Origin of the sequence: Cylindrospermopsis curvispora GIHE-G1, from assembly GCF_014489415.1 — a bacterium.
In the GTDB taxonomy this organism is placed as follows: domain Bacteria; phylum Cyanobacteriota; class Cyanobacteriia; order Cyanobacteriales; family Nostocaceae; genus Raphidiopsis; species Raphidiopsis curvispora_A.
Map to the genome: position 1 here is coordinate 1,441,790 of NZ_CP060822.1, position 230,686 is coordinate 1,672,475.

Below are 230,686 nucleotides of genomic sequence, written 5' to 3' on the forward strand. Positions count from 1 at the left end.
GACACAGCGGTTTTAACAGCCACTTCCTGGGGGGGAAATAATATCTTTGATATTAATGTGAATAAAACCATAGAACTAATGAATCTATTAAATCCTGACAGGTGTGAGCAGGTAATTTATTTTTCCACTGCCAGTGTTTTGAACCATGAAAATCAACCTTTAAAAGAAGCTGGGGAAATTGGCACTGATTATATTAGCTCCAAATACAAGTGTTTGCATAAAATTGAGGATTTAGAGATTTTCCCCAAAATCACCACAGTATTCCCCACCCTAGTACTGGGAGGAGATGAAAACAAACCCTACTCTCACCTGACCTCTGGTATTCATGAGGTGACAAAATATATGAATATGATTCGGTTTTTAAAAACCGATGGCAGTTTTCACTTCATCCACGGTAAAGACATTGCCAAGGTTGTAGAGCATTTGATTGATCACCCACCACAAACAGGAGACCCCAGAAGACTAGTTTTAGGTCAAGCACCATTAACAGTAAATCAAGCCATAGAAGAGGTGTGTGAATACCTAAACAAAAAGATTTACTTTCGCATTCCCCTTTCCCTAGCTTTAGCAGATGTAATCATTAAACTCTTTAGAATTCAAATGGCCGCCTGGGACAGATTCTGCATGAAGTATAGGCATTTTACCTATAATAATCCCATTAACCCGGCAATTTTCGACCTACCCAACTATTGTCCCACCATGACCGATGTTCTCAAAACCAGCGGAGTCAGCAAAGGTTGAGGAATGTTGAGTTTTATAAAGATATAAGAGGGAACCGTAAGCTGGGGATGATAAGCTAAACATGAAATATAAAAGTGACTTAGGATGAAGTGTTAAATGGGTGTTTCCTCAACGGTTCCTCTCCTGCTCCGAGCTGCACGCGGTGAAAAGGTAGATCGTCCCCCCGTCTGGATGATGCGTCAAGCGGGACGTTACATGAAAGCTTATAGAGATCTGCGGGAGAAATATCCTTCCTTTCGGGAACGCTCAGAAATTCCTGAAGTGGCCATTGAAGTCTCCCTCCAACCCTGGAGAGCTTTCCAACCCGATGGAGTAATTTTATTTTCCGACATTGTCACTCCCCTACCTGGAATGGGTATTGACATGGATATTGCGGAAGGAAAAGGGCCAATTATTTTTTCGCCCATTCGCACTCAACAACAAGTTGATGAATTACACCCACTAGATCCGGAAACCGCTTTACCTTTTATTCGTCAGATTCTAGGAGCGTTACGTCAGGAAGTAGGTAGTGCATCAACTGTACTAGGCTTTGTTGGCGCACCCTGGACTTTAGCAGCTTATGCAGTGGAAGGAAAAGGCTCTAAAACCTATTCTGTAATTAAGAATATGGCTTTCTCAGATTCTAATATTCTCCATCAGTTATTAGACAAGTTGGCAGAGTCTATAGCCGTATATGTCCGCTACCAAATAGATTGTGGCGCTCAAGTAGTACAGATGTTCGATTCTTGGGCGGGACAATTAAGTCCCCAAGATTATGATACCTTTGCCTTACCTTACCAAAAAAAGGTGTTTGAGCTAGTGAAAAGGACTCATCCAGACACACCCCTAATTCTGTTAGTTACGGGTAGTGCAGGACTGTTGGAAAGGATGGCCACCTCCGGTGCGGATATTCTCACCATTGACTGGACTGTGGATATGGCAGATGCACGTAGAAGATTGGGTAATAACGTTAAGGTGCAGGGAAATTTAGATCCGGGTGTGTTATTTGGGTCAAAGCAGTTTATCCGAGAGAGAATTTTAGACACAGTTCGCAAAGCTGGCAATTGGGGACACATACTTAATTTGGGACACGGAGTGTTACCAGAAACACCAGAAGAGAATGTGGCTTTTTTCTTTGAGACTGCCAAAAACCTTCATGTTCCGGTGTAGTTTCCATTTTGGTTGGCAATTTAGGGGGAGGACATGTCTCCCCAAATTACCTCCAAACGTTCCTGAGCTTGTTTTAAAGCAACTTCAGCTGAGGATTTGCCCAATAATGTTTGCTCAATTGCTCTACCTAAATTTTCCGAGATACGACTAAAACCAGCTATAGTGGGAAGGGAACCAGCTAGGGGAATTTGGTCTAAGAATACCTTTAACCAGGGTCTGGTTTGGAGATAGTTTTGATATTCAGGACTATTTAAAGATTTGATATTGACGGGTAAAAAACCGGTTCCTATGGACCATGGGGTTTGAAATTCTTGACTGACAATAAACTCCAGGAATTTAAGAGCAGCTTGTTGTTTTTCTGAAGTGGTCTTCATCATAAATATATTACCCGTACCAGTTACCGTTGCTGGGGTAGTGTGGATGGGGATGGGGAACGCATTAAAGGGTACGGGAGATTTTGTAATATAAGACCATGGTCCAGTAATTTGCATGGCCACCCGACCAGCGAAAAAAGCATCTTCCTCATAACCTCTTTCTGGTGGAGATAGGGTTGCTACACCTGTTTGTAATAGTTGTTGCCAAAATTTGATTGCGGTAATAGCAGCAGGGTTGTTGAGATTTGGATAGTTGTCCGTCATGATTCCCCCCCCTGCACTTAATACAAAGGGAAACCAAGTGAAAACAGTCCATCCCCCTTTACCTAGAGGTAATAATATGCCATACTGTTCTGGGCGTCCGTCCCCATTTTTATCTAGGGTTAATTTTTGGGCAACTGCTATTAATTCTTCCCAGGTTTTAGGAGTTTGGGTGATACCAGCAGCTTCAAATAAATCCGGACGATAAAAAATGCCAACGTTGCTATTCCAAAATGGTAATGACCACAATTTGCCATTTAGTTTTAACTCCTCTAACAAGTTAGGAAATACCTCAGATTTATGTGGAAACTCATTCCACCATTGGTCTAGAGGAGTTACCGCATCTAGTTCTACAATTTGTCCAGTAATTCCAGGGTTATAAACCAAAAGATCGGGAGTGGCGTTACCAACTACAGAGGTTAATATTTTAGGTAATGCCATATCTGATCCCAAAATAAACAACGAATCAACTTGAATATTTGGGTGAGTTTGATTGAATTTGGTCACTAGTTTTTGAAAAACATCCCGATTCGCTGGTGGGTTAATTCCTTGCCATAAAGTTAGATGGGTAATATGGTTTTTTTGAGGTATGTTGTTTTGACAACCACTCAATATTGCCAAGGAACATAAACTCAATAAGCATAACAGTATGGAAATCTGGCGACTTAATTGCCACCTATTCAGCTGTAGTAGTGGTTTGATCATCACTTTAACATACATGTTGTTTATGAAGTTTTTTTCACGCTTGCGGGGTCGCGGTTTAAGATAAAGAATGCAGGATTTTATCAGTATACTCTAAACGTGTGGTTAGGTAATTTGGTAGGTACGTATCATCACTATCAATAAATGTGATATACTTTCCGAAGCAAGCCTGGATCCCAACGTTTTTGGCATAAGGTAATTTCCGATTTTGATGTTTTAGATAACGTATATTGCCATATTTTAATAGATATTCATTGATTATGGTAAAAGTTTCATCCTCACTACCATCATCAACAACTAAAAGTTCCCAATTGTGATGTGTTTGATTTATTACACTTTCAACACAGTTTACCAAGTATTTGGCGCGATTAAATGTACATAGAATAATACTGATTTCTGGTTTGAGATCAAATTTGATGGGACTCATAGTTCTGGTGAGTGGTTAAGGTTGGCGATCGCTCAAAACTTCCTGTATACTCAAAGTTGGTATATTAGGTGGTAATTGACAAACGGTAAAGTCTTGGTCAAGAATACCACTTAATTACCATGGAGTCAATATGATGACACTTTTCAACGAACCTCTTGAACTGCAAACACTTCCTAACTGCTCGAAAAATTATGAAATCTAATCAGCATATTTGTCATTTAGTTTTAAGTAATATTGGGGGAGCGCCCAAATTTCTACTCAGTCTCAAGCTGGTTATAAAGTCTCCACAATAGTATTGACTGATTTGGATTTACAATGGATAGTTGATTTTAAAGCTGCTGAAAAACTCATAATTATGAAAGTTGCCGGCAATTTATTTTATATTGGTGGAGTAATGCATCAAATATGGATAGCTATAAAATTAAGTAAAGTAATTGCCGAATTAAAGCCGGATATTATTGTTTGCCATACTGCATTTATTACGAAACTTTTTTATCTTTCTCAATTGATTCCAAGAAGTGTAAAAATCCCCTATATCAGTTATCTTCATACTGATTTCATTTCTGAATTACAGGGTGAAAGCAAAAACAACTCATTGATAGGAATATTTCAAAATTTATCTATAGGTGTTGATAATCGGATTAGTTTGAGTAGTCTTCAGCAAGCCAGCGGATTAGTATTTGTTTGTAAAAGTCTCTATGAAAGATTATTAAATCTGGGATTAAATCCCCGTCAAGTGGAAGTATGCTATAACCCTGCTATACCTGATACAAATAATCAGCCATTAAATTCCACAGCTGAGCTATGGTTAAAGAGTCCCTAGATCATGGGGGAAAAATTATTTTGAATTGGTATTTCTTTAAAGGTTTCAATCAAGAATTTCCTTTTCATCATGATGATCCCCAATTGCTAAATAGGTTTTTCCGGACTTTGCAAACTAAATTTATAGAAGTTTTTCACCCCTATCCTATGAATGCTCGTTGTTATCAAAAATGGTCCTAACTCAGAGAATTTCTAATGTTCCTTGCACCGCATCTAATCTTGCTCGTACTCCCACAGGTAAAGCAGCATTGGGACTGTCATGACCAAAAGGTAGGTCAGAAACAATAGGTATACCTAAATCAGATAGGCGATCGCACAAAACTTCGTGTATAGTCAAACTTGGTATATTAGGGGGTGGTTCACAATTGGTAAACCCTCCCAAAGCAACACCTCTGACTTGACCAAGAATACCACTTAATCGCCATTGAGTCAACATTCTGTCAATTCGATAAGGTGCTTCAGTAACATCCTCCAAAGCTAATATTACACCATCCATTGGTGGTAAAAGGGGTGTTCCTAAAAGATGGGTAGCTACAGTCAAATTTCCGGGAAGTAATATTCCTGTTACCTGACCACCTCCCCAACCTTTCCCCTGTAATTCCCGAATAGCTCTACCCTCTACCCAGTCAAATAACCTTTCAATTGACCATGGTGGTTCATCACATAAAGTAGTCAGCACAGGTGCATGTACACCAGAAATTCCCCCTTTATATAGACTCCACAACAGAACGGTAATATCAGAGAATCCAACTAGCCATTTTGGGTCTGGTGGATTTTGTTCCCAGTGCCAACTTTCCAAAATACGAGCAGTACCAAAACCCCCCCTAGCACAAATAATTCCGCGACATTGGGGATCTTGCCATGCTGCACACAACTGGTGACGACGGTGGTCATCAGTGCCCGCGAGATAGCCATGTCGGTTTTCTATGTTGTCACTAATTTGAACATTATAACCACGGTCTCGCCAAATTTTCACACCCTTTTCAAAAGCTGTAATTTCTCTGAGTCCACCACTGGGAGCAATCACACGTAATAGATCCCCCGGTTTCAGGGGAGATGGTAATAAAGTTGGAACAATCTTAGAGGAGTTTACATTGTGCATAGTGTCTCAATAGATGATCACATAAAACCAAAGCTACCATTCCATCTACCATAGGTACTGCACGGGGTAAAACACAAGGATCATGTCTTCCCTTTCCCGCTAAGACGGTTTCTTCCCCTTCCTTGGTGACTGTTTTTTGTTCCTTTCTAATAGTCGCAGTTGGTTTAAAAGCAACCCTTAAAATAATATTTTCACCATTAGAAATTCCCCCTTGAATTCCACCCGAACGGTTAGTAACAGTTCTAATATCACCATGGGGATCTATATAAAATTCATCATTATGTTCAAAACCCGTTAATAAAGTTCCTGCAAAGCCAGAACCAATCTCAAAACCTTTACTAGCAGGTAGAGACATAACAGCTTTGGCTAAATCAGCTTCCAACTTGTCAAAAACCGGTTCTCCTAAACCTTTGGGAACGTTGCGCACCACACACTCCACCACCCCACCAATGGAATTACCATCCCTACCGGTTTTCTCAATTAGTTCTATCATTTGGGGGGCAATTTCTGCGTCAGGACAACGGACAATATTGCTCTCCACGTCTGTTAGAGTGACAGTATTAGAGTCAACAGTTCCCTCCAAATCTTTAATACGTTTAACGTAAGCAATAATTTCCACACCTGCTACCTGACGCAAAATCTTCTTGGCGATCGCCCCTGCTGCTACCCTACCGATGGTTTCACGTGCGGAAGACCTACCACCACCCTGCCAATTTCTGAATCCATATTTAGCGTCGTAGGTAGCATCCGCGTGGGAGGGACGGTATTTTTCAGACATTTCGTCATAATCCTGGGAGCGGGTATCTTTATTCCTCACCAGAATGGCAATTGGTGTTCCTAGGGTCTTACCCTCAAATACCCCGGATAAAATTTCACAGCTGTCTGCTTCTTTGCGGGGTGTGGTGATTTTACTTTGTCCTGGTCTTCTTCTATCCAGTTCAAATTGAATTTCTGCGGGAGAAATCTCCAGTCTAGGAGGACAACCATCAATTATAACTCCCACACCTCCACCGTGAGATTCACCAAATGTCGTAATTCGGAAAAGATGACCAAATGTGCTACCCATGTTATTGAGAAAATACTTTCTCAACCAATTGTACCACTTCTCTCAATATACAAGGTTGGGTTGAGGAGCGAAAGTGGTACTGATTCCTTTTGGAGAGTGGAACTAGTTGGCGATCGCCTGTATGGTTAAATAGCGTACAATGGCATGATTACCCATATCTTCTCTTTAATCCAAACAACGGAAATAATCCCAGGTCTTACCATAGTCTTCTATCCTATCACCTTCTGAATTAGTAGATCTGGTAAGAGATGAAGTTCAAAAAATGGTTCAAAATTATCGAGAAAAATAACTCATGACATCTAAATACTGTAATATTATAAGAACAGGTTCTAAGATGTCGCCAGGCGTTGATCACGAACGTATTGTGTTCTCTCTTTACATTTGTGATATCTATAGGTGCGATCGCCTGTCTGATAAAACTGAAAAACACAATTTTTCCCGTTTTGCATCTACCCCAGGGTAGATTGTTAGCAAGAGTAATAAAAGCCAGCTCCCTATGGGAGTGCTTCGCGATCGCCCATCTGAGAAAAACTACTGTTATCAAATCAGTTTGCTAATATTCCAGGTTGAGTTTCCTTTCGGAAACTCAACGTGAGATATAAATGCGATTGCCAAGCACCCACTACACAAGATGACTCTGATATATCTCTAACTCATGGGAAGACCCACGAGTTAAGTAGAAAACTAATTAATCACAATATGTCTTACCAGAATACTCATCACTTCCCCAGAATTACCAGTTGGCGTCAGATCACTCCAATCAGTTGCATTGGCATAACCAAGCACGTGTAGATAGTGAATCGTACTAATTACCGTCTTTTTCGACCCGATCAACAGATGTTTTAGTGGTTCCCGGTGACTAGCTTGTGAAACCACCCTAGAGTCAACCACTCCAGTATCATCAATGCTGCTGATGAAATTTCTAATTTGTGCCATAATTTATTTGCCTCTATTTTGGGGTGTAAGGTGATCGAGACTTCCTGTTAAGAAATAGAGATCACCTTACTTTTTTCTAATTATAAAACTACTTGAACAGACATGCAATAGGTTTACACAAAATAATTAATAATTTTTGTAAAGTCTTGCGACTTGTCAAGCATAAATGCAAAACGCAAGAATCTCGCACTCACTCAGTTGCAGTAAAAGTAATGCGATCGCACGTCTTGTCTGTTATCGCAAAAGATTACCCAACCCAGCCAACAGTAAGTTGGCTTGATAAAACCCAATTTACATTACACTGTATTGGAATCCGCTCAAAAATATCTATGTACCCGCGCGCCGATTTTTTTTAATGTGGGGGGTTGATTATTTACCTTTGGATGTGATACCTTGATAATAGAAATCTGTGCAATTTTTTTAAAAATGCCAATACTCCATTATTACACTACTATACTACCATATTTCCAGCCCTTTAATCATAAAAAAACTTATCTTGCTTGCCGCGAAACATAATTTTTTCTTATTGTTTATCAGGCGATTGCAAAGCACGCCCTATGGGAGATCGCGAGAGGACTCGTAGGTTGGGTTGAGGAACGAAACCCAACACACCCACGGGATATAAACACTCGCCATGGTAGCAATTACCCGTTATTGTTTGAATTAATCCACACCTGGAGACTGTCCGTGGGGGAGACCGGGAATCAATTCCCGGTCTCAAAGCTCAAGTCGGTTAAAACCGACTAGTTTCGTCACGTTGTAAGTTGGCTTGATAAAACCCAATTTACATTACACTGTATTGGAATCCGCTCAAAAATATCTATGTACCCGCGCGCCGATTTTTTTCAATATGGGGGGTTGATTATTTACCTTTGGATGTGATACCTTGATAAACCTTAGCCTGTATTGTGAGAGCTTATTCTTTTCTGTATATGTATGTTATTCTAGCAGATTAAGTACCTATTTTACATTTAAGTATTTCAATATCTATAACTTGGTCATATTCTTTTTTATGAATTTTTTTGCTTGTGATGTCAATTTTTACTGTTGAGATGAACTCTTTAAAATCTGCGTTCATAGTTAGTTTGTTGATTGTCTCCCAGTCAAGTACTTCACGATACTTTGCAGGAAAAATAATTTCAGATGAGTGAGGGTCTTCAATATTTAATTGGATTACTCCAATTCCAAATGATGTTGAAAGTCGAGAAAGTTCGCTTCTAAATTCTTCTTCTTCGGAAACTTCAGCTGCGACTAAATAACTTTCGTTTGCCCAAGATGAGTTTGAAACTGTCTGGAAGAAACTCTCTCTTAAATTTCCAAAACTTAGTTCACGTTTAAGTTCAAATGATAAAAACCGGATTGAAATATTGCCTATTGATGAACTTAATTCATAAACCTCTTGTTTCCAGTCCTCAAGTGAAAAATAACAGCCAACAATGTCAGGGTGAACCCACTCGCCAAATTCTTTTTTTGAAGATTGGTAATGGTTAATTGTTTTGGTGTAACAATTTAAATGGTAGTAAGCGTAATAAGTCAAATATGGATGAAGGTCTTTTTCTAAAAAGTCAAACGGTGATTAATCTAAAAACTAGTGATAGGTCCAATACCTACCGTAATAGAATCCTTACTTTAATTTAGCATACTATACGCAAACCCTATCCGAACTACTGTGTTGGTATAAAGCTATAAGTAAAATCTATTAAGTGCGATCTCCCGCAGGGAGTGCTTCGCAATCGCTCATAGCATACCATTGTGGTATATACTTGATTTGCATTTATAGATTTTTTGAGGTAAATCAATATGTTATTTATTTTTCCAAAAACAGTTCATAATTAAGTATAACTACTATAGTAGTTATAATCTTATATAAGTTAGTATTATTCTACATAAGATTTTGGATACAAAGGTATTTTTCTATGTCAAATTTCAAGTTTTCCAAAAGTCATAATCCTGAACTAGATGCTGCACGAATACAGCATGATAGCTTACCCAAAACTGAATATGGTAAAGGTGAGAAATTGTCAAAAGAAAAGCTGGAGCAAGATAAAAAGAAAAGTTATGAGAAAAGTTACCGATTGGGACAGCTTTTATATTCCGCTGTACAGGAACATTACTCTTACTTAGAACAAGCCAAATTTCTTGATAGTCTTATAAAAGTGATAACACATCTTGGTGATAACGCCAGGATATTTCCTGATATGGACTATGATGATATTTGGTATACAGATTACTATGACCTCATAGAATTGGCTAAAGATATGGGTCTAGGAGATTATACCTTACCTCACTGGCCTGAAGAATCAAACCCATTTCATCGCTATTTAGAACTAACGACTTCTGATTTAGTTCAAATAACTCTGATTTTTGTAAAAGAGGCTGTAATTGACGAATATAAGTTTGGAGCAGATTTGAATAGTTAGATCCAGTATTTATTCAGAGAAATTTTGGTTCTTGCGCCTGTTTTATGGAGAATTAATAGAAAAGTGCCAGTGTAATAAACTGCGTAAACGAAAATTAATGTCGAAATTCTTACATCAATACCTGTATGGTTTAATCTTGTAAATAAGTCCCGCATACTTGTTAAACTATTATCCAAGGCATAAGCCAACCAACACTCAACATAAAGACGGCTGTTCAAAACTGGATAATCATTTTTTGGTAACGGTCTGAGGATGTCCTTGACAATCTTGGGGAATGAATTTATGATCATTATCAAATCAATATTTTGATATAGGTTGCCCAAATTTTAATATATTTTGGGCAATTTTTATCACAAATTTCTTAACATTTAACACTTGTGGTAATTTACCAAAACTACTATATGCAAAATCTATCCGAACTACTGTCCTCAAGGCAATCTCTATGAAATGCGATCGCACGATGAATTCACAAGAAAATCGCCGAAAGGCACGGAAGCCACTTGGCTTTAGACAGGAAGTGCCAACGGCGAATTTATTCGCCTTGATATTTAACCGTGATGCGGATCTTCAATATACCTTTTAATAACATCTGCTGAAACCTGTCCAGCAGTGGAATAAAAATAACTATTAGTCCATAGGCTAGGAAGTTTAAGTAATTCAGGAAATTTTCGTCTTAACAAGCAAGATGACCGTCCTTTAAAAGCTTTAACCACTTGATTTATAGCAACATCTGGTTGATGTTCTACAAATAAATGAATATGGTGCAACCTCAAGAGCGAGGATATCCCAGTCTTTTTCTTTGGCTAGTTCGTAAATTATCTGTCGAAGACATTTAGCTATCTCTCCAGATAATACCTTTTTTCGGCGTTTAGGTATCCATACAAGATGCACTACTGCATTACCTTTTGAGTGATTTCCTATTCTGTATTCCAGTGTTGTCTTCATATTGTTTCGTGGCTGCTATTGACAAGTAAATCATATCTCAACTATACTTTTGAAATCAACAAACATTGAAGGTCGAACAATGTACGGATGCCAACAAGTTCTTATCAAGTCCGATAAATCAATAACAGCCATATTGGAGTACCTCTGCACAGAAGCTAAAAAGCTGACAAATTGTGGCGTTTACTATTCTAGGCAGATGTACTTTAAAACTGGTTATATTCCTAGTAGAGCAGATTTGCATAAACAACTAGAAACTTATCAGAAAAACGTTCATTTGTTTCTAATCTGGGAACATCATTTATTGTTGATGGACTTCATTTAAAAAGTTTAAATCAGTGGTACAACAAATCAGTAGCTAAACTTAAAAGTGATAAACCGCAGGGTTTTTGGTCTAACAGATTAGCTGCTATTACCGAAAAAAGAAACCGACAAATGCGTGATGCAGTTAACAAAGCTGCAAGAATAGTCGTTAACCACTGTATTGAAAATAAGATTGGTGCTATTGTTTTTGGATGGAATAAAGGACAAAAAGATAGTATTGATTTGGGGTCTAAAAACAATCAGAAGTTTGTCCAAATTCCCACAGCAAGATTAAAAGACCGTATTGCTCAATTATGTAAACAATACGGAATAGATTTTATTGAAACAGAAGAATCATACACTTCTCAATCATCGTTTTTTGATTGCGACAATATACCTAAATTCGGTGAAAAACCCGAAGGGTGGGAAGCAAGCGGGAAACGAGTTAGTCGTGGAGTATATGAAACTTCTGATGGGTTCAAAATTAATGCGGACTGTAATGGTGCTGCTAATATTTTGAAAAAAGTAGCGGTGATGCTAGGAATTGATCTTAGCGGAATCAGTAGAGACTGTTTAAGCCAGCCTCAGAAAGTTCGTTTATGGACTCTTCAGAAATCTCCGTGTCTTTAGACCGGAGAAGCTTAATGCTCAGGGAGAATTTGACCTTGATGTAGTTTAGCCACCATTTCAGCACGAGCAGAAACACCCAACTTTTTAAACATTCTTTTAAGTGACTGCTTAACCGTATTTTGACTAATCCAAAGTTGGCTGGCAATTTCCCCATTTGTTAACCCCTGGGCAACTAATTCAGCAATTTCTAACTCCCTAGCAGTTAAAGGACATTCAGTAATGGGCTTGACCATATTCCACTTGGCTTGGAGAGTGGCAATTTTTGCTGATAAATGGATACATAAAGCACTTAAATCAGCTAAATCATTATTGTTAAAGGGAGGACTGCCAGGATCTCGGGCAAAATTAAGAGTTCCCACCAGTCTACCATCACAAACTATGGGACCTGTCATCACGTGTTCATGGCGAGTACAAAAGTTTTTCCAGTCTTCCGGAGCCAAGACTAACAGTTCATGGGTAGGTGCATGACGTTCTACAACATAACTCCCCACAGGATTGGCCTCCAAACAAACCGCAGGAATTTCTGGAATTTCTATTCCCGTCAAGAACTGCTGTTCAATAAAGGAAATACCCCAATGGTGCACACCAAAATGTAAGCTAATAGTTTCCATAAGAGCTTGTTGTAATTCCTGCTCGGTTTCAACATGGGCTATTGCTTCAAAAATAGAGTGGAGTGTTTTAGCCATAAAAGTACCCAGTTGGGGACTATGCGAACCTAAAGATTAACTATATTCTAATATTATAAATCACAAAAAGCTATTATTCAGCCAGAGGACAAGCATCATGACAGTCACTCAAATCTCTGCCCAAGAACTTTTCCGGGCTGCATATCAAAATCGTTATACCTGGGATGAAAATTTCCCCGGTTACACAGCAGATATCACTTATAAATATGAGGGCCAGGAATTCACTGGCAAAATTCGTATTGATGCCAATTTCAAATGGGAAGTTACTCAAGTAGAAGATGAAGCTGCCAAAAAGGCAATTGACAGCCAAACTTGGGAAATTGCTGTCCATCGGGTACGGCGCACTTTTGCCCAAACTCATGGAGAAAACACCTTTACCTATGGTGAGAAGGACTCCACTGGTGCAGTGGAAATTATTGTTGGCGGAAAATCAGCTGGTGATAAATATAAAGTTCGCAATGATGTAGTTAGTCTTGTTCACCGTCATATTCACGGAGTTGTTGTGACTATTAACACTTTCAGTATTCACGAAACGGAAGCGGGATATCTATCTCATACTTATGATTCTGTGTATCACGATCCCAAAACTGGAGAGCAAAAAGGTGGTCGTAGTGAGTTTACGGATGAATATGAAAAAGTAGGCAATTATTACATTCTCAACCGTCGAGAAATCCGTACGGAAACCTCAGCAGGTATGTCAATTCAAGAATTTGTTTTTGCTAATCTGGAGTTACTGGGTTAGACGGGAATTTGTGGCCGTGGTGACTTGCGGCCATAATACCTAACCTTTGAAAATCTAAATATCTAGATATTTAGATAATAAACCAATAAAAACTCCGGGGGTTTCTAAATGGGGTAAAATGCCTGTATCAAGCACCTGCTGAAAATCTTTAATTGCCATTTTATTTAAACTGCCTAATCTCCTCCCTAAACTAATATCAGTAAACTGCGCTTGTTCACCCCAAAAAAATACGGTAGGCACTTGTAACTGGGGAATATATAAACTCAGATCAAAATAAAGATTCCCCTTCAAGAAGGATAGGGCTGAATATTTACCATTTCTCTTTTGTGCAGAAGTTAAATAAGCCTGCACTATCTCTTGTGACAATCTTTGGGACTTGACAAATAGGAAGTTCTCCAAAAAGTTGCTCACAGCTAGTTCATTTTCTGCGCCTAACCCATAAATCAAATTGTCAACAAAGGGTAAGTTAATCAGTGGAAGTGGTAATCTCCTGGTCGCACCTTGACCAAAATCGTTAAAACCCGCAGGACAAACTAAAAATAATTGGTCAAAGGTTTGTGGTTCAGAAATGGCAATGCGGATCATCAAAGCTGCTGTTAAAGACGAAGCAACTACCGTTATAGTATCCACGCAAGTCTGGTGAATAAACTCCTTAATGGTAGTCAAATAATCCACAATTTGATAGTCTCTGACAGGATGATCGGAATCTCCCCAACCAATTAAATCTGGTGCCAAAATGCGATATTTATGGGCAAAAGCTGGATAAACCTTAGACCACTCAAAAGCGGAAGCACCACCGCCAAAGTTATGCAAGAATAGTAAAGGTGGTAATTTGTCGATTTCCCCCACATCCCAGGGTTCACTGGTCTGGGTGTAGTAGACCATACTACCCAAAGAAGTGTCAACTTGTTTTTTACCAAAGCCACACGGATGGAATTCTAACATAAACCATAATCTCCCAAAATCAGTCGGTTTTCAACCGAAATCCTAATTAGAAATATTGTCTCGACTAATAGGTACAAGTTGATGGAGGTTATCACCATGAATATGGTAAGCTGCACCAAAACCAATTACAAACCTTCCTCCCGTTGGAGTCAACTGAAAAACTCGAAAATCAGCTAAACCTTTTAGAACCTCTATAATTGTGCCAAATCTTGCCTGAAATTGATCGACTACTTCTTGCCATTTGCTGGATTCTCTTTCCAGTAAACTGGCTCTACAATCAAAATTTAAACGCCGACGGGCGAAAATATTGGCACTTTTACCCTCATCCTCAATAAATAAAACACTCACATCTGGACGAGACTCAATATTAATAGTATGGATAGATAAACCACTTACATATATATAAATGGTTTTTAATTCATCCATAACAAAGGGAGCATAGCTAGCATTAGGAATCCCCTGGTCACTGACCGTACCAATGATAATGCTGGCGAATTGCTCATGAAAGTCCTCATAGTCAGATTGAATTTTTGCCCAATCGCTCATAGATGTAGTCCTATCTATCGGTTGCATTGCATTATAGAATATTAAGTAGGGAGGCACAATTATTTGTAGGATGGGTTTCGTTTTATATGGGAGAGAAAATTGCCCGGTTCCTGTAAAAGTAATCTAAAGTTGCCAGAGGAAAGATCATGTAGTATGATATGTTATAAATATAGTATATAATACAGATAATTGAGTTGTTAATCATTATGAATGACAAAAAACGTAATCAATGGGATTTGTGTAGATTCATTAAAACTCTTACTTATTTTGAGGTATTTCCCCTCCTGAACTGGATACAAAAGATTCTACAAAATCGTCCTATAAACCAACAAGATCAACCAACAGGGAGAATACAAATGGGTGTAATTTTAGTAGCGGGTGCAACGGGTGGTGTGGGTAAAAGGGTGGTAAAAAAATTACTAACCCAAGGTTATAGGGTGCGGTGTTTGGTCAGGGATATAGAGAAAGCAAGGGAAATTTTGGGCAATGAAGCAGATCTGGTGGTGGGAGATATTACAAAACCAGAAAGTCTCAATGATTTAGTCATGAGTAATATTGAAGGTGTAGTTTGTTGTACAGCAGTGCGAGTACAACCAGTGGAGGGAGACACGCCAGATAGGGCAAAATATAATCAGGGGGTGAAATTCTATCAACCGGAAATAGTGGGAGACACACCAGAAAACGTAGAATATAAAGGAGTAAAAAATTTAATAGTAGCTGCAAAAAGATATTTACCAACCACTGGAGAAAAAATCATCTTTGATTTTACCCAACCATCATCAGATCTCAAAAATATTTGGGGAGCATTAGATGACGTGGTTATGGGTGGGGTGAGTTCCAGCAATTTTTATCTATTAGAGAAAACTGCGGTTTTTAATGGCAATGTTTCCACAGCAAATTCGGGAGGTTTTGCTTCCGTAAGAACTAAAAACTTTTCCCCCGCAATTAACTTATCAGGTTTTACGGGGATCAGATTAAGAGTTAAAGGTGATGGACAACGTTATAAAATCTTTCTAAGAACAGAAACAGCCTGGGATGGCATAGGTTATAGCTACTCCTTCGATACCATAGCAAATACATGGATAGATGTTAACATTCCTTTTGTCAATTTAGTGCCGGTTTTTAGAGCTAAAACAGTGAAAGATTGCCCCAAAATTGATGAAAGTAAAATCCGTTCTGTGCAGTTAATGTTAAGTAAATTTGAATATGATGGTGAGCTAAATCCTAAATTTACTCCCGGTGGATTTACCCTAGAATTAGAATCTATTAAGGCCTATGGTGGTGAGGGTGTGTCCCAATTCGTGTTGGTTAGTTCTGCAGGTGTAACTCGTCCAGGGAGACCAGGAATTAATTTAGAAGAAGAGCCACCAGCAGTGAGATTAAATGACCAACTGGGAGGTATTTTAACCTGGAAGTTAAAAGGAGAAGATAGTTTAAGAGACAGCCAAATACCCTATACAATTATTAGACCCTGTGCTTTAACCGAAGATAGGGGAGGAAAAGAATTAATAGTAGACCAAGGTGATAATATTCGCGGTAAAATTAGTCGAGATGATGTGGCAGAAATTTGCGTTCAATCATTACAACAACCACAAGCTAAAAATATTACCTTTGAGGTAAAACAAGGGGAAAATAATGTTGTCTATCTCAACTGGGGACAATTGTTCTCCCAATTACAACCGGAGAGAATTAATCGCTAATAAAACAAATTCAATCTTTGACTGCTTACAGAAACAATTATTTTGATAGCTACTTACATAATACGAGCAGAACAATAGTTAATCTACTGAAAGCTCACAGACTCCCCATGCAAGATTAATTGACCAGATAACTTACAAATGTCAATTAGCAGGAATCAAATTTAAGTAGGGAGGCACAATTATTTGTAGGATGGGTTTCGTTCTTCAACCCATCCTACGTTCATCTTATATTTAATTCCACCCACCCACTTAAGGGATAAATAATAAGAAAAAATTATATTTATGGGGGGTTGAGATAAGTTTTTTTATGGTCAAGGGGGTAGAAATGTGGTACTATAAGAGTTAAATAATGGAGTGGTGGAATTTTTTTTAAAATTGCACAGATTTCCATTATCAGAATATCACGCCCAAGAGTCAATAGTCAACCCCCATTGGGAAAAAAATCGGTGCGCCGTAGATCCTCAACAAAAGCGCTTTTTGACTGTGATATACAAATTATAATAAATGCAGTTTGAATTGAGGAAAGAAACCCAACATCATCATCTCAACAAATTTCTACAAGAGTCTTCTATTCCTAGAGGAACAGGAGTATGAAAGCTGCCAATTGTCTATTGTCTTGATTTTTTGTTAAAAATAGTTTATATATAAACCGGATTCGAGATCAGGACGACTTATAGAATGACCTCCGAACAGACAATTAGACGTTCCGATATATTAAACACCCAAGTCATCACCCGTGATAATGGCAAAAGGTTAGGTATCGTGAGTCAGGTGTGGGTAGACATTGATCAGAGAGAGGTTGTGGCCTTTGGGTTACGAGACAGCCTGATTTCTATCTCTAGTCTACCTCGCCAAATGTATCTCAGTAGTATCAACCAGATCGGTGATGTGATTTTGGTTGAAAATGAAGATGTCATTGAGGACATCGATGTAGAAGCTCTCAGTAACTTGATTAACTGGGAAGTGATTACAGAAACTGGAGAAGTATTAGGTAGAGTAAGAAGCTTTAAGTTCAGTGGTGAAAGTGGTAAAATATCTTCTATAGTTATCGCTTCCCTGGGATTACCCCAAATTCCAGAACAACTGTTAAGTACCTACGAAATTTCTATAGATGAAGTAGTCAGCACCGGGCCCAATAGACTGATTGTATTTGAGGGTGCGGAAGAAAGAGTTAACCAGCTGAGCGTGGGAGTTTTAGAACGTCTGGGTATTGGTAAAGCACCTTGGGAAAAAGACTCGGAGGAAGAATATGGCTATTCTGCACCACGAGCTGTTTCTCCCGCTAATCAATTACCCAGTGGAGTACCTTTGGAACCACCTAAACCTAAGATTCGTGCTCCCCAACCGGTAGCGCGGGAGGAAGAGTGGACCCAAGACTATGTAGAAGAGGAAATCACACCTCAGCGCGAGGTTATGCAAGCTCGTGCCTACGAGTCTATACAATATGAGGAGGAAGAAGAAGATAATTGGAGTGAAACAACTGGTAAAGACAGGTATCAGTCATCAGTCACCCCAAAACCTACACCTCAATCCTACAACAAAACCTATGCCCAACAGTATGAGGATGATGAAGATGTGGAAGGTGACGCTTGGGATGATGTGCCCAAACCGGTGAACATTCCCAAAAAGGTTAAGGAAAGACAGGTGGAATACGAGGAGGAAAGCTAACCGGAAGAAGATATTTTACCGTTTTGTTTCTTAAACCGCGATTCGTCCCCCGATTTATTGGGGGAGCGTCAATTCTAGGATGTTTTAGGGAGAAACCACAGAGTTTGCCATCTTTACTAAACCGCTTAGACTACCCGCTTTTAATCCAATGGTGTACTGTACTCCTTTCTCTATCCATATCAGGTTAGCATCAGAGCAGTTGGCACCACATTTAAAGTCTTCAAAATAAGCCTTTTTGTTGTTGTTTAGGTTTACTTCTTTTCCTACAGGTTTGGGGGTATTACTACTAAGTAGCTCTGCACTAATAGCACCAAAACGACAAGCTGTTCCCCCACTACAATCGGGAGTGAATCCTAGTAGGATTTGGTATTTGTTTCTGGTTACTGTTTCCACAATTGAGTAAAGTGGGGGCTCATTTTTCCCAATAGGAATATGGGTTGGTAATAGAATCTTGATTTGGGTGGTTTTCTTTAATTTAGATAGAATTGGTTGAAAAACCGGATTGACCTGGGAGTTTTTGCCCTGAGTTGGCTGTTTTGCTATTATCTGGTACTGGTCGATTCCCAGAGCTGGGGTGACCCTGACAAAGTTAGTACCGGTGAGCAGTAAAAACAAGGTACTGATATGCTTGATTGGAAATTTGGAATTCATGCCCAGATTAAAAATAAGGATACTTGAGCTATGCTATAGCTATACTATCATGCTAGTGGGTGGGTGGAATTAAATATAAGATGAACGTAGGATGGGTTTCGTATTAAACTCATCCTACAAATAATTGTACATCCCTACTTATATGAAATTGGTTAGATTTTTAAAAAATATCCCAGTCTCCCATGAGAAAAATGTGTTAAAAACCCGTCAGAAATCTATAATATCCAAGGATTGTTCGATTTCCATATCTAAAATTATGGCTTGGGTTTCTTTATATTTTCCTAAACTACCATCTTGCCAATATATATCCGCCGCTTTTTTAAAATCTTCACTCGCTGTCTGTTTATTTCCCATAATTAACCAGCAGTTCCCTCTATAATAATAAGCATCACCGTAATTGGGTTCAGTTTTGATAACCATGGTAAAATCATCCACTGCTGCTTCATATATTCCCCTATTAAAATAGGTTTTACCCCGTTGATAATAGGCATCTACATAATTAATATTCAGAGCGATCGCCTGATTATAGTTTTCTACTGCTTCTTCATATTCTCCCAGCTGATAGAGATGATCAGCTCGGTTTTTATAAATAACCTCGTCATGGTGTTTGATGTTAAATAATTCTCCCAAATCTCCTGGTTTTTCTGATATTGGCTGATCTAATAGATCAGGATGAATACTAACTGCTTGACTATAGTCTTCTATTGCTCCTTGATAGTCTCCTATTAAATAACGAGCTTCGGCTCGATTTTTGTAGTTAATTGCCAATTCGGGGTTAATAGAGATCGCCTGGCTAAAATCTTCTATGGCGCTGTGATAATTACGTGACTTATAATGGGCTAAACCTCTTTTATTATAAGCATTGCTATGATTTAAGTTGGCACTGATTACCTGGTTATAGTTGGAAATTGCCATATCATAATCACCTAATTGATAATAGGCTAAACCAAGTTTATAATAGGCATGAATATCAATATTATCAGTATATTTATGGCTGAGATTAAATCCAGGTTGGACTTCCCCCTGGTAATAACTATTTTTTTTATTGTTTTGTAATGCTTGACTATAATTACTGATTGCCACAATATAGTCACCATTATCAAAATGTTTATCCCCCAATTTCACATAAAACTCCACCACATCTCCCCCCATATCTGGTGCGTGCTTTTGTAAGTTGTGTAAATTATGTGAGTTGTCTAAACCATTTGTATTAGATGAAATTACTTCCTGAGGAATGCCATTACTAGTCATGGCTGGTAAATCTTCTAAATATGCTAATAAACCTCCACCATATAACAACTGATCAATACCAAACGAAATTCTGCCAGTTTTTAACTTAATCATTTTGGTGGGGAGAAACCCAGCTAAAAAAAGATGATATGCTAATTGAGCTTCTGTCACCTCCTCCCGAATTAAAATACAAACAATAACTGCATTTTTTTCTACCTCTTGGGAACTCACAGACCATCTTACCTTATCAAAATCCCCATGACGAGATTTAACTTCTATCCCAATCCAGGGATGTGCAGTGACAGTAAAATCACTTTTACCATCGCCACCTAAACGCTTTTCATAATCAACCTCAGTGATAAAATCTGCCAATCTTTCTTTAACGACTTCTTCACCTAATTTACCTTTGAGATTACTAATAAACACATCGCGTACCGTAGAGGTACGCTTATACTTTTCCGCCATGGACCAGCAAAATTCTCTCAGAGATTTCAGTCTTTGTCCAGAAATAATGGTTAATTCACTATGACTTCCTGGTATTTCACAATTTAATAAACAACCAGAATTTAATCTTTTAATAAAATCTGACTGTAGGGATCTCAATAAATTAATCCAATCCATATCCTCCTAAACGGAAATCCTTTCTCCAGGTTTAGGTTCAATTACCTGTGTAGATAAACTATTTAATTCTAATAACTCCTTAAACTCTGCCACGGTCCCCTTTGCTTGTAATACTTTACTTAATAGCCCATCAAAGAACACATCTCCACCAGCAGCGGTAGGGAGCATAATTTGGGGTTTTAACAATTTGGCAACTTCCAAAGCACTATTCATACCTTTAATTACTGGACCTAGGAGAGGTAAGGATAAGTTAATTATAGGTGTGATCACTACATCCACTGGACTCAATTCTTCAAGTGCGGATGAATGATAGCCATGTGGTTCATAGTATAGACCCACGTTGTTGGATATATTTCGGATCACATAACCATTTTCTCTGACATTGGGTCCCACAGGAGAGCCAGGAAGGGCTTTAATTTCTAATTGGTCTTTTAAAGTGTCCTCTAAGGTGAAACTTTCACCATGATGGAGAGTCTTCACTTGATGATATCCCAATTTCTCTACCACCTTAGCTGCTTGGGGGGAACCCAGAACAGGTATATGTCTATCTAACTGTCTAAGAGTCGGTGGATGAGCATGATCTTCCAATCCTTGAGACAACAAAATTAAGTCTATATTGTTTGGTATGGGACGATCCTGGAGGCGATAACTTTTGAATAACCAATCTACATTATTAAAGGTTAAATCCCCTACCAACCAGGGATCTAAAAGAATATGCCACCCTCCAATTTCTAATAGCCAACTGTTACTGTCAAGCCAGGTAAAATACATACTTTCCACTGTAGTTTTAAATAGGTTAAGATGTTTATATCACCCATACATTATAATACTTATTTGCCAAGGATTGGTTCCCCACTCCTAAAAACTATCTTTTTTACCCAGGGTTTGTAACACCTTTTCCACATTATCTAAATTACCAACTATCCGACGAACAGGATGGGGCCAAATCTTAACTAATGTGGGTGTGGCTGAAACTTGATCTATTTCCGCTTGCTCCGGATGTGTTAAAACATCAATTACCTTGAGAGTGTAAGGAACCCCTAAGTACTCTTCTAATAATTCATGTAGTTTCTCTAAAATTCTTTCAGTGGTCATATTATGACCAGCAACAAATAAACGTAAAACATAAACTTCATGATTGTGTGTTATCTGTTTTTGATTGACATGCTTCTGTGAATACGGCATGGACATACTATCTAAACGCACGATCAAATCGTGGTCCTCCCATAATTGGGGAAAGGTTGAACGATAACTCTCTATTACCATGGGATCACATACATCCTCTCGCCAAGGTGACCTTTGCCACACTTCATTTCCTGTCCCAAAAATTGCCCCCAATAATGGCTGATAGCTTATTACCGCAGGATAAGCCTCCGCAAATGTCTGTATTTTTTGTGTCCGTGGATTTAACCAATGATCAATTGTAGCTGTATAACAAGGAACTAAAAAATGGGGAGGTTCTGATAGATTCAGTATTTCCTGCAGGACCCCACACAAATGCAAATGCCATCGCCTCTGTTTACTCGGATCAATACAGTAAATTAAATCTCCCCCAGGTGTAAACAAGGCAATCCCTTTAAACACTTGGGGTAAAGATGGTTTGTCTATATTTGTACCTACGTTATAAATACTCATTAAATTTAGTCAATACTTGTTGCTTGTTATTAACACTGGTCACTATAAAGTCAATGCAGAGCATTTATTTTTATGGAACCGGGTTACCTGGATTATAGGTCACTACTAGCCTTTTATTTCCCATTTCAATTATGAGAGATAAGGAGACTTTTGTTAAGAAATATTAAGCAAGTTGGGAGACAGATTTTGGGTAAGATCCATGGACATTGCTATTCACAAAGTTATATATCCAGGGATATATGGGGAATTGGAAGTATTGGACCAAATCCGATTTGGGCATCAAATTCATGATTACGAAAAATTAAGTGTAAAGATTAATAAAGAAATGCTCATCTTTTTCTTCAGGTTCTATATACTGAAATTCAACTTTAAAACCTTGCTGTGTAATTTAGGAGGAAAGATCATGGTTGTGGCTCAAAGCTCTAATCAAGGGAAGATGTACTCCTTGTTAATGATGAAAAGCTTTTTGATTTGGACTTTCACATTAGCAGTGTGCTTGTTAGTAGTAGGTTTTCCACTAGTTGTAGTCATGGCTACAGTAGGTTGCTTACTCTCTATTGTTTTGCAATCTGTTATGCCTGCGAGCGCTGTTTTACTCGTAGCAGGTGCTTTAGTAATTTTCAATGTTGTGACAGTTTTAATCGTGGCAGGTGTCTTGACTGCTAAGAGTGTTCATCCCAAAGAAGTTAAGTGGTTAAGTTGGCTATATGGTGATGCGGAAAGGGTACAAACCACCGTTTATGCTTCTTGTCCTTTAACTTGTGAGATCAAATGATTAATATAAATTTGACATGTCAATTGATAGCGGTAGCTACCTGTGGGGAGGATAGGCGATCGCCTACCCGAATCTCATCCTAGCCATGAACTCTGTTTATATAGTTCTGGTTAGAGCTAGGACTTGATAGGTCAAATTTAACAAACAGTCCATCTGCCCGGTTAAGCCGGGTTTTTTCGTGTTTAAGAGAAGGGAAAAAATTTTGTTTTGATGAATGGGAATGATTTGGGATAGAATTATAACTGCTGTATTATTTCATGACCAATAATTCGATAAGTAATGACTAAAAAAATTGGCATTGTTTTAGGTACTCGTCCTGAAGCAATTAAACTAGCACCAGTAATTCAGATATTTAAAACTGCTGTGGACTTAGAAGTGGAAGTAATTCTTACGGGACAGCATAAGGAAATGGTCGCACAAGTGATGGAGCTGTTTAATCTGAAAGCGGATTGGGATCTAGAGATTATGCAGCCTAAACAGTCTCTTAATGATATTACATGTAGGAGTTTGCAAGGTTTAGAGAATTTATACAAAAAGTTAAATATAGACTTAGTGATTGTTCAGGGAGATACAACAACTGCCTTTGCAGCAGCTTTAGGAGCTTTTTACCAGCAAATTCCCGTAGGTCATTTGGAAGCAGGGTTGAGAACTGAGGATCTGTTTAATCCCTATCCAGAAGAAGCTAACAGAAGATTAATTTCTCAAATTAGTCAATTACATTTTGCACCCACCTCCTTAGCGGTGACCAATTTACAGAATTCCGGTGTTTTAGGAGAAATCCACCTGACTGGTAACACCGTAATTGATGCGTTGTTGAACGTAGCAAAAACCAACCCAGCTTGTGATATAATCGGTTTAAAGTGGGGAGAATATCGAACTATTTTAGCCACAGTTCACCGACGAGAAAATTGGGGGGAACCACTAGAAGCAATTGCTCAAGGTTTTCTAGAAATTTTAGATCGGTTTTCCGACACAGCTTTATTATTACCACTACATAAAAATCCTACTGTTAGAGAGCCATTACAACAAATACTAAGTAAACACCCCCGGATTTTTTTAACAGAACCATTAGATTATGGGGAGTTAGTAGGAGCAATAGGGCGCTCTTACTTATTGTTGACAGACTCTGGTGGACTGCAAGAAGAAGCTCCCAGTCTTGGTAAACCCGTGTTAGTGCTTAGGGATACTACAGAAAGACCAGAAGCGGTAACAGCGGGTACAGCTAAATTAGTTGGAACACAAACAGATAGAATTGTAACTGCTGCTAGTGAGTTGTTAGGCGATAGGCAAGCATATTTATCAATGGCAAATGCTATTAACCCTTTTGGGGACGGTCACGCAGCGGAGCGAATCTTGAAAATTGTTCGCAACTATTTAGGGCTGACCGTGGACGGAGTGTGATATTAGTTGTGATTATCAGTAGTCACTGTCAGCTACACAAATGCCTTTACACTTAATTCCATTAGTAGCAGTACGTTTACAATGGGGACAAAGAATTTTTTCCTCTTGATGACTGGGTAGGTTGTTTTTATCAGGTTTGCTTTCATCCTTTCCCACGATTTTGTTCATAATTATGAAACCATTTGTGGATGTTGATATTTTTACTGAACAGATTCTGGAGTGGTTTCGGGCGTAATTTCAGGAGTGGGGGTTTCTATGGGTTCTGGTGCGGGAGGATTTTCTATGGTAAGAGAAAATTCGTAGTCTTCAGGTTTTGATGCTGTGGAAACTAGAACAAATTCATAAAATCCACTTTCTGGTAATATTTGGGAGAGTTGACGTAATTTTGAATCTTCCAAGAATTTTGTCTTACCAGATGGAGAATAAATTGACAGTAAAACCTCCGTGTTTGCATCCAGTTGCACCTGCATATTTTGGTCTTTAACCAGTTTGGCAATGAAAACTTTGCCTACTCGGGGATCTAGAGTTCCCCTAACCATTTTAGTTGTATTGCCAGGATCCAATACTATTTTTTCCCAGGCCGTGTTTTCCATGATGTCATTGAGTCTATCGTTGGCAAATCCCTGCCAAACTTGACCCAGAGGTTTGGTGAGAAAATTCTTACCCTTCTGCTCAGGGAAAATATGGAAGAAGGCAGCATCAGCTAGGTCATATAAAGCCTTACTACTAATGTTTCTGCTGTTAATTACCATTTGCCATTTTTGTCGAGTGGATGATGTATAAGTTCCTAGCTGTCTACGTGAGTTTTCGGTGAGCATGGCAAGTTTTTCCACAACTTCCATGGCAGTTTTATCCCATTCTTCCCGTAAACTTTCATCCTCCGGTTCGCTGCTAAGAGTCCTTCCTGTTAGACTGGGGTTTTTTTCCCAAAATACCTGATTCACCAAATTGGTAAAGAACCTGGAATTGATGTTTAGTTCTTCTAGGCGATCGCGCAGTTTTTGCTTACGTTGTTTTTCTTCTGGGGAGTAGTTAGCGGTGGGATTTACAGATGGTGTAGTTGTGGGTGTGGGAGATGTGACATTAGAGGTACTAATTGGCTGATAACGATTATTAAACCCCCACCATAATAGTCCTGCACTGGTGAACATAGCCATAGTAACCATCATTATGTTAGTTGTAGTCCAAACACCTGTGGTTTCAGGTGTGGAGGTAATGGGTGTAGATGGTTGGGGAGGAGAAATTGCCATTGTTTGACTGGTGAGGGACTGGGAGGTAGGAGAACTCACCCTTTGGTAGTTAAGAGCATCTAAAACCTGACTAGCTGTTTGATAGCGATCGCCTGGTTTATAGGAGAGCATGCGGTCTAAAACTTGACCTAGGAGTGGACTGAGTCTAACTTCTCGTCGCCATTGCCACTGTAAGGTTTGAGTATCAATTATTTCCTGGGGCATTTTACCTGTAAGTAATACTAAAACAGTTACAGCTAAAGCATATAGGTCGCTATGAGGGTAAACTAAACCTGTTTGCATTTGTTCAGGTGGTGCGAATCCCACTTTTCCTAATAAGGTGCCACTAGGAGTATTTTGACCGGATTGGTAATACTGAGAAGCCAGATTGGCAGCAACTTGTTTGACTCCTCCGAAATCAATTAGTACTGGTAACTGATCGGAACTTCTCAAGATTAAGTTATCAGGGGAAATATCTCGATGAATCACCCCCATGCTGTGAATATATTGCAAAACTGGCAGAATTTGTTCTAAGAGTTGACGAACTGCAGTTTCGGAAAATTTTAGCCCCTGTTGTTGTTGAGTATTGAGTAAAGAGCTATAGGTTGTTCCTTGAACGTAGTCCTGGACTAAAAATAGATATTCCTTTCCCTCTAGATGAATGGGCAATAATTCCCGAAACCGGGGTATTTGAGGGTGTTCCAACTTATAAAGTACGGTAGCTTCCCTTTCAAAGAGTTCTTGAGCTTTTTGAATAGCATCCGGGGTTTGGACCACAGGAGAAAATTCTTTTAAAACGCAATACTCGCGAAATCGGTTCATATCCTCAGCTAGGTAGGTACGTCCAAATCCCCCCTGTCCTAGTTGGCGTATAATAACATAGCGATCGCTCAGAGTTTTTCCTAGAAGATTTGTGTTCATGGATGAATAATTTGGGACTGGTATTTTGTTATCCATCCCCACCCGGGGGATGGGGTTTTTTATACTACTGCATTGACATTAATGAAATTTTCGATTAGAGCATAGACATCATGACGACTGAGTTTTTCCTTACCATTAGCTAGTGCATCCAGAGTACCATGGGCCAAAGCTAGGGGAATTTGACAGAATTGTAAAGCAGGTCCAGGAGGAAGACCATTAGTGTAACTATCCGCTAAAGCTAGATGACGACGAGCGTACTGTTGAAGATCCTGATGATTCCAACCATCTGGGAAAAAATTCACCCCACGGGTTAAATCTTCACTATTATTACGTAGGATATTTACCGCTTGTAAACCTCGACCAAAGGCGATCGCTTCCATGCGGTTAGTCGTGGTTCCGTCATACCATGACCATAAATCTGAGAGTAACAAACCCACTGCACCTGCAACTCCAAAGGTGTAACGATCCAGGTCGTATTCATTCCTAATTTGCCAATTTATTTGTGACCAGTAAGCCATTCTATCGGCCATAGCTGCTGTTGCATCCCAAATACGAGGTGCAATGCTTTCTGGTGCTAAAATTGCCCATTCCCTGATCCTGAGACTGACCTCAGGTAGGGAGTCTTCATAACCCTTAAATCCTGGAGAAAAAGCATCCACTGCAAAACCATCCACTCCTGCTTGTAGAGTTTGGCTAATGTTTTGTAGTATGATAACCTTACTATGATTTTCCAGGGTTGGATGGTCCTCAATTTCGTCAATAGCACGCATACACAAGTATGCTGATGCCACAGCTTCTTGCAGTCCTGATGGCATAATGCTAATTGGAATATAAAAGGTTCTACTAGTTTCTTTGAGAATTTGTAAAGCATCCCGACGTAAATCCATCACTCCACTCCTGTGTTAAGTTTCACACCACAATCTAGTATTTTATGTTTTGGGTGGGAAATTTTGTATTCCCACCCTGTTCCCTGTTCCCTAATAGTCTACACTGAGAGGAAAATTCCTGTAATAATGAGAATGTTAGTTATCTTTACTTAGTGTTTTATATGCCTTTAAAAGCAGTTCTGTTCGATTTTAATGGAGTAATTATTAAAGACGAATCAATACATTTAAAACTGATAGATGAAATTCTGGTGGAAGAAAATTTACAACCCCAAAAGCCAGATGAACGTTTGAGATGCTTGGGAAGGAGCGATCGCGCTTGTTTTGAGGAGTTATTAAAGCGTCGTGGAAGGGTAGTCACTCAAGATTATTTAACCCAACTGCTGCGAAATAAAGCAAACAAATATATTAAAGAACTAGAGGGTCTGGAACAGTTACCCCTCTATTCTGGAATAGAGGATTTAATTATGCAGGCCCGGTCTCAAAATTTGCCCGTGGGTCTGGTTAGTGGTGCCCTGGGTCGAGAAATAGAGTTGGTTTTGGAACGTGCCAACATAAGAGAATATTTTCAGGTGATCATTGCAGGTGATGACATCGCTACTAGTAAACCTCAACCGGAAGGGTATTTATTAGCCGTGGATAGACTTAATCAAATATATTCTGATATAAATGTTGATTTAAGTTTACAACCTGAAAACTGTTTAGCTTTGGAAGATACTCTAGCTGGAATAGAAGCGGCTAAACGCGCTAGAATGAAGGTTGTGGGAATTGCTAATACTTACCCCTTTCACATCTTGCAGCGTCAAGCTAACTGGACAGTAGACCATGTAATGGATTTGGAGTGGGAACGGGTGTGGGAAACTTTTGAGCAGAAAGATTTGAAAAATGGAGAAACAGCGTGTTAGAATGGGATGGGTTAGGGGAATTAGCTCAGTTGGTAGAGTGCTGCGATCGCACCGCAGAGGTCAGGGGTTCGAGTCTCCTATTCTCCATCTGTACATTCGCACATTAAATGTCGCATTTCGCAAATTAAAGTAACTTTTGTGCTGTTAAGGTAGCAAGTATCACTGATAATGATACTGAATGATATGTATTACTCTATTTAATATTTCCATTTCATGTTTGAATGTAAAAATAAAAAATATGTTATTATTGCCAATTTGAAATAATATTGCTATTATATATATACACCCTACTCCTTGTGAAGTCTCAAGTTCCACTTGGGATACGCCCAAAAGCAATCCTGATAAGGATCTGTTACGGGCATAGCAAGAGCGGGGTTTAATTTTTCAGACTAGATTTTGTTTTGCTAGGATCTATACTAAAGTCTTCAGGTTTGAACAACCAGTGACGATAGGGATGATGCCATCTATTTGTTGTGTCTCCACGTATAGATGTACTAACTCCAACGTTTAGGCGTGGATATATTTTGCTGATACGCTGGTAAATATGTAGATATAGTTTCTCTTTGGCAATTGTGCGTTTAGCTCGACATCTTGCTCCGTCTGGTTTTTCCTTGTGTTTGTTGTTGAGACGAAACTGCATTGCTCCTAAAACTACATCCAAACATTGTAATACTGCATGGTCGTGTGATACACGCACTACAACAATCCTATTTGCCCAGGATTTTGGGGATATGAGCAAAACAGACAGAATTAGATCTTGTTATCAACATTGCTGTCTGTTATATGTCAATGTTTAATTTGCGAAATCAGGTTTTGCGACATACAATATGCGAATTAGGTAATTTTGTCTTTTCTTCTATGAATTCGAGTGCGATCGCTCCACTTACCTGACCCGTTCTCCCCGAAAAGTAAGGTTTTGGATACGAGTATCAAATGCTGGACTAACATCAGTAACTCCATAGGCCTTAGTGCTAAAGCGATCGCCAAGATACTCAGCTAAAACATCCTGTTCCGTACCAGGAAGGGCAAAGGTAAATTTGCCGGGAGCCAAAGTTAAAGCAGTATCAACCTTGCCATTGCCATTGACATCAACCGTTTCACCACGCAAATCCACTCGGTTGGCTAGGCTTGCGTTTTGCTTAACAAAGGTGGGAAAAGGATAACTGTCACCACCACGGATAAGAGTGGCACTATTACCCACTAAAAATTTTAGTGTTACCATTCTAAAGCTGCGGTTGGCATCTCCAACTAACACACCATCTTTCACAATGATGTCTACCAATGAGCCATCTTCTTTCACAACCGCCAAATTACGAACCCGCTCACCTTGTCTACTCACTTCACCAGTCTTACTATTAAACTGAATCGATGTTTTGGTAGGATCAAAGCTAAAGTTTAACCCAGATATCTGGGGAAATTGTCCTGGGGTTGTACCTGGGGCAGTACCCGCTACTGCATGCTCAATTATGTGCTGTAATTGTTTGGCAGTAACCGTAATTAGTGATAGATCATAGTTAAAAGGCAGGGAGTTCTCAATGTCTAACTGAGACACATCACCCTCCTTTTTATTTGGTGCTAAAGGGTTGGGCTGGGTTGGTAGCTTAACAAAATCATCTTTACTGATTGCTCCTGCACCTGTGCCAATGGCACCGATATTGTCTCGGATAGCACCGCCATTTTTCAGGGAGATAACTACGCTGGGATCTATCTGCTTGGCATACCAAAGATTGGCATCAGCGGTCAAGTTGCCCAAGTTGGTTTCTTGGGTGCGCACATCCTCACGAGTACCGTTAAGAAACACACTGGCTTTGCCCACAATTAAGTTGTCTTTACTAGCAAGAAGGTTTTTGATCCCATCAGCGATCGCTACCACATTTGGGTTAGCTACAGCACGAGGATCAACATCACTGCCATAGACGCGATCAACTCCTGCATCATCTGTAGCATAAGCTCCATTAATTGCGCTATCCAGTTTGTTAACCTGAATCACCCCATCCTGGTCAAATTCAGCCACTAAACGCCCGACGTACTTGTAATTAGCATCTGTACTGACCACCAAAATAGGCTTACCATCTGCGCCTGTCTTGACAATGGGATAATCGCCCTTGCTGCTGTCACCTGTTCTCAGCCCATCATTGGCATCAGACAGAATAGTATGGTTCCCCCCCGCGATGATGATATCCACATCTCTCAATCGCTTCGCCAATTCATCCCGCTCAATAGTCAACTGCTGCATGTGAGCTAAGAAGATAGTCTTGTTAATACCCTGTGCTTTTAGTATATCTACAGAAGTCTGAATTTCCGCAGCTAATGCGTCATAGTCAATGGGGTTAGCTGGCTTAACTATAGTGCTACCACTTGAAGAAATATTTGCCAAAGTTGGTGTAGTTGCACCTACAATGCCAATTCTTTGGTCGTCAGCAGTGCCAGTAATACCATCAATACCCGCAACATTAATGATGGTACTTTTAGCAATCTTACCCTTAATAGAGCTGGCATCAGCGGTATTTTGGTTAGCGGCCAGGTCAGTTGCACTGAGGTTGCCCGCTGTAATTTCAGGGCTAAAATCCAGGTTAGTACTCAAATAGGGGAAGTTGGTCCCTGGGTTACCGCTTCCTGTCCTGAGAATATCACGCACTTGTCTCACACCCAGGTCAAACTCATGGTTGCCCAATGCGGAAGCTTGAATGCCAATCTCATTCAGAATGCTAATATCACCACGTCCAATCATTGGAGCAGTGCTAGAGGCTAATCCGCCTACATTATTCAACCTGGTATCGCTGGAAGCATTGAAAAATGGGCCTGAGATGTAGTTATCACCAGAGGAGAGAATCAATGTGTTGGTTTTGTATTTAGGATCATCCTTGAGTTTATTGACAACAGCTGAGAAGCCAATTGCATCGGTAAGAGCGGGAATCCCACCCTCAAAGTCGGAACCATGGAGAACTTGTAGGGTGAAGTTTCCTGTACTAGGAGTAGCTGATACAGTTTTGAAAGCAGTACTACTGTTATCAAATTTATTATATTCAGTTTTCACATATTCTGAGAGGGTTGTATTGTTACGAATAACCCCCAGATCTTGGGATCTTAGGGTAGCCAATTGACTGTCAATAATGGAGGGAAGTAAACCTTCTGGTCTCATTAGTAATTGCAGTAGTAACATTACTACTAGTTGGGTTAAAGAGGATAACTGTAAACTCTTCATCTGATTCAACATTAGTATCTCCTGACACATTTAACATAATAATTTTGGTCATTATCTATTAACAGAAAGAGTTTACCTCAGATCTCTTGGTCTCTCAATACACATCTCCGAAAAAGAATCAAAGTGTGATGAAATAACATGAAATGGTATTTTTTAGCAACTTATTATGAGCAACATATCTGAATATATTCAGAATAATCCTCATGAATCACAGCGTTTATTGGGGCTCCGACCTAAAAGTTCACAAACGACCCCATGCTTTGATTAGTATGTCGTATCAGATGACAATTAATTTGTCAGGTGATTAAATAATATGGTATATTTTAACAAGCCCTAGGAATAGGTAATTAAACTGTAAGTTGAATCCTATATGTCCATATTTTGGCGTAAAGTGCTACAATTCCCTCAAACCTACCTACTGCTGACGGCCATCGCCCTTGGCTTAAGTATCTTTTTCCATGGGGTAGGTGTGCGCCCCCTGAGTCTAGGTTTGGCCAGTGCTATTACTGCGGGCATGATACTTGCTTGGTTGCATCCTTTACAGTCACAAATCAGTGCCAATGAGGTAAACCTTCTTGATACCGACAATTTTCAGCAATGGGTGCAAAAAATCGGTAGTGATCTAGGTAATAGATCCGCTGCGGATTGGCAAAAGGCACAAACCTATGCTATTAAAAGTCATCAACTGTGTCAAGCAATTGTTGCGCAAGAAAGCATTTTAACGACGGAAGTATTAGAAACCCTATACACAGTGTTGAATCTATCTGAGCAGGTGATTCATGCCATTTTAGCCTTAGAGCAAGTGAAAACTGATCGCTATCGCACTCTTGCGAGAAATCACCTTCAAACTAGTTTAGAACGCCTAAAAAATACTCACAATAATTTGCAACAAATTCAAGATCAAATACTGTTATCTTCCTTAGACAGGAATACAGTAAATACTGAACTTCCCTTGTTTTTAAAAACGCTGATCCAAGAAAATCGTTCTGCTGTGAAAACCATTATTCAAGATTCCACTCTAGCGCAGGAAAATGAATCATGAAAAAGAAAATATTTACACTTTTCTTCCTCTTAGGACTAGGTTTGGTATTACTAGGTTCTTGCTCCAATATTACCAAGATTAGCTCCTTTGAACAAGCGGTTGAAGTTCTGCAAAAAAATGTCTTGCCACAAATTTCCGTAAAAGACCAATTAGTTACCGATGCAATTGCCCAGAGCTACTCCGTTAAATCCGTACAAGAACCCCTACCATCTTTGGATAAATACCCCATTTATGGTCCGCCCAAAACCACAGGTGCTGAAAATGTTTACCTGGAAATTTTTAGTTCCGCAGATAAAGCTAATGCTCAAAAAGAAGATGAAAGGTGGCTAATTGATGTCGTGGATCAATTCAATGCTAAAAATTTGAAAACTTCTTCTGGGAAATTAATTCAGGTAGGTGTTCGCAATATTCCTTCCGGTATTGCTCAACGCATGATCGAAGCTAAGATAGTTGAACCCACTGGTTATACTCCTTCCAATGAATTGTGGATTGCTATGTTGAAAAATGCAGGAGTTGAGGTTGATATGGTCACCCCTAAACTCTTGGCAAACCAGCCTGGTTTTATTTTAAATCAACAAGTCAAACAAGAAATTTTCGGATCACAAACAGTTACTTTCGATCAATTACTAGATGCGATCGTGGCGGGCAAGCTATCAGTGGGTTATACCAATCCCTATACCAGTTCTAGCGGATTAAATCTCCTGTACACAATTTTTTGGCGTGGAGCAGGTCGTCAACAGGATGATCAACCTTTAACCACCTTAGATTTACAATCCCCAAAAGTCAATTCTTTATTTCAAGCTTTTCAAAAACAAGTTTTAGTAACAGGATTGACTACATTGGAACTAAAGGATATTGCCATAAGAGATCCTAAAAAATTATCTGTTTTTGTAAGTGAAGGGTTGACCTTTAACGCATTGAAAAAAGTTCCTGAATTTGCTAACTCAACTTTTATTCCCTTTGGGGTTCCCCATAATAATCCCTTAGTTAAATTTAAGTGGACGACACAAGAGCAACAGGATGGATTAGAACAATTTGCTAAATTTGCCCAATCTGAAACGATGCAAAATTTAGCACCTCGTATGCCCGCAGAAGTTGCACAATATCTGGCGCAAAAACAGGTTCCTCCTATTCCTTCCGGCAAGGTTTTAAGTTTAGGACAAACATTTTGGAAAACACAAAAAGATGTGGGAAAAACAGTTTATTTAATGGCAGTTATTGACACCAGTGGATCCATGTCTGGAAAGCCTTTAGAGTCGGTTAAAAATGGCTTACGTATTGCTACCCAACAGATTAATCCAGGCAATTATGTGGGCTTAGTTACCTATGGAGATCAGCCCGTTAATTTAGTCAAACTAGCCCCCTTTGATGACCTTCAGCACAAACGTTTTTTGGCAGCAATAGATAATTTGCAAGCAGACGGTGCCACGGCAATGTATGATGGCATGATGGTGGCTTTATCGGAACTGGTGCAACAAAAGAAAACCAATCCTAATGGTAAGTTTTATTTGTTATTACTGACCGATGGTCAAACCAATCAGGGGTTGAACTTTGAAGAAGTAAAAGAGATTATTGAATACAGTGGTGTGCGGGTTTATCCCATTGCATACGGTGAAGTCAATGAAGCAGAATTAAATGCGATCGCAGCTTTGCGGGAATCTACGGTAAAAAAGGGAACCCCTGAAAATGTGCAAGAGCTGCTGAAGGGATTATTCCAAGTCAATTTATAGGGTTTATGATATGATTTAGTGTTTACCAATAGGAGTGTTTGAATGAAAAGCGTCCTCAACCGCAGATTAATTAGCATTGTTCTCACTGGTTGGACCGGTCTTTTAATTTCTGGGTTGGTGCTGACCTATGTATTAGCAACGCCTAGTATTACAGTGATTATAGATCGTAGCTATTGTCCTTCGGATCAATGGCAAACCCAAGTGGTTATTCCCTACCGGGACCTGTACCAAAAATATGAGAATAAACAGTTAAAAATTGAGTCCGTTACTCTATTTAGTGATCTTGGTCAAGAATCCTCCAAAACAATTCCCACACCAGAAGAAATTGCTCTCCTAAACACCTATGGAAAGTTAAGTGGCGATCGCCAAAAGTCCTTAGAAAAACTGTCCCAGACGGGAGAGATACTACGGTGCTCATGATCTAACCTCGACCCCGGGATGTGACACTACTCAAATAAATAGAATTTAATACTCACCCCTACCTCCAGTATGGTCTTGCTGGTAACTCAGATCCCCCCTAGCTTAACTAAAGGGTGACAAGAGTTTGATTAAGAAGCATTAGGATACCAGAGAATTATTTGCTCTTCCGGTTTGGATGTGGGGCCCAAAACTTTTACCTTCTTTTCTCGACACAATAGGTCAATTAAATTTTGGATACTAGCTGCTTGAGTCTCAGGAAACTCCCTAAGTATAATGTCAATTAAAGTTTTTACTGCAATACATTGGTTAATTTTAACTAAATTAAACAAGAAACCTTTGACAACTTCTAAATTTGCCTCACGGTTTTCACTGGTGTGTGGATTTGAGGTTTTACTAACAATCCCCAAAGCTTGTAATAAGTCACACCCGTGTAAAACTTTTGACCTTTGCACCAAATCTTCTAACTCTGGTAAACCAATTGTTTTACCACCAATTAGTAAATCTTGAGATTTAGCAGAATTCACCAAACTTTGATAAGTTGCTAAAAAATGAATTCCAGTCAAACTAGACCTAATATGAAGGTTGTGTGTATTTACAAATATCTGTCGATAAATTTGGTTACCAGATGATTCAGGGTTACCCACATTTCCACTACGAATTAAGTAAAGTGTTTCACAGGCCTTTTTCTGAATAGCTGTTTGACAAGCACTCATAATATGATAAAAGCTATTCATATTATATTCCTCTGTCCAGACAACGCCAGTTTTTTGGTTATTTTGAGGATGGAGATAACTGAATGAATGGGTGGTATATTTGCCACTAATTAGTTTAGGTTGAATTTCAGGAACATCCATGGCACAGATGGCATATATGAGCATTTGAGTCAAATCAGATGATGACAATAAAGATATTTTGCTATATTTCTGCTGGTTTTTTTTATACTCTTGTTGCCATAATAATTCGAATTCCGATTGGTTTATATCCGGGTTATCTGAAGCTGAAAATGTACCATTTTGACCCTTAACATCTACTTTTTGGTTTTGGGAACTGCTATCCACAACCTTTACCGTCTTCTGGGGTGATAATTCCTCCTGCGCTGCACTATAATTCCCATTGAGGGAGAGCTTATATTCCTGATATTCCTTGCGACCCAAAACTAATGTACTTCTAGGTGTGGTTTTACCACCAGGGTAGTTTCTATCTAATATTTCTCGACTGAGGGGAAAAAGAGGAGATTCTGGTATGGGATAGGCCAATCTATGTAGTGGTTTGAGTTGACAAATCCACAGTGCTTCCGCCTGTTCCATGGTTATATTTTGTAACCTAATTTGTCTTTCAATTCCCGCTTTATCAGCAGGAAGAATACTGTTACGATTACGTTCCCATGTGTTATAAATAACACTAATAATGACTAGGAAATTCTTCAAATTATCACCATGAATGGTTGTATTAACATTCATAAAAGGCTGAATTTCCAAAGTACCCCCCGGTTGCTGAGGCATGGTATCAAGGTTATCAAAACATAAAACTATCGGTTGGGTTTGGGTAGAAATCTTACCAAAATTGGCTAAAATATTTTTGGCAGCTTCCTCTGTATCAATGCAGCTTTTAACTTGAATCAGCTTCATGGACTCTTCACTCAGGTCATCTCCCCTTAGCCATTCACACGCCAAATCATATAAATCTGGATTGGTCAGATCATGGAGTACACCAAAAAAAATATCAGGATGATAGATTCCTTTCTTATAAGTACTTTTGAGGTGTTTAACAAATTTTGGGCGATCGCCTCTTAGGAGTTGCCAAAAATTGGTATTGAATATTTTCTGTTTGACACCACTTTTAGTAAATGCACTGAGACTTTTTAGCCACAACATTAGCTGTGATTCTTGTTCTCCTTCGGGAACTTGAAGTAAACTATCAACGGTACGACGGAGGATATGTCGCCATATTTCACCACTACTGGTCCAATTACAAAAAACATAGGCAAAAAAGGCTTTGGAGTTCAACTTACGTTTCAGTCTACCCAGGAGATAACTTTTACCCGATCCAGAACTACCCCCCAACAAAACTGTCCGACTACGATGATCTTTGGCTACTAGGTCAAGTAGACTTTCAATTTCTATTATTGCTTCTTGGTGAATTGAGTCTACCATTACTGTGGAATCTTGTTCTTCCACCCAAAAATCAGTGGGCTTTAATTCGATTAAATCAAAGGGGTTAGTTTGGCGTTTGATAATGTCATTAATGTGTGTCATGAACGTCAAGATAAGGGTAAACAACTGAAAATGAGTAAATATACAGGTCTTAATTGACTATAATAAAAAACAATGGACCACCAATATTCTGGGGGATTCCCGCATCAATTTGATTTGAAGTATAGTTAGTTACTTCTTGTAGAGGATCAAAATCAATTTTGCTCGTCTTTTGCAATCTATATAATGCCCGATCTAGCTCATCTCTTGATAGGGGTGGTTGTAATTTCTCCCGCACATGAAAGATGGGCAAGTAATTTTCTGTACCCAGTTCTCGATCTAAATTTTCAATAGTTTGTAAAATTTCTTCGTCAGTTATTTCCCTAGGAATTACTGATTTTTTTTCCGTGGCATTCTTGCGCAAAAATTGTATGTACTCACCCAGCATGTCTAAACTGATTACAGCATGGGAACCTTTTTGTGGTATGTACTCATCACGTAAAAACTCAAGTCCTCTATCTGTGAGCCAAACTTGTGCTTTCGTCCTTTTTATCTTCTGTTCTACCTTTATCAAACCCCGCTGACTGAGGATTTTTAAAATTCTGTCTTTTTCATCGGACTTTAAAGATTTAATCTTAATTTTACTAACCTCTATTTTCTGACTGCTCTTAGCTATATTTTGTAGCACCTTTATTTCTTCAGGCGCTATAGGTAGTTGGGAAGATTCAATCTGTAATGCAGCTTTACCAGCAGGTAAGATCTGCGCTGAAACAATTTCTCTGGAGTAATCTACATATTCTCTCTTTTCTAATTCTTGACAAATTTTACTTTTTTCTTTTTTAAAAGATTTAAGCGCAGAAGAATTCCAATCAATTTGGTAATCCGAAGACGCCAGTAGCCTTAGCATAAACTTTAACTGGTTTGTGTTCATAGTTAATCTTATTTGTATGTCAGGTCTGAACAATATCAGGTATAGTTTTTAAAAATCATTTTACATTATATACACTTTTGGTAAATAAGGCCTATGAGTACAATTTATTAGTGGATAAAGAGAGAAGGGCGTAAACGGCATTAGGTTAGATACCATATAGCTCTTGACAAAGTACACCACTACTAAAGTGGGGATTTACCTGTTAGTCCGATTCACTATTTTAACAAAAATAGTTACGATCAACATCCAAAAATTTCGGGCCAAAAATTCTTCAACCTTCAACTTTTCCTTATCTTTAGATAACTAAATCTTAACATCTTGGAGTTAGCCTTGTGTGATTAGAGGTATTGCTATGTAGCAATTAATTTAATTGACAACTTCAACTGCTTCTAGCTCAACATAAACCCTAAACCTCAAGGTGAACAATGGCAAGTATTACAACAGTCCGTTTTTCCCAGTTCAATGCTTCCCTTAACCGTAATACTAGCAATCAGTTAGTTACAGATTTATCTAGCACTACTAATGCCCAGGCCAAATCAGTAGCGGAAATAATTCAGCGCGCTAACCCAGATGTACTGTTAATTAATGAATTTGATTACGTTCAAACCAATCCCACCCAAGCTATTCAACTTTTGCAACAGAATTATCTTGGTGTGAGTCAAAATGGAGCAACACCCATCACCTACCCGTACTTCTATATTGCTCCTTCTAATACTGGTATTGCTTCTGGATTTGACCTAAATAACAATGGTGCGGTGGTCACAACACCTGGTGCTGCTGGATATGGTGATGATTCCTTTGGATTTGGTAATTTCCCTGGGCAGTTTGGCATGTTATTACTGTCTAAGTATGAAATTGACACGGCAAATGTTCGCACCTTCCAAAACTTCTTATGGAAGGATATGCCAGGCAATTTATTAACTAATGACCCCACGGTAGATAATCCTGCTACTACCACAGTTAATGAAAATCTTGGTAGCTTTTATTCACCCGAAGAAATTGCCGTGCTACGTCTTTCTTCCAAAAGTCATTGGGATGTACCCATCAAGATTGGTAATCAAACCATTCACGTTCTAGTTAGTCACCCCACTCCACCCGTATTTGACGGTACAGAAGACCGTAATGGCAAACGTAATTACGATGAAATTAGATTTTGGAGTGACTATATAACTCCTGGTAAGGGGGACTATATCTATGATGACACGGGTAAAAAAGGTAGTTTAGCATCTGGGTCTAGTTTTGTCATTATGGGCGATGAAAATGCCGATCCCCAGGATGGAGACAGCTACAATCAGGCCATTTTGCAATTGCTCCAAAATCCTAATATTAATACCAATTTTATCCCTACCAGTTTAGGCGCTGTGCAACAGTCAACCTTACAGGGAGGAGCAAATGTTAATCACCGGAGCAACCCAGCTTTTGATACATCTGATTTTGCTGATACAACCCCCGGTAACTTACGTTCAGATTATGTTTTACCTTCTACGGATCTCAAAATTGCCAATTCAGCAGTTTTTTGGTCGGTTAATACTGACCCTAACTTTGCACTGGTAGGAACCTTTAATTCTAGCTTACCTGGTGGTTTTCCCAGCTCCGATCATCGCCTAGTACTGGCTGATATTCAAGTTGACCCAACCCCGGGAGGAAAGACAGTTCCCAATCTAAAGTTTGTGGGTCAAAAAACCTTTGTCACTGGTTTTATCCCCCCCGGTACTCCAGGAAAAGTTAATGGCACAGACACCCCCATGGGTGGTTTATCCGGTGTTGTCTATGATGTGGCTAAAGGTCTCTTTTATGCTATCTCTGATGACCGTTCCCAATTTGGTCCAGCTCGATTTTATACTTTTACCCTGAATCCTGCTACTAGTGACATCACCTTTACTAATGTTACTCCGATTACGGATACCAGTGGTAATTTATTCCCAGCCTTGAGTCTTGACCCAGAGGGTATTGCTCTCACTAGCAATGGAACTGTGTTTATTTCCTCTGAAGGTGAGGCTAATCCCTCAGCAGGTCGTGTCACCAACCCCTTTATTAAAGAGTTTGATTTGACTACAGGAAAGGAAATTAGAACCTTGCTTGTTCCCAGCAAGTTCTTACCTGTGGTTCAAGATACTAATGGTGACGGGGTCGTTAATACTGGTGATACTCAAACATCCGGGGTGCGCAATAACTTGGCTTTTGAAAGTTTGACTATTTCCCCTGACCAAACAACTCTATATACCGCCACGGAAAATGCCTTACTACAAGATGGCGATCGCACGTCCTTAACCGCTCCTAGTCGTTCTCGTGTTATTCAGTATAATTTAGTTACTGGACAACCGGAAAAAGAATATTTATACTTGGCAGATGCGATCGCCAAAGCACCTACAGGTGGTACAGCAGCAGATAGTGGGTTAGTGGACTTACTAGCGATTGACAATCGTGGTACTCTATTAGCCTTGGAAAGGTCTTTTGCGGTGGGACAAGGTAACACCATCAAGATCTACGAAGTGACTCTTCAAGGAGCAACGGATATCACTACAATTAATTCCTTGAGTGGAATAACTAGTGATCAACTAGCAGCGATTCAACCTGTACAAAAACGCCTGGTCCTCAACCTTGATACCCTAAATTTACCCAATAGTGATGGGAACCATCCTACGGGAACGGACAATATAGAAGGATTGAGCTTTGGCCCCCGATTAGCTGATGGTCGTCAGTCCATAGTATTGGTCAGTGACAATAATTTTGGTGCGACCCAATTTACCCAGATCCTCACTCTGGGTGGGGAGCTATTACCTACTGTAATTCCCACGGTAGAAACCCGCCCGGATTTATTTGATGATCCTACTTTACCAACATCTCAAAGAGCGGATGCGGATGACCCAGCCATTTACGTCAATAGTCAAGACCCCAGTAAGAGTATCATTTTAACAGCGGTGAAAAATGCTGGACTGCGAGTCTATGACCTAACGGGCAAATTATTACAGGAAATTAATCCTGGGTCAATTCGCTACAATAATATTGATCTCCAATATGGCTTCACTCTGGGTGGAGAAAAGATAGATATTGCGGTAGCAAGCGATCGCCAAAACGACAAGTTGGTGATTTTCAAAATTAATCCCCAGGGAACAGGTGGGAACTATTTAGAGAACATCACTGATAGTAGTGTCACTACTCTGTTTCAAGGCTTACCCTTTGTTGCTCCTTACTCATCATCATCCCGCAGCGCCTACGGAATAACTATTTACCGTAGCCTGGCAACTAAAGATTACTACGTGTTTGCTTCCCGTCGTCAAACGGGAGATGTGGCTCAATTTAAACTGATTGACAAAGGTAATGGCAAAGTAGGCTATGAACGAGTTAGAGAGTTTACCATTCCTGCTCCTAGTGATTCTACCCGTTCTGCTCAAACCGAGGGTATGGTAGCAGACCAGGAAATGGGCTTTGTTTACATTGGTCAGGAGGATGTGGGAATTTGGAAATTCGATGCAGAACCCAATGGTAGCAACGTTGGTAAACTGGTAGATAAGGTTAAATTTGAAGGTGGTCAAAACCTTACAGATGATGCGGAGGGTCTCACCATTTACTATGGCAAAAATGGCACCGGTTACCTATTAGCATCTAGCCAAGGTGATAACAGCTTTGCCGTTTACACCCGTGAAGGTAGCAATGATTTTCTGGGGAGATTTGCTGTTGGCAGTAATGGCGCAATTGATAGCGTGCAGGAGTCTGATGGTGCAGATGTGATTAATCTACCCCTAGGCGCTAATTTCCCCATGGGTTTATTTGTCACTCAAGATGGCAATAACGAACCCGCTAAAATTATTGATGGTGAGAACATCAACAGCAATTTTAAATTGGTCCCCTGGGAAAATATTGCCAATGGTTTCCCCACATCTTTAAAAATTGATACTACCACTTTCAATCCCCGCACTCCCATAGCCCAGTCCCTAGTTAATGGAGTTGCTAGCGGTGACACCACCCAAACTTCTACCATTCTCTGGACCCGCAGTCTTTTCACCGGACAGGTGACCTTTGAATATGGTACAACTCCAGACTTTAGTACCATAGTTGGCAAAAAGACAGTCAACGTAACCAATACTACTCAACCAGTTAAAGTATTAGTAGATGGACTTACACCGGGAACCAATTACTACTATCGGGTCAGCGATGTAAGTGGTGGAACTGCTACTGGTAAGTTTAGCACAGCAGCTACCTCCACAACTAGAGCTGGGTTGAAATTTGGAGTCTCGGGTGACTGGCGTGGTGAATTAGCGCCCTATCCAGCCATTAATAATGCGGATACAGCTAATTTGAAATTCTTTGTCCAACTGGGAGATACCATTTATGCTGACGTTCCCTCACCAGGACTCAAGGATAGCAAGGGAGTGGAAATACCTCAAGCTACTACCCTAGAAGACTATCGAGCTAAACACTCTGAAGTATACGGACTACGCTATGGACAAAATACCTGGGGAGACCTAAGAGCATCTACCTCCATTTTAACTACTATAGATGACCACGAGGTTTACAATGACTTTGCTGGTATGTCTCCTTCTGACACGGGTTTAACCAATGACAATCCCTTCTATGAAAATGGGTTGCAGGCTTTCCAAGAGTATAACCCCATTAGCGATCAGTTTTATAGTCAAACCGGTGATAGTAGAATTGATGGAGAAAGGAAACTCTATCGCTATAACACCTATGGTAGTGACGCAGCTACTTTTGTATTAGATGCTCGCTCTTTCCGAGATACGGAACTACCCCCCGTTACCAACCCAGGTGATTTAACTCAGGTTGGCAATTTCCTGGCCCAGTCTTTTAATCCCAATCGCACCCTGTTGGGAAGACCACAGGTGGAAGATCTCAAAAAAGACCTCCTGCGCGCAAGCAACAGCGGTATAACCTGGAAGTTTATCATGTTGTCAGGACCAATCCAAAACCTGGGTGTAGCAGCAGCAAGTGACCGCTACGAAGGATATGCAGCTGAAAGAACGGAACTTCTCAAGTTTATCGATGACAACAAAATTAAAAACGTTGTTTTTGTTACTGCTGATTTCCACGGTACAATAGTAAATAATCTCACCTATCAAACCGCACCCGGTCAAGCTCAAATTCCTACCAATACCTGGGAAATTATTACTGGTTCCGTAGCTTACGATGCTCCCTTTGGACCAACGGTGGCTGGTTTATTCCTCACACCACAGCAAAAGGCATTTTATGATTCCTTACCTACAACTAGTGATGGGGATAGTGTTGTCAATGACAAGGATGATTTCATTAAACAAGCTATCAACAATGGATTACAACCTTTTGGCTACGATCCAATAGGTTTAAACAACAACCTTTCTCAAGTTGATGGGTTAATTAACTCTAAGTTACTACAAGGAGACTATATTGCGACTCACACCTACGGTTGGACGGAATTTAACATCAACCCAACTACTCAAAAGCTAACGGTCACTACTTATGGAATCAAACCCTATACTGAAGCTGAGTTAGTTGCTGATCCTAATGCTATTATCAATCTGCAACCCCAAATTGTCAGTCAGTTTGAGGTGGAACCAAATGCCAATAATGTTCCCCAAGCATCCCAGTTGGTCTTTGGCACCACGGATCGTGATGTTGTGGTAATTCCTTCCCAAACTGATGGTATTAAAGACCTAATCTTTACCGGTTCTGGAAATGATGAGGTAGACACTACTCTCAATACCCCCTTGGAAGGTTTTCCCAGGGGCGAAAATACTATTCACACAGGTAGTGGCAAAGACGTTATATACGCAGGTAATGGCGATCGCATTTTTGGTGGTAGTGGGGATGATGAAATCTACGCTACAGATGCCAAGGACTATCGCCTTTCCGGTGGATCTGGTAATGACGTTTTTCACCTAGGTGTGAATGGTCGCGCTTTAGGTGGTGATGGAGATGATAAATTCTTTGTTAGCGAAGGTGGGGGCAATTTAATTTCCGGTGGTGCTGGTGCAGACCAGTTTTGGATCGCTACCGGTGATATCCCCAAAGTTGACAACAAAAACCTTGCCAATACCATTGTGGATTTTCAGATTGGTACTGATGTTTTGGGTATTAGCGGTCAAGTCCAGAGCTTTGGCTTTAAGGATCTAACCTTAACCAATAACGACATTATCATCAATGGCAACACTATAGCTAACTTAATTGGAGTAAATACTAGCACACTTACTGTCAGTAACTTCAGTTTTGTTTAGTCTTACTTAAACTACAGCGTCTAAAGCTATAGTTTAAGTTTAAAAACATCGATATTTCAGTTTATACTTGATATATACTGGAATATCGATCTGATTTGAAACCACAGATAAAAAATATAAAGAAAGTGATATAAAAAGGTAAGGACAAAAAACTCATAAACATTTATAAAACCAATGCCACTCATAAATACAGTTGATGTGACCATTTTCACCAAGTTTACTATTCCCCTGTTAGCCAGCTCTACCAATGAGTCGGTGGACAATACCATCGTGGTAGCAGCAGTTCTCCTCAGTTTAGTAGTTATTTACCTAGCTAGTAAGTTAGGGGGCGAACTGTCCAACAAATTAGGATTTCCACCGGTTCTGGGTGAATTAGTTGGAGGTGTGGTTGTTGGTACATCGGTTCTACACTTGCTAGTATTTCCAGAAGGTGGTACTGATAGCTCCAGTTCCTTGATTATGTCCTTCTTGCAAATTACCGCTGGGTTAACACCAGAAGCTACACCCGCAGTATTTGCTGCTCAATCAGAGGTGATTTCCGTTTTAGCAGAATTGGGTGTAATTATTCTTCTGTTTGAAATAGGGTTGGAGTCCAACTTAAAAGATTTGATGGAAGTTGGCATTCAAGCGTTTGTTGTCGCAGTGGTGGGAGTAGCTGTTCCCTTTGCAGCGGGTACTGCAGGGTTGATGATCATCTTTGGCATTGCTCCAGTACCTGCTATTTTTGCTGGTGCAGCTTTAACTGCTACTAGTATTGGTATTACCTCCAGAGTGCTTTCGGAAATTGGTAGGTTGAATTCCAAAGAAGGACAAATTATCCTTGGTGCAGCTGTCATAGATGATATCTTGGGCATTATCGTTTTGGCGGTGGTTGCTAGTTTAGCTAAAGATGGCGCAGTAGATCTGGGTAAAGTAATTTATTTAATAGCTAGCGCCACTGGATTTATTATTGGTGCCGTAATTTTAGGTAATATTTTTAACAAATCCTTCGTGGCGATCGCGGATATATTGAAGACCAGGGGGGGAGTGGTAATTCCCGCTTTTATTTTTGCGTTCATCATGTCCTACCTGGCGGACATCATTAACCTAGAAGCCATATTAGGAGCATTTGCAGCTGGATTAGTTTTAGAGGAAACAGAAAAGAGAAAGGAACTGCAAAAGCAAGTTATACCAATTGCGGACATGCTAGTGCCAATTTTCTTTGTAGCAGTGGGAGCGAAAACAGATTTAGTAGTGTTAAATCCAGCCATACCAACCAATAGAGAGGGATTGGTGATGGCTACTTTCCTGATTACAATAGCGATTATTGGTAAAGTAATTACAGGTTTAGCCGTTTTTGGTCAGCCAGGTATTAACCGTTTAGCCATTGGTGTAGGTATGATTCCCAGAGGTGAGGTAGGGTTAGTATTTGCGGGAGTTGGTGCAGCTAGTGGAGTGCTTTCCAAACCTTTAGGAGCAGCAATTATTATGATGGTAATTATCACTACCTTTTTAGCTCCTCCCCTGTTACGAGTTGTCTTTCCCCAAGGGGAATCTTCGGTTGGTTTAGATTCCACCTCAGAGGTATAGGGGAGAGGGGGAGATGGGGATCTCAATGCAGCAAAAAATCTAGAACGATGGTTTGAAGGAATTCAGATTCCGATTCGTTCGGATCAAACGGTAAGCTCTACCGAGATAGCTTGTGGAGTAGACAAACCTCTCAAGAATTATCTTGAGACTAGGATGAAACGGGAAGTAGGTAGTCCAGGTCTGTAAAGGTCTGAGTAGCTTTGGGGAGATCCTATAGAGCGGAAACTTATATTTGTATATTACCGTCCCGACATATAGCCTTAGCCAGGAGATGGTTATCTACAGACTTGGCAACTGCGACTTGGCAAAATTCTCAGATTGAGATATTGATTAAGTCTATAATGTTAAATATAGGAGAAGGGATTTGAGACTACACTACTTACTAACGGGAACAATTGGAACAGTTCTTTTACTGTCTTCACCTAGTTTGGCAGCTAAATTTGACTCTTGGCGGTTTGATGCTAACGAAAACAAGCTAGAAATTAGAACAACTAGCCCTGTCCAACCACAAGCCCAATTAGTTTTTAACCCTACGCGACTGGTGATTGATTTACCGAACACCAAATTTGGTCAACCCCAAGTTGCTCGACCCATAGGTGGTGGGATTCGTGCAGTTCGCATAGGACAGTTTGATCCCCAAACTACCCGTGTAGTAGTGGAATTCAATCCAGGTTATAGGGTTGACCCTCAAGCTATCAAGTTTACAACCGCCGCTGGTAGTCGCTGGATAGTACAACTACCAAAACTAGAGCGGGTATTCTCCAACACCCCACAGGATAACAACAATAGAGATGACAATTCCAATTATAATTTAGCAACTATAGATTCTCCCCAATCTCCACCAGAGTTTTCTTCAGCGGGAAAAACCCAAGTTGAAAAATTACAAACTACTGGGGATGGTTTCTTTATTCGCACTAGTGGTATTTCCCCCCAAGCTAGAATCAACCGCAGTGTTGACCGGACTACCATATTCATGAATATTGTGGGTGCGAGTTTGTCTCCACAATTAACAGCAAGAAGCATCTTGGTTAATCGCCATGGCGTTACTCGGGTTCAGCTGATCCAATTGCGAACTACACCCAGCACAGTGCAAGTTAGCTTGAAGGTTGATCCAAAAAGTCCCGATTGGGAAGTAAGCACTGTTGGTGATGGAGTGGTGATTTTACCAGTGAAGGGATTTGTTAACTCACGGGAGGGAGGTGAAACCCTAACCCCTAATTTTCCCGATGTTAATGACGTAGAAAATAATAATGAAACTGGGACTGACACCATTGAGTCGGTGCAGTTAAGCGACAATGGCACAGAGTTATTAATTAAAGGCGGTCAGAAATCATCTGTAACCACAGGTTGGGACAGAGGTTCCGCTATGTTTCGCATTAGTATTAATAATGCCAAATTAGCACCTCAAGCTCCCAGAGTCAATCTACCACCTAACAGTCCGGTATTGGGAGTACGTGTCCAGTCTGGGACATTAAACAATGTAATTATTCTAATACAACCAGCATCAGGAGTTCGCATTGGTCAACCTAATCGAACTAACAACGGCATGTTGTCCTTGCCAATCGAAAGGGTAAGATCGCCAATTGGCTTACCCCCCCTAGATCAGGGTGGAAGTAATCACTTACCAGATCCCAACGCCAAACCCGAAACCAATCCCCAACCTCGTCCTCGTCGCACTACCCCCAAGGGTAAATTGCTAGTCATGATTGATCCAGGACATGGTGGCAAAGATCCAGGAGCTATAGGGATTGCTGGAGTGCAGGAAAAAGATATTATTTTGCCCATTAGCCTAAGAATTGCTAAAATTCTGCAAGAAAATGGTGTAGAGACCGTATTGACCAGAGATGCTGACTACTTTGTCACCCTTCCTGGAAGGGTGGAAATGGCACAACGCACTGGAGCTGATATATTTGTTAGCATTCATGCTAACTCAGCAGGTCTTAATCGTCCTGAAGTCAGTGGATTAGAAACGTACTATTATAATAATGGTTTGGACTTAGCACAAACTGTTCACAACAAAATTTTACAAAGTGTCAATGTCAGGGATAGAAGAGTAAGGAAGGCAAGATTTTATGTCCTGAGAAAAAATTCTATCCCCTCGATTTTGGTAGAACTCGGTTATCTAACAGGAGAAGAGGATGTGGCTAATTTACAGAGGTCTACCTACCAAAATCAAATGGCCCAGGCCATTGCTCAGGGAATTCTCCAGTATTTAAAACAAAGATGAACTGGTATTCTATAGTAGTCCCTGAACCCATTTCCCTATGCACTCATATCCTGTTTTTGAAGGTAATTCCCAAGCATTTTCCATTCAGCAAATTCCCACCTCTCCCATTGGTGTGTTTGACAGTGGTGTAGGTGGGTTAACTATCCTGCGACAGGTTTATCAGCAACTACCCAATGAGTCGGTTATTTATTTTGGGGATACGGCCCATCTTCCCTATGGTGTCCGCTCCCAAAAGGAAATCTTAGCATATGTCAGGGAAATACTCAGTTGGATGGAACAACAAGGGGTGAAAATGGTGATTATGGCCTGTAACACCAGTTCCGCTCTCACTCTGGAAACGGTTCGTTTGGAATATAAATTCCCCATTTTGGGGATGATTTCGCCTGCTGCTAAGTTTGCTGTAAATGTAGGTAAACGCATTGGTGTGATTGCTACACCTGCTACAGCTAAAAGCAATGCCTATCGTCAGACAATAATGGAAGTTAAAGCTGATGTTCAGGTATGGCAAGTAAGTTGTCCCGAATTTGTTCCCTTAATCGAACAAAATCGCCTTGATGACCCCTACACTCTTGCAGTTGCTAAATCCTATCTGGAACCTTTATTGGCACAGGAAATAGACACTTTAATCTATGGATGTACTCATTATCCTTTACTTGAACCTATAATAAAGACTCTCATACCAAATCACATTCATCTGGTAGATCCTGCAGTTCATGTGGTTAGGGTCTGTCAGCGAGAGTTAGAAATACTAAACATCAAAAATCATCTCTTACCTATGCCCACTCGTTTTGTCGTTAGTGGGTCTCCTCAACAGTTTTCCCAATCGGGAACGCCATGGTTAGGTTATACTCCCTTGGTGGAGCAGGTGCAGTTTTCTGTTCCCTACTCTCTCCGTTAGAACATATTCTGATAGAACCTCTAACTAGGACGGATTTGGTTGATTTTTGTTGGTTGCCAACTACTATTGAGAAAGCAGTAACTGTTAGGTGTGTACCGTTATGACAACTAAAAAAAAATTTAATAGCTTTGAAGAAATGTTATCCGGTTCCGATGTACCCGTGCTGGTGGATTTTTACGCCGAATGGTGTGGTCCGTGTCAAATGATGGCTCCCATCTTGGAAAAGGTTAATACTCATTTCCAAGGTCAGCTAAGGGTTGTGAAAATCGATACTGAGAAATATTCTCAACTAGCTACCCAATATCGCATAGAAGCACTACCAACTCTCATCTTGTTTAAAAATGGTCAGCCAGTCCGTAAAATTGAGGGTGTAGTACAAGCACCTCAATTAATTGAACGTTTAAAAACTTTGATTTGATAGTTAAGGGATAATTGGGGGACTTAGGTCCTCTAATTATCTTCTAGCGTTTAAACAACACCATTCTTGACGCTGCCAAACTTGATCTACCACCCAACTGTTTTTTTCCAATGTGGTAATTACGGATGGAGACTGCTCTACTAAAATACCACTAAATATCCCCCAGGAACCGGATTTGACCAGGTCTGTCATTTGTGGAATTAACTCAATAATTACGTCAGCTAAGATGTTGCAAACTATGCCATCGAGGGGTTCAGTGAGGATTTCTGTTAGGGTATGTACACTACCTAGGGCACAGGTTAATTTTTCTGGATTGAGATGATTCAAAATACAATTACTATTGGTCGATTCTACTGCTAAAGGGTCATTATCTACCCCATAGACTTTTTTGGCGCCTAGTAGGAGTGCGCCTATGCCCAAAATACCTGAACCACAGCCAATATCTGCAATTACTTGGGGAGCAGTAATACTAGTATTACTGCTGTTTTGAGTTAAATATTTTTCTAAAGATTCCAGACACAATTGGGTGGTGGCGTGATTTCCCGTACCGAAAGCTACTCCCGGGTCAAGACGGATAACCAATTTAGATGTGGATGGGGGTATGGGTAGCCATGCAGGATTAATCAAAAACAGATTACCTATTTCCTGAGGGTGCCAATATTGCTTCCAACTGGTAGACCAGTCCTCTTCATTAATTTGATGCCAATTTAATTCGGGAGTAGGTAACCCAATGGCTGTTGAGTCTTCATGTAATAATGTTGATAAGTTAGTGAGATCTGATAATTGTGCCTGTAAGGTGGAGAGATAAGCTCTAATTAATAGAAACCTATCCTTTTTTTCCACAGCAACGCCCCGACAACCGAAGGTTTCCAACCGCCAAAAGATAGAATCTTCCAGGTCAGGTGTACATAAAATTTGGATTTCCCACCAGGTATTTGTCATTATGTTTTGGTTATTAGTAGTGTTCATATTCAATCCCCCACTTCCCCAACCCAAACCTATAGGGTTACTGTATAAGCATCCCGAATTCCAGAAACTTGTTTAATTTCTTCCAGAATACCATCTGGTAATGGGTCATCAATACTCAAAGCCATAACCGCATCACCTCGCACAATTTTTCTCCCCACTTGCATGCTGGCAATGTTGACATTGAAACTCCCCAATAAGGAACCCAATTTGCCAATAATTCCTGGCATGTCTCGGTGCAGGGTAAATAGCATATATTTGCTCGGTGGTACGTTAATGGGGAACCCATCTACATCTGTGAGGTGTATTTCCTTCTCTCCTAATAAAGCACCAGTGACAGAATGAGTTCCTAAGGTACCTGTAGCTTCTAAATGCAATGAACCGGCATAATCTCTGGCTGAAGCATCCCTAGTCTCAATGACTCGAATACCTCTTTCTTTGGCTTCTATGGTTGCATTAACATAGTTAACCCGTTCCCTTAATGCTTGATATAGTAGTCCTTTTAAGGCTGCTACTACTAAGGGTTGACTTTTGTTAGTAGCCAGATCTCCTTGGAGTTTAACATTCAGTGTTTCTATTCTTCCACCTGCTAATTGTCCTACCAGGTTACCTAGGGTTTCTGCTAACTGCATATAGGGTTTGAGCTCTTCTATAATGTCAGGCCCTAATCCGGGAATGTTTACCGCTGAGCGAGCTGGTAGTCCTAATAATACATCCCTAATTTGCTCCGCCACATCTATGGAGACATTCACCTGGGCTTCCGTAGTAGATGCACCTAAATGAGGCGTAAGAATTATTTCTTTGCCCAGGGATCTTAGGGGGGAATCTCCCAGGGGTTCAGACTGGAATACGTCTAGTGCAGCACCGGCGATTTTACCGTTTTTAATGGCATCCGCTAGGGCCAGCTCATCAATTATACCACCCCTAGCACAATTAATGATGCGGGTGGTGGGTTTCATTTTCCCTAGGGTTTTAGCATTAATTAAGTTGGTTGTTTCCGGTGTTTTGGGAATATGTAGGGTGATATAGTCCGCTTGTTGAAAAAGTAGGTCTAGATCTACTAGCTGACAACCGATTTGTTCGGCCCTTTCGGTGGAAATAAAAGGATCGTAGGCTAATAATTTCATGCCCATGGCTTTGGCCACATGGGCTACATGGGAACCTATTTTTCCTAATCCAACAACACCTAGGGTCTTTTTGTATATTTCTGCACCAACAAAGGTTTTTCTATCCCATTCTCCCTTTTTCAGGGAGGCATTAGCATCAGGAATATGACGAGATAAGGATAACATCATTGCCAGGGTATGTTCTGCTGCTGCAATGGTATTTCCTTCAGGGGAATTAACTACTACAATGCCTTTTCGAGTGGCAGTTGGCACATCTACATTATCCACACCTACACCAGCACGACCAATAATTTTTAATTGGGTACCAGCTTCGATAATTTCTTCTGTAACGCGGGTTCCCGAACGAATCATGAGTGCGTCATATTCACCAATTATTGCTACTAATTCGGCTGGTTTTAAGCCTGTTTTGACATCAACTGTAGCTACTTGAGAGAGAATATCAATACCAGCTTGATCAATTGGATCGGAAACAAGAACCTTAGACATAACTACGTAAACTAATGATGGCTAACAATTATAGGTTTCACCTGACCATTTGGTAAAGTGAGGGTTGAAAACATTTTATTTCAATTATAGAAAACGCTAGAAATTCTTGTGAAGTGGGAATAATTGTGTTACATTGGGGATGCAGTCTGTGATGGCTAATGACTATGCTGAAAGGTCTACTAAATCTCTTTTTGCAGAATAACTGTCCTCTTTGCCAACGTAATACACCAAACTTATTTTGTCCATACTGTAATCAACAATTGCAAAAAAGTTGTTTACACGACCCTAATTGCTCATCCCCCATACCTCTTTTTGCTTGGGGTAGCTACGGGGGAATATTAAAAAGGGCTATTATGATGATGAAATATGAAAACCGCCCAGAAATCGCGCTCTTTTTGGGCCAGCTCCTAGGAGGATCATGGTTGTTAAATTCTAGCTGTAAATATCAAGCTCCTGTAATTGTACCCATACCATTACACCCGGATAAAATGAAGATACGAGGTTTTAATCAATCTGAGCTTATTGCCAGAGGTTTTTGTGATGTGACAGGGCTCAGGTTAAAATCCCATGGACTAATTAGAATTAAACATACACAACCACAATTTGAAATATCAGCTGATAACAGGCAAAAGAACTTAATGGGTGCTTTTGATTTGGGCAAGGATCTTGTTAATCACTATCCTAATAAACCCATATTGCTGGTTGATGATATTTACACTACAGGAGCAACCGCTAATTCTGCTATACATACCCTCGATGGTTACGGAATAAATGTCATTGGTTGCGCTACTGTAGCTAAAGCTATTAAGCATAATCCATAGAATATATAATTTATTCATAACCTATTAACAAACTATGAACAGCTACTGTATGCCCTTTCTCAAAAAGGTACTTATTCTGCCCATAACTGTTTTATCAATAATTATTTACTCTCATCAGGCGATCGCCCAGAGTGGAAATAGGGATAATATATATAATCCCATTCTATTAAAGCTAGAAGGGGAGATTACAGATAAATTGACTCTAAAGGACATTCCCACGGGTCAAGGGGGATTTGCGCGTGATTATCAAGTCAACCTGAATAAGGGAGATAACCTAGTGATTGATGCGTCTTCGGAAAATTTCGATACAATTATCACACTTTTAGGTCCCAATGGTTTGACGGTAGGGGAAAATGATGATGGTCCAGATGGCACCAGTAATTCTCTGTTATTTGTCCGCATCACTGAAGCTGGGAAGTATATTATTAGAGTGAGGTCTTTTGGAGAAACTGGAGTTGGTAGCTTTAAACTCAAGGTGACAAAATTGTTGCCAGTTAAGTAAGTATTTATAAGGTAAATGTTTTTAAAAACAAGCGATCGCTGGAAGCAAAATCAAACCGCCCACTCCATAATATAATGAATTCACGTACACCATAATTAACAGTGTGGTTCTACATTAAATTGACGGTAAATGTTTTTAAAAACGAGCGATCGCTGTTTTGTAAGTAAAATCAAACCGCCCATCCTATAATACAATGAATTCACATACACCATAATTAACGGTGGGGTTTTGCATTAAGGTAAATGTTTTTAAAAACAGGCGATCGCAATTTTGAAGGCACAATACAATGAATTCACGTACACCATAATTAACGGTGGGGTTTTACATTAAGGTAAATGTTTTTAAAAATAGGCGATCGCCCAAACTGGAAATAGGGATAATATATCACAAAAGTTAACTACCCTGTAAGCAGAAGCATGACTCGCCGAACCGATTTTTACTAATCCAGTTTCTACTTCAAATTCTAGTTTACAATTATTCTTAATTCGTACCACAAAGTATTTGTCTTTTTGTACTAACTCCCGTATAAAATTTAGTCCTGCAAAACCTCTATCCATTACCCCAACTGCATCTTGAGGTAAATTAGACATCATTGATGAGCCAAATTTGTAATCATGATTATGTCCAAAATTTATCAAATTATCTTCTGGACTTCCCGTAGAAAGATTCAAGGAGCTAAACAATTTTACTTGATGATAACCTAAAACCCATAACAACTTACTTGTTAAAGTAATTATTGTTGAATCGATTGGACAAATTGCGTATTTATCATGTAGCTTTTTATAAGCTTTTTTTTGTACCAATTTATTCAATTGATGATAAATATTTTGGAATATCTCTTGATTCCTGTGTTTGTTAGCTTTGGAAAATGTCGAAATTCTTACATCAATACCTGTATGGTTTAATCTTGTAAATAAGTCCCGCATACTTGTTAAACTATTATCCAAGGCATAAGCCAACCAACACTCAACATAAAGACGGCTGTTCAAAACTGGATAATCATTTTTTGGTAAAGGTCTGAGGATATCCTTGACAATCTTGGGGAATGAATTTATGATCATTATCAAATCAATATTTTGATATGGGTTGCCCAAATTTTAATATATTTTGGGCAATTTTTATCACAACTTTCTTAACATTCAACACTTCTGATATAATCCCATTCTATTAAAGCTAGAAGGGGAGATTACAGATAAATTGACTCTAAAGGACATTCCCACGGGTCAAGGGGGATTTGCGCGTGATTATCAAGTCAACCTGAACAAGGGAGATAACCTAGTGATTGATGCGTCTTCGGAAAATTTCGATACAATTATCACACTTTTAGGTCCCAATGGTTTGACTGTAGGGGAAAATGATGATGGTCCAGATCGCACCAGTAATTCCCTGTTATTTGTCCGCATCACTGAAGCTGGGAAGTATATTATTAGAGTGAGGTCTTTTGGAGAAACTGGAGTTGGTGGCTTTAAACTCAAGGTGACAAAATTGTTGCCAGTTAAATAAATACTTATATCAAACCCCCCACCCTAGAATACATTGGAAAATTTGTATTGTTAAGTTATGTTACACTTGACGATTACCAGGAACTATACTATATTAATGTCGTAATCGTCCACGTGCGCTAGATAAGGTGTGATCCTAATGTTCAAAATCAAAGATTCTACCCCCCCCATAATTGCTAAAACCCTTGTTGTAGCTGGATTTGCAGCTTCGGTGTTGTTAAGTGCTGCCCCGGCAAAAGCCATTACGCTCCTTAATTTCCCTTTCCAGTTTCAGGATGTGACTGGTGGTACTAACGGGCTCGTCAAAGGAACATTAATCGGTTTACAGGAGGGTAATAACCCTGGTTCTGGTATTACAGCACAGGTTACAAGTAGTCCTAATAATCAAGGACTCGGTATTTACAACTTTCATTATGCTGCTAGCAATGCTTTTACCGTTACAGGTGGTATTATCACTTATGCTAATGCCAGTTTTAGCCAAGATGGTAACTATTTAAATTTAGGAACATATGGTAATGATGGATACTCGAACAGGCTTCAATTTTTCCGAGACGATTCCAACTCTACCACATCATTTACTGCAGATGGACTACCACTACATGTTACTCCTGTTCCTTTTGAATCAGATTCTGGAGCAGTATTAGCAGCATTAGGTATTTGTTTTGGTGCTAGTAAACTGTGGAAAAAACATTTAGCGAAAAAACGCATGGTAGGGAATGCCGTCATTGAGTCTTTAACTCACAACAATGTATAAAACCAAACCGCTTGCGAAGCATTTCCTAATTGACGGTAAATGTTTTTAAAAATAGGTGATCGCAGTTTTGAAAGTAAAACCGAACCGCCCATCCTATAATACAATGAATTCACGTATCCCATAATTAACAGTGGGGTTCCACATTAAGGTAAATGTTTTTAAAAACGGGCGATCGCAGTTTTGTAAGTAAAATCAAACCGCCCATCCTATAATACAATGAATTCACATACACCATAATTAACGGTGGGGTTTTGCATTAAGGTAAATGTTTTTAAAAATAGGCGATCGCTGTTTTGTAAGTAAAATCAAACCGCTCACCCCATAATACATGGAATGAGCGGTTATATAATAATAAACCTGGCATCGAGCTATTTTGACATAGGGCAACCCCCATACTATCGTCGCCGCAACAGCGTTTCACCTCTGAGTTCGGGAAGGGATCAGTGTGGTTCCACCGCACCATAGACACCAGGAAAACTTGTCGATTTCAAAGTTTCCACTTCAAAACCCTGAAGACTGCATATATTTTGATAAGAATGAATTACCTTTCGAGGTCAAGCCCTCGGTCTGTTAGGACTTCTCTGCTACATACATTACTGTACTTCCACATAAAGCCTATCAACGGGTCTTCTCCCCGTGACCTTACCTACTCTCGTAGTGAGAACACTCATCTTAAGGTGGGCTTCCCACTTAGATGCTTTCAGCGGTTATCCTCTCCGAACTTGGCTACCCAGCGTCTACTCCTGGCGGAATAACTGGTACACCAGCGGTTCGTTCCTCCCGGTCCTCTCGTACTAAGGAGGACTCCTCTCAATGTTCTTTCGCCTGCACCGGATATGGACCGAACTGTCTCACGACGTTCTGAACCCAGCTCACGTACCGCTTTAATGGGCGAACAGCCCAACCCTTGGGACGTACTTCCGCCCCAGGTTGCGATGAGCCGACATCGAGGTGCCAAACCTCCCCGTCGATGTGGACTCTTGGGGGAGATCAGCCTGTTATCCCTAGAGTAACTTTTATCCGTTGAGCGACGGCCATTCCATGCTGCGCCGTCGGATCACTAAGGCCGACTTTCGTCCCTGCTCGACTTGTTGGTCTTGCAGTCAAGCTCTCTTTTTGCCTTTACACTCGTCGCACGGTTTCCAAGCGTGCTGAGAGAACCTTTGCGCGCCTCCGTTACCTTTTAGGAGGCGACCGCCCCAGTCAAACTGCCCACCTGAAACTTTCCTCTCACCGGCTTACGGTGATGAGTTAGAATTCTAGCTTCGCCAGAGTGGTATCTCACCGTTAGCTCCCTTCCCCCCTCAAGGAGAAGTTCTTCGCTTCCCACCTATCCTGCGCAAGCCAAGCCCGAACACAATTCCAGGCTACAGTAAAGCTTCATAGGGTCTTTCTGTCCAGGTGCAGGTAGTCCGTATCTTCACAGACATTCCTATTTCGCCGAGTCTCTCTCTGAGACACCATCCAGATCGTTACGCCTTTCGTGCGGGTCGGAACTTACCCGACAAGGAATTTCGCTACCTTAGGACCGTTATAGTTACGGCCGCCGTTCACCGGGGCTTCGGTCGTCAGCTTCATGTTTCCACTGACCAACTTCCTTAACCTTCCGGCACTGGGCAGGCGTCAGCCCCCATACGTCCTCTTTCGAGTTGGCGGAGACCTGTGTTTTTGGTAAACAGTCGCCTGGATCTCTTCACTGCGACCTGCTTTTCAGCAGGCACCCCTTCTTCCTAAGTTACGGGGCCATTTTGCCGAGTTCCTTAGAGAGAGTTATCTCGCGCCCCTTGGTATTCTCAACCTCCCTACCTGTGTCGGTTTCGGGTACGGGTACTATATGTTCATCACAACCCTAGCTTTTCTTGGCACTTTCCTTCACCACTCGACCGTCGTAACGGTCTTCCCAATCCATTCAGGGCGTGGCTATCTTTCATGCGTCCCTAGTTCTGCTCCCATATTGTAGTCCGGGATTGTTGACCCGGTCTCCATCGACTACGCCTTTCGACCTCGCCTTAGGTCCCGACTAACCCAGAGTGGACGAACCTGCCTCTGGAACCCTTAGGGTTTCGGGGCATTGGATTCTCACCAATGTTTGCGCTACTCAAGCCGACATTCTCACTTCCGTCTCGTCCACAGCTGCTTGCCGCTACTGCTTCTCACTACTACGGAACGCTCCCCTACCGATTATTTCTAATCCCACAGCTTCGGTACATCACTTAGCCCCTTTCATTTTCGGCGCAGGATCGCTTGACTAGTGAGCTATTACGCACTCTTTCAAGGGTGGCTGCTTCTAGGCAAACCTCCTAGTTGTCTTTGCAACCCCACCTCCTTTTTCACTTAGTGATGATTTGGGGACCTTAGCTGGTGGTCTGGGCTGTTTCCCTCTTGACGATGAAGCTTATCCCCCACCGTCTCACTGGCAATGTGTTCCTTGGGTATTCTTAGTTTGCCTCGATTTGGTACCGGTCTCCCAGCCCGCACCGAAACAGTGCTTTACCCCCCAATTTTTTCATTACCGCTGCGCCTCAACACATTTCGGGGAGAACCAGCTAGCTCCTGGTTCGATTGGCATTTCACCCCTAACCACCGCTCATCCGCCGATTTTTCAACATCGGTCGGTTCGGACCTCCACTTGGTTTTACCCAAGCTTCATCCTGGCCATGGTTAGATCACCAGGGTTCGGGTCTATAAATACTGATTATCGCCCTTTTCAGACTCGGTTTCCCTTTGGCTCCAGCATTCCCGCTTTAACCTACCAGTACCTATAAGTCGCCGGCTCATTCTTCAACAGGCACGCGGTCATCCGTTTAATCGGACTCCCACTGCTTGTAAGCTCACGGTTTCATGTTCTTTTTCACTCCCCTCCCGGGGTTCTTTTCACCTTTCCCTCGCGGTACTTGTTCTCTATCGGTCACACAGTAGTATTTAGCCTTACGAGATGGTCCTCGCTGATTCATACGGGATTCCTCGTGCCCCGTACTACTCGGGATTCAGCTTCTATCCTTTGACTTTCGACTACAGGACTTTCACCCCCTCTGGTGCAGTATTTAGCTGCTTCGTCTAGTCTCTGGATTCGATGTTGCTGTCCCACTACCCCAAGAGGTATACCCCTTGGTTTAGGCTCTTCCCCTTTCGCTCACCACTACTCGGGGAATCTCTTTTGATTTCTTTTCCTCTGGCTACTAAGATGTTTCAATTCGCCAGGTTCGCTCTTTCCTGTCTATATATTCAACAGGCAGTGTTCAGGGTTGCCCCATTCGGATATTTCCGGCTCTCTGTTTGCTTCCAACTCCCCGGAACTTTTCGCAGGTAACCACGTCCTTCTTCGCCTCTGTGTGCCTAGGTATCCACCATGAGCCCTTATTAGCTTGACCACTTGGTTCTTCACTTGCTTCTATCTTTCGATTTCGGCTCTCTTATCTATCTATATGCAGTTTTCAAGGTTCTGGCTGGTTTCCACCAGCAGTCTAGGTCTTTCCTAGTTGCTAGTTTCTTCCTAATGTGGAGGTTAGCGGACTCGAACCGCTGACATCCTGCTTGCAAAGCAGGCGCTCTACCAGCTGAGCTAAACCCCCATTCAGGTGGGCCATCCTGGACTCGAACCAGGGACCTCACCCTTATCAGGGGTGCGCTCTAACCACCTGAGCTAATAGCCCTCTCGCGAACCAAATATTAGTTTGAAAGACTTCACAATCTTACGTCATCGACCTAGAGTAGACCATTTGATTCTCTATTCGCCTGCGGCTTTCGATTCCTCAATGGGTAGGTCTCCCTAAAAGGAGGTGATCCAGCCACACCTTCCGGTACGGCTACCTTGTTACGACTTCACCCCAGTCACCAGTCCTACCTTAGGCATCCCCCTCCTTTCGGTTGGGGTAATGACTTCGGGCGTGACCAACTTCCATGGTGTGACGGGCGGTGTGTACAAGGCCCGGGAACGAATTCACTGCAGTATGCTGACCTGCAATTACTAGCGATTCCTCCTTCACGAAGGCGAGTTGCAGCCTTCGATCTGAACTGAGCTACGGTTTCTGGATTCGCTTGCCATCCCTGGCTTGCTGCCCTCTGTCCGTAGCATTGTAGTACGTGTGTAGCCCAAGACGTAAGGGGCATGCTGACTTGACGTCATCCTCACCTTCCTCCGGTTTGTCACCGGCAGTCTCTCTAGAGTGCCCAACTTAATGCTGGCAACTAAAAACGAGGGTTGCGCTCGTTGCGGGACTTAACCCAACATCTCACGACACGAGCTGACGACAGCCATGCACCACCTGTCTCTGCGCTCCCTAAGGCACTCCCGGCTTTCACCGGAATTCGCAGGATGTCAAGTCTTGGTAAGGTTCTTCGCGTTGCATCGAATTAAACCACATACTCCACCGCTTGTGCGGGCCCCCGTCAATTCCTTTGAGTTTCACACTTGCGTGCGTACTCCCCAGGCGGGATACTTAACGCGTTAGCTCCGGCACGGCTCGGGTCGATACAAGCCACGCCTAGTATCCATCGTTTACGGCTAGGACTACTGGGGTATCTAATCCCATTCGCTCCCCTAGCTTTCGTCCCTCAGTGTCAGTTATGGTCTAGCAAAACGCTTTCGCCACCGGTGTTCTTCCTGATATCTACGCATTTCACCGCTACACCAGGAATTCCTTTTGCCCCTACCACACTCTAGTTCTGTAGTTTCCACCGCTTTTATTTGGTTAAGCCAAACTCTTTAACAGCAGACTTTCAGTTCCACCTGCAGACCCTTTACGCCCAATCATTCCGGATAACGCTTGCATCCTCCGTATTACCGCGGCTGCTGGCACGGAGTTAGCCGATGCTTATTCCTCAAGTACCGTCACTTTCTTCTTCCTTGAGAAAAGAGGTTTACGACCCAAGAGCCTTCCTCCCTCACGCGGTATTGCTCCGTCAGGCTTTCGCCCATTGCGGAAAATTCCCCACTGCTGCCTCCCGTAGGAGTCTGGGCCGTGTCTCAGTCCCAGTGTGGCTGATCATCCTCTCAGACCAGCTACTGATCGACGCCTTGGTGGTCCCTTACACCACCAACTAGCTAATCAGACGCGAGCTCATCTCCAGGCGATAAATCTTTCACCTCTCGGCACATCCGGTATTAGCAGTCGTTTCCAACTGTTATCCCCGACCTGGAGCCAGATTCTCACGCGTTACTCACCCGTCCGCCACTAGATGCCTAAGCATCCCGTTCGACTTGCATGTGTTAAGCATACCGCCAGCGTTCATCCTGAGCCAGGATCAAACTCTCCGTTTTGTTAAGTTTGTTTTTAGCTCTTTCTTTGACTGATTACCTCAGTCTGGTATTATTTTCTTGACTAGTAGATTGCTTTATACTGTCTTTCAAACTATATTATTTTCAAGGTTCGGGTGTACCTAGGAGCCGCTTTTTCTTGCGTCTCTCTCAGCCACTTATTCAATATATCGAACCTCTCTGGGAATGTCAACTACTTTTTTCACTTTTTTTGATTTTTTTTGGAAAAAAGTTTTTTGGCAAAATTTTAGGGGCTGAAACCTCCCTATAATACCGTCTTTGGGCAATAATGGTTTGGCAGTCGCCACCAAAACCACTAAAAGATAGTCACATTTTAGTTGCATTTATGGGTTTATAGGTGCTAAGACTCCTTTTGTCAAGCTAAAAAAAATCTAGGCGTGGAGGTTACAGTGAATTTTCAGTCAGTAATAGCAGCTCTACATCAATTTTGGGGACAGCGTGGTTGTTTAATTGCCCAACCCTATGACATGGAAAAAGGTGCGGGAACTAAAAACCCCCATACCTTTTTAAGGGCTTTAGGTCCTGAACCCTGGTCAGTAGCTTATGTTGAACCCTGTCGTCGTCCTACCGATGGGCGCTATGGTGAAAACCCTAATCGGTTTCAACACTATTATCAGTATCAAGTTTTAATTAAACCTTCACCGGATAATATCCAAGAGATTTATCTTGATTCTTTAAGGGTTTTGGGTATTCTTCCAGAAGACCACGATATTCGGTTTGTGGAGGACAATTGGGAGGATGCAACAGTTGGTGCGTGGGGCACCGGTTGGGAAGTTTGGTTGGATGGTATGGAAATTACCCAGTTTACCTATTTCCAACAATGTGGGGGGATTGATTGTCGTCCGGTTTCCATTGAGATTACTTATGGACTGGAAAGGTTGGCAATGTACCTCCAACAAGTGGAAGCTATCACCAAAATTCATTGGACAGACCACATCACCTATGGTGATGTTCATCTTCAAGGTGAGATTGAACAGTGTGTCTATAACTTTGAGGCCTCCAATCCCGAAATGTTGCTCAATCTCTTTCACATATATGAGCAGGAAGCATCTCAGCTTGCAGAAAAGAGTTTGGTTTTACCTACGTTGGATTATATTATCAAATGCTCCCACACTTTTAATTTGCTTGATGCTAGGGGGGTGATTTCTGTAACAGAACGAACTCGATATATTGCCCGAATTCGCCACCTAGCCAGGAAAGTAGCCCATTTATATGTGGAGCAACGCCAAAAACTGGGGTTCCCCCTGCTCAAAAATAATGGAGGTAGGGAAGGTTGATTATTTGTCTTGCTTATATTTTGGGTCTACTACTCAGTATTTTTCCCTGGGGGGGATTTTTTATTTTAGGATTTGGTGTGCTGGCGGCAATTTCTTTTCCCAGAGTTTTCCTGGCTGTGAGGAGGTTTTTTCCCTATCACATCAAATCTATTACTCAAGGGCAAAAAGGGGTAAACGCCCCCCTAACTCTACCTCATCCGCGAGTATGGTTAATAGCTGGCTTAGTCGGTTTAATAGCCAGCTTTTATTGTCAATTTCGCACTCCTCAACCGGGATCTCAAGACGTTAGTTCATTTATCTCCAGTGAAAATAATACTAATCAGGCCCAGTTGGTGGTTATTCGAGGTGAAGTTGTCAATACCCCCCGGTTGACTCGTAGTCAGCGAGGACAATTTTGGTTCCAGGCCAAACAACTGGATGAGGTAAAAAACGATCGCGGTCCTGCTGGTTTACCCAGGGTAGTAACTGGTAAATTATATGTGACAGTACCTATACTGCAAGCTACGGGTTTATATCCTGGTCAACAAGTCACTGTTACCGGAATGTTATATAAACCTAAACCAGCTGATAACCCTGGGGGTTTTGATTTTCAAAAATACCTCCGTCAAGAGGGTAGTTTTGCTGGTTTGATTGGTAAACAGGTTAATCTGATTGATGAGCATATCCCTTGGGGATGGTGGCAAATTCGCCAACAAATTGTCCGTTCCCAGATCCGTCTTTTGGGTGTACCTGAAGGTCCTTTAGTCAGTGCTATGGTTCTGGGTAATAAAGCAGTGGACTTACCCTATAATATTCGAGATTTATTTGTTAATGTGGGTTTGGCCCATGCTCTAGCTGCTTCTGGTTTTCAAACTTCTCTTATTCTGGCAGTGGTTTTACAGTTAACCAAGTCCGCCAATAAAAAAGTGCAAGTTTTTTGTGGAGCTTTGGGGTTGATAATTTTTCTGGGTTTGGCTGGGTTACAACCATCTATCCTGCGAGCAGTAATTATGGGATTTGCTGCTTTGATTGGTTTGGCTTTAGACAGAAAGGTTCAACAATTGGGATCTTTGCTCTTAGCAGCTACACTTTTACTATTATTTAACCCGGTGTGGATTTGGGATTTAGGTTTTCAATTGAGCTTTTTATCTACTTTGGGTTTGATGGTTACTGCAACCCCTATTACTCAACGATTGGATTGGTTACCTCCCCTATTGGCTACTTTGATTTCCGTTCCCCTTGCAGCTACAATTTGGACTCTTCCCTTACTCCTACATATTTTTAGCACTGTGGCTATTTACAGTGTACCCCTCAATATTATTGCCACCCCTCTGATTTCTATTCTTAGTCTTGGGGGAATGATTAGTGGGTTGCTAAGTTTACCCCTGTCAGATTTAGGTAGCTATGTGGCAAGTTTCTTATATTATCCTGCCCATATTTTAATTAAAATGGCACAATTTTTTGATAATTTGCCAGGAAATTCCCTAAATATTGGTAGTATATCAATTTGGCAAATGTTGATTATCTATGGCTTAATTGTTACTACCTGTTTAGTACCTTGGTGGCAAAAAAGATGGTGGTTCGCTGGTTTGATTGCTACCATTTTGGCAGTTATTCCTATTTGGTACTACACCGGCAATTTATTAAAAATAACCCTCCTGGCAACCAATAGTGAGCCTGTTTTGGTAATTCAAGATCGGGGCCAAGTTACTCTCATTAATAGTGGTGATCCTGGCACGGGACGTTTTACTATTTTACCTTTTCTTCGCCAGCAGGGAATTAATCACATTGATTGGGCAATATCTACTAATTTTTCTGGAGATGCAAATAATGCCTGGTCTGAAGTTATTGATAATTTACACATTAAAAACTTCTTGGATTATACCTCCCCCCAAAATAATCCGGTAACTACCCAGGTACTTCGAGAACTGTTACGACAAAAACAGACTAACTATCAACCTTTATCATCGGGTCAATCGGTTAACACAGGTTCAGTGATGGCAAATTTCAATAATGATAGACTACCAATTCTCCAATTACAAGTTTTTGGACAAAATTGGTTACTAATTGGCAGTGTTAAGTCTCAACAAATTGCCCAACTGGCACAAGATGGCAACCTGTTATCTCCTCAAGTGGTATGGTCCCCATCAGAGTCTTTGGAAGATTTAACAACTGCTTTAAAACCACAAGTAGCGATCGCACCTACCAATAAGGTTAATAAAAATAGTTCAGATCAAATACTACAAGGGACGAAACTTTTTTTTACAGGTAGAGATGGAGCCATTCAGTGGGATCCCCAACAAAATTTTCAGGCTTTCATCCAAGTGTCAGAAAACGAGTCTTCCAATTTATAGTCTTTACCCAACATCTGCCCAACATCTGTTAATTATCATCATATTTGTTGGGTTTTGCTCCTTAACCTAAACTACAAAATTGCAATACGGGGAGATATAAACAATTAATTATTATCATATTTGTTGGGTTTCGTATTAAACTCAACCTACAAAATTGGGCCACTAACCCCTTGACAAAAATAACAGGATAGTTTACCATCACAATCGGAGTTAATATTGAATAGTTAACTTAGTAAGTCTTAGTAGGTTAATATGGGGAGAGGTGGCAGAGTGGTTGAATGCGGCACACTCGAAATGTGTTTTGGGGCAACTCAACGGGGGTTCGAATCCCCCCCTCTCCGTTTTAAAAGGCTCCATAAAAAGGAAAAATGATGCGCTTATCACAGAAGTTATTTGTTACGCTTAGGGATGACCCAGCGGATGCAGAAATTCCCAGTCATAAATTATTGTTGCGTGCAGGTTATATCCGTCGTATTGGTAGTGGAGTCTATGCCTATTTGCCGTTAATGTGGCGAGTTTTACAAAAAATCTCCCAGATAGTTAGGGAAGAAATGAACGCCACGGGTGCGGAAGAATGTTTACTACCACAACTACAACCAGCTGAGTTATGGAAGGAGTCAGGAAGGTGGGATACTTACACCAAGGCGGAAGGAATTATGTTCTCCTTAATTGATAGAAGGGAACAACAGCTAGGTCTTGGTCCTACCCATGAAGAAGTGATTACCACTATCGGTCGCGACATGATTCGTTCCTATCGCCAACTACCGGTGCATTTATATCAAATTCAAACTAAATTCCGGGATGAAATTCGTCCCCGATTTGGTTTGATGCGGGGTAGGGAATTCATCATGAAGGATGGTTATTCTTTCCATACTGACGAGGAAAGTTTAAAGAAAACCTACCAGGATATGTATAAAGCCTACAGTAATATGTTACGGCGTTGTGGTTTGGCTTTTAGAGCAGTAGAAGCCGACTCCGGTGCAATTGGTGGTTCTGGGTCAACAGAATTCATGGTTCTAGCGGATGCTGGGGAAGATGAAGTCCTCTATACCCAGGATGGTAAGTATGCAGCAAATGTGGAAAAGGCAGTTTCCTTACCTGCTGACGCGGAACCATCCAATTTCAAAACCTGTGAAAAAGTACCAACAGCAGGTACAGAAACAATCGAAAAACTCTGTGATTACTTGAAATGTTCCCCTACCCAGGTAGTGAAAAATGTTTTATATCAAACTGTTTATGATCAGGGGTTAACAGTTTTAGTGTTGGTGAATATTCGGGGAGACCAGGAAATTAACGAAGTCAAATTACAAAACGAACTGACCAAATTAGCTCCCCAATTTCATGCCAAAACGGTAATTAGTCTAACAGTGCCTAATCAGGAAGCGATCGCCAGTTGGGCAACCAAGAGCTTACCCTTGGGTTACATTGCCCCTGATTTGAGTGATGATTATATTGCTACCCGTGAACAGCTACACCCAAAATTTATCCGTCTGATTGATCAAACAGCGGTAGAATTAAAGCAATTTGTGACAGGAGCAAATGAATCCGGATTTCACCTGGTTGGGTCTAACTGGCAAGAGCAGTTTAAACTACCCGAACTAGTAGTAGATATTCGGAAAGCAAAACCAGGTGATCGCTCGGTGCATGATCCCAGTCAAACCTTAGAAACAGCCAGGGGTATAGAAGCGGGTCATATTTTCCAACTAGGAACAAAATATTCCCTAGCCATGGGTGCAACTTATACCAACGAACAAGGAGAAGAAAAGCCCTTAGTCATGGGTTGTTATGGTGTAGGTGTATCCAGACTGGCCCAGTCAGCAGTTGAACAATCTTATGATGGGGATGGGATAATTTGGCCGGTGGCGATCGCTCCTTATCATGCCATTATTAGCATTCCCAATATAAAAGATACCCAGCAGGTAGAGATTGCCGAAAAAATCTATACAGAGCTGAACAAAGTCGGTATAGAGACCCTATTGGATGACCGAAACGAAAGAGCAGGGGTAAAATTCAAAGATGCAGACCTAATTGGTATTCCCTACAGAATAGTTACTGGTCGTTCCATCACCCATGGTAAGGTAGAAGTAGTCACAAGAGCAACTCGTGAATCTCAGGAAATTGCCATTGAGGACCTAGTAGACACACTAGAAAGCTGGATTAGTCAAAGAGATGTAACAACCTAAATTACTTCACATTAACCCCTAATTAGGGAGGCAAAATATATTTGTAGGCGTTGGGTTTCATACCTCAACCCAACCTACGTTCATCTTATATTTAATTCCACCCACCCACTTACATGTTGCAGATGAAAAATATCAACCTAAAATTAGAGATGAGTCTGGTAATAAACCATTTGAGTTTTATGTCAAGCAGGTTTTATATATGAACGACCAACCAAGAACAAATCGTAATATTTCTTCAGGTGTAATAGCTGCTGTTTCAGCCACAGTAGTAGCAGTAAGCGGTGGTGTTGCGTGGTTGAGTTCTCAAACACCCAACACTCCCATACAAGCTAACCCCAACCAAAGTATAGAAAAACAACAGCCATTAACAAGCCAAACAGGTCAAGAACAAACGGCTAATATATATTGGCTAAAACCAACAGCAAAAAGTTTTCAGTTAGTTGCTCAACCCGTAAAAATTGCCAGTGACCAACCAGGTCAAGCATTAGAAAGTGCTTTAAACACATTGTTAGAGGGTCCAAAAGAAACAAAAGACTCAACAACTATTCCCCGGGGTACAAAATTGCTGAGTCTGAAAATAGAGAACAATGAAATTCATGTAAACCTGTCAGAAAATTTTACTGGTGGAGGTGGTAGCGCTTCCATGGTAGGTCGGGTGGGTCAGGTTGTCTACACTGCTACAACCCTAGATCCCAATGCTAAAGTTTACCTAGAAATTAACGGTAAACCCTTAGAAGTATTGGGTGGTGAAGGAGTAGAAATAGAACAACCACTAACCCGTAAAACCTTCCAGGAAAACTATCCTCTTTAGGGGGTAAGCACCAAACAAAAGGTGGTGAAACTTTCCCGAATTAGAAAAATCCCACTAATCAGGATTAATTCGCATTAAAGGTTGACCATATTCTACGGGTTGACCATTTTGCACCAGAATTTCCATCACCTGTCCAGAGACCTCAGCTTCAATTTCATTCATTAATTTCATGGCCTCAATAATGCAGACGGACTGACCTACCCGAACCCGGTCTCCCACCTCCACAAAAGGTGCTTCACCGGGAGCAGGAGCGCGATAAAAAGTTCCCACCATAGGAGACTGGACCTCCATAAATTTAGAAGCAGCTGCATTAGCTAGGGGTGACTGTGCCCCGGTAGAACTATCTCGGTGACTAGCTGACTCTGGTAGCTGAACCGGTGCGGTTTGAGTCACCGTTGGTACAACCGGTGCTGATACAGGGAAATTATTTCCCCCTTTAGAGACTCTCAGCTCAAAATCATCACTTTTGAGTGACACCTCAGTAATATCAGTTTGTGCAATAGTAGCTAACAATTGGCGGATTTCATTAAAATCTAATGGCACAGTATTTTTTACCTCGACCTAACCGTAAATTTCTTTTTTTTCATCCATCACAATCACCAGATAAATTGGTATTAATTATGACGCTAAACAATTATTCGCCAGTCAATACTAGACAACAGGAAATAATCAAAACACTTAAATAATTGTAGACGTTAATAGTAAGTGCTAACATTTATTAACGTATATTGTTGATAATTAGGGCTTGCTGAATATTACCGACAAATTTTGTTAATCTTGCCCATTTTAGGAGGTAATATTCACCAACAAGGCCTATTCTCGCCCTAGGTATTTATCTTCTCTGGTGTCTATCTTGATCCGCTCACCTGTCGTAATAAACAAAGGAACCATGACAGTTGCACCAGTTTCCAATTTTGCTGGCTTAGTGCCCCCGGTAGCGGTATCACCCTTGACACCTGGGTCAGTTTCCAACACCTCCAGAACTACGGAATTAGGGAGTTCAACTTCTAGAACCTGTTTTATAGTCTGTTTTTCCTCCTGTTTTACCCAAAAGGTGACATTAACCTCCATACCTTCTTTCAGGTACTTGACACGATCACCAATTTGGGTGGCATTCAATCTATCTTCCTCGTAGGTTTCCATATCCATCAAGACAAATTCATTACCTTCTTTATAAGTATATTGCATGGTAATTTTTTCTAAATTTGCTTGGGGTACAGTTTCCCCAGCGCGGAAAGTTTTTTCCACCACGTTACCATTTTGGACATTTTTTAATTTAGTTCTAACAAAGGCGGAACCCTTACCAGGTTTAACGTGAAGAAATTCAACTACTCGCCACACGGATTGGTCTAACACGATAGAAACGCCGGTTCGAAAATCATTACTGGAGATCATGAAACTTACAAATATTAGAAGACAATCGGGATTTATTGTAACCGTAAATTAGGACCTGGTGAAAAAGAAGGATGGGGTAAAGACACAGGAAGAGATTGAACCTCAATAGAGCCCCAATATGGGAAGATGGATAGTTGGTTACTTCCTGCATTTGAGAAACTCCATGTTTAAGTTTATCAGGTCTGGGCTAATATATAGCCTAAAAGTCATACTGATGGGAATGATATTTTTAGGAACCAGCACCACCGGGTGGACTTCCTACGCAGCTTTACCATCGGGGAATGCTATTACAGATGGTAGGGCTTTGTTGAGATATGCACTTCCCATAGATAATCAACCAGTACGCAAACTGCAGGCCAGTTTAGAGGATATTTCCAATCAACTACGTGCTAATAAGCGATGGGGTGCGATTTCCAGAGATCTTAGTCAAGCATTACGGATTCTTGACAGACCCTCCCAAATCTTAACCAGCATTCCCCCAGAACGCCAACCCCAAGCTGAATCTTGGATTGAGGAGTTAAAATCTGGCATAGTACAACTGCAAGAAGTAGTAAAAACCAGACAAAAAGAGGCCATTTTGGAGGGGAGAGCCAAGTTACTCAATCTTGTGAGTTTATTAGAAGAATCCATGGTTAAGGGGTTTCCCTTTGAAGTTCCTGCTGAATTTAGTAACCTACCTCAACTCAAAGGTCGTGCTACTATTGCCATAAAAACAAACAAGGGAGATCTAACCGTAGTAGTAGATGGTTACAGTGCGCCAGTGACAGCTGGTAATTTTGTAGATCTAGTACAAAGAGGCTTTTATAACGGATTAAAATTCACCCGTTCCGAAGAGTCCTATGTTTTACAAACGGGAGATCCGGAAGGTAAAGAAGTTGGTTTTATTGATCCTGTAATGGGCAAATATCGAGCTATTCCCCTAGAGATTTTAGCCGAAGGGGATAAACAACCAACTTATGGTATTACCTTGGAAGATGCGGGACGTTATTTAGATATGCCAGTATTACCATTTTCTTCCTTTGGAGCATTAGCAATGGCGCGTCCTGAGGGTGATCCGGATGGTGGTTCTTCCCAAATTTTCTTCTTTTTATTTGAACCGGAATTAACCCCAGCAGGGCGTAATCTTTTGGATGGACGCTATGCTGTATTTGGTTATCTGGTGGAAGGTAAAGAGATTTTGGATAAGCTAAAAGCAGGTGATATAATCGAGTCAGCTCAAGTTATTCAAGGAATTGAAAATTTAGTTGAGCCACCAGCATAAGAGGAAAGAGGGGAGTTGACTACTCCCCTTGGGAATCATCATCAGTAAGAATTACTAAGTCAACTTCATCATGACCATGGTGTTCCCAGCAATCTAATACGTCCTTAACCAATACTTCCTGAATCCAAATTTTTGCCACCACAGTCAGGGGTAATGCTAGAAATAAACCTAGAAATCCAAAAAAGGTGAGAAAAAACAACTGGGAGATTAGGGTAACAGCTGGTAATAGAGAAACCTGGTGTGCCATCACCATAGGAGTAATAAAATTGCTTTCAAGCTGTTGGATAAAAAAGTAAAGAATTAGGACAAAAATTGGTTTCCAAGGAGAATCTAAAAGAGCGATCGCCATAGCTGGAACCACACTCATAGTGGGGCCCAAATTAGGAATTAAATTCATCAATCCTGCCAAAACACCTAAAGCTAAAGCTGCTTTGACACCTAAAATTGACAGACCAATTAGGCTCATCAATCCCACCACACAAACAGCGATAAAAGCTCCTGTCAGCCATCTTTCTAGCGAATCCTCACACTGATTCAAGATTCCCTCTACTCGTCGTCGATAAAAGGAGGGAAAGAGTCTAACAAATAACTTTTGATAAGCTGCAGGATTAGTTAGGAACATTACCGTTAAAACTAAAACCAATAAAATATTGAGAACAAGCACTAAAGAACCAGAAACAAAAGCAAAAGAATTGCCTAAAACTCGATTAATTAAGGGTTGAGCTTCCGCGATCAAACGATTAAGATCGGGAATGACAGGTTCCAACTCCTGGGGGATATGACTTCTTTGTTCATCTATCCAGGTATTAACCCGTTCAAAACCTTGGGGTACTCGTAAAGTCAGTTCTTGGAATTGGTGAACAAAGGGTGGCACAATCACCCAAAAAAAAGCAACTATACCCACCAAAAAAACCATCACAGATAAAAAGACAGCCATTGGACGTTTAATTCCCAGATTTTGACAGGTTCTGGCCAATCTATTTAAGGTCGTAGCTAAAACCACAGCAGCAAATATCAATAGTAATACTTCACGTAGTTGCCATAATATGTACAGAGATACAACTAAAGCAATCAAACCAATCCATTGACCAAGTTTCACGGATACACTCCCCAAATTTGTTGAACTGTAGCTTTAACTTTGTCTTTTTGAGACCATGGGTAAAACAAGAAAAGATATCATGAATATAGTCGGAAGGAATACCATCATGAGCGCATTTACTGCTGTAGGTGGGAACAAAAATATAGGACCTACATATTTAATCAAACCTGAAATAAAAGTTGAAAGCAGAAGTAGCTTGACCAGAAAAAAGAGTTGATTATTCATAGAAGTGCGGTGACACCCATTTTGGGGTTGGGTAGATACGAATTTAGAGTTCAGTGTGTAGTCTCTATAATGGAAGAGAAACTGATTATTCGCAGAGTGTGGGTTTTACGGGAACTAAGTGCAGGAACTAAAAAGGAGGGAAACAATTAAGATATGATCTATCTACCAGTTTCAATACTGTTATTTCTGGTGTTGCTGTTACTTTTACCCTTTATTTGGTTTGCTCTAGCAGTAGACATAGTAGAAATTGCCGTAGCCAAGTTAGGTTTTTCTCCTCAAATTGCCTTCTTCCTCTTTTTGCTAGTAATAATTACTAGCACAATCAATATTCCCTTATACCGACTGGAAAACACCATAGAAGTAGTAGACGAATTTGCCACCCTGTGGCTAAGGGAATTTTGGGGAATCCCGTTAAGAAGACTAGACCGGTCTACAGTTGTAGCACTAAACGTAGGGGGTGGTTTAATACCCGTACTTTTAGCGTTATACCAAATTTCCCGAGGAAACCTGTTGGCAATTACCCTGGTAACCACCATTGTATCAGTGGTTGGTTATTTTGCAGCTCGGATAGTTCCCGGAATTGGAATTCAAATGAATCCGTTATTAGCTCCTCTAACTGCGGTTATATCAGCCATGATAATAGCCCCCCATGCAGGGGCTCCCGTAGCATTTGCGGGAGGTATTCTAGGCACTGTTATTGGTGCTGACCTATTACATCTTAAAGATATTCAATCCATGAGTGAGGGCGTTTTAAGTATTGGTGGTGCGGGAGTATTTGACGGTATTGCTTTGTGTGGACTATTTGCTTTATTATTAAGTTAATTAAGTTCATGACTAGGTTAATCAACCAATTAGCAATTACTCAACTAAGAGGGTGGGTGGAATTAAATATAAGATAATTGTGCCTACCTACTTATCAAGTTGTTAAGTCAACCATAAAGTAATCAATTATCAAACTTTTGAGGTAAATTATCATGCCTGTAGAAACTAACAATAAGAACCAGATGCAAAAGCCAAAACTGCGACAGTTTGGCGGAAGTTTCTTAATCTTAATGACCATTTTATTACTGTTGAATTTAATAGTTCCCAGCATTTTGGGACCTAGGTTACAACAAGTACCTTACAGTGATTTTATTAATCAGGTAAAAGCTGGTAAAGTAGATAAAGCAATTGTGGGAGGAGACCGGATTGAATATGCGATTAAAACCCAAACTCCCGAAGGAAAAATTGTGGAGCAGGTTTTTAGAACCACACCAGTGGCCATAGACTTAGACCTACCGAAAATTCTGCGAGAAAATAACGTGGAATTTGCCGCCCCACCCCCCAATGAAAATGCCTGGATTGGTACAGTTTTAGGTTGGGTTGCACCTCCCTTAATCTTCTTTGGTATTTGGGCTTTTCTCATGAGTCGTCAGGGAGGGGGACCTGCTGCATTAACTGTGGGAAAAAGTAAAGCTCGAATTTATTCAGAAGGTAGCACCGGTGTGAAATTTCCCGATGTTGCAGGTGTTGATGAAGCCAAAGCGGAATTGGAGGAAATAGTTGACTTTTTAAAAAATGCTAGTAAGTACACAAACTTAGGAGCAAAAATTCCCAAAGGTGTATTATTAGTGGGACCACCGGGAACAGGTAAGACCTTATTAGCAAAAGCCATTGCAGGTGAATCAGGAGTACCATTTTTTAGTATTTCTGGGTCAGAATTTATTGAATTATTTGTAGGTGTAGGTGCTGCTAGGGTAAGAGATTTATTTGAACAAGCCAAAAAACAAGCTCCCTGTATAGTCTTTATTGATGAATTAGATGCTCTAGGCAAATCTCGGGGTGGAGCTAGTGGTTTTGTAGGTGGTAATGATGAAAGGGAACAAACCCTAAACCAATTATTGACAGAAATGGATGGTTTTGACGCTAATACAGGCGTGATAATTATTGCTGCTACTAACCGTCCTGAAGTTTTAGATCCTGCATTACGTCGTCCCGGGAGGTTTGACCGTCAAATTGTGGTAGACAGACCAGATAAAATAGGTCGAGAGGCAATTCTCAAGGTTCATGCTAGAAGTGTGAAATTAGCAGAAGATGTGAACTTAGAAATTATTGCGACTCGCACCCCAGGTTTTGCTGGTGCAGATTTAGCGAACCTAGTTAATGAAGCTGCATTATTAGCAGCGAGAAATAATCGTCAAGCTGTTCTAATGGTAGATTTTAACGAGGCTATTGAAAGATTAATTGCTGGGTTAGAAAAACGCTCCCGTGTGTTAAATGAATTGGAGAAGAAAACGGTTGCTTACCATGAAGTTGGTCATGCTATTATTGGGGCCTTAATGCCAGGAGCAGGTAAGGTAGAGAAGATTTCCGTTGTTCCCCGGGGTGTGGGAGCATTGGGTTACACAATTCAAATGCCAGAGGAAGATAGATTTCTTATGGTAGAAGATGAAATTCGTGGACGGATTGCTACTTTATTGGGTGGACGTTCATCGGAGGAAATTGTGTTTGGGAAGGTTTCTACTGGTGCATCTGATGATATTCAAAAAGCCACAGATTTGGCGGAAAGATATGTGACTTTGTATGGTATGAGTGATAAGCTTGGACCAGTAGCTTTTGAGAAAAGTCAACAGCAGTTTTTAGAAGGTTATAGTAATCCCCGTCGTGCTATTAGTCCCCATGTTGCTGAAGAAATTGATCGGGAAGTGAAGGAGATAGTGGATAATGCTCATCATATTGCATTGAGTATTTTGCAATGTAATAGGGATTTATTGGAGGAAATTGCTCAGGAATTATTACAAAGGGAAATTTTGGAAGGTGGTTATTTACGAGAAAAATTAACCCGATCTAACCGACCAGATGAAATGGATGAGTGGTTAAGAACTGGTAAGTTAAATGGTGATCAGCCATTACTACAAACTGTTTTGGGTTAGATTAGCTCGGACCTAAATTCTCACCAGGTACAGTGTAGGTTGGGTTGAAGTATGAAACCCATCCTACAAATAATTGTGCCTCCCTACTTATGGTAGAATTAAAATGCGATCGCACAACTTTTTTTTACGTACTATGTAGATTATTATGTTTAATTAAATCTTCCACAATTGCTTGAATTACTGGCACTGTTACAGCATTACCAAATTGCTTGTATGCTGCATTATCATCTTGATGAACAATATAAGAATCTGGAAAACCTTGTAATCTTGCACATTCACGAGGGGTTATTCTTCGAGGCTTTCCATTTTGGACTATACCCAATTTATTGGCATCTGATGATGTCAGAGTTATGGAAATACTCTCAGGATCGAGAAACTTAAAAACTTCAAAAGACATATTTCCACACACAGGATTGTATCTTCCATTGATTTCTTTAAGATATTTTTTCTGAATGAGTGAATAAATAATATTTTCCATATCTTCATGATCAAAAAACGTTTTAATTTGTTCTATAGTTAAACTTTTACCATCTTGGTGGTTACCAAATTCTTTATGCCTTCTATGAGATATTAAAGCATTCATAAAGTCCCGTTCATTTTTTGAACACTTACCCTTTATACCTAAATCCCAAGAATGGATAGAATTGCCACCACGAAAATCAATTAAACGCACACCATGAAGTTTCTCAAATTTACCATCAACAGCATCGAAAATCTGTTGCTGAAATCTTTTAGACAGATAATAATTTTCAGACACTTTTTGTTCCAGAATATTTTTAACCTTAACTACTGAATAAGAATCAGGAAAGAGACTGAGTTGATAGAATTGTTCCTTAAAACTATGGGAATCAGTCGCACCTTTATCTGAATTAATAGTAAGTCTGGGGTTTTTCCCAAGTAGTCCTAATATATATATACGAACACGATTTTGAGGTACACCAAAGTTACTACTGTTGAGTAGAAGGTAATGAATACCATAGCCAAGTTTTTCTAGTGAATTAATAATTGTGTTAAATGTCCTACCATGATCGTGTGTTGTTAAACCTCGAACATTTTCCAATAGAAAAGCTTCTGGTTGGTAACTTGTGAGAAGTCTTTCAATTTCAAAAAATAGCGTTCCTCTTGTATCTCCAAAACCCTGTTGTTTACCAGCATAAGAGAAAGGTTGACAGGGAAAACCAGCAAGCATAAAATCAAATTCAGGCATAATGTCAATTTCTCGGATGTCTCCTCTAGGTTGATCATCAAAGTTTATTTTATAAGTTTCAACAGCTTTCTTATCAATTTCAGAGCTAAGTACACATTCATATTCGACTCCTAAAACATCACACGCTTGCTGAAAACCAAGTCTCATCCCACCAATACCTGCAAAAAGATCAATAAAACGAATCATCACAAGTTCTCACGTAAAAAGTCAACTAAAATATTAAACTCACTATCAGAAAATGCAACCGTACAATCACTATGCTGACAAATTTTAGAGATAGCGGCAAAACGTTCAAAATTCCCAGCTCCATCAATCACATAGGCTGTTTTGTAGCTAGCTTTTGTCATAAGAGCTTGTCTTTCAGACGCTTGTGCTGCTTTTCTTTCTATGGTACTATTGGTTGTGACTTGAAAACTAATTTCAATTCCCACCTTTTTGTCTGCTTTTGTGACAACTATATCAAAAGATATTTCAGTGCCCTGTAAAGGAATTCGCTCATTACTACTAATATAAAATTCAGTTCCCAATTTTTCTTTTAAGTACTTGAGAATATAACTTTGTGCTAATTGTCCTAGAGAGTTGGCGTTGGCACCTCCTGTTATGCGACTAACAAGTATATATTTTTGTTTTATGTGATGCTCTAATGCAACTTTATCACCAAGTATAGAGCCAAGAGTACAGAGATCTAATGCAGCACAATGTGAAACATCAGATGTACTTGCATAAAGTAAAATCATAGTTATGTCACGTTTTAATCCATCGAATGGTTCCTCAAATTGTAGTCCCTTGCCATCAATATTAAGCTTTTTATTATCTAATTTGCTTTGGATGGGCATTGACTCAAAGACATATTGGTGATTTTTTCCTTTCCAGACATAATCCATTACTAGTTTATTTGTTTTATCTCTTTTAGTAAAAATAGTTGTAAAACTTTCTCCTAGCCTTTTCATAAGTTCACCTCCATAGTCTGAAATAACAACCAAGTGCTTGAGGAATAGGTTTGCAGGAAAGTTTGCTGCTTCCGCAAGCTCAAAGACTTGAGTGGGATTATTTTTGCTCAATTGTAAAATTGAAATAAAATCGTCTTGTGTTTCCAGTAATCTGGGAATAATACTTGTTGTCGCATTTTTATCCCTTAAATTTTGAGGCCACCACATTGTGGCATGAGATTTTAAAGAATTGATATCTCTGGCGTAATTTTGCATATGGTGTATATAGTATTTTGTAGGAAGTTTTATACTCTATTCCAGAAATGTTGAATGTTAAGAAAGAGTTGATAGAAACGGGCCAAAATATGGTAAATTCTGGGCGAAGGATCAAAATAAATTAATCGATAATGATTATAAGTTCATTTCCCAAGATTGTCAAGGACATCCTCAGACCGTTGCCAAAAATTGGCATACAAATTTATGCCAGTCTCATCGCTTATGTAATTTTACAACTTGTATCTGTTCCTAAGGAATGGGGTGAAAAAATGTTAGATAAGTTTCGCTATCTTCAAGTTTATATGTGTCAACAAATTAGTTATGTTCATTGGATGGAAGATATTATGAAATGTTGACATTTTCACCTTTGACCTTTGATAGGAGTACTATATCTAACTATGTAAAGTTTTGTAACGACATTTAACATTTATGGATCCTACCATGGTAGAATCAACACTGGAATTTTAACCAACTAATTCTCAATGGCAATAATTTTCACGCAGCGTGAGATGCAGAAGGCTTGGCGTGATCACTTTTTCGCTTATCAAAAGGCCACTTTCATACACAAAAATAATGCTCACCGGTTAAATTTGTTTTATGCCGTTGAATGTGGACTTAAAGCAGTCCTAATGAAAAGGCAAGGAAAAAATCGTACTGATCTCTGTCAAGATATCACAGAATGCCAGCATGACATTAATAAGTTATTAGACAAAGTGTGGTCTGGTGAACTATTAAAGTTACCAAAAATATCAATTAGCGAAATAGTAGATACCAAGGGGAATCCTATTGACCGAAAAATAAATAGTGGACAAATCAACCAAGTGTGGCGATATGGTGCAGAAGTAATTAGAATAGTAGAAGCTAATAGAATTCAAGTTGCCACAGATAAAGATATTGAAGATAGGTTGTTGAAAATATCAAAATGGATTCAAAATGAATTGAAAGATTAAAAAGATTAGCAAAACTATGAACAGATTTTTAACATGGTTGGACGTGAGAAGAAGGATTCGTCAGGAAACTAGACGTGACAGGGAACTGATAAATAAAGGTATAGTCAGAGTTAACTGCTTTTCTGACGCTGTAGAAATAGGAATTACTGGTGATAAAGAATCTGCTAAAAGTATTGTCAAACAGTGGTTTGGTGATTGGTATTTAGAAGAAGAATCGGTAATTCAACTGGATATGGGAGATGATAAGTTACCAGTAGAATTTGCTGGACCGGAGGAAATAGAGATTAATCCTATTGAGATCCGTCCCTTTTGGGAAGAGATTGCCTACTTACCGGAAATAGAGACTTTACAAAGGAGTGGAATTAATCTACCAGAACCATATACTCAAACAAAAACAAATAAAACTGAATTATTAGCTTTCTATTCTTTTAAAGGTGGTGTAGGTAGAACCTTAAATCTGGTAGCCTATGTTTTGGCATTACTGGAGAGATCTAAGGAATTAAATCAACCAATAAATATCTTGGTTATTGATGCTGATTTAGAAGCACCAGGTTTGACCTATTGGAATGGTGTCAAGAATCCAGAAGTTTGTTTCCTGGACTTTTTAGAAGTTTATCATTATTCTCACCTACCCATAGAACAGACACTATCATTATTTGCTAAAAAACTGAAAAAAAATTTAAGTAGTCATATAAATGAAGACAGATCAAAAGTGTATTTTTTGCCTGCTTGTTTAAATGACCAGCAGTTGTTAGATAAACCAATCTTACCAGAACATTTAGTTAGGGGTGCTCGTGGAGTTTGGGGATACAGTAATGCTATCAATCTTTTAAGTCAAGAGCTTGACATAAATTATGTATTTATTGATTTAAGAGCTGGACTAAGTGAGATATCTAGCCCAATAATCTTTGATCCTAGAGTTGAAAGGTTTATTGTTACCACCATTAGCGAACAGTCTATTCGTGGTACTAATCTGGTTTTACAACAAATCGGTAAAGTAGCACCATCACAATCGGATATACAAAATGAGAAATATTATGATCCATGGCTATTGATTAATATGTTGAAGCAGGAAGTTATAGATTCACCCCGTTATAAAAATGCCGTGGATGGATTTTACCAAAATTATATTCAACCGGAAGATACAGAAGATGTTTATAGCAAAAGGTTGGAAATTATTGAGGCTTTCTTTGCAGAAGAACTACTCTATGTTAATAGTTGGGAAGAAGCTCGATCAAGACTATCAGCGACTACATTAATGAAGAATGCTAGAAAATGGGCAGAAACAAAGTTGATAACTGCTGATAATGCTAATAATCAAGAGGTTTTATCTGAAGATTTGTTCAATAAAAAGTTAGATGATTTGAAAAAAATCAGAGACTTATGTGAGAAATATCGATATGCAGAAACTGGCAAAGGAGAAAATTTATTGATTATAGAACCTCTACGAAATTTGGCAACTGACTTCTCGGATAAATTACCGAATGTTTTATGTATTGGTGCTAAAGGATCGGGAAAGACTTTTAATTATATACATCTATCACGGCTTAGGAATTGGGAAAGTTTTTTACATCGTGTAGATGGTAGTCAAAATCATGAAGAACCGAGAAACAAAACTTATATATTTCCTTTGCTTCAAAGTCAGTATGTTGAACCTGATGCTCAAAATATTATTGACGAGGCCAGGAAGGAAGTTCGATCAGCTTTGAAAACTACGTTAGAATTTAGCCACTCAAACTACACTGATGAAATTCAAAGGTCCCTAGAAGAAAACTGGAATGAATCAAAGTGGACAGAATTTTGGATTAGTAAGATTATTGCCAAGTCAATTGATATTAATTTGGATAGTGGTCATAATACTCTCATGGCAATAGACCGAGAATTAAAAGAAAGAAAATTAAATATTATATTTCTTTTCGATGGTTTGGAAAATATTTTTCCAGAAATTTATACCGATACTCAACAAAGGAAAGCTCTAAAAGCTTTAATTGATGACATACCCACAAAGATTTCAGAAATTAGAAAAGCAAATATAGGGGTCATTATATTCCTGCGCCGGGACTTTCTCAAGCATACTATTACTCAAAATTTAGCACAGTTTGAAAATCGCTATTCTTCCTATAATTTATCTTGGGATAGAGATTCATTTCTCCGTCTGGTCTATTGGATTTGTAGCGAATCTGGAGTCATAAATGCAGACAAAAACAGGATTTATGATTTAAGTACAGAAGATTTAAAGGGAGAATTACAAAAATTATGGGGACAGAAGTTAGGTTCTGATAAATCAAAGGAGGCCAATACAGCTTCCTGGATATTTGCTGCGTTAACTGATTTTAAGGGTAATCTGCAAGCTAGAGATATAATTCGCTTTTTATATTTTGCCACCGGTCGTACATTGGATACCTCAAAGGAAACCTCAAAAAAATGGTTTTCTACCCGATTGCTACCACCCCAAGCAATTCGTCAAGCACTTCGACCTTGTAGTCAGCAGAAAGTCGAAGAAGTGAAGGAAGAATATCCCCGGTTCAAAACCTGGGTAGACACAAAACTATCTTCATTAACAGAAAGGAAAATTCCTTTTGATGTGCAAGACTTAAAAGCTGACCAGGATACTATCAGAGTATTGGAAGAAATAGGTGTAATTTATGAAGATAAGGATAAGGATGAAATTGCCAGATTTTATATTCCAGAAATATTCCGCGAAGGTTTAGGTTTTTCAGGGACAACCGGACGCCCTCGCACTTTAGCTTTAAAGCAAAAAATCTTTGGTAAAGGTAACTAACCAATCTTTTACCCGACGGGTAGCATAACAATCATCCTCATTGTAAACCTGAATCATTTTTAAAAACTCCCGATCGCCTGTTTCTAACCATTGATCATACCAATAAATACATTTGGCACCATTTGCTTTGGGATCTCGCCATGTAAATCCTAACCAATTGGCGATCGCCTTGAGTGCATAACTTTCTATTGGCAAGGCCACGGTTTCAATTAATAGTTCATAAATATCCACAAACCGAGTGAGAATCATCCTAGTTATAGAATCAGGTGTGCCATAAAGTTTCCCCAATTTATTTACTGTTTCTACTTCATAATTACAAAAGTGATAAATAGGAGAGTGGGGATATTGGCAAACTAGATCCACAAATTGCTGCCAAATTAATTCCTCTTCTTCGGGTTTTGTGGCTAAAAATGAATAAAAGGTTTCTTGCTTATTTTCTATATCAACTACTAAAACCCCTAATAAATAATTCAAATTTAAATCCGGTTGAGCTTCAATATCAAAATACAGCTCAATGCCCACATTAGATATTAGATTTCCTCTTACCACTGTTTCGGGTAACATTAAAGCGGTTTGTCTTAATGCGGACTGGGCCTGTACTACTAACTTCCACGCTATCTTAGAATCAAACCCAGTTACATTTTCTAAACTACTAGGTTGGGTTTTTGCAAGCAAATCTAAACTATTAATAGCTTTACTTCGTAAATAATTATAACGAACTGGTGTCACTCCCGGTAATAGGGAAAGATGCTGCTGCTCTCGAGCAATACTATAACACTGGTTATACCAGTGACAAAGATTACATTTTTGCCTAGCTATAAATACTTCAGGTGCTTCTGGTGAACTCATTACTTGAACATAGTCCGCCAAAATATCTAACATTTGTGGTCTCCACTTATACAAATCCACCGCATAAGTTGTTTCCTTGCTGCGTAACACCAACCAACATTCTGCTAGCATTACCTCCTGTAAAGCTCCCGCAATTTCCGCGTGAAAAGCAGCTACCACTTGATATTCTTGTTTAGGACGTTTACCTAGTTGAATATCCACGGGTACATACAACCAATCTCCCAAACTAGATTTCCCTGGTTGTTTAACCAGTAGATCCGGACAACTGAGTAAGGTATACTTATCCTCGTAAGTTGCTAACAACACTCCTCGGTAAATCATATTAACCCCCTGCTGCATTAACTTAATAGTTGCTGCTGCTCCCATTTCCCAGTTCCGAGGGGGATAGTCAGGTTGATTGTAGGTCAAGTGTTCTAACACGTTTGACCTGTGTGTAATCTTGTCTTGCTGCATTTTTACCAACAGCTCATGGGGAGTATCACGTTGCTGATAATCGCCGTGAACATCTAAGAAAGATCTTCGTTTACACCGTTGATATTGAAGGAGAAGTTCAGCATTAATGATCATTAAATTAAAATTAGACTTAAATTAACTTTTTCCCTAACCTTTCCTAGAACCGTTTTAACGGGTACTTTTATGTTGCATCACCATCGCCAAAAGTTTCCAGCTCTCACAAACAAGATTTACTTCAATTATGGGGGACAAGGACCAATGCCTCAAAGCGCAATAGATGCTGTCACCCGCACCCAAGAATATATCCAGGAAATGGGACCTTTTGGAGCTGAGGTTTATAGCTGGATATCACCTCAAATGCAGTCTACCAGAGAAGCGATCGCCTCTATTTTAGGAGTAACAAAAGATACTATTACTCTCACGGGGAATGTCACGGTTGGGTGTAACATTAGTATGTGGGGAATCAATTGGCAAGTTGGGGACCACTTACTAATTTCCGACTGTGAGCACCCGGGAGTAATTGGGAGTGCTAGAGAAATTAGTCGGAGATTTGGGGTAGAGGTTTCCACCTGTCCTTTAATGGAGACTTTAAACATGGGAGACGCTGTAAGTGTTATTAGCGAAAATCTAAGACCTCGTACCAGATTGGTGGTTTTAAGTCATGTTTTATGGAATACTGGTCAGGTTTTACCTCTTGACAAAATAGTCAAGTTGTGTAAGGAACCCAGTAGGGGAAATAATTGCTTGTTGTTGGTGGATGGAGCCCAGTCTGTGGGAGTTCTCCCTTTAAATAATCTAACAAGTTTAACAGAACTGGGGGTAGATTTCTATGCTTTTACTGGACATAAATGGTTATGCGGTCCTGCGGGGGTAGGAGGTTTGTATGTCCATCCCCAAGCTAGGGAACAATTACATCCGACTTTTATTGGTTTAGATGGAGTGATTACCAATTCACAAGCACAACCCATAGGTTGGCAACCGGATGGTAGAAGATATGAAGTTTCCACCCTGTCAGCACCATTGTACATCGGTTTAAGACAGGCGATCGCCACACATAATGAATGGGGAACAGGAGAAGAAAGGTATGAACAAATTTGTCATAAAAGCGCCTATCTATGGCAAAAACTAACAGAATTACCTCACATCAAATGCTTAAAAGATTCCCCACCTGCAAGTGGTTTAGTTTCCTTTCAAATGACCAATAATCAGCCTAGTAGCAAATTAGTCCAATATCTGGAATCTTCCTTCCCAGGGGCAAAAATTCTGACCCGGACAATTGCTAACCCCAACTGCATTCGGGTAAGTATTCACTACCTGACCTTGGAATCAGAAATGGATGAACTAATAGTAGCCATCCAAAAATTTACACAAGCATAAACTAACCACTATGAAAAGACCAATTGTATATATAAGTATTACTAATCATGGATTTGGTCATGCTACTCGTAGTGCATCAATAGCAGCAACAATTCAAAAACTGTGTCCTGATGTACTCCTAATTCTTGCCACTAATGCACCCAGATGGTTGTTAGATTCCTATATTCCGGGAGACTTTATCTGGAGACAAGTAGCATTTGATGTGGGTGTAATTCAAGCTGACAGTTTAATAATGGATAAAACAGCCACCTTAGAAAAACTAAGGGAAATTAAAAAGCAGCAAAATTCACTGATTGCCAGGGAAGTGAATTTTCTGAGGCAAAATCGGGTTGATTTAATATTAGCAGATGTTCCCTTTCTAGCAGCGGGATTTGCTAAAGCGGCGAATATTCCCTGTTGGATGATTAGTAACTTTGGTTGGGACTTTATTTATGAAGACTGGGGGGGAGAATTCACGGAAATTGCTCACTGGATTAGAGATTGGTATCATGGGAGTGACTTATTGTGGCGATTGCCATTTCATGAACCAATGTCAGCTTTTCCCCAGGTGATAGATATAGGTTTAACTGGGGGGTCTCCCAAATTTAGTCCAGAAGAAATACGCAGCTATTGGGGAATAAACACCCCACCAGAAAAAACCATTTTATTAACATTTGGAGGTTTAGGTATACAAGCTATACCATATCACAACATTAGTAAATTTCCCGATTGGCAATTTATCACTGCTGACGCTAAAGCACCGGATCTACCCAACTTAATTAAAACGAGCAATAGCCAATATCGTCCTGTGGATTTCATGCCAATTTGTGGTAAGGTAGTGTCTAAACCGGGATATAGTACCTTTGCTGAATCCATACTTTCAGGAGTACCCATTGTCACCATACCTCGTGATGAATTTGCTGAAGGGGTCTTTTTATTAGAGGGAATTGAAAATTATCATCACCATCAAATTATTGCACCCCCAGAATTGTTTGGTGCACACTGGGATTTTCTGTATGAATCACCTCAACCACCGAAACAATCACAACCCATAGACAAGAATGGTAATGAGACCCTGGCCAAAGCAGTAGTCAATTATTTGCAAGAGAGCAGTCTATGACACATTATCAAAAGTTGCTAAGAATACCTACCACAGGTAAATCATTTCAGAATATCACAGCTAAGGTAGCATCCCTAGTGACTGAATCCGGGGTGAAAACTGGACTTTGTACCTTATTTTTGAGACACACCTCAGCAAGTCTAATTATTCAAGAAAATGCCGATCCTGATGTGTTGACAGATCTGGCAAATTTCATGTCGAAACTAGTCCCGGAAGGTAAATACTACATACATGATGCGGAAGGACCAGATGATATGCCAGGACACATAAGAACAGTCTTAACCCGTACTAGTGAAAGTATTCCCATTAACAATGGGAATTTAGTTTTGGGCACATGGCAAGCTATTTACATTTGGGAACACCGTCAGTATAATCACACCAGGGAGTTAGTGGTTCACATTTCCGGTTAAAGCTAAGTAGGGAGGCACAATTATTTGTAGGATGGGTCGAGTAACGAGACCCATGGGGGTGTTGGGTTTCATGCTTCAACCCAACCTACGTTGATCTTATATTTAATTCCACTCACCTACTTATATCAACCTCAACCTAATAGATGAAAATTGCGGATTTAATTACCTGGTTTGAAGAATGGGCAAATCCAGCTTGGAGCGAAAGTTGGGACAATTGTGGTTGGCAAATCCAACCAGGAATTTTAGAACAAAAGGCACGAGTATTAGTCTGTTTGACCCCTACCTTGGCAGTAATAAAAGAAGCGATCGCCTTAAAAGCGAACTTGGTATTTGCCCATCATCCGCTGATTTTTCATCCACTCAAATCCATACAGGTTGGGGAACCAGTAGGAGAAATCCTCAAGCTGGCTTTTACCCACAATATAGGTATATATAGTGCCCATACAAACTTTGATCAAGTAGGGGATGGAACGGCGGATGTTTTAAGTAAGATTTTAGATTTAAAAGAGGTATTACCCATAGTCCCTACACAATTAGGTTTAGGCTATGGTAGAGTAGGCAAATTAGATCCAGCTATAAAACTAGAAGAACTACTGAAAATAATTCAAGCCAAACTAAAACCACCAAGACTAATTTTTTCACCCCATGGTAATCTTGGGGAAGAAATATGGAGAGTAGCAGTTTTGGGGGGATCCGGAGCTGGATTTATTTCCGCAGTAGTAAAAACAAAAGCTCAAGTCTACTTAACTGCTGACTGTAAGTTCCATCAATTTCAAGAGAGTAGAGATCAGGGGTTAATTTTAATTGATGCTGGTCATTATGCAACAGAGCGTCCAGCTTGTGATTATTTAGTGAAGAAATTAGAATCCTTGAATTTGGAATGGGTCAAGTTAAGCGATGAAGATGAAGATTTTCGGCAGTTTTGGAATTGACCAGTTAAATAGATTTCTGATAAACTGTTTAAGTGAGTCAGTGGAATTAAATATAAGATTAACGTAGGTTGGGTTAAAGTATGAAACCCAACACCCGCATGGGTTTCGTTCCTCAACCCATCCTACAAATAATTGTGCCTCCCTACTTAAACTCTTTTTTATAAACTCTTTTTTATAAACCATTTTTTTTAGTACCATGAATCAAACCGCCATTAATCTAATAGCCATCTGTGTTTTTTTGATGACCATGTCTACCCTATTAGGTCCACTAATTCACCTATCACCCACCATTCCCGCACTAACCATATTAGGATTCTTAGGAATTGCCACCTTAGATAATTTTGGATTTGAGGGAAGGGGAGGAACCATATTTTTAGATTGGTTAGCGAGATTTTCCCCCACCTATCAAGAGCGAATTATCTATCATGAAGCGGGACACTTTTTAGTCGCCCATCTATCAGGAATCACTGTTACAGGATACACCCTAAGCGCATGGGAAGCATGGAAAATTGGACAACCAGGACAAGGAGGGATAATTTTAGGAGACGATGAGATTGCTCCCCAATTAGAGCGAGGAAAAATAGGAGTTTCTATGGTGGAAAAATATTGTACTATCTGGATGGCCGGGATAGCAGCAGAACTGTTGGTTTTTAAATCCGCAGAAGGTGGTGGTGATGATAAAGCCAAATTAAATCAATTTTTGACAGTCCTAGGTTTTCAAGAAACACTTTTTGAACAGAAACAAAGATTTCATTTATTACAAGCGAAAAACTTGCTGGAACAAAATTGGCAGACCTACCAAAATCTAGTTCAAGCTATGAGAAATAGATTGGATGTGGAAGAGTGCAAAAAATTGATTGCTTGAGCACCACTAACCAATCAAATAAGATTAACATAGGATAAGTAGGGAGGCACAATTATTTATAGGACGGGTCGAGTAACGAGACCCGTGCGGGTGTTGGGTTTCATACTTCAACCCAACCTATGTTCATCCTATATTTAATTCCACCCACCCACTTAGTCATATTGGCGTCATCAACTGAAATAGATTTTATCAAACCTCATGTCATCAAAGTATCTTAGCGGTAACCATATTCGTCAACTATTCCTGGACTTTTACACCCAAAGACAACACCAACCCCTCCCCAGCGCTTCCCTGGTACCAGAAGATCCCACAGTGCTGCTGACGATTGCGGGTATGTTGCCGTTTAAACCCATATTTTTAGGACAGCGCGCAGCAGAATTCAAACGGGCTACTACATCGCAAAAATGTATTCGTACTAATGACATTGAAAATGTGGGAAGGACAAAACGCCATCACACATTTTTTGAAATGTTAGGTAATTTTAGTTTTGGTGACTATTTCAAAGAACAAGCAATAGCTTGGGGGTGGGAAATATCCACAGAGGTTTTTGGACTTCCCGCAGAAAGATTAGTAGTCAGTGTATTTGAAGAGGACGACGAGGCCTTTAATATTTGGAAACAACAAATTGGTGTTCCAGAAAAACGCATTAAGCGGATGGGTGCTGACGATAACTTTTGGGTTTCTGGTCCCACAGGTCCTTGTGGTCCTTGTTCAGAAATTTATTATGATTTTCACCCAGAATTGGGAGATGATCACATTGATTTAGAAGACGACAGTAGATTTATCGAGTTTTATAACTTGGTATTTATGCAGTATAATCGGGATGGGTCTGGAAATCTCACACCCTTACAAAATAAAAACATTGATACTGGCATGGGTTTAGAGAGAATGGCACAAATTCTCCAAAAGGTTCCCAATAATTATGAAACAGATCTGATTTTTCCCATTATTGAAACTGCAGCAAAAATTGCCAAAATCAACTATCATGACAGTGACGAAAATACCAAAGTTTCCCTAAAAGTTATTGGTGACCATGTGCGGGCTGTAGTACACATGATTGCCGATGACATTCGTGCATCCAATGTTGGTAGGGGGTACATTTTACGTCGCTTGATTCGTCGCGTTGTCAGACATGGAAGATTAATAGGAATTCCTGGAGAATTTATCAATCAAGTTGCAGAAACGGCAATTTCCCTTTCCCAGTCTGTGTATCCCCATTTACGCCAAAGGGAAGCGGTTATTAAAGCTGAATTAGAACGGGAAGAAGGTAACTTTTTAAAAACCTTGGACAGGGGAGAAAAACTACTGGGGGAAATTATTCAGGAGGTAAAAAAACAGGGTTTAACTGTCATTTCTGGGGAAAGTGCTTTTACCCTATATGATACCTACGGTTTTCCCCTAGAACTAACCCAAGAAATTGCCCAAGAGCAAAATCTAAGGGTGGATGTTGAAGGGTTCAATACAGAAATGCACAAGCAAATAGAACGTGGGAAAGCTGCACACGAAACCATTGATTTAACAGTCCAGGGTTCCCTAGACAAACTAGCAGAACATATTCACTCTACCGAGTTTATCGGTTATGAAAAATTGGCTATAACAGCTAAAATTGCCGTTTTGTTAGTGGAAGGTATTGCTCAAGCAGCAGCACCAGCGGGAACTAACGTACAAATTGTCCTGGATAAAACCCCATTTTATGCAGAATCTGGTGGACAAGTTGGAGACCAAGGTTATATTTCCGGTGACGGGGTTTTAATCAGAATTGAAGATGTGAAAAAGGAATCCGACTTCTTTATTCATTTTGGCAAAATAGAAAGGGGTACGGTGAGAGTGGGCGATATTGTAACTGCTCAGGTTGACAGTGCTAATCGTCGTCGCGCCCAATCTAATCACACCGCAACTCATTTATTACAAGCTGCACTAAAGAAAGTTGTAGATGAAGGAATTTCTCAAGCAGGTTCCCTAGTTTCATTTGACAGATTGCGATTTGATTTTAACTGTCCTAGATCCTTAACTGAAGATGAGGTTCAACAGGTGGAGGATCTGGTAAATGCTTGGATTTCTCAAGCACATCCAGCTCAGGTAGAGATATTACCATTACCGGAAGCGAAAGCTAGAGGTGCGGTGGCCATGTTTGGGGAGAAATATGGTGACCAGGTGCGGGTAATAGATTTCCCTGGTGTTTCTATGGAGTTATGTGGAGGAACTCATGTGAATAACACTGGAGAAATTGGGGTTTTCAAAATTATTTCTCAAGTGGGAGTTTCTGCAGGAATCAGAAGAATAGAAGCAGTATCAGGTGCAGCAGTTTTGGACTATTTAAATGTCCGCGATAAGGTGGTCAAGGACCTAAGTGACCGATTTAAGGTCAAACCGGAAGAAATTCCCGATAGAATCACCATTTTACAAACTGAACTTCGCCACAATGAGAAGGTAATTCAAAATCTCAAGTCCCAGTTAGCTATAGTTAAATCTGACAGTTTACTACAAACCGCCCAGGTAGTAGGGGAACATAAAATTATTGTGGCACAAATGACCGATATTGATCCAGAATCCCTCAAGGATGCTGCTGAAAGACTATTGCAAAAAATCGTCAATGGAGCAGTGGTTTTAGCTTCCATTCCCGAACCTGGAAAGGTCAGTATAGTTGCTGCATTTAGTTCTCATGTTAATGAAAAAGGTTTGCAAGCTGGTAAGTTTGTTGGTAATATAGCAAAACTCTGTGGTGGGGGAGGTGGTGGAAAACCCAATCTTGCTCAAGCTGGAGGTAGGGATGCTAGTAAGTTACCACAAGCTTTAGAAAGTGCTAAAGATAATTTGTTAAGGGCCTTGAAATAGCTCAGGAATGCAGGCGATCGCATTTCCTATTGACCTGGTTGGATTGGGATCTTTATAAGGCGGTTAATAATTTGTGAGGGCGTATGATGAAGGATTTACCAATTGTCTCTAAACCTTTAAATTTTAATCAAAGATACCCATGTCCATCCTGTCGCGTTGGTAAAATTGAGACCATGCCTTTAATGGAAGCAATGTTTTGTGACTTTTGTCAAGAAATTTTTACGGTCAACTTACAATCACAGCAGGTCAAAATGCCTTCCCGACAACCTCCCCTAATATGGCATTGGAATGGTTATAATTGGAATCAAGGACAAATAGAAGGTATGGAGTTAGGGTGGGGTTATGCTGTAGCTGGGATAGCTTTTGTCATGGTTCCTACATTCTTGATTGGTATAAGTGCCTATTATTTGCCCTCAAGTCCCATGGTGTTTTGGATACCTTATATTTGGACCTTGTTGACCTTTGTGCTACATTTAGCCATTGTGATCTGGGTATTTATGGAAATTTATCAGACCCCTTTAGCAGCATATTGGCGGGCTGTGGCACGCTGGGTAAGCTCCGATGAATAGCGCACTCCCATAGATTTAGCAAGATACTCCAGAAAGTTGATTTGTGATTGAACTGGGAATAAATTAGTTGAGTACGTTGTTAAGCACAGCAATTTTGGAGGTTTGGCTAGGGTCCAAACCTTTTTTTTGCTTTATGGTAGTATAGGAGTTGTATTAAGTAGTCGTGCAAAATAAACCATAAACCTATAAACTATGAACCATGAACAATATTCAAGACTACGATCCCAGTGGTATAGCACAAATCAATGGTAATCTGTTAGGGTTACCAGACACTTATGATTCTGCTAATTTAATAATCTTCCCCGTTCCCTGGGAAGTAACCGTTTCATATAGGACTGGAACTGGGAATGGACCACAGCGGATTTTGGATGGTTCCTACCAAATAGATTTATTTGACCTTGATAACCCTGATGGTTGGAAGCAAGGGATTTTTCTTATGGAAATCTCCCAAGATATCCTAGATAAAAATCATTATTATCGTCAACAAGCTGCCAAAATTATTCAAAGACAAGCAGAGGGTAAAGACCTAAAAGCAGATCCAGACTTAACCATTATATTAGCAGAAATAAACCAAGCAGGGAGAGACTTGAATAAGTGGTTATTTGACCAGTGTCAACAGACAATCTCCCAGGGGAAAAAAGTAGGGGTTATTGGTGGTGACCACAGTTCACCCTTGGGTTATTTACAAGCTCTAGGGAGTCAATATTCTGATTTTGGTATCTTACATATAGATGCACATGCAGATTTAAGACCTGCTTATGAAGGATTTGAATTTTCCCATGGGTCAATTATGTTCAATGCACTAGAAATACCCCAGATATCCAAATTAGTACAGGTTGGTTTACGGGATATTTGTATTGATGAAGTAGAAATTATTAAAAGTTCAAATAATCGCATTGTGGCTTATTATGACCCAATCATTAAACAGCAGCAATATGCTGGTAAAACTTGGAATGACTTATGTGAAGAAATAGTGGCTAATTTACCCCACCATGTGTACATCAGCTTTGATGTTGATGGTTTGGATCCTAAACTCTGTCCTCACACTGGAACCCCCGTACCTGGTGGATTGGAATTGGAGCAAGCTTATGGTTTATTCAGGAAAGTGGTCAAAACTGGTAGAAAGATTATTGGTTTTGATGTGTGTGAGGTTGGTGACGGGGAGTGGGATGGTAACGTAGGTGCGAGAATTGTTTATAAGTTAGCGAATTTATTACACTTAACCTATACTGATTGTGGTTAAATCCCCTCCATAATTTATAACTCATTTACCATGTTAGAACTATTCAACACCATTAATCCCTGGTTAGCAGGTGGAGCATTAAACGCTGCTTTACTGACATTGGTTGATAGGATCCCCAATAAACTATTGACTCCCGCAGGTATTCGTCATGCTTGGTTATTGGGTGTAATCATCTGGGGAACATTAGGATGGCCAGGATATTTAGTAGTGGGATTTTATTTTATTGTTGGTTCGGGAGTGACTCGCATTGGGATTAAACAAAAACAAGTTCAGGGAATTGCGGAAAAACGCTCTGGTGCTCGAGGTCCAGAAAACGTTTGGGGGTCTGCTTTAATTGGAGCTTTATGTTCCCTGGGAGTATTATTACTACCCGCTTGGAGTTATTTGCTATGCTTAGGTTATGTAGCCAGTTTTAGCACCAAATTATCTGATACAACTGCTAGTGAAATAGGTAAAGCATACGGAAAACGTACATTTTTAATCACTACCCTACAACCAGTACCCAGAGGTACAGAAGGTGCAATTAGCTTAGAAGGAACTCTAGCTGGTATGGTCGGTTCAATTTTAGTGGCCATTGTGGGATGGAGTGTAAATTTAATAGATATGCCAGGAATTTTTTGGTGTGCGATCGCCTCATTTATTGCCACTAATTTAGAAAGTGTAATTGGTGCAACATTGCAGTCTAAATATACGTGGCTAACTAATGAAGTGGTGAATATTTTCAATACATTAATAGGGGCGATTGTGGCAATGATATTAGCACTAGTTTTTCAAAGAGTATTAATTTAATCAGTTTAAAATAAATACAAATAGGAAGATGTAAGAGAGCAAGAAGAGATAAGAAATTTTCTTGATTACTAATTCATAATATCTTTATCATAATGAACCTTATTTTCCCCAATAGTTATCTATTATTTAAAGAAAAAGACCCAGAGATTTTGATGATAGCTTTAGCCAGCTATAGATTGCTCACCTTTTCATCATATTAATTTTATGGAATCCTCATCATTTTTTACAATCAATGACGAACAAATTGAACTTTCTCAAGTAGTTAATTATTTACAAGTTTCTGGTAGACTAAATCAGTTTATTAATGATGTAGTCAGACAATATATACTAGAAAAAGAGATAAAAAATAGAAATGATGTAGATATTAGCACAGCATTAATCGAGCAAGCAATAATTGATTTTAGGTTAAAAAATCAACTGACAGATCAGGAGCAGTTTCAAAATTGGTTAACCAACAATGGTACAGATTATGGAACATTTTATGAATCCGTGAGTTTTAGTTTCAAACTAGAAAAACTCAAGGTAGTAATTACCGAACCAAAACTACCGGAATATTTTATAGAAAGGAAGATTTATTTAGATCGGGTTGTGCTTTCTCGAATTATGGTGAGTACGCGAGAATTAGCGGAGGAGTTGCAGACACAGATACAAGAAGGAGGTAGTTTTGAACAACTGGCAAAAGAATATTCTTTAGCAGATGAAAAAACCTTTAATGGTATGATGGGTCCTATTAGTCGTGGTAGTTTACCAGATATACTGCGTGCTTGCGTAGATGGAGCGAATATGGGAGAATTGATTGGACCTATAGAAATAGAGGGTACTTTTAACTTATTCAGACTGGAGAATATTTTATTATCTTCCCTAGAAAATGTGCAGTTAAAACAATCATTACAGAATGAGCTATTTGAAAAATGGTTGGGAGAGAAGATTCAAAATGTGACTGTAAAATTACAAGTCAGTTAAGAAATTTATTAAGTATCCGTCAATTCCGGGAAATAATTCGGAATGATTGAGAATATTTGTGAATATTCTCAATTATAAGTGGGTGGGTGGAATTAAATATAAGATAAACAAATAATTGTGCCTCCCTACTTAAAACCAAACATCAAACTTGAAAAATTGTCAGACTAAATGTGTTAGATGCTATAGAGTGGAAAAAATTGCCTTTTTGTTGGTTAAACGCTGACCAGCAAACAGAATTAAAATGTAAATCGGAAGTTCGTCAATACCAAATGGGCGAAAAAATTTGGTCACAAGAAACAGGGAGATATCAGTTTTTTATTATTAGTGGTAAAGTGCGATTGCGGGACGAGATGAATAAACCCGTGGTCACTTTAGGGGATGGAGAGTGGTTTGGCAACTTGCAGCCAGTTTTTAAAAACTGTAAAGCAGTAGCTGCTAGTAGAGAAGTAAAAATTATTTATTGGGAGACATCCTTATGGAAAGAGTTCAACCACCCCCAAATCGATCAATTTTGGTCTGACCAGGAGGAACAAAACCAACCCACCTTAATTGAGTCTTCAAATCTGAGCACATCAACTACTAAATCTACCATCCCTAACTATCCTTTTATAGCCAGTGGTAACACTGCATCCGCTTGTCTAACAATGGTGATGCAATATTTAAACAATCCCGTAGCTATGGACTGGGTGCAACGTCAACTAGGAGGAGAAACCCCCAAGAATTTAATAGAAACTGGGGAAAAAATCGGTTTAATAGTCCGGAAAATTCAGGTTACCTGGGGTGATTTAAACCAATTGACTTTTCCTGCTCTATTACAGTGGCAATGCTCCGGTACAACTACCTGGGTAGTAGTTTATGGAATCAAAGGTGAAAACCTAATTATTGCTAACCCCCTGGGTGTTGAATGTGAATATTTAACTCAATCTGTAGTCGAATCATCCTGGGATGGTATATTATGGCAAACTGAATTAATTACTGAACAGGAAAAATTCAATCTCTCCTGGTTCACACCCGCAATTTGGAAATACCGTAAGTTATTGGGTGAAGTCTTATTAGCATCCTTCACTTTACAATTACTCGGTTTAACCGCACCATTAATTACTCAAGTAATTATTGATAAAGTTATGGTGCAAGAGAGTTTAGCTACTCTCGATGTCATGGCGATCGCCCTATTATTGGTTAGTGTTTTTGAATCGGTTTTAGGAATTTTAAGGGTCTTCATTTTCACCCATACAGCAAGACGATTAGATTTGAGTTTATCTGCTCAACTTTTTCGCCATTTAATGCGTTTACCCTTGGCATATTTTGAAGCTCGTCGAGTGGGAGATACGGTTGCTAGGGTTCAAGAATTAGAACAGATTCGACAGTTTTTAACCGGTACAGCTTTAACGGTAATTCTGGATAGTATTTTTGCCATAGTATATTTGGCATTGATGTGCTACTATAACATAACTCTTACTTTTGTATCCCTAGCAGTTTTACCACTATTTGCAGCTTTAACAATTATTTCCACCCCCATTTTAAGAAATTGGTTAAATCAGACTTTTAACCGTAGTGCGGATAGTCAGGCATTTTTGGTAGAGACAATTACAGCTATTCATTCTGTAAAAGCACATGCAGCAGAACCAGTAGCTAGGGAAAGATGGGAAGGACTATTTGCTAAGTTTATCCGCACTGGATTTAAAGCTTCTACAACTTCCAATATCAGTAGCAATATCGGCAATTTCTTCACTAATTTTTCTAACTTATTAATACTTTGGGTGGGAGCAAGATTAGTGATTGACCACCAAATCACTGTGGGTCAATTAATTGCTTTTCAAATGTTATCAGCAAGAGTAACAGGACCCTTATTACGATTGGTGCAACTATGGCAAAATCTCCAACAGGTTTTACTATCTGTAGATAGAATTGGCGATATTCTTAATGCTGCACCAGAAGCGGAAATGGGAACGGGATTAGTTCTACCACCACTAAAAGGAGAAGTTACTTTCCAACAGGTTTTTTTCCGTTACAGTCCCCACACCGAACCAGTGTTAAAGGGAATTTCTTTCCAAGTCCAACCAGGTCAGTTTATAGGGATTGTGGGACGCAGTGGTTCTGGTAAAAGTACCCTATCTAAACTTTTACAAAGACTATATCAAATTGAATCGGGACGTATTTTAATAGATGGCTTTGATCTCAAAAGTTGCGACCTAGCATCTTTAAGACGACAGATTGCTGTGGTCTTACAAGAGGACTTTTTATTTAATGGTTCGATTTTAGAAAACATTAGTTTAGGTAATCCAGATATTACAGCTAAACAGGTAGTAGAAGCAGCCAAATTAGCAGTTGCACACGATTTTATCAGTCAATTACCATTTGGTTATGAAACTAATGTAGGTGAAAGGGGTACAGCTTTATCCGGTGGACAAAGACAAAGAATAGCACTAGCTAGAATGTTTCTTTCTCCAGCACCAATTCTAATCTTAGACGAAGCAACTAGCGCCTTAGATAGTGAAACTGAACAGCAAGTTTTATCCAATTTACAAAAGATTTCTGCTAACCGTACGGTGTTTTTAATTGCCCATAGATTTGCTCCTTTAAAGCGTGCAGACCTCATTTTGGTTATGGAAAAGGGAATTGTTGCAGAACAAGGCAATCACCCAAGTTTACTACAACAAAAAGGTCTATACTGGTCACTTTATCAAAGACAGCAAATGAGTGTTTAATTTTGGAATAAATTTGCAGCAATTCTAAATTTAAGTTGGGGATTAAAACATAACAAATATAATATAAAATGAGGGTAGGTTGGGTTCAAGTATGAAACCCAACTTACTTGCTGGGTAAAGATCCATAATTTTAAATCGGAAACCAATTCTCATGTGAATTCCCCAACATTTATACATATATAATGTTTTAGTAGTTAGGAAGGGCCCACTTTTAATTGGAGCAAATGTAGGTCCTTCTGTTTACCTAGAGATGATGTTCGTAATGAAATCAACCTGGTAGCTAGTAACTACCAGGTTCTCCAGGAAAAACCTTACGTATCAAAATCTATAAAATACCCCAAAAATGTAGGAAACCTTGACCAGAAAACAACTCAATTAAGGTTGCTGCTACAAAACCAATCATGGCCAAGCGACCATTCCAAATCTCGGCCTGGGGAGTGAACCCCCAACGCCATGCATTGCGGTCTTCTGGTACGGAGGTAACGGTTTTTGCTGCATTACTCATGGTTCGCACTCCAGTTTGAGTTTACTAAGTTTTATTGTCTTATGTAAACTAATATAACAAACATTTTCAAAAATGCAACATTCCTTTTTGCTATTTCTCTGGAAATGTTAACTTCCCGTTTCTAGGACTAAAACTACTGATGTAATTATTTCATCCCGAGTCATGGGGAAGATGTTCTCTCCTCTAGCATCTCTATCTAGGATGGGTATGGATTCTATAGATGTTTTGAGCATGCGATCTTTATTAGTAACCAGTGCTACTTCCTGACTGGTATTAGTCCTAGTTATGGCCACCAGGTTATCGGTTTTGTTATGGAACTTCAACATCTGTGTGCCCAAATCACCTCGATTACCCGGTCTTATACTACTACTGGATATTCTTTTAGCATATCCCTCCTGGGTTACTAACAGTAAATTTTCTTCTTGTCCAATCGTGACACACCCTATAATTTGCTGACTTTTAAGAATACGGAAGGATTGTAAACCCATGGCACCACGTCCCATAACTGGTAGTTGGTCATCGTTAATGGCAAAACGTAAACAACGACCTCCAGAACTGGCTAAAATCAGGTTGTGATTGGGATTGGTTAATTGGGCAAAACACAATTGGTCATCATCTTTTACCTTTAATATGGTTATTCCCCGCTTGCTAACATTGGTTAATTCTTCTAAGGAAAGCCGCTTAATTCTTCCTTGTTTGGTTACTATAACCATGTCATGAGTATCTTTGGTTTCCGGAAGGATAAAACGACCCAGAATCCCCTCCACATTCCCTTGAGCTGTGCTAGTGAGCAGAGTAATTAATGGTATTCCCCTGGGAGAACGGGCACTAATAGGGGAAATATCTCCCACTTTCGCAGGGTACACTTTGCCACTAGTATTGAGAATCAATAGATCTTGGTGGGTATTAGTTATTTCAGTTTGAATGAGAAAATCATTTTCTCCCATGATAGCTTCAGCCTTAGCTTTTTTGCTACCAGGAGCCAGACGACGTACGTAGCCACGCTGGGTAAATTCCAAAATGGCGGGTTCTGGTGGTTGTTCCTCCGGGGAAATTTTGGATTTTTCCTTTTCTCCTGGAGAGGATGGCTTGACCTTATCTGCTTTAACAGCTATGTGCCCAGGTATTAATTTAGTTCTTCTTGTATCCCCATATTTACGTTTGAGATTTCGTAAATCCTTTTTCAAGGATTTGAGTAACTCACGCCGGTCTTCTAAGAGTCTGCGCAAGGAAGTAATCTGCTCATTGAGCTGATGAAACTCTTCTTGTAAATTTTGCTGTTCTAAACTAGTTAAACGACGTAATGGCATAGCCAAAATAGCATCAGCTTGAGTTTCCGTTAGCTCTAATTGCTGACAAAGGACCATTTTGGCTGTACTACCATCGGGGGACTGTCGTAAGATTGAAATTACCTCATCCACAGCGGAAAGAGCTTTCAATAAACCAGCAACTATACTTGCTCGGTTTTCAGCTTTGCCCAACTCATAACTGTAGCGACGGTTAAGAGTATCTTCCCGAAAACGGAGAAACTCCTGTAACATTTGTCGCAGGCTTAACTGACGGGGTTGTCCTTCTACTAAAGCCAGCAGAATGGCTCCAAAGGTAGTTTGTAATGCCGTTTGGTGATACAGTTCCCCAATTACCTCCTCCGGGTTAGCATCCCGTTTGAGTTCAATTACTACCCGCATTCCCTGGCGATCGCTCTCATCACGCAAATCCGAAATTCCGTGTAAGCGACCTTGATTAACCAGATCAGCCACCTTTTCAATCCAACCAGCTTTATTGACCTGATAGGGTAATTCGGTGACGATAATCGCCGTGCGACGCTTTCCACCTCGGGTAGAAACAATTTCTTCCAGGGAAACCACACCACGTAGGATAATACCACCCTTACCCGTATTGTATGCTTCCTTTATTCCCCCATTACCAACAATTTGTCCACCGGTGGGAAAGTCCGGACCTGGAATTAATTCCAGTAGTTTTTCCTCCGTTAGGTCAGGATGGTCAATTAAAGCGATTAAACCGTCAACTATTTCCCCTAAATTATGGGGGGGAATATTAGTTGCCATTCCCACAGCAATCCCAGCACAGCCATTGATTAACAAAAATGGCAACTGAGCTGGTAAGACGGTGGGTTCCTGCTGGGAATTGTCGAAGTTGCCCACAAATTCCACCGTTTCCTCGCCAATTTCCCTGAGCATTGCTTCATGACCAATTGGTGCCAAGCGGGTTTCCGTATACCGCATTGCTGCTGGTGGGTCATTATCCACACTGCCAAAATTACCATGTCCCCCCAGTAGGGGATAGCGACTGGAAAAATCCTGTACTAATCTCACCAAAGCATCATATACAGCTTGGTCACCATGGGGATGGTATTTACCCAACACATCACCAACTACGCGAGCACATTTTCGATAGGGTCTATCTGGTGTTAAACCCAATTCGTGCATGGCATATAAAATTCGCCGATGTACTGGTTTTAATCCGTCGCGTACGTCTGGTAATGCTCGCCCTACAATCACACTCATGGCATATTCTAAATAAGACCGTTGCATTTCCGTGTGTAGGGCCGTAGAAACTACCTGTCCCGTGTTGAGAAGGTTTAACTGTTCTGCCATGAGTTCTTCCCTGAATTGTAGCTATATAAAACTCGTTGTAATTGAACACTGTGACAACTGCTGCACCACTAAAATATATGGGAGATGGGATCTCCTAATTAATTTTTACCGTTCTTTTGCCAAAAGAACTCTCATATTGTCCCTGATATGGATTCCACCCCTTAGATTATTGATTATTAGGCTTGCTGTTTTATGGTTAAAACTTAGGAAATTCAAACTAATGTAAATTATTTTCATTAATACATATCCCTATGAATTTATCTACAGTCTTTGGTTATTTTACCTCACCTACCTAAACCTACCTAATTGGATGGAATTTTTCATGAAGACAGTTTTGATTGTGGAAGATGACCTAATTAATGCTCGTGTCTTTACCAAGATTTTAACCAAACGTGCTGGTTTAGCGGTAAAACACACGGAAAATGTGGCAGAAGTTATCACCATCGCCCAATCAGGGGGAGCTGATTTGATTTTAATGGATGTTTCTCTTTCCCACAGTCTCTATCAAGGTGAGTCTGTGGATGGGATCAAAATTACACAACTGTTAAAATCTCACCCCCAAACAGCAAGGATACCTATCATTCTGGTCACCGCCCACGCCATGGACGGCGATCGCGAGAATTTTCTTAAACAAAGTGGTGCTGATGACTATATTTCTAAACCAGTTGTTGACCACCAACAATTTATTGCTCAAGTTAAGAATCTCCTGAATGGTAACTGAGAATCGTCTTGACCCATTGCTACTGATTGTCTATTGGGCTGGGTGTCTCTTCTTTCGGTTCTAGAGCTGATCTAATCTGAGGTAGTTCTAAAAACTTTTTAGCATCTAATAGTAACTTTGTTCCCCAAAGATTTTCTTTGAGAAACTCAAGATCTCCATACCTTTGATCTATTTTTAGGGCCTGTTCTCCCTTGGTTAAGCCCTGTTGACTTTCACCCTGGGTGTAAAGAGCTACTGCTAATGCTAAGAGAGCTTCCGCTGCTCTCTGGTCTATGGCAATTGCTTTTTCCCATTCTCTAATGGCACCCTTCACGTCTCCCTGTTCGTATTTAATTAGACCAATGTTATTAATTGCTGGCCAGAATTTCTTGTCTTGATTAGCAGCTTGGTTAAGTTGGGCGATCGCTTCTGGTAATCTACCCAACATGTAATAGGTATTACCTAAATTAAATAATCCTTCCGGATCATTTGGTCTTACTTTTAACCCTAATTGATAGTATCTTACTGAAAGTTGATAATTTTTCTGTTGGAAATTAGCTGATCCCAGGGCAAATAAAATATCGGGATTATTGGGGTTGAGTTTTTGGGCTTGTGTCAAAGAGGCGATCGCTTCTGGGAAATCCTTTCTTTGTACATGTAACTGACTTAACAAAAACCATACTTTATCATTTTTTGGTGCCAATTGCACGGCCAATTTGGCTCTGGGTATGGCCAGCTCAAACTGCTCAAATCGAGCCAGTTGGGCTGCTTCCTGGGCTAGTCTTAACCCTTGCTTTTCTAAATTTGCCCTATTGAGTTGTATAGTATACGGGAGAAGTGCCTGTGCTTGAACAGGATCGGGTAGACTCCATAAACCACAGACAACTAAAACAGAGATTAAACCAAGGTATTTCGGCACACTACCGCCTCTTAAGTCATAAATTAAATCTTCTTTACCATAGCTTAGACGATTTTTAACCGAAACAACATCAAAAATTTTGCTCCTAGATGTAAAAAAATCACAGGGTGGGAAATTTTCACTTCCTTAAAGAAATATTACGAATTATGAACTATGATTATAAATAGACACCCATTTATCAAAAATCAGTTCCAGAGGAGGAGTTAATACTCGTACTAGTTTAGGCAAAACAAATAAATAACAATGATTAGAACCAAAAAAACCTATTAAGACAGGCATTAATTTAAGTAAAAACACAAAAAAAATACAAAGAGGTGAGGACAAATGGTTAGCATAAGTAAACACGTTGAGATTCCTCTAATAGGTAAAAAAGGTCATTATTCCTGGCGGTGGATAATAGGGATCATGGCATCTGGGGTGTTAATATTGGGAGTAACAACCATCATAAAAGTTGGCAATTCTGAAAATCGTAAACCAGATATTAGCAAACTAACCGTTCCGGTAGAAGCCAAAGATCTCACCGTGAGAATTACAGCTAGTGGTAAGGTACAACCAATACAAAGTGTCAATGTGAGTCCTAAGAATGCTGGTTTATTGGCAGAATTAAACGTGGAGCAGGGACAAAAAGTGGACCAAGGACAAATAATAGCCCGCATGGATGATTCAGAGATCAGAATGGGAATTTTGCAGTTTCAGGCCAATTTAGAACAAGCAAAAGCCCAGTTAGCAGATGCTCAAGCAGGTAGTCGGGTTGAAGATATAGCCCAAGCCAAGGCCAGAGTAAACCAGGCAAAAGCCCAATTAGAAATCATTCGTTCAGGTAGTCGTTCCCAAGAGATTGAACAGGCAAAAGCGAGTGTAGAAGGTGCCAGATCCCAGTTAGAACTAACCCAAGCAAGACTCAACCGATATCAAAATCTGGCCAAGGAGGGGGCAATTTCCCAGGACACCTTAGACCAGTACATCACAGAAAATAAAAGGGCAAAATCCAGCTTACAGGAAGCGGAGAAACGATTGTCCTTACAAGAAGCTGGTAATCGTCAGCAGGAGATTAGAAAACAGCAAGCAGTGGTTACCCAAGAAATAGAAGGACTGCGCAAATTAGAAAATGGCAGTCGTCCCCAGGAAATAGTCAGACTCACAGCAGTGGTGGAAGCAGCAAGAGCCCAGTTAAAACGACAACAAGTTCAATTGGAAGATACCATTATTCGCGCTCCCTTTGCGGGAATCATCACTCAAAAATACGCCAATATTGGTGCTTTTGTTACCCCCACCACTTCCGCTTCCAGTAGTACCTCAGCCACTTCTAGCTCAATTGTGGCCTTAGCAAGAGGTTTAGAAGTGTTATCTTTAGTCCCGGAAGCGGACATTGCCAGGATAAAACAGGGACAGCAAGTAGAAATCATCAGTGATGCTTATCCAGAGCAAGTATTTACAGGACGTGTTCGTTTAATAGCACCCGAAGCAGTAATAGAGCAAGGTGTTACCTCCTTCCAGGTGAGGATTTTCATCGTCAATGGTGGAGATAAGTTACGCTCAGGTTTAAATGTGGATGTGACCTTTTTAGGCGATCGCTTGGAAGATGCTATAACCATTCCCACAGTTGCCATTCTCACAGAAGATGGTAAAACCGGGGTGTTAGTACCGGATAGTGATAACAAACCAAAGTTTAGGGAAATTACCATGGGAGCGCAAATCAAAAACGAAACTCAGGTTTTAACAGGAATACAAACGGGAGATTTGATATTTATTAATCCCCCCAAAGACTACAAAAGCAAAAAACCAAACTAAATGAAATATTAAAACCTATGAACTTTGTAGAAACCTTACAAATGGCTGGTAAAACCCTACTGGCAAATAAACTCAGAACCGCCTTAACCATGCTAGGGATTATTATTGGTAATAGCTCGGTTATTTTAATGGTTGGTCTAGGAGAAGGGGGACAAAGATATGTAGCTCAACAGTTAAATTCCCTAGGTCCCAATGTGTTGTTTGTAATTCCGGGGAACGAAGAAACTCAAAGGGTTTCTCGGGATGTAATCAAGACTTTAGTATATGCAGATGCTGAAGCTATTGAAACTCAAGTTCCTACTATTAAGGCAACTGCAGCAGAACTAAACAGTAGGCAAGTGGTGACCTATAAAAACAAAAATACTAATATCAACATCATTGGTACGACACCCAATTTCTTGAAAGTGCGCAACTTTGAAGTAGCTACAGGTAGATTCTTCAATGATTTGGATATGGAACGGAGTAACCAGGTAGTAGTTATTGGTAGTAAGTTAAAACAAAAGATGTTTGGGAATCAAAATCCCATTAGTCAGCGGATTAAAATAAAAAACACCAGTTTTCAAATAATTGGTGTGTTAACAGAAAAGGGATCTAATTTAGGTGTTGACTATGATTCATCTGCGCTAATTCCCATCATGACCTCAGCAAATCGCATAGTTGGGAAAACATCTCCCTATGGATTAGAGGTCACCTATATAACTGCTTCTGCTCAAGATGCTGATAGCGTAGATGCGGCAAAATTCCAAATTACTAATTTACTCAGACGACGCCATAAACTGGTGGGAGAAAATGACTTTACTATTCGTACCCAAAAGGATGCTTTACAAATAGTGGGTCAAATTTCCAATGCTCTGAGTTTGATGTTGGTGGGAATTGCTGGCATTTCTCTGTTTGTTGGTGGTATTGGAATCATGAATATCATGTTGGTTTCGGTAACTGAACGAACCCAAGAAATTGGTTTGAGAAAGGCTATAGGTGCTACCCAACAAGACATTTTACTTCAGTTTATTATTGAAGCCATTATTGTTTCCGTAATTGGTGGATTAGCTGGTACTGGTATAGGAATTGGTGGACTAAGTTTAGTGTCTTCCCTAGGGATAATAGATGCTACTACTTCCCTTAGTTCCATTCTCATAACCGTAGGTATTTCTGGCGCAATCGGTCTATTTTTCGGCGTTTTCCCTGCTCGTCGTGCTGCTCAACTAGATCCTATCGTGGCTTTAAGAAGTGCTTAGAAAAAGAATATAGGATAAACTTTTATGTCTACAACCTTGATGATTAGTGACTTGGTAAATGAATCTCTGGATGGTAATTCTTGCTCTCAACCAGAGATTATCCGCTTGGAGAATATATTTAAAGTCTATGGAACCGGGGAAACAGAAGTGAGGGCCCTGAATAATATTAACCTAGTAATTAATCAAGGAGAATATTGTGCCATCATGGGTCCTTCTGGTTCCGGTAAATCTACCGCCATGAATATTATTGGTTGTTTAGACCGCCCCAGTGGTGGTAATTATTATTTAGATGATGTGAATGTTGCTGATATGAATGATCAACAGTTGGCACAAATTCGCAATCTCAAATTGGGTTTTGTTTTTCAACAATTTCATTTATTAACTCAATTGACAGCTCTAGAAAACGTCATGCTACCCATGGTTTATGCTGGTGTTAAACCTGCAGAAAGAAAAGCCAGAGCTATAGAAGCTCTGATTAAAGTGGGTTTGGAAAAACGCCTGCACAATAAACCCAATCAACTATCGGGAGGACAACAACAACGAGTGGCGATCGCTCGCGCAATTGTCAATGCTCCAGTGGTACTTTTAGCAGATGAACCAACTGGTGCATTGGATTCTCGGACTACCCAAGAGGTGTTGGATATTTTTAGTGAGTTAAATAGTACGGGAATCACTGTAATTATGGTAACTCATGAAACGGAAGTAGCTAGTCAAACTAAACGTATTGTTTGGTTTCGGGATGGTGAAGTGGTTCATTCCCATCTCACACCCGAGGAACTACATCATTTGGTCAGCGGTTGATTTATCTTTTGTTTTTAAAAACCATTTTATGGTTCTAAGTGGGTGGGTAGAATTAAATATAAGATCAACCTACAAATAATTGTGCCTCCCTACTTAAGGTTGTTCATCATAGTAATCATCATCGGATTCTGGTCGAGACCTTGGTGTTTGGGAGCGACCACGAGGGGAGCTTCTAATGCGACGACTGACCTCACTAAATAAGTCCTCCCGCACATAAGGATAGTCACTTACCCACAAATTACGACCGGGGATGTAAATATTGCTAAATTCTTCAATTGTGCTTAAATCATCGCTGTTAGACATCACTAACATCTCCGCCACCTGACCACGGGCGATCGCCTTATGTGTGGAACGTAAGGGAGCATCAAATTCAATGGTGAATCCTGTGTTATCGCCAACTTCTAAATTGATCCGCTTTTCCCGATTTTCGATAATGACCAATTCTCCGCGATTATTGACTGTCTCTTGTTTGCCAATTACTTTTTCTGTAATCCACCAGTCTACAATCCTTCCTCGAAAAAAACCACCATATTTATAACTACGATATTTAAAATTACGAATACTCGCTTGATAAACGGGATACCATAACCAAAAAAAACCACCGAAAACACCAAAAACAAATACCAAACCAAAGTCCAATTGCAAAAGGTTTTTAATCAGCAAAATCACCACCACTGTCACCACAGAAATTAACAGTCTTTGGAGAAAATTATTGAATTTTCCCCAGTAGTATTTATACTGGTCACCACTAGCAATCAAAGGAATAATCTGTTCTAGTTTTTGCCGAGTCAGTGGAATAATCATAATCTAATCTTGCTCCCTAAACCTTGATTCCCCATCCGCAATCACAGGATTTTTTCTAATCCATATACCAATGATTTTAACTGATTAATCTTGCGAATGGCTAATAAAACTCCTGGCATATAACAAGAGCGATCGCTGGTATCATGACGCAGGGTGTAAATTTGACCAGCTGCACCAAAAATCACTTCCTGATGGGCAATAAGTCCAGGTAAACGCACGCTGTGAATCCTTATTCCTTCATCCGCTAAACAACCCCTCGCACCGGCAATTTTTTCCGTTTCTGTTACCTGGGGTGGGTTGAAGGTTTTACCCATATCTGCTAGTAACTGGGCAGTTTGAATCGCTGTACCACTGGGTGCATCAGCTTTTTGATTATGGTGAAGTTCAATAATTTCTACATGGTCAAAGTATTGGGAGGCGGTAATTGCTGCTTGTTGTAGCAGTACTATACCTATGGAGAAGTTGGGAATTATTAGACAACCCGTACTAGCTTTTTGGGCAAAGTCAGCTAAATTTTCCAGTTGTTGGGGACTTAAACCGGTGGTTCCCACCACGGGACGAATCCCATAGGCGATCGCACTGCGAACGTTATCATAAACCGCATCAGGATGGGTAAAATCAACCATTACTGGTGGTTGTAGTTGTCTTTCTCCCGCAACATAGCCCAATATGGGCTCTAATTGATTGGTGATGGGAACTTCTAGGGCTATATTTAGACCTGCTAATTCTCCAGCATCTTTTCCTTGGTGTTCTGGGGAGGTATCAATAGCACCCATCAGGATCATATCTGATGCTTGGGATATGGCTTTGATCACTTCCCTACCCATTTTTCCCCCAGCACCATTGACGATAACTGGTATGGTTGATTGATTGGTCATATTTTTTTGATCTTGTCTCCAAAAATTGGTTTTTGCTCATTCCACATTCTACAATTATGCCCAATAATTGGAATCTTGGATTTGGAAACTGCTGAAGGGACACTCCTCGGGAAAGTCTTGGTCGTCTAATCCTGTTTCTCTAATGGCTAGGTCTTTACCATCTAACCAAGCTTCTTCTAAGGCTTCATTCCATTTATTTTTCAACCCGGGATTTCGCTCCAGTAAACGGTCGATTTTCCGTCTCTGTTCCCGAATGGTGGCTTTCCAGCTGTTACTCCTATTGGCGGGTTGATATTTCCATTTCAGCAAATGACCGATCAGGATGCTCAACCGGGAACTTAGTTGGTCATAATGGCGGTTTCCCAAATCGCCAATCTCCTCTGCTAGATGTTGCCAATCTAAACTATTGATTTGGCGATTTAATAGAGCTTGGGACTGTTCCTGAGTCCATGTATAAAAGTCTGTTTCATACAGCATATCGGCTTTTCTGTTCCCGGTTCCTTACTCCTAGTCTAAAATAGTATCTTATTCTATTCACTTTCTTTCAACTTCATGAACAGAAAATTCCTGTTGACTTTGCTGTCTAGCCCAGTCTTGTTTACATCTGTTATCACTACGGTGATGATCGCTCAACCAGTTCATGCTACTCCTACTATCACCTCCGGTAAAACTCGTCTCTCCTGCGTGCGATCGCCTCATTCACCTACTACTGGCAAACAAATATGTATACAGATACCAGAAAGCACCTCTCCTCCAAAGTCTGAATCAATAGTAATAGCCAGCTCACAGCCTGGCCAATCAGAAACGGATGAGTTTGTTCTGACTGATGCAGAAAGTGATGAAGCTATTCAGCTATTTGGCTGTGATTGTCCCGTTTGTATTCGAGCTGTGCGCCAGTTACACGGATTAGCTCCTGGACCGCTTTAAACCATCTTTACCCTATTCGGTTGTTAGCACCGCTGTCAACCGATTTTTAACAGGTAGGCCATACAGTTCCCCATGAGGAAATATACCACTAACATGGCTGCTGCTGCTACAGCAACCAATGTACCCGCTAACATCAGGGAAAATTCCTTGTTCTCTATGGCCTTCTCCATTAGGTGGAGCGACCAAGCTACCAGTGCTACATCAAAAATTAGAATAGGAATCAACATAATTCTTAATATTTCTTAATACTAGTCAACTAATATTAACACTGTTTTTGAGAACTGTGTCTGACTTTGGTCAGAGATATACCTGGTTGCCAAGAGTAGGATTAGCAGGGTAAGCGGATGGGAACAGATTGTTCTTGCAAATAATTTTTAATTTGCGCAATGCTTAAATGCCCATAATGCAGTATGGATGCTAGTAAGGCAGCTTCTGCTTGTCCTTTAGTTAGAGCTTGGTGAATATGCTGACAATTGCCAGCTCCACCAGAAGCAATGACGGGAATCTCCACAGCTTGGGCGATCGCTCTGGTCAATTCCAGATCATAGCCAGCCTGGGTACCATCCGCATCCATACTAGTTACTAACAATTCACCAGCCCCCCTTTTTTCAACCTCCTGTGCCCAGGATAAAGCATCTATACCTGTATTTTCCCTACCACCTCGCACGTACACATCCCAACCCGTAGAGTCAGGTTCAACTCTCCTTCGCGCATCAATGGCCACTACAATGCACTGATTTCCAAAGCGATCGCTCGCCTCGTTAATCAAGTGCGGATTGCGGACAGCTGCTGAATTAATACTAACTTTATCAGCTCCCGCTCGTAACAAATCTTTAACATTTTCTAATGTTTGAACACCCCCTCCCACAGTCAAGGGAATAAAAACCTGGTCAGCAGTTCGGTAAACTACATCAATAATAGTATCACGGTCTTCGTGAGTAGCTGTAATATCTAAAAATACTAACTCATCAGCACCAGCTTCATCGTAAACCCTAGCTAGCTCTACTGGATCTCCAGCATCCTTCAAGTCAACAAAATTGACACCTTTCACAACTCGTCCAGCCTTGACATCTAAACAAGGTAAAATTCTTTTAGATAGCATAGTAATTTCTCTGTCTTTTGATAACTGTTGGCCTAGTCGTTGGCAAAATTGTTGTTGGGTTAGAAACTGGACATTCTACTGTATCCATTTTTTCGGTAAATGCCAACTGGTAGTGCTAGTTCACGTAAAAAACCAATTCTTCACAAAGATTTTCCCACCTGTATCCTGGTCGGCTAGTCGTTTATTTTTAGTTCTATTTACCTTGATCTGATGAACTATTGCCTGACCAAGAGTGGAAATTTGTAATTTAAACAAATCACAATAATACAATGCCTGCTTATACTTAGCTATTTACAGATACATCTCAACAACCTCGTATAAAAACAGACAAAGCCTTCCAATAGGAAGGAGCTTGGGTGGGTAGTCCAGCCAATTATGCTCGTCATGCCATATTGATTGGTTACTCGTTTTAGTTTAAACTTTGAGACCACTGTTTGGGTGAAAAAATCAACTGAGTTATTATAGAGGAAAAAGCAATCTTTAGGAAAGCTAAATTTCCAAATTCCAGTCCCTAGCTTAAGACAGCTTAATTATGGCCATAATCTCGTCAAAAAAGGAGCCCTCCGAATCTGGGGGAAAGCCGAAAAAGCACCGAGGAGTAGCGAAACCGAAGGTAGAAAAAGTTTCCCCCCAGGAAAAGATTCTGCAACAGGAAGCAACCGTGGGTGAAGATGATAAACAGGAAGAGAGGATTCGTCCCCAACGTTTTGTAGATTATATTGGACAGCAGGATTTAAAAGATGTACTGGATATTGCCATCAAAGCGGCTAAGTCTAGGGGTGATGTGATGGATCATCTACTTTTATATGGTCCTGCAGGTTTAGGTAAGACTACTATGGCTATGATTTTAGCTTCAGAGATGGGGGTAAACTATAAGATTACTAGTGCGCCAGCTTTAGAGCGTCCCAGAGATATAGTAGGGTTATTGGTGAACCTGAAACCAGGGGATGTGTTATTTATTGACGAAATACATAGACTTTCTCGCATGACTGAAGAAATTTTGTATCCAGCCATGGAGGATTATCGTTTAGACGTGACCATTGGTAAAGGGTCCGGAGCTAAAGTACGAACCATACCCCTATCAAAATTTACCTTGGTGGGAGCCACAACCCGGGTAGGAGCTTTAACTTCTCCCCTGCGAGATCGGTTTGGACTGGTGCAAAAACTGCGCTTTTATCAGGTAGAAGAACTGAGTCAAATTGTTTTGCGTAGTGCAGAGGTTTTACAAACTATAGTGAATTTAGAAGGGGCCACGGAAATTGCTAAACGCTCCCGGGGTACACCGAGAATAGCCAATAGATTACTCAAGCGAGTGCGTGATTATGCTATAGTTAAATCCCGTCCTCAAATTGATCAACCTACTGCTGCAGAAGCATTAACCCTATTTCAAGTAGATCCCTGTGGTTTGGACTGGACCGATAGAAAAATGCTCACTGTAATTATTGAAAATTTCCATGGTGGTCCTGTGGGTTTAGAAACCTTGGCCGCTGCTACGGGGGAAGATACACAGACTATAGAAGAGGTTTATGAACCATATTTAATGCAAATAGGGTATTTAAGTCGCACACCACGGGGGAGGGTGGTTACAAGTGCTGCATATCAACATCTTGGTTTCCAACTGAATAGTGAACAGTTATCATTGTTATAAGTAGGGAGGCACAATTATTTGTAGGATGGGTTGAGGGTAGGGTAACCCATGGGGGCGTTGGGTTTCATATTAAACTCAACCTACGTTGATCTTATATTTAATTCCACCTACCCACTTAGATCCCGGTCAACATATTATTGATTTATTGGCAGTGTTGTATATGACAGAAAATTAAATGACTAAGAAAAAGAATACTATTTTGAGTCTGTTAACAATTTTGTTGGTAAGCTTATTACTAACCCTAGGTAATTGCTTACCAGTAGTAGCAGAAACAAGTCACATTACAGCACAAGAGTTAGAGTTGGGAGATGAGTTAGCAACCCAAGCATTTGCTGCAACTGACAAGGGTGATTTTGCCACCGCTGAAAAATATTGGACTGAAATTATTGAGAGATTCCCCACCAATGCGGGTGCATGGAGTAATCGGGGTAATTCCCGGGTTAGTCAAAATAAATTAGAAGCAGCATTAACTGATTATAATCAGGCCATTAAATTAGCTCCCAATGTGACAGATCCTTACCTAAATAGAGGTACAGCTTTAGAAGGATTGGGCAAATGGCAAGAGGCGATCGCCGATTATAATCATGTTTTAGAACTAGATCCCCAAGATGCTATGGCATATAATAATCGTGGCAATGCTCAAGCAGGACTAGGAAAATGGCAAGAGGCGATCGCCGATTATCAAAAAGCCACACAAATAGCACCTAACTTTGCCTTTGCTCGTGCCAACTATGCTTTAGCTATGTATGAAGTTGGGAAAAAAGAGCAAGCGGAAAGAGAAATGAGAAATATAGTTCGTAAATATCCCCGATTTGCTGATATGCGTGCCGCTTTAACCGCCACCTATTGGGTAGGGGGTAAAAAAGGGGAAGCAGAAAGTAACTGGGTAGCAGCTTACGGATTAGACACCAGATATAAGGATATTAACTGGGTGAGAAATATCCGCAGATGGCCACCAAGTTTAGTAGCAGCGCTGGACAGGTTTTTAAAACTGGATTAGGGCTAAAAGCTGAATTAAGTTTAAGTAGGAAGGCACAATTATTTGTACGTTCATCTTATATTTAATTCCACCAACCCACTTAAGTTGGGGGGGAATGGGGAAAAAGGGTTGATTGCAAATCCTCATAACTGCCTTCAAATACGCACTTACCATATAATGGACATCGAGAACAATATACTCCTTTTGTATAGCGTTCTAGATTTTCTCGATTAAAGAAATAGGGCTTGTGACTGAAAGTACTAGCCACCCATTGCCAAGACATATTATTACTTGCTGGGTCTCCATCTAACAAATGCTGCAAAAACCATTTAGCTCCCGCTTGCCATTGAATTTTTCTCCAGTGAATAATATAACTTGCCAACCACATTCTGATATGATTGTGGAGATAACCTGTCACTCGTAATTCCTGACTAAAACTATCAATACAGACCAGTCCAGTTTTACCTTCCTGAATATCTTCCGGGAGGGTATGGGAGTAGTCTCCTGTGTGATAACCAGTTTTGTATTCTTCTTGATTTTCCCAAATACCCTTGCCTAACTTCATGTATAATCTTTGCCAGTAGTCCCGCCATCCCAGTTCATTAATTAACTTGCTTCCATCTTCTGAATTTTCCACTGTGTTAAGAATATACTCCCTCACTTCTCGCAAACTCAAAACACCATGACGAATATAGGGTGATAACCTAGTTACTGCTCCAGTCAAGTAATTGCGTGTTTTTGCGTACAATACGGCATTTACCTTTTCTAGTTGTTCCACTGCTGCTTTTCTACCCCCAGAAGTTCCACTGATATAATCGCCTGTTTGTGCAGCTTGAGGGAATTGTTCCCGTATATAAGTTACTAACTCTTCTCGATTAGCGAAGTCCCGTAACATAGTTTTTGCCTACTCATTTTGCTTAATTATCCACCATGAGTGATATTCCTCAAATTGGAAAACCCGCACCTGATTTTGCTAAGCTAGACCAAGATGAGAACCTAGTTAGCTTATACCAGATCAATCAGTGGGTGGTTCTATATTTTTACCCGAAAGATGACACCCCGGGATGTACCACGGAAGCCAAGGAGTTTACCGAATTGGCATCAGAATTTATTGATTTGGATGGGAAAGTTATAGGAGTCAGTCCAGACTCCAGTAAGTCCCATTGTAAATTCATCACCAAGCATAACCTGGCAATTACCCTGTTAACAGATCCTGAACATCAGTTAATAGAAACCTACGGTGCGTGGAGAATGAAGAAATTCATGGGAAAAGAATATATGGGGGTTGCTCGTTCCACCTTCTTAATCGCACCCGATAAAATCATTGCCTATTCCTGGCCAAATGCTAAGAGCAAGGGTCATGCCCAAACAGTATTAAAAAAATTGCAAGAACTCAAAAACTAAGACCCAATTTGATGTAGTTTGATTTAATTAATCGTTGAGAGAAAATATGTCCATTCGTCCCATTTACCTGGATTCCCATGCTACTACTCCCCTAGATGAAAGAGTATTAAATGCTATGATTCCGTACTTTACAGAAAAGTTTGGTAATCCTGCTAGTAATAGTCACGTTTACGGTTGGGAAGGTCAAGCAGCAGTAAAAAGGACCAGAGAAGTTTTGTCTACCGCAATTAACTGCACTCCTGAAGAAATAGTCTTCACCAGTGGTGCAACGGAAGCCAATAATTTAGCGATTAAGGGTGTAGCAGAAGCATACTTTTCTAAAGGTCAACATATAGTTACCGTTGCTACAGAGCATAAAGCAGTATTAGACACTTGTGAATATTTAAAAACCATAGGTTTTGAACTAACTATTCTTCCCGTCGAAAAAGATGGACTAATTGATTTAGAAAAATTAGAAAAGTCTTTACGTGCCGATACTATATTAGTGTCTGTTATGGCTGCCAATAATGAAATTGGGGTTTTACAACCATTAAGTGAGATTGGGAGGATTTGTCACCAACAGGGAGTGATATTTCATACTGATGCTGCACAGGCCATTGGCAAGATTTCCTTAGATGTGGAAGCATTGAATATTGATTTAATGTCTTTAACCGCTCATAAGGTTTATGGTCCCAAGGGAATTGGAGCTTTATATGTCCGCAGAAAGAATCCTAGGGTAAAACTAGCACCCCAACAGCACGGTGGAGGTCATGAAAGGGGGATGCGTTCAGGAACCCTCTATACACCCCAAATAGTGGGTTTTGGCAAGGCCATAGAAATTGCCTTGGAAGAACAGGAAACAGAGAATTTTCGCCTCGAAACCCTCAGAGAAACACTGTGGAAACAGATATCTAAAGTGGGGGGAATTCACCTAAATGGACACCCTGGCAAAAGATTGGCAGGAAATTTGAATGTTAGTGTGGAAGGTATTGACGGAGCAGCACTATCATTAGGATTGCAACCAGTAGTAGCTGTTTCTTCCGGTTCTGCTTGTTCCTCCCATAATGTTGCGCCTTCTTATGTTCTTACCGCTTTAGGACACCCGGAAGAATTAGCCCATGCTTCAGTGCGGTTTGGCATTGGTAGATTTAATACGGTAGAACAGATAGATGAAGTAGCAGCTCATTTTGTGAAAACTGTGGAAGGTTTAAGAGTTGCCTCTGTAGTAACTTGTTGAGAATTGTCGAATTGGGTAACCCTAGAAACCAGAAAAGCCCCTGTTTTTCAACAAGGGCTGACACTTCAAATACAAAACCAGAAAATTCTAGTCAAGATCATTCATGTAGTATGCTGGTTCGTTTTCACGGTCAAGTCCTTTTTCAAAACCACCAGCAGCTGCACGAGCGCGTCCCGCGTGCCACAGGTGACCAATGAGGAAGAAGAAACCTAATACAAAGTGAGAAGTAGCCAACCATGCACGAGGAGATACATAGTTAAAAGAGTTGATTTCAGTAGCTACACCACCTACAGAGTTCAAAGAACCCAGGGGAGCATGAGTCATGTATTCAGCAGCACGACGAGCTTGCCAAGGCTGAATATCATTCTTGATCTTCTCCAGGTCAAGACCATTGGGACCACGAAGGGGTTCTAACCAAGGACCACGGAAATCCCAGAAACGCATGGTTTCACCACCAAAGATGATTTCACCAGTGGGAGAACGCATCAGGTACTTACCTAAACCTGTAGGACCTTGAGCAGAACCTACGTTAGCACCTAACCGTTGGTCACGAATTAGAAAGGTTAAAGCTTGTGCTTGAGAAGCTTCAGGACCTGTAGGACCGAAGAATTCGCTGGGGTACGCAGTGTTGTTGTACCAAACCATAACAGAAGCAATAAAGCCCATCATGGATAAAGCACCCAAACTGTAAGACAGGTAAGCTTCACCAGACCAAATAAAAGCACGACGTGCCCAGGCAAAAGGTTTGGTGAAAATGTGCCAAATACCACCAGAAATACAAATGAAGGCAATCCAGATATGACCACCGATGATATCTTCCATGTTATCTACGCTGATAATCCAACCTTCACCACCAAAGGGAGCTTTGATTAAATAACCAAAGATCACCGCTGGATTAAGGGTAGGGTTAGTAATTATGCGTACATCTCCACCACCGGGAGCCCAAGTATCATAGACTCCACCAAAGAACATGGCTTTCAGTACCAACAACAACGCTCCACATCCGAGGATGATCAGGTGGAAACCAATGATGTTGGTCATTTTGTTCTTGTCTTTCCAGTCATAACCAAAGAAGGAGGAATACTCCTCTAAGGTTTCAGGACCGCGTACGGCGTGGTAAATACCGCCAAAACCCAAAACAGCAGAAGAAATTAGGTGCAATACCCCAGCTACAAAGTAGGGGAAGGTATCTATAACTTCACCACCGGTGGTCACACCCCAACCCAGGGTAGCTAGGTGAGGTAACAGAATTAGCCCTTGTTCATACATGGGCTTTTCTGGGACAAAGTGAGCAACCTCAAATAAGGTCATTGCTCCGGCCCAGAATACAATCAAACCAGCATGGGCCACATGGGCACCAAGTAGTTTACCGGAAAGGTTGATTAAACGTGCATTACCTGACCACCAAGCAAAACCGCTGCTTTCTTGGTCACGGCCAGCACCTACAACGGATCTATTAGAGAGCGTTACCACGTGGTAGTACCTCCTCTGGGAATACGAACTGTTCGTGGGGTTGGTCTTGAGGCGCCATCCAAGCTCGGATACCCTCGTTTAATAAGATGTTCTTGGTATAGAATGTTTCAAACTCTGGGTCTTCTGCTGCCCGTAGTTCTTGGGATACGAAGTCATAAGCTCGCAGGTTTAATGCTAAACCTACAATCCCTACAGCACTCATCCACAATCCGGTAACGGGTACAAACAACATGAAGAAGTGTAACCAGCGCTTGTTGGAAAAAGCAATCCCGAAAATCTGTGACCAGAAACGGTTTGCTGTCACCATGGAGTAGGTTTCTTCCGATTGGGTAGGATTGAATGCGGGGAAGGTGTTGGAACCTTCTCCATCTTCAAATAGGGTGTTTTCTACTGTTGCACCATGGATAGCACATAGTAAAGCTCCACCTAAGATTCCTGCTACACCCATCATGTGGAAGGGGTTTAAGGTCCAGTTGTGGAAACCTTGGAGGAATAATAGGAAGCGGAATATGGCTGCTACGCCAAAACTAGGTGCAAAGAACCAGCTGGATTGTCCCAAGGGGTACATCAGGAAAACGCTGACAAATACGGCAATCGGACCAGAAAATGCCAGGGCGTTATAAGGACGAATACCTACTAGTCTAGCAATTTCAAATTGACGCAACATGAAGCCAATTAATCCAAAGGCACCATGTAAAGCAACAAAGGGCCACAAACCACCCAGTTGACACCAGCGGGTAAAATCACCCTGAGCTTCTGGACCCCACAGGAATAATAGGGAGTGTCCCATACTGTCTGCAGGGGTGGATACTGCTACTGTCAAGAAGTTAGCTCCTTCTAAGTAGGAGGAGGCTAAACCATGGGTGTACCAAGATGTAACGAAAGTAGTACCGGTTAACCAACCGCCTAAAGCTAGGAAGGCACAGGGAAATAGTAATACTCCTGACCAACCTACAAATACAAAGCGATCACGTTTTAACCAGTCGTCTAGTACGTCAAACCACCCTCTGGAGGGGGCGCGTCCAACTGCGATGGTCATGGAAAAATCCTCTTGTTTACTAAAATTGCGACGTTTTTAATGATGCTGTAGGAAGGGTTATTTCCTCAGCATGGTGAATTAAACGTTTTTTTAGAGTCTTGACTCTACCAGTATACGGTAAGAATTATGAGATTGAACCATTCAATTTGGGTGTTTCTCATAAATTATGCCACGACCGTTGCCACTACCTGGTTATTTAGGTGATGGCAACTTAATGATTCTTAACTTATCACATTATGGAAAATTTTGGGTCGAAAATTTTGTTTTTGATATTGGAGCAATAGGTGGGACATACATAATTATTATCAGCTGTTGTGTTAAAATGTCTTGTTGGTGAGTTCTGGAAACTGATCACCTACGTGAGCAACTAGCTTTAAGTATTTTAAATGACATCATCAACAGTGACTAACACAGGTGAAATTTCCCTACATCAAAAGGTTCTCGGTTCCCGACGATTGAGTAATTACTCCTGGGCAACTATTGTTACTTTAGGAGCATCCGGCTTTTCATTAGCCAGCATTTCTAGCTATTTAAAAGTTAATCTACTGATTGTCACTGATGCAACTGAGCTAATATTTGTCCCTCAAGGACTAGTGATGGGAATATATGGAATAGCGGGTATGCTTTTAGCCTTGTATTTATGGCTAGTAATTTTGTGGGATGTAGGTGGTGGTTATAATGAATTTAATCAGGAAACTGGTAAGTTCAAAATCTTTCGTTGGGGGTTTCCTGGGAAAGACCGCCAAATTGCCATTGAAAGCTCTATACGGGATATACAGTCTGTCCGCATTTCTATTAAAGAAGGTCTCAATCCTCAACGGGCACTTTATCTCAAGGTCAAGGGGAGAAGGGATATTCCCTTAACTCGTGTTGGTCAACCCCTATCCTTATCAGAGCTGGAAACTCAAGGGGCCCAATTGGCTCGTTTTCTGGGCGTTCCCTTGGAAGGACTCTAATTCTAAGTATTCGTCCTATACTCATACTCTATATTATATATAGTTGAGTTAGTATACAGTCAATGCACTTTCAAATCCCCCGATTTAAATCTTTCAGGTTTGTGTGGTTAGCACTCATCGTTAGCAGTGTCTTATTTATGGGTTGTTCCCCCATTCAAACGGCTTCTAGTGCTTCCCCAAACTATACAAATTTACCTCGGTTGGTGGGTAAGGCCACTGTGGTAATGACGGTTAAGGGTTCACCTATTACTATTGAGGTGGATGGTGATAACGCTCCTATCACTGCTGGGAATTTTTTAGACTTGGTTCAAAAGGGTGTTTACAATGGACTAATGTTTCATCGCGTGGTGCGTGACCCCCAACCCTTTGTGGCTCAAGGTGGTGATCCCCAAAGCAAAGATCCCAACTTTCCCCAAGCTAGATTAGGAACTGGTGGGTATATGGATCCACAACTGAACATTGAACGTCTCATTCCCCTGGAAATTAAGCCCCGCGGCCAAAAAGAGCCAGTCTATGGCAAAACAATTTCTGAAAAACCTGTTTTGATTCATAAACTAGGTGCTATAGCTATGGCTAGATCTCAAACTCCTGATTCTGCTTCATCTCAATTTTACTTTGCTTTAGCTGATTTGGGATTTTTAGATGGTGCATATGCAGTTTTCGGTTATGTCACTGATGGTATTGAGGTGGTTAATCAAATTCAGCAAGGCGATAGAATTGACCAGGCTGAGGTTACAAAGGGATTGGCAAATTTAAAACTTCCACAGTAGTTATTAATATCTCAAATTGCTTAAGGTTTTTGTTACCGGTATTGGTTTAGTTTCCGCTTTGGGTACGACCCTGGAAGAAAGCTGGCAGAATTTACTCTGGGGTAAGAGTGGGATTAAATTGCACCAGCTCTTCCCAGAATTGCCACCTGTTCCCCTGGGTTTAATCCATCACCAACCACTATCTTTGAACAGTTTGACCCCCCAAGTTGTAGACCAGGCCCTACAGGACGCTAAGTTGTCCCCTCCTTTACCTGATTGTGCCGTAGTTATCGGTTCTAGTCGCGGTTACCAAGCATCCTGGGAAAAGTTGGCACAACAAATGGATGGTAATCAGCCCCGGTTAAATCTGGAACATTGGTTGGATAGTTTACCAGTGATGAATGCTATCACAGTTGCTAGACAAATTTCCTGTCTGGGAACTGTTTTAGCCCCAATGGCAGCCTGCTCTACCGGTATTTGGGCGATCGCTCAAGCTGTAATGTTGATTCAAAGTGGTCAATGTCATCAAGCGATCGCCGGTGCTATTGAGTCTCCAATTACACCGTTGACTATTTGTGGATTTCAGCAAATGGGGGCTTTGGCTAAGACGGGAGCCTATCCCTTTGATATTAATCGAGAGGGTTTAGTTTTGGGCGAGGGGGGAGCAGTGTTTGTCTTGGAATCTCAAGAGTCAATAAAACAGCGTGAGTTAACCCCAGAAAATATTTACGGAGAAATTCTAGGTTTTGGCTTGACAGCAGATGCTTTTCATGGTAACAAGCCAGAACCACAAGCTAAAAGTGGGATGCTAGCCATCAAGCAATGTTTAGAACGTAGTAATTTGATTGAGGTAGATATAGACTATATTCATGCCCACGGTACGGGTACTAAGATCAATGATCAAATAGAGGGTAAAATCATACAAGAGTTATTTCCCCCCCAGGTAGCCATTAGTTCCACCAAGGGTGCCACTGGTCACACCTTAGGAGCATCAGGGTCATTGGGTGTAGCTTTTTCCTTAATGGCCATCAAAAACCAAATATTGCCCCCTAATGTGGGACTAAAGCACAAAGAAATGAACTTAAACTTGGTGACAGCAGCAAGAAAAAGTCGGGTGGAACATGTTCTATGCTGTAGTTTTGGGTTTGGAGGACAAAACACGGTGATTACTTTGGGAAGGTGGAATTAAATATGAGATGAACGTAGGTTGGGTTGAAGTATGAAACCCAACGCCCCCATGGGTTAACCCATCCTAAAAATAATTGTGCCTCCTTAGTTATTTATGTTATTTATTTAGATAGATGGGGTGAGAAAACTTGTTAGCAGCTTTACTTTACGGAAAGGAAGACATAAGATTAGAGGAGATACCAGAGCCAACTCCCGCATGGGGAGAAGTGGTGATTAAGGTGGAGACTGCCACTACTTGTGGTACAGATCTAAAAGTGTGGCGACGGGGCGGTCATGCGCGAATGTTAACACCCCCCACATTATTTGGACATGAGGTGGTCGGTACCATTGTCGCTATTGGACCTGGTGTGGATAATTGGCATCTGGGAGAGTTGGTGGTGGCCAATAACTCCGCCCCTTGCATGAAGTGTTTCTTTTGTCAACGACAAGAATACTCCCTTTGTCCAAATCTGACCTGGAACAATGGCACTTTTGCCCAATATTTGAAAATACCCGCCCCCATTGTTCAGTACAATATGCTGGGAGTCCCTCCAGGATTACCCTTGGCTTTAGCTTCTATGACTGAACCTCTGGCCTGTGTCCTCCACGGATTAGCTCGCTCCCATATTAAACCCCATGACCGAGTGGTTGTTTTGGGTGATGGAGCTATTGGATTGATGTTTGTAGGGGTTTTGGCCCGGGAATTGCAAGCCCAGGTATTTCTCTGGGGTGGCAATAATCACCGTCTACAGATTGGTCAACAATTGGGAGCATCCCGGATTTTTAATTATCATCAGGTTACGGACATTCCCACCACGGTGAAGGAACTGACGGATGGGTGGGGAGCGGATGTGGTCATAGAAGCTACTGGTGTTCCCAGTGTGTGGGAAACTGCTATTTCCTGTTCCCGTCCCGGTGGAACTGTTAATTTATTTGGTGGTTGTCCTAAAGACACCAGCATTAATATCAATACCGAACAGCTTCATTATGATGAATTAACTGTAAAAGGTGTTTTTCACAATACTCCTAAATATGTTAGGGATGCTCTCTCTCTTATACAAAGTCGGAGAATTGCTTTTGAGTTATTAATTACTAATCAAGCCCCCCTAGAAGATTTAGAACAGGCGCTTAACGATATGAAAGCACGTTTGGCAATTAAAGTCGCCATTGTCCCCCATTGATGTCATTTTTTGGTTTCCCATGTACCGGAAAATATACTTTCAACTGCTAGGGTAATTCTTTGCAAGTCCTCTTTTAACAGTGGTGGCCATTCAATCTCAGATTTCAGCCCCGTTGTCAATATTTCTAAAGATTTACTGCCTAGTTTATGCAGTGACCAGGCTAGTTCTTTATCTATAGTATTGGCATCCTTCAAGGATTCAAATACAAGTTTTAATGCTAACAAAATAGATGTAATTTGACCCGGTATGGGCCCTTTGCCCTGTTGGAGACGGTTTAAGAGGTTATCCCGAGCAGTTTCTGTTTGATCTATTAATAGTTTACGTGCTATTTGGTAGTTCATTGGGATATTGATTGTGGTACTTGAGAAAAAAGCTCATACTCCAAGAGCATGAGCTACTATTATCACAAATTACTGCTACAGTTGGGAATTAGTAGCGGTTGCGCCCACCACCATAACTACCTCGGCCACCGCTGTTACGGTCTTCCTTAGGTTTAGCCTTATTCACTTTTAGATCACGACCCATCCATTCTGCACTATCAAGTGCTTCAATCGCTGCAGTTTCTTCTGCGTCTGAACTCATCTCTACAAAAGCAAAACCACGGACACGACCTGTTTCCCTATCGGTGGGAATTTGCACCCGTTTAACTGTTCCATACTCAGCAAACACAGCTGTCAAGGCATCCTGTGTAACTTCGTAAGAAAGATTTCCTACATAAACCGACATGAATTATATCTCCAAAATCATTAGTTTGTAGAGATTTAGATTTCGGAGAGGAGTCTGTAAATACCACAAGTAAAAAAAGCCTGTCAATACTAACAACAAAACACTAATCGCCGAATTAAGTCTCTTCCTTATCATGACATAGAAATTAATTTTTGGGGTAGGTTTGGAGAAGTTTTTTTATTTTCCCAAATATATAACTCCAGCTATAACGCTTGGTAGCAATGGGACTAAACTCGTTTCTCTAAATATTGTCCTATTGTAAGATGTTTTCCATCACGAGAGATGATAGTTTGTCTTGTGCGGTACTTATCACCGATTAGTTTTATTTCTTCTTCAAAGACTGCACCATTGTATTCTGTTCGTAGGGACAGGGTATAGGCATGGGAAAAAGCATACTCGGCGGTTACCGGTTTGGTTGTGGCAAACCCCCTGTCTCGATATAAGATCTTCCCTAAAGCACCAAATATGGTTTGACCGTGCACTTTTTTTTCCAGGTTTTCCAAATCCATACTTTGCCAACTGACCTTTGCTCCACAGCTCAAACTATCTAGGTTTGGTAAATTATGTATTTGAGCCAATGTCAGTAATTCCTGATCCCCCTTGGGTAGAAAATGAATGGCAATCATACTGACTAATTCTTGGGTTTTCCCTTCTGGTAGGGTATAGTAGCGTCTTTCAGAGCGCCATGTACCTGCAGAGTCGCGGAAAAAATCGGCAATTTGTTGCTCATCAGCAGTTTGAGTAGTTTTTACCAAAATTGTCATTTTTTGCTTACCTCAAATCAGGAAAAAACTTACGATATCTTTACTATTCTTAATATACAGGAAAAATTTTTTCGGTGATGGTTATTAATGAACATTCTTATACCAATTTTTACCATAATTTCACAATTCCCGTAAATGTCAGTAATAATTAATATGTAATCGCATTTATAGTGACCTAAAAAAGTAAACTTATGGTTTTAGTCGCAAATGAGTCACGAACAACAGTAAAGGCATTAAGTATCATACCAGTTGGGTCATGGGTAAGCCAAATCAGCCATAATAGAGACAAGATATTACTGGTGTCTGTTGTGTTTATGGGAATTTTGGCAACTGGCTGTGTTTCCACAGTTAAAGAATCAGCAGAAGCTCAATCTCAAAATTCACCCGGAAAAAGAAGTGCTAAACCAATATCTGTAGATGTGGCGATCGCCCGAATGGACTCCCTAAATCAGAAATTAATTTATACAGGTAGTACAGTTCCTAATAAAATAATATCCGTGCGATCGCAAGTAGAGGGGAGACTGATTGGCTTAGATTTAGACATTGGGGACAGGGTAAGCAAAGGACAGAGGGTTGGTAGACTAGATGATATTTTGTTGAAGACGGGATTAGAGCAACAGGAAGCGGAGTTAGGAAATCGTGAATCAGAAGTAGAGCGAGCCAGGATCCAGGTAGGAAATATAGAAGCGGAGGTAGAAAAAGTTAGATTAGAACTGATGCAAGCCAAATCTGACTCAGACAGACAGAGAAAACTCTTACAAGAAGGGGCGATTCCCCAACAAGCTGCTCAGCAGGCTATGACAAGAGTTAAGACATATCAACAAATTTTGAAAGCAACCATAGAAAAGCAAAGAACAGAAAAGACAGCAGTAGCAGCGGCGCAAAATAGAGTCTTAGCCCAGAGAGCAGTAGTTAAAGCAGCGAGAGAGCGTCTTTCGTATACTGATTTAATTTCTCCGATTACAGGCGTAGTAACAGAAAAAATCACAGAACCAGGGAACCTTTTACAATCAGGGAACGAAGTTATAAAAATTGCCGATTTAAGTCAGATCAAAGTAGTGGTGAAAGTCTCAGAATTAGAACTGGGGAAAGTGGAAATAGGTCAGAGGGTAGAAGTAAATTTAGATGCTTTTCCCGATCAAAAAATCATGGGTAGAATAGAAAGAATTTCACCAGTAGCAGATAGCACAGCCAGAGTAGTGCCAGTAGAAATAGTCATTCCCAATAGCGAGGGAAAAATTCGTAGTGGACTGTTGGCCAGAGTAAATTTTTCCACACAAGAATCACCAAGAGTCGTGGTCTTAAAAACAGCAATTAATAATCAAGAACAAGAAACATCATCACCGAATAATAACAGCACTATTTTTGTTATTGAACGGAACAAAGAGAGAGTTAAAGAAAAACCAGTTGTGTTGGGTAAAGAAGCTGATGGCAAAATAGAAATTATCTCTGGAATACAACCGGGAGACAGTTATGTAGTTCGGAGTAGTAAACCCCTTGAGAATGGTCAAAGGGTTAAATTATCAGCACTATCAGAATTACCAAACTAAAGACTTAAAATGAACAGGAATAACCCCTTAAACAAATGTCAAATATCCACAAAAGTTTTAGTATAAGTGCCTTATCTATTCGCCAACATATTGGCACTTTAATGCTAACCCTAGCAGTGATTGTCATGGGTGTATTTTTCATTCTACGATTACCCGTAGACCTATTACCATCTATTACCTATCCTCGGATTGGAGTCAGAATAGAAGCACCGGGGATTTCACCAGAAGTAGCAGTGGATGAAATCACCAAAAACTTAGAGGAAGCCTTTTCCGCAACAGAAGGAGTAATTCAAGTTGTCTCCCGTACTCGTGAAGGACAAGTGAGTTTAGACCTATATTTTCAACCGGGAGGAAATATTGATCAAGCTCTCAATGATGCTACAGCAACTTTTAACCGCACCAGAAATAGATTACCAGAGACCATAGAAGAACCCCGGTTATTTAAGTTTGACCCTTCCCAACTACCCATATATGAATTTGCTCTCACCTCACCCACCCTTAAAGGAGTAGATTTACGAGTTTTTGCCGAAGAAGAATTAGGGCGTGAATTGGGTTTAGTGCCAGGAGTCGCAGTGGTAGACGTATCTGGGGGAGTGGAAGAAGAGGTGAGGGTGAATATTGATTTAGATCGTTTACAAGCCCTAGGAGTAGGTTTAACAGATGTATTAAACGAACTCAGAAATCGCAATCAAGACATTTCTGGGGGGAGAATTTTAGGAAGTAATTCCGAACCCTTAACTCGCACAGTGGGGAGATTTAAAAATGCCCAAGAGATTAATGATCTTTCCTTAGAAGTATCCACGCCTAATTCCTCTAGTAAAAATCGGGTTTACCTGAGAGATTTTGCCCAAGTTACTGATGGTGCAGCAAAACAGAGAGTTTATGTTTTGCTGAATGGTGAAGAAGCGGTAAAAGTTAGTATTCAAAAACAACCCGATGCTAACACCGTGAATGTTGTTGATGGAATCAAAGAGAAAATAACCCAACTCAAACAAGCTGGTAAAATACCTGAAGAATCAACATTAACACCCACCTTAGATGAATCAATATTTATCAGAAACTCCCTCGCTAACGTTACCACCTCTGGTTTAATAGGTGCGGGATTAGCAGGTTTTGCCGTTCTTTTATTTCTTGGGTCTTTACGACAAACCTTGATAATTGTCATTTCCATTCCTCTAGCTACACTAGCAGCCATTATTTTTATGGGGTTATTTGGTTTATCACTAAATATTTTTAGCTTGGGTGGTTTAGCATTGGGAGTGGGAATTGTGGTAGACAATTCTATTGTTATGTTAGAAAATATCACCACAGGTATTACTCACAATAAAAGGCAAAATCGCCTAGGCAACCTATCAGAAAACACAATTATTAAGCAGGCTGAACTTAGCAGTCGAGAAGTAGAATCAGCATTGATAGCTTCCACAAGTACCAACCTGGTAGCAGTCTTACCATTTTTGTTAATTGGTGGTTTTATTTCCCTAATATTTAACGAACTAATTCTCACCATTAGCTTTGCTGTAGCAGCTTCCATTTTAATAGCTGTTACTATTGTCCCCATGTTAACATCTCGATTATTAGGTTGGCCAGTTCCCATTTCCCTAACCAATTTTTGGTTATTTCAACAGTTTAATCAACGATTCGCAGCTGCTACTAGATTATACGGCAAATTCTTAACCGGAATTTTACGTTGGCGGTTATTAACAATTATTATGGCTACTCTCTTACTAGGTGGTGGTAGCTATTGGATAGCACCCCAGCTAAAACAAGAAATTCTCCCCCAAATTAATACCGGACAGGTCAACTTGTTTGCCCAATTTCCCCCCGGTACTCCCCTCAAAACCAATCAAAAAGTCATGGGGTTGGTTGATGAAATCGTCGGTAAACAACCGGAAACTAAATATGTGTTTTCCACTGTTGGTGGATTTCTCTTTGGTAGTAATAGCACGGCCAATCCCCTACGCAGTTCCAGTACAATTACCCTAAAACCAGGTTCAGATATAGAAAGCTATATTGAGCGGGTTAGTAAAAAATTTACTGAACTAAACTTGGTTGATATTCGACTGCGTTTAACCAGAGGACAAGTACGGGGTTTATTGCTTAGTAACTCACCCGCTCGTGGTGCGGATGTGGATATTATTCTCCAAGGAACTGATGGGGATATCCTAGAAAAAAAAGGTCGTCAGTTATTAGCAATCCTAGAAGAAAAAGTAACCGCCCTGAGATTTCGTCCCGATGGAGATGCTAAACAACCAGAAATCCAAATTCTACCCAACTGGGAGCGAGTCACAAATGTGGGGTTAAATACTAAAGAAATTGGGGAAACAATTCAAACAGCTATTACCGGTAGTGTCCCCACCCAAATACAACGAGATAATCGATTAGTGGATGTGCGAGTGGAATTAAATGAGGATGCACTAAAAACTACTTCCCAGTTGGCAAGATTGCCTTTATTCACACAAGGTAATCAACAAGTTAGACTAAGTGATGTGGCAACGATTATTACTAGTAAAGCACCGGGAGAAATACAACGGATTAACCAGCGTCAAGTATTTTTAATTGCAGGTAACTTAACTGAAGGAGCTAGTTTAAATCAAGCCTTAGAACAGGTTGATCAAGTTTTAAATAGTGTGGAGTTCCCCCCAACTGTAAGTGTATTACCCAGTGCGACAGCAGAGTCTAATCGCCAAATTCAACAATCACTACAAGTTTTAGGTGGTCTGGCTATATTCTTAGTATTTGTTGTCATGGCTGTACAATATAATTCCCTTGTGGATCCATTAGTCATTTTATTTACCATTCCTCTAGCCCTAGCTGGAGGTATTTTTGGTCTTTATATTACTAAAACTGCTGTTGGTGCGACCGTAATTGTGGGTGCGGTTTTATTGGTAGGAATTGTGGTAAATAATGCCATTATTATGGTAGAATTGGCTAATCAAATCAGGGAAAGGGAAAGAATAGACCGTCGCGCCGCTATTTTAAAAGCGGCACCCCAGCGTCTACGCCCAATCTTAATGACAACAATTACCACGGTTTTGGGCATGTTTCCCCTAGCATTAGGCATTGGCGAAGGATCCGAATTTCTCCAACCCCTGGGGGTGGTGGTGTTTTCTGGTTTGTCTGTGGCCACCTTATTGACCCTATTTATTATCCCATGTTTTTACACCCTTTTACATGATTTGATAGGAGGTGGTTGGAAAAAACATAAGTGGCTAAAATCATCCATGGACAGAAATAAAGAAATGGCTGAACAAATTAGCTCAAAGATCTAGACTGTGGGACACATATAGGTTTATTATTGTTAATTGTGGTTTTTTCTATAAAACAACTGAACTATGAACGCTCAAGAAATTATCCGCTCCATTGAAGCCGAACAGTTAAAGTCCGATCTACCTCAAATCTATGTAGGTGACACAGTGCGGGTGGGAGTAAAAATCAAAGAAGGCGATAAATATCGTGTGCAACCCTACGAAGGGGTAGTCATTGGCAAACGGAATGGGGGGATTAACGAGACTATTACCGTACGTCGGGTATTTCAGGGCGTAGGGGTGGAGCGAGTATTTTTACTGCACTCACCACGGATTGACAATATCAAAATTATGCGTCGCGGTAAAGTCAGACGGGCTAAATTATATTATCTTCGTCAACTATCTGGTAAAGCTACCAGAATTAAACAGCGCTTTGACCGTGCTTTGTGATAGAGTGATAATATGGGAATAAGGAGCTAAATTTATCGAATTTAGCTTACCCCTTGACTAGAGAAAAAAATTAGATTAGCATAGTAAAAGTCGTGCGCTCTTAGTTCAGTTGGTAGAACGTAGGTCTCCAAAACCTAATGTCGGGGGTTCAAGTCCTCCAGGGCGCGCTGAAAGTCATGATAAATAGGTCAACATGAGCCAGCTTGGATTTCACATTTTTGAGGACTTGACTTTTTAGCAAGACTTGGGGTAAAATCTGTCTTTATCTCTATGGCATAGGTGTAAATTACCAGAGAGCGGCTAGGGTGTGAAAATCCTAAGTGACACAATGTCGCCAACCGCACCGAGTTAACCCCTAAATTTAGGACTGGTGTGCTAAACTAGGGTGTAACTTTCATAAAGCAACCTAAGAAACGGGGGTATAAAGACCGTGACTAAAAAAAACGAGGCAGAAATGCCAGAAAGTGTTGGTGGGTTTAGCTTCAACAACTTTTTTCAGGGAACAAAAGAAGAACTTGATAAAGTAGTTTGGCCCAGTCGTAAACAGCTGGTGAGTGAATCAGCAGCCGTTTTGTTAATGGTAACCCTATCCGCATCTTTGATATATCTAGTTGATGGACTTTTTGCTTGGGCAGCAAAACAGGTGTTCTGATGAGTTATGCAACAGATGAACCAAGGGATGCTTTCCAGTCAGAAGATACCCTGGGAACAACAGTAAATGAATCACGTTGGTATGCGGTACAAGTAGCCTCTGGTTGCGAAAAACGTGTAAAAGCAACTTTAGAACAGCGTATTCAAACTTTTGATGTTGCTGACAAAATTATTCAGGTAGAGATACCCCACACTCCAGCAGTCAAAATCCGTAAAGATGGTACCCGTCAACAAACAGAAGAAAAAGTTTTTCCCGGATACGTTCTAGTGCGGATGACGATGAGTGATGACACTTGGCAGATAGTAAAGAATACTAGCCATGTGATTAATTTTGTAGGAGCAGAGCAGAAGCATGGTAGCGGTAGAAGTCGCGGTCACGTCAAACCGGTTCCCCTAAGCAACTCAGAAGTAGAACGTATATTCAAGCAAACCACAGAACAGGAGCCAGTAGTTAAAATTGACATGGCTACGGGTGATAAGATCATGGTACTTTCTGGTCCATTCAAGGATTTTGAGGGTGAGGTGATTGAAGTGTCGCCAGAAAGGAGTAAACTAAAAGCTCTACTCTCGATTTTCGGACGAGATACACCAGTAGAACTGGAATTTAATCAGGTACAAAAACAGAGCTAAATCCAAATGGCGAAGAAAGTAGTGGCGGTCATTAAATTGGCCTTAAATGCTGGGAAAGCCAACCCAGCACCACCTGTTGGTCCTGCACTTGGTCAACATGGTGTTAATATCATGATGTTTTGTAAGGAGTACAATGCCAAAACAGCTGACCAAGCTGGCATGGTAATTCCGGTAGAAATTTCCGTATTTGAGGATCGGAGTTTTACATTTGTACTCAAAACACCCCCAGCATCGGTTTTAATTCGCAAGGCGGCAAAAATTGAGAGAGGTTCGGACCAACCAAACAAGAAAAAGGTTGGTAGCATTACTAGAACTCAGTTAAAAGAAATTGCCCAAACCAAACTTCCTGACCTCAATGCCAACGACATTGAAGCAGCGATGAACATTGTGGAGGGAACAGCCAAAAACATGGGTGTGACCGTTAAGGATTAAAATTCCCAATCTCAAATCATATTGGGGGAGAGGTGAGGAACTTCGAAACAACCCCAGGAGGAAAACATGGTAAAGAAAGTATCACGCCGATTACAGGCGTTACAAGCAAAAGTAGAAGAACGGGATTACGCTCCCTTAGAAGCGTTAGCCCTATTGAAAGAGACTGCCACGGCAAAATTTCCCGAAGCTGCTGAAGCACATATTCGCCTGGGAATTGACCCTAAGTACACGGATCAACAACTGCGAACCACTGTGGTGTTACCCAAGGGTACAGGTCAGATAGTGCGGGTAGCAGTTATTGCTAGAGGGGAAAAAGTCACAGAAGCCACCAATGCAGGGGCGGACATAGCTGGTTCTGAAGAGTTAATTGACGAAATTCAGAAAGGCATGATGGACTTTGATAAGCTAATTGCTACTCCTGATGTGATGCCACAGGTAGCAAAGCTAGGGAAATTATTAGGTCCTCGTGGCTTGATGCCATCACCTAAGGGTGGTACAGTAACATTTGACATAGCAAGTGCCATTAGTGAGTTTAAAGCTGGTAAATTAGAATTTCGTGCTGACCGAACTGGCATTGTTCATGTTATGTTTGGTAAGGCTTCCTTTACTCCGGAAGATCTGCTGGTCAACCTCAAAGCATTGCAAGAGACCATTGATCGTAATCGTCCTTCAGGAGCAAAAGGTCGCTATTGGCGAACATTCTATATCTCTGCTACCATGGGTCCATCAATTAAAATTGATATTAATGCCCTGAGAGATTTAAAAACAACTGACGCTGCATAATTTGCATAATTAAGCCGGAGACAGCAGGTGCGTATAGCTTAATATCCTGCCTAGGTTGTAATTTTAACTGACTGAAGTAATTCCACATCTCTTTAGCAGATGTGGGAACTACAGCATTAAAAATACTACTATGAAACCCCGGCCAAGATCGCTGGGGTTTGTTGTTTTCCGTAAGTCAACATGGCCATAACTAAATTACTCACGACTGAGCATTTACCCTAGGAGGTGACACAAGTATGGGTAGAACGTTAGAAAACAAAAAAGAGATAGTAGCGGACCTAAAAGGGACTCTAAGTCAGTCAACTTTGGCACTGGTAATTGATTATCAAGGTCTAACGGTTGCTGAAATCACCGACTTGAGAAGGCGTTTACGTCCTAGTGGTACAGTCTGCAAGGTGACTAAAAATACCTTTATGGGACTGGCTATTCAGGAGGAAGAAAAATGGCAACCGATGTCAGAATTGCTCAAGGGCTCTTCTGCTTTTTTGCTAGTTAAGGAAGATTTCTCTTCCGCAATTAAAGCCTACCAAGAATTTCAAAAAGCCACTAAGAAGACCGAACTGCGTGGCGGAGTGATGGAAGGGCGCTTGCTCAAGGATGAGGATGTCAAGGCCTTGGGAGATTTGCCATCCAAGGAACAGCTGATGGCACAAATTGCGGGAGCTATCAACGCATTGGCCACAAAAGTTGCTGTGGGTATCAAGGAGGTTCCCAGTTCTTTGGCTCGTGGTATTCAAGCTATTGCTGACAAAGATAAGGAAGGCGCAACCACACCTGAATAGGAGCGTTTAGCTTTACCTTTCTTATTTCCACTAATCAACAAAAACGACAATTTCTTAGGAGTTATATCAATGTCTACTGCAACCGATCAAATTTTAGAACAGTTAAAATCCTTGACCCTGTTGGAAGCTGCGGAACTGGTTAAGCAGATTGAGGAAGCGTTTGGTGTAAGTGCTGCTGCGCCCGTTGGTGGCATGGCAGTCATAGCTGCACCTGGTGGAGCAGCAGCAGCAGAAGTAGTCGAGGAGCAGACTGAATTCGATGTAATTCTGCAAGAAGTACCTGCTGATAAGAAGATCGCGGTTCTGAAAATTGTGCGTGAAATCACTGGTTTAGGTTTGAAAGAAGCTAAGGAGTTAGTAGAGTCTACTCCTAAAGCGGTTAAAGAGGGTGTAAACAAGGAATCCGCTGACGACATTAGTAAGAAGATTACTGAAGCTGGCGGTAAGGTAACCATTAAGTAGCATGGTGACGCGAGCCTGCACTGTACTCACAGGTCACAGTGTAGGCTTTCTCAATCCACAGGTCCAGAACATTAAGAAATGTGAAGCACTTTAAACAAAAAAAATAACCAACTAGGCTTTGGAGGAACGGAAATTATACCTGATGCTGTTAATATTAGGAAAGGATAGTGGATGACCTTTTTGAGATTTTAATTCTCCATTCCTATTCTCAAATCAAGTGTTGAGATTGCCTATCTTAGTTTTACCGAGCAAATCATTCAAATTCTCAAAAGTGACCATACAAAACTACAGTCTGGGACTTGACTCCCCAAATATCATCCGGTCAAAGGATAAGAATGCTCTGGAGCAAAATTCAGATGGGGTTAGCATCCAGGTAGAAAAACTATCCGACAGACAAAGACAAATTACTGCTCAGGTGCAAATCCACCAACCAGTACAAAGGGTATGGAAAATCCTCACGGACTATGAGTCCTTGGCGGAGTTTATACCTAACTTGACTAAAAGTTCTTTAATAGAACATCCTGAAGGTGGTATACGTTTAGAACAAATAGGGTCTCAGCGGTTGCTGAACTTTAAGTTTTGTGCCCGTGTGGTGCTAGACCTGGAAGAGATTTTTCCCAAACTGATCAAATTTGAAATGGTAGAGGGAGACTTCAAAGGGTTTTCTGGTTTCTGGAGCTTAGAACCCTGTAAATTAGGAAGCGGGGAGGGAACCAATCTGTGCTACACAATTCGAGTTTGGCCAAAGCTGACCATGCCAATAGGGATCATTGAAAATCGCCTCGCCAATGACCTACAGTGTAACCTTCTGGCAATTCGGCAAAGAGCTAGTTGGTGAGTGAAACAATATTAGGACTCATTTTGGCAATATTTCTTAACTGTGCTACTTATTTTTTCTTATAATTTCCTTATAACTCCATAGTATGGTGTTTACCAACTCAAAAAGTGACATTTGACATTAATAAGGGGGTAACAACTATGTCAGTTGACCTAAAAGAGGAGATATGGAACCTATTGGGGGAAGATCAGTTTTTAAAAACTAGTTTAAGCGGATTCTGGTGTAAGGATTTAGAACTGGACGACCCAGAAGAATATGGGGGACAATTAAAGGACTATCCCAGTGATTATAGGGACTATGAGTTCCCAAGTCCAACCACAAATGATTGGGGTGATCCAGAAAGCATCAAAGCCCAAGGGAAGTATCAAAAAATAGATTAGATTTGACATACTCGCTGACATTAGAAATGGTACTTTAGCACCTAATTTAAATTGTACAGCCACCCAGGGGAGTGGGCCAGAACGTATAAACAGGGTTCATGGTTAAAAGTGATTGCTGGATAAGCGTTCTGGCTAAAGCTATAATTCAACAACTACAAAAAACCTATACTTTAACTGTATGCTGTGCAGTTTCTGCTGCTTGATAGGGATTATTGTTGTTGATAGTTTGTGTATCTAAAAAAGCTGCTTTACCTGTAATTAATCGAGAGCGACGATTACGAGTAATATAATTCCATGCCCACTGGAAAACCACTACTAATTTAGTGTCAAACTCAATTAGGAAGTAGATATGAACTACTAGCCAAAATACCCAAGCAATAAAACCTTTCAGTTTGATAAAACCTAAATCTACTACAGCTAAATTTTGCCCAATCATGGCCAAACTGCCCACATCATTGTAATTAAATTCTGGCAAAGTTTGACCTTGTAATCTCAGTAAAATTAGAGTACCCACATATTCGCCTTGCTGTTTGGCCACTGGTGCGACACCGGGTAAAGGTTTGCCATTTTGATGGGAGAAGCTGGCTAAATCCCCAATCACAAAAATGTTTTTAAACCCTGGAATGGTCAGATTGGGTTCTACAATTACCCTACCAGAAAAATCTCGCTCAATATCCGCTCTTTCTGCTAGGATTTTGCCTATGGGTGAACCTTGAACACCAGCGGCCCATAATATGGTTTTGGAAGCAATCTGCTGAATCCGTTCCCCAGTTTTGAAGGTAACAATATCATTTTCTAGGTTTGTTACTCTGGTTTGAGTTTGAATCTCTACACCCAACTTTTGTAAGGAGAGTTTTGCCTCTTCTGATAACTCCGGTGCAATATGTGGTAACAGGCGATCGCCCCCTTGTAGTAGTAATATTTTGGTTTCTGATGTATTAATACTACGAAACTCATCCTTCATGGTTTGGTAAGCCAATTCTGCGATCGCACCTGCTAATTCTACTCCTGTGGGACCACCACCTACGATGACAAAGGTCAATAGAGCGCGGCGTTTTGCCGGGTCAGATTCCTTTTCTGCTGCTTCAAAAGCAGAAAATATCCGCCGACGCATTTCTATAGCATCCTCCACGGTTTTTAGACCTGGAGCCAAATCTTTCCAATGGTCTTTACCAAAATAAGAGTGATTAGCACCGGTGGCTAGGATTAGGGTATCATATTGTACTACTTCTCCACCCAGAAAAACTTTTTGTCCTTTGGGATCAATATCGGTGACTTCTCCTAGCAGCACTTGAGTATTTTTGCTGTTTCTAAAAACAGAACGGAGTGGTGCGGAAATGTCAGCGGGTGATAATGTGCCCGTAGCAACTTGATATAAAAGTGGCTGAAATAGATGAAAGTTTCGTTTATCAATAAGAGTGACATTTACGTTGGTATTAGCGAGGGTTTTTGCCGCATAAAGTCCCCCAAATCCTCCTCCAATGATAACAACATGATGTTGTTTATTCTTTGCTGGTGAAACAACCATAAGAATTATTCCCTTTTGTTAAGAATTACGTAACTTTTCTTAACAAATATCTAACAAACTTATTAGAGATTGTGCCGTTTGTTTGAAACCATTGACAAAATTCTAAAAGTGATTAACACTACTCAAGAGAGAAAGGATCTGGAGAATACTGGCTAAAGCTATGCTGCCAATCGTCTAGGATTCGGGAGTGGATGGTTCAGGGGTGGATGGTTCAGGAGCAGATGGTTCAGGGGTGGATGGTTCAGGAGCAGATAGTTCAGGGGTGGATAGTTCAGGGGTAGATAGTTCAGGGGTGGATGGTTCAGGGGTGGATGGTTCAGGGGTAGATAGTTCAGCGGTAGATAGTTCAGGGGTAGATAGTTCAGGGGTGGATGGTTCAGGGGTGGATAGTTCAGGGGTGGATAGTTCAGGAGTAGAAGCTGGTGACGGGGATATTTTAGTATTTACAGAGGGGTTTTTAAAAACCAGTTGCTGAACTTTGACTATAAGATCATTAAACGGCTTAATCATTAATGATGGTAGCTGTTGCAGCTTTTCCAGTAAAGATATCTTAGATACTGGTTGTGGAACTGGTTGCTGAATCCCCTTAATCTCCGGTTGTGCAGTGGGAACTAAGGTGAGTTTTCCCTTGGAGACAAGTTGACCACGCAAAGAGAGAGTTTGCCAACCAAACCATAACAAAAGTGACACACTAGCTACATGACCCAGTAATAGACCCCCGGTAATGCGGGATGCAAAAACCCATAATACCAAAGCATAAAACAAACCAACCCCGCTCCAAATAAAATCGTTTTTGCGGTGAATTTCCGGGAAAAAGAAAGCACTGGCGTAAATAGTTAAACTGGCAATTGCCACTACCAACGATAGAATATAAACAAGCATATTTTGCAACTCCTGTCCTATAAGTTTTATCTGTTCGGGAAAATACAAATCAAAATCAGATTCTAGAGTTTAGTAGTTATGGTTTATTGTCTTACACATCAACTCTTAATGTCTTCTTTAGAAGTGAACCGAAAATCTCGGATTACCCTTAAAGATGAAAGCATCTGCAAGAGTTAGCCAAACCCAAAAACAACTATGACACTACAAAGCTTTGGCGTAATTGGATTAGCCGTTATGGGCGAAAATATTGCCCTCAATGTTGAGCGTAATGGCTTTCCAATTGCAGTTTACAACAGATCTCGAGAAAAAACAGATGCGTTTATGTCAAACCGAGCTGGTGGCAGAAACGTTAAGGCAGCTTTTACCCTAGAAGAATTTGTTGCTTCACTGGAACGTCCTCGTAAAATCTTAGTAATGGTACAAGCTGGCAAACCTGTTGATGCAGTTATTCAACAGCTCAAACCATTACTTCAAGAAGGAGACATCATTATTGATGGTGGTAACTCTTGGTTTGAAGATACGGAAAGACGTACCCAAGAATTAGAACCCACTGGTTTACGCTACATTGGTATGGGTGTAAGTGGTGGTGAAGAGGGAGCATTGAATGGTCCCTCACTCATGCCAGGTGGTACAAAAAGTTCTTATGAGTATCTCTCACCAATTTTTAACAGAATCGCTGCACAAGTTGATGATGGTCCCTGTGTGACTTATATTGGGCCCGGTGGTTCTGGTCACTACGTGAAAATGGTTCATAATGGGATTGAGTATGGCGACATGCAGTTAATTGCAGAGGCTTATGATTTACTCAAGAACGTTGGTGGACTAGATGCTACCCAACTGCATCAGGTATTTACAGAGTGGAATCAAACAGACGAGCTGAACTCATTTTTGATTGAGATTACAGCCAATATTTTCCCCTACGTTGATCCTGGGACTAAACAACCCTTAGTAGATTTAATTGTTGATGCTGCAGGGCAAAAAGGTACTGGTCGTTGGACCGTGCAAACTGCTTTAGAGTTAGGGGTTGCTATTCCTACAATTACTGCTGCGGTGAATTCTCGAATTATTTCCTCTATTAGGGAGGAGAGAATTGCTGCATCTAAACAATTAACAGGTCCTGTTCCCACTCAATTTAAAGACACGAGAACCTTTGTGAACATGGTGCGGGATGCACTTTATTGTTCTAAAATTTGTTCTTATGCTCAGGGTATGGCATTAATTTCCACTGCTTCTAAGACCTATAATTGGGGTCTGAATTTGGGTGAAATGGCTCGAATTTGGAAAGGTGGTTGTATTATTCGTGCTGGTTTCTTGAATAAGATTAAGAAAGCATTTGACGAAAATCCCGCATTACCTAACTTGTTGTTAGCACCTGAATTTAAGCAAACAATTCTGGATAGACAGTCTGCATGGCGGGAAATTATTGTCACAGCTGCTAAGACGGGTATTCCTGTTCCTGCTTTTAGTGCTTCTCTGGATTATTTTGATAGCTACCGTCGGGAGAGATTACCTCAAAACTTAACCCAAGCTCAACGGGATTATTTTGGCGCTCATACTTACAAACGGGTTGATATAGAAGGAACTTTCCATACTGAGTGGGTTCCTATTGCTGAAGCTAAGAAGTAATTGTTGGGAAGTTGACTTTGATTTTGAGCATTTCTAAAGTTTTGTGGGCGGTGAAAAACCCGCCCTTTTTTATAGGATTTTTCCCATGTTGATTATTAACCATTATCTAGGAACTTAGATTTTATTTCTGCTAGTTCTTGATCTATGACATCTGGAATATGGGGTTGATTGGATGTGGGTGGTTTTGGTGGACTAATTATAGTGGTGGGAATATTGACAGTATTTTTGATAGAAATAGAGCTGGGTGTTGAAATAGACTGTAATTTTAAATCTTCTATTACATCTGTAACGGTTTGATAGCGTTGACTGGGAATCATGGCTATCATTTTATCTATTATTTGCCCTAAATCATCAGTTATGGGGGTTTTTAAAAACTTTCTCCATATCCATGTAGCTTCATGACTATAATAACAGTCAAAAGGCGATCGCCTGGTTAACAGATTAATACAGGTCACGCCCAGTCCATAAATGTCGCTGGCAAATATTGCTTTTCCGCGCATTTGTTCTGGCGCGACATATTCAGGAGTGCCAATGCTCGTCCCTGTAAGATTTCTGGTTTCTTCTGTGGTTGATTTTGCTGCTCCGAAGTCAACTATAACCAGTTTATTATCACTAGTGCGACGAATAATATTTTCTGGTTTAATATCTCGATGAATTACCTGGTGGTGATGGCAAAATTGCAAAACTGGTAATAAATCAATGAGTAATTGTCGAATTTTGTCTTCTGTAAATGCACCATTTTGCACCAGTTCCTGTGCTAAATTCAACCCGTTAATAAATTCCTGAACTAAATATTGTCTATCCTCATGAGTGCAATAAGCCAACAGTTCTGGGATTTGAGGGTGTGATCCTAGTTCGTCTAAGCGAATAGCCTCTTGATTAAATAGTTGTATTGCTTTTTGGAGTGTATTCTTCCCTGATGACTGAGTATAGAATTGTTTAATTACGCAAAATGGTTTTGAAGGTTTATCCTCATCCACTGCTAAAAAGGTTCTACCAAATCCTCCTTGTCCAATGAGTTTAATTGAGCGATAGCGCTCTTTTAGAAGTAGATTGGCACCACAATTTAGGCAACAATTAACACCTTCTGGGTTTGCGGGTTGATCACAGTGGGGATTGAAACAGTAGTTCATGTTTACTTCTTTAAATATTTAACTGATCTTAAATCTTAAGTAATTTGGATTATCTACGGGATGTAGGTGACAGATTCCATCAATTCATGATATTCTACGGTACATACTAGTAATTTTAGTAGATTAGGGGGATATCTGAATGTTGAAAACAACTATTTTCCAAGGTTTGCTACCATCAGTGCAAACCGTGGCCAAACTGTCCGCTGTTGCGATGAGTGCTAGTTTATTTATCAGTGGTTGTGCTAATGAAACTAACAATAGCGGAGCCAATACATCTCCCACATCGGAAGCAAGTGCTGAAAATAAAGCCAGTAATACTGCTGGAGCGCTGAGAATCGGTTTTCAAAAATCAGCGACCGTTCTTTTTTCTCTCAAAGGTAAGGGAACCTTAGAAAATGTTTTCAAGGAGAAGGGGAAAACAGTCACATGGTCCGAGTTTCCTGCAGGATTACCAATGGTAGAAGCATTAAATGCTGGTGCCATAGATGTAGCATACGTAGGTGAAGCACCTCCTGTTTTTGCTCAAGCAGCAAAAGGCTCAACAGTGCGATATGTTGCCTATGATCCATACGGTGTTGAAGCTGAAGGTATTGTTGTTCACAAAGACTCCCCTATTCGTAGCATTGCTGATCTCAAAGGTAAAAAACTAGCGGTACAGAAAGGAGCCAATGCCCACTACTTAGCGGTAAAAGCAATAGAGTCCGTAGGTTTAAAAATTACCGATGTGCAGTTTTCCTTTGTTAAACCATCGGATGCTAGAGCAGCTTTTGAGAAGAAGAATGTTGACGCTTGGTCGGTTTGGGATCCTTATTTAGCAGCTATTGAAACGGAAGGTGCAAGACTACTAACCAATGCCAAGGGATTAGCTCCCAACCGTGGGTACTATCTTTCTTCCCAGGAATTTATAGACAAAAACACTGAGACACTGAATACACTTTTGGCTGAATTAAAAAAGGAGAGTGAATACGCTAAGAAAAACCCTGCTGAAATTGCGAAGTTTCTTTCTCCAGCTATTGGTGTGGATGCAGCTGTCCTAGAAAAAGCTGAAAGACGACGTGATTATGGTATTTTTCCCCTGACGGAAGAAGTAATTGCCAAACAACAGAATATTGCTGATACCTTTGCCAAACTCAAATTAATTCCCGAGCCAATTGTAGTTAAACAAGCAGTTTGGGATTGGAAAGAACAAGGCCAGGCAAAAACTCCATAAGAGTTAACTCAATGTCAGCACAAGTCCCCCGATAAATCGGGGGTAGTGTCTTTAATTATTCAACTATTCGCAGTTATTCAGTTATTATGTCCATCTTTGACAGTATAAATACCAAAAGAGTAATCACTGATGTTTTGGTTATCGGTGGTGGTACTGCAGGTACAATGGCGGGAATTAAAGCAAAGCAGGCAAATCCTCAACGGGATGTGTTAATTCTAGAAAAAGCTAATATTCGTCGCAGTGGTGCTATTGCCATGGGTATGGATGGTGTAAATACGGCGGTCATTCCCGGAAATTCTACTCCTGAGCAGTATGTGCGTGAAATCACCATAGCTAATGATGGTATTGTTGAGCAACAGACAGTTTACCAAACAGGTAAGCTGGGTTTTGAGGTGATCCAGGAATTAGAAACTTGGGGAGTAAAGTTCCAAAAGACACCTCAAGGAGAATATGATCTTAAACAGGTGCATCGTGTGGGAAAATATGTCTTACCAATGCCAGAAGGTAAAGATCTCAAGACAATTTTGGCCCGACAGGTGAAGCGTCACGGTGTACGAGTGACTAATCGAGTTATGTCCACTAGGGTATTAGTGGAAGATGGTCGAGCAATAGGAGCAGTTGGTTTTGATGTACGCAGTGGCGATTTTGTTGTTATTCAGGCTAAAGCGGTAATTTTATCCACCGGTGCAGCAGGAAGATTAGGTTTGCCAGCTTCTGGCTATCTTTATGGAACCTATGAGAATCCCACTAATGCAGGTGATGGTTACTCCATGGCTTATCATGCAGGTGCAGAACTCTCTAATATTGAATGTTTTCAAATTAATCCTTTGATTAAGGACTATAATGGACCTGCATGTGCATACGTAGCTGGTCCATTTGGTGCACACACAGTTAATGCTCAGGGACATCGCTTTATCAGTTGTGATTACTGGAGTGGTCAGATGATGTTAGAGGTGTGGAAAGAGTTAAACTCTGGCAAAGGTCCAATACAACTGAAGATGACTCATCTTGATGGGGATACAATTGCTGAAATTGAGCGCATTCTTTGGTCAAATGAACGTCCCAGCAGAGAACGTTTTCATCTCGGGAGAGGGGAAAACTATCGAACCCATGGCATAGAAATGAATATTTCCGAAATAGGGCTATGTAGTGGTCATAGTGCATCCGGTGTGTGGGTTAATGAACGTGCTGAAACTACTGTTAAGGGATTATATGCGGCCGGTGATATGGCAAATGTTCCTCATAACTATATGATTGGTGCGTTTGTATATGGCAGAATTGCTGGGATTGAAGCTGGGAAATACAGTGAAAGTATTGAATTTGTTGAACCTAGTCTTGAGTTTTTGACAGCGGAGAAAATAAGAATTTATTCTCATTTAACACGACCTGGTGGTATTCCTCATACTCAAGTGGAATATAAGTTACGTCGTTTGGTTAATGACTATTTACAACCACCAAAATCTGCCAATAAGATGGAAATTGGATTGCGTTTGTTTGAGGAGTATCATCAAACTCTTGACATGATGGGAGCTTGCGATCCGCACGAGTTGATGCGCTGTATGGAAGTACATTTTATCCGTGACTGTGCGGAAATGGCTGCACGAGCTTCCTTATTTCGTAAGGAGACAAGATGGGGACTTTATCATTATCGTTTGGATTATCCAGAAAAAAATAATTATGAGTGGTTTTGTCATGTTAATCTGAAAAAAGACGATTCGGCACAAATGAAGTTGTTTAAGCGTCCCGTGTCTCCTTACTTTATTCAAGTAGATATTGATAAAGACACGTACAATGTCTCTATGGACAATAATACCCATATTAATTAAATAGGAAGGTTAAATTTATGGCTTCAATCAATCAAAGAGTAGATGCTCCTGTTATTGTAGATGAATCAAAGTGTTTAACAAAGTGTACTGCTTGTATTGAGGTTTGTCCCCTTGATGTGCTGGCTAAAAACCCTGAAACCGGTAAGGCATATATGAAATATGATGAGTGTTGGTTTTGTCTACCCTGTGAAAAAGAATGTCCTACTAATGCGATTACTGTACAAATCCCTTTTTTATTAAGATAGGAGTTTTTTGGATTATTGATATCTATTATGTCTATTACTGGCAATCCTGAATTAGAGGAATGGATAGAATTATTACAATCACCAGATTTGAGCGATCGCCTGGTGGCAATTAAAACGCTCCAACACTTGGGTGATGAACAGGTAATTGATGTGATTTTAGCAGCGCTTAATGATGAGAGTGCTGCTGTGCAAAAAATAGCGATCGCCAGTGTATGGGAGTTGGCTAATCCCAAAGTAGTTCCGCACCTAATTCCCCATCTTGGGTCAACAGATGAGGAAATTCGTACACTTACCCTATCAGCTTTAGGTGAGTTAGTCTCTCAGGATTCACAATTGCTTTTGCTGGATGCTCTACAGGTAAATAATGTACCCAATGATATACATAGTGTATTTATTCAGCGAAACATTTTAATTCTGCTCCGTAAAATCCATGACGCCCAGTGTTTACCTTATTTACTGCCATTTCTGGAATCAGAGCATGCTGAATTAAGAGAAGCTGCAATTACCACCTTACGTTATCTTAATCAAGTTAAAACTAGTCCCAATGCCATAGGTTTACTAAAAGACCCTATTGATTTTGTCCGCCGTGAAGCTGCTTTAACGTTGGGATATTTGACCGATAGCCAAGTTATTCCTAGTCTTATCAAAGCGTTAAAGGAAGATCCAGATTGGCAAGTGCGACGTAATGTGACAAAAGCTCTGGCAATTCATGGAAATGATGGAGCTATTCCAGCACTAATTGAGGCGATCGCAGATGAACATTGGCAAGTAAGACGCTTTGCAGCTCAAGCTCTACAAAAGATTTTTCAAACTGTTAAGACTGAAATTGCTATTCCTGCTTTGATTAGGGCGCTTGCTGATGAGTATGCTGATGTTAGGAAAGATGTAGTTATCGCCTTAGCTACTCTTGGCAGTCCCTTGGCGATCGCTCCTTTAAAACAAATGCTGGATGATCCTGATCGAGAAGTTAGCATTCAAGCAAAAGGAGCAATGGAAAAAATAACTATTCACGAAGAAATCAAAGAAATCCATGACTATTGATCAGGTAGATATCCGCAAATCTGAGGTTATTGAACTCCTCAAACAGATTAATGTGCCAATTCTAAATAATAACGTGGTGAATTTAGGGATGGTGAGAAATCTGAGAATTATGGATGATAGCGTTTACCTGAGACTATATCTTGGTTCTGGTGAACTGGATCTAAAAGAAGAGGTGAGGACGAAACTCTCCCAACTAGGATGGTGCAAGAAAACCTATATAGAAATACGCACCATATCCCAGGTTCGCAGAACCATAGGTATTTCTAGTGGTAAAGGAGGAGTGGGTAAATCCACCGTTGCTGTTAATCTCGCAGCTGCATTGAGTTTATCAGGTGCAAAAGTAGGTTTACTAGATGCAGACGTGTATGGACCAAATATACCACAAATGATGGGACTAAGACATTCGGAGATTATTGTAACTGATACTGCTGATGGTCAAAGATTTATTCCCTTAGAAGCTCATGGCATAAAGCTGATGTCAGTAGGCTTATTAGCAGAACCTGATCATCCTCTAGCTTGGCGCGGTCCTGTTTTGCATAAGATTATTAATCAATTTATTCATCAGGTTGAATGGGGAGAAATGGATTATTTGCTGATTGATTTACCCCCAGGTACGGGAGACGCCCAGATTACAATCGTTCAAGAAAGTCCCATTTGTGGCGTGATTCTAGTAACAACTCCCCAACAAGTGGCGATCGCGGATGTGCGACGGAGTATATACATGTTTCGTCAGGTAGGTGTGCCTGTTTTGGGGATTATTGAGAACATGAGCTATTTACTAAATGAAAATGTAGACAGTTTCCAAGCTCCCCAATACATCTTTGGGAAAGACGGTGGTAAACTCTTGTCAGAAGAACTAGAAGCACCTTTACTGGGACAAATTCCCATTCATCAGCGTATTTGTGAGAGTGGCGATCGCGGATTGCCAATTGTTTTAGGCGATCGCCACTTTTTACCCAGTCGAATTTTGGAACAAATAGCCCAAGGTCTGAGGAAAACATTTAACAACTTATAATACTAAATTCACAAAATCTTCATCCTGGGGCATTTTTCCCATGTTAAGGTAACAACTATTAGGATAAATAAAATACGAAATCAGCTGACCAGATCATCGGTGATATCTACACTTGCTCCTGAGTAATTGAGCTTCTACCAGGTCTTACAGACTTTTGGTAGAAGCACTTCATTCTTGCGTTCAAAAAATAGTGAGGTTTAACAGATGGTTGCTTCCGTAAGAAAAACAGTTCGTGATCTTGTTTTTAAAAACCGACAACTGGCACAGTTATACTACTCCCTAAGTTTAACCCAACCTGTTTTACCACATTGGGTTGGTAATGACTTCTATCGCATCAAATCTTCCTGGGGGTTGCAACCTCATTTGTGTCCATGTGACCTGGAACTAATTGAGTATCTACAAAAGGATGATATTCAGGATCAAACAATTTTTCATTTTGGTACGGGATCTCATCATATACTGGGATTAGAAAATCAAAAGTTAGCAAAACCTAATGAAATTATTGGCATTACTGCTTCAATTCCCGAACATGAAGCATACGTAGAAATGTGTCGTAAAAACCGCCATTTGGCTAAATTCTATAAGGTACTGTGCACAGATATCTACACTCTTAATGACCGTTCCCTACCCATGTTAGATGTGGTAGCACTCTTTCATATTGGTGAATTTTATCTTCCTGAAGATGCTCCCTTTATTCATCACAATGATGAATCCATGGTGGATTTATTCCTCAGAAAAATGAATCCTAATGGAAAAATTCTCTTCTACACCAAATCCGTCGGTTATAGTAAAGCGGAGGAAATCATCAAATCCTTTACAGCACAAGGAAAAATTCACCTAGTTGAAGAATTCAAAACTCTTTTAGTTTACGCTAAAAATAACCCTTAAGAGGGATTAAAAGCCAGAAGCTTAATCAGGATCCCCAGATCCCTTTTCCCTTCTTCTGGGTATGTCATAAACCATAAAATCATGAGCCATGATGGTATTAGGAAAAATTGCACGAGCTTCTTTAAGTAAATCTTTTAACTCAATGTCATTTCCCGGAGTATATCTGGGACTAAAATGGGTCATAATCAGTTGATTTACTCCAGCCACATAAGCTGTTTGTGCTGCCATTGTACTGGTAGAATGTAGTCTTTGAAAAGCCATTTCCGCATCTTGATGGGCAAAAGTAGCTTCATGAATTAATACATCTGCATCCTCAGCTAATTTAACCGCACCATCACAATAAACAGTATCTGTACAATAGGCAAACTTACGTCCAATTTCCGTTGGGCCACATAATTCCTTACCATTAATGATTCGACCATCTTCCAATTTGACAGTTTCCCCCCGTTTAAGTTTTCCATAAATTGGTCCAGAAGGTATTTGTAGGGCTTTGGCTTGTTCCACATCAAACCGCCCAGATCTGTTTTTTTCCATTACACGATAACCAAAAGCAGTAATGCGGTGATGGAGCATTCCACAAGTGACAGTAAATTCCTCATCTTCGTAAATCACACCAGGTTGAACAGTATGGACTTTGATAGGATAGGAAAAATGGGTGTGGGAATAACGTGAAGCACCTTGCAGGTACTCATTTAATCCAGCAGGTCCATAGATATCAACCCGTTCCACATTACCAGCTAAACCACAACTAGCTAAAAGTCCCATCAAGCCAAAAATGTGGTCACCATGGAGATGGGTGATAAAAATGCGTGACAGTTGACTAATTTTCAGGTCACTGCGCAAAATTTGATGTTGTGTACCTTCACCACAGTCAAATAACCAGAGTTCTGCGCGTTGAGGTAGTCTCAGCGCGACACTGGAAACATTACGTGATCTTGTGGGTACACCAGAACTTGTCCCTAAAAATGTGATCTGCACAGTGTTTTTTAGCCTTCCTTTGAGTCAAAGTTCTACACTCAGCTATTATATTCTCAATATAGCTAAGTTTGATGACTCCCAACCACAGAACTTGTGGGCCAGGATAATTCACAGATAGTTCCTTGGGGATGTTGGGGAATTCTCTGAAATTTACCTTGAATTTGTTGAGCTAAATATTTGAACTGCTTTGTCCCCTCTCCTTCTTTACATGAGTTCACACCTAAACCATCATCGACAATACTAAGTGTGTACCAACCCATAGATGAGAGACCAGTAACTTTAAGACAGGTTACTCCATTTGCATATTTACCCACATTACATAGTGATTCTTCCAAGAAACGACAAATTCCCCGTTTATGTTCCAGGGTTAACCCAGTTTCATCCAGTGGGTCAAAACTGCGGACTTTTAATTTGATAGTTTGAAAACAGGAGAAATTTCGTTCTAGGGTATGGGTATAGACCTGATAGAGGATTTCTGGTAGGGGAGCTTCTAAATTAATGACTAGATTTTTATCTAGGTAGAGGTTAGCGTGTGGAGAGATAGTTTCTCGGTGCCAAAATTCATAGATTCCTCTGAGTTCTTGGTTTAATTTTTCCAGTTCTGTGGTTAATTCTGGAATTGTGGTTTTCATTAATGTATGTGGGGAGAATTCTTGCTGATTGACTTGATTGAGTATTCTTAAAATTCTATCTAGGGTTTGTAGGGGACCATTATGGATGGTTTCAAAAATAATCTCAATGATTGTTTGTCTGGATTTAACTTCTGATTTTAGGTTTTTATCTTTGTGCTGTAGTATTATCAATTCCAGAAGATTGGCAATAATAATATAAACTGCCAAAACAGGAGAGTTTAAATAATGCCAATTTACTATTAGATAAGTAATACTCAGTAAATTAAAAATTGCCAAATAACTGAGAATCTGTTTTTGGTAAATGTTAGATATATAGTTTGATAAATGATTGATTGGTAAAAATGCCCTAATCTTTTTCCAAGGTTTAGACTGCATAATTTTAGCCCTTGATCATAGTCGGTTTTTTCTTCCCCACTTCCTGTTATCGACTAATCAATCAGTCCTTCCTCCCTAGCTTGTTTCTCCGTTTGAATACGAATATTTTTACCGACTTCTGGATAGACATTGAGAGCATCTTGTAACTTATTCCAATAATGACGTACCATTCGTTCAGACACACACATTTCTTGAGCAATGGCTTTATCTTGTAATCCCCGTTCAAAAGCTAAATATAAAACTTTTAACCACTCTGGTTTTACCTCCGTTCCCGAGTTAATTCCCTTAATATCCTTAGTATGAGTTAGTCCTTGTAATGCCCAATCAACCCTGGTCAACATATCCTGAATAGAAACACTTTTATTAGCAATGGTAAAACCTCCTTGATGACTCTCAATATCTAACCGAATTCGCACTAGGGTTTTGCTGTGGGCACTTTGAACAACAATATTCAGATGGGGATGTTGTTTCATCAAGGTCTTTAGTAGTTGAATACCATTATCAGTGCGAGCAGTCATTCCCTGTTTCTCAGGTATGGAAAGATCCATAACTATGAGATCTGGTTGTCTATTAGTTACCTGTTCCACAGTTGTTTGCACATCCGTTGCAGTTATAAATTCAGCACTGGGATAGTTTTTTTGCAAAATGTAAATCGTCCCGTTGAGAACCGATTCGTGGTCATCAATAACTAAGATCTTCAGCAGTTTATTAGTGGATGAGTCAGTTAACTGATTAGGTGATAAATGTTGCATTTGATGTTGCATTCTCAACATTAAGAAATGGTGAACCTTTACCTAATAAATTGTATGGATTCTGTTTAGTTGGGGATGAGGTATTTGACCCCTCATGGGAAAAATTCCTGAACTGTGGAGAAAGATTTAGAACCTATTCTGCTAGTCAGAAAGCTAAGATCTGAATTTTGATTCTGTTAATTTATCTGGATTTACCTCAATTCACCAGCAAAAAAACCAGGCTATTTTGTAGTTACCTTTGTAATTGACTACATGATAAAAACATTTACCAGAAATTAAAAATTCCCAGCTACTACTGAGATATTTTAATTCCGGTAACCCAGAATAAAATAACAAAGTAGAAATATCGGGATAAATAATTTCCAGAGTTAATTCCCGAATATTTTTCCGGTCTTTCAAATTTATATAAATTGACAGAGGATCGGAAAAAGTTGGTACAGTTATAGACATTAATTCCTGAAGAGTTCTTAAAGTCAGCAGACTAAATTGTGCTGACTCCTTCCTCCAAGAACTAGGCATGTCAAAATCAACTGATATGTGAGGATGAGCAAGAAAACAAGAATCTACCAAACACTGAATGGATAAAGGTAGACTCTCTTCAATATAAATTGGAAACAGGCGATCGCTTAACTCAACCAGGGAGTGATGAAAGTTTTCTACCCTGTTGATATGTTCAGAAATTGAAGTATTGAATGATTGGTTAGTTGATTGGTCTAGTGATTCATTATATGGCAAATAATCAGTTAGTAATTGAGAATTTATAGGATAAAAACCTGGGGATGGATAACCTATTACTTGGTTATTTAATAAATCACAATGTTGAATTTTCAATGCTTCCAAACCGCGACGGATAGTAAAAGACTCCTGCAACAGATCATCTCGAATTTTTTCCGATTCCCCATATAACTTTATAGATTGTTTATAGAACAACCAATTTAATGCTAGTTTGACCTTTTTGAGACCCATGAGCTACACCCATTTTTCTAGTCTATTGTCCATTCCCTACCTGACAAAAATTACAAATCAGTAATTAACCTTGCTTTCCTGAACATAAATTCCAGAGCAGTTTCCTGTTTAGAAATAATATCAGCTTTCACCTCCATTCCCGATTGGAGATAACATTGATGTCGACCATGACCAAATTGTAAACTTGCTGGTTTAACCGTAGCTTCAAAATAACCATTCCCCATCCTATTAGTCGTTCCTTGATTATTAGATTGATTGGTAATCACATCAGGAGAAATAGTTTGAACCACCCCCTGGAGTGTTCCATAATCAGGATAGGGACAAGCACCAACCCGTAGCTGAACTTGTTGACCTATATTGACCTTTTGAATTTCCTCAGTAGGAATTAAAGCTCTAATTAACAGATCCGAACTATCAGGTACAATTTCCGCTATAGATTCACTGGGACGGATCACCTGTCCCGGATTGCGTAAATTGAGTTTGAGAATAATACCATTACTCGTAGCTAAAATCATACTTTTACGCATCTGATTTTCTACCTGCTCTAATTCCTTAATAGATTGTTTAATCTGAGTTTCTAATTGAACTCGACGCTCAATTAAAGCTTGTTTTTCCTTATTGAGACTAGCAATATTAGACACACCCCTAGCAGTTTCTTGAGCGATACGTTCCTGTGCTATCATCACTGCTGCTGGGGTTGGATTAATAGCAGCTTGAGCTGACTGAACCTTAATTTTAGCCATTTCCAGAGATTTCCTTTCAGTATCCAGGATTGACTGTGTTTGCTGAACAGTCAAAGCTTTTTGCTCCAATTCCCGTCTACCCACAGCTCCAATTTGGGAGAGTTCCTGATAGCGTTCCTTATCCATTTTGGCAAAACTCAGATCTGCTCGAGCTTTATCTAAAGAAGCTTTAGCCTTTTGCCAATTAGCTTGAGCGGCTAAAAATTCACCCTGGGTGCTAACCTGCTGTTCTTCATATTCCCTTTGATTACGTAACAAATCCACCCTTGCGGAAGTAATAGCATTTTGAGCAACTTGAGTTTCAGCCAAAATTTGCCGATCTAAAATACGAATTTGGGCATAAACTTGCGATATTTGTAAATTACCCTGTTGGATATTACCTTGTAACTGACTTTTTTTGATAAGCAAATCATCCGTATTTAAATAGGCAATTACATCACCTATTTTCACCGTTTGATTTGGTTTGACCAAAATACTTTTAATAGTTCCCTCTACTTCCGGTTGAACTACACGAACTTCCCCTATAGGACGAACCACAGCATCCACTTTTACCGTGACGTTATATTTCACCCAAGAAGCAAGAGCAATAGCACTAGTAACAGTACCAATTAGGAATATTCCTGCTAAAGAAGTCCAACGACTAACAGGAGGGAGGAACTGGGGATTATCCACAGAAGATATGAGTTTAGGTCGATGAGTATAAAACATATTGGGTAGATGGGGTGAAGGGTAATTGGGTAGGGATTAAGTTAAAGCAGAATAAAGTCTTGGTGTTCCCCTCGTCTGAATTTCAATTCTTCTAAAGATCCTTGGGATTGGAGTTTTCCTCCATCCAACATAATGACCCAATCAGCACGATTGATTACCTGGGGACGATGGGTGATTAAAATAGTAGTTTTTCCTTGACGATGTTCAAATAACTGATCTAAAACCTGTGCTTCACTGACCGGGTCTAGTCCCCCGGTAGACTCATCCAAAATTAGAATTGGTGGATCTGTAACAATAGCCCTAGCTATAGCTAATCGTTGTCTTTGACCACCGGAAATATTAGCACCAAATTCACCCAATATAGTTTGATATTTTGCGGGTAATTTACTGACAAATTCATCAGCACCAGCAATTTCACAAGCTCGGACAATCTGCTCAAAACTAACGTGAGGTGCGCCCAACCGAAAGTTTTCCACAATAGAACGACTCCAGAAATGGGGTTCCTGGGGAACTAGAATCACCTGTTGACGTAAAGATTCTAAAGACAAATCTTGTTGGTTATAGAGTCCAATGCGAATATTTCCAGATTGGATGGTATATAACCCAGCGATTAATTTAGCCAAGGTACTTTTACCACATCCTGACTTACCGATTAAAGCCACGACTTGACCACCGGGAATAGTTAAAGAAAAGTCTTCTAATAAGTCAAGTCTCCCAGCATAATGAAAGTTGATATTAGTGCAAGTGATTTTAGCATCATCAGCGATTTTAGCAAAAGGCTTTTTACCATCATAGTCACTTTCTGGAGTGGTATCTATCACTTCCGTCAGTCTTTGCACTGCTGTTTTAGCGCGGGTAAATTCCTGGACAAAACTAATAACAGTAGTTATGAGACCCAAGAAATTAGCATTCATCGAATTAAAAGCTAGTAATTGACCAATGCTGAGATTTTCACTAGGATTAATCACTAAATGACCACCAAACCAGAGGAGGATAATACTACCAATAGAGGAGATAAAGCCAGAAAAGGTATTATTAATAATACCAATTTGCATAGTGTCCAAAGTTAAATTAGCCAACTTGCCAAATCGAACTTGGAACTCTTCTAGGAATTGATTGCCAGCGGTAGTGGTTTTGAGAGTTAGAGCACCCTTGAAAGTTTCCACCAATACACCCTGATTTTCCGCATCTTTAACCAGTAGTTCCCGGGTTTTTTGCTGTAATTTAGGTTGAAACACCAAAGGGGTAATAGTCATAACCCCAGCAATTACCATAGCCACCAAAGTTAACTTCCAGCTATAAAAAGCCATCAGACCAAGAGAAATCAGAGCAATAAAAAATTTGCTAGGTAAACTGACAACTACTTGAGTAACCAACTGATTGATTTGCTTAATATCTTGAAGACGACTAGTAATTTCCCCACTGCGACGAGCTTCGTAATAAGACAGGGGTAAGTGCAAAATTTGTCTACCAAATTCCATCACCAGTCCCAATTGGAGACGTTGGGCAAAATGGGCGATTAAATTAGATTGCACCCAAGATAGACTACTGGAAATAAGATTCATCACAACTACAGCAATAACCATAGTTGTGAGTAATTTAGTATCACCCCGTACTAGCACATCATCAGTAAGAATTTGTAATAAAAAGGGGGAAGCTAGAGATAGCAGTCCTAATAATAAATTGAGCGGTAGAGCTTGGGCGAGAATTCCCCGAAAACTCCACACCTGTTTAAAGAAACGCCAAAAGCCACCTATTTTATCTTCTTCTGTTTTTAAAAACTCTTCTGGACTGGGTTCTAGCAATAGCATTAACCAATCATTCCAACCCTCTATAAAGTCTTCTTCACAGAGGTAACGTACCCCTGCTCCTGGGTCAGAGATTATATACTTTTCACCCTTTTTACCATAAAAAACCACCCAGTGATTTCCGTGCCAATGAATGATTGCTGGTAGGGGTGCTTCGTTTAATCTTTTGAGAATTTCTGGTGAAGTTCTGACTGTTGAAGCTTTAAAACCCAAGGTTTTAGCTCCTCTTTGTAGACCTAATAAGGTGGTACCGAATTGGCTAGTACCCACGGATTCTCGGATGCGAGTGATGGTGAAATTTTTGCCATAATATTTGGCGATCGCTGCTAAGCAAGCAGCACCACAGTCTTCTTCACTGTGTTGGGAAATATGGGGGTATTTCATAGTTATTCAATGTTTATCATGTTTGTGGGGTCTAATCCTATTGTTTTTTGATATTGAATCAGCTTTAAATATTAATTTGGGAAAGACCCATCCTTCCAATTTTCTAATTATCTTCTGAGAGGTTGCTTGGGTTTGTATTATTATTTTGGGGGAACGATAGCACACCAGTAAGAAATAGAAGCGCTGTATTTATTACCTCTGGACTATACGCAATAAAAGGAAATAGTGATTGCATTACTATAAGATATGCAGCAGCTTCAAGGAATCCACCACCTTTAATAGTAGCAGATTCTTCTTCTGATAGTTCAGTAAATAAATTATTTTGTGCCATGTCATTTATTCCAAAAAAACATAATTTTGTGTCAGATTGTTCATCCAATAAAGGTAACAGAGTTGTGATAAATATGGCTAATTTATTTAGGTTCTCATCTGATTAAAAAGTAAAGTATATGGAGTGTATTAAATGTTTATTGAATGTGCCTATTCCAGTTAACTTAAATAAAGTTACTAAGAAAGAAGGCACATTCCTTATTTCACTACATCACGTTGAGTGCAATTACGTAATAAATAGTGTAATGGTAATTCTAAGCACTAGTAAATGGTGTAATTGCACTACTATTTAGCTCGGGAAATCTAAGTACACCACCTATAAATAGAATTGTAACCAGGTCAGTCAATTTATCGTCAATATTTAGCTCATCTGCTACTATACTAAAAATGGCACCGCTAAGAAACTCTAATCCTGTACCACCACTAACAACAGCAGACTGTTCACCAGAAACTTGAGCGAATAATGAGTTCTTTTCGATTACTTGCATGATACAATACTCCTTGATCTTGTGATTAGACTTGTTTTAAGCTAGAAGTTGATTGCTTCTTTGTAAGTCTCTCAACTGCTTGCTTGTTAATACAATATCCAGAAACCAATAGCCAGATCATTGATATTTCCAACCAACCTAATTACCAACTTGAGGAAAAACAACTTCTCAAAAATACATCCCCCCTTACTCACAAAAAATCCCCAACTTCCATGAAGAAATTGGGGACCTTATTTTTAAAAACTTGAGGTTGGCAATCTAATTTATAGCTTTAAGTAGGGAGGCACAATTATTTGTAGGATGGGTTAGCGGTAGCGTAACCCATGCGGGTGTTGGGTTTCATACTTCAACCCAACCTACGTTCATCTTATATTTAATTCCACCCACCGACTTAGCTAGAACGCTTAGGAAAGAGTTTATAGGTAAAATTGAGTCTCAGGTAGGCGTTCTCGCAAACACCAATACCTGAAACCCAAATTCAATTACCTTTACTTAAAGATATCCGAGAATCCAATTTTCTAACTGTGGTAGTAAATTCTGAAAGTAATTTAGCACGTCATTAGGCACATTAACTATTTCCAAGAGACTACCACCATTGATACTAACAGATTCTCTATCTAAAACCTGGGTGAATAGCACGTTATTGTCGATTAAATTCATAGATAAACTATCCTTAATCTCAATTGAACGGTCACACCCTGATTCAAGCAATTAGGTTCCTAGATTCCTAATTGGTAACTCATACCATACACATAAACCAATAACCAGATCATTAGTCTTTTCAGCCAACTTAATTGCTACTTCCAGAACAGGGGATTTCCTAAAAATCCTTGGGGTTATATTTAACCACGTCTATACCAACACAATAAACATATAAATGTGACCTGAGTTGGGTTTCCTTCCCCAACCCAAGCTACAAAAAACTAGGGAAGGGATACCAGGGGGTCAGAAATTCCTATATTTTCCATTTATGCTTGACAAGTCGAAAAGATTTACAAATTTTATTAATTATTTTCTATAAACCCCTTGCATATCTGTTCAATTAGTTTTATACTTAAAAGTAAGGTGATCGGGCGGTTCGGCCAAGAATTCCAGATCACCTTACACCCCTTTCTCAGAGGTAATCAAATTATGACACAGACTAAGAATTTTATTGGCAATGTCAACGAAACTAGAGTAGTTGGCCCTACGGTAGTTCCAGAAAGCGATCGCAGGGAACCATTAAAGCACCTGTTAATTGGATCGAAAAAGACAGTTATTAGTACGATTCACTATCTACATGTGCTTGGTTATGCCCATGCAACTGATTGGAGTGATCCGATACCGACTAGTAACCCAGGGGAGGTCATGAGTATTCTGGTAAGACAGATTCTGATTAATTGACCGGTTTATCTATGAATTAGAGGTAGGCGATCGCATTTCGCTCTCAATGGTGAGACAGGGAATGAATTCCCTGTCTGACACCAAAATTCTTTTTCAACGGATTGATCCAAACATCCTCCTGTATTCATTCCACCAATTATAATATGGAATATCGTCGAGCAAAAACACCAGGAGCGACCTAATTTATACTAGATTACTATTCTTCATACGGTAACACCAGTTCCCGCAATCATGGGACAACCCCCATGAAAAGTGCGATCGCTTTTTATCAAAGTGCCAATATTGACTTCTTTTAACATAAATTCCTTTGATATAGTCTCGTAGGTTGGGTTGAGGAACGAAACCCAACAAACCAACAGGGAGATACACACATACAGCACTTTCCACTTTCATGAAGTACATCATAACAAAAGAATCTGCTGTATAACCTTGAATAATTATATAGTCCCGTAGGTTGGGTTTTCTCAATCCAACCTACGGTAAATGTTTTTAAAAACAGGCGATCGCTGGAAGTAAAATCAAACCGCTCACCCTATAAGACAAGGAGTTCACATAAACTATAATTAACAGTGGGGTTTGTTGGGTTTTCTCAATCCAACCTACGGTAAATGTTTTTAAAAACAGGCGATCGCTAGAAGTAAAATCAAACCGCCCACCCTATAATACAAGGAGTTCACATAGACTATAATTAACGGTGAGGTTTGTTGGGTTTTCTCAATCTAACCTACGGGATTATATAATGTTTTAAGGGTATCTGTTGGTTTGTTGGGTTTCGTTCCTCAACCCAACCTACGGTAAATGTTTTTAAAAACAGGCGATCGCTGGAAGTAAAATCAAACCGCCCACCCTATAATACAAGGAGTTCACATGGACTATAATTAACAGTGGGGTTTGTTGGGTTTTCTCAATCCAACCTACGGTAAATGTTTTTAAAAACAGGCGATCGCTGGAAGCAAAATCAAACCGCCCACCCTATAATACAAGGAGTTCACATAGACTATGATTAACAGTGGGGTTTGTTGGGTTTTCTCAATTCAACCTACGGTAAATATTTTTAAAAACAGGCGATCGCTGGAAGTAAAATCAAACCGCCCACCCTATAATACAAGGAGTTCACATAGACTATAATTAACAGTGGGGTTTGTTGGGTTTTCTCAACCCAACCTACGGTAAATGTTTTTAAAAACAGGCGATCGCTGGAAGCAAAATCAAACCGCCCACCCTATAATACAAGGAGTTCACATAAACTATAATTAACAGTGGGGTTTGTTGGGTTTTCTCAATCCAACCTACGGTAAATGTTTTTAAAAACAGGCGATCGCTGGAAGTAAAATCAAACCGCCCACCCTATAATACAAGGAGTTCACATAGACTATAATTAACAGTGGGGTTTGTTGGGTTTTCTCAACCCAACCTACGGTAAATGTTTTTAAAAACAGGCGATCGCTGGAAGTAAAATCAAACCGCCCACCCTATAATACAAGGAGTTCACATGGACTATAATTAACAGTGGGGTTTGTTGGGTTTTCTCAATCCAACCTACGGTAAATGTTTTTAAAAACAGGCGATCGCTGGAAGTAAAATCAAACCGCCCACCCTATAATACAAGGAGTTCACATGGACTATAATTAACAGTGGGGTTTGTTGGGTTTTCTCAACCCAACCTACGGTAAATGTTTTTAAAAACAGGCGATCGCTGGAAGTAAAATCAAACCGCCCACCCTATAATACAAGGAGTTCACATAGACTATGATTAACAGTGGGGTTTGTTGGGTTTCGTTCCTCAACCCAACCTACGGGATTATATGATGTTTTAAGGGTATCTGTTTTTCTCTCTGTTGGTTTGTTGGGTTTTCTTAATCCAACCTACGGTAAATATTTTTAAAAACAGGCGATCGCTGGAAGTAAAATCAAACCGCCCACCCTATAATACAAGGAGTTCACATAGACTATAATTAACAGTGGGGTTTGTTGGGTTTTCTCAACCCAACCTACGGTAAATGTTTTTAAAAACAGGCGATCGCTGGAAGTAAAATCAAACCGATCACCCTATAAGACAAGGAGTTCACATGGACTATAATTAACAGTGGGGTTTGTTGGGTTTCGTTCCTCAACCCAACCTACGGGATTATATAATGTTTTAAGGGTATCTGTTTTTCTCTCTGTTGGTTTGTTGGGTTATCCTTTTCTGTTTCATTAATTATAATATGGAATATCGTCGAGCAAAGACACCAGGGGCGACCTATTTTTTCACTCTTGTTACTTATTGTCGTCGTCCCATTTTAGGTAAATCGGAAAATATAGATTTACTAAGGGAAGCGTTTCGATATGTGATGAAAAACTACCAATTTAAAATTGATGCGATCGTTATTTTGCCTGAGCATCTTCATTGTCTTTGGACATTACCTGAAAATGATGGGGATTTTTCGACTCGTTGGCGATTAATTAAAAGTTATTTTAGTCGTAAATGTCAGGTTTCTTGTCAGGGAACAATGACTTTATCTCAGGAGCAAAAAGGTGAAAAGCCAATTTGGCAACGTCGCTTTTGGGAGCATCAAATTCGGGATGATCGAGATTTTATTAATCATGTCGAGTATATTCACTATAATCCGGTTCGTCATGGATTGGTAAATGCACCAAAAGATTGGCAGTATTCAAGTTTTCATCGTTATGTTCAAGCGGGATTTTATGATGTTATGTGGGGAGCGGAAGAAAGGCATGTTTTTGGTGGTCATATTGGGCATGAGTAGATATGGATTCAAATGGTTCGTGGGTTAGATTTGTTATTGAGATCCCCGTTGATTTTTTGGGTTTTCTCAACCCAACCTAGGTCATCAAATTAATTTTGGGCCCTTAAATTCTGAGCTACTAAATAAACTTTTGTCCACTCACCTATCACCTTATAGGTCTTCAACTCTAATTTCTCCCCTATTCCCGCTAGAGAATCCCCCCCTTTCCTTCTATCAAGAATCTCCCTACCTAGGGGACTTATCTTCTCCCTCAGCTGCTCCCATTGTTTTGGCGTTAAACCTAAACCATCTTCATTTAAAGACGTTGATAACCAATTCTCTACTAACTCCGGTTTGTCCTTGATGGCAAAAACTCTAACAGCATGGTAACTAATTTTCTCCCTTAATCTGTATAATTCCTTAATTGGCTGATTCAGCTTTTTAGCAATCTCTTCTTGACTCTTACCGTCTAAATATAACCTCAACCAATCCACCGCTGTTTGTCCCAGCTTCTCTAATAGGTATTCCTCAAATTTCTCTTGCACTTCCTGACGTAACAATTGTTGCTCTTCTACCTTTTGCGCCTCCTGATACTGGGCGATCGCTTCGTCATCTAAAAGATTTAAGTTGCTTTCCGTATCTTCTGTTAATATTTCGTCAGAAACCAGTCTAATCACGTCCTTACCTGGAATTTGAGTCAATCCCCCTCGCTGAATGCGGCGTAAATAATTGACAAACCGATGTGTCAATAAAGGTTGATTACGCACAGGTCGTAAACAGTATTCTTCTAAGCTGGCAAATAATAACATGTCTCGCAACCTTTTATCCCCAGTTGCATCGGCAATTAGACTCATTTGCTGCTGCATATAAGAATCACTTTGCAGCATTTCCTGAATTACCTCTTGCAGTACATCTATCACACTACGCTGGCGATCGCGACTTAAAGAGACCCAGGTTTGAATTTTATTTCTAATTGTGGTGACACTTGCCAAGCGAACCATCAAATTACGATAGGCCTGTTCCCTTCCCACACCTAGATATCGCTGTCGTAGAACTCGCCAGCGATATTCCATAGCCTTTTGAGCAATCTCCAATTCTTTGGGTGTGAACCCTGCAAATCTGGTTAAGTCCGACCCCAAAAGCCAAAGCATAATACTATTTCTAGCGTCATCACTGTTTTCAGGAGACTCAGCAGCGAGTCGTTTCCGCCAATATTCTGCTATATTTGCTGCACTTAGTTCCATAGTAAAATCGCCTAAAATATTTGCTGCACCATTTAAGTCGGCATTAACAAAAGCCGTTTGTATTCCAAAAAGATAGGTTTGAGATAGTTACCAAAAACTATCTACCACTGGAGGAGCGGACAATGGGGTTTTCCACCGAGTCTCGATATTGCTGGACTTGATCTGTGTAAGCAATAGGTAAGACAGCTTCCACGTTTTCATGGGGACGGGGGATAATTACCCAGGATTCCAGAGTACCACCATAGACATTTTGTGCTGCTTCCACACCAGCGGCCATGGCAGTTTTCACCTCAGAAACATCACCACGAATATTGATTGTAAAGCGGGCGCTACCAACTCGGATATAACCGACCAAAGTTACCCTTCCAGCTTTAACCATAGCATCTGCTGCTGCTAAAACTGCGGGAAAACCCTTTGTTTCTAAAGATCCAACGGCCTGTAGGGACATTACTAATCTCCTGTATAAATAAAATTACCGGTACAAGTTAAAAAATGCGAAAAGGTTCGGACTTAGAAGTGAAATGGATGGGTAGAATTGTCTCCACATTTTCCGGTGGGTTGGGGACTATGTAATGAGTAATCACCTGACCACCATAAACAGTTTCTTCGGAAGCTATTCCAGCTGCAACAGCGGTTTTCACCTCTGCTACCTGTCCTCTAACAGCAACCAACAACCTTCCACTTTCTGCAATGCCATAGTATACGATTGTGACAGCAGCAGACTTAACCATAGCATCTGCTGCGGCTAAAACTGCGGGAAAACCTAAAGTTTCGATAACGCCAACTGCCATTGGCATGGCTTAACTCTCCTGAATTTCTGTATCAGTGATATTTATTGTAGGGGATTTGGTACCATGAATAATAATCTGGCAAAATTTTGATAGAAGGCCCATCTGCTCGGTTACTCGTACAAAAGGTCTTAATTGGGTATTTTAGTAAGCTTTACACAGCGGTAACATCATAATGCCTAATATTCTATCAATTTGGTTAATATAGTACTCTAGGGAATCAATAAAAACAGTCGCGTTTTCCAGACGCAAGAACTTCCAAACCGTCCCCGTAGAAACGACCCCATAAATATAAGTCAAGGGAGTCCCTCCTTGGGAATTAAACAACTGAGCTGCTACCATTTCGGCAATACACTGTCCCAATCCCCCTTTAATATTTTCATTTTTTGCCTCTACCACAGCGATGACTGGCACTGTGATAAAATACTGTTCCTTAGAATGGCTAATTAAATAATCGCAAAATCCCACCAAACCCCTTTCCGGATCTACATTAAACTCAGTACCGGAAAACAGACTGATTTGGTGTTTAGTTTGACGGCGTAGCTCTGCTAACACTGGGGCGATGAGAAATTCGGAACGGGCTTTTTCTGTATTAATGGCAGTTGCTAAGGGCAAATACTCCTGTAGGGTCTGCTGAAGATATTCTGAAGGTTGGAGAGGTTTGACCTCACAAAACAAATTTTGGTCTTCTTCTACCTGCAAGCTAAAGGTTTTTATTACCTTATCTAGGGTGGTGAACTCACTGTAAGCCATGGCGTAACTTTTGTTTATACATCCAGTTGGGTTTTGGTAAGGATATAAGAATTATAGTACAATCGGTGGACTGGAAATGCCATTTAGTCAGCAATTCTAAATTTGGAATGTAGGTTGAGTTTAATAGGAAACCCAACATCTCTATTAATTAGATGTAATGCTGCTGTGATTCACCTCACAACGAATTGCACATTTTTCATCCTCGTCATCGCCATTTTCGGTAAAATAGGTTTACTGGGGGAAGCGTTTATATATGTGATAAGAAATCACCGATTTAAGACTGATGCAGCTTAACCGGAGGATATGGGATTTGTAACATTTTGTAACATGCTCATTGTTTTGTTTAAGATAGACATGTTATAATCCCTGTTGGGATTGCTACTGTTAACCAAATATTTTTAAAAACAATTGTGTGAGGTTTTTGGTCGTGGCGAAAATAACTAATCAGGGCTTAAATAGTGCATTGCACCAGCTGTGGGTTTTTTCTTTGTCAGGTGACTTTTGGCAAGTGTTGGATACGGCATTTGGTACGGAATATAACAGAGAAAATGCCCAAATACTGAGGTTACAGTGGCAAAAAGGGGATTTTAGTCAGTTATCGCAAATAGAGATTGTAGATAGCGGTATTCTAGGCGATGGTAATGGTGCATACTCGTCAAGTGAGAATAGGATTTATCTGTCTAGCAAGTTAATAGAGAAGGGCACTTTAGGTTTAGTTAGCAAGGTGCTTATAGAGGAAATAGGGCATTATGTAGATGCTTATATTAATACAGTGGATAGTCCCGGAGATGAAGGGGCGATTTTTGCTGCATTGGTTTTGGGTGAAGGATTAAATAAGGATGAGATTAGTCGGTTAAAAGCAGAAGAAGATCTAGCATCAGTAACCATTGATGGCAAAACAGTAGAAGTAGAAAAGAATGGTTCAATCTTGCCCGTAGTAGCTTGGACACGTTTATTAGGAACCAGCGGTATTGATTTTGGTGCGGACTTAACTGTGGGAACTGACGGATCCCTCTACGTAGTTGGTTTCACGGAGGGCAATCTGGATGGAAGCAATAGGGGACTTCAAGACGCTTTTATTGCCAAATACGACGAAAATGGCACAAATGTTTGGAAAAAACAATTTGGTACTGTTGCAGGTGACATTGCTGATGCAGTAACCATATCTGGTGATGGATTTATCTATGTAGCTGGGGTTACAGGAGGGAACCTTGGTGGTCAGAATAGCACCGGTTTGGGAGCGTTTATTAGAAAATATGATCCAGATGGCAATGAAGTTTGGACCCAGTTGGTAGATATAAATACTGGTAGTCTAAATATTGCCTATGCAGTGGTTGCTGGCAGTGATAGTTCCATATATATCTCAGGAAGCACTATTGACCCAACCCAAACTAGTGTAGGTGGTCAGTTACTTTCCGATGCTTTTGTTAGTAAATATGACTCAAGTGGTACTAAGATTTGGACAAAGTTACTGGGAACACTTAGTGGTAATGAAGAGGCTATTGCTTTAACTGTCGGCAGTGACCAATCAATTTATGTCACAGGTTATACTGAGTGGAAATTGGATGGAGAAAACTACAATGGAGCGACAGATGTATTTGTCAGTAAATATGATCCAAATGGCAACCGGATTTGGACGAGGGTATTAGGAACAATTGAAGATGAAACACCATCGGGGTTAGCTACAGATAGTAGCGGATTTATCTATGTTAGTGGTACGAGCGGTGGAAATTTAGATGGGCAACCTAATAGCGGTTTATCAGATGTATTTATTAGCAAGTACAGTTCAGATGGAAGTAAAGTTTGGACAAAGCTAATAGGTACTAGTGGAGATGATCTAGGATCTTTAAGCATTGGGAATGATAACTCCATTTATCTGGGGGTTTCTCCAGATATCCAGCTTGACCCTAATTCTTACCTTGGATTTCAAGCATCTGAGAGCTTTATCACCAAGTACAGTACGAACGGTGATCAAATCTGGAAAAGTCCCCCCTTGTTGACTGGTAGTAATTATCCAACCACCCTAACCACGGGAAAAGATGGCTCGATCTATTTAGGTGGGATAACTGATAGCAACCTGGATGGACAAAATAATAGTGGATCTTTTGATGTCTTTATCACTAAGTTAGAAGATGATGTTCCCACATTGGCGATCGCTCCTGAAAATGCTAACCAACCTGAGGGAGATAGTGGTAGCAAGGCATTCACATTTATTGTCAACCGGAGTGGCTATATCTTAACTCCAGTCAGTGTTGATTATACAGTACAAAGTCCCGTACTTACCGCTGTTATAGATGGGATGGAATCCGCTATTGGGGATGACTTTGTGGGAGGTGTTTTTCCCTCGGGAAGAGTTAACTTTGTAGGAAATGAAACTAGTAAAGTGATCACAGTGAATGTGCAAGGAGACACTACCCCTGAAGTGGATGGTGATTTCCCCAGCGTGGATGTCTTTACGGTTACCCTCTCTAATGCCACTGGTGGGGCAACTATTACCACTGCAACTGCTGTAGGAACTATCCAAAACGATGATGTTGTTGTTGCTCCTGGACTGGCGATCGCATCTACCGGCGCCACTCAAACGGAAGGGAACTCAGGTACAAAAGCTTTTCCCTTTACTGTTACCCGCAGTGGAGATACTACTAGTAGCAGCAGTGCTAATTGGGCAGTTACTGGATTTGGCACTAACCAAGCAGATGTCACGGATTTTGGTGGAACCCTGCCAACTGGTACAGTGAATTTTACAGCAGGTGAAACTAGTAAAACTATCATAGTAGATGTGTTAGGAGACACCACTGTTGAACCGGATGAAGGGTTTACAGTTACCCTCTCCAACCCCACTAATGCTACCATTACCACTGCTACTGCTGTAGGAACTATCCAAAACGATGATGTTGTTGCTCCTGGACTGGCGATCGCATCTACCGGTGCCACTCAAACGGAAGGGAACTCAGGTACAAAAGCTTTTCCCTTTACTGTTACCCGCAGTGGAGATACCACTAGTAGCAGCAGTGCTAATTGGGCAGTTACTGGATTTGGCACTAACCAAGCAGATGTCACGGATTTTGGTGGAACCCTGCCAACTGGTACAGTGAATTTTACAGCAGGTGAAACTAGTAAAACTATCATAGTAGATGTGTTAGGAGACACCACTGTTGAACCGGATGAAGGGTTTACAGTTACCCTCTCCAACCCGACCAATGCTACCATTACCACTGCTACTGCTGTAGGAACTATCCAAAACGATGATGTTGTTGCTCCTGGACTGGCGATCGCCCCTACCAATGCCATTCAAACAGAAGGAAATATAGGCACAAAAGCCTTTACTTTTACTGTTACCCGCAGTGGAGATACCACTAGTAGCAGCAGTGCTAATTGGGCAGTAACAGGGTCTAGCACTAACCAAGCAGATGTTACGGATTTTGGTGGAACACTACCAAGTGGTATGGTCAGTTTTGCAGCAGGTGAAACCAGTCAAATCATCACAGTGAACGTGTCAGGAGACACCACATTTGAACCGGATGAAGGGTTTACAGTTACCCTCTCCAACCCCATAGGAGCAGTTTTGGGTACATCCTCTGTCGGAACTAATATCCGAGAGTCAGCTTCAGGTGGTTATGGGGTGACCGAGAAGTTTTACAATATTTCATCAGGAGATGGTATCTTTACGCTGAACTATAATATGTACGGTATTCCAGATAAAGCGGAGATACTTGTCAATAATGTGTTGCAAAACCAAACTAATGGATTTGTCTCTGGAGGGGGATCTTTAGACCTGAATTCAGTCAAATTAAAAGCTGGAGACCAGGTCAAAGTGATAATTACTGGTAATGATCCCGATACAGGTTGGGACTACAGCGTGGATTATAGTGGGGGAATAAGTTCTTTGAACTATATTGCCAGTGGTGTTATTATCAATGATGATACCCAAGTCACCCAGGTCAACCTAGCTGTCTCCCCTACCACCGTTACAGAAGATGGAAATAATAACCTAATCTACACCTTCACCCGCACTGGTTCCATCACTAACACTCTAGCTGTAAACTACACCATTGGGGGAACAGCTACCCTAGACACGGATTACACAGGGATTATCAGTGCAGGAACCACAAAGACTGTCACTTTTGCTGCTGGGTCATCCACCGCTACAGTTACTATTGACCCCATAGCTGACACCACAGTAGAAGGGGATGAAACAGTGGAGTTAACTTTGGCTCCTGGCACTGGTTACAACATTGACACCACCAGTGTAGTCACAGGAACAATTACCAATGACGATCGCACCCTCACCCCCATTACTAATTACGCACCCAACGTTAATATATCCACGGGTTTGGTTTTCAGTACCAATGGGGGAGGAAATCTGTCTTTAGACACAAATAGACTATCCATGTCTAATGAAGTTACCGGTGTCCAAAATGGAACAAAGTCCAATTTTAACCACTTATTTGGACTATACGAGGTTGTGGATGCTGACGGAGGAATTAATACCGGTAGCGGGATCGTAAAACCAGGAGACAGGGATTATGCGTTTCATGCTCTCACCACTGCTAGAGTCAAGGACTTCATAGTACAAGCAGGTAATAGCGATATTCCCAGCACCGCTACACAATTAGGGTCTGGTGTGTCACTTCAAGGTAATAAGTTTTATGCTCCTTTTGTGATTGCTAACTGTGGAACTTACTTCCCTAATTTACAACAGGGAGTAGAAGATTTCATCGCTGCTGAAAATGGAGACGTAAACCGGTTTGCCAATGCACCTAAACATGTGCGAGACCTTGTTGCTACGGAAGTAGGTAATGAGTTCAATAATGCACCTAGATTCGTACAGGAACCTGTAGCCTATTTTAGCTTTGGGTCAGCTAATCCCGATAAATCTCCCCATCTCCGTTCCTATGGTAATGGGGTCTATGGATTTGAGGATTTACCCGCTACCGCTACCCAATATTCCAACAATGATTTCAATGATGCGGTTTTTGCTCTTTCTTAAACTTGAGGTTGTTGGTTTCTCAACTTCTCCATCCCCGGATGGGGAGGTTGAAACTTTGGTGTTAAGTAGGGAGACACAATTATTTGTAGGATGGGTCGAGTAACGAGACCCATCTGGGTGTTGGGTTTCATACTTCAACCCAACCTACGTTCTCCATCCCCGCATGGGAAGGTTGAAACTCTGTGGATATGTTAGTACATTTTAACTAGTCTGAGTGATGATAAGGGGGGAGATGGGTAGATTGTATTTAGCTGCTAAATTAACTTCGATTTCTAGGGTACTTATTTGTTGTCTCAACCAATTTGTAAATAAATCTCCTATAATTCTCAGACGTATCTGTTCATTCAACTGGGGTTGAATAATCTCTTCTACCATGATGATACGCACTCCCTGGGGTGTGGTGATGGGTTTGAGGATTTGTGGGGGATTAGCAGCAAAAATGGCCGCAGCAATTTCTGGTCTGAAATCTTTGCGCTCACGCATACCTTGATATCCCCCCGCTCTACGGAGTTCTGGATTTTGAATATATTGACGAGCTACTTCATGAAAGCTAATTTCCCCTTCCTGCAAGGCATAAAATATTTCTAGGGCTAAATCTTCATCATCTAATATGACTTCATAAATTGCTGCTGCAATGTATTCCAGTTGATGAGCATAAAAAAATGATTCCACTTGGTCTGCAAATAAATGATTAGCTAATTTGGCAGATAGTAGGTTGGTGTAGGCAATTTCTTCAAAGTTATCTAGGGATAAATAGTGTCTCTTTAACCAGGCCCAAGTGTCTTCTGCTTTGACTAGGTTATTGGCTAATCTCAGATTGTCCGCTGCTTGCTGTAGTTCCGCTGTGGTTATCTGAATATCCTCTTTCATCGCTGTCTGTGTCACTATTTTCCTACTGGCGATCGCATCTAATATGTTGGGCATTTGACAAGATATTTTTAGGTGATACAGAATATCTTGATCACCAACATTGATTTTTTCTAACATGATTTTTTCCTCCTCTAATCTTATAAATCCAAACCATTTTTCTGTAATCTTTTAAATGGATCTAATATCAGATCCATAACTCGACGTTGACGGACAATAAGTTCTGCGGTAGCTGTTTGACCTGGTATTAGGGGAATGGGCTTATCCCCAGATTTGATATAGGGTTTTTCTAAGGCAATTTCTAATTGGTATGTTTCCACAGAAGTGGGTCTATTTGGTGAAACCTTTGCATCAGGTGAAATCCATAAAACCCTTCCCTGAGTTACCCCATACTCCTGGAATGGATAGGCATCAAATTTAATTTTTACTGGCATTCCTACTTTAATAAAACCACTTTGTTGACTTGGTATTTCCGCTTTCAAAATTAAATTGGCATCTTTGGGAGCAATTTGAGCTACCATTTGTCCTACCTGAACAACAGCACCTGGCTTTTTAATCGGTAGCTCGAAGACTATACCATCCACAGGCGATCGCAATGTTCGTTGTTGTAATTGTAATTGCAGGGACTTGATTTGACTTTTAGTTTGGCTAATCTCCGATTTTATGCCACTAATTTGTGTTTGTAAATCTTTGAGTTGCTCTTGATTTTTTAACACTGTTAATTTACCTGCTTGAATAATACTTTGGTAACTACTTTCCTGTTCTTGTAACCGGAGTTTGGCTTGTTGAATTTCCGACCGTAATTGATTCATAACCGAGTTGTATCGGTTTAATTCTTCCCGTAGTTGTAAACTAGCCCTTTGCAGGTTAGAACTAGCTTCCTGTCGTAATCTTTGACTATCTTCTGCTGTTTTTTCTATCTCCACAAATCGGGTTTGAGGAATTATCCCTTCTTCTAACAGTTGGTTATAGCGAGCAACTTCTAGGGAATCTCGACGTAAACGGTTTTCAGCTAATCCATAAGCAATTTGGGTAGACTGGATATTCTGTTTTACTTGTTCTACTTGTGTAAGTCTTTCCAATTTTTGCAATTGATACGCACTCTGTTTAGCATCGAGATTTTCCCTTGCTTGATTTAATTGGGCAAGTTTTTCTAGGGATTGGGATTGATTTTGTTGTTTCTGAATATTAATAGCCAGTAACACCTGATTATATAACAATTCTACTTGGGTTTGACGATTGACTAAACCCTCTAATTTTGCTTGAGCTTCTTGTAATTGTGTGCGCAGTAATTGAGATTCAATTTCCATCAAAGGTTGTCCAGCTTTAACCCTGGCACCTTCTTTTACATTAACTGCAACCACACTACCCATGACTGAACTATCTAACTTATGAGTTGCACCTTTTGGTTCCATTCTACCACTAGCACTCCCCGTTTCGTCAATTTGAGAGAACATAATCCATGGTAAAGCAACTGCTGTAAAAGTAACTAGTAAATACAGCATTGATCTGGTCCACACTTTGGGTAAAGCATCTAATAATTCTTCCGTGCCATAAAACCAGTCTTTAACTGAAGTTTCTATCTGGTTGGGATTTTCTTGAGTAATAATTTCGGCAATTGGCGGTTGTTCTGATATCAAAATTGCCGAAGATGAATTATAGGTTGATTGTGGCATAAATTTCCCTTACCTCAAGTTCACTAACTAACTACGGATAACTGTTGTTGATTAAGATAGTAATAATTTCCACGTTTAGCAATCAATTCTTCGTGAGTACCTTGCTCGACTAAAATTCCCCGATCTAATACTAAAATTAAGTCAGCATGACGTACGGTAGATAGACGATGGGCAATTATTAAACTAGTGCGTCCTTTGAGAATTTTCTGCAAGTTTTTTTGAATAATTCTTTCAGATTCTGCATCTAGATGACTGGTGGCTTCATCTAATATTAAAAGGCGCGGATTTCCTAATAATGCTCTAGCTATAGCTAAACGTTGTCTTTGTCCCCCCGATAACATACCTCCTCCCTCACCAATTTGAGTTTCGTAACCCATGGGCATAAATTTAATAAATTCATCTGCACCTGCTAATTGTGCCACGGTAATGATTTCTTCTAAGGTGGATTCTGGATGGGCAATACTGATGTTTTCTCTAATTGTACCACCAAATAAAAATGTGTCCTGGTCCACAACCCCTATTTGAGACCGTAAGGATTTGAGAGCAATACTTGTCACATCTTGATTGTCTATTAAAATTCTACCATCTGTCGCAGGATATAATCCTAAAATTAGTTTGGATAGAGTTGTCTTACCAGATCCACTTCTTCCTACTACTGCTACGGTTTGTTCAGGTTTAATGTGAAAGTTGATGTTTTCTAAAATGTTAATATCGCTGTCTTTGTGATAACGAAAGGTGACATTTTCAAAGCAAATTTCTCCCCTTAGTTTTGATAAACTTTGCCGAGGTTGGATGACTAAGTCCTCTTCTACTTCTGCTTCTAATACATCATTAATGCGCTCGGTAGAAACTATAACTTCTTGAAGTTGATTCCACAACACGATTAACCTTTGAAAAGGCTGGATAATGTTGCCTAATAACATATTAAAGGCTACTAGTTGACCAATAGTCAACTGATTTTGAATTACTAACCAAGCGCCAAACCAGAGTAAGCCTGTTGTTGCTAAAGATTGAATGGTGGCACTAATTATTTGTAACTTATTACTAATAATTTGAACGGCAAAGTTTTTCTTGGTCAAATTATGTAGTAATTCTTCCCAGCGCCATCTTACAGTTTGTTCTATAGCTAAGGAACGAATTGAAGAAATGCCACTTAAAGCCTGAATTAAATAGCTATTCTCTTTGGCTAATGCTCCAAATACTTCTCGACTAATACGTCTCAAAAAAGGTGTGGCAAATAATGCTAGAAAAACAAATGGTGGGACAATTGCTAAAACAAACAATGCTAGAGGTGGACTATACCAAAACATCAAGCCTACATAAATAAATACCGTTAGTAAATCTAGAATAATAGATAGGGCTTCCCCCGTGAGGAATCGCTGAATTTTTTGGTTTTCTTGTACGCGAGAAACAATGTCACCCACATAACGAGACTCAAAAAAAGACAAGGGTAGTAAAAATGTATGTTTGATAAATCCCACCAATAATGCTACGCTAATTTTATTAGCTGTGTGGTCTAATAAATATTGTCTAAGTCCATTAATCACTACTCTAAATAATCCGAAAATTAGTAAACCAAACCCAACTGTATTTAGGGTTATTGTGCTACCCTGAACTATAACCCGATCCAACAAAAGTTGGGTAAATAGGGGTGTTACCAAACCAAAGATCTGAATTAAAATCGAAGCCACCAAAACTTCTACAAGTATCTGAAAGTGAGGTTTCACTAACTCAAATAACTGCCAAAATGGGCTGTTAGCTTCTATGCTCTCTTGAAAAGATTTTGTAGGTTCTAATAATAGTGCATAACCAGTCCACCCAGCTTTAAATTCCTCAACTGTTAAAGTTCGTTGTCCAATAGCGGGATCTCCTACAATTACCTGTTTTTTGCTAATCTCATAGACTACTATATAATGTTTTCCCTCCCAATGGGCGATCGCGGGTAATGGTTGCTGAGCAAATTTATCTAAACTAGCTTTTACTGGACGGGTAGCAAAACCAATACTTTCAGCAGCACTGGTTAAACTTTTCATTGATGCACCAGAACGGTTAACATTAGCCAGTTCTCGCAGACGATTAATACTGAAATTTTTCCCCCAATAACGGCTAATCATTACTAAACAAGCTGCGCCACAGTCGGAAGCACTTTGTTGTTCAAAATATGGGTATCGTTTACTAATTTTATGCCACCAATTACTAACTGTAACTGTGGGAGTAGGGAAGTATTTTTGTGATTTTTTCCGTTCTGGTTTAGCTGGTTTAACTGGTTTCCTCTCTGGAGGAAATTGAATGATATTCTGACTTGTGGTAGAGATTGGTGTTTCTAGGTGTGTTTTTAAAAAGCTATCCCAATTCTTGGCTTGGAGTAGCAGACGCTCTAGAACACTAGGCAATTGATTAATTACTTCCTGGGGAAGATAACCAATCTTTAAATCTACGGAAGCTCTAACAACATAATTGGCAAAATCATATTCGGGAAATAATGTCAACTCCCCAAAGCATGCTCCCGATGTTAAAGTGCTAACTAAATTGTTCCTACTATCTAATATTCTTGCTCGACCTGATAATACTAAATAAATTCCTGGGCGGGCGGTTTCAGATTGCCAAAATTGTTTCCCCACAATAGGTTCAATGATTTCCAATTTTTGCAAACAATTTTCTAAATCATTTTGATCCAGGGATTTACCTAAAATATGACTAATTTGGGCAGATATATGTTCTTGAGAAAGGGCTGAAATCATTTCCTAAACTCCTATAAGTAGGGAGGCACAATTATTTGTAGGATGCCCATGGGGGCGTTGGGTTTCGTTCCTCAACCCAATCTACGTTCTAAACTCCTATATCAGTGATTATTCGCCGGAGATCATTGATGATTTGGAAGTAGACTAAATGACCAATTAAAACTAGGTTCTAAGTTGGATGGTAAATCACAAATTGAAATACTTTTATCCTGATTTGCTGGATCTTTTATGGCACAGGGGTTTTTAGCTCTAGTGGAAAGTCCCATTTGCTTGAGTAACCGATTAATATGGCGATCGCTAATGGTAATGCCCAATTCCTTAGCTAGATGTTTACTCAACCATTGAGCGGTCCAATTGCTAAAAGCATAGCCATATTCCCGAGGACTATGATTAACTAGGTCTTTCAATCTTTCTAAGTACTGATTATTAACGGTTTTTGGTCTCCCTATCTTTCGCTCTTTCCATTTGTGTGCCATTCCTGCTTCTGCTATACCCATCCAATATCTGGCCATTTCCTGGGAACAGTCGATAATCTCACAGATCTGAGATTGGGATTTTCCCATATCAGCTAATAAGATAATCTCAATTCTACGGCGATACTCTGAGTGGGAATTGGTTTGCAAATTTTTTAACAGTGTTTTACGTTCAAAGGGGGTTAAAAACTTGCTCTCGTGTTTATCGTAAATTTCATAAATATTATTGGTACTATTGGCATCAAGACTAGAAGACATAATTATCACCATTTTATCAAATACTACAAAGTCTTAGAGTGACAATCAACTAAACTCAAATTAGTTCAAATTATTAAATTCAATATTTTTTCCCCCATCATAATCCATTCAAAAATCATCCAATCTGCCATAAATTAATATTGGCAAGATTGACTGTTTATTTAATCCTATTGCTTATCTTATATTAAATTTTTGTTGAATGTGACAATACTTTAGATTGATGAATTGTGTTAATCTGACTAAAATCAGTAAATAGTTGCTGTATATGTAACATAATCTCAGTTATTATGACGGACAAAAGTTCATCCGAGAGAGTGCTACTTCGGGTTTTACTTATTTTGATGATAATTGGTTTAATCTCATTTAGATTGCCATTCCCGAGCATAACCCAAGATACCTAATTTGCCAAAATCAAATCTAGAGTAGGGATTCAACAATTCCCTTAACCGTTGCAATAACTCAACTGAGTAGCCTAATTCCTGTCCTAGTGCGCCCAACATTGCCTCGCGGTGGTTCGGTATGGGCGATCGCTACCAATCGCTCGAACGTTTGTGGAGACTGAAAATGTTTAAGTAATTGTTGGTGGGTCTCAGCAGAAGATAAATCGCTCCATTCTCCCCGGGAACGTAAAAAGTCCAGCTGCTTCCCTAGTTGATAGATTTCCCCAGGTGCTAGGACGACGGGTATAGAGTTTTGCCCGTTGTCCCAACCAAACCCTAGATAAGCTAAACGAACCCCATGCAGGAGTGGGGTTTCATACTTCAAACCAACCTACATTCATCTGATATTTAATTCCATCCACCCACTTAAACTTCTGCGTAGTGTTCCTGTTGACGTTCCACAAAAGTTTGTACGCGATAACGATAAATCCTCATATTTTCGTCCGCCCACTCCTTATCACTACTGTTAACAAATAAATGTACCAAAGGTTCACTTGCATCTGGTAATACTAGTACCCAACTGTCATCATAAGATTGACAAATTTTTACTCCATCAATTAATTCTAGGTTGTGTGCGGGATGGGTTTCCACTAGATAACGCATTAAAGCTCCTTTGGCAATCCAAGGACAACGAATGGTATAATTCTTGTGAATCACTCGCGGTAACTCTCCCCGCACAGCAGTCAAGGAACGTTCTTGAATTGTTAACATTTCAATCAATTTGGCGATGCAAAACATGGAATCAAATCCAGGATGTAATTGGGGGAAAATAAAACCGGTTTCGCCACTACCGCCTAATACCACATGGGAATTTTTTTGACAAGCTTCCATTAAAGCTGTAGGGTTGGCTTTGGTGCGAATTACTTTACCGTCATGACGACGTGCTACCTGTTCCACTGCACTCGAAGCATGAACTGGTACCACTACAGAACTTCGAGGATTAGCTGTTAACATCATTTCTACCATTAATGCTGTCAGCATTTCTCCACGCACGGGATAACCAGACTCGTCCACTAAAATTAGTTGTTCCCCATTTGCAGACACCTGTACACCAAAGTTCGCTTTCACCGCTTCTACTACATGACCTAATTGAGTTAATAGACCCTCTTTGGTTGTTATGGTCATTGATGTTTTATTTACACTGGCATTTAAAACTACTGCATCCGCACCAAATTTATCCAACAGCTGGGGTAGGACAGCACCAGAAACAGCATAAACATAGTCGATAACAATCTTGGCTCGACTATTACGTAAAGTCTCTACATTTAAAAGGTTTTCAAAAGCTGTACAATAATAATCTATGACCTGACCAGGATAGGACACATCTCCAATTTCATGACTTTGCGCCCTTCGCATGTCCTCTTTAAAATAAGCTCCTTCAATTTTCTTTTCCTGAGCTTTAGTAATATTAATTCCTTTACCATCCATAAACTCAATCAGGATATAATCGGGACGGTCTGGGTGCACTCGCACATGAATCCCACCAACTAAAGCCATTTTGGGAATTACGGTTCTGGTAATGGGAATTGCAGTGGAGTCAAGATTTTGAATATCTACCCCTACGGACATTAACCCAGCAATCAGAGAACGGGTGACCATACGTGAGACGGTGCGCTGATCACGGGAAACGCTGACTATGGAACCTGGTTTTAAGGTGGAACCATAAGCTACACCCAGTTTCACAGCAAATTCTGGACTAATATCAATGTTTGCTAAACCTTGTACCCCTCGCTGACCAAATAAGTTTCGTTGAGCGGTGTTTCCCCATATTAAATTAATGTTTAAAACAGCACCAGATTCAATCTTTTTACTCGGCCAAACCCGAATCCCTGGATTAATTTGTGCCTCTTCTCCTACCGTGGACAAGGAACCCACAATAGCAGCTTCCATTACATGGGCACGACGGTCTACCCTAGTACCACGGGAAATGACACAAGCAGATAGTTCTGCTTCTTCCCCAATAATCGCTCCATTCCAGACTATGGGACGTTTTAAATTCGCATCCGCACCAATGGTCACGTTGTCACCAATTATTGTACCATCTTCAATTTTTACCCTGGCCCCAATTCGGCAATTATTACCAATAATAGTGGGACTCTCAATTTTTGCTGTGGGGTCAATATAAGTATTTTGACCTATCCATAGGGAGGGAGAAACTTCCCTATAGGCAATCTCTAATTTCACTTTCCTCCTTAAAGCATCATATTGTGCCTCTCTGTAGGCGTCTAAGTGACCTACATCACACCAGTAGCCTCGGTCAATATAACCATAAATGGGTTCATTCTTCTCTAATAGCAAGGGAAATAGGTCTTTTGAAAAATCAGATTCCGTATTTTCTGGTAGGTATTCTAAAACTTCTGGTTCTAAAACATAAATGCCCGTATTAACCGTGTCGGAAAAAACTTCTCCTGTGGAAGGTTTTTCTAAAAATCTTCTGATGTGACCTTCCTCATCTGTAATTACCACTCCAAATTCAATTGGGTTGGGAACACGGGTTAATATTAAAGTGGCTTTGGAGTTTTTTTGCTTATGAAACTCAATGGCTGCTTTTAAATCAAAATCTGTAATGCTATCACCGCTTATTACTAAAAATGTCTCGTCTAATAGTTCAGCCACGTTCTTAACACAACCTGCTGTGCCTAGAGCTTGTTCTTCTTCAATCGCATAGGTGATTTGCACCCCAAAATCACTACCGTCTTGAAAATATTCCCGAATTACATCTGGTAAGTAGTGTAGTGTGGCAATTATTTCCGTAATTTCATTTTCTCGAAGAAGATGAATAATATGTTCGGCAATTGGTCTGTTTAAGATGGGAACCATTGGTTTGGGTAGATCACAGGTTAGAGGACGTAGTCTTGTCCCTGAACCACCTGCCATTAGCACTGCACGCATAAATCCTCCTGTATACTAGCCGGGTTGTATATAGATTCGTTATAAAATATGACCTTTCTTTTTTAGTCTCCTATTAATTTTGACCTTTGAGGAACTTCCACAAGAGACATCTTATAAAAGTCCAGTAAATTTACTTATCTGCTCCTCAAGATTGTATGATTAACATCCTCTTCAGCAAATCTCTACTAGGTGGGCATCATGGCTCGCCTCTGGTTATACATTAGCTATTATACAATAATTATCTTGCTGAAGATCTAGTTTGACTGGGATTCTTTTTAAACAATAGGGAAGTTCTCATAATGAATCAATTAAATTCTTATGCGTCCTTTTACTCTTGACAATGGCTCAAACAGGTGGTAATATGGATTCGTAGAATCCATATTACTAGTGCAGAGCTGTCAGGGATGTGAGAAGATGAAACTAATGATTATTGGACTTGGCTCTATTTATTTGGTTTTCGCTTGGCGATTCTGGTTAGGTTTTGAAAGAACACATTTCAGTCAAGGATTTTTCAATCGCCTAAAATTTAGTCTTCTGTGGCCAGTGTTTTACCTGACCAACTCCTCCTTTAGGCTTAATTTTAAAAGAGCACTCAAACGATAAAGTTTTTGAATATTTGGTTTAAAAAGCTTGAATCCACTCTTTAACTATATACTCTGTCCAAATACCATTTTTCCAATAAGGGTCAGCTTCTATGAGTTGACTCACAGCATTTTCGCTCTCAGCTTCATAAATACCAAAGACCTTAGTAATATCCTTGGTGGGACCTATGGTAATTAGTATTCCCGCATCCTTTTGTTTTGCCAGTCCTTCTAGGTGTGCTTGACGATAGGGTTCCCGTTTAGTTAAAACCTCTTCGCAGTAAGTACCCCACATAATATATTTTGCCATGATCTTTTTCCTCTGATATTTGTAGTTGTTAAGCTTAACCTGCTCCCTAGGGAGTTAAGTAGGGAGGCACAATTATTTGTAGGATGGGTTGAAGTATGAAACCCATCATACGTTCTACGTTCATCTTATGTTTAATTCCACCCACTTAACTTCTTAAAGTAACACCGAACTTTTCTACCAGGGACTCTCGAATTTTACGGTGTACTGGTTCAACCTCATTATCAGTCAAAGTGTGGTCAACTGCACGATAAACTAATCGAAAAGCTAAACTTCTTTGTCCTATGGGCACATTTTCACCTCTGTATTCGTCAAAAACCTCTACAGACTCTAGCAACCCCTTACCAGCTTTAGTAATTACTTTTTCAATCTCCCCAACCGTAACTTTTACAGACGCGAAAAACGCCAAATCGCGATCGCTTGCGGGGTAGGTAGAATAGGGTTTAAATTTAGGAGTCAATAGTTCATCATTATCCAGGGTACTGAGTAAGGTATCCAAATCTAATTGGAAGACATAAACTGCATCTGGTAAACTCTTTTCTCGTCTGAGTTGGGGATGAACTTGTCCAAAGGTTCCCAGTCTAGCTCCTCCTAACCATAAGGAAGCTGTCCTTCCGGGATGTAAACGTCTATCTCGGTTTTCCGGTTGAAATTCTACCTGCAGTCCCAGTTGTTGAAAGACATTTTCTAAAATACCTTTTGCTGCGAACCAGGTCATGGGATTTTCTCTTCCCCCATTGAACCATCTACCGACGGTAGTATCACCTCCCATAATTCCTGCAATGACTTGTGATTCCTCTAGTCCTTCTTCTTCTCTGGAGAAAATGGTGCCAATTTCAAAACCATTTAACGCTCCATTTCCCTGCTGTAGATTATATTCAAAAGCATCAATTAAACCAGAAATTAAATCGGTTCTCAGGGCTGAATATTCGGCAAATAAAGGATTATTTAAAAGAATTTGCCTGTCTTCACCGGGTTTGACTAAGGAGTAGTGCATTAACTCTGTTAAACCCTCTGCTCTTAAATAACTGCGTAATTTTCGCACTAGTTCCTGGTCTAAGGGTAAATAACCTGGTTCAGTTTTTTCGGGTAGAGTATCAACAAAGTTATCATAACCGTAAAGTCGGGCAATTTCCTCAATTAAATCAATTTCCCTTTCTAAATCGGAATAGCGATAGGATGGCACTTTTACTTGCCAACTACCATCCTGATTATCAGTTAGTTCACATCCTAAAGCTGTGAGAATCTTTTCCACATCTGCTGCTTTTAACTCTCCCGTTTCTACGCCCAAATCAATGGGACCTAACACTTGATTAATTCTCTCTAATCGCAAAATAATAGGATGATTCCCTAGAGCATTATCAGGACGGTAATCAGCAATTTCTTGATGAACAACTTTAGCATCTGCTAACTCCTGCATCAGAGATAAAGCTCGATCAGAAGCTGTTGCTAATTCTGCCCAATTAACTCCTCTTTCGTATCTTCCCGATGCTTCACTTCTTAAACCTATACTGCGAGAAGAACGACGAATAGCCACTGAGTTGAACAGTGCAGCTTCTAAAAATAAACTGGTTGTACCTGGATGAATTTCTGTTTCTTCACCACCCATAACTCCTGCTAGAGCTACAGGTTGATTGTTAGCAGTAATTAATAAGTTCTGAGTAGATAGGTTCCGGGTTTGTCCATCTAAGGTTTTGAGGGTTTCTCCAGCTTGAGCAAATCTCACACCAATAGTTACATCTGTTCCCTCACTTACCTGCTCTAATCTTTGTTTATCAAAGGCGTGTAGAGGTTGTCCTCTTTCTAATAATACATAGTTTGTAATATCTACTATGTTGTTAATTGGACGTACACCCGCAGCAATTAAACGCCTTTGCAACCATTCAGGAGAAGCAGCAATTTTCACATTTTCTATTAGGGTACCAATATATAGAGGACAAGCGTGCTGTTCAGAAATTTTCACCCGGATTTTTTGTGCTGTGCTGGGGGTGATTTCTACTCCTGTTAGTTGAGGAAGGGATAGCTTTCCACCCGTTAATGCTGCAACTTCCCTGGCAATCCCTACCATGGATAAAGCATCTGCACGATTAGCGGTAGCTGTGACATCTAAAATCACATCGTCCAAACCTAGAAGCGGACCTACCGCCCTACCTAGGATTAAACCCTCTTGTCTAAAAATATGAATCCCGTCTATCTCTGTGGGTAAACCCAATTCTTTTAATGAACAAATCATCCCATTGGAGGGTACACCTCTGAGCTTGGTCGGTTTGATTTTTAAATCAATATTGGGTAGATAAGTCCCCTTGGTTGCAACCGGTACATAAATATCAGCACATACATTTGATGCACCACAAACAATATTTAGTGTTTCCTCATCGCCTATATCTACTGTACAAACACTTAGTTTATCTGCGTTTGGATGCTGTTCCCTTTTTAAAACTTTACCTATGACAACGCCATCCGCCCAAGTGCGACGATCCTCTACACTCTCCACCTCAAACCCCGCCATTGTTAGGGTGTGGGCTAGTTCTTCCGGAGTCAGTTTAATTTCTACGAGTTCCCGTAACCAATTGAAAGAGATACGCATTGTCGTTGTGTTTGGATTTGGCTTTCACTTCCATCTTACCATTTTTGTTATTTGGTCTAACCTTTCCCACCACCGATAAAATACAATAGTGCCATGCGCACAGCTACACCACTAGTCACCTGATCTTGAATTAGGCTAAATTCTGGATCGTCCATTAAATCTGAACTGATTTCCACACCCCTATTTACTGGGCCCGGATGTAGTACTTTTACTTGAGATTTACAAGCTTTTAATCTTTGCCTGGTAATGCCAAATAGTTGATGGTACTCTCTTAAACTGGGCAACAGGTTACCAGTCATCCTTTCTTTTTGCAACCGTAAGGTCATGACAAAGTCAGCATCCTCCAGGGCTGGATCTAATTGCCAATGGATAAATAAACTCTGGGAATTTTCCTGTGATCCTACATATTCACTAAAGTATTTGGGTAATAAGGTGGGTGGTGCTGCTAGATGTACTTGGGCACCACTGGTAGTCAAACTCCAAATATTAGACCGGGCAACCCGTGAGTGTAAAATGTCACCTACAATGGCAATCTTTTTACCTGCTAAAGATGCAATTTTGGGTTGTTCTGGATCAATTAAACTACAAATGGTGAATAAATCTAATAGTCCTTGGGAGGGATGTTCATGTTGTCCATCACCAGCATTTAACACACTAACTTTTACACCTAAACGATCCATTTCCCGGGCGATCGCCTGTGGGACTCCTGCTTCTTTATGGCGAATTACCATAATATCCGTACCCATGGCTAAATAGGTTTTAGCTGTATCTAAAATTGTTTCTCCCTTGGTCATGGAGGAACTAGCACTAGAAAAATTGAGAGTATCTGCACTTAGCCTTTTAGCAGCTATTTCAAAACTACTTCTGGTGCGGGTGGAAGGTTCAAAAAAGAGATTGGCTACCACTTGTCCTTGCAAAGTTGGGACTTTTTTAGTTCGTCGTGATAACACTTCTTTAAATGAAGCTGCTGTTTGTAAAACAGCATTATATTCATTTACAGTAAAATCAGCTAGAGAAAGAATATGATGACGATTCCAATTACTTGCGGGCGTTGACATGTTAAACTGAAAATGATACTGCCTAATAGCTTAAATTAAATACTTTCAAAGCAAGGGAAATCATGCTCAAGAAGGTTAAAAAACCAATAGTATCCAACATAGTTGTCACCAGTGGACCACTCATTAAAGCTGGATCTAATTTTAGCCTTTGTAATCCCATAGGTAATAAAGTCCCCAAACTCACAGCAACCATGGTGTTGGTGGCCATTACCACACCAGCAATTAAAGCTACCCACTTTTCATCGGGTTTTGCCCAAATTAAAGAAAGTAGAATCATGGTTGAACCTAAGGCTAAAGCGGTTCCCAAACCTGCTATTAGTTCTTTGCGCAAAATCTTCCCCGCATCCTTTGTGGTCACCTCCCCTACACCTAAACCCCGAATGGTCACGGTTAAAGCCTGAATACCCACAGTCCCCCCAGTATTAGAAAATATGGGCATAATCACCGCTAAAACCGGAACCGCTGCAATTACCCGCTGAAAGGGAGCGATCGCACTAGCTGCGCCAATATACAATGCCATGATACCTAATAACCAGGGTAATCGCTTGCGAATGGTTAAATGAGGTGGTGACAAAGCCTCTTCATCACCACTTACCGCTGCCAATTTTTGAATATCCTCCGTGGCCTCCTCTTCTAAAATATCAACCACATCATCAATAGTAATAATTCCTACTAATCTATCCTCCCGATCTACCACAGGTATGGCTATTAAATCATAACGCTGCATGATCCGCGCCACTTCTTCTTGGGAAGTTTCAGTAGTTACTTTTACTACTTGAGAACTAGCAATATCCCTGATGAAAACTTCTGGAAAGGTAAATAACAACTGACGCAAGGAAACCACGCTCACTAACTTACGGTTGTCATCAGTCACATAAGCATAGTAAATAGTTTCCTTATCCTCATCTTGAAGACGAATTTTACTTAACGCTTCCCCCACTGTCAACCCTTGACGTAACCGCACGTACTCTGTGGTCATTACCCTACCCGCAGTACCTTCGGGATATCCCAAAATTGTAGCGGTTGCTTGTCTTTGTTCTGCACTAAGTTGTTGTAATAGTCTTTTAACTACTCCTGCGGGTAATTCATCAAATAAATACGCCCTTTCATCAGGACTCATTTCTTCTACTAGATGTACCACTTGAACATCATGTAAAGAATTAATCAGTTCCTCCTGCACCTCTGTGGGTAAGTACTCAAAAACGTCAATGGCCTGATTTTTATTCAACAACCTAAAGGCGATCGCCCTTTGTTGTTCTGGCAATTCTGAAATATACTCTCCTACGTCTACAGGTTGCAGACTATTTAAATCATATTTGAGTTTATTTAAGTCAGCAACATCCAAAGCGTTGCGAACATCTTGTGTTAGCACGGTTCACCTCCTTATGTCCCCCCCTACAGCGGGAGACAATCTCGCCAACTTAGGAGAGGATACTACTGCCATCTGGTGGACTTTTGTCCATAAAATTCCAACAATTTAATAGCGATATTTCGTCAAAGAAATGCTAACTGATCATCCTAACTCATAATGGTATTGACAGATAAGATTATCTTTTTTGTCTTTGTGCCATTTGAGCAACTATGATTACCGTTTGACAAAACCTACTAAAATCTACTAACGTAGACCTAGTAATTAAGGACTACTTTTTAACTCCGTATTTTTCCTTAAGAAGTTGACTAGCTTGGTGGTCAATTATCCAAGCCATATGGCATTTGTGTTCGATTTTAGATGGTAGACTAAAACTCATAATTTTCCATAAGTAGGGAGGCACAATTATTTGTAGGATGTGTGCGGGTGTTGAGTTTCATGCTTCAGCCCAACTTACGTTGATCTTATATTTAATTCCACTCACCCACTGATTTTTTGTATGGCATAAATCATGCGATTGCGAAGCACTAGCAATTGCGAGATCGCTATCATGTTTGATGAAACAGGTTTTGTTGCTATATGGATTTTGTGCATTTACATTTCCATTAAATTATCAAAAATTCTTTGCACTAACCCCTTGGTCTTACTCTCTAAATATTGCCAATCTACCTCCCCAAACTCATCTAATAAATTAGTATCAATGTCAACTAGGACATTTTCAGGACTATAATCCACAAAACAAACCTGATAACATAAATCCCATAAATCCATATTCACCACCTGTTCTTGATATTGCAAGCGTAAATGATATCCCGGATGGGGGATGGGTAAAAGAGCCAACTGTTGCTTAATAGCTAGTAAATCTTCCGCTGTGGCGTTTTTCGAATCCTCCAATAACTGGATCACAATAGATTTAGTTTCATCCGTTGTACCTGCTGGCCAAATCAGTACATCGTGGTAACTTCCTTTCCACTTGGATATATCCAGATGTTTACGAATATTATCAACAATGCGGATAAAAGCTGGTTGCATGAGAATTTCCGCTTGTTGCCATGTGGTATAATTGGGGATATTAGGTGGCATTTTTTTTAAAAATAATTAAAAAAACTAGGACTTACGCATTGACAATTTTTGAGTTTAATCAAAAAAACTGCCACTTTAGTCTAAATCTTTTCTCAACATAGCGGATATTAGGACAGAAAATTTGGAGATATTGACTAGGCAAAATTACAAGATTAAGTATGGAACCGGGAAGTAAATCATGATAGGCAAACTACTGGATCATAGATACAAAGTTGTGCGTGTTTTAGCAACCGGGGGATTTAGTCAAACCTACATCGCTCAAGATACTCGGCGACCTGGTAATCCCATTTGTGTTGTTAAACATCTAAAACTAGTTAGTAATGACAAGAATATTTTTACAACTGCTAAACGTCTGTTTAATAATGAAGCTGAAACCTTGGAAAAATTGGGTAATCATAACCAAATACCTCGGTTACTAGCTTATTTTGATGAAAATCAGGAATTTTTCCTAGTTCAGGAATACATTGATGGTCATACCCTGACAGTGGAACTTATACCTGGACAACCATGGAGTGAAAACCAAGTCATGCAATTGCTCTTGGAAATCTTAGAGGTTTTGGAATTTGTCCATCAACAGGGGGTGATTCATCGGGATATAAAACCGGATAATCTGATTCGTCGTGTGGATGATTACAAACTGGTGCTTGTAGATTTTGGAGCAGTTAAACAAGTACGTTGTCCTTCCATTCTTTTAGAACATCAGTTAAATCCCACTATAGCCGTTGGCACTCCTGGTTATATGCCCACCGAGCAAGGACAGGGTAAACCTCGCCCAAGTAGTGATATTTATGCTTTGGGTATTATTGCCATTCAAGCTATAACAGGAATAGCTGCTAATCAGTTTCCTGAGGATCCCGATACCGGTGAAATTCTCTGGCAACATTTTCGACCTGTCAATTCCCATTTGGGGGAGATTCTCAGCAAAATGGTGCGTTATCATTTCAAGGAACGTTATCAAACGGCAACAGAAGCATTAGAAGTTTGTCGAGAGTTTATAAAAGAATATGCTAAATCCTGCGGTTACTCCCTATCTCCCACACCCACTACACCCAGTGGAAAAAAATTACCCATAAAAACCCATACTCAATCTGTTTCATTGTTCCCACAACCTACCTTAGCTTTAGCACCTGTTCATACTCCTCCCCTAGTATCTGCTCCTAAGCAGGAACAAAAACCAGATCCCTTACCACTGGTAATTGGTTTATTTTTGGTCGGTGGTGCAGCAGCTTTAGTAGGCAATTTATATCCCAACATTCAAACCTTGACTGCTAATTGGAAGGATAAGAATGGCACATCCCCAGAAAATTGCTTGGCCATGGTAGCACCTAATTCTAATGTGCGCTCCCAACCTAGCGCCATTAGTTCTGATAATATTTTAAAGAGTATTGGTGATCCTAGTGAGTTTATTGTTACTGGAAAAAGAACTAAGCGTGGTTGGATAGAAGTTAAACTTAAATCTGGTCGTTTGGCCTGGGCTCATTCGGATGTGATTACTAACAATAATCAATGGGTCTCTTGTCTGCGAGACCAGGGTATTTCTCTTCAAATCGTTGATGATTTACCTTTGATTACATCTCGATTGGTGCCCAAACCTCAGTTATCTCCTACTACCTCTCCATCCCCATTCTTGTCTCAATCTGCTGATAAAGAATTTCAAGATCCAATCGTTCTACAAGCTCGACAAAAATTCCAGTCAGGGGATGTGAATGGAGCAATAGCTCAACTGAAATCTGCTCCCCAAAAAACCACTTCTAATAGTCAGCAAGTGAAGATAATTGACCAATGGCAACAAGACTGGGCCAAAGCTGAGACTTTGGCTAATGAAATTAATCGCGCTATTGATAGTGGACAATGGGAAAAGGTCTTGGCCTATCGCAACCAACCAGAGAAGTTGCCTAATATTAAATACTGGCAAGACAAACTAGAACCGTTGTTTAAACAAGCAGCTCAAAAGGTTGCTCAACAAGTTTTACCAAGTCAAAACCCGCAACCGGACACCAACTCTAAAACCAAACCATAGTAGATACCCTGTGTCACACACTTAGTGTAATTCGTCGTATTCTGCTGTTTCTACCCTTCTGCTTTCAGGGTGAGAGGGTGGTAAAAATTCCGCCCGTCGCATGGTTCCCAGGGGTGGTGTTACTCCGTGATAGGGGTGAATTACCTGCACGGTGCGAGAGGGACGTTGTCTAGGCGAAAACAAGGACAACACACCAGCTACTACAATACCACCTCCTACTGTTAAGGTTGCTCCACCTACGGCCCAAATTATGGGTGAATTCCACCATTTTTCCGCTTCAGAAGGCAGTGTGGCCATCATTCTGGTTGGCTGCTGTTGTAGTGAATTCATTTGGTTTTGACTCAAGCTGACGGCATTAATTTGACCCTGTAGCTGTTGGTTTTGTAAGCGCAACTGCTCGTTGTCGCTTCTTAAACTGTCTACTTGAATTTTTAACTTTTCTAGGTCCAATCGCTGGTCTAAAGGTGCTACCGGTTGGGGGTTACCATATCCCCCCTGTCCAGATGGGTACTGTCCCTGGGAAGGCACAATATTGTTGGGTAATTGTGAAATACCAAAGTTGGGTTGTTGTATGGGATTGCTATTTCCTTTCAGCAATAGCAAAGCTGCTAAACCAGCAACAGCTACCCCACCAACAAATGCCATACTCTCACTCATATGGCACACCCCCTAACTAATAAAACTAAGTAGTACCAAGACCATAGTTGTATTGTAACTGACATAATTTTGGAACACACTCACAGTAGATAAATTTATCGTCTAATTTTAATTCAGATTAATCTAAATTGCCATTAAATTACCAATTAAATAAGATCAATTTTTGACCGCCTCCTTTAAATTTCGACAAAATTCGGCGATCGCTTCTAGTCCCTGATCGGGTGTACCCTCTGCCAATCGCTTGACTACCGCACTACCTACAATTGCTGCATCAGCTCCCCAGTCTCTTACTTGACGTGCTTGTTCTATGTCAGAAATACCGAATCCCACACCTATGGGTTTATCTGTAACACTACGGATTTTGTCTAGTAGTTCGGAAACTCGATTTTCCATTTGTGAGCGCATACCAGTGACACCAGTAACACTTACCAAATAAATAAAACCTTGAGAAGCATGGGCGATCGCCTCTATTCTTTCCCTAGAGCTTGTAGGTGCTATGAGAAGGGTGAGGTCAATTTCTTGCTCACTTGCTGGTTTCAAAAGGGTTGCAGACTCTTCCAAAGGTAAATCTGGAACTACTAAACCCGACACACCAGCGGATTTAATATCGTCTAAAAATCTTCCAATTCCTCGATGTAAAATGGGATTATAATATGTAAATAAAATTACAGGTGCTTTCAATTTAGGTGTAGTAGCCTTGAGCATTGTCAACACCTGTTCTAAAGTGGTACCTTTTTGTAGTGCGCGGGTAGCAGCAGCTTGAATTACTGGGCCATCTGCCAAGGGATCAGAGTAGGGAACACCTAATTCAATAATATCAGCACCAGCACAATCTAGTACTTCTAAGGCTTGAGCCGTAGTATGTAAATCGGGGTCACCAGCAGTAATAAACGGAATCAGGGCGCACTCTTGATTCCGTCTTAAATTTTCAAAACAGCGAGAAATTGCGGTCATCAGTTAGTCATTGGTTAGGGTTGATCATTGGAATCAATCTTAGCTTGTATTCTGGCCAACTCTTCCGGGGAGAGTTCATCCAGACGCTTTTGGAGAAAAGCCTTTTCATACTCTTCCCGCTGTTGGTGGTAGGTCATTTTTTTACTCCCTGCACGGAATAGATAGGTTCCCAACCAACCCATTAAACCTAGCACCAGTAGAACCTGACTCCAAATTCCCGCGTCTTGACTATTCAAACCAACCAACTGTAGCACCCCATAGGCCAATCCGCCTAAGAAGAAGATCCCTAAGGTAATAGTAATTGCGTCAATACGTCGCATGAGAGTTGTGACCTACCAAGTTACTAGTTAAATTAAGTTAAACAATTTGTCTGGGTCTGGGTCGAAAATTGGCAATGGGGGAGAGCAACAACAAACCTGGGAAGAAGAAAAAGACCAAGAAGTACATAAATCCACGTTCCACAGAAGTTGCTGAATACCAGCGCCAGTTGAGATAAAACATAACGATCAGTGGTATGGCTAACAGATAAGCTCCAGCCAAAGCTAAATACAGTAGTGCTAAAAGCATAATTTTGGGATGGATGAGAGAATACTATTTAGTGCATATACCATTATATAGCTTATAGCCCCCACACTACCTAACCTAGTCCATGGGAAAAAATTTTCCCCAACCTCTTGACAAAGTATGGGAAAAGCAGCATGATGTTATGATGATGTTTTGGCATCTAAGAACCCTAAGGGGGTGTGGCGGAATGGTAGACGCTGCGGACTTATAAAAGTGAGCCTTGTTAGAGAAATCTTTCAAGTGTAAGCTCTCAAACTCAGGGAAACCTAAATCTGATGAAATTTAATCAAACAGACAAGGCAATCCTGAGCCAAGCCCAGTAAATTTTCATGCAATGTTTCTGGGAAGGTGCAGAGACTCGACGGGAGCTACCCTAACGTGAAGACGAGGGTAAAGAGAGAGTCCAATTCTTAAAACCCCAAAGGTAGTGGCGAAAGCTGCAGGAGAATGAAAATCCGTTGACCGTAGAAAGTCGTGGGGGTTCAAGTCCCCCCACCCCCATAAAAGTTAAACATCAAAATCCACAGCCAGTTTAAGTCCCCTACTTCTTGTAGAAGTAGGGGTTTTCTTGTGAGTATCTATTCTACAATCCTGGTAGTTCCAAACCACCAGTTAACTCTTCCATGCGTTCCCGCATAGTCTGGGTAGATTTGAGGTAGGCATCCTTCATAGCTGCTGTGACTAGATCAGAAAGCACATCTGGTCCCTCATTAAGTGCATTGGGGGAAATCTCTACCCTTTTAGGCTCCTGGTTACCACTAATAATTACCTTAACTAGTCCACCACCAGACTCGCCCAGAATTTCCATCTGCTCCAATTCTTCTTGAAGACGTTTGGCACCTTGTTGCATCTCCTGAGCTTTTTTAAAAGCGTCCGCTATTTCTTTTACTTTTCCCAAACCAAAACCAAATCCCTGTCCTTTTCCTGTCATAGTAAATTTTCCAGTTGTGCTGCGAATAAAAAATCAAAATCAATTATAGTCGTCCCTACCAAATCAAGAATAACCATCCAAAACGGGAAATCGGCCAATCATTTTTACCTCTGGTTCCAATAAGATTGACCACTGATCTTGGATTTGACGTTGAATATGGCGAATGAGACGGAAAATATCGTTGGCCTGAGCACCTCCACGATTAACAATAAAGTTAGCATGAAGTTGTGCCACTTGGGCCCCACCAATTTGATAGCCTTTTAATCCAGTTTGCTCAATTAACCATCCTGCGGTCCGGGGTAAAGGATTGCGAAACACACTCCCACAACTGGGAAAATTGTAAGGTTGAGTGGAAAGACGGTGCTGCTTGTGTTCTCTAGTTCTAGATGTGACTTTAGCTGGGTCTGCACCTGGTTGAAGTTGAAAAGTAGCTTGGGTGACTATACGCTCACTTCCTTGTAACAAGGAGCTGCGATACTTGTAACCCAATTGGGACCTATTCACAGTTTCTAAAGTACCATCGGGAGATAGTAACTCCGCGCTGACCAACATTTCCCCCATACAATTATTATGTGCTCCTGCATTCATCACAACAGCACCACCCACAGTACCTGGAATGCCAACTGACCACTCTAGTCCTTCCCATCCTAAACTTGCTGCTTCCCATGCTAAACTGGGAATGGATTCTCCTGCAGCTACTGTTAACCGACCTGTTTGGTTATCAAAATATTTGTAACGGAAGTGACGGGTAGCAATTACCATTCCTGGTATACCTTCATCACTCACGAGTAAGTTAGAACCTGCTCCCAATATTGTGATGGGTAAATCCAGAGCTTGGGCATACTCCACAGTTGCTTTTATGGCCATTAAATCCCGGGGTGCACTGTACCACTGGGCTTTTCCTCCCACTTTGTAGGAGGTAAACCCAGATAGGGAAATGTTGGACTTAATTACACAATTAGTTCCAGGTAAATAAATAATTTGATTATCATCTGAATTAACTGTTGTTTGTTTATTTTCCGTCAAAGTAGGGACTATGCGGGGACTAGCAGAGGACTCAGAAATTATCATTGTTAATGTAAATTGGTAGCTTTATTAACATCTCAAACGCAATATTTAGGCTAAAACACGGATAATTTAGCCATCCCTAAAATGTGACTGTGACTGGTTGACGCAGTGCACTGATAATTTCTGGAATTGTCTGATTTAAATTGCCAGCTCCAAGAAAGACCGCTAAATCCCCCGGACGTAGGGTGGATAATAAAACCCGGGGAATTAGGGCTAAACTTGGTTGATAAATTACTTGTGGGTGTCGTTTGGCAATTTCTGCTGCCAATTTTTCACCACTAATTTGCTCACAACTGGGTTCACCAGCACTGTAAATATCAGTCAATACAACTAAATCCGCATGGGTGAAACAATTGGCAAACTCATCCAAGAAAGTCCGCACCCGACTGTAACGGTGAGGTTGAAAAATCCCTACTACTCTTTGCCCCGCTTTCGCTTGTAAACGGGCCGCTGCTAGAGTGGCACGGATTTCGCTAGGATGATGGGCATAATCATCAATGAAGGTGATGCCATCTACTTCACCCCTGAATTCAAATCGTCTCCTGGCCCCTTCAAAGGTGGCAAGACCCTTGGCAATTTGCCCGAACTCCAAATTTAACACCCTTCCTACCGCCACAGCTGCTAGGGCATTACTGAGATTATGGCGACCTAAAAGTTGTAAGCTTAATACTCCTAGAGACTTACCTTTTTCCCAAACCAAGGCCGTTGTCCCGTCTGCGCGATAGTCAATGTTGGTGACTGTATAATCAGCACCTTTATCTGGATCTAAACTATAACTGATTCCCGGTTTTAGGCGATCGCATACTATGTCACAATCAATACTACCTACTACAACTTGACAACCTCGGGCGAAGGTTTGGAAAGTCTCCACCACCTGTTCCAATGTTGCATAATGATCAGGGTGATCTAGTTCAATATTAGTAATTATCCCAATTGCTGGAGCATGTTTTACCAAGGAACCATCGGACTCATCAGCTTCTGCTACTAAATACTTACTTTCTCCTAATCTAGCATTTCCTTCCCAGGCATTGACTTCTCCTCCTACCACAATAGTTGGGTCAAGACCTGCTTCTAATAGCATGTAACCTATCATGCTACTAGTTGTAGTTTTACCATGGGTTCCAGCTACAGCAATGCTATGATATTCAGCGATTAAAGCTGCCAAGACATCAGAACGATGTAGAATGGGGCAGCCTAATTCTAGCGCCGCCCTATATTCTAAATTATTATTGTTAATAGCTGTAGAACAAATGACCTGGGGTAAACTTTTTTGTTGGGTGGATAATTGGTCTGATGGGTTTGATAATATATGGCTAGTATGGCTAGAAAATGCTCCGGGACGGAAGAATTCTAGATTACTGGCCTCTTGTTGATTAAAAATATGAGCCCCCAGGGACTCTAATTTGCGAGTAATCTGGTTAGGGCGCAGGTCTGAACCGGAAACGGGTAATTGGCGCTTTGCCAGTATGTAGGCTAGGGCGGACATTCCTATGCCCCCAATACCAATAAAATGAAATGGTCTACCACTAAAATCTATATAGCTATTCATCTTTTATTCCTCTGGCACCACACCAACAAATCTTTGCGACACGGGTATCATAACAGGATTTTGATTTTTGGAGATATAGCTTTCGCAATATTTCTACATCCAATCTGTATCCAAAAACTTACAGGTCAATTTTTGACTGAGTTTGTGTTTACTGGACAACAATATCCGGAGCAATTGATTCTCCAACTTTTCCTATCCTTATGATGATTATTCTGAAAAATCGGGAACTGTCGGGAAAAAAATCTGTCATATATCTTTCATCCTCAAGTGCGTGATTTTTTGACTTTGTACACCTTAATAGGAGTTTCGTCAAGTGTGATCATCAGGATGAGGATATTGCTTAGTGATACTACAATTAGTTAAATTACATGTAAATAAAGTTAAACTATACTAGACTAGGTAAATTTATAAAAAACAAAAAGAAACTGTACTAAATAAATTGAATTCAATAAAATATGTATTTTTTTTTCGATCTAAGATTCCACAGTTATAAACAGTCCCCCCCTTTGCGATATGATCGGGGTCAACGATATCAATTTATAGGCATAAATACAGAGGGGAAGACACTGTGGTTAGAGTTGCAATCAATGGTTTCGGGCGCATTGGCAGAAACTTTGCCCGCTGCTGGATAGGTAGAGAGAATAGCAAGGTTGAGCTTGTTGCTATTAACGACACTTCCGATCCCAGAACTAATGCTCACCTGCTTAGATACGATTCTATGCTAGGTAGACTACAAAATGCCAATATCAGTGCTGACGATAATTCCATTACTATCAACGGTAAGACTATTAAGTGCGTATCTGATCGCAATCCAGAAAACTTACCTTGGAAAGAGTGGCAAATTGACCTGATTATTGAAGCAACGGGTGTGTTTATCAGTAAAGAAGGTGCCTCAAAGCATGTAAATGCTGGTGCTAAAAAAGTTCTAATTACTGCACCTGGTAAGAATGAAGATGGTACATTTGTTATGGGTGTGAATCATTATGATTATAATCATGACGAACACCATATCATTAGTAATGCCAGCTGTACAACTAACTGTCTAGCACCTATTGCTAAAGTTTTGCACGAAAAATTTGGCATTATCAAAGGGACAATGACTACTACCCATAGCTACACAGGTGACCAGAGAATTTTAGATGCTTCTCACCGTGATTTGCGTAGAGCTAGAGCAGCGGGGATTAATATTGTTCCCACTTCTACTGGTGCTGCTAAGGCTGTAGCTCTGGTAATACCAGCGCTAAAGGGTAAGTTAAATGGTGTAGCTTTGCGTGTACCCACTCCTAACGTGTCCATGGTAGATTTTGTGGTGCAGGTAGAGAAACCAACAATTACTGAGGAAGTTAATCAAGCTCTTAAAGAGGCTTCTGAAAATTCACTCAAAGGCATTTTGGGTTACAGCGAATTACCCTTAGTATCCTCTGATTATCAGGGTACTAATGAATCTTCCATTGTGGATTCTAACTTAACTATGGTGATGGGTAATGACATGGTTAAGGTCATGGCTTGGTATGACAATGAATGGGGTTATAGCCAACGAGTTTTAGATTTGGCTGAATTAGTGGCGGAGAAATGGGTATAAAATAATTCCCATTCATCCGGGAATCCCACACTCACCACCAAAATGTTGAAATCCCTGACTGAGTGTTAAAACTTGGTTGGGGATTTCTTGGGTATGTGATTGTAGAATAACTTGGTCACCGGATGTAATTTCTCCGATAATTGCTGCACCTGATCCTAATTTAAGAACTAAGGCTTGGGCAATAGTTGGTGGTAAACAGAGTACCAGTTCAAAATCTTCACCACCATATAAGGCATAATCAAGCCATCGTGGTGGTGTTAACCAGTAGTTAGATATGGGTATTAGGGGAATTTGATCCTGATGTAAAACTGCTCCGACTTGACTGGCACGACAAATTTGTAATATAGCATCTGCTAATCCATCACTACTATCCATACCACTCAAGGTAATTGGAGAGAAATTTCCACAGGATTTTAAACCCGACATGAGGATTTCGTGTAGTATGTATATTACATCCAAACGTGGGTTAGGACGTTGGTGAAATCTAATTAAAGCCTGCTTTTCCCCTTCCTTGAGGTTTTCACCCGTTTGAGGGTGCAAGAGCAATTCTAACCCAGCACGAGAAGCTCCATGCATACCAGTTATAACTATAGCATTCCCCACTTGAGCTGTACACCGCCGAATAATCAAATCTGGACTGACCTCACCAAAAGCTGTAATTCCTATAGTTGTAACAGGGGATCGCACTATGTCACCGCCAACGATGGGAGTATGATACTTCTGTAAGCAGTCACTCATGCCCTGATACAGTTGTTCTACCCAATGGACAGGTAAATCCCCTGGTAAACCGAGGGCGACGGTAATTCCTAGGGGAAAGGCACCCATAGCAGCCAAGTCGGACAAATTAGCGGTAGCAGCGCGCCAGCCTGCATCCTTGGGAGAAGTGGTAAGATTGCTAAAATGCACACCATCTACTAACATATCTGTAGTTACAACCAAATGGTGCGCGGGTTTAGTCGGCAAAACTGCACCATCATCCCCTATAATATGGGGAGGACAAAAGCTCTGTAATTTCTGCAAAAGACCCTGTTCCCCCAGGTCACGAACTCTGAGGTATTCTCCCCCTAAATCAGCCATCTTGTTTTCTCTTCCATATATTACCATATATTAATAATCATAATATTCAGATTACTAAATACAATGCGAACTATTGCCGAAATTAATCAAAAGATCATTGAAAAGCGTGCCGTAGTCTGGACCGTGGAAGAGCTAAAAAAACGAGTTGCCCAAAATGGTATACTAAAAACGGCCCAACAGGTTGATGTGATTACCACAGGAACCTTTGAACCTATGGAATCAAGCGGGGCGATTATTAACTTAGGACACACTGACCCACCAATTAAAATTCGTCGTTGTTGGTTAGATGGGGTTCCCGCATATTCTGGGTTTGGGGCGGTGGACCTATATTTGGGCGCCAGTTGCGCAGTGGAAACCATGGAAGGGGAAGAACTAAGAGAACGCGGTGGTGGTCACGTGATTCAAGATTTAATTGCTGGTAAATCCGTACAAGTCAGAGCATTAGGACAAATTACCGATTGTTACCCTAGAGCTACCCTGGAAGCTAAAGTCACCCGAGAGACGATTAATCAATTCTACCTATTTAATCCCCGCAATCTTTATCAAAACTTCATTGTTGGTGTTAATGGATCCGAGGAACCGTTATATACTTACCTAGGACCATTACAACCGCGTTTAGGAAATGCAGTGTACTCCAATCCCGGAGCATTGTCTCCCCTAATGAACGATCCCGATTTACAACTGGTGGGAATTGGCACTAAAATCTTTTTAGGTGGGGGAATAGGCTATGTGGTTTGGGAAGGTACACAACACTTTCCCCTACAAAAGCGGTTAGATAATCGAACCCCTATTGGACCATCTGTCACTTTAGCACTAATTGGTGATGCCAAACAAATGGATGCGCGCTGGGTGAGAGGGTGTTACTTTAAAAGTTATGGACCTTCATTAATGCTAGGAGTAGGAGTACCACTTCCAGTATTAAACGAACAAGTGATTGAACATTGTGCAGTAACAGATCAAGATCTAGTAGCGCCCATTGTGGATTTTTCCATTCCCCGTCGTGTAAGACCTACCTTTGGATTAGTAAGTTACGCCCAATTAAAGTCCGGGAAGATCCCCATCGAGGGTAAACCTGTACGAGCTGCTCCCTTGGCTAGCATGTTCCTATCCCGACAAGTAGCTCTGGAGTTGAAACAGTGGATACAGTTGGGTCAATTTACCCTGACGGAACCTGTAGCTCCCATTCCCATGGACAGAGCTTTTTTACCCTTTGCAATAAACTAGAAGATTCTGAACTAAGTGGGTGGGTGGAATTAAATATAAGATGAACGTAGGATGGGTTTCGTTCCTCAACCCATCCTACAAATAATTGTGCCTCCCTACTTAACCTAACTTTAATGGTTGTCTTGAGGTTTTAGCTTTTTCACTGGTTTAATAATAGATGGTTTTGGTAAGGGTTTAGAGGAGTAAGAACCATCTGCATCCATTCTTGTAATGGGTCGAGCAGTTTCTCCGGGATTTTTAACAAATGGTTTCCTGTTAACACCAGGGCGGGGTCCACCTCTAAAGGTTGGTTTGCGTTTTTTGGGCAAATCAGCAACTGCTTCCGCAGTTTCCACTATTAACCCATCAGTTTCACGCTTGACTTTAAAGTCCCAAAATTTACCTATTGCCTTCATGGCCAGCACACCATGGAGTTTCAACTTAAAATATTTGGGTTTTTCCGTTGGTTTCCGTGGAGCTTGTTTGATTTTTACCACCAAACTCCTGGTATCGAAAGATTGATAAACCACCTCCCCACGAACGGAAAATTCTCCATCGGGAATTTGATGTGAGGTTTTTATAGCTGATGCATTTTCCGTTGCAGCAGTGTTTTGACGAGAGGATTTTTTGTTAGTTCCAACCGGTTCTGATGTTTCCGCAGACAAGGACAACACCTGTTCATCTGTCGGTTTTCTAGCTAGATTTTCAGGTTCCCAGACCCCTACAATTTGAATGTGTAGAGAGTCATTTTCCTGTCTAGTACGGGGATAAACTACCCACAGATGTTCTTTTTGTAAATCCAGATGCTTTTTGACTAAGCTCATAACTCGACCTAGCAAAACAGCATTTAACTGCACGCCATCACTTGTAATCAGGGTGCCCTGGGTGAACTGTTCGCTGCTAGGGGAGTAGCTACCCCGAATCAAACCAATTGCCCTGTATTGCATTAGTTCGCTAGCAGGAGGAATTGGTTGTTGGCGATTCCTAAGTTTCCCAGGACTTTCCCCATCTTGGACTTTGATGGATAAATTATCAGGTTTTGTTTGTGGTGACTTAGCAGTTAATTTACCTGTTAAATCAATTTTTGCCGAAGCCTGGTTAGAGGCGGTAATACTAACAGATTCAGAAGACGATATCAGGTCGGAATTCATAAAAACTCCTTAGATCGGAGATAGGTCCCATAGTGGGACTGAACAAAAGTGTGTAGAATTTGCAGGGCCAATAAAAGAAAGGTGTACTTAACTTTAATTTAGCCATTGCACGCTAGGCTTTGAAATCTATCATTTGCAGAATGAATGGGTCAAATTAATTCCTAGCTGATTCTTGATAATTCTCAATCTCAATTAGGGAAGATTTTGACTGGTACTAATTTCTTAGTCCCAATTCCCAAATGCTAAATTTCTGGTTTAACTAGGTTATAACTCACATTCTGATGTGAATGAGGAATTATCAACCAATCATTAGTTTGCTCAATTATCACTCCATGGCTACAATTATGCTGATGATCCTACAACTGTCACCTAAGTTATAGCCAAAGCTATAACGGTCTACTTTCAAAGTTTAGATACTCCTGATGGTCTTTGGTCATAAAATTCACAGTTAAATCACCGTATTCCGCTAATTTTCACAAAGTCTTAACTTTATTCCCCACTAAGGCTCTTATTTAAGCTCATTTAGTTACAACTTTCCAAGTTTTATTTGTTCAATTACAACATAGGTAAAGTAGTGTCAAAACAAGGTAATCGTTGGCCAATTCAGATAGTCTTGCTGCTGGCAGTTGCAGCGCTTATTGGTGTGTCCATCATACCTATTTTGGGAACTCTCAATGCTCCACTTCCGCAAAATTCCCAGTTAGCAGACCAAATTCGTGGCTATGAACTGGTTTTGCAGCGGGAACCGGAAAATCAAACTGTTCTCAAGCAGTTATTGCAAGCTAGGTTACAAATTCTCAGTCAAAAGCCCAATAGTGAGGTTCAACCTGCTGATATTCAAGGAGTAATTGAACCTCTACAAAAGTTGAGTCGATTAAATCCAGATAATTTGGAATACAAGGTTTTACTGGCACAGGCAACCCAACAAATAGGAGATCGGGAGCAAGCAATCCAAATCTATCGCTCTATTCTCCGTACCCATCCCAGTAATATCCAATCACTACAAGGTATAGTTAAGTTAGAACTAGACCAAAAACGTCCAGAAGCAGCTATTCAGTTTCTTAAAGAAACCATATCTAATGCTAAAAAGTCTAACTCTGTTCAACCAGGAAGTTTTGATATTATAGCTATACAATTACTTTTAGGTAGCGTATATTCTTTTCAAAAAAACAGTGATCAGGCAATATCTTTATATGAGGAGGTGATGAAACAATATCCCCAGGATTTTCGCCCCGTTTTAGCAAAGGCAATTCTGTTGAAAGAGCAGGGTAAAATTAATGAGGCAAAACCCTTGTTTGACAGTGCTCTGACCTTGGCTCCCGCTCAATACAAGAATGAGATTAAGAAGTTAACCGGTTTTTAGCTCTATGGCGGCTATAACACCGAAAATAATGAATAAAATGCCGCCTATCAGGGTAACCTGTTTTTCCGAAATTCTCCCCCCTATTACTCTCCCACCTATAACCGCTATGAGGGCGCATATTGCATGTCCCAATATTGCTCCCCCCGTTACGCCTATGGCATTATTCCCATTATTACCTGCTGCTAACGCTATCGTAGCTATCTGCGTGCGATCGCCCCATTCAGCTATAAATGTTAATACAAAGGACTTGAGTAAAATTCCCCATGGACTTGTTGAATGATTAATAACCTGGGACTTTTTCACTTCTTCTCTAGCTTCTTCCATTACCTCCTGATTTTCCGTAGGTTTCATTTTGCCAGCATCATAGAGTAGTTTCAAACCAAACGCGATGAATAAGACAATTTCCCCATAACGTACATATATTTGGGAATTTTGCGTTATACTGGACAAGACCTGGCCAAATAGCACAGATAAGATTGTCATTGCCATTAAGGCTAAAGTCACACCAGCAAACACCAGTTTTTTTGAATGCTGCATAGACAGAATAACGGCGATAAAGAAAGTTTTATCGCCCAGTTCAGAGATTGTAATTAGTATTAAGCTGGTGGTAAAGGCAGTCAACATTCTTCCATAGTCCCTTGAGGATTTACTACACCCCGGTCATCAAAGACAAAACACTCTCCCTCCCATAAACTTTCCTCCCCGGTTACCTCCTCTAGGTACTTCAAGATCCCTCCCTTGAGGTGGTAAACCTCTTGAAAGCCTTGTGATAGCAGATAGGATGATGCTTTTTCACAGCGAATACCACCTGTACAAAATAAAGCGATTTTCTGATTCTTATCTGGGTGCAAGTTTTTGCTCACATAATCAGGGAATTCTCTAAAGATATGGGTATGGGGATTGCGTGCTCTCTTAAAAGTGCCAATACTGACTTCATAATCATTACGGGTATCAACCACCGTAACATTGGGGTCTAGAAGTAAAGCATTCCATTCTTGGGGACTGACATACTTTCCCACCCGTTGATTAGGATCCACCTCTGGTATTCCGAGGGTAACAATTTCTCGCTTGAGGCGGACCTTCATCCTCCGGAAGGGGGGGATATGGGTGTATGATTCTTTATGCTCCAGGTCCACCAACCTGCTGTCATGACGAAGGAATGCCAAAACCTGGTCAATTGCAGTACGAGAACCGGCTATTGTGCCATTAATTCCCTCGGTTGCCAATAGAATTGTTCCCTTGATGGATTGCTCCTGGCAAAAAGACAATAGAGGTGCTTGCAGTTCGCAATAATCTGGTAAACGGACAAATTTATAGAGAGTTGCTACAACCGTGGTATTTTCTTGATTCATTCCTCGACAGAGATAAGATTATTCTTCTAGGTCTAAACCTGGTTCATCATCATTATCATAGACCAAGTCGTCCAGATCAATAATCTCAGCAATTTCTTCTTCCACCTCACTGGTCAGGTCGGTCTCCACATTATCGCGTGCCATCAACCTCCCTGTAGATTTTAGCCATTCCAAGAGAATAAATTCATTGCTTGTACGAATTACGGTAGCTCGTTGATTACGTGGTTGCTCGTGTAAGGGACTTTTAACCATAAGTTGAATTAAGTAAAGTGTGCGCACCAAATTATAATCTATATTTGTATTTGTGTCATGAGACCATAATCATGGCAAGATAGAAGCAAACTCATGGAACAGGAAGTTCACATAATCAGCCAAAAAAAATTCTGGTCGAGGGATATTTATTATCATCGGAATGATTGTGTGAGACCCGAAAAAAGAATATATACTCCCAAATTTGACGATTATTAAATGAATCCAGACCACTCAGAAACCTACATCAATCATCCCACATGGGGTTTACTCTATAAAATCTCCATGGTTGATGATAATCAAGAGCTATTTACTACACTATATGCCCAACGCCTATTTTTTTTGGTAACCAGTGACGTTAAGGGGATGAAATTTCAGTCCATTGGTAGGACTGAAGCCAGAATGATGCTGGAAAATCGTTTACGTACTTTACGTCGCAGTGGTAAACCACAGGAGTATGATCAGCTTCAAGGAGTTTTCCAGCGTACATTCCAATGACAAGTTCAATTGCTGAACGCGTAACAATCATTCGCGCCCAACTACCCCCATCAGTAAGGTTAATAGCTGTTAGTAAGCAGGTATCAACTCAATTGATGCGGGAAGCCTATGGGGCTGGTATTCGTGATTTTGGTGAAAGTCGCATTCAAGAGGCGGCCAGTAAACAAATTGAGTTGCAAGATTTACCGGACATTACTTGGCACTTTATTGGTCACTTACAAAGTAACAAAGCTAAAAAGGCTGTGGAGTTATTTTCCTGGATTCATTCCGTAGATAATCTACACATTGCTGAGCGTCTCCACACTATAGCTCAAACAATGGGAACTAATCTATACAGTTGCCTACAGGTCAAAATTCTCCCAGACCCTCAAAAATCCGGTTGGACAGTGCCCCAATTGTTAACGGACTTGCCATTCCTAAGTCAATACCAAAGTTTACAAATTCAAGGTTTGATGACAATTACACCCTGGGGTTTAGAGGAAGAGCAAATATTGAATGTATTTAATCATACTTACAATCTAGCTCAAGAAATTGCCTCCCAAAAATGGGCAAATATAGAAATGAGGGAACTATCTATGGGTATGTCTGGGGACTATGAGTTGGCGGTAAAAGCTGGTGCTACCATGGTAAGGCTGGGGACAATTCTATTTGGGAATCGCCTTTAGAGTTGATTTCAAATTTGAGATATTTTTCCCTATTTAGGTTAGGAAAAAAATGTAAAATAAAAAACTAATTACTAGTAATTAAGTAAGTAGTTATTGGAATATGTGGTCTTTTCACCCTCTTGACAAATTCGACCGTTGGGACAGAATTGGGATGAAATAACTTTTTATTGTAAGGATGTGTAGGATAGTATATTTTTTCATCGTTATTTCGTAACAAGTTTTTTGAATAACAGTTGGGTAGTATAATCCGTGAGGCTAATACTAACAACGGTAAGGACTCAAGCCCAAAACAGCTAGATTTACATCGGATCAATTAAGGTAATTTCCAGGAGCATGAAAAATGAACAACATATTTTCTAAACTCAGAGATTTTGTGGGCTTGAATGAGCCAGTAGAATATGAGTACTATGAGGAAGAGCAAGATAACGATAACTATCAAACAAGTTATCAGCCAGAAAACCCTCAGCCAGCTGCACAAGAAACCACCAATAATAATAAGAGGTGGAGAGAAACCCCCCCAACAGTAACACAAGAAGAAGTAGTAGGGTCAAAGCATATGACTAATGTGATTGGTATGCCAGGTGCAATTAATGGAATTTCAGAAGTTTTGGTTTTAGAACCCCGTACCTTTGAAGAAATGCCTCAAGCAATTCAAGCACTACGTGAGCGCAAATCTTTAGTATTGAACTTAACGATTATGGATCCAGATCAAGCTCAAAGGGCTGTGGACTTTGTTGCTGGTGGTACTTATGCTTTAGACGGACATCAAGAGAGAATAGGTGAAAGCATATTCTTGTTTACTCCTAGTTGTGTACAAGTTAGTACCCAAGGGGGCTTTTTACATGAAGTTCCCCAACATCCAGTACGTCCGGTTCGGAGCACGGGTAATTGGGGAAGTGAGCCCAATCGCATGGTACAATAAAGACTAAACCAATTGAAAACTAATCACTAAATGACTATTAAATTGGGTTTAATTGGGGGTGGGGTGATGGGAGAAGCCATTTTATCCCGTCTCCTGGCCAGGAAAATTTACCAAGTATCAGAAGTAATCGTTAGTGAACCTCAGGAAGCTCGGAGGAGTTTTTTGCACCAAAGGTATGGGGTTTCTGTAACCAATGACAATGGTCAGATGTGGTCTCAGGTGAGAGAAACAGTGATTTTGGCTGTCAAACCTCAAATCCTTTCTGCTGTAGTTGAGGAAGTAGTTGATAAGTTGCCCATGGAACCTTCCCCATTAATGATTTCTATTTTAGCCGGAGTGTCCTTAAAACAATTGGAGAACTCCTTTCCTGGAGTGTCTATAGTTCGTGCCATGCCAAATACACCAGCAACAGTGGGTGCGGGGATGACTGCTATTTGTTGTGGAGATCATCTCCAACCAATTCATCACCACATAGCTACAACAATTTTTCAAGCTGTTGGGGAGGTGGTAGAAGTATGTGAGAGCCTCATGGACGCTGTAACTGGTTTGTCTGGGAGTGGGCCTGCCTATGTGGCATTAATGATAGAAGCATTGGCTGATGGAGGAGTGGCATCCGGCTTACCCAGAGCAGTGGCTAAACAATTAGCACTGCATACGGTGTTAGGGACAGCAAAACTAATTGCAGAAACTAATATACATCCAGCAGAATTGAAAGACCAGGTAACTAGTCCGGGGGGAACAACCATTGCTGGGGTGAGGGAATTGGAGAGGGCTGGTTTTCGTTCTGCTTTAATGGAGGCTGTTAAAGCTGCGGCTGAACGCTCGCGAGAAATGGGTGTTTATTAGGATTGGCGAAAAAAGATGAAGCAGCTAGGTTTATTATTGTCATTGGCAATTATCCTCTGGTGTATAACATTGCCAGCAGTAGCAGTAGATTGGACTCATCCCCTATCATTTAGCAACGCTGAGTTAGGAAAACATGATTTTTCTGGACAAAATTTACAAGCTGCTGAATTTTCTAATGCTAATTTAGAAATGGCTAATTTTGCTAATGCTGACTTGCGGGGGGCAGTTTTCAGTGCTTCTGTCATGACCCGAGCAAATTTACATGGGGCGGACCTAACCAATGCTATGTTGGATCAGGTAAAATTAACGGGTGCTGATTTAAGTGATGCCATTTTTTTGGAGGCAATTTTGCTGCGTTCTAGCTTTACCGACACAAATATTGACGGAGCGGATTTCAGTGAAGCTATTTTAGATCGGGGACAAGTAAAGGAATTGTGCAAGAGCGCCAGGGGAGTAAACTCTCAAACCCATGTTCAGACTCGGGATTCTTTGGGGTGTAGATGAAGCGCATAGGTATAATTGGTGGTGGACAACTGGCTTTGATGATGGGGGAAGCAGCTAAAAGCCTGGGTTTGGAATTGATAGTACAGACTCCTGCTAGAACTGACCCTGCGGTGGCTATTGCTCAGGATGTGGTTTTAGCATCGGTTGAGGATGCGGTGGCAACGGGTGTGTTAGCTACTAAATCGGATCTGATTACCTTTGAAAATGAGTTTGTTAATTTAGATGCCTTGTATGGTTTAGAGAAGCAGGGTGTGTGTTTTCGTCCCCATTTAGGAGCTTTGGCTCCTTTATTGGATAAGTATCATCAAAGATGCTATTTGAGAGATTTAAATTTACCTGTGCCACGATTTTTCCCTTGGGTAAATTGGCCAGATTTGGCATTTCCCCTAGTGGTTAAAGCTAGGAGACATGGTTATGATGGTCAGGGTACTTTTATTATAGACAATCATGCTAGTTTTTCTAATTTAGTCAATCAAGTTGATAAAAAACCTGTTGAATTCCTCATTGAAGAATTTGTTCCTTTTACTAAAGAGTTGGCAATTGTTGCTGCTCGTTCAGTGAAGGGAGAAATTGTGACCTATCCAGTAGTGGAAACCCAACAGGAAAAACAAGTTTGTCGCAGGGTGATTGTCCCAGCGGATATTACCCCTAACCAGGAAGACCAGATTGTGGCGATCGCCCGTAAGATATTAACCAGTCTAGGAGTAGTGGGGGTATTTGGGATTGAGTTATTTATTACTGCTGGGGGGAAGATTTTAATCAACGAAATTGCACCGAGGACTCATAACTCTGGGCATTTTTCCTTAGATGCTTGTAAAACATCCCAATTTGAGCAACAGCTCAGAGCTGTTGCGGGAATGGACTTAGGGGACACAAGTTTAACCTTTCCAGCTGCGGTCATGGTCAACCTATTAGGGTATGAAGAATCACATAATGAATATTTCCAGATTAGGGAAAAATTAGCAACTATTCCCCACTCTCATCTACACTGGTATGGCAAAAGGGAATCTCGTCCGGGACGTAAATTAGGACATATCACAATATTAGTAGAAGAGCTAAATCGAGAGTCCATAGAGCAAATTATTTGCGAAGTGGAGTCTATATGGTATGCTAGAAATGCTGCGGATGGATAGGAGAAAATTTTTTTCTCCTCCCCCTATACAAATAATAGTTAATAGTTATAAGATAGGAGTTGAACTACGACGTTGGTGACTGCCCTCAAGTTTTTTGATCTATGTCTTTAACGAAAAGGGAACCAATTAGTTCTTGTGGCAGTAGACCGAGCTTGTACTCGGAAACTTTAAACAAGCAACAGCCATTCCCACCTGGTTTAACCAGGTCATAAACTTAGGTAAAACGGCGTTGTGGTCAACTAATCATAGGTTTTTAGTTTTTAAAAACTAAAAAACAACTTTCTTTTGTGCTATTCTCAATTTGGCTGAGCGCGAGCGGGGATTGTGTTGAATTTCGGACTCTGTAGCCGTAATTGGCTTTTTAGTCATCACAGTTAATAAGTCAGAGTTCCGTAACCCGTGTTTGACAATTCTATCCTCCAAGCTATGAAAACTAATAAAAGCAATTTTTCCTCCAGGAACTAGGGAAGGGGGTGCTTTGTGAAGCAAAGCTTCCAGGACTTGTAACTCATCATTCACTGCTAGACGTAGAGCTTGAAACACACGGGTTGCCGGGTGTATTCTACCATAGCGATATTTAGGTGGAACACAGGAGCTGATGGATTCTGCTAATTGTGTAGTGGTGGAAAAAGGGCGGTTTTCGATGATGCGCCTGGCTATTTTCCGGGAAAGTCTTTCTTCACCATATTTAAAGAAAATATGGGTCAGTTCTTGTTCATCCCACCCATTAACTATATCAGCAGCGGTGAGAGATTGTTGCTGATTCATGCGCATATCCAGATCAGCAGTATTTCTAAAACTAAACCCCCTTACTGGATTATCCAAATGATAGGAACTAACTCCCAAATCTGCCAAAATGCCATCATAAGTATTGGGAAGGAAGGGAAAATTAGCAAAATTAGTGTGTAGAAAATCAACACGATCTCCAAACTCAGACAAGTGGATTTTTGCTGCTTTCAGAGCATCCAAATCTTGGTCAACCGCCATCACCTTAGTGTTGTCAGCAGCTTGTAATATTAACCGAGAGTGTCCACCACCACCCACAGTTAAATCCAAATAATTACCACCCCCTTGGATATTTAAACCCCTAATTAATTCCTCACCCAGAACGGGAATATGAGAAAAAGCAAATTGATTTAATGGTGTGTGAGTTGAGAAATCACAGTTATTGATAACCATCAACTCATTTCTCCTGTATTAAAACATAAGGTTCTATAATTAACGCATTAAATCTTTTAGTGGGATCGCCATTCCAATCTCCTAACTGTATGGGAGAAGGCTTGCTAATTAATTTTTCATCAATCCACACCCCAACAGAATGGGTATTATCACTAGCGATCGCCTCTCCCACATCTAATAGGTCCAATCCCGATGCTACAACAATAATAGCATCTCTTTGGGCATGGGGGACTAACCACTCCCATTCTGCTTCATCTAGGTTCTCTGTTAGTTTTTCTCTTAAATCTGACATAATTCGCCTATTTACTACCTACCCAAATCATGTAACGTGTTGATAGCGTCCGCACATTGATGAGTAACTGCTTCCAATTCCTCCTTACTTGTGGAACTAGGAGTTGCAATCAATTTACCAATTCTAATAGTTAAGGGAACCTTACGGGGAATAGGTGTGCCCGGTTGGACAATTTTTTCACTTCCCCACAAACTCACCGGTAATAGGGGGACCTGGGCTTTAGCAGCTAGTAGGGCGGCGCCTCGTTTAGGGTCATGAATACGCCCATCACGGGTTCTAGTTCCTTCCAAAAATACTCCCACTGCCCAACCATTTTTCAAATATTCTAAGGCGTATCTAATTGCTCCTCTATCTGCCGTGCCACGACTTACCGGATAGGCACCATATAATTTAATAGCCTGGGCTAAAACAGGAATTTTGAATAATTCCTCTTTGGCCATGTATGCTACAGGACGACATACACAATTAGAAACTATGGGAGGGTCAAAGTAACTGGCGTGGTTACTGACGATCACCAACCCACCGGTTTGGGGAACATTTTCCACCCCATAGATTTTGCCCCCAAAGTAAGCGTGTAACATGGGGCTAACCACCGACCATTTGAAAGCGTGGTAAAGTGCTAAACTAATTAAGGGTTCCCGTTCTCTGGTCACGAAAATAATTTAAAAGCGACTATATTTAGAATAGTTCATGGCGATCGCTTTTTGCCATCCTGCACTAATTACCTCTTTTTTATTTCCCATGTCCACAGAATTTTTTATTGGCAGTAGAGTTCGTTTAGTCACCCTACCCCCCTACATCAAAACTGCTGATCCCATGCCCATGTTACGTCCTCCGGATGTAGTTAGCATGCAGGAAGAAGGTACAGTTATTGACCTGCGACCGGGGGGATATTGGGTAGTGCGTTTTAGCCAGGGTACCTTTCTAGTAGAAGGTCAATATATGGAAAGAGCAGATTATTGATTGTTAAGAATTAAGATGTTTTGAAAGTTCAATCGAATTTAGAGTGCGAATTCAATGTAGCATTGTTTCCTGTTAACCGCGATCTGTTTTTCTCCCCCAAACTATGCCCTTTCCAAGATCCAGTGGAATTTTACTTCATCCCAGTTGTTTTCCCAGTCGCTTCGGGATTGGTGACCTGGGGTTGGAAGCCTATCGTTTTATTGATTTTCTGAAAGAGAGCTATCAGCAGTATTGGCAAGTTTTACCCCTAGGTCCCACGGGCTATGGTAGTTCTCCTTACATGTGCTATTCTGCCATGGCGGGGAATCACTTACTAATTAGTCCAGACAAGCTAGTAAATGAGGGTTTGTTATGTGAGGCTGACTTTGCTGATTTACCCCAATTTACTGCTGATAAAGTAGATTTTGCACAAGTGATCCCCCAAAAAATCAATTTGCTCCAGCGGGCATGCGATAATTTTCAAAGAAGTGCTAATAGTCACCAAAGGGCGGCATTTGATCAATTTTGCCAGAGTAAAGGTTATTGGTTAAACAATTATGCCTTGTTCATGTCCATCAAAGATGCCCAAGACGGAGAAGGTTGGTATAATTGGCCATTAGAATTAGCTAAGCGGGAACCAGAAGCCATAAGCAGGATTGAGCAAGATTTAGCAGAACAAATATTCTATTACAAATTTATTCAATATGAGTTTTTTCGTCAGTGGTCAGAACTCAAAGAGTACGCCAACGAACGGGGAATAGGTATTATTGGGGATATACCCATTTATGTAGCTCATGATAGTGCTGACGTGTGGGCAAATCCCGAGTTTTTTGCCTTAGATACAAAGACGGGAGCGGTGGATCTAATGGCCGGGGTGCCACCAGACTATTTTAGCGCCACTGGTCAATTGTGGGGAAATCCGGTGTACAACTGGGAGGAATTAGAAAAGCAGGATTTTGCATGGTGGGTACAACGTTTTGAAGCCATACTAGATTATGTGGATATAATCCGCATTGACCACTTTCGGGGTTTTGAAGCCTATTGGGCTGTTCCCCAAGGAGAAGAAACTGCTATTAACGGGGAGTGGATAAAAGCACCTGGAAAAGAGTTTTTTGCCCTAGTTAAACAAAGACTTGGCAAATTGCCAATTCTAGCTGAAGATCTGGGAATTATCACCTCAGAGGTAGAGGCGCTAAGAGATGAATTTGAGTTTCCTGGAATGAAGGTATTACAATTTGCCTTCGGTTCCGATCCTGGCAATCCATTTCTACCCTTTAACTATCCCAGAAATGCTGTGGTCTATACTGGTACCCATGATAATGACACGACTGTTGGCTGGTTTCACACTGCCAACGACTACGAAAAGCAAAACCTGTTATTATACTTAGGTGGTGTTAGTAGTGATGGAATTAACTGGGACTTGATCCGACTAGCTTTGATATCCGTTGCTAATCAGGCAATCATTCCCCTACAGGATATTTTGGGGTTGGGAACGGAGTCCAGAATGAACTACCCGGGTACAACAGAAGGTAACTGGGAATGGCGTTATGAAGAAGGTGTGCTAAGTCAAGAACTGAGCAATCGTCTCAAGACCATCACTCAACTTTGTGGTCGATCTCCCAAAACTTCCTGATTTGGCTCCTGGGGGTGGGAGTTGATTAGGGTGGTAGGTGTGCACCCCCCAATAACCATCAAAATTGAAGGTTTTTAGATGCAATTCTAATTTCACCAGATCTCCCTGGTTTTCCCATTTGTTTAGGTTCTTCCTGATTGACCTTCATTACCACACCTCCAGCATTATTTGTTTTGACTATGAGTTCCTCAGTAGCTTCCCAATCCCTTTGGGATCCCTGGGTCAAAACTCCTTCAAATTTTGTTTTGCCATCAGCCACAACGTGTATCCAAGCTTGTGAATTCACCATAATATGAACCTGGAGAGGATCATTACTGGTATCATTTCCATTACTATCTAAATTGACCAGTTGACGCACTTTTACTATTTTAATGGGGGTTTTTCTACCAGATATATCGGTACTAGCTTGCAGGTGAGGTTTATTGTCGTTGTCTTTAGCTTCTATATTTTGGGTTAGGGATTGAGATAGACCATTTACTGAACAAACTATGACAAATATGTAAAGCAAATAAAGATGGAAAGCACGTAATTCTAAGAAACCCCGAGTTCTATACCCATATCTAGGTTTAAAAACCAATTTTGGCGACCCCGTGGGGAAGTTACTGGCTAACTCCACACCATTTAAGCCTAGTGCATTGGCAAATTGTCTGATTAAACCCTGAATATAAACAGGTTCAGGTAGACTCGACAAGTCTCCTACCTCAATTGCCGTTAGTAGACGGCCGGGAATTCTAGTGATCGAAACCACTTCACTTATAGACAAACCCTTTTCCTGACGCAAAGCTGCTAACTGACTACCCAACTCTGAAAGTTTTTGTAACTGTTGCTCTTCTATTGAGAGGTTTTTTGGTTTGTGGGCCCTTTTAGGCAACCTTAACCATTTCGTAATTTTCAACATACTCCCCGTTCCTTAATCACTCCCTACCTGATTCCAATTACAAGTTAACTCAATTTCGTATCCGGTGGATCAGATGCTGTAATAAAATAATCTCGCTGGTTATAAGATGACGATACTTACCAATATCAGTAAATTTACCATATGAATTGTGTAGTTGAATCGTCCCTACAGCTCTCCGATCAAGGTGCACAACTGGGTATCCCAACTGTTGAGCCACACGACGAATTTGACGGTTTCTTCCCTCCTGTAAAATAATCTCCAGTTTACTTTGGGTGATCCCCTGTTCGATTAATTTAACTTGGGCAGTTCGTGTTTTCCTCCCGTCTAACATTACTCCCTGACTCCACATCCTCAGAACGTTTGTTGGCGGATGTCCCTCCACTACAACATGATAGGTTTTGGGAATATCATGACTAGGATGAGTAAGAGCAAATGTTAGATCTCCATCATTGGTTAAGATTAATGCCCCAGTAGAATCAGCATCTAACCTTCCCACAGGATGAATGCCAGTACCCTGGCGTAATTTTGCCGGTAACAGATCTAAAACTGTTGTTCTACCTTGGGGATCATTACAGGTGGAAACCACTCCTGCGGGTTTATTTAATAGTAAATACACTAAAGGTGGACGATTATCTTCTACAACAAGTTTACCATCAATGGAGATCATATCCACTCTAGGATCGACTTTTTGACCCAAGCGCGCCAAGATACCATTAATCCGTACTCGTGACTGCCCAATCATTTCTTCAGCTTCACGACGGGAGGCTATACCCCATTGAGAAATAATTTTTTGTACCCTTGTTTCCACAATTTATTTCCTCATTACGGTCATAAATAACGGTAATAACGGTTCAAATTCATGGTTGAATTCTGTGTGCCTCCTAATTGATAAAATTGACAAGTATACACAATGGACAATAGGGTTGTCGAGTTAAATGACAGAACGAACTTCGGACGGAGAAAAAAGTAGTAAGACCCGAATAGTAACTAAGATTCTTAATGCAGCAATTAAGCTTTGGTTAAGGTCTCAATTAAGTCAGGTTTACGAGCTAGAGATTAGTGTTGATACAGATGATCAGCAGTTGCTTTCCGGGCGTATCCCCAAGGTCTCCATTTTGGCGACTAAGGCAGTTTACCAGGGTATTCATATTACCCGTGTTCAACTTACAGCTCAGGACATACATGTTAACCTTGGTTCTGTGATCCGAGGCCAACCATTACGATTGTTGTCAGTAGTGCCCGTGTTTGGTGAACTACTGATCAACGAGCTGGAACTGAATAGTTCCATGTCTTCTCCCCTACTTTCCACTGCTATCAACGAGACAGCACTTAGAACAATACCAGAACTTGGCAAAAAATACCAGTCTATTTTCTGGAATGAAATTGCACTCCATACCCAGGGTTTTATACTCCAAGGTGTGGCTCAAAGTGCTGGACAGTCCGATTCTTTAGAGGTTCGCGCCAAATTACAATTGGTGAGCGGGCAAGAAATAAAATTAACACTGTGTAAGGGCATCTATAGTCCATGGCAAGCTGCAGAAAGTGAGATTGATCATATTGAAGAATTTTTATACCTGGGTTCGGATGTAGATTTAGAGGAATTGAGTCTGGAATCGGGCCAGATCTTCTGTCGAGGAAAGATTAATGTCAATCCATAAAGTATTTAGATACCAACACTCGTGTTAATCAATTAGGGGTAATATTAGGGTGATAAAATAATAAACCAAAGGAGCGGTAAAAATATAACTGTCAGTGCGGTCCAATATTCCACCATGACCGGGGATCAACTGTCCAGAATCTTTGACCCCCGCATCTCTTTTAAGCAAAGATTCGGTCAAATCTCCTAACAAACTGGCAATGCCAATTAATAAACCTAGTGTCAAACCAGTCAGGAAGAAATAAGGCAAATTGAGAAAATATGCCCCCCACAAAGCTAAGACGAGACTGCCCACCATACCAAAAATCGCCCCTTCCACGGTTTTTTTGGGACTGATACTGGAAAGAGGAGTTCTGCCAAAATATTTACCAAATATATAAGCACCTATATCAGTAGCCCAAATACACAAAAAAGTTAGCATGGTAAAGGTGAAACCCCGGGGTAAATCGTCTGGTTTAATTTGTACAAGTTGGGTATTAGATAAGTAGTCATATAAGTAATTACCCAAGTTGACATATTCACTAACACTTACATCCTGAATATTTCGCAGTCTCACCCAATAGCTGGGTAAATAACCAACATAAAACAAACCCATAATAGAAGCGGAAATATCAGCAATGGTGGCAAATTGCGGTTGAAAAAGTAGGTAAAAACAAATAAAAGTTCCCGCTATGGGCATAATTGCATCTGCTAAACTAGGTTGGAAATTGCAAATGCCTAATAAAATTAAACTGACAGAGATGGTAGTTTTAGCAGCAGGTCTCATTCCTCTGGAACGAACTAAATTAAAATATTCCAGTTGACCAAAAAACACAATTATACCAATAGCTATCGTGAAATACCAACCTCCCAACAACGTGCAAGATACAGCAAGAACAATAGCAATAATTCCACTAATAATTCTAGACCAAGGCATGGCAAATAATAATATTTGAGATTTTCGACTTTGGATTCAATCAAGTTTTTCACCACTAAGGATAAAAATAGGATCCGTAGAGACAAGGGTTTGAGAAAAACCTCTGGTTTCCAATCGGTTAACAGCAGACTGCATAACTTCTATATTTCTAGCTGTTAACTCTGATAGGGTTTGAGATATGGCATATAGACTCTCTAGATTAGCAGCTGTAGCAACCACACGACCAGATAAAGGTAAATAATTCCAGATGGCTTGTAAAATTTCTCCGATAGCTCTCCCCCCTTCTATACAAACACGATCAGGTATTGCCTGTATACTATTCAGGCAATCTGGAGCAGTCCCCTCTACCACTCTAATATTTTTTACTTGAAAGCGATCGCAATTACGCTTGATTAAATTGGCGACTTCCTCATCTCTTTCCACAGCTATCACCTGTCCCTGGGGACATAATAAACCTACTTCTATGGCAATTGTCCCCGTACCAGCTCCCACATCCCACAATACAGAATCCGGTTTAAGACGCAGTTGAGAAATCAACAACAATCGCAATTCTCTTTGACTAAAAGGTATACCTGGTAAGTTTTCAAATAGGTCATCGGGTATACCAGGGCTAATATAAGGCCAAAGTTGGCAAGGCATAGGTTACTAAAGGTAAAATTTTAACCTGGAAGCATTTCAGGGATAGATCATCTATCCCTGGTCAACTTATAGCCATAGCGCGGGCGGAGCGCCTACCTGACTAAGTATTTATCACGTCCCCGATTGCCAGGAATTTATGTACTCGATTTGAGCTACTGTTAACGTATCAATTGCAATGCCCAAGGCTTGCAATTTCAACTGGGCAATTTCTTGATCTACTTCTTTGGGTATGGAATATAGACCTGGTGATAATTTACCTTGGTTTTTTACTAAGTATTCACACGCTAAGGCCTGGTTGGCAAAACTCATATCCATTACTGCACTGGGATGTCCTTCCGCAGCAGCTAGGTTAACTAAACGACCTTCACCTAGTACAATAACTGATTTGCCATTCTGGAGTACATACTGTTCTGTAAAGGGTCGAACTACTTTGATTTCCTTGGCTTGGGAAGCTAGATATTTGAGGTCTAATTCTATATCAAAGTGTCCAGAATTACACACAATTGCCCCATCTTTCATGGCGTCGAAGTGTTCACCTCTGACCACGTGTTTATTACCGGTCACAGTAATAAATATATCGCCTTGGGGTGCTGCTTCGGACATGGGTAACACACGGAAACCATCCATTACCGCTTCAATTGCTTTAATGGGGTCAATTTCTGTAACAATAACGTTTGCACCTAGACCACGGGCACGTAGGGCGGTTCCTTTACCACACCAACCATAACCTGCTACCACAATAGTCTTCCCTGCTAGTAGTATATTCGTAGCACGAATAATACCATCTAAGGTAGATTGACCTGTACCATAGCGGTTATCAAAGAAGTGCTTGGTATCAGCGTCATTAACGTTCATTGCTGGAAAGGTCAATACCCCATCATTTAACATTGCTCGTAACCGAACAATACCTGTTGTGGTTTCTTCCGTTGTTCCAATGAGATCTGCTATTTGGTGTTGGCGTTCTTGAACTAAGGTAGCAACTACGTCACTACCATCATCAATAATAATATTTGGACGGTGGTCTAAGGCAATTTGTACGTGACGACTATAGGTCTGGGCATCTTCCCCTTTGATGGCAAACACTGGAATGCCATAATCACTCACTAAGCAAGCAGCTACATCATCTTGAGTTGATAGGGGATTACTAGCAATTAAAACCGCATCAGCACCACCTGCTTTGAGGGCGATGGCCAAATGTGCTGTTTCGGTGGTAACATGGGCGCAGGCGACCAATCTCAAACCAGCAAAGGGCTTTTCTTGTTCAAAGCGATCGCGGATTTGTTTTAGTACGGGCATTTCTCTTCCGGCCCAGTCAATACGTTGTCTTCCCAAGGGAGCTAGAGCAAGGTCTTTAACCTCGTGCTTTAATCGGGGAGCAGTTACAGTCATGAAAAGTTATCCTCTATAAAAAAATCCTATTTGTCTGGAGCTATTGGTCTTTGGAGGGATTTTGAACCTCCCCCTTTTGACTAATTACCTTGGACAAGGGGTTAAGAAACCTTTACGTACTTTAACAAGATTTTTCCCAACTGGCAAACTTTTGGTTAAATTACTGTCAACTTTTTAAGAATCAACTGTTGAATTTTTTGATTAATAACATTCAGATCAAATTTTTGTTGGCTAAGCTGTCGTGCATAACTAGCAATATTTTGGATCTGTTGTTGTTGGTCAAAACAATATTTAATTATATCTGCCAACTCCTGGGGTTGATTAGGTGTAACTAAAAAACCATTTGTGCCATTTTCTATTAGTTCTACAGCTCCTCCAGATTTAGCTGCAATGACGATTTTACCACAGAGCATACCTTCCACAATAACTCTTCCAAAAGGTTCAGGTGCAATGGATGTATGGGTGATTAAATCACAAGCTGACATTAATTGTGGTATATCCTGACGAAAGCCTAAAAATTTAACTCGGTGTTCCAATTGTAGGTGATGAACTTTTTGGTGTAATTCCCGAACATACTCATGTTCGCCAAATAAAGCATCTCCCACCAGAATAGCTGTGATATTGTCTGGAACATGGGCTAATGCTTCTACCAGAATGTGCTGTCCCTTCCATGGAGATAACCTACTGAAATGTCCAATGACAAATTTATCCTCTACTGCTAAAGTGTTTCGTATTTGCTGAATTTGATATCCTGATGCTTGATAGTTTTTCATATCAAACCCATTATATACAACTTCTACCTGTTGAGAGTTTCCTCCAGCTTGAACAAATGCGTCCTTACTAGCTTGAGAGTTAGCAATCACTAAAGATGCAAACCTATTGGCAAGATTAACAGCGATTTGTAAGTTAATGTGACTGAAATGTTCTAAAGACAAAATATCATGTAGATGGTAGACCAAGGGGACACGAGTCAAAAAACTAGCAATTGCTCCTACCACTAAAGCCTTTTGGGTGTTAGCATAGATTAAATCATAATTTTTAGCATGGGAGATAACTGCATTAATAAGAGGGATAATGTGTTGTATACTAATCAAGCTAGATAAAAAACTACTTTTCTTTCTAATAGGAATAGTTTGAGTTGTTAAAACCTCCACAGGAATTTGATAGCTTTCTAATAGCTTTCTAAAATCACCATCAGCAAATAAACCAACTAAACAAGTATCACTAAAAGGTTTAGCAATATCTAATAGACATAACTCTGCACCACCTGGTTTACCACTTTGGTCTAAAAATAGAATCTTCATAATTATCTTATTTATGGAATACAATTACCTGTCTTACCCTTTGAGCAATATTAGTCCAATCATAGTTTTCAGCAGCATAATTTCTACATTCTTCCCTAGGGGGTAAAACAATCTTTGCTAACATTACTTCCTGCAATTTATTGGCAAGACTATCAACCGCGATGGAATCAGTAATTAACTCAGGTGTAAAGGGCTGTAAAATTTCTGGCATTCCCCCTACAGGAGTACATAAAACAGGAGTTCCACAAGCCAAAGACTCCAGAATTGCCAGTCCAAAACCTTCAAAAGATTGACTTGGCATCACAGTCAAATCAGCTGCTTGGTAGGCTATAGGTAACTGTTGATCTGGTAAAAATCCTAAAAATCTGACTTGATTTTCCAATCCCAATTCCACCACTTGTTTCTCCAGAGAAGTTTGTATATGTCCACGTCCAGCAATAGCTAACCAAATATCGGGAACCACAGGCTTAATTTTTGCCATTGCTGTCAAGAGTTTATCAATTCCCATACGATTTACTAAACGACGAGAGGTAAATAATATCCGTCTTTCAGTTGGCCAACCCAGTTGTTCCCTCGCTGCTAAACGGGATAAATTATTTTGAAAATGTTTCACATCTACTCCCCCGGGAATAACATGTATTTTTTCCCAGGGAACCTCATACTGTTTATGTAAAATGTTGCCAAAAGCTCGACTTAAAACTATAAAGCGATCGCACCGGTTATAGGTATTTTTTTCCACCAAGTGTTGTTTGATCCAAATAGTCAGTTTTTTATTTAATAGTTCCTCTTGACTTTCAGCGGCCCATGGACCGTGAAAATTAAATGTAATTGGCACACTCTTGGGTAAAAGATCTAAAATAGGAAAACTATATAATGCAAAGTGTAAGTTAACTGCGTCAAAGTGATTGAGACTAATTTGCCGAAAGTTCCTGCGAATAGACCATAATCTTTGCCAAATCTTACTATGGGGGGATGCGAGATTATGTAACCTAATATTGGGAATAGACGGGGTTTGCTGTTCAGGTAGACCTACCCCACATAAATCTATCTGGTCTTGGTTAATAGCCAATTTATGAATTAGTTCATAGATGTACCTTTCCATTCCCCCTGGTGTGGTAGGGAACCAACCGCTCCCCACAGTGAGGATAGAAGCAGAACTGGATACTGATTTTGTACTTATATCTTCCACCTAACAATCTCCTTTCATAAATCGGTCAACAGTACTGATTAACAACATCAACTTACATGTGTTCACATCCGGTCAAAAATCCCGGTTCAACCATGTCTTCATAATTCAGAATAATTGAATGTTAACCTTCCAGTTAAGCCATCTATCATGAGAATTATTTTTAAAAATATACCTTCACAAGATTGGCACAGGGTTGACTGGTAAAAGTGATTGCTGGGTGGAAGTTCTGATGACGGGGACTTAGATTTTCGTATTCTCAGATTTAGATGTCAAGATTCCTCCTTAAAATTTCACCTTATATAAGGTTATCATTTCCCCTACACCTAATTGTTCATTCACTATTTTACCCCCTTGAGATTTAATAGTTTTTTTCCAGTCGCTGGCAGTTTCTAAAAATACCTCCGTGCCTAAATAGGTCTCCAAAACTGCCCAATCTTCTGCTACTGGCTGAGCAGAATTAATGGTGTCAAAGACAAAATTTCCACCGGGTTTTAAGACCCGTTTTACCTCCTCTAGTACCAATTGCCAATATTCTAAAGGAAAGTAATAACTAAATCCTGTAGCAATCACTAAATCAAACTGTGCTCCATCATATTCTAAATGATGAGCTGCTCCTAATTCCACACCCTTAAACAGCTTAGAATTTAATTGGGAACCCCGAGAATTTAGAGCGTCTCTGGCTATATTACTAATTTCCTGTCCGTGGAAATATGCTTGCCAATCTCGCCAAGGATATATTAAAAAACTGACCCCGCACCCAATATCTAAACAATGTTGATTTTTTTGAGGTTGAGCAATTTCCCAAAATGGAGCGGCAATTTTTGATGATAGGGTACCACTTTTCCATTCTTGATAAATGGACATTTGTTTGATTTCCTCTGGCAGTTCAAAAGGTTGATTTTGATATTGTTGATTGAATCGATGAGCTACCTGTTCTATTCTCTGTTGCCATTTGTCCGCAGAATAGCTGTTTTTAAAAATATGGGAGAGTGAATTTTTAGACATGATTTCTCCGTAACGTAATTAAACTCTAGCTAATAATGGTGCAGCACCCAGCAGAGTTTGGGTGTAAGGATGCTGGGGATGGGAAAATATTTCCTTCGTTTTTCCTAATTCTACTATTTTACCACTATTCATTACGGCAATGCGATCGCACAAAAACCTAGCCAACCATAAGTCATGGGTAATAAATAGGTAAGTTAGATCAAATTCTGCCTTTAATTGTAACATTAAATCCAAAACCTGGGTTTGGACACTAGCATCCAACATACTCACAGGTTCATCACAGATTACTAATTTAGGATGGGTAATCAAAGCTCTCGCTATGGCTACCCGTTGTTGCTGTCCCCCTGATAAATCTGCTGGATAACGGCGATAATAAGTTTGCCAAGGAGTTAACCCCACTTTTTCTAACATCCATAAAACCTGTTCTTCCGCCTGTTTTCCACGGGCTATTTTGTGAATTAATAGGGGATCTGCTATACTTTCTCCTATCGTCATGGCTGGGTTTAAACAAGCATGGGGATCTTGAAATATCATTTGAATTTCCCTGCGGAAATTACGAATTTCTTCACGGGATAATCCCGTTAATTCTTGCCCTAAAAATTCCACTTTTCCCCCCGTGGGAGGAATCAATTGTAAAATGGTTCTGGATAGGGTACTTTTACCACAACCTGACTCTCCTACCAGACCTAATATCTCTCCTGGATATAATTCTAAGTTAATGCCATCTACTGCTTTGATTGTTTCCTGTTGACTCTGAAATAATCGCTCTAGAAAATTCGGCTCTATAGTATAATACTGTTGTAATTCTGTTATTTTGAGGATGGGATTTTCTTTTTTCTCTTCTTCTCCCATACCTACCGGTTCTTGCTGAATGTGTAGAGCTGCTTTTAATAAAGACTGGGTGTATTCATGCTGTGGTTGTTTAAATACACTCTCTGTTTTACCCATTTCCACTATTTTACCTTGGTACATCACCCCAATGCGATCGCAATATTCTGCTACCATTGCTAAATCATGGGAAATCAACAACAAGCCCATATTATCTTCTGCACACAGTCTAGTTAGTTCTTGTAAAATCTGGGCAGAAACAGTTACATCTAAACTAGTTGTTGGTTCATCCGCAATAATTAACTTGGGATTGAGCAACAAAGCTAAAGCAATAGCCACTCTTTGACGCATTCCTCCACTAAACTCATGGGGGTACTGACTCCAACGACTTCCAGGAATTTTTACTTTTTCTAAGGTAGCTAAAACTCTTTCCTTAGCTTGTTTTTTCGTCAGTTGTGGTGAATGTGCAGCTAAGGTTTCCAAACAGTGTTCACTAATAGTCATTAATGGGTCTAATCGGGTCATGGGATCTTGAAACACCAAAGCCACCGCTTCACCTCGAAACTGTCGCATTTGAGCAGGAGTTAAATCTAACACTGAACTCCCGCGAAAATTTACCTGACCTTGAACCCGACTATGTTCAGGCAATAATCGCATAATTGCCCGACCAATAGTAGATTTACCACAACCAGACTCACCCACCAAACCAATCTTTTCTCCTGGTTTTAGACTAAAGGATACATCATTAACCGCCCAGATTGGAGCTTGGTCATAATCTTGGGGATAAGCTACACAAAGATTTTGAATATTCAATAGGGATTCAGTCATAGAGAAATTTGCTCAGTACCACAATGATAACAATAGGGTAACTTCTTATAGGTCAAGTTATGGCAATGGTGACATTCCACATACTGGTAATAACCACAATGGGGACAATGGGCCTCACGAAACCTGAGGTTTCTTCCACAGTTGATGCACTGGGAGTTCTGTACTCTTTTACCCGCTTGAATTTTACTATTAAAAACTACATTCCTTTGTAACAACTTGATGATCCCAAACCCAACTAGGGGAATCACTACAATATAAACATAGCTAACTAAGAACAGTAAACCTCCCAACAAGCTACTAATAATATCTACTAAGAATTTAAATACTACACCAACTTGCAGAAACTCCAAGACCTTGATAACTAGGGGAATCACAAATATAACTAGCAAATGCCAGCTAATTAGAGATACTAGTCCATATCCTTGGCGTTGTGACCTACCATAAATTAATGAAGCGATGAAGATTAAAGGTAATAGGAATATAGCTTGCAGGGTTACTTGAATACTGGGATACCAAAATGAAGCTGTTTTATAGCCATTAACTAGGTTAGAAAATTGGATTTTATCCTGCAAAACCGAGAGAAGTTTGACACTTGCTGGTTGGTTGAGTAGCTGATTTTTCTTCTTTTTATTTTCCTCTTTAAGTTGGGCAATTTGCCTTGTATTCCTATCCAGGTTTTGCCTAGCTTCCTCAGCTTTTACTTGGTTGATAGACTTACTATCAGGTTGACGAACCATTTTTTCCAGAAGGGTGGAATCGTATTGTCTACGAATTTCGGCATTTTCTTGCCCCAACTTATTGATTTTTTCTTGGGTCTGACCAATACTTTGTAAAACTTGCCGATTTTGAACGGTATTTAAATTGTTTTTTAATACGCCATAGTTCAGGCAAATTTCTGATACTTTCCCTAATCTTCCTTGTTCTTGCTGTTTATATTGTGTGTTAAAGTTAGGCTGATTATTTTCCACTAATGAATTACTAATTATTTCATAATCTTTAGTTGCTGAGGTTTGCTCTTGATAACCCTTCCATTCATAATAACAGGGATAAGTTTCATCAGGGCTAAGATACCATCTACCAATACTGTCTAATCCTGTAAAAACATTGATGAGAATAAAAATGTCTATTATGATAATAACCATCAAGCTGGCCTTATTTAGGGGTTCTCGATTAAGTGTGCCAGTATTGTTGAAAAATTTACTAAAGAGATTACGTATTCTGTTTAACATATTAAATCTGTTAGTTAGTTGTTAAGTTTTCTAGTGGTGTTGTTTATGTGCGAAAGTTACATGCTTGTGCTACCAAAATAATGATTTCCCAGCGAGCCCCAAGGGGAAAATTTGTGGGGCGTAATATTGGGTGGTACGTCCCACCCATGGAAAATATTAACTGGTGCTGTAGAAAGCTACTCTTGGTTTTGCTGACTTACAAAATGATTTTACTAAACTTTGATAACTTTGACCAGGACTCCTACAAAATGATCGCAGTTGACTTTACTTAAAAGTGCTGCAATATATGGTGCTAATGCTAGTTTTTGTGAAATTATATTTTTAATGCATGAAAAGAAATATAGATACAGATACCAACTAGTTTAGAAGTTTAATTAATAAATCTTAACAGCAAATTCCTCTATTTTATGGTGATAATCCATCCAGATAAACATTAAGATATAGAAAAGTAGTTAAAAAAATGAAAAATGGAAAACTAAACCTAGCTACCAAATTAGCCTACGGTGCTGGAGATTTAGGACCTGCAGTAACCTCTAATATAGCCATATTTTTCCTCCTGGTCTTTTTTACTAATGTAGCTGGTATTCCTCCGGGTTTGGCGGGTAGCATTTTAATGATTGGTAAGGTGTGGGACGCAATTAACGATCCCATTGTGGGAGTACTAACAGATAAAACTCAATCCCGTCATTGGGGTCGTCGTTTACCCTGGATGTTTTATGGTGCAATTCCCTTTGGAATTTTCTTCTTTCTCCAATGGATTGTTCCTCAGTTTTATTTAGACCCTAGTCAAAATACCCTAGCTTTATTTTGGTACTATGTAGCCATTGGCATTTTATCTCAGGCTTTTTTTACCATTGTTAATTTGCCCTACACTGCTATGACACCGGAGTTAACCCAGGATTATGATGAAAGAACCAGTTTAAATAGTTTTCGCTTTAGTTTCTCTATTGGTGGTAGTATTTTATCCTTAATTTTTGCCCAAGTGGTCTTTTTTCTGGTGAAAAGTCCCCAAGCACAGTATTTGGTTTTGGCAGCTTTATGCACTGTGATTGCAGTCATATCTTTATATTGGTGTATTTATGGAACAAGGGAGCGAATTTTAGCTTTTGAGGCTCAACGTATTCAGATAGAACAACCAGTGGAAATCTCCTTTATTGACCAAATTAGAATTGCCTTTACTAACAAACCATTTTTATTTGTCATCGCCATTTACCTTTTCTCCTGGTTGGGTTTACAAATCACTGCAACAGTGATTCCCTATTTTGTCATTTACTGTATGAAATTGAATAATGCTCAGGTACCTACGGTTTTAATAGCTGTGCAAGGAACAGCTTTATTAATGTTATTCGTCTGGAGTTATTTAAGTAAACTATATGGCAAAAAAATAGTTTATTTTTTGGGGATGACCCTATGGATTGTTGCTGGTGCTGGATTATTTTTCCTCAAACCCGATCAGATTTTATTAATGTATATTATGGCTATCATGGCAGGTTTTGGAGTTTCCACAGCTTATCTAATTCCCTGGTCTATGATTCCGGATGTTATAGATTTGGATGAACTACAAACCGGACAAAGAAGAGAAGGTGTTTTTTATGGTTTTATGGTTTTACTCCAAAAGTTTGGGTTAGCTTTTGGTTTATTTCTGGTTGGTAATGCTTTACAACTTTCAGGATTTAAAGAGGTTACTGCTGGAACTGCCAACTTATTACCCTCCCAACCTGATTCCGCATTATTTGCCATTAGGATTATTATCGGACCAGTGCCGACATTTTTTTTAATTATGGGTTTAATTGTCAACTTTTTTTACCCTATCACCCGTGAAATGCACTCGGAAATTATGTTGAAGCTGCAGAACAAAAGGCAAAATTTACATGGAAAAAGACCTCTAAAAAATCTTTTTCCATAATTGGGTAAGTAGGGAGGCACAATTATTTGTAGGATGGGTCAAGTAACAAGACCCATAGGGGTGTTGGGTTTCATACTTCAACCCAACCTACGTTAATCTTATATTTAATTCCACTGACCCACTTATATTTTTAAAAACAATCCCTAACAATCCTTAGAGATAACCTAGAAGTCCAAGACCTATACTAATTAACCCTCCACTCAATACTAACCATGGAGCATTAATCCGAAAACGTATAATCAAAACAGCGGCAATTAGGAACATAAATACACTAAACAAATCTAGCAGTGGAAATCTTTCTAAACCCAAGGTTTTGACTGCTATCTGCAAAGTTGTTACTATCATGAGGGCTACTGCGCTGGCGTTTACTGCATCTAAAAAATGCCTTGTCCAAGGAGATTTCCGCAACCAGGGAATAATTGGGTTTAACAGCAGTACAAGTAAAAATGAGGGAAGAAAAATTCCTACTGTTGCTACAATTGCTCCAGGCAATCCAGAAATTATATATCCAATAAATGTGGCGGTTGAAAGTATAGGACCTGGCGTAAATTGACCAATAGCAATAGCATCTAATAATTGTTGTTGTGTTAACCAATGATATTGGTCTACTAGCTCCCCTTGTAAAAATGCAATTAGTAAATAACCACCACCAAATAATACACTACCAACTTTCAAAAAGAATAATCCCAATTGCCATATCGAAACGGTAGGAGTTAGGGCAATTTTTGGCATAGTTGTGCCTAAAGCAACGGCGGTAATTAATAGGTTTGTCTGCTTATTGCTATTGATGGCAATATTATTTAACCAAATCATTCCTAAAATTCCACCTAGCAATAAGGCGATGACTTCATTGACTTTACCAAAATAATTTACCAAGGCAACTAATAAGGCAATAATCAGTAATTGTTGATTTTTTAGAGCTTTTTTACCTAAACCGAAAACAGCATTGAGAATAATTGCTAACACTACTGGCTTAATTCCATAGAGTAGGGGAGAAAATTCTGGTACACTACCATAACTGACATAAATAAAAGCAAAAACACCTGTAATTAACACAGCAGGTAGAATAAAACTAATCCCGGAAACAATTAGTCCCAGCCATCCAGCATAAATATAGCCTATATGAATAACCATTTCAGTAGAATTAGGTCCGGGAATTAAATTGGTTGCACCCAATAAATCTAAAAAATGTTCTCGTGTTAACCACTGACGACGTTTCACCACCTCGTCCTCTATCATGGCAATATGGGCAACTGGTCCACCAAAACCGGTCACACCTAGTTTAAGAAAGAGTTTTGCCAATTCAATCAGTCGGTTTAATGGTATATTGTACATAACTACCCTTGTTGTTTTACATTTTTATACCTTTCCCCGCGCATAAACAGCAGTGTCTGGAAAATCAGTAAACACCCCGTCTACGCCCAAATTAAAAAACAATTCATATTCTCCCTGGGGGTGATTTTGATAATCTAGTGGGAGGAAGCAATTCTCATTACGAAAAGTCCAGGTATGAATCAACAAGTTCTGTTGATGAGCATCCTTAACTAAAGATGTAGGTGACAGTAATTTACCTTGACTATTTCTAGGTATTAGTAAATTTTTATTCACCCCTATGGCTTGTGCATATTGAGCTATTTTTTTTAGCCCACCAGGTTTAATCATATCCTGATAGGTACAGGATTTACCATCCACACGAAAATCATTTGGTTGGCCCAAATCATTAATTAATTGTACCAGAGGAAAATCTGTATTCTTGTTTAAATTTTGTAAATTACCCACTTCAAATGATTGGATAAATATGGGTAAATGGGTTTTGGTTAAGGATTCTAACAAAGCTGGTTCCAATGGCAACCCAATTGATTGAAAATAACTGGGATGTTTAGTTTCTGGATAAATGCCAATTTGATATCCCTTCTGTGAAGTTTGGTTTTCAGCTAAATCAATTATTTCTTCCAGGGTGGGAATGGTCTCTAGTCCATCATATGTGGTGTTTTGTGGACGGATTTGCCCAATTCTTTCTTTTGCGGTTAAGGTCTTTAATTGGGTCAGGGTGAAGTCTTCTGTGAACCAACCAGTTTTTATTTCCCCGTCAATGATTTTTGTAGTTCGCAAATGGGCAAATTCAGGGTGATTCTCTACATCTGTAGTCATTGATATTTCATTCTCATGACGAGCAATTAATACTCCATCCTGACTACTGACTAAATCTGGTTCAATATAATCAGCTCCCATATCAATAGCTAATTGATATGCTGCCAATGTATGTTCTGGTCTATACCCGCTGGCGCCTCGATGGGCAATGATAATTGGTGTTGTCATCTCTAGTTTGTAACCTGTCATACTAATATTAGTACCCGAATTTTCTTCTATTTTAACCAAAGATTGTTTTTTATATTTATTGTTTTTTATAGTTAAAGCTGAAAACAAGCTTACAACAAGCTCAAACTAAGCTGGAAATAAAGATTTAATAAAAAATAATAGGAACTATTGACACTTTATGGGACGGTCTGTACCATTGGTTTTTATACATTAATTTATCCATGGACAACTTTTCTAACATTAATTATTTCCGGAGATGTCTAATATGTTTTCTACAATTCCCACCAATATTTTAAAGCAAAGATTTGTGGCTAATAAGTTGATTACTGCACCAGCGAGATTTATTCCCTTTGATGCTAGGGACATTAATAAATCTATAACTTCTAGGTTTGAACAGCAAGTTAATAAATATCCTGATGCCATAGCCATTAAAACAACTTATGAAACTCTTACATATCATGAGTTCAACCAACGAGCCAATCAAGTAGCAAATGCTATTCTCTGCCAAAGAGGAGAGAAATTAGAAGTAATAGCTTTGTTGCTTGAAAAAGGTGTGGATTTTATTACTAGTATTTTTGGTGCTTTAAAAACAGGCAAGATTATTGTACCTCTAGATTCTACATTTCCGGTTGATAGACTTGCTTATATTATGGAAGATGCTCAAGCTGTTGTGCTTATTACGAATAATCAGAATTTACCTTTAGCTCGTAAATTAGCAAGTCGTGATTGCCAGATATTCAATATTGATGAAATTAGCAACCATGTTTCTACAGAAAATCCCCACATTAATATATTACCCGAAAATCCAGCTTATATCATTTATACGAGTGGATCAACTGGTAGACCCAAAGGAGTAGTTCAGAGTCATATCAATTCTTTACACTACTGTATGACTGATACAAATACCCTACTCGTTAGTCCGGAAGATAGAGTAATTTTTCTCTATTCATGCAGTACATTAGGTGGGTTATTATGTATTTTCTATACTTTGCTAAATGGCGCGTCTCTCTATTCCTATGATGTGAAAAAAGAGGGACTAAACAATTTAGTTCATTGTCTGGTTAGGGAAAAAATTACTATTTATCATTCATTTACAACTCTGTTTCGTCATTTTGTTGATACCTTGACAGATGATGTTCAATTTCCTGAAATTCGTTTAGTTAAATTAGGTGGAGAAGCCACCTTAATCAGAGATGTAGAAAATTACAGAAAGTATTTTGCTAATGAATGCATTCTCTATGGGAGTTTAGGCGCTAGTGAAGCAGGAACTTTTAGGAATTTTCTGATTGATAAAGGTACAAAAATTCGGGGGAGTAATGTTCCCATCGGTTACGCGGTTGACGGAATGGAAGTTGTTCTCTTGGACGATGCAGGTGTGGAAGTTGAAATCGGCAATGTTGGGGAAATTGCTATTAAAAGTAAATATTTGACTTTGGGTTATTGGCAAAACCCAGAATTAACAAAATCCGCATTTACTTCCCATTTTCAGGATGGAGATACAAAAATTTACCGCACTGGTGATTTGGGACGTATGGAAGCTGATGGTTGTTTAATTTATATGGGGAGAAAGGACTTTCAGGTTAAAATTAGAGGTTTCAGAATAGAAGTGACAGAAATTGAGATGGCACTTTTTCAAAGTGGCAATCTTAAGGAAGTTGTAGTAATAGCTCGTGAAGATATTTCTGAAGAAAAACAGTTAGTAGCCTATGTTGTGCCTAAACACCAACCTGCACCAACTACTCAAGAATTGAGACATTATTTACAGGGTAAATTACCAGAGTACATGATACCTAGTGCTTTTGTATTTCTGGATGCTTTACCATTAACACCCAATGGTAAGACGGATAGACGAGCTTTACCTGCACCTGAATTAATAAAACCAGAAATAACCGCTAACTTTGAAGAACCTATTGATGATATAGAATATCAACTCATACAAATATGGGAACAATTTTTAGGCATTAAACCTATTCGTAGGCAAGATAACTTTTTTGAATTGGGTGGAAATTCTTTGTTAGCAGTGCGAATATTTGCAGCTATGGAGCAGAAATTTAGACAGGAATTACCTTTGGCATTTTTGTTTCCCGTTGGCACAGTAGCTGCGATCGCCCAGATTATTCGTGAAAATCAGAATTTAGTAAATACTGTGAGACCAAATTTTCAGCATTCATCGTTGGTAGCGATTCAACCTCTGGGTTCTCAACCACCTTTGTTTTTAATTCATTCTCTCGGTGGAGAATTACTATGTTATCGTCATTTAGCCATACGTTTGGGGACTGAACAACCTGTTTATGGACTTCAATGTCAAGGACTAGATGGGGAAAAACCTCCTTTACTACGAGTGGAAGATATGGCTACACATTATCTTCGAGAAATAAGGACTATTCAACCACAAGGACCTTATTTTATTGGGGGATATTCTTTTGGTGGAGTTGTTGCTTATGAAATGGCAAGACAACTGGAAGAACAAGGGGAAAAAGTAAGTTTTTTAGCCATGTTAGATACCTGTCGTCCAGGGTATGCCCAACGGTTATCATTCCTACAAAGAATTCCCTTGCATTTAAGAAATATTATTAAGGGTAGATCTAGATATTTTGCGACCAAAGTTTTAGGTTGGAGCAAACACGCTCAACATTATCTCAAATATTATCTCCAGGTAGCTTTTGAATTCAATTCAAAACATAACCGTAAATATATAACAATTATGGATGCTAATACCCAAGCTCTGCGGGAATATAAATTTCCCACTTATTCAGGTAAAGCAACTTTGCTCAGAACTGAGGATGAACATCGGGGTAATCATGTGGGTACGAAATACGATCATCAATTTGGTTGGGGTGATATAGTTACAGGAGAGTTGGATGTTTATCACGTTCCCGGTTCTCATCTTTCCCTCCTAGATGAACCTTGTGTTGGGGTGGTGGCAAAAAAATTGCAGGAATGTTTGGAAACGGTACGGAAAAGTTGATTATTCCAAAACCTTGACAAACTTCTTCATCCCAGCTCCCCCCCCTTAATCGCTTAATAGGGGGGAAACAGTCTTATTTTTAGCCACCCCATTTGTTATGGCTAAAGCTATATGGTTATTATACTATTATATTATTATTGTCTTAGATTATGCCTTATTTATTACCTTACTAAGTGTTCTTTATGAGTCTTATTATCCAAGTTAATGCTCAATCACAGCGTGTAGAAGAATTAAGGAAACTCTTACAGCAGGCTAGTTATGCTTACTATGTTCTTGATTCACCAATTATGGAGGATACAATTTATGACAGATTATATCGGGAATTACAAGAATTAGAAAAAAAATATCCCAATCTGGTTACCAGTGACAGTCCTACCCAACGGGTAGGGGAGCGACCTGCTACCCATTTTAGCTCAGTGCGACACAACATCCCTCTATATAGTCTGGAAAATGCTTTTAATGTTGAGGAGTTACAAAGTTGGAATCAGCGATGGATTAGACATTTACCTACTCCACATTCCTTGACGGAGGTGGAGTACGTAGCTGAACTGAAAATTGATGGTGCTGCTTTGGCTTTAACTTATCAAAATGGGGTTTTGGTCAGAGGTGCAACCAGGGGTGATGGAATCACAGGTGAGGACATTACCCCCAATGTGAGAACTATTCGCTCCATACCCCTACGGTTAAACTTTGAGGGAATTGAACCGATTGAAAAGGTGGAAGTGCGAGGAGAAGTGTTTTTACCCTTGGAAGTATTTAGACAGATTAATCAAAAAAGGCAAAAAGCTGGTGAACAGTTATTTGCTAATCCCCGTAATGCTGTAGCTGGTACACTTCGACAGTTGGATCCCCGTGTGGTGGCCCAGCGTCAACTGGATTTCTTTGCTTATACCCTACATATTCCCGGACTAGATGATAGGAGCATTGCTAATACTCAATGGGAATCTCTGGAATTATTACAAAAACTCGGATTTCGCGTTGATATCAATCATAAACTCTGTTCTTCCGTTGATGAAGTGGCTCAATATTATCAGTATTGGAATACGGAAAGACTTAATTCCCCTTACATGACCGATGGAGTGGTGGTAAAATTAAATGCCTTTAAATTGCAAGAGCAATTGGGGTTTACACAGAAATTCCCCCGCTGGGCGATCGCTCTGAAATATGCAGCGGAGGAAGCACCTACTCGTGTAGAAAATATTATGGTTAATGTGGGAAGAACAGGAGCATTAACCCCCTTAGCTGAAATGCGCCCCGTACAGTTAGCGGGAACTACAGTATCTAGAGCTACGCTACATAATAGCGATCGCCTACAGGAGTTAGATATTCGAATTGGGGACACGGTGATAGTGCGCAAAGCTGGAGAAATCATCCCGGAGGTGGTGAGGGTAATTAAGGAACTGCGTCCTGATGACACTGAACCATTTATTATGCCCACCAATTGTCCGGTATGTGGTCAACCGGTAGTGCGAGAATTAGGGGAAGTGGTCACAAGATGCGTAAATGCTTCCTGTCCAGCAATTCTCAAGGGAGAAATCGAACATTGGGTTAGTCGAGATGCTTTAGATATTAAGGGAATAGGTGAAAAACTAGTACATCAATTGGTGGATAAAGGTCTAGTGCATTCCGTAGCTGATCTATATGATCTAACAGAAGAGCAATTATGTGGATTAGAAAGAATGGGCAAAAGATCTGCAGAAAAACTGGTCCAAGTAATTAGGGAATCAAAAAATCAACCTTGGTCTAGGGTATTATATGGTTTGGGTATTCGTCACGTAGGTAGCGTCAATGCTCAACTACTGTCCGAAAAATTTACCACAGTAGATAAATTGGCCAGTGCAAAACAATCAGATATTGAGGGTGTATATGGCATTGGTGTAGAAATTGCCCAATCCGTGTACCAATGGTTTCACATCAGTGCCAATCAAAATCTGATTATCCGTCTGGAAACTATAGGTATACAACTGGCCACTGGGAAGTCTGTTCACACTAGGACTGAACCTAATTCTCAAATTGCTGGTAAAACCTTTGTTATTACAGGTACCTTACCTACATTAAAAAGAGATGAAGCAAAAGCTATGATTCAAAAAGCTGGTGGTAAGGTCACAGACACAGTGAGCAAGAAAACTGACTTTATTGTTGTTGGCGCAGATGCAGGATCCAAATTAGAAAAAGCTCAATCTCTGGGAATTAAACAACTAGATGAAGCTAACCTATTAGAAATGCTAATGATCCAGAAAACTGTTAAATCATGACACATCAAACCTCTGGTCGCTGGCGTTTAGGACTAACCTTGTCTTTACTCACAGCATTTTTATGGGGAGTTTTACCAGTCGCTTTAAAAATGACTCTCCAGGTATTAGATATATACACTATCGTCTGGTTTCGGTTCTCTTTAGCATTTGTACTTTTAGGAGCTTATTTATTCACCCAAAAGAAGCTACCAACTCAACAACAAATATTTTCTGCGCCTATCAAATTGTTAATTATTACCACTATCTTCTTATGTGGTAATTATGTACTATTCATGCAGGGTATAGCCTTAACCACTGCTAACAATACAGAAGTCCTAATTCAACTTGCAGCCGTTTTATTCGGCTTTGGAGGTTTGGTAATTTTCAAAGAAAGTTATACCCTATGGCAATGGCTGGGTATTAGTATCTTAACTTTGGGTTTTTTATTATTTTTTAAATCCCAAATTAGCAATTTAATTACCAGTCAGGGACAATATCTCTTAGGTAGTGGTTTAGTAATATTGGGTGCCATTTCTTGGGCCATTTATGCTTTGGCACAAAAGCAGTTATTACAATCTCTCTCATCCTCCCATATTATGCTTATAGTTTATGGTGGATGTGCCTTATTATTGACTCCTTTTGCCAAGATTACCACTATTTTCACTCTTGATCTTGCATCTTTATCAGTGCTAATTTTTTGTGGACTAAATACCCTAATTGCTTATGGTGCTTTTGCCGAGTCTTTAGAACATTGCCCAGCATCCATAGTCAGTGCAATTTTAGCCCTAGCTCCAATTTTTACCCTAATATCAGTAGACTTAGTAGCAACTATTTTCCCTCAAATTTTTACGCCAGAATATATTAACCTGAGAGGGATTATTGGTGCTTTACTAGTTGTGGTTGGTTCAGCAACCACTGCTTTGGGTAAAAATAAATAAAGCCTTATTTTGCTCTCTCCCTCTCTTAATTCTAGCCAATGGGATAATTACCAGGTTTGACCGCATGAATAAACTCGCTACCGGAATGAGGTCTTCCTCGCTTATAAGCTGCTTCCTCTGGTCTACCCCAACCCATCTGTAAAATTAACTCTAAGAAATTGCCATTTTCCCATTTTAAAAAACTCACCCATTCTGTTCTTTGGGCAATTCTTTCCACATCCAACTTATGGATTTTTTCATGTTCTCTACCATTGCTCATACTCAAATATAAATCCATATTGGCTGTCACTTGCTCCCAATATGTCAGCATAGACTTTTTTGCTCCTTTCAATATTTGTAAATCAGTATCTAAGGCTACTAACTGTCCATGAACCTCTGGATAATGTAAAGTTTGACCATTGATGGTCAAGTCTTTCCACACAATACCAGAAATCTGATGTTCTCTTTGATATTGATGAATGGAATATTTAAAATCTTGGTAAGCTGTGAATTTTTGTAATCCTTCAGTGGGAATGAACTGGTCAATGATAGGATTACCTGAAACTTTCACGTCTAATTTTAAACGTTCCCCTTTTAAGCAAGCTTGGCGCTCTGCTGCTAAAATCTGAATCAGTTCCCAGGTTGAATAGACTTTGTTCATTGGTAATCATTGAGTATTAGTTATTTGTTATTTGTGGGTTATTATGGGTTACTTGTGCATGACTTAATTATTATGTTTTAGTAATTAGCAAAATGCGGTATCACAACCAACCAAAAATTAGACTAGGGTGATCTCTGAAGAGATCACCCATGGAGCTTAGTGGTGGGATTCGGTGATTTTAAGGACTTAACTCGCTACTATACTCATTAAATGAACGTTGTTGGTACTTGATGGATTGATCCCGAGGATCTAAATTAAATACTTGTCGGAACTTATCATCTATCTCTTCAAAGGGTACTTGCCCATTTTTATTCAGAACAACTTTACCTGATTGATCAAAGATCACTATTTGAGGTACGCTACCAGAATAATAGTATCCTGGCTCATTAGCATTATAGATTTTTTTGGGCGGAATAGCATCCACACTTACTGGAATAATCCGCACCTCTCTACCATATAACGCTTGAGTCTGGGAGATAAATACCGCATACTGTTTACAATCCCTACTGTCATCAATATAAAACGTTAGTAGGATGGGTTTGTGTTCTGCTAAACTCTGTTCTAGGGTTTGTTTGGGGGGGACTAAGGAACCATTCCCCGCAAAAACCACAAAAATATTACCCTCATATCTATCATCTTTACTACCTGCAAATGCAGTATCTGTACTTATAGGTGCGACAACAATAAATAAGCAAAGTGCTAATAATACCAATCTGAAAAGGAATCTCCCACATTTGTCGGCGATAGATACTAGTAAAAAAGAAAACTTTATTTCATTCATTAAAAAAAACCTTATTTAACATGTTTGCCTACATATATAATTACACCCGGGGGATATTTTTGAGGAATTTTTTGGCGTTTGGCACCATGAACCTAGCGGTTTTGGTAAACATTAGCTAAACTGGGGGGATTGTTTTTAACAATCAGGAAATTTCTTGGGAGCGCCCGTGAAAAAGAAATCAAAGTTTATACCAATAATAAACAGAATTAAACTATATTTGGCAGTATCTATTGCTAAAACTATCACCTTTGTAGTGCGTTCCCTGGGTTTTGGAGCTGCTAGTGTGTTGCCAGGTGCTATTGCACGACGCATCGAGCCTAAACTTTTACAGTTTTTGAGCCAGCAGGTAAAGAAAGGTATAATTTTAATTGCAGGAACTAATGGTAAAACTACTACTGCTTTGTTGCTGTGTACCATTTTGGAAAACAAAGGGTTTAAAATTGCCCATAATTCCACTGGTGCGAACCTGGAAAATGGTTTAGCGACTGCTTTAATAGAAAACACTAACTTAGTGGGTTATTTAAATGTTGACTATGCAATTTTAGAGGTTGATGAGAATATTGTTCCTAAAGTATTACAACCTTTACAACCAAATCTGATTATTTGTTTAAATTTGTTTAGAGATCAACTGGACAGATATGGGGAGGTTGATACCATTAGCAAAAAATGGACAAGGGCAATTTCCACTTTACCCACAGAGACTGTAGTTATTCCCAATGCTGATGACCCTACTTTATCATATTTAGGTCAGCAGTTAGGTCAAAGAGTGTTATTTTTTGGTTTAAGTGAACCGGAAAATTATTTAGAGTCCATTCCCCATGCGGTAGATTCTATTTACTGTCCCCGTTGTGGAGATCCTTTGGATTATCAGGGGGTTTATTTATCCCACTTGGGAGATTTCACTTGTCCTAGTTGTGGATTTAAAAAAAGTCAACCTTTGTTATTGAGTGGTGAATGGTCACAGATTCTCGTAGGATTATACAACAAATATAACACCCTAGCTGCTGTCACTGCTGCTAAGGAATTAGGTATTGATGAACCAACGATTAAAAATAGTATTGACAATTTTCAAGCTGCTTTTGGTCGAGCTGAAGATTTATTGGTCAGTGGTAAAAAGGTGCGGATTTTGTTATCTAAAAATCCCGTGGGAACTAATGAAACTATTAGGGTGGTCACTCAAAGTCAAGATAAAACTACTTTGCTAGTGTTAAATGATCGGATCCCTGATGGTACTGATGTTTCCTGGATTTGGGATGTTGATACGGAAAAGTTGGTGGAACGAGGTGGAACATTGATTGTTAGCGGAGATCGGCTCTATGATATGGCTTTAAGGTTACGTTATAGCCAAAGTTCTTTGGATAGCAAAATTCGTTTAATTGTTGAGGAGGATTTGCAGCAAGCTATCAAGATTGCTCTGGAAAATACTCCTCATCATGAGACTTTGCATATTCTTCCTACCTACTCAGCTATGTTGGATGTACGAGGAATTTTAACAGGGAGAAAAATTCTCTGATGTTTTATCTTTTTTCTAGTACTTTTTAAAAACAACTAAGAGAATTCAAAAAGTGAGTTCATGGAAAAAATGGAAATTATTATTGGTTGGTTATATCCAAAACTGATGAGCACTTATGGAGATAGGGGTAATGTTATCACTCTCCAACGTCGATCTCAATGGCGCGAATACGATGTTACGGTGTTACCATTAGACCAGAATTCTACCCCCCAGGATATAAGATCTGTGGATATTATTGTGGGGGGAGGTGCCCAAGACCGTCAGCAAGAAATTGTTATGCGTGATTTACAAGGAGCAAAAGCTGACGCAATTAAGGATAAAATAGAGCAAGGTACACCGGGGGTTTTTACCTGTGGTTCACCTCAACTACTAGGACATTATTATGAACCCGCTTTGGGAAAAAGAATACAAGGTTTAGGAATATTGGATTTAGTTTCTGTTCACCCAGGAGAAACCTCTAAACGCTGTATTGGCAATCTGGTTATAGAGGTGACTGCTTCCCGTTTAGCACGAGAACTACAAGCAATGACGGGAATTAAACCCTATTTGGTTGGTTTTGAAAACCACGGAGGTAGAACTAAGTTAGGAACGGTAGAACCCCTAGGACGTGTGGTTTATGGTCTAGGTAATAATGGGGAAGATGGAACTGAGGGTGCTTTTTATCAAAATGCGATCGCCACTTATTCACATGGCCCTCTACTACCCAAAAATCCCTTTGTTGCAGACTGGTTAATTGTCACAGCATTAAAGCTCAAGTATCAACAAGAATTTGAACTCTCACCTTTAGATGATACTTTAGCACTACAAGGGAGAGAGTCTATGTTTAATCGTTTAAAATTGACAAGTAGTTTGATGATTAACGGGTAATTTGGGCCCTTTGCAAAAAGGGGCGCACCACTAAGTATCCAGCACTAAAGCCAGAAACCATCACCACAAGAATGATTAAAAACAACCACCAACCATTTAGTCCTCTACTAACGAAATTAGATGGTTTGGATCTGGTCTTGAAATTAGTCCGGGTTTTGTTTTTGATTTGTGTGTTCTTTTTATCCCCTTCTGACTTAGGTTTAGGTGCATTTTTTGGGTGGGTGGGGTGTATGGGTTCTTCCCTTAGAGATTTTGACTCATCATAAGGTGTATTCTGGCTGTTAATAGGGTTGGGACTGGTGTTATATTTGTTTAATCCTTCCTGAGAATATTTACCAGGGTCATTTTTGGAATCAAGCAAATTTTGTAATTCCAAACAAGACTGAACAACTCGATTAACCTCCTGACGTAAATACTGATTTTCCTGGACTAATTTTTGATTATGGTTGGTAACCACATCTAATTTAGATTGTATGGCCTTTAATTCTGTCACCAGTTCTCGATAGACGGAAATAGGAACGGAGGGGGAATATGTGGGATGGGATGATTTGCCATTAACATCACCCGTAGTTGCTCGCATCTGCATGTTCGTATCACCATGAGGTTGGGAATTTAACCAAATATACCATTTTCATGTATTAATCTATTCTACCATAGTTGTCCATCATATAACTTAATAACCAACCAGCCATAGTAGCACGGCGAGTTTGTCTAGGTCCAAACTCGCCTATCTTATACCCTTTAAAACCCAATTTTTCTTTTAGTAGTTGTTTATTATCCGGGGGAATGGAGCGGGTCAGCTTGACGGTTGCAGGGCGGGACTCTATGAAGTTGGGGGGTTGGGGATAATCAGTAACCCATTCAGGACTAACCTGGGTACTATCCCATGTTTGTAGATTATAATCGTATCTGTAACCTAAATAGTGCCACACCAACTGATTAACAGTAAGATCATCAATTTTTTCGTTGATGATATCCCAAATAGTTTCTTGGTTGAGTTGTGGCAAGTTAGACATAGTTAAGCATTTCTCACACGTAAAAAGTTTGTTAATTTACCATTACATCATAATCTCTCAACTATGGAAAACACCACAGAAATGACAAAACTGGTTCGGGCCCATGTTTTTATTACGGGACGGGTTCAAGGCGTTGGATACCGATATGCAACCGTAGACACCGCCACCCAGTTAGGTTTAACCGGTTGGGTGAGAAATCTTGCCGACGGTCGAGTAGAAGCGGTCTTTGAGGGATCCAGGGATATTGTGGAAGAGATGGTACGATGGTGCCATACGGGACCAGCTGCTGCCATAGTTAAAGAG

At 40.2% G+C, this 230,686-nt stretch carries 197 protein-coding genes, 5 tRNA genes, 3 rRNA genes, 1 other RNA gene, 7 pseudogenes and 1 other annotated feature (2 of these 214 cut by a window edge); of the genes and pseudogenes, 104 read left to right on the forward strand and 109 right to left on the reverse strand.

Translation table 11 applies throughout. The annotated features are described in order from the left end of the window. A protein-coding gene (locus IAR63_RS06630; RefSeq protein ID WP_187707025.1) for an NAD-dependent epimerase/dehydratase family protein crosses the window boundary here: on the forward strand, positions 1–741 show its 3' portion. Its footprint begins 213 nt before the window's first position; the window shows 741 of its 954 coding nt (coding positions 214–954); the start codon falls outside the window, past its left edge; its stop codon occupies positions 739–741. A 96-nt stretch (positions 742–837) separates the two neighbouring features. Further along, entirely contained in the window at positions 838–1,890 is a 1,053-nt protein-coding gene (gene hemE, locus IAR63_RS06635) for a uroporphyrinogen decarboxylase (protein WP_187707026.1), read from the forward strand. A gap of 20 nt (positions 1,891–1,910) precedes the next feature. On the opposite strand, the gene IAR63_RS06640 is transcribed toward hemE, so the two are convergent. Both IAR63_RS06640 and IAR63_RS06645 read right to left on the reverse strand, forming a co-directional pair. Beyond that, complete coding sequence (locus IAR63_RS06640) at positions 1,911–3,230, reverse strand: ABC transporter substrate-binding protein (protein WP_187707027.1); 1,320 nt, start codon at positions 3,228–3,230, stop codon at positions 1,911–1,913. An 85-nt stretch (positions 3,231–3,315) separates the two neighbouring features. After that, positions 3,316–3,654, reverse strand: a pseudogene (locus IAR63_RS06645) (glycosyltransferase family 2 protein); the annotation flags it as partial. 295 nt (positions 3,655–3,949) lie between these two features. Here IAR63_RS06645 and IAR63_RS06650 point away from each other — a divergent pair. After that, a complete protein-coding gene (locus IAR63_RS06650) occupies positions 3,950–4,477 on the forward strand; it encodes a glycosyltransferase family 4 protein (RefSeq protein ID WP_328701242.1) in 528 nt (175 codons plus the stop codon). Between the two features lie 180 nt (positions 4,478–4,657). On the opposite strand, the gene IAR63_RS06655 is transcribed toward IAR63_RS06650, so the two are convergent. Together IAR63_RS06655 and aroC are read right to left on the reverse strand one after the other, a co-directional pair. Beyond that, positions 4,658–5,578, reverse strand: a complete 921-nt coding sequence (locus IAR63_RS06655) for a S66 peptidase family protein (RefSeq protein ID WP_187707028.1) — start codon at positions 5,576–5,578, stop codon at positions 4,658–4,660. Continuing rightward, complete coding sequence (gene aroC, locus IAR63_RS06660) at positions 5,556–6,644, reverse strand: chorismate synthase (RefSeq protein WP_187707029.1); 1,089 nt, start codon at positions 6,642–6,644, stop codon at positions 5,556–5,558. Before aroC ends, IAR63_RS06655 begins: the two co-directional genes overlap by 23 nt. Before the next feature lie 383 nt (positions 6,645–7,027). Here aroC and IAR63_RS06665 point away from each other — a divergent pair, with 383 nt between their 5' ends. Then, the gene (locus IAR63_RS06665; protein WP_187707030.1) at positions 7,028–7,201 is read left to right on the forward strand and encodes a hypothetical protein; all 174 of its coding nucleotides are present in this window, start codon (positions 7,028–7,030) and stop codon (positions 7,199–7,201) included. Positions 7,202–7,328: 127 nt separating this feature from the next. Here IAR63_RS06665 and IAR63_RS06670 read toward each other — a convergent pair whose 3' ends face one another. Both IAR63_RS06670 and IAR63_RS06675 read right to left on the reverse strand, forming a co-directional pair. Then, positions 7,329–7,580 carry a hypothetical protein gene (locus tag IAR63_RS06670; protein ID WP_057178457.1) on the reverse strand — a complete coding sequence of 84 codons (252 nt, stop codon included), beginning with the start codon at positions 7,578–7,580 and terminating at the stop codon, positions 7,329–7,331. A 952-nt stretch (positions 7,581–8,532) separates the two neighbouring features. Beyond that, complete coding sequence (locus IAR63_RS06675; protein WP_223007714.1) at positions 8,533–9,117, reverse strand: hypothetical protein; 585 nt, start codon at positions 9,115–9,117, stop codon at positions 8,533–8,535. Between the two features lie 379 nt (positions 9,118–9,496). Between IAR63_RS06675 and IAR63_RS06680 the strand changes: the two genes are divergently transcribed. Then, positions 9,497–10,000, forward strand: coding sequence for a hypothetical protein (locus IAR63_RS06680; protein WP_187707031.1), 504 nt, complete (start codon positions 9,497–9,499; stop codon positions 9,998–10,000). Between the two features lie 98 nt (positions 10,001–10,098). On the opposite strand, the pseudogene IAR63_RS06685 reads toward IAR63_RS06680, so the two are convergent. Together IAR63_RS06685 and tnpA are read right to left on the reverse strand one after the other, a co-directional pair. Next, positions 10,099–10,290 (reverse strand): annotated as a pseudogene (locus IAR63_RS06685) (IS4 family transposase); the annotation flags it as partial. A 258-nt stretch (positions 10,291–10,548) separates the two neighbouring features. Then, positions 10,549–10,945: pseudogene (gene tnpA, locus IAR63_RS06690) on the reverse strand (IS200/IS605 family transposase). A 196-nt stretch (positions 10,946–11,141) separates the two neighbouring features. On the opposite strand from tnpA, the gene IAR63_RS18705 reads away from it, so the two are divergent. Then, the gene (locus tag IAR63_RS18705) at positions 11,142–11,267 is read left to right on the forward strand and encodes a hypothetical protein (RefSeq protein ID WP_328701243.1); all 126 of its coding nucleotides are present in this window, start codon (positions 11,142–11,144) and stop codon (positions 11,265–11,267) included. Further along, entirely contained in the window at positions 11,246–11,875 is a 630-nt protein-coding gene (locus tag IAR63_RS06695) for a transposase (RefSeq protein ID WP_328701251.1), read from the forward strand. The genes IAR63_RS18705 and IAR63_RS06695 overlap by 22 nt, the downstream gene beginning before the upstream one ends. Positions 11,876–11,886: 11 nt before the next feature. Here the strand turns inward: IAR63_RS06695 and IAR63_RS06700 are convergent, their stop codons facing one another. Further along, positions 11,887–12,561, reverse strand: coding sequence for a helix-turn-helix transcriptional regulator (locus IAR63_RS06700; protein WP_187707032.1), 675 nt, complete (start codon positions 12,559–12,561; stop codon positions 11,887–11,889). A 97-nt stretch (positions 12,562–12,658) separates the two neighbouring features. On the opposite strand from IAR63_RS06700, the gene IAR63_RS06705 reads away from it, so the two are divergent. Further along, a complete protein-coding gene (locus tag IAR63_RS06705) occupies positions 12,659–13,303 on the forward strand; it encodes a DUF3386 domain-containing protein (RefSeq protein WP_187707033.1) in 645 nt (214 codons plus the stop codon). A 54-nt stretch (positions 13,304–13,357) separates the two neighbouring features. Here IAR63_RS06705 and IAR63_RS06710 read toward each other — a convergent pair whose 3' ends face one another. Together IAR63_RS06710 and IAR63_RS06715 are read right to left on the reverse strand one after the other, a co-directional pair. Beyond that, positions 13,358–14,248: an alpha/beta fold hydrolase gene (locus IAR63_RS06710; RefSeq protein ID WP_187707034.1), complete on the reverse strand. Its 891-nt coding sequence runs from the start codon at positions 14,246–14,248 to the stop codon at positions 13,358–13,360. Between the two features lie 42 nt (positions 14,249–14,290). Further along, on the reverse strand, positions 14,291–14,794 hold the full coding sequence (locus IAR63_RS06715; protein ID WP_187707035.1) for a HugZ family pyridoxamine 5'-phosphate oxidase: 504 nt from the start codon (positions 14,792–14,794) through the stop codon (positions 14,291–14,293). 206 nt (positions 14,795–15,000) lie between these two features. Here IAR63_RS06715 and IAR63_RS06720 point away from each other — a divergent pair, with 206 nt between their 5' ends. Both IAR63_RS06720 and IAR63_RS06725 read left to right on the forward strand, forming a co-directional pair. Next, positions 15,001–16,494 (forward strand): CIA30 family protein, encoded by a 1,494-nt coding sequence (locus IAR63_RS06720; RefSeq protein ID WP_187707036.1) that lies wholly within the window; start codon positions 15,001–15,003, stop codon positions 16,492–16,494. Between the two features lie 678 nt (positions 16,495–17,172). Further along, positions 17,173–18,162, forward strand: coding sequence for a PRC-barrel domain-containing protein (locus tag IAR63_RS06725; RefSeq protein ID WP_187707037.1), 990 nt, complete (start codon positions 17,173–17,175; stop codon positions 18,160–18,162). 84 nt (positions 18,163–18,246) lie between these two features. Here IAR63_RS06725 and IAR63_RS06730 read toward each other — a convergent pair whose 3' ends face one another. The 4 genes from IAR63_RS06730 to IAR63_RS06745 form a co-directional block, all read right to left on the reverse strand. Then, entirely contained in the window at positions 18,247–18,813 is a 567-nt protein-coding gene (locus tag IAR63_RS06730) for a hypothetical protein (RefSeq protein WP_187707038.1), read from the reverse strand. Between the two features lie 207 nt (positions 18,814–19,020). Next, complete coding sequence (locus IAR63_RS06735; RefSeq protein WP_187707039.1) at positions 19,021–20,664, reverse strand: tetratricopeptide repeat protein; 1,644 nt, start codon at positions 20,662–20,664, stop codon at positions 19,021–19,023. Between the two features lie 6 nt (positions 20,665–20,670). Continuing rightward, complete coding sequence (locus tag IAR63_RS06740) at positions 20,671–21,435, reverse strand: MBL fold metallo-hydrolase (RefSeq protein ID WP_187707040.1); 765 nt, start codon at positions 21,433–21,435, stop codon at positions 20,671–20,673. Between the two features lie 87 nt (positions 21,436–21,522). Next, entirely contained in the window at positions 21,523–22,299 is a 777-nt protein-coding gene (locus IAR63_RS06745; protein ID WP_187707041.1) for a circadian clock KaiB family protein, read from the reverse strand. A 403-nt stretch (positions 22,300–22,702) separates the two neighbouring features. On the opposite strand from IAR63_RS06745, the gene IAR63_RS06750 reads away from it, so the two are divergent. Together IAR63_RS06750 and wecB are read left to right on the forward strand one after the other, a co-directional pair. Further along, positions 22,703–23,074, forward strand: a complete 372-nt coding sequence (locus tag IAR63_RS06750; protein WP_187707042.1) for a hypothetical protein — start codon at positions 22,703–22,705, stop codon at positions 23,072–23,074. Between the two features lie 279 nt (positions 23,075–23,353). Next, positions 23,354–24,475 carry a non-hydrolyzing UDP-N-acetylglucosamine 2-epimerase gene (wecB, locus tag IAR63_RS06755; protein WP_187707043.1) on the forward strand — a complete coding sequence of 374 codons (1,122 nt, stop codon included), beginning with the start codon at positions 23,354–23,356 and terminating at the stop codon, positions 24,473–24,475. 15 nt (positions 24,476–24,490) lie between these two features. Here wecB and IAR63_RS06760 read toward each other — a convergent pair whose 3' ends face one another. From IAR63_RS06760 to IAR63_RS06770, 3 genes are read right to left on the reverse strand one after another with little or no spacing between them, the layout of a single operon-like run. Beyond that, on the reverse strand, positions 24,491–24,643 hold the full coding sequence (locus IAR63_RS06760; RefSeq protein ID WP_187707044.1) for a hypothetical protein: 153 nt from the start codon (positions 24,641–24,643) through the stop codon (positions 24,491–24,493). Positions 24,644–24,675: 32 nt separating this feature from the next. Then, a complete protein-coding gene (locus tag IAR63_RS06765) occupies positions 24,676–26,661 on the reverse strand; it encodes a serine/threonine-protein kinase (protein WP_187707045.1) in 1,986 nt (661 codons plus the stop codon). Between the two features lie 23 nt (positions 26,662–26,684). Then, positions 26,685–27,512, reverse strand: a complete 828-nt coding sequence (locus IAR63_RS06770) for a squalene/phytoene synthase family protein (RefSeq protein WP_187707046.1) — start codon at positions 27,510–27,512, stop codon at positions 26,685–26,687. Between the two features lie 161 nt (positions 27,513–27,673). Here IAR63_RS06770 and IAR63_RS06775 point away from each other — a divergent pair, with 161 nt between their 5' ends. Together IAR63_RS06775 and IAR63_RS06780 are read left to right on the forward strand one after the other, a co-directional pair. Continuing rightward, on the forward strand, positions 27,674–28,414 hold the full coding sequence (locus IAR63_RS06775; protein ID WP_187707047.1) for an HAD family hydrolase: 741 nt from the start codon (positions 27,674–27,676) through the stop codon (positions 28,412–28,414). A gap of 14 nt (positions 28,415–28,428) precedes the next feature. Next, positions 28,429–28,501 (forward strand) — tRNA-Ala (locus IAR63_RS06780). A 289-nt stretch (positions 28,502–28,790) separates the two neighbouring features. Here the strand turns inward: IAR63_RS06780 and IAR63_RS06785 are convergent. Together IAR63_RS06785 and IAR63_RS06790 are read right to left on the reverse strand one after the other, a co-directional pair. After that, positions 28,791–29,111, reverse strand: coding sequence for a hypothetical protein (locus IAR63_RS06785; protein WP_187707048.1), 321 nt, complete (start codon positions 29,109–29,111; stop codon positions 28,791–28,793). 186 nt (positions 29,112–29,297) lie between these two features. Beyond that, entirely contained in the window at positions 29,298–31,631 is a 2,334-nt protein-coding gene (locus IAR63_RS06790; RefSeq protein WP_235678375.1) for a bifunctional metallophosphatase/5'-nucleotidase, read from the reverse strand. 358 nt (positions 31,632–31,989) lie between these two features. Between IAR63_RS06790 and IAR63_RS06795 the strand changes: the two genes are divergently transcribed. The 3 genes from IAR63_RS06795 to IAR63_RS06805 are packed head-to-tail and all read left to right on the forward strand — an operon-like array spanning position 31,990 to position 34,811. After that, positions 31,990–32,661: a hypothetical protein gene (locus tag IAR63_RS06795; protein WP_187707049.1), complete on the forward strand. Its 672-nt coding sequence runs from the start codon at positions 31,990–31,992 to the stop codon at positions 32,659–32,661. Then, entirely contained in the window at positions 32,658–34,391 is a 1,734-nt protein-coding gene (locus tag IAR63_RS06800; protein ID WP_187707050.1) for a VWA domain-containing protein, read from the forward strand. The genes IAR63_RS06795 and IAR63_RS06800 overlap by 4 nt, the downstream gene beginning before the upstream one ends. A 42-nt stretch (positions 34,392–34,433) precedes the next feature. Further along, entirely contained in the window at positions 34,434–34,811 is a 378-nt protein-coding gene (locus IAR63_RS06805) for a hypothetical protein (RefSeq protein WP_187707051.1), read from the forward strand. Between the two features lie 128 nt (positions 34,812–34,939). Here the strand turns inward: IAR63_RS06805 and IAR63_RS06810 are convergent, their stop codons facing one another. Both IAR63_RS06810 and IAR63_RS06815 read right to left on the reverse strand, forming a co-directional pair. Further along, positions 34,940–37,066 (reverse strand): AAA family ATPase, encoded by a 2,127-nt coding sequence (locus IAR63_RS06810; protein WP_187707052.1) that lies wholly within the window; start codon positions 37,064–37,066, stop codon positions 34,940–34,942. Positions 37,067–37,115: 49 nt separating this feature from the next. Beyond that, a complete protein-coding gene (locus IAR63_RS06815; protein ID WP_187707053.1) occupies positions 37,116–37,934 on the reverse strand; it encodes a transcription factor RcaD in 819 nt (272 codons plus the stop codon). 425 nt (positions 37,935–38,359) lie between these two features. Here IAR63_RS06815 and IAR63_RS06820 point away from each other — a divergent pair, with 425 nt between their 5' ends. The 5 genes from IAR63_RS06820 to trxA all read left to right on the forward strand — a co-directional run bounded on the left by IAR63_RS06820 (position 38,360) and on the right by trxA (position 49,255). After that, positions 38,360–44,143 (forward strand): phytase, encoded by a 5,784-nt coding sequence (locus IAR63_RS06820; protein ID WP_187707054.1) that lies wholly within the window; start codon positions 38,360–38,362, stop codon positions 44,141–44,143. Positions 44,144–44,317: 174 nt separating this feature from the next. Next, the gene (locus IAR63_RS06825) at positions 44,318–45,712 is read left to right on the forward strand and encodes a cation:proton antiporter (protein ID WP_187707055.1); all 1,395 of its coding nucleotides are present in this window, start codon (positions 44,318–44,320) and stop codon (positions 45,710–45,712) included. 364 nt (positions 45,713–46,076) lie between these two features. Then, entirely contained in the window at positions 46,077–47,939 is a 1,863-nt protein-coding gene (locus tag IAR63_RS06830) for an N-acetylmuramoyl-L-alanine amidase (RefSeq protein ID WP_187707056.1), read from the forward strand. A 37-nt stretch (positions 47,940–47,976) separates the two neighbouring features. After that, on the forward strand, positions 47,977–48,837 hold the full coding sequence (murI, locus tag IAR63_RS06835) for a glutamate racemase (RefSeq protein ID WP_187707057.1): 861 nt from the start codon (positions 47,977–47,979) through the stop codon (positions 48,835–48,837). Between the two features lie 100 nt (positions 48,838–48,937). Next, on the forward strand, positions 48,938–49,255 hold the full coding sequence (gene trxA / locus IAR63_RS06840; RefSeq protein WP_187707058.1) for a thioredoxin: 318 nt from the start codon (positions 48,938–48,940) through the stop codon (positions 49,253–49,255). A 36-nt stretch (positions 49,256–49,291) separates the two neighbouring features. Here trxA and prmA read toward each other — a convergent pair whose 3' ends face one another. Both prmA and serA read right to left on the reverse strand, forming a co-directional pair. After that, positions 49,292–50,197, reverse strand: coding sequence for a 50S ribosomal protein L11 methyltransferase (prmA, locus tag IAR63_RS06845; RefSeq protein ID WP_187707059.1), 906 nt, complete (start codon positions 50,195–50,197; stop codon positions 49,292–49,294). 56 nt (positions 50,198–50,253) lie between these two features. Then, positions 50,254–51,834: a phosphoglycerate dehydrogenase gene (gene serA / locus IAR63_RS06850; RefSeq protein ID WP_187707060.1), complete on the reverse strand. Its 1,581-nt coding sequence runs from the start codon at positions 51,832–51,834 to the stop codon at positions 50,254–50,256. 158 nt (positions 51,835–51,992) lie between these two features. Between serA and IAR63_RS06855 the strand changes: the two genes are divergently transcribed. Further along, entirely contained in the window at positions 51,993–52,655 is a 663-nt protein-coding gene (locus IAR63_RS06855) for a ComF family protein (RefSeq protein ID WP_187707061.1), read from the forward strand. 34 nt (positions 52,656–52,689) lie between these two features. Then, entirely contained in the window at positions 52,690–53,157 is a 468-nt protein-coding gene (locus IAR63_RS06860; protein ID WP_187707062.1) for a PPC domain-containing protein, read from the forward strand. Between the two features lie 380 nt (positions 53,158–53,537). On the opposite strand, the pseudogene IAR63_RS06865 reads toward IAR63_RS06860, so the two are convergent. Beyond that, positions 53,538–54,218: pseudogene (locus IAR63_RS06865) on the reverse strand (transposase); the annotation flags it as partial. 91 nt (positions 54,219–54,309) lie between these two features. Between IAR63_RS06865 and IAR63_RS06870 the strand changes: the two are divergent. Then, positions 54,310–54,660 (forward strand): annotated as a pseudogene (locus IAR63_RS06870) (PPC domain-containing protein); the annotation flags it as partial. A 138-nt stretch (positions 54,661–54,798) separates the two neighbouring features. Further along, a complete protein-coding gene (locus IAR63_RS06875; protein ID WP_187707063.1) occupies positions 54,799–55,413 on the forward strand; it encodes a hypothetical protein in 615 nt (204 codons plus the stop codon). A 355-nt stretch (positions 55,414–55,768) separates the two neighbouring features. On the opposite strand, the gene rrf is transcribed toward IAR63_RS06875, so the two are convergent. The 5 genes from rrf to IAR63_RS06900 all read right to left on the reverse strand — a co-directional run bounded on the left by rrf (position 55,769) and on the right by IAR63_RS06900 (position 60,673). Further along, positions 55,769–55,886: ribosomal RNA gene (gene rrf, locus IAR63_RS06880) — 5S ribosomal RNA — on the reverse strand. A 77-nt stretch (positions 55,887–55,963) separates the two neighbouring features. Further along, a 23S ribosomal RNA gene (locus IAR63_RS06885) occupies positions 55,964–58,784 on the reverse strand. 128 nt (positions 58,785–58,912) lie between these two features. Beyond that, a tRNA-Ala gene (locus IAR63_RS06890) sits at positions 58,913–58,985 on the reverse strand. A 7-nt stretch (positions 58,986–58,992) separates the two neighbouring features. After that, positions 58,993–59,066, reverse strand: a tRNA-Ile gene (locus IAR63_RS06895). Positions 59,067–59,185: 119 nt separating this feature from the next. Beyond that, positions 59,186–60,673: ribosomal RNA gene (locus IAR63_RS06900) — 16S ribosomal RNA — on the reverse strand. Together the 16S, 23S and 5S rRNA genes with 2 tRNA genes alongside form the textbook arrangement of a ribosomal RNA operon. 407 nt (positions 60,674–61,080) lie before the next feature. Between IAR63_RS06900 and glyQ the strand changes: the two genes are divergently transcribed. From glyQ to IAR63_RS06925, 5 genes are all read left to right on the forward strand, one after another. Continuing rightward, entirely contained in the window at positions 61,081–61,968 is an 888-nt protein-coding gene (glyQ, locus tag IAR63_RS06905) for a glycine--tRNA ligase subunit alpha (protein WP_187707064.1), read from the forward strand. Beyond that, positions 61,965–64,301: a ComEC/Rec2 family competence protein gene (locus IAR63_RS06910; RefSeq protein WP_141303517.1), complete on the forward strand. Its 2,337-nt coding sequence runs from the start codon at positions 61,965–61,967 to the stop codon at positions 64,299–64,301. The genes glyQ and IAR63_RS06910 overlap by 4 nt, the downstream gene beginning before the upstream one ends. 256 nt (positions 64,302–64,557) lie before the next feature. Then, positions 64,558–64,642 (forward strand) — tRNA-Ser (locus IAR63_RS06915). A 30-nt stretch (positions 64,643–64,672) separates the two neighbouring features. Next, on the forward strand, positions 64,673–66,484 hold the full coding sequence (proS, locus tag IAR63_RS06920; RefSeq protein WP_187707397.1) for a proline--tRNA ligase: 1,812 nt from the start codon (positions 64,673–64,675) through the stop codon (positions 66,482–66,484). Positions 66,485–66,683: 199 nt separating this feature from the next. Beyond that, positions 66,684–67,295: a GerMN domain-containing protein gene (locus IAR63_RS06925; protein WP_187707065.1), complete on the forward strand. Its 612-nt coding sequence runs from the start codon at positions 66,684–66,686 to the stop codon at positions 67,293–67,295. A 54-nt stretch (positions 67,296–67,349) separates the two neighbouring features. Here IAR63_RS06925 and accB read toward each other — a convergent pair whose 3' ends face one another. Further along, positions 67,350–67,838: an acetyl-CoA carboxylase biotin carboxyl carrier protein gene (gene accB / locus IAR63_RS06930; protein WP_187707066.1), complete on the reverse strand. Its 489-nt coding sequence runs from the start codon at positions 67,836–67,838 to the stop codon at positions 67,350–67,352. A 270-nt stretch (positions 67,839–68,108) separates the two neighbouring features. Beyond that, a complete protein-coding gene (gene efp / locus IAR63_RS06935) occupies positions 68,109–68,690 on the reverse strand; it encodes an elongation factor P (protein ID WP_187707067.1) in 582 nt (193 codons plus the stop codon). Positions 68,691–68,853: 163 nt separating this feature from the next. Between efp and IAR63_RS06940 the strand changes: the two genes are divergently transcribed. Continuing rightward, positions 68,854–69,951 (forward strand): peptidylprolyl isomerase, encoded by a 1,098-nt coding sequence (locus IAR63_RS06940; RefSeq protein WP_187707068.1) that lies wholly within the window; start codon positions 68,854–68,856, stop codon positions 69,949–69,951. Positions 69,952–69,970: 19 nt separating this feature from the next. Here the strand turns inward: IAR63_RS06940 and IAR63_RS06945 are convergent, their stop codons facing one another. Beyond that, on the reverse strand, positions 69,971–71,050 hold the full coding sequence (locus IAR63_RS06945; protein WP_187707069.1) for an AI-2E family transporter: 1,080 nt from the start codon (positions 71,048–71,050) through the stop codon (positions 69,971–69,973). Between the two features lie 378 nt (positions 71,051–71,428). Here IAR63_RS06945 and IAR63_RS06950 point away from each other — a divergent pair, with 378 nt between their 5' ends. Then, positions 71,429–72,097 carry a DUF1614 domain-containing protein gene (locus IAR63_RS06950; protein ID WP_096545670.1) on the forward strand — a complete coding sequence of 223 codons (669 nt, stop codon included), beginning with the start codon at positions 71,429–71,431 and terminating at the stop codon, positions 72,095–72,097. Between the two features lie 152 nt (positions 72,098–72,249). Continuing rightward, the gene (ftsH, locus tag IAR63_RS06955; RefSeq protein ID WP_096545668.1) at positions 72,250–74,187 is read left to right on the forward strand and encodes an ATP-dependent zinc metalloprotease FtsH; all 1,938 of its coding nucleotides are present in this window, start codon (positions 72,250–72,252) and stop codon (positions 74,185–74,187) included. 124 nt (positions 74,188–74,311) lie between these two features. On the opposite strand, the gene IAR63_RS06960 is transcribed toward ftsH, so the two are convergent. Next, positions 74,312–75,580 (reverse strand): DNA cytosine methyltransferase, encoded by a 1,269-nt coding sequence (locus IAR63_RS06960; protein WP_141303742.1) that lies wholly within the window; start codon positions 75,578–75,580, stop codon positions 74,312–74,314. After that, positions 75,580–76,599, reverse strand: a complete 1,020-nt coding sequence (locus IAR63_RS06965) for a restriction endonuclease (RefSeq protein WP_141303518.1) — start codon at positions 76,597–76,599, stop codon at positions 75,580–75,582. The genes IAR63_RS06960 and IAR63_RS06965 overlap by 1 nt, the downstream gene beginning before the upstream one ends. 152 nt (positions 76,600–76,751) lie before the next feature. Here IAR63_RS06965 and IAR63_RS06970 point away from each other — a divergent pair. The 3 genes and pseudogenes from IAR63_RS06970 to IAR63_RS06980 form a co-directional block, all read left to right on the forward strand. Beyond that, positions 76,752–76,955 (forward strand): annotated as a pseudogene (locus tag IAR63_RS06970) (IS4 family transposase); the annotation flags it as partial. A gap of 153 nt (positions 76,956–77,108) precedes the next feature. Then, entirely contained in the window at positions 77,109–77,549 is a 441-nt protein-coding gene (locus IAR63_RS06975; RefSeq protein ID WP_235678376.1) for a hypothetical protein, read from the forward strand. Positions 77,550–77,565: 16 nt separating this feature from the next. Next, positions 77,566–80,331 carry a MinD/ParA family ATP-binding protein gene (locus IAR63_RS06980; RefSeq protein ID WP_187707070.1) on the forward strand — a complete coding sequence of 922 codons (2,766 nt, stop codon included), beginning with the start codon at positions 77,566–77,568 and terminating at the stop codon, positions 80,329–80,331. Here IAR63_RS06980 and IAR63_RS06985 read toward each other — a convergent pair. Further along, complete coding sequence (locus IAR63_RS06985; protein ID WP_040008294.1) at positions 80,299–81,747, reverse strand: TM0106 family RecB-like putative nuclease; 1,449 nt, start codon at positions 81,745–81,747, stop codon at positions 80,299–80,301. The two genes, IAR63_RS06980 and IAR63_RS06985, sit on opposite strands and share 33 nt — an antisense overlap. Before the next feature lie 69 nt (positions 81,748–81,816). On the opposite strand from IAR63_RS06985, the gene IAR63_RS06990 reads away from it, so the two are divergent. The 11 genes from IAR63_RS06990 to IAR63_RS07040 all read left to right on the forward strand — a co-directional run bounded on the left by IAR63_RS06990 (position 81,817) and on the right by IAR63_RS07040 (position 95,423). Beyond that, positions 81,817–83,010 (forward strand): aminotransferase class V-fold PLP-dependent enzyme, encoded by a 1,194-nt coding sequence (locus IAR63_RS06990; RefSeq protein WP_187707071.1) that lies wholly within the window; start codon positions 81,817–81,819, stop codon positions 83,008–83,010. Positions 83,011–83,020: 10 nt separating this feature from the next. Then, complete coding sequence (locus IAR63_RS06995) at positions 83,021–84,109, forward strand: glycosyl transferase (protein WP_187707072.1); 1,089 nt, start codon at positions 83,021–83,023, stop codon at positions 84,107–84,109. Then, on the forward strand, positions 84,106–84,519 hold the full coding sequence (locus IAR63_RS07000) for a secondary thiamine-phosphate synthase enzyme YjbQ (protein ID WP_187707073.1): 414 nt from the start codon (positions 84,106–84,108) through the stop codon (positions 84,517–84,519). The genes IAR63_RS06995 and IAR63_RS07000 overlap by 4 nt, the downstream gene beginning before the upstream one ends. Before the next feature lie 143 nt (positions 84,520–84,662). Beyond that, positions 84,663–85,451, forward strand: coding sequence for a Nif3-like dinuclear metal center hexameric protein (locus tag IAR63_RS07005; RefSeq protein ID WP_187707074.1), 789 nt, complete (start codon positions 84,663–84,665; stop codon positions 85,449–85,451). Between the two features lie 196 nt (positions 85,452–85,647). After that, positions 85,648–86,316, forward strand: a complete 669-nt coding sequence (locus tag IAR63_RS07010) for an ATP-dependent Zn protease (RefSeq protein WP_187707075.1) — start codon at positions 85,648–85,650, stop codon at positions 86,314–86,316. A 198-nt stretch (positions 86,317–86,514) separates the two neighbouring features. Further along, positions 86,515–89,151, forward strand: coding sequence for an alanine--tRNA ligase (gene alaS / locus IAR63_RS07015; protein ID WP_187707076.1), 2,637 nt, complete (start codon positions 86,515–86,517; stop codon positions 89,149–89,151). Between the two features lie 86 nt (positions 89,152–89,237). Continuing rightward, positions 89,238–89,720: a hypothetical protein gene (locus tag IAR63_RS07020; protein WP_187707398.1), complete on the forward strand. Its 483-nt coding sequence runs from the start codon at positions 89,238–89,240 to the stop codon at positions 89,718–89,720. 199 nt (positions 89,721–89,919) lie between these two features. Beyond that, on the forward strand, positions 89,920–90,963 hold the full coding sequence (locus IAR63_RS07025) for an agmatinase family protein (RefSeq protein ID WP_187707077.1): 1,044 nt from the start codon (positions 89,920–89,922) through the stop codon (positions 90,961–90,963). Positions 90,964–90,993: 30 nt separating this feature from the next. Beyond that, complete coding sequence (locus tag IAR63_RS07030) at positions 90,994–91,752, forward strand: TIGR00297 family protein (RefSeq protein WP_187707078.1); 759 nt, start codon at positions 90,994–90,996, stop codon at positions 91,750–91,752. Positions 91,753–91,956: 204 nt separating this feature from the next. Then, a complete protein-coding gene (locus IAR63_RS07035) occupies positions 91,957–92,715 on the forward strand; it encodes a foldase protein PrsA (RefSeq protein WP_187707079.1) in 759 nt (252 codons plus the stop codon). A 170-nt stretch (positions 92,716–92,885) separates the two neighbouring features. Next, the gene (locus IAR63_RS07040; protein ID WP_187707080.1) at positions 92,886–95,423 is read left to right on the forward strand and encodes a type I secretion system permease/ATPase; all 2,538 of its coding nucleotides are present in this window, start codon (positions 92,886–92,888) and stop codon (positions 95,421–95,423) included. A 325-nt stretch (positions 95,424–95,748) separates the two neighbouring features. Here IAR63_RS07040 and IAR63_RS07045 read toward each other — a convergent pair whose 3' ends face one another. Further along, positions 95,749–95,928 (reverse strand): chlorophyll a/b-binding protein, encoded by a 180-nt coding sequence (locus tag IAR63_RS07045; protein WP_187707081.1) that lies wholly within the window; start codon positions 95,926–95,928, stop codon positions 95,749–95,751. Positions 95,929–96,035: 107 nt separating this feature from the next. Further along, entirely contained in the window at positions 96,036–98,546 is a 2,511-nt protein-coding gene (gene gyrA, locus IAR63_RS07050; protein ID WP_187707082.1) for a DNA gyrase subunit A, read from the reverse strand. Positions 98,547–98,868: 322 nt separating this feature from the next. Between gyrA and IAR63_RS07055 the strand changes: the two genes are divergently transcribed. Further along, complete coding sequence (locus IAR63_RS07055) at positions 98,869–99,267, forward strand: response regulator (protein ID WP_187707083.1); 399 nt, start codon at positions 98,869–98,871, stop codon at positions 99,265–99,267. A 19-nt stretch (positions 99,268–99,286) separates the two neighbouring features. Here IAR63_RS07055 and IAR63_RS07060 read toward each other — a convergent pair whose 3' ends face one another. Next, complete coding sequence (locus IAR63_RS07060; protein WP_187707084.1) at positions 99,287–100,165, reverse strand: tetratricopeptide repeat protein; 879 nt, start codon at positions 100,163–100,165, stop codon at positions 99,287–99,289. 324 nt (positions 100,166–100,489) lie between these two features. Between IAR63_RS07060 and IAR63_RS07065 the strand changes: the two genes are divergently transcribed. The 3 genes from IAR63_RS07065 to IAR63_RS07075 are packed head-to-tail and all read left to right on the forward strand — an operon-like array spanning position 100,490 to position 103,992. Further along, positions 100,490–101,956 carry an efflux RND transporter periplasmic adaptor subunit gene (locus IAR63_RS07065; RefSeq protein ID WP_187707085.1) on the forward strand — a complete coding sequence of 489 codons (1,467 nt, stop codon included), beginning with the start codon at positions 100,490–100,492 and terminating at the stop codon, positions 101,954–101,956. Positions 101,957–101,973: 17 nt separating this feature from the next. Then, complete coding sequence (locus tag IAR63_RS07070; protein WP_187707086.1) at positions 101,974–103,191, forward strand: ABC transporter permease; 1,218 nt, start codon at positions 101,974–101,976, stop codon at positions 103,189–103,191. A gap of 24 nt (positions 103,192–103,215) precedes the next feature. Beyond that, positions 103,216–103,992 carry an ABC transporter ATP-binding protein gene (locus IAR63_RS07075; protein WP_328701245.1) on the forward strand — a complete coding sequence of 259 codons (777 nt, stop codon included), beginning with the start codon at positions 103,216–103,218 and terminating at the stop codon, positions 103,990–103,992. 93 nt (positions 103,993–104,085) lie between these two features. On the opposite strand, the gene IAR63_RS07080 is transcribed toward IAR63_RS07075, so the two are convergent. The 3 genes from IAR63_RS07080 to IAR63_RS07090 are packed head-to-tail and all read right to left on the reverse strand — an operon-like array spanning position 104,086 to position 106,151. Then, on the reverse strand, positions 104,086–104,796 hold the full coding sequence (locus IAR63_RS07080; protein WP_187707087.1) for a phosphate ABC transporter permease: 711 nt from the start codon (positions 104,794–104,796) through the stop codon (positions 104,086–104,088). Between the two features lie 41 nt (positions 104,797–104,837). Next, positions 104,838–105,674, reverse strand: coding sequence for a 4-hydroxy-tetrahydrodipicolinate reductase (gene dapB, locus IAR63_RS07085; RefSeq protein ID WP_006278231.1), 837 nt, complete (start codon positions 105,672–105,674; stop codon positions 104,838–104,840). A 54-nt stretch (positions 105,675–105,728) separates the two neighbouring features. Then, positions 105,729–106,151 carry a DUF29 domain-containing protein gene (locus tag IAR63_RS07090; RefSeq protein WP_006278230.1) on the reverse strand — a complete coding sequence of 141 codons (423 nt, stop codon included), beginning with the start codon at positions 106,149–106,151 and terminating at the stop codon, positions 105,729–105,731. A gap of 75 nt (positions 106,152–106,226) precedes the next feature. Between IAR63_RS07090 and IAR63_RS07095 the strand changes: the two genes are divergently transcribed. Next, positions 106,227–106,601 carry a hypothetical protein gene (locus tag IAR63_RS07095; protein WP_235678378.1) on the forward strand — a complete coding sequence of 125 codons (375 nt, stop codon included), beginning with the start codon at positions 106,227–106,229 and terminating at the stop codon, positions 106,599–106,601. A 35-nt stretch (positions 106,602–106,636) separates the two neighbouring features. On the opposite strand, the gene IAR63_RS07100 is transcribed toward IAR63_RS07095, so the two are convergent. Both IAR63_RS07100 and hisF read right to left on the reverse strand, forming a co-directional pair. Then, positions 106,637–106,828 carry a hypothetical protein gene (locus tag IAR63_RS07100; protein WP_009342450.1) on the reverse strand — a complete coding sequence of 64 codons (192 nt, stop codon included), beginning with the start codon at positions 106,826–106,828 and terminating at the stop codon, positions 106,637–106,639. Positions 106,829–106,929: 101 nt separating this feature from the next. Then, the gene (hisF, locus tag IAR63_RS07105; RefSeq protein WP_187707088.1) at positions 106,930–107,703 is read right to left on the reverse strand and encodes an imidazole glycerol phosphate synthase subunit HisF; all 774 of its coding nucleotides are present in this window, start codon (positions 107,701–107,703) and stop codon (positions 106,930–106,932) included. Positions 107,704–108,235: 532 nt separating this feature from the next. On the opposite strand from hisF, the gene ruvB reads away from it, so the two are divergent. Together ruvB and IAR63_RS07115 are read left to right on the forward strand one after the other, a co-directional pair. Further along, on the forward strand, positions 108,236–109,351 hold the full coding sequence (gene ruvB / locus IAR63_RS07110) for a Holliday junction branch migration DNA helicase RuvB (RefSeq protein WP_096545628.1): 1,116 nt from the start codon (positions 108,236–108,238) through the stop codon (positions 109,349–109,351). Between the two features lie 175 nt (positions 109,352–109,526). Then, complete coding sequence (locus IAR63_RS07115; RefSeq protein ID WP_407927153.1) at positions 109,527–110,351, forward strand: tetratricopeptide repeat protein; 825 nt, start codon at positions 109,527–109,529, stop codon at positions 110,349–110,351. Positions 110,352–110,430: 79 nt separating this feature from the next. Here IAR63_RS07115 and IAR63_RS07120 read toward each other — a convergent pair whose 3' ends face one another. Continuing rightward, on the reverse strand, positions 110,431–111,225 hold the full coding sequence (locus tag IAR63_RS07120) for an FAD-binding domain-containing protein (RefSeq protein ID WP_096545626.1): 795 nt from the start codon (positions 111,223–111,225) through the stop codon (positions 110,431–110,433). 35 nt (positions 111,226–111,260) lie between these two features. On the opposite strand from IAR63_RS07120, the gene IAR63_RS07125 reads away from it, so the two are divergent. Both IAR63_RS07125 and IAR63_RS07130 read left to right on the forward strand, forming a co-directional pair. Next, positions 111,261–111,734 (forward strand): peroxiredoxin, encoded by a 474-nt coding sequence (locus IAR63_RS07125; protein WP_187707089.1) that lies wholly within the window; start codon positions 111,261–111,263, stop codon positions 111,732–111,734. Between the two features lie 46 nt (positions 111,735–111,780). Then, entirely contained in the window at positions 111,781–112,950 is a 1,170-nt protein-coding gene (locus IAR63_RS07130) for a cysteine desulfurase family protein (protein WP_187707090.1), read from the forward strand. A gap of 87 nt (positions 112,951–113,037) precedes the next feature. On the opposite strand, the gene psbC is transcribed toward IAR63_RS07130, so the two are convergent. Beyond that, a complete protein-coding gene (gene psbC, locus IAR63_RS07135; protein ID WP_057177643.1) occupies positions 113,038–114,423 on the reverse strand; it encodes a photosystem II reaction center protein CP43 in 1,386 nt (461 codons plus the stop codon). Continuing rightward, the gene (gene psbD / locus IAR63_RS07140; protein ID WP_006276274.1) at positions 114,407–115,462 is read right to left on the reverse strand and encodes a photosystem II D2 protein (photosystem q(a) protein); all 1,056 of its coding nucleotides are present in this window, start codon (positions 115,460–115,462) and stop codon (positions 114,407–114,409) included. The genes psbC and psbD overlap by 17 nt, the downstream gene beginning before the upstream one ends. A 386-nt stretch (positions 115,463–115,848) precedes the next feature. Here psbD and IAR63_RS07145 point away from each other — a divergent pair, with 386 nt between their 5' ends. The 4 genes from IAR63_RS07145 (at position 115,849) to IAR63_RS07160 (ending at position 119,515) form a co-directional block, all read left to right on the forward strand. Then, positions 115,849–116,418 (forward strand): photosystem I assembly protein Ycf4, encoded by a 570-nt coding sequence (locus tag IAR63_RS07145; RefSeq protein ID WP_096545616.1) that lies wholly within the window; start codon positions 115,849–115,851, stop codon positions 116,416–116,418. A gap of 62 nt (positions 116,419–116,480) precedes the next feature. Continuing rightward, the gene (locus IAR63_RS07150) at positions 116,481–117,188 is read left to right on the forward strand and encodes a peptidylprolyl isomerase (protein ID WP_096545614.1); all 708 of its coding nucleotides are present in this window, start codon (positions 116,481–116,483) and stop codon (positions 117,186–117,188) included. A gap of 16 nt (positions 117,189–117,204) precedes the next feature. Further along, positions 117,205–118,356 (forward strand): beta-ketoacyl-ACP synthase, encoded by a 1,152-nt coding sequence (locus IAR63_RS07155; RefSeq protein WP_187707091.1) that lies wholly within the window; start codon positions 117,205–117,207, stop codon positions 118,354–118,356. Between the two features lie 127 nt (positions 118,357–118,483). Next, a complete protein-coding gene (locus tag IAR63_RS07160) occupies positions 118,484–119,515 on the forward strand; it encodes a zinc-dependent alcohol dehydrogenase (protein ID WP_187707092.1) in 1,032 nt (343 codons plus the stop codon). 2 nt (positions 119,516–119,517) lie between these two features. On the opposite strand, the gene IAR63_RS07165 is transcribed toward IAR63_RS07160, so the two are convergent. The 3 genes from IAR63_RS07165 to IAR63_RS07175 form a co-directional block, all read right to left on the reverse strand. Then, positions 119,518–119,856: a Dethiobiotin synthetase gene (locus IAR63_RS07165; RefSeq protein WP_187707093.1), complete on the reverse strand. Its 339-nt coding sequence runs from the start codon at positions 119,854–119,856 to the stop codon at positions 119,518–119,520. Between the two features lie 88 nt (positions 119,857–119,944). Further along, entirely contained in the window at positions 119,945–120,241 is a 297-nt protein-coding gene (locus IAR63_RS07170) for an RNA recognition motif domain-containing protein (RefSeq protein ID WP_187707094.1), read from the reverse strand. A gap of 227 nt (positions 120,242–120,468) precedes the next feature. Further along, positions 120,469–121,005: a phycobiliprotein lyase gene (locus IAR63_RS07175; protein ID WP_187707095.1), complete on the reverse strand. Its 537-nt coding sequence runs from the start codon at positions 121,003–121,005 to the stop codon at positions 120,469–120,471. Positions 121,006–121,196: 191 nt separating this feature from the next. Here IAR63_RS07175 and IAR63_RS07180 point away from each other — a divergent pair, with 191 nt between their 5' ends. The 12 genes from IAR63_RS07180 to IAR63_RS07235 all read left to right on the forward strand — a co-directional run bounded on the left by IAR63_RS07180 (position 121,197) and on the right by IAR63_RS07235 (position 131,208). Beyond that, positions 121,197–122,555 carry an efflux RND transporter periplasmic adaptor subunit gene (locus IAR63_RS07180; RefSeq protein ID WP_187707096.1) on the forward strand — a complete coding sequence of 453 codons (1,359 nt, stop codon included), beginning with the start codon at positions 121,197–121,199 and terminating at the stop codon, positions 122,553–122,555. Between the two features lie 35 nt (positions 122,556–122,590). Further along, a complete protein-coding gene (locus IAR63_RS07185; protein WP_096545604.1) occupies positions 122,591–125,824 on the forward strand; it encodes an efflux RND transporter permease subunit in 3,234 nt (1,077 codons plus the stop codon). Positions 125,825–125,887: 63 nt separating this feature from the next. Further along, a complete protein-coding gene (gene rplS, locus IAR63_RS07190) occupies positions 125,888–126,250 on the forward strand; it encodes a 50S ribosomal protein L19 (protein ID WP_006278210.1) in 363 nt (120 codons plus the stop codon). Between the two features lie 94 nt (positions 126,251–126,344). After that, a tRNA-Trp gene (locus IAR63_RS07195) sits at positions 126,345–126,417 on the forward strand. A gap of 263 nt (positions 126,418–126,680) precedes the next feature. Further along, positions 126,681–126,902, forward strand: coding sequence for a preprotein translocase subunit SecE (gene secE / locus IAR63_RS07200; RefSeq protein WP_187707097.1), 222 nt, complete (start codon positions 126,681–126,683; stop codon positions 126,900–126,902). After that, positions 126,902–127,531, forward strand: coding sequence for a transcription termination/antitermination protein NusG (gene nusG / locus IAR63_RS07205; protein ID WP_187707098.1), 630 nt, complete (start codon positions 126,902–126,904; stop codon positions 127,529–127,531). Before secE ends, nusG begins: the two co-directional genes overlap by 1 nt. Positions 127,532–127,537: 6 nt before the next feature. Continuing rightward, positions 127,538–127,963 carry a 50S ribosomal protein L11 gene (rplK, locus tag IAR63_RS07210; RefSeq protein ID WP_009342016.1) on the forward strand — a complete coding sequence of 142 codons (426 nt, stop codon included), beginning with the start codon at positions 127,538–127,540 and terminating at the stop codon, positions 127,961–127,963. A 66-nt stretch (positions 127,964–128,029) separates the two neighbouring features. After that, on the forward strand, positions 128,030–128,746 hold the full coding sequence (gene rplA, locus IAR63_RS07215; RefSeq protein WP_187707099.1) for a 50S ribosomal protein L1: 717 nt from the start codon (positions 128,030–128,032) through the stop codon (positions 128,744–128,746). After that, positions 128,743–128,918, forward strand: a sequence feature (ribosomal protein L10 leader region). (Overlaps the previous gene by 4 nt.) A 64-nt stretch (positions 128,919–128,982) precedes the next feature. Next, positions 128,983–129,528, forward strand: a complete 546-nt coding sequence (gene rplJ / locus IAR63_RS07220) for a 50S ribosomal protein L10 (protein WP_096545598.1) — start codon at positions 128,983–128,985, stop codon at positions 129,526–129,528. 69 nt (positions 129,529–129,597) lie between these two features. Further along, positions 129,598–129,990: a 50S ribosomal protein L7/L12 gene (rplL, locus tag IAR63_RS07225; RefSeq protein WP_187707100.1), complete on the forward strand. Its 393-nt coding sequence runs from the start codon at positions 129,598–129,600 to the stop codon at positions 129,988–129,990. A 313-nt stretch (positions 129,991–130,303) separates the two neighbouring features. Further along, positions 130,304–130,828 carry an SRPBCC family protein gene (locus tag IAR63_RS07230; RefSeq protein ID WP_369806410.1) on the forward strand — a complete coding sequence of 175 codons (525 nt, stop codon included), beginning with the start codon at positions 130,304–130,306 and terminating at the stop codon, positions 130,826–130,828. Between the two features lie 140 nt (positions 130,829–130,968). Further along, complete coding sequence (locus IAR63_RS07235) at positions 130,969–131,208, forward strand: hypothetical protein (RefSeq protein WP_187707101.1); 240 nt, start codon at positions 130,969–130,971, stop codon at positions 131,206–131,208. Positions 131,209–131,371: 163 nt separating this feature from the next. Here IAR63_RS07235 and IAR63_RS07240 read toward each other — a convergent pair whose 3' ends face one another. Further along, positions 131,372–132,736 (reverse strand): NAD(P)/FAD-dependent oxidoreductase, encoded by a 1,365-nt coding sequence (locus IAR63_RS07240; protein WP_187707102.1) that lies wholly within the window; start codon positions 132,734–132,736, stop codon positions 131,372–131,374. Positions 132,737–132,910: 174 nt separating this feature from the next. Beyond that, positions 132,911–133,618, reverse strand: a complete 708-nt coding sequence (locus tag IAR63_RS07245) for a Ycf66 family protein (protein WP_187707103.1) — start codon at positions 133,616–133,618, stop codon at positions 132,911–132,913. 195 nt (positions 133,619–133,813) lie between these two features. Here IAR63_RS07245 and gndA point away from each other — a divergent pair, with 195 nt between their 5' ends. After that, on the forward strand, positions 133,814–135,244 hold the full coding sequence (gene gndA, locus IAR63_RS07250) for an NADP-dependent phosphogluconate dehydrogenase (protein ID WP_057177659.1): 1,431 nt from the start codon (positions 133,814–133,816) through the stop codon (positions 135,242–135,244). A gap of 95 nt (positions 135,245–135,339) precedes the next feature. On the opposite strand, the gene IAR63_RS07255 is transcribed toward gndA, so the two are convergent. Next, entirely contained in the window at positions 135,340–136,377 is a 1,038-nt protein-coding gene (locus IAR63_RS07255; RefSeq protein ID WP_187707104.1) for a serine/threonine-protein kinase, read from the reverse strand. A 139-nt stretch (positions 136,378–136,516) separates the two neighbouring features. Between IAR63_RS07255 and IAR63_RS07260 the strand changes: the two genes are divergently transcribed. The 6 genes from IAR63_RS07260 (at position 136,517) to IAR63_RS07285 (ending at position 142,602) form a co-directional block, all read left to right on the forward strand. Continuing rightward, on the forward strand, positions 136,517–137,587 hold the full coding sequence (locus IAR63_RS07260) for an aliphatic sulfonate ABC transporter substrate-binding protein (RefSeq protein WP_057177661.1): 1,071 nt from the start codon (positions 136,517–136,519) through the stop codon (positions 137,585–137,587). An 86-nt stretch (positions 137,588–137,673) separates the two neighbouring features. Continuing rightward, entirely contained in the window at positions 137,674–139,413 is a 1,740-nt protein-coding gene (locus tag IAR63_RS07265; protein WP_187707105.1) for a fumarate reductase/succinate dehydrogenase flavoprotein subunit, read from the forward strand. A gap of 17 nt (positions 139,414–139,430) precedes the next feature. Further along, complete coding sequence (locus IAR63_RS07270; RefSeq protein ID WP_187707106.1) at positions 139,431–139,658, forward strand: 4Fe-4S dicluster domain-containing protein; 228 nt, start codon at positions 139,431–139,433, stop codon at positions 139,656–139,658. A 27-nt stretch (positions 139,659–139,685) separates the two neighbouring features. Further along, entirely contained in the window at positions 139,686–140,699 is a 1,014-nt protein-coding gene (locus tag IAR63_RS07275; protein ID WP_187707107.1) for a HEAT repeat domain-containing protein, read from the forward strand. After that, positions 140,689–141,714, forward strand: coding sequence for an Mrp/NBP35 family ATP-binding protein (locus IAR63_RS07280; protein ID WP_187707108.1), 1,026 nt, complete (start codon positions 140,689–140,691; stop codon positions 141,712–141,714). The genes IAR63_RS07275 and IAR63_RS07280 overlap by 11 nt, the downstream gene beginning before the upstream one ends. Before the next feature lie 204 nt (positions 141,715–141,918). Further along, on the forward strand, positions 141,919–142,602 hold the full coding sequence (locus IAR63_RS07285; protein ID WP_006276224.1) for a hypothetical protein: 684 nt from the start codon (positions 141,919–141,921) through the stop codon (positions 142,600–142,602). 21 nt (positions 142,603–142,623) lie between these two features. On the opposite strand, the gene IAR63_RS07290 is transcribed toward IAR63_RS07285, so the two are convergent. From IAR63_RS07290 to IAR63_RS07330, 9 genes are all read right to left on the reverse strand, one after another. Next, a complete protein-coding gene (locus IAR63_RS07290; RefSeq protein ID WP_102938447.1) occupies positions 142,624–143,580 on the reverse strand; it encodes a ribonuclease Z in 957 nt (318 codons plus the stop codon). A gap of 62 nt (positions 143,581–143,642) precedes the next feature. Continuing rightward, positions 143,643–144,587, reverse strand: coding sequence for a sensor histidine kinase (locus IAR63_RS07295; protein WP_141303534.1), 945 nt, complete (start codon positions 144,585–144,587; stop codon positions 143,643–143,645). 53 nt (positions 144,588–144,640) lie between these two features. Further along, positions 144,641–145,351, reverse strand: coding sequence for a response regulator (locus tag IAR63_RS07300; RefSeq protein WP_235528937.1), 711 nt, complete (start codon positions 145,349–145,351; stop codon positions 144,641–144,643). 189 nt (positions 145,352–145,540) lie between these two features. Then, a complete protein-coding gene (locus tag IAR63_RS07305) occupies positions 145,541–146,305 on the reverse strand; it encodes a hypothetical protein (protein ID WP_187707109.1) in 765 nt (254 codons plus the stop codon). 50 nt (positions 146,306–146,355) lie between these two features. Next, on the reverse strand, positions 146,356–147,756 hold the full coding sequence (locus IAR63_RS07310) for an HlyD family secretion protein (RefSeq protein ID WP_187707110.1): 1,401 nt from the start codon (positions 147,754–147,756) through the stop codon (positions 146,356–146,358). Between the two features lie 41 nt (positions 147,757–147,797). Then, positions 147,798–149,948 (reverse strand): peptidase domain-containing ABC transporter, encoded by a 2,151-nt coding sequence (locus tag IAR63_RS07315; RefSeq protein ID WP_187707111.1) that lies wholly within the window; start codon positions 149,946–149,948, stop codon positions 147,798–147,800. A gap of 103 nt (positions 149,949–150,051) precedes the next feature. Then, positions 150,052–150,327, reverse strand: coding sequence for a hypothetical protein (locus IAR63_RS07320; RefSeq protein ID WP_146029657.1), 276 nt, complete (start codon positions 150,325–150,327; stop codon positions 150,052–150,054). A gap of 205 nt (positions 150,328–150,532) precedes the next feature. Continuing rightward, the gene (locus IAR63_RS07325) at positions 150,533–150,766 is read right to left on the reverse strand and encodes a hypothetical protein (protein ID WP_187707112.1); all 234 of its coding nucleotides are present in this window, start codon (positions 150,764–150,766) and stop codon (positions 150,533–150,535) included. A 492-nt stretch (positions 150,767–151,258) separates the two neighbouring features. Further along, positions 151,259–151,426, reverse strand: coding sequence for a hypothetical protein (locus tag IAR63_RS07330; RefSeq protein WP_167379299.1), 168 nt, complete (start codon positions 151,424–151,426; stop codon positions 151,259–151,261). Positions 151,427–151,897: 471 nt separating this feature from the next. On the opposite strand from IAR63_RS07330, the gene IAR63_RS07335 reads away from it, so the two are divergent. Further along, positions 151,898–152,149, forward strand: a complete 252-nt coding sequence (locus IAR63_RS07335) for a hypothetical protein (protein WP_006276235.1) — start codon at positions 151,898–151,900, stop codon at positions 152,147–152,149. 203 nt (positions 152,150–152,352) lie between these two features. Here the strand turns inward: IAR63_RS07335 and IAR63_RS18900 are convergent, their stop codons facing one another. Beyond that, on the reverse strand, positions 152,353–152,448 hold the full coding sequence (locus IAR63_RS18900; protein WP_462101450.1) for a DUF433 domain-containing protein: 96 nt from the start codon (positions 152,446–152,448) through the stop codon (positions 152,353–152,355). Positions 152,449–154,356: 1,908 nt separating this feature from the next. On the opposite strand from IAR63_RS18900, the gene IAR63_RS07340 reads away from it, so the two are divergent. Continuing rightward, positions 154,357–154,899, forward strand: coding sequence for an REP-associated tyrosine transposase (locus tag IAR63_RS07340; RefSeq protein ID WP_057177409.1), 543 nt, complete (start codon positions 154,357–154,359; stop codon positions 154,897–154,899). Between the two features lie 89 nt (positions 154,900–154,988). Here the strand turns inward: IAR63_RS07340 and IAR63_RS07345 are convergent, their stop codons facing one another. From IAR63_RS07345 to IAR63_RS07360, 4 genes are all read right to left on the reverse strand, one after another. Beyond that, positions 154,989–156,122, reverse strand: a complete 1,134-nt coding sequence (locus IAR63_RS07345; RefSeq protein ID WP_187707113.1) for a HetZ-related protein 2 — start codon at positions 156,120–156,122, stop codon at positions 154,989–154,991. 97 nt (positions 156,123–156,219) lie between these two features. Next, complete coding sequence (locus IAR63_RS07350) at positions 156,220–156,570, reverse strand: carbon dioxide-concentrating mechanism protein CcmK (protein ID WP_006278594.1); 351 nt, start codon at positions 156,568–156,570, stop codon at positions 156,220–156,222. Between the two features lie 37 nt (positions 156,571–156,607). After that, positions 156,608–156,919 (reverse strand): carbon dioxide-concentrating mechanism protein CcmK, encoded by a 312-nt coding sequence (locus tag IAR63_RS07355; RefSeq protein ID WP_006278595.1) that lies wholly within the window; start codon positions 156,917–156,919, stop codon positions 156,608–156,610. Between the two features lie 135 nt (positions 156,920–157,054). Further along, a complete protein-coding gene (locus tag IAR63_RS07360) occupies positions 157,055–157,663 on the reverse strand; it encodes a hypothetical protein (protein ID WP_187707114.1) in 609 nt (202 codons plus the stop codon). 427 nt (positions 157,664–158,090) lie between these two features. On the opposite strand from IAR63_RS07360, the gene IAR63_RS07365 reads away from it, so the two are divergent. Beyond that, entirely contained in the window at positions 158,091–162,653 is a 4,563-nt protein-coding gene (locus tag IAR63_RS07365; protein WP_187707115.1) for a Calx-beta domain-containing protein, read from the forward strand. 201 nt (positions 162,654–162,854) lie between these two features. Here IAR63_RS07365 and IAR63_RS07370 read toward each other — a convergent pair whose 3' ends face one another. The 11 genes from IAR63_RS07370 to IAR63_RS07420 form a co-directional block, all read right to left on the reverse strand. Further along, positions 162,855–163,640 (reverse strand): peptidylprolyl isomerase, encoded by a 786-nt coding sequence (locus tag IAR63_RS07370; RefSeq protein ID WP_187707116.1) that lies wholly within the window; start codon positions 163,638–163,640, stop codon positions 162,855–162,857. 20 nt (positions 163,641–163,660) lie between these two features. Further along, positions 163,661–165,196 (reverse strand): beta-barrel domain-containing protein, encoded by a 1,536-nt coding sequence (locus IAR63_RS07375; protein WP_187707117.1) that lies wholly within the window; start codon positions 165,194–165,196, stop codon positions 163,661–163,663. A gap of 23 nt (positions 165,197–165,219) precedes the next feature. Next, positions 165,220–167,937: an ABC transporter transmembrane domain-containing protein gene (locus IAR63_RS07380; RefSeq protein ID WP_187707118.1), complete on the reverse strand. Its 2,718-nt coding sequence runs from the start codon at positions 167,935–167,937 to the stop codon at positions 165,220–165,222. A 122-nt stretch (positions 167,938–168,059) separates the two neighbouring features. Beyond that, positions 168,060–168,668, reverse strand: a complete 609-nt coding sequence (locus IAR63_RS07385) for a helix-turn-helix domain-containing protein (protein WP_187707119.1) — start codon at positions 168,666–168,668, stop codon at positions 168,060–168,062. A 459-nt stretch (positions 168,669–169,127) separates the two neighbouring features. Continuing rightward, on the reverse strand, positions 169,128–169,433 hold the full coding sequence (locus IAR63_RS07390; protein ID WP_141303541.1) for a hypothetical protein: 306 nt from the start codon (positions 169,431–169,433) through the stop codon (positions 169,128–169,130). A gap of 41 nt (positions 169,434–169,474) precedes the next feature. Then, positions 169,475–172,000 (reverse strand): mannose-1-phosphate guanyltransferase, encoded by a 2,526-nt coding sequence (locus IAR63_RS07395; protein WP_187707120.1) that lies wholly within the window; start codon positions 171,998–172,000, stop codon positions 169,475–169,477. Positions 172,001–172,621: 621 nt separating this feature from the next. Further along, the gene (locus IAR63_RS07400) at positions 172,622–172,891 is read right to left on the reverse strand and encodes a YciI family protein (RefSeq protein WP_187707121.1); all 270 of its coding nucleotides are present in this window, start codon (positions 172,889–172,891) and stop codon (positions 172,622–172,624) included. Positions 172,892–173,036: 145 nt separating this feature from the next. Then, on the reverse strand, positions 173,037–175,475 hold the full coding sequence (gene pheT / locus IAR63_RS07405) for a phenylalanine--tRNA ligase subunit beta (RefSeq protein WP_187707122.1): 2,439 nt from the start codon (positions 175,473–175,475) through the stop codon (positions 173,037–173,039). A gap of 56 nt (positions 175,476–175,531) precedes the next feature. Next, positions 175,532–176,533, reverse strand: a complete 1,002-nt coding sequence (locus tag IAR63_RS07410; protein WP_187707123.1) for an aspartate carbamoyltransferase catalytic subunit — start codon at positions 176,531–176,533, stop codon at positions 175,532–175,534. Positions 176,534–176,555: 22 nt separating this feature from the next. Further along, on the reverse strand, positions 176,556–177,905 hold the full coding sequence (gene mgtE, locus IAR63_RS07415) for a magnesium transporter (RefSeq protein ID WP_187707124.1): 1,350 nt from the start codon (positions 177,903–177,905) through the stop codon (positions 176,556–176,558). Between the two features lie 591 nt (positions 177,906–178,496). After that, entirely contained in the window at positions 178,497–178,985 is a 489-nt protein-coding gene (locus IAR63_RS07420; RefSeq protein ID WP_187707125.1) for a hypothetical protein, read from the reverse strand. A 178-nt stretch (positions 178,986–179,163) separates the two neighbouring features. On the opposite strand from IAR63_RS07420, the gene IAR63_RS07425 reads away from it, so the two are divergent. Beyond that, positions 179,164–181,005, forward strand: coding sequence for a serine/threonine protein kinase (locus IAR63_RS07425; protein WP_187707126.1), 1,842 nt, complete (start codon positions 179,164–179,166; stop codon positions 181,003–181,005). A 21-nt stretch (positions 181,006–181,026) separates the two neighbouring features. Here the strand turns inward: IAR63_RS07425 and IAR63_RS07430 are convergent, their stop codons facing one another. The 7 genes from IAR63_RS07430 to murC all read right to left on the reverse strand — a co-directional run bounded on the left by IAR63_RS07430 (position 181,027) and on the right by murC (position 186,728). Then, positions 181,027–181,662: a heterocyst differentiation related protein gene (locus tag IAR63_RS07430; RefSeq protein WP_187707127.1), complete on the reverse strand. Its 636-nt coding sequence runs from the start codon at positions 181,660–181,662 to the stop codon at positions 181,027–181,029. A gap of 156 nt (positions 181,663–181,818) precedes the next feature. After that, the gene (gene trpA, locus IAR63_RS07435) at positions 181,819–182,616 is read right to left on the reverse strand and encodes a tryptophan synthase subunit alpha (RefSeq protein WP_187707128.1); all 798 of its coding nucleotides are present in this window, start codon (positions 182,614–182,616) and stop codon (positions 181,819–181,821) included. 14 nt (positions 182,617–182,630) lie between these two features. Beyond that, a complete protein-coding gene (locus IAR63_RS07440) occupies positions 182,631–182,936 on the reverse strand; it encodes a DUF3007 family protein (protein ID WP_187707129.1) in 306 nt (101 codons plus the stop codon). Between the two features lie 37 nt (positions 182,937–182,973). Continuing rightward, positions 182,974–183,183, reverse strand: a complete 210-nt coding sequence (gene ndhL / locus IAR63_RS07445) for an NAD(P)H-quinone oxidoreductase subunit L (protein ID WP_057178921.1) — start codon at positions 183,181–183,183, stop codon at positions 182,974–182,976. 580 nt (positions 183,184–183,763) lie between these two features. Continuing rightward, positions 183,764–184,111, reverse strand: a complete 348-nt coding sequence (locus IAR63_RS07450; RefSeq protein ID WP_187707130.1) for a YbaB/EbfC family nucleoid-associated protein — start codon at positions 184,109–184,111, stop codon at positions 183,764–183,766. Positions 184,112–184,174: 63 nt separating this feature from the next. Continuing rightward, positions 184,175–185,182 (reverse strand): UDP-N-acetylmuramate dehydrogenase, encoded by a 1,008-nt coding sequence (gene murB / locus IAR63_RS07455; protein ID WP_187707131.1) that lies wholly within the window; start codon positions 185,180–185,182, stop codon positions 184,175–184,177. Positions 185,183–185,258: 76 nt separating this feature from the next. Further along, on the reverse strand, positions 185,259–186,728 hold the full coding sequence (gene murC, locus IAR63_RS07460) for a UDP-N-acetylmuramate--L-alanine ligase (protein ID WP_187707132.1): 1,470 nt from the start codon (positions 186,726–186,728) through the stop codon (positions 185,259–185,261). Positions 186,729–187,296: 568 nt separating this feature from the next. On the opposite strand from murC, the gene IAR63_RS07465 reads away from it, so the two are divergent. Beyond that, positions 187,297–188,310: a type I glyceraldehyde-3-phosphate dehydrogenase gene (locus IAR63_RS07465; RefSeq protein WP_057178925.1), complete on the forward strand. Its 1,014-nt coding sequence runs from the start codon at positions 187,297–187,299 to the stop codon at positions 188,308–188,310. Between the two features lie 12 nt (positions 188,311–188,322). On the opposite strand, the gene thiL is transcribed toward IAR63_RS07465, so the two are convergent. Further along, positions 188,323–189,387, reverse strand: a complete 1,065-nt coding sequence (thiL, locus tag IAR63_RS07470; protein WP_187707402.1) for a thiamine-phosphate kinase — start codon at positions 189,385–189,387, stop codon at positions 188,323–188,325. Between the two features lie 63 nt (positions 189,388–189,450). Here thiL and IAR63_RS07475 point away from each other — a divergent pair, with 63 nt between their 5' ends. Continuing rightward, a complete protein-coding gene (locus IAR63_RS07475) occupies positions 189,451–190,611 on the forward strand; it encodes a homocysteine biosynthesis protein (protein ID WP_187707133.1) in 1,161 nt (386 codons plus the stop codon). A gap of 110 nt (positions 190,612–190,721) precedes the next feature. On the opposite strand, the gene IAR63_RS07480 is transcribed toward IAR63_RS07475, so the two are convergent. Continuing rightward, complete coding sequence (locus IAR63_RS07480; protein ID WP_187707134.1) at positions 190,722–191,741, reverse strand: hypothetical protein; 1,020 nt, start codon at positions 191,739–191,741, stop codon at positions 190,722–190,724. Between the two features lie 574 nt (positions 191,742–192,315). Between IAR63_RS07480 and IAR63_RS07485 the strand changes: the two genes are divergently transcribed. Continuing rightward, positions 192,316–193,104, forward strand: coding sequence for a tetratricopeptide repeat protein (locus IAR63_RS07485; protein ID WP_187707135.1), 789 nt, complete (start codon positions 192,316–192,318; stop codon positions 193,102–193,104). Here the strand turns inward: IAR63_RS07485 and IAR63_RS07490 are convergent. The 3 genes and pseudogenes from IAR63_RS07490 to IAR63_RS07500 all read right to left on the reverse strand — a co-directional run bounded on the left by IAR63_RS07490 (position 193,090) and on the right by IAR63_RS07500 (position 194,708). Beyond that, complete coding sequence (locus tag IAR63_RS07490; protein WP_187707136.1) at positions 193,090–193,728, reverse strand: TMEM165/GDT1 family protein; 639 nt, start codon at positions 193,726–193,728, stop codon at positions 193,090–193,092. The two genes, IAR63_RS07485 and IAR63_RS07490, sit on opposite strands and share 15 nt — an antisense overlap. After that, positions 193,725–194,456: pseudogene (trhO, locus tag IAR63_RS07495) on the reverse strand (oxygen-dependent tRNA uridine(34) hydroxylase TrhO); the annotation flags it as partial. The pseudogene trhO and the gene IAR63_RS07490, both read right to left, overlap by 4 nt. 18 nt (positions 194,457–194,474) lie before the next feature. Beyond that, a complete protein-coding gene (locus IAR63_RS07500) occupies positions 194,475–194,708 on the reverse strand; it encodes a DUF3134 domain-containing protein (RefSeq protein WP_187707138.1) in 234 nt (77 codons plus the stop codon). A 216-nt stretch (positions 194,709–194,924) separates the two neighbouring features. Here IAR63_RS07500 and pipX point away from each other — a divergent pair, with 216 nt between their 5' ends. From pipX to ssrS, 7 genes are all read left to right on the forward strand, one after another. Beyond that, positions 194,925–195,203 carry a transcriptional coactivator PipX gene (gene pipX, locus IAR63_RS07505; protein ID WP_187707139.1) on the forward strand — a complete coding sequence of 93 codons (279 nt, stop codon included), beginning with the start codon at positions 194,925–194,927 and terminating at the stop codon, positions 195,201–195,203. Continuing rightward, the gene (locus IAR63_RS07510) at positions 195,200–195,868 is read left to right on the forward strand and encodes a YggS family pyridoxal phosphate-dependent enzyme (RefSeq protein ID WP_187707140.1); all 669 of its coding nucleotides are present in this window, start codon (positions 195,200–195,202) and stop codon (positions 195,866–195,868) included. Before pipX ends, IAR63_RS07510 begins: the two co-directional genes overlap by 4 nt. A 340-nt stretch (positions 195,869–196,208) precedes the next feature. Then, positions 196,209–196,790: a cell division protein SepF gene (locus IAR63_RS07515; protein WP_187707141.1), complete on the forward strand. Its 582-nt coding sequence runs from the start codon at positions 196,209–196,211 to the stop codon at positions 196,788–196,790. Positions 196,791–196,820: 30 nt separating this feature from the next. After that, positions 196,821–197,636: a pyrroline-5-carboxylate reductase gene (gene proC, locus IAR63_RS07520; RefSeq protein ID WP_187707142.1), complete on the forward strand. Its 816-nt coding sequence runs from the start codon at positions 196,821–196,823 to the stop codon at positions 197,634–197,636. A 15-nt stretch (positions 197,637–197,651) separates the two neighbouring features. Next, complete coding sequence (locus IAR63_RS07525; RefSeq protein ID WP_187707143.1) at positions 197,652–198,140, forward strand: pentapeptide repeat-containing protein; 489 nt, start codon at positions 197,652–197,654, stop codon at positions 198,138–198,140. Next, a complete protein-coding gene (locus tag IAR63_RS07530) occupies positions 198,137–199,273 on the forward strand; it encodes a 5-(carboxyamino)imidazole ribonucleotide synthase (protein WP_187707144.1) in 1,137 nt (378 codons plus the stop codon). Before IAR63_RS07525 ends, IAR63_RS07530 begins: the two co-directional genes overlap by 4 nt. 58 nt (positions 199,274–199,331) lie before the next feature. Then, positions 199,332–199,515: non-coding RNA, 6S RNA (ssrS, locus tag IAR63_RS07535), on the forward strand. A 25-nt stretch (positions 199,516–199,540) separates the two neighbouring features. Here ssrS and rsmH read toward each other — a convergent pair. The 3 genes from rsmH to IAR63_RS07550 are packed head-to-tail and all read right to left on the reverse strand — an operon-like array spanning position 199,541 to position 201,397. Continuing rightward, positions 199,541–200,452, reverse strand: a complete 912-nt coding sequence (gene rsmH / locus IAR63_RS07540) for a 16S rRNA (cytosine(1402)-N(4))-methyltransferase RsmH (RefSeq protein ID WP_187707145.1) — start codon at positions 200,450–200,452, stop codon at positions 199,541–199,543. A gap of 4 nt (positions 200,453–200,456) precedes the next feature. Then, complete coding sequence (locus IAR63_RS07545) at positions 200,457–200,744, reverse strand: DUF2288 domain-containing protein (protein ID WP_187707146.1); 288 nt, start codon at positions 200,742–200,744, stop codon at positions 200,457–200,459. 14 nt (positions 200,745–200,758) lie between these two features. Beyond that, positions 200,759–201,397: a lysophospholipid acyltransferase family protein gene (locus IAR63_RS07550; RefSeq protein ID WP_096544068.1), complete on the reverse strand. Its 639-nt coding sequence runs from the start codon at positions 201,395–201,397 to the stop codon at positions 200,759–200,761. 88 nt (positions 201,398–201,485) lie between these two features. Here IAR63_RS07550 and sipA point away from each other — a divergent pair, with 88 nt between their 5' ends. Together sipA and malQ are read left to right on the forward strand one after the other, a co-directional pair. Further along, on the forward strand, positions 201,486–201,707 hold the full coding sequence (gene sipA, locus IAR63_RS07555; RefSeq protein WP_141304035.1) for a regulatory protein SipA: 222 nt from the start codon (positions 201,486–201,488) through the stop codon (positions 201,705–201,707). A 103-nt stretch (positions 201,708–201,810) separates the two neighbouring features. Further along, complete coding sequence (malQ, locus tag IAR63_RS07560; protein WP_187707147.1) at positions 201,811–203,319, forward strand: 4-alpha-glucanotransferase; 1,509 nt, start codon at positions 201,811–201,813, stop codon at positions 203,317–203,319. A gap of 58 nt (positions 203,320–203,377) precedes the next feature. Here malQ and IAR63_RS07565 read toward each other — a convergent pair whose 3' ends face one another. Then, positions 203,378–204,217, reverse strand: a complete 840-nt coding sequence (locus tag IAR63_RS07565) for a helix-turn-helix domain-containing protein (RefSeq protein WP_187707148.1) — start codon at positions 204,215–204,217, stop codon at positions 203,378–203,380. A 49-nt stretch (positions 204,218–204,266) separates the two neighbouring features. Beyond that, complete coding sequence (locus IAR63_RS07570; protein WP_187707149.1) at positions 204,267–205,025, reverse strand: pseudouridine synthase; 759 nt, start codon at positions 205,023–205,025, stop codon at positions 204,267–204,269. A gap of 127 nt (positions 205,026–205,152) precedes the next feature. Here IAR63_RS07570 and IAR63_RS07575 point away from each other — a divergent pair, with 127 nt between their 5' ends. Next, positions 205,153–205,875 carry an LmeA family phospholipid-binding protein gene (locus IAR63_RS07575; protein ID WP_187707150.1) on the forward strand — a complete coding sequence of 241 codons (723 nt, stop codon included), beginning with the start codon at positions 205,153–205,155 and terminating at the stop codon, positions 205,873–205,875. 24 nt (positions 205,876–205,899) lie between these two features. Here IAR63_RS07575 and IAR63_RS07580 read toward each other — a convergent pair whose 3' ends face one another. The 8 genes from IAR63_RS07580 to IAR63_RS07615 all read right to left on the reverse strand — a co-directional run bounded on the left by IAR63_RS07580 (position 205,900) and on the right by IAR63_RS07615 (position 215,201). Beyond that, positions 205,900–206,790, reverse strand: a complete 891-nt coding sequence (locus IAR63_RS07580) for a phosphatidate cytidylyltransferase (protein WP_187707151.1) — start codon at positions 206,788–206,790, stop codon at positions 205,900–205,902. A 36-nt stretch (positions 206,791–206,826) separates the two neighbouring features. Further along, the gene (gene cbiT / locus IAR63_RS07585; protein WP_187707152.1) at positions 206,827–207,429 is read right to left on the reverse strand and encodes a precorrin-6Y C5,15-methyltransferase subunit CbiT; all 603 of its coding nucleotides are present in this window, start codon (positions 207,427–207,429) and stop codon (positions 206,827–206,829) included. A gap of 111 nt (positions 207,430–207,540) precedes the next feature. Beyond that, on the reverse strand, positions 207,541–208,818 hold the full coding sequence (ahcY, locus tag IAR63_RS07590) for an adenosylhomocysteinase (RefSeq protein ID WP_187707153.1): 1,278 nt from the start codon (positions 208,816–208,818) through the stop codon (positions 207,541–207,543). A 155-nt stretch (positions 208,819–208,973) separates the two neighbouring features. Continuing rightward, complete coding sequence (locus IAR63_RS07595; protein WP_187707154.1) at positions 208,974–210,122, reverse strand: glycosyltransferase family 4 protein; 1,149 nt, start codon at positions 210,120–210,122, stop codon at positions 208,974–208,976. 7 nt (positions 210,123–210,129) lie between these two features. Continuing rightward, on the reverse strand, positions 210,130–211,311 hold the full coding sequence (locus tag IAR63_RS07600) for a glycosyltransferase family 4 protein (RefSeq protein WP_187707155.1): 1,182 nt from the start codon (positions 211,309–211,311) through the stop codon (positions 210,130–210,132). Between the two features lie 282 nt (positions 211,312–211,593). Further along, positions 211,594–212,316, reverse strand: a complete 723-nt coding sequence (locus IAR63_RS07605; protein ID WP_187707156.1) for a class I SAM-dependent methyltransferase — start codon at positions 212,314–212,316, stop codon at positions 211,594–211,596. Between the two features lie 18 nt (positions 212,317–212,334). After that, complete coding sequence (locus IAR63_RS07610; protein WP_187707157.1) at positions 212,335–213,972, reverse strand: dipeptide ABC transporter ATP-binding protein; 1,638 nt, start codon at positions 213,970–213,972, stop codon at positions 212,335–212,337. Then, complete coding sequence (locus tag IAR63_RS07615) at positions 213,969–215,201, reverse strand: hypothetical protein (protein ID WP_187707158.1); 1,233 nt, start codon at positions 215,199–215,201, stop codon at positions 213,969–213,971. The genes IAR63_RS07610 and IAR63_RS07615 overlap by 4 nt, the downstream gene beginning before the upstream one ends. Before the next feature lie 460 nt (positions 215,202–215,661). Between IAR63_RS07615 and IAR63_RS07620 the strand changes: the two genes are divergently transcribed. Beyond that, a complete protein-coding gene (locus tag IAR63_RS07620; RefSeq protein ID WP_187707159.1) occupies positions 215,662–217,107 on the forward strand; it encodes an MFS transporter in 1,446 nt (481 codons plus the stop codon). Between the two features lie 153 nt (positions 217,108–217,260). Here IAR63_RS07620 and chrA read toward each other — a convergent pair whose 3' ends face one another. Both chrA and IAR63_RS07630 read right to left on the reverse strand, forming a co-directional pair. Then, positions 217,261–218,442 carry a chromate efflux transporter gene (chrA, locus tag IAR63_RS07625; protein ID WP_187707160.1) on the reverse strand — a complete coding sequence of 394 codons (1,182 nt, stop codon included), beginning with the start codon at positions 218,440–218,442 and terminating at the stop codon, positions 217,261–217,263. A gap of 24 nt (positions 218,443–218,466) precedes the next feature. Continuing rightward, positions 218,467–219,447, reverse strand: a complete 981-nt coding sequence (locus tag IAR63_RS07630; protein ID WP_187707403.1) for a glycerophosphodiester phosphodiesterase — start codon at positions 219,445–219,447, stop codon at positions 218,467–218,469. 244 nt (positions 219,448–219,691) lie between these two features. Here IAR63_RS07630 and IAR63_RS07635 point away from each other — a divergent pair, with 244 nt between their 5' ends. From IAR63_RS07635 to IAR63_RS07645, 3 genes are all read left to right on the forward strand, one after another. Continuing rightward, positions 219,692–222,394: an AMP-binding protein gene (locus IAR63_RS07635; protein WP_235678379.1), complete on the forward strand. Its 2,703-nt coding sequence runs from the start codon at positions 219,692–219,694 to the stop codon at positions 222,392–222,394. 182 nt (positions 222,395–222,576) lie between these two features. Then, positions 222,577–224,649 (forward strand): NAD-dependent DNA ligase LigA, encoded by a 2,073-nt coding sequence (gene ligA / locus IAR63_RS07640; protein ID WP_235678380.1) that lies wholly within the window; start codon positions 222,577–222,579, stop codon positions 224,647–224,649. Then, on the forward strand, positions 224,646–225,566 hold the full coding sequence (locus IAR63_RS07645; protein WP_187707162.1) for a DMT family transporter: 921 nt from the start codon (positions 224,646–224,648) through the stop codon (positions 225,564–225,566). Before ligA ends, IAR63_RS07645 begins: the two co-directional genes overlap by 4 nt. A 31-nt stretch (positions 225,567–225,597) precedes the next feature. Here IAR63_RS07645 and IAR63_RS07650 read toward each other — a convergent pair whose 3' ends face one another. Together IAR63_RS07650 and IAR63_RS07655 are read right to left on the reverse strand one after the other, a co-directional pair. Continuing rightward, positions 225,598–226,206, reverse strand: coding sequence for a hypothetical protein (locus IAR63_RS07650; protein ID WP_096547180.1), 609 nt, complete (start codon positions 226,204–226,206; stop codon positions 225,598–225,600). 178 nt (positions 226,207–226,384) lie between these two features. Then, a complete protein-coding gene (locus IAR63_RS07655) occupies positions 226,385–226,987 on the reverse strand; it encodes a thylakoid membrane photosystem I accumulation factor (protein ID WP_096547182.1) in 603 nt (200 codons plus the stop codon). A gap of 187 nt (positions 226,988–227,174) precedes the next feature. Here IAR63_RS07655 and IAR63_RS07660 point away from each other — a divergent pair, with 187 nt between their 5' ends. Both IAR63_RS07660 and IAR63_RS07665 read left to right on the forward strand, forming a co-directional pair. Further along, positions 227,175–228,500, forward strand: coding sequence for a Mur ligase family protein (locus tag IAR63_RS07660; RefSeq protein WP_096547778.1), 1,326 nt, complete (start codon positions 227,175–227,177; stop codon positions 228,498–228,500). A gap of 69 nt (positions 228,501–228,569) precedes the next feature. Further along, positions 228,570–229,367, forward strand: a complete 798-nt coding sequence (locus tag IAR63_RS07665; RefSeq protein WP_187707405.1) for a type 1 glutamine amidotransferase — start codon at positions 228,570–228,572, stop codon at positions 229,365–229,367. On the opposite strand, the gene IAR63_RS07670 is transcribed toward IAR63_RS07665, so the two are convergent. Both IAR63_RS07670 and IAR63_RS07675 read right to left on the reverse strand, forming a co-directional pair. After that, positions 229,357–229,953 carry a hypothetical protein gene (locus tag IAR63_RS07670; protein ID WP_187707163.1) on the reverse strand — a complete coding sequence of 199 codons (597 nt, stop codon included), beginning with the start codon at positions 229,951–229,953 and terminating at the stop codon, positions 229,357–229,359. The two genes, IAR63_RS07665 and IAR63_RS07670, sit on opposite strands and share 11 nt — an antisense overlap. A 52-nt stretch (positions 229,954–230,005) precedes the next feature. Then, positions 230,006–230,383: a DUF1823 family protein gene (locus IAR63_RS07675; RefSeq protein WP_187707164.1), complete on the reverse strand. Its 378-nt coding sequence runs from the start codon at positions 230,381–230,383 to the stop codon at positions 230,006–230,008. Between the two features lie 63 nt (positions 230,384–230,446). On the opposite strand from IAR63_RS07675, the gene IAR63_RS07680 reads away from it, so the two are divergent. Beyond that, positions 230,447–230,686, forward strand: the 5' portion of a protein-coding gene (locus tag IAR63_RS07680; RefSeq protein ID WP_187707165.1) for an acylphosphatase. 72 nt of this gene lie beyond the right edge of the window; the window shows 240 of its 312 coding nt (coding positions 1–240); the start codon lies at positions 230,447–230,449; its stop codon lies beyond the right edge, outside the window.

Coding starts and splice junctions, on each gene's coding strand:
- IAR63_RS07080 (WP_187707087.1), bottom strand. CDS start 104,796: ATGATTATTCCACTGACTCGGCAAAAACTAGAACAGATTATTCCTTTG.
- IAR63_RS07370 (WP_187707116.1), bottom strand. CDS start 163,640: ATGTTAGAAAAAATCAATGTTGGTGATCAAGATATTCTGTATCACCTA.
- IAR63_RS07010 (WP_187707075.1), top strand. CDS start 85,648: ATGAATCAAACCGCCATTAATCTAATAGCCATCTGTGTTTTTTTGATG.
- IAR63_RS06655 (WP_187707028.1), bottom strand. CDS start 5,578: ATGCACAATGTAAACTCCTCTAAGATTGTTCCAACTTTATTACCATCT.
- ndhL (WP_057178921.1), bottom strand. CDS start 183,183: ATGCTTTTAGCACTACTGTATTTAGCTTTGGCTGGAGCTTATCTGTTA.
- IAR63_RS07425 (WP_187707126.1), top strand. CDS start 179,164: ATGATAGGCAAACTACTGGATCATAGATACAAAGTTGTGCGTGTTTTA.
- IAR63_RS06800 (WP_187707050.1), top strand. CDS start 32,658: ATGAAAAAGAAAATATTTACACTTTTCTTCCTCTTAGGACTAGGTTTG.
- IAR63_RS07360 (WP_187707114.1), bottom strand. CDS start 157,663: ATGGCTTACAGTGAGTTCACCACCCTAGATAAGGTAATAAAAACCTTT.
- IAR63_RS07605 (WP_187707156.1), bottom strand. CDS start 212,316: ATGTCTAAAAATTCACTCTCCCATATTTTTAAAAACAGCTATTCTGCG.
- hemE (WP_187707026.1), top strand. CDS start 838: ATGGGTGTTTCCTCAACGGTTCCTCTCCTGCTCCGAGCTGCACGCGGT.
- IAR63_RS07650 (WP_096547180.1), bottom strand. CDS start 226,206: ATGAACAAAGTCTATTCAACCTGGGAACTGATTCAGATTTTAGCAGCA.
- hisF (WP_187707088.1), bottom strand. CDS start 107,703: ATGCTATCTAAAAGAATTTTACCTTGTTTAGATGTCAAGGCTGGACGA.
- IAR63_RS07525 (WP_187707143.1), top strand. CDS start 197,652: ATGAAGCAGCTAGGTTTATTATTGTCATTGGCAATTATCCTCTGGTGT.
- IAR63_RS06715 (WP_187707035.1), bottom strand. CDS start 14,794: ATGAGCGATTGGGCAAAAATTCAATCTGACTATGAGGACTTTCATGAG.
- pipX (WP_187707139.1), top strand. CDS start 194,925: ATGAATCCAGACCACTCAGAAACCTACATCAATCATCCCACATGGGGT.
- thiL (WP_187707402.1), bottom strand. CDS start 189,387: ATGGCTGATTTAGGGGGAGAATACCTCAGAGTTCGTGACCTGGGGGAA.
- IAR63_RS07670 (WP_187707163.1), bottom strand. CDS start 229,953: ATGCAGATGCGAGCAACTACGGGTGATGTTAATGGCAAATCATCCCAT.
- IAR63_RS07145 (WP_096545616.1), top strand. CDS start 115,849: ATGACATCATCAACAGTGACTAACACAGGTGAAATTTCCCTACATCAA.
- IAR63_RS07385 (WP_187707119.1), bottom strand. CDS start 168,668: ATGTCTTCTAGTCTTGATGCCAATAGTACCAATAATATTTATGAAATT.
- IAR63_RS07165 (WP_187707093.1), bottom strand. CDS start 119,856: ATGAACTACCAAATAGCACGTAAACTATTAATAGATCAAACAGAAACT.
- IAR63_RS06875 (WP_187707063.1), top strand. CDS start 54,799: ATGTTCAAAATCAAAGATTCTACCCCCCCCATAATTGCTAAAACCCTT.
- nusG (WP_187707098.1), top strand. CDS start 126,902: ATGAGTTATGCAACAGATGAACCAAGGGATGCTTTCCAGTCAGAAGAT.
- psbD (WP_006276274.1), bottom strand. CDS start 115,462: ATGACCATCGCAGTTGGACGCGCCCCCTCCAGAGGGTGGTTTGACGTA.
- IAR63_RS06990 (WP_187707071.1), top strand. CDS start 81,817: ATGTTGCATCACCATCGCCAAAAGTTTCCAGCTCTCACAAACAAGATT.
- murC (WP_187707132.1), bottom strand. CDS start 186,728: ATGAATAGCTATATAGATTTTAGTGGTAGACCATTTCATTTTATTGGT.
- IAR63_RS07285 (WP_006276224.1), top strand. CDS start 141,919: ATGGTTGCTTCCGTAAGAAAAACAGTTCGTGATCTTGTTTTTAAAAAC.
- sipA (WP_141304035.1), top strand. CDS start 201,486: ATGTCCACAGAATTTTTTATTGGCAGTAGAGTTCGTTTAGTCACCCTA.
- IAR63_RS18705 (WP_328701243.1), top strand. CDS start 11,142: ATGTACTTTAAAACTGGTTATATTCCTAGTAGAGCAGATTTGCATAAA.
- IAR63_RS07645 (WP_187707162.1), top strand. CDS start 224,646: ATGACACATCAAACCTCTGGTCGCTGGCGTTTAGGACTAACCTTGTCT.
- rplA (WP_187707099.1), top strand. CDS start 128,030: ATGGTAAAGAAAGTATCACGCCGATTACAGGCGTTACAAGCAAAAGTA.
- IAR63_RS07005 (WP_187707074.1), top strand. CDS start 84,663: ATGAAAATTGCGGATTTAATTACCTGGTTTGAAGAATGGGCAAATCCA.
- IAR63_RS07045 (WP_187707081.1), bottom strand. CDS start 95,928: ATGAGTAATGCAGCAAAAACCGTTACCTCCGTACCAGAAGACCGCAAT.
- IAR63_RS07490 (WP_187707136.1), bottom strand. CDS start 193,728: ATGTTGACTGCCTTTACCACCAGCTTAATACTAATTACAATCTCTGAA.
- IAR63_RS07500 (WP_187707138.1), bottom strand. CDS start 194,708: ATGGTTAAAAGTCCCTTACACGAGCAACCACGTAATCAACGAGCTACC.
- IAR63_RS06670 (WP_057178457.1), bottom strand. CDS start 7,580: ATGGCACAAATTAGAAATTTCATCAGCAGCATTGATGATACTGGAGTG.
- murB (WP_187707131.1), bottom strand. CDS start 185,182: ATGATAATTTCTGAGTCCTCTGCTAGTCCCCGCATAGTCCCTACTTTG.
- serA (WP_187707060.1), bottom strand. CDS start 51,834: ATGTCTAAGGTTCTTGTTTCCGATCCAATTGATCAAGCTGGTATTGAT.
- IAR63_RS07070 (WP_187707086.1), top strand. CDS start 101,974: ATGAACTTTGTAGAAACCTTACAAATGGCTGGTAAAACCCTACTGGCA.
- IAR63_RS07260 (WP_057177661.1), top strand. CDS start 136,517: ATGTTGAAAACAACTATTTTCCAAGGTTTGCTACCATCAGTGCAAACC.
- IAR63_RS07330 (WP_167379299.1), bottom strand. CDS start 151,426: ATGAATTTAATCGACAATAACGTGCTATTCACCCAGGTTTTAGATAGA.
- IAR63_RS07375 (WP_187707117.1), bottom strand. CDS start 165,196: ATGCCACAATCAACCTATAATTCATCTTCGGCAATTTTGATATCAGAA.
- dapB (WP_006278231.1), bottom strand. CDS start 105,674: ATGACCAATCAATCAACCATACCAGTTATCGTCAATGGTGCTGGGGGA.
- IAR63_RS07075 (WP_328701245.1), top strand. CDS start 103,216: ATGTCTACAACCTTGATGATTAGTGACTTGGTAAATGAATCTCTGGAT.
- IAR63_RS07030 (WP_187707078.1), top strand. CDS start 90,994: ATGTTAGAACTATTCAACACCATTAATCCCTGGTTAGCAGGTGGAGCA.
- IAR63_RS07665 (WP_187707405.1), top strand. CDS start 228,570: ATGGAAATTATTATTGGTTGGTTATATCCAAAACTGATGAGCACTTAT.
- IAR63_RS07340 (WP_057177409.1), top strand. CDS start 154,357: ATGGAATATCGTCGAGCAAAGACACCAGGGGCGACCTATTTTTTCACT.
- IAR63_RS07380 (WP_187707118.1), bottom strand. CDS start 167,937: ATGATTTCAGCCCTTTCTCAAGAACATATATCTGCCCAAATTAGTCAT.
- IAR63_RS06770 (WP_187707046.1), bottom strand. CDS start 27,512: ATGGATTTACGTCGGGATGCTTTACAAATTCTCAAAGAAACTAGTAGA.
- IAR63_RS06855 (WP_187707061.1), top strand. CDS start 51,993: ATGACTATGCTGAAAGGTCTACTAAATCTCTTTTTGCAGAATAACTGT.
- cbiT (WP_187707152.1), bottom strand. CDS start 207,429: ATGCCTTGCCAACTTTGGCCTTATATTAGCCCTGGTATACCCGATGAC.
- IAR63_RS07025 (WP_187707077.1), top strand. CDS start 89,920: ATGAACAATATTCAAGACTACGATCCCAGTGGTATAGCACAAATCAAT.
- IAR63_RS06745 (WP_187707041.1), bottom strand. CDS start 22,299: ATGAGTATTTATAACGTAGGTACAAATATAGACAAACCATCTTTACCC.
- IAR63_RS06775 (WP_187707047.1), top strand. CDS start 27,674: ATGCCTTTAAAAGCAGTTCTGTTCGATTTTAATGGAGTAATTATTAAA.
- IAR63_RS07395 (WP_187707120.1), bottom strand. CDS start 172,000: ATGCGTGCAGTGCTAATGGCAGGTGGTTCAGGGACAAGACTACGTCCT.
- IAR63_RS07400 (WP_187707121.1), bottom strand. CDS start 172,891: ATGGCAAAATATATTATGTGGGGTACTTACTGCGAAGAGGTTTTAACT.
- IAR63_RS07270 (WP_187707106.1), top strand. CDS start 139,431: ATGGCTTCAATCAATCAAAGAGTAGATGCTCCTGTTATTGTAGATGAA.
- rplJ (WP_096545598.1), top strand. CDS start 128,983: ATGGGTAGAACGTTAGAAAACAAAAAAGAGATAGTAGCGGACCTAAAA.
- IAR63_RS06720 (WP_187707036.1), top strand. CDS start 15,001: ATGAATGACAAAAAACGTAATCAATGGGATTTGTGTAGATTCATTAAA.
- IAR63_RS07275 (WP_187707107.1), top strand. CDS start 139,686: ATGTCTATTACTGGCAATCCTGAATTAGAGGAATGGATAGAATTATTA.
- IAR63_RS07440 (WP_187707129.1), bottom strand. CDS start 182,936: ATGCGACGTATTGACGCAATTACTATTACCTTAGGGATCTTCTTCTTA.
- ahcY (WP_187707153.1), bottom strand. CDS start 208,818: ATGACTGTAACTGCTCCCCGATTAAAGCACGAGGTTAAAGACCTTGCT.
- wecB (WP_187707043.1), top strand. CDS start 23,354: ATGACTAAAAAAATTGGCATTGTTTTAGGTACTCGTCCTGAAGCAATT.
- ligA (WP_235678380.1), top strand. CDS start 222,577: ATGAGTCTTATTATCCAAGTTAATGCTCAATCACAGCGTGTAGAAGAA.
- IAR63_RS07020 (WP_187707398.1), top strand. CDS start 89,238: ATGAAGGATTTACCAATTGTCTCTAAACCTTTAAATTTTAATCAAAGA.
- IAR63_RS06765 (WP_187707045.1), bottom strand. CDS start 26,661: ATGGATAACAAAATACCAGTCCCAAATTATTCATCCATGAACACAAAT.
- IAR63_RS06710 (WP_187707034.1), bottom strand. CDS start 14,248: ATGTTAGAATTCCATCCGTGTGGCTTTGGTAAAAAACAAGTTGACACT.
- rplL (WP_187707100.1), top strand. CDS start 129,598: ATGTCTACTGCAACCGATCAAATTTTAGAACAGTTAAAATCCTTGACC.
- IAR63_RS06960 (WP_141303742.1), bottom strand. CDS start 75,580: ATGATTCGTTTTATTGATCTTTTTGCAGGTATTGGTGGGATGAGACTT.
- IAR63_RS06985 (WP_040008294.1), bottom strand. CDS start 81,747: ATGATCATTAATGCTGAACTTCTCCTTCAATATCAACGGTGTAAACGA.
- IAR63_RS06810 (WP_187707052.1), bottom strand. CDS start 37,066: ATGACACACATTAATGACATTATCAAACGCCAAACTAACCCCTTTGAT.
- IAR63_RS06725 (WP_187707037.1), top strand. CDS start 17,173: ATGACCTCCGAACAGACAATTAGACGTTCCGATATATTAAACACCCAA.
- IAR63_RS06750 (WP_187707042.1), top strand. CDS start 22,703: ATGGTTGTGGCTCAAAGCTCTAATCAAGGGAAGATGTACTCCTTGTTA.
- IAR63_RS07510 (WP_187707140.1), top strand. CDS start 195,200: ATGACAAGTTCAATTGCTGAACGCGTAACAATCATTCGCGCCCAACTA.
- IAR63_RS07450 (WP_187707130.1), bottom strand. CDS start 184,111: ATGACAGGAAAAGGACAGGGATTTGGTTTTGGTTTGGGAAAAGTAAAA.
- IAR63_RS07235 (WP_187707101.1), top strand. CDS start 130,969: ATGTCAGTTGACCTAAAAGAGGAGATATGGAACCTATTGGGGGAAGAT.
- IAR63_RS07095 (WP_235678378.1), top strand. CDS start 106,227: ATGAACAGAAAATTCCTGTTGACTTTGCTGTCTAGCCCAGTCTTGTTT.
- IAR63_RS07000 (WP_187707073.1), top strand. CDS start 84,106: ATGACACATTATCAAAAGTTGCTAAGAATACCTACCACAGGTAAATCA.
- IAR63_RS06940 (WP_187707068.1), top strand. CDS start 68,854: ATGTTTAAGTTTATCAGGTCTGGGCTAATATATAGCCTAAAAGTCATA.
- IAR63_RS07255 (WP_187707104.1), bottom strand. CDS start 136,377: ATGAACTACTGTTTCAATCCCCACTGTGATCAACCCGCAAACCCAGAA.
- IAR63_RS07100 (WP_009342450.1), bottom strand. CDS start 106,828: ATGTTGATTCCTATTCTAATTTTTGATGTAGCACTGGTAGCTTGGTCG.
- IAR63_RS07675 (WP_187707164.1), bottom strand. CDS start 230,383: ATGTCTAACTTGCCACAACTCAACCAAGAAACTATTTGGGATATCATC.
- IAR63_RS06640 (WP_187707027.1), bottom strand. CDS start 3,230: ATGATCAAACCACTACTACAGCTGAATAGGTGGCAATTAAGTCGCCAG.
- murI (WP_187707057.1), top strand. CDS start 47,977: ATGCACTCATATCCTGTTTTTGAAGGTAATTCCCAAGCATTTTCCATT.
- IAR63_RS07630 (WP_187707403.1), bottom strand. CDS start 219,447: ATGACAGGTTACAAACTAGAGATGACAACACCAATTATCATTGCCCAT.
- IAR63_RS06860 (WP_187707062.1), top strand. CDS start 52,690: ATGAACAGCTACTGTATGCCCTTTCTCAAAAAGGTACTTATTCTGCCC.
- IAR63_RS07515 (WP_187707141.1), top strand. CDS start 196,209: ATGAACAACATATTTTCTAAACTCAGAGATTTTGTGGGCTTGAATGAG.
- IAR63_RS06980 (WP_187707070.1), top strand. CDS start 77,566: ATGAACAGATTTTTAACATGGTTGGACGTGAGAAGAAGGATTCGTCAG.
- IAR63_RS07315 (WP_187707111.1), bottom strand. CDS start 149,948: ATGAAATACCCCCATATTTCCCAACACAGTGAAGAAGACTGTGGTGCT.
- IAR63_RS07565 (WP_187707148.1), bottom strand. CDS start 204,217: ATGTTGAAAATTACGAAATGGTTAAGGTTGCCTAAAAGGGCCCACAAA.
- IAR63_RS07035 (WP_187707079.1), top strand. CDS start 91,957: ATGGAATCCTCATCATTTTTTACAATCAATGACGAACAAATTGAACTT.
- IAR63_RS06805 (WP_187707051.1), top strand. CDS start 34,434: ATGAAAAGCGTCCTCAACCGCAGATTAATTAGCATTGTTCTCACTGGT.
- alaS (WP_187707076.1), top strand. CDS start 86,515: ATGTCATCAAAGTATCTTAGCGGTAACCATATTCGTCAACTATTCCTG.
- IAR63_RS07655 (WP_096547182.1), bottom strand. CDS start 226,987: ATGAATGAAATAAAGTTTTCTTTTTTACTAGTATCTATCGCCGACAAA.
- chrA (WP_187707160.1), bottom strand. CDS start 218,442: ATGTACAATATACCATTAAACCGACTGATTGAATTGGCAAAACTCTTT.
- IAR63_RS07125 (WP_187707089.1), top strand. CDS start 111,261: ATGAGTGATATTCCTCAAATTGGAAAACCCGCACCTGATTTTGCTAAG.
- IAR63_RS07280 (WP_187707108.1), top strand. CDS start 140,689: ATGACTATTGATCAGGTAGATATCCGCAAATCTGAGGTTATTGAACTC.
- ruvB (WP_096545628.1), top strand. CDS start 108,236: ATGGCCATAATCTCGTCAAAAAAGGAGCCCTCCGAATCTGGGGGAAAG.
- IAR63_RS07170 (WP_187707094.1), bottom strand. CDS start 120,241: ATGTCGGTTTATGTAGGAAATCTTTCTTACGAAGTTACACAGGATGCC.
- IAR63_RS06740 (WP_187707040.1), bottom strand. CDS start 21,435: ATGTATTTTACCTGGCTTGACAGTAACAGTTGGCTATTAGAAATTGGA.
- IAR63_RS07595 (WP_187707154.1), bottom strand. CDS start 210,122: ATGAAGATTCTATTTTTAGACCAAAGTGGTAAACCAGGTGGTGCAGAG.
- IAR63_RS06825 (WP_187707055.1), top strand. CDS start 44,318: ATGCCACTCATAAATACAGTTGATGTGACCATTTTCACCAAGTTTACT.
- IAR63_RS06735 (WP_187707039.1), bottom strand. CDS start 20,664: ATGGATTGGATTAATTTATTGAGATCCCTACAGTCAGATTTTATTAAA.
- gndA (WP_057177659.1), top strand. CDS start 133,814: ATGACACTACAAAGCTTTGGCGTAATTGGATTAGCCGTTATGGGCGAA.
- IAR63_RS06950 (WP_096545670.1), top strand. CDS start 71,429: ATGATCTATCTACCAGTTTCAATACTGTTATTTCTGGTGTTGCTGTTA.
- IAR63_RS07575 (WP_187707150.1), top strand. CDS start 205,153: ATGACAGAACGAACTTCGGACGGAGAAAAAAGTAGTAAGACCCGAATA.
- IAR63_RS07420 (WP_187707125.1), bottom strand. CDS start 178,985: ATGCCACCTAATATCCCCAATTATACCACATGGCAACAAGCGGAAATT.
- IAR63_RS07610 (WP_187707157.1), bottom strand. CDS start 213,972: ATGACTGAATCCCTATTGAATATTCAAAATCTTTGTGTAGCTTATCCC.
- ftsH (WP_096545668.1), top strand. CDS start 72,250: ATGCCTGTAGAAACTAACAATAAGAACCAGATGCAAAAGCCAAAACTG.
- IAR63_RS07065 (WP_187707085.1), top strand. CDS start 100,490: ATGGTTAGCATAAGTAAACACGTTGAGATTCCTCTAATAGGTAAAAAA.
- IAR63_RS07430 (WP_187707127.1), bottom strand. CDS start 181,662: ATGAGTGAGAGTATGGCATTTGTTGGTGGGGTAGCTGTTGCTGGTTTA.
- rplS (WP_006278210.1), top strand. CDS start 125,888: ATGAACGCTCAAGAAATTATCCGCTCCATTGAAGCCGAACAGTTAAAG.
- IAR63_RS07265 (WP_187707105.1), top strand. CDS start 137,674: ATGTCCATCTTTGACAGTATAAATACCAAAAGAGTAATCACTGATGTT.
- IAR63_RS18900 (WP_462101450.1), bottom strand. CDS start 152,448: ATGTTAAAAGAAGTCAATATTGGCACTTTGATAAAAAGCGATCGCACT.
- IAR63_RS06925 (WP_187707065.1), top strand. CDS start 66,684: ATGAACGACCAACCAAGAACAAATCGTAATATTTCTTCAGGTGTAATA.
- IAR63_RS07245 (WP_187707103.1), bottom strand. CDS start 133,618: ATGCTTGTTTATATTCTATCGTTGGTAGTGGCAATTGCCAGTTTAACT.
- IAR63_RS07300 (WP_235528937.1), bottom strand. CDS start 145,351: ATGCAACATCAAATGCAACATTTATCACCTAATCAGTTAACTGACTCA.
- efp (WP_187707067.1), bottom strand. CDS start 68,690: ATGATCTCCAGTAATGATTTTCGAACCGGCGTTTCTATCGTGTTAGAC.
- IAR63_RS07305 (WP_187707109.1), bottom strand. CDS start 146,305: ATGGGTCTCAAAAAGGTCAAACTAGCATTAAATTGGTTGTTCTATAAA.
- IAR63_RS07175 (WP_187707095.1), bottom strand. CDS start 121,005: ATGACAATTTTGGTAAAAACTACTCAAACTGCTGATGAGCAACAAATT.
- IAR63_RS07545 (WP_187707146.1), bottom strand. CDS start 200,744: ATGTCAGATTTAAGAGAAAAACTAACAGAGAACCTAGATGAAGCAGAA.
- IAR63_RS07180 (WP_187707096.1), top strand. CDS start 121,197: ATGGTTTTAGTCGCAAATGAGTCACGAACAACAGTAAAGGCATTAAGT.
- IAR63_RS07615 (WP_187707158.1), bottom strand. CDS start 215,201: ATGTTAAACAGAATACGTAATCTCTTTAGTAAATTTTTCAACAATACT.
- IAR63_RS06975 (WP_235678376.1), top strand. CDS start 77,109: ATGCAGAAGGCTTGGCGTGATCACTTTTTCGCTTATCAAAAGGCCACT.
- IAR63_RS06815 (WP_187707053.1), bottom strand. CDS start 37,934: ATGAACACAAACCAGTTAAAGTTTATGCTAAGGCTACTGGCGTCTTCG.
- trxA (WP_187707058.1), top strand. CDS start 48,938: ATGACAACTAAAAAAAAATTTAATAGCTTTGAAGAAATGTTATCCGGT.
- IAR63_RS07350 (WP_006278594.1), bottom strand. CDS start 156,570: ATGTCCCTACAGGCCGTTGGATCTTTAGAAACAAAGGGTTTTCCCGCA.
- gyrA (WP_187707082.1), bottom strand. CDS start 98,546: ATGGCAGAACAGTTAAACCTTCTCAACACGGGACAGGTAGTTTCTACG.
- IAR63_RS07480 (WP_187707134.1), bottom strand. CDS start 191,741: ATGAATTCCGACCTGATATCGTCTTCTGAATCTGTTAGTATTACCGCC.
- IAR63_RS07345 (WP_187707113.1), bottom strand. CDS start 156,122: ATGGAACTAAGTGCAGCAAATATAGCAGAATATTGGCGGAAACGACTC.
- rsmH (WP_187707145.1), bottom strand. CDS start 200,452: ATGGTTATCAATAACTGTGATTTCTCAACTCACACACCATTAAATCAA.
- proC (WP_187707142.1), top strand. CDS start 196,821: ATGACTATTAAATTGGGTTTAATTGGGGGTGGGGTGATGGGAGAAGCC.
- IAR63_RS06730 (WP_187707038.1), bottom strand. CDS start 18,813: ATGAATTCCAAATTTCCAATCAAGCATATCAGTACCTTGTTTTTACTG.
- IAR63_RS06705 (WP_187707033.1), top strand. CDS start 12,659: ATGACAGTCACTCAAATCTCTGCCCAAGAACTTTTCCGGGCTGCATAT.
- IAR63_RS07295 (WP_141303534.1), bottom strand. CDS start 144,587: ATGCAGTCTAAACCTTGGAAAAAGATTAGGGCATTTTTACCAATCAAT.
- IAR63_RS06700 (WP_187707032.1), bottom strand. CDS start 12,561: ATGGCTAAAACACTCCACTCTATTTTTGAAGCAATAGCCCATGTTGAA.
- IAR63_RS07185 (WP_096545604.1), top strand. CDS start 122,591: ATGTCAAATATCCACAAAAGTTTTAGTATAAGTGCCTTATCTATTCGC.
- IAR63_RS07580 (WP_187707151.1), bottom strand. CDS start 206,790: ATGCCTTGGTCTAGAATTATTAGTGGAATTATTGCTATTGTTCTTGCT.
- IAR63_RS06790 (WP_235678375.1), bottom strand. CDS start 31,631: ATGTTGAATCAGATGAAGAGTTTACAGTTATCCTCTTTAACCCAACTA.
- IAR63_RS06760 (WP_187707044.1), bottom strand. CDS start 24,643: ATGAACAAAATCGTGGGAAAGGATGAAAGCAAACCTGATAAAAACAAC.
- IAR63_RS07090 (WP_006278230.1), bottom strand. CDS start 106,151: ATGCTGTATGAAACAGACTTTTATACATGGACTCAGGAACAGTCCCAA.
- IAR63_RS06795 (WP_187707049.1), top strand. CDS start 31,990: ATGTCCATATTTTGGCGTAAAGTGCTACAATTCCCTCAAACCTACCTA.
- IAR63_RS06820 (WP_187707054.1), top strand. CDS start 38,360: ATGGCAAGTATTACAACAGTCCGTTTTTCCCAGTTCAATGCTTCCCTT.
- IAR63_RS07240 (WP_187707102.1), bottom strand. CDS start 132,736: ATGGTTGTTTCACCAGCAAAGAATAAACAACATCATGTTGTTATCATT.
- IAR63_RS07325 (WP_187707112.1), bottom strand. CDS start 150,766: ATGCAAGTAATCGAAAAGAACTCATTATTCGCTCAAGTTTCTGGTGAA.
- IAR63_RS07530 (WP_187707144.1), top strand. CDS start 198,137: ATGAAGCGCATAGGTATAATTGGTGGTGGACAACTGGCTTTGATGATG.
- prmA (WP_187707059.1), bottom strand. CDS start 50,197: ATGACAAATACCTGGTGGGAAATCCAAATTTTATGTACACCTGACCTG.
- proS (WP_187707397.1), top strand. CDS start 64,673: ATGCGCTTATCACAGAAGTTATTTGTTACGCTTAGGGATGACCCAGCG.
- trpA (WP_187707128.1), bottom strand. CDS start 182,616: ATGACCGCAATTTCTCGCTGTTTTGAAAATTTAAGACGGAATCAAGAG.
- IAR63_RS07475 (WP_187707133.1), top strand. CDS start 189,451: ATGCGAACTATTGCCGAAATTAATCAAAAGATCATTGAAAAGCGTGCC.
- IAR63_RS07120 (WP_096545626.1), bottom strand. CDS start 111,225: ATGTTACGGGACTTCGCTAATCGAGAAGAGTTAGTAACTTATATACGG.
- IAR63_RS07335 (WP_006276235.1), top strand. CDS start 151,898: ATGACACAGACTAAGAATTTTATTGGCAATGTCAACGAAACTAGAGTA.
- malQ (WP_187707147.1), top strand. CDS start 201,811: ATGCCCTTTCCAAGATCCAGTGGAATTTTACTTCATCCCAGTTGTTTT.
- aroC (WP_187707029.1), bottom strand. CDS start 6,644: ATGGGTAGCACATTTGGTCATCTTTTCCGAATTACGACATTTGGTGAA.
- pheT (WP_187707122.1), bottom strand. CDS start 175,475: ATGCGTATCTCTTTCAATTGGTTACGGGAACTCGTAGAAATTAAACTG.
- IAR63_RS06965 (WP_141303518.1), bottom strand. CDS start 76,599: ATGCAAAATTACGCCAGAGATATCAATTCTTTAAAATCTCATGCCACA.
- IAR63_RS07150 (WP_096545614.1), top strand. CDS start 116,481: ATGCACTTTCAAATCCCCCGATTTAAATCTTTCAGGTTTGTGTGGTTA.
- IAR63_RS07635 (WP_235678379.1), top strand. CDS start 219,692: ATGTTTTCTACAATTCCCACCAATATTTTAAAGCAAAGATTTGTGGCT.
- IAR63_RS07620 (WP_187707159.1), top strand. CDS start 215,662: ATGAAAAATGGAAAACTAAACCTAGCTACCAAATTAGCCTACGGTGCT.
- IAR63_RS07410 (WP_187707123.1), bottom strand. CDS start 176,533: ATGTCAACGCCCGCAAGTAATTGGAATCGTCATCATATTCTTTCTCTA.
- IAR63_RS06995 (WP_187707072.1), top strand. CDS start 83,021: ATGAAAAGACCAATTGTATATATAAGTATTACTAATCATGGATTTGGT.
- IAR63_RS07355 (WP_006278595.1), bottom strand. CDS start 156,919: ATGCCAATGGCAGTTGGCGTTATCGAAACTTTAGGTTTTCCCGCAGTT.
- rplK (WP_009342016.1), top strand. CDS start 127,538: ATGGCGAAGAAAGTAGTGGCGGTCATTAAATTGGCCTTAAATGCTGGG.
- IAR63_RS06680 (WP_187707031.1), top strand. CDS start 9,497: ATGTCAAATTTCAAGTTTTCCAAAAGTCATAATCCTGAACTAGATGCT.
- IAR63_RS07130 (WP_187707090.1), top strand. CDS start 111,781: ATGTCCATTCGTCCCATTTACCTGGATTCCCATGCTACTACTCCCCTA.
- IAR63_RS07115 (WP_407927153.1), top strand. CDS start 109,527: ATGACTAAGAAAAAGAATACTATTTTGAGTCTGTTAACAATTTTGTTG.
- IAR63_RS07310 (WP_187707110.1), bottom strand. CDS start 147,756: ATGTTTTATACTCATCGACCTAAACTCATATCTTCTGTGGATAATCCC.
- IAR63_RS07055 (WP_187707083.1), top strand. CDS start 98,869: ATGAAGACAGTTTTGATTGTGGAAGATGACCTAATTAATGCTCGTGTC.